The sequence below is a fragment of the Leifsonia sp. Y862 genome, from assembly GCF_057669585.1.
Genome location: NZ_JBYHFR010000003.1, coordinates 1 through 227,466, shown reverse-complemented (window position 1 = coordinate 227,466; position 227,466 = coordinate 1). Strand labels below are relative to the sequence as shown.

General features: G+C 64.9%; 206 protein-coding genes, 4 tRNA genes and 1 pseudogene (1 of these 211 only partly in view). 126 read left to right on the top strand and 85 right to left on the bottom strand.

Going from position 1 to position 227,466, the window contains the following annotated elements:
• Window positions 1-368 carry the 3' portion of an anthranilate synthase component II gene (locus tag AC25Z0_RS15345; protein WP_488133757.1) on the top strand. Its footprint begins 271 nt before the window's first position, so the window shows 368 of its 639 coding nt (coding positions 272-639); the start codon falls outside the window, past its left edge; it ends in the stop codon at window positions 366-368.
• Window positions 369-482: 114 nt separating this feature from the next.
• Here the strand turns inward: AC25Z0_RS15345 and pknB are convergent, their stop codons facing one another.
• The 7 genes from pknB to AC25Z0_RS15310 all read right to left on the bottom strand — a co-directional run bounded on the left by pknB (window position 483) and on the right by AC25Z0_RS15310 (window position 9,408).
• Entirely contained in the window at window positions 483-2,180 is a 1,698-nt protein-coding gene (pknB, locus tag AC25Z0_RS15340; protein WP_488133756.1) for a Stk1 family PASTA domain-containing Ser/Thr kinase, read from the bottom strand.
• Window positions 2,181-2,269: 89 nt separating this feature from the next.
• Window positions 2,270-3,985, bottom strand: coding sequence for a protein kinase domain-containing protein (locus AC25Z0_RS15335; RefSeq protein ID WP_488120974.1), 1,716 nt, complete (start codon window positions 3,983-3,985; stop codon window positions 2,270-2,272).
• On the bottom strand, window positions 3,982-5,433 hold the full coding sequence (locus AC25Z0_RS15330; RefSeq protein WP_488133920.1) for a peptidoglycan D,D-transpeptidase FtsI family protein: 1,452 nt from the start codon (window positions 5,431-5,433) through the stop codon (window positions 3,982-3,984). The genes AC25Z0_RS15335 and AC25Z0_RS15330 overlap by 4 nt, the downstream gene beginning before the upstream one ends.
• Window positions 5,433-6,842 (bottom strand): FtsW/RodA/SpoVE family cell cycle protein, encoded by a 1,410-nt coding sequence (locus tag AC25Z0_RS15325; RefSeq protein WP_488120973.1) that lies wholly within the window; start codon window positions 6,840-6,842, stop codon window positions 5,433-5,435. The genes AC25Z0_RS15330 and AC25Z0_RS15325 overlap by 1 nt, the downstream gene beginning before the upstream one ends.
• Window positions 6,826-8,055, bottom strand: a complete 1,230-nt coding sequence (locus AC25Z0_RS15320) for a PP2C family protein-serine/threonine phosphatase (protein WP_488133755.1) — start codon at window positions 8,053-8,055, stop codon at window positions 6,826-6,828. Before AC25Z0_RS15320 ends, AC25Z0_RS15325 begins: the two co-directional genes overlap by 17 nt.
• A 4-nt stretch (window positions 8,056-8,059) precedes the next feature.
• Window positions 8,060-8,656, bottom strand: coding sequence for an FHA domain-containing protein FhaB/FipA (locus tag AC25Z0_RS15315; RefSeq protein WP_488120971.1), 597 nt, complete (start codon window positions 8,654-8,656; stop codon window positions 8,060-8,062).
• Between the two features lie 2 nt (window positions 8,657-8,658).
• The gene (locus AC25Z0_RS15310; RefSeq protein WP_488120970.1) at window positions 8,659-9,408 is read right to left on the bottom strand and encodes an FHA domain-containing protein; all 750 of its coding nucleotides are present in this window, start codon (window positions 9,406-9,408) and stop codon (window positions 8,659-8,661) included.
• Between the two features lie 285 nt (window positions 9,409-9,693).
• Between AC25Z0_RS15310 and AC25Z0_RS15305 the strand changes: the two genes are divergently transcribed.
• Window positions 9,694-9,777, top strand: a tRNA-Leu gene (locus tag AC25Z0_RS15305).
• A 116-nt stretch (window positions 9,778-9,893) separates the two neighbouring features.
• Here AC25Z0_RS15305 and AC25Z0_RS15300 read toward each other — a convergent pair.
• Window positions 9,894-10,535, bottom strand: a complete 642-nt coding sequence (locus AC25Z0_RS15300; protein ID WP_488133754.1) for a TetR/AcrR family transcriptional regulator — start codon at window positions 10,533-10,535, stop codon at window positions 9,894-9,896.
• Window positions 10,536-10,777: 242 nt separating this feature from the next.
• Here AC25Z0_RS15300 and AC25Z0_RS15295 point away from each other — a divergent pair, with 242 nt between their 5' ends.
• The 5 genes from AC25Z0_RS15295 (at window position 10,778) to AC25Z0_RS15275 (ending at window position 17,392) form a co-directional block, all read left to right on the top strand.
• Window positions 10,778-13,045 carry a hypothetical protein gene (locus tag AC25Z0_RS15295; RefSeq protein WP_488133753.1) on the top strand — a complete coding sequence of 756 codons (2,268 nt, stop codon included), beginning with the start codon at window positions 10,778-10,780 and terminating at the stop codon, window positions 13,043-13,045.
• A 310-nt stretch (window positions 13,046-13,355) separates the two neighbouring features.
• On the top strand, window positions 13,356-14,426 hold the full coding sequence (locus tag AC25Z0_RS15290; protein ID WP_488120967.1) for a Re/Si-specific NAD(P)(+) transhydrogenase subunit alpha: 1,071 nt from the start codon (window positions 13,356-13,358) through the stop codon (window positions 14,424-14,426).
• 2 nt (window positions 14,427-14,428) lie between these two features.
• Window positions 14,429-14,764 carry an NAD(P) transhydrogenase subunit alpha part 2 gene (locus AC25Z0_RS15285; protein WP_488120966.1) on the top strand — a complete coding sequence of 112 codons (336 nt, stop codon included), beginning with the start codon at window positions 14,429-14,431 and terminating at the stop codon, window positions 14,762-14,764.
• Between the two features lie 2 nt (window positions 14,765-14,766).
• A complete protein-coding gene (locus AC25Z0_RS15280; RefSeq protein WP_488120965.1) occupies window positions 14,767-16,182 on the top strand; it encodes an NAD(P)(+) transhydrogenase (Re/Si-specific) subunit beta in 1,416 nt (471 codons plus the stop codon).
• A 364-nt stretch (window positions 16,183-16,546) separates the two neighbouring features.
• Window positions 16,547-17,392, top strand: coding sequence for a hypothetical protein (locus AC25Z0_RS15275; RefSeq protein ID WP_488120964.1), 846 nt, complete (start codon window positions 16,547-16,549; stop codon window positions 17,390-17,392).
• Between the two features lie 333 nt (window positions 17,393-17,725).
• On the opposite strand, the gene AC25Z0_RS15270 is transcribed toward AC25Z0_RS15275, so the two are convergent.
• A complete protein-coding gene (locus AC25Z0_RS15270; protein WP_488133752.1) occupies window positions 17,726-19,252 on the bottom strand; it encodes a SulP family inorganic anion transporter in 1,527 nt (508 codons plus the stop codon).
• Window positions 19,253-19,322: 70 nt separating this feature from the next.
• Complete coding sequence (locus AC25Z0_RS15265) at window positions 19,323-19,967, bottom strand: ScbR family autoregulator-binding transcription factor (protein ID WP_488133751.1); 645 nt, start codon at window positions 19,965-19,967, stop codon at window positions 19,323-19,325.
• A gap of 327 nt (window positions 19,968-20,294) precedes the next feature.
• Between AC25Z0_RS15265 and AC25Z0_RS15260 the strand changes: the two genes are divergently transcribed.
• Complete coding sequence (locus AC25Z0_RS15260) at window positions 20,295-20,705, top strand: NUDIX hydrolase (protein ID WP_488120961.1); 411 nt, start codon at window positions 20,295-20,297, stop codon at window positions 20,703-20,705.
• On the opposite strand, the gene AC25Z0_RS15255 is transcribed toward AC25Z0_RS15260, so the two are convergent.
• Window positions 20,695-21,786: a LacI family DNA-binding transcriptional regulator gene (locus AC25Z0_RS15255; protein WP_488133750.1), complete on the bottom strand. Its 1,092-nt coding sequence runs from the start codon at window positions 21,784-21,786 to the stop codon at window positions 20,695-20,697. The genes AC25Z0_RS15260 and AC25Z0_RS15255 overlap by 11 nt on opposite strands.
• 302 nt (window positions 21,787-22,088) lie before the next feature.
• On the opposite strand from AC25Z0_RS15255, the gene araB reads away from it, so the two are divergent.
• The 9 genes from araB to AC25Z0_RS15210 all read left to right on the top strand — a co-directional run bounded on the left by araB (window position 22,089) and on the right by AC25Z0_RS15210 (window position 33,956).
• Window positions 22,089-23,846 carry a ribulokinase gene (gene araB / locus AC25Z0_RS15250; protein WP_488133749.1) on the top strand — a complete coding sequence of 586 codons (1,758 nt, stop codon included), beginning with the start codon at window positions 22,089-22,091 and terminating at the stop codon, window positions 23,844-23,846.
• On the top strand, window positions 23,843-24,571 hold the full coding sequence (locus tag AC25Z0_RS15245; protein ID WP_488133748.1) for an L-ribulose-5-phosphate 4-epimerase: 729 nt from the start codon (window positions 23,843-23,845) through the stop codon (window positions 24,569-24,571). Before araB ends, AC25Z0_RS15245 begins: the two co-directional genes overlap by 4 nt.
• Window positions 24,571-26,088 (top strand): L-arabinose isomerase, encoded by a 1,518-nt coding sequence (gene araA / locus AC25Z0_RS15240; protein WP_488133747.1) that lies wholly within the window; start codon window positions 24,571-24,573, stop codon window positions 26,086-26,088. Before AC25Z0_RS15245 ends, araA begins: the two co-directional genes overlap by 1 nt.
• 179 nt (window positions 26,089-26,267) lie before the next feature.
• Complete coding sequence (locus AC25Z0_RS15235; RefSeq protein WP_488120956.1) at window positions 26,268-27,281, top strand: LacI family DNA-binding transcriptional regulator; 1,014 nt, start codon at window positions 26,268-26,270, stop codon at window positions 27,279-27,281.
• A gap of 320 nt (window positions 27,282-27,601) precedes the next feature.
• Entirely contained in the window at window positions 27,602-28,939 is a 1,338-nt protein-coding gene (locus tag AC25Z0_RS15230) for an ABC transporter substrate-binding protein (RefSeq protein WP_488133746.1), read from the top strand.
• A gap of 82 nt (window positions 28,940-29,021) precedes the next feature.
• Window positions 29,022-29,972 carry a carbohydrate ABC transporter permease gene (locus AC25Z0_RS15225; protein WP_488120954.1) on the top strand — a complete coding sequence of 317 codons (951 nt, stop codon included), beginning with the start codon at window positions 29,022-29,024 and terminating at the stop codon, window positions 29,970-29,972.
• Window positions 29,972-30,928: a carbohydrate ABC transporter permease gene (locus tag AC25Z0_RS15220; protein ID WP_488120953.1), complete on the top strand. Its 957-nt coding sequence runs from the start codon at window positions 29,972-29,974 to the stop codon at window positions 30,926-30,928. Before AC25Z0_RS15225 ends, AC25Z0_RS15220 begins: the two co-directional genes overlap by 1 nt.
• An 86-nt stretch (window positions 30,929-31,014) precedes the next feature.
• The gene (gene arfA / locus AC25Z0_RS15215) at window positions 31,015-32,526 is read left to right on the top strand and encodes an arabinosylfuranosidase ArfA (protein ID WP_488133745.1); all 1,512 of its coding nucleotides are present in this window, start codon (window positions 31,015-31,017) and stop codon (window positions 32,524-32,526) included.
• Window positions 32,527-32,633: 107 nt separating this feature from the next.
• On the top strand, window positions 32,634-33,956 hold the full coding sequence (locus tag AC25Z0_RS15210; protein WP_488133744.1) for an FAD-binding protein: 1,323 nt from the start codon (window positions 32,634-32,636) through the stop codon (window positions 33,954-33,956).
• 1 nt (window position 33,957) lies between these two features.
• Here AC25Z0_RS15210 and AC25Z0_RS15205 read toward each other — a convergent pair whose 3' ends face one another.
• Window positions 33,958-34,614, bottom strand: a complete 657-nt coding sequence (locus AC25Z0_RS15205) for an NUDIX domain-containing protein (RefSeq protein ID WP_488133743.1) — start codon at window positions 34,612-34,614, stop codon at window positions 33,958-33,960.
• 89 nt (window positions 34,615-34,703) lie between these two features.
• Between AC25Z0_RS15205 and AC25Z0_RS15200 the strand changes: the two genes are divergently transcribed.
• The gene (locus AC25Z0_RS15200) at window positions 34,704-35,816 is read left to right on the top strand and encodes a serine hydrolase domain-containing protein (protein ID WP_488133742.1); all 1,113 of its coding nucleotides are present in this window, start codon (window positions 34,704-34,706) and stop codon (window positions 35,814-35,816) included.
• 28 nt (window positions 35,817-35,844) lie between these two features.
• Here the strand turns inward: AC25Z0_RS15200 and AC25Z0_RS15195 are convergent, their stop codons facing one another.
• Window positions 35,845-36,858, bottom strand: a complete 1,014-nt coding sequence (locus AC25Z0_RS15195) for a DUF2804 domain-containing protein (protein WP_488133741.1) — start codon at window positions 36,856-36,858, stop codon at window positions 35,845-35,847.
• 141 nt (window positions 36,859-36,999) lie between these two features.
• Here AC25Z0_RS15195 and AC25Z0_RS15190 point away from each other — a divergent pair, with 141 nt between their 5' ends.
• The 6 genes from AC25Z0_RS15190 to AC25Z0_RS15165 all read left to right on the top strand — a co-directional run bounded on the left by AC25Z0_RS15190 (window position 37,000) and on the right by AC25Z0_RS15165 (window position 43,796).
• Complete coding sequence (locus AC25Z0_RS15190) at window positions 37,000-38,202, top strand: ROK family transcriptional regulator (protein ID WP_488133740.1); 1,203 nt, start codon at window positions 37,000-37,002, stop codon at window positions 38,200-38,202.
• Between the two features lie 62 nt (window positions 38,203-38,264).
• Entirely contained in the window at window positions 38,265-39,611 is a 1,347-nt protein-coding gene (locus tag AC25Z0_RS15185; protein WP_488120946.1) for an extracellular solute-binding protein, read from the top strand.
• A gap of 1 nt (window position 39,612) precedes the next feature.
• Window positions 39,613-40,689 (top strand): carbohydrate ABC transporter permease, encoded by a 1,077-nt coding sequence (locus AC25Z0_RS15180; protein ID WP_488133739.1) that lies wholly within the window; start codon window positions 39,613-39,615, stop codon window positions 40,687-40,689.
• Window positions 40,689-41,513, top strand: a complete 825-nt coding sequence (locus tag AC25Z0_RS15175; RefSeq protein ID WP_488133738.1) for a carbohydrate ABC transporter permease — start codon at window positions 40,689-40,691, stop codon at window positions 41,511-41,513. The genes AC25Z0_RS15180 and AC25Z0_RS15175 overlap by 1 nt, the downstream gene beginning before the upstream one ends.
• 4 nt (window positions 41,514-41,517) lie before the next feature.
• Window positions 41,518-42,792: a 6-phospho-beta-glucosidase gene (locus tag AC25Z0_RS15170; RefSeq protein WP_488120943.1), complete on the top strand. Its 1,275-nt coding sequence runs from the start codon at window positions 41,518-41,520 to the stop codon at window positions 42,790-42,792.
• Window positions 42,780-43,796 (top strand): N-acetylglucosamine kinase, encoded by a 1,017-nt coding sequence (locus AC25Z0_RS15165; RefSeq protein ID WP_488120942.1) that lies wholly within the window; start codon window positions 42,780-42,782, stop codon window positions 43,794-43,796. The genes AC25Z0_RS15170 and AC25Z0_RS15165 overlap by 13 nt, the downstream gene beginning before the upstream one ends.
• Window positions 43,797-43,841: 45 nt before the next feature.
• On the opposite strand, the gene AC25Z0_RS15160 is transcribed toward AC25Z0_RS15165, so the two are convergent.
• Complete coding sequence (locus AC25Z0_RS15160) at window positions 43,842-45,224, bottom strand: FAD-binding oxidoreductase (RefSeq protein WP_488133737.1); 1,383 nt, start codon at window positions 45,222-45,224, stop codon at window positions 43,842-43,844.
• A gap of 268 nt (window positions 45,225-45,492) precedes the next feature.
• On the opposite strand from AC25Z0_RS15160, the gene AC25Z0_RS15155 reads away from it, so the two are divergent.
• Window positions 45,493-45,849 (top strand): hypothetical protein, encoded by a 357-nt coding sequence (locus AC25Z0_RS15155; protein WP_488133736.1) that lies wholly within the window; start codon window positions 45,493-45,495, stop codon window positions 45,847-45,849.
• A gap of 81 nt (window positions 45,850-45,930) precedes the next feature.
• Here AC25Z0_RS15155 and AC25Z0_RS15150 read toward each other — a convergent pair whose 3' ends face one another.
• The 3 genes from AC25Z0_RS15150 to AC25Z0_RS15140 form a co-directional block, all read right to left on the bottom strand.
• The gene (locus AC25Z0_RS15150) at window positions 45,931-46,599 is read right to left on the bottom strand and encodes an HAD hydrolase-like protein (protein ID WP_488120939.1); all 669 of its coding nucleotides are present in this window, start codon (window positions 46,597-46,599) and stop codon (window positions 45,931-45,933) included.
• Between the two features lie 92 nt (window positions 46,600-46,691).
• Window positions 46,692-47,387 (bottom strand): endonuclease NucS, encoded by a 696-nt coding sequence (gene nucS, locus AC25Z0_RS15145; RefSeq protein ID WP_488120938.1) that lies wholly within the window; start codon window positions 47,385-47,387, stop codon window positions 46,692-46,694.
• A gap of 77 nt (window positions 47,388-47,464) precedes the next feature.
• Entirely contained in the window at window positions 47,465-48,823 is a 1,359-nt protein-coding gene (locus AC25Z0_RS15140) for an MFS transporter (protein ID WP_488120937.1), read from the bottom strand.
• Window positions 48,824-48,924: 101 nt separating this feature from the next.
• Here AC25Z0_RS15140 and AC25Z0_RS15135 point away from each other — a divergent pair, with 101 nt between their 5' ends.
• Window positions 48,925-50,061, top strand: coding sequence for a LacI family DNA-binding transcriptional regulator (locus AC25Z0_RS15135; protein WP_488120936.1), 1,137 nt, complete (start codon window positions 48,925-48,927; stop codon window positions 50,059-50,061).
• A 17-nt stretch (window positions 50,062-50,078) separates the two neighbouring features.
• On the opposite strand, the gene AC25Z0_RS15130 is transcribed toward AC25Z0_RS15135, so the two are convergent.
• Together AC25Z0_RS15130 and AC25Z0_RS15125 are read right to left on the bottom strand one after the other, a co-directional pair.
• Window positions 50,079-51,359, bottom strand: a complete 1,281-nt coding sequence (locus AC25Z0_RS15130; RefSeq protein ID WP_488133735.1) for an MATE family efflux transporter — start codon at window positions 51,357-51,359, stop codon at window positions 50,079-50,081.
• A 175-nt stretch (window positions 51,360-51,534) separates the two neighbouring features.
• The gene (locus AC25Z0_RS15125; protein WP_488121252.1) at window positions 51,535-51,930 is read right to left on the bottom strand and encodes a YccF domain-containing protein; all 396 of its coding nucleotides are present in this window, start codon (window positions 51,928-51,930) and stop codon (window positions 51,535-51,537) included.
• Between the two features lie 70 nt (window positions 51,931-52,000).
• On the opposite strand from AC25Z0_RS15125, the gene AC25Z0_RS15120 reads away from it, so the two are divergent.
• Complete coding sequence (locus AC25Z0_RS15120; RefSeq protein WP_488133734.1) at window positions 52,001-53,965, top strand: M13 family metallopeptidase; 1,965 nt, start codon at window positions 52,001-52,003, stop codon at window positions 53,963-53,965.
• Window positions 53,966-54,078: 113 nt separating this feature from the next.
• On the top strand, window positions 54,079-54,993 hold the full coding sequence (locus AC25Z0_RS15115) for a serine hydrolase (RefSeq protein WP_488120933.1): 915 nt from the start codon (window positions 54,079-54,081) through the stop codon (window positions 54,991-54,993).
• A 131-nt stretch (window positions 54,994-55,124) separates the two neighbouring features.
• Here AC25Z0_RS15115 and AC25Z0_RS15110 read toward each other — a convergent pair whose 3' ends face one another.
• From AC25Z0_RS15110 to AC25Z0_RS15095, 4 genes and pseudogenes are all read right to left on the bottom strand, one after another.
• Window positions 55,125-56,171: a zinc-dependent alcohol dehydrogenase family protein gene (locus AC25Z0_RS15110; RefSeq protein WP_488133733.1), complete on the bottom strand. Its 1,047-nt coding sequence runs from the start codon at window positions 56,169-56,171 to the stop codon at window positions 55,125-55,127.
• 48 nt (window positions 56,172-56,219) lie between these two features.
• The gene (locus tag AC25Z0_RS15105; RefSeq protein ID WP_488120931.1) at window positions 56,220-57,671 is read right to left on the bottom strand and encodes an HNH endonuclease signature motif containing protein; all 1,452 of its coding nucleotides are present in this window, start codon (window positions 57,669-57,671) and stop codon (window positions 56,220-56,222) included.
• A 227-nt stretch (window positions 57,672-57,898) separates the two neighbouring features.
• Window positions 57,899-58,521: pseudogene (locus AC25Z0_RS15100) on the bottom strand (GNAT family N-acetyltransferase).
• A complete protein-coding gene (locus AC25Z0_RS15095; protein WP_488133732.1) occupies window positions 58,518-60,110 on the bottom strand; it encodes a glutamyl-tRNA reductase in 1,593 nt (530 codons plus the stop codon). The pseudogene AC25Z0_RS15100 and the gene AC25Z0_RS15095 overlap by 4 nt, the downstream one beginning before the upstream one ends.
• Window positions 60,111-60,244: 134 nt before the next feature.
• Between AC25Z0_RS15095 and hemE the strand changes: the two genes are divergently transcribed.
• From hemE to AC25Z0_RS15035, 12 genes are all read left to right on the top strand, one after another.
• Entirely contained in the window at window positions 60,245-61,408 is a 1,164-nt protein-coding gene (gene hemE, locus AC25Z0_RS15090; RefSeq protein WP_488133731.1) for a uroporphyrinogen decarboxylase, read from the top strand.
• Window positions 61,408-62,895 carry a protoporphyrinogen oxidase gene (gene hemG, locus AC25Z0_RS15085; protein WP_488133730.1) on the top strand — a complete coding sequence of 496 codons (1,488 nt, stop codon included), beginning with the start codon at window positions 61,408-61,410 and terminating at the stop codon, window positions 62,893-62,895. Before hemE ends, hemG begins: the two co-directional genes overlap by 1 nt.
• 108 nt (window positions 62,896-63,003) lie before the next feature.
• Entirely contained in the window at window positions 63,004-63,504 is a 501-nt protein-coding gene (locus tag AC25Z0_RS15080; protein WP_488120926.1) for a hypothetical protein, read from the top strand.
• A gap of 39 nt (window positions 63,505-63,543) precedes the next feature.
• A complete protein-coding gene (locus AC25Z0_RS15075; protein ID WP_488120925.1) occupies window positions 63,544-63,960 on the top strand; it encodes a phage holin family protein in 417 nt (138 codons plus the stop codon).
• Window positions 63,950-64,381, top strand: a complete 432-nt coding sequence (locus AC25Z0_RS15070; protein ID WP_488133729.1) for a hypothetical protein — start codon at window positions 63,950-63,952, stop codon at window positions 64,379-64,381. Before AC25Z0_RS15075 ends, AC25Z0_RS15070 begins: the two co-directional genes overlap by 11 nt.
• 137 nt (window positions 64,382-64,518) lie before the next feature.
• On the top strand, window positions 64,519-65,277 hold the full coding sequence (hemQ, locus tag AC25Z0_RS15065; RefSeq protein WP_488120923.1) for a hydrogen peroxide-dependent heme synthase: 759 nt from the start codon (window positions 64,519-64,521) through the stop codon (window positions 65,275-65,277).
• Entirely contained in the window at window positions 65,277-66,392 is a 1,116-nt protein-coding gene (locus AC25Z0_RS15060) for a ferrochelatase (RefSeq protein WP_488133728.1), read from the top strand. Before hemQ ends, AC25Z0_RS15060 begins: the two co-directional genes overlap by 1 nt.
• A 47-nt stretch (window positions 66,393-66,439) precedes the next feature.
• Window positions 66,440-67,348 carry a hydroxymethylbilane synthase gene (hemC, locus tag AC25Z0_RS15055; protein ID WP_488133919.1) on the top strand — a complete coding sequence of 303 codons (909 nt, stop codon included), beginning with the start codon at window positions 66,440-66,442 and terminating at the stop codon, window positions 67,346-67,348.
• A complete protein-coding gene (locus AC25Z0_RS15050; RefSeq protein ID WP_488120921.1) occupies window positions 67,345-68,124 on the top strand; it encodes a uroporphyrinogen-III synthase in 780 nt (259 codons plus the stop codon). Before hemC ends, AC25Z0_RS15050 begins: the two co-directional genes overlap by 4 nt.
• Window positions 68,125-68,158: 34 nt before the next feature.
• Window positions 68,159-69,148, top strand: coding sequence for a porphobilinogen synthase (gene hemB / locus AC25Z0_RS15045; protein WP_488120920.1), 990 nt, complete (start codon window positions 68,159-68,161; stop codon window positions 69,146-69,148).
• On the top strand, window positions 69,145-70,467 hold the full coding sequence (gene hemL / locus AC25Z0_RS15040) for a glutamate-1-semialdehyde 2,1-aminomutase (RefSeq protein ID WP_488133727.1): 1,323 nt from the start codon (window positions 69,145-69,147) through the stop codon (window positions 70,465-70,467). The genes hemB and hemL overlap by 4 nt, the downstream gene beginning before the upstream one ends.
• Window positions 70,468-70,579: 112 nt before the next feature.
• Complete coding sequence (locus AC25Z0_RS15035) at window positions 70,580-71,497, top strand: hypothetical protein (protein WP_488133726.1); 918 nt, start codon at window positions 70,580-70,582, stop codon at window positions 71,495-71,497.
• A gap of 50 nt (window positions 71,498-71,547) precedes the next feature.
• Here AC25Z0_RS15035 and AC25Z0_RS15030 read toward each other — a convergent pair whose 3' ends face one another.
• Entirely contained in the window at window positions 71,548-72,567 is a 1,020-nt protein-coding gene (locus AC25Z0_RS15030; RefSeq protein WP_488120917.1) for an MDR family oxidoreductase, read from the bottom strand.
• Between the two features lie 388 nt (window positions 72,568-72,955).
• On the opposite strand from AC25Z0_RS15030, the gene AC25Z0_RS15025 reads away from it, so the two are divergent.
• The gene (locus tag AC25Z0_RS15025; RefSeq protein ID WP_488133725.1) at window positions 72,956-74,050 is read left to right on the top strand and encodes a S1C family serine protease; all 1,095 of its coding nucleotides are present in this window, start codon (window positions 72,956-72,958) and stop codon (window positions 74,048-74,050) included.
• A gap of 98 nt (window positions 74,051-74,148) precedes the next feature.
• On the opposite strand, the gene AC25Z0_RS15020 is transcribed toward AC25Z0_RS15025, so the two are convergent.
• The 3 genes from AC25Z0_RS15020 to AC25Z0_RS15010 are packed head-to-tail and all read right to left on the bottom strand — an operon-like array spanning window position 74,149 to window position 77,176.
• Window positions 74,149-74,982 (bottom strand): ABC transporter permease, encoded by an 834-nt coding sequence (locus tag AC25Z0_RS15020; RefSeq protein ID WP_488120915.1) that lies wholly within the window; start codon window positions 74,980-74,982, stop codon window positions 74,149-74,151.
• Entirely contained in the window at window positions 74,979-75,881 is a 903-nt protein-coding gene (locus AC25Z0_RS15015) for an ATP-binding cassette domain-containing protein (RefSeq protein ID WP_488120914.1), read from the bottom strand. The genes AC25Z0_RS15020 and AC25Z0_RS15015 overlap by 4 nt, the downstream gene beginning before the upstream one ends.
• A 29-nt stretch (window positions 75,882-75,910) precedes the next feature.
• Window positions 75,911-77,176 (bottom strand): cysteine desulfurase-like protein, encoded by a 1,266-nt coding sequence (locus AC25Z0_RS15010; RefSeq protein ID WP_488133724.1) that lies wholly within the window; start codon window positions 77,174-77,176, stop codon window positions 75,911-75,913.
• Between the two features lie 53 nt (window positions 77,177-77,229).
• Here AC25Z0_RS15010 and AC25Z0_RS15005 point away from each other — a divergent pair, with 53 nt between their 5' ends.
• The gene (locus AC25Z0_RS15005) at window positions 77,230-78,651 is read left to right on the top strand and encodes an LssY C-terminal domain-containing protein (protein WP_488133723.1); all 1,422 of its coding nucleotides are present in this window, start codon (window positions 77,230-77,232) and stop codon (window positions 78,649-78,651) included.
• On the opposite strand, the gene trhO is transcribed toward AC25Z0_RS15005, so the two are convergent.
• Window positions 78,624-79,538, bottom strand: a complete 915-nt coding sequence (trhO, locus tag AC25Z0_RS15000; protein ID WP_488133722.1) for an oxygen-dependent tRNA uridine(34) hydroxylase TrhO — start codon at window positions 79,536-79,538, stop codon at window positions 78,624-78,626. The genes AC25Z0_RS15005 and trhO overlap by 28 nt on opposite strands.
• 100 nt (window positions 79,539-79,638) lie before the next feature.
• Here trhO and AC25Z0_RS14995 point away from each other — a divergent pair, with 100 nt between their 5' ends.
• Window positions 79,639-80,187, top strand: a complete 549-nt coding sequence (locus AC25Z0_RS14995; RefSeq protein WP_488120910.1) for a YbhB/YbcL family Raf kinase inhibitor-like protein — start codon at window positions 79,639-79,641, stop codon at window positions 80,185-80,187.
• 220 nt (window positions 80,188-80,407) lie between these two features.
• On the top strand, window positions 80,408-81,391 hold the full coding sequence (locus AC25Z0_RS14990; RefSeq protein WP_488133721.1) for an alpha/beta hydrolase: 984 nt from the start codon (window positions 80,408-80,410) through the stop codon (window positions 81,389-81,391).
• A gap of 473 nt (window positions 81,392-81,864) precedes the next feature.
• Here the strand turns inward: AC25Z0_RS14990 and AC25Z0_RS14985 are convergent, their stop codons facing one another.
• From AC25Z0_RS14985 to AC25Z0_RS14975, 3 genes are all read right to left on the bottom strand, one after another.
• On the bottom strand, window positions 81,865-83,661 hold the full coding sequence (locus AC25Z0_RS14985) for an ABC transporter permease/substrate binding protein (protein ID WP_488133720.1): 1,797 nt from the start codon (window positions 83,659-83,661) through the stop codon (window positions 81,865-81,867).
• The gene (locus tag AC25Z0_RS14980; protein ID WP_488121607.1) at window positions 83,658-85,007 is read right to left on the bottom strand and encodes a quaternary amine ABC transporter ATP-binding protein; all 1,350 of its coding nucleotides are present in this window, start codon (window positions 85,005-85,007) and stop codon (window positions 83,658-83,660) included. Before AC25Z0_RS14980 ends, AC25Z0_RS14985 begins: the two co-directional genes overlap by 4 nt.
• 438 nt (window positions 85,008-85,445) lie before the next feature.
• Window positions 85,446-86,084 (bottom strand): LysE family translocator, encoded by a 639-nt coding sequence (locus tag AC25Z0_RS14975; protein WP_488133719.1) that lies wholly within the window; start codon window positions 86,082-86,084, stop codon window positions 85,446-85,448.
• 151 nt (window positions 86,085-86,235) lie between these two features.
• On the opposite strand from AC25Z0_RS14975, the gene AC25Z0_RS14970 reads away from it, so the two are divergent.
• The 5 genes from AC25Z0_RS14970 (at window position 86,236) to AC25Z0_RS14950 (ending at window position 91,218) form a co-directional block, all read left to right on the top strand.
• Complete coding sequence (locus tag AC25Z0_RS14970; RefSeq protein ID WP_488133718.1) at window positions 86,236-86,958, top strand: GntR family transcriptional regulator; 723 nt, start codon at window positions 86,236-86,238, stop codon at window positions 86,956-86,958.
• Window positions 86,955-88,490, top strand: coding sequence for an MmgE/PrpD family protein (locus AC25Z0_RS14965; protein ID WP_488133717.1), 1,536 nt, complete (start codon window positions 86,955-86,957; stop codon window positions 88,488-88,490). The genes AC25Z0_RS14970 and AC25Z0_RS14965 overlap by 4 nt, the downstream gene beginning before the upstream one ends.
• Complete coding sequence (prpB, locus tag AC25Z0_RS14960; protein WP_488133716.1) at window positions 88,490-89,401, top strand: methylisocitrate lyase; 912 nt, start codon at window positions 88,490-88,492, stop codon at window positions 89,399-89,401. The genes AC25Z0_RS14965 and prpB overlap by 1 nt, the downstream gene beginning before the upstream one ends.
• Window positions 89,402-89,410: 9 nt before the next feature.
• On the top strand, window positions 89,411-90,550 hold the full coding sequence (locus tag AC25Z0_RS14955; protein WP_488133715.1) for a bifunctional 2-methylcitrate synthase/citrate synthase: 1,140 nt from the start codon (window positions 89,411-89,413) through the stop codon (window positions 90,548-90,550).
• A gap of 107 nt (window positions 90,551-90,657) precedes the next feature.
• The gene (locus AC25Z0_RS14950; protein ID WP_488121599.1) at window positions 90,658-91,218 is read left to right on the top strand and encodes a thioesterase family protein; all 561 of its coding nucleotides are present in this window, start codon (window positions 90,658-90,660) and stop codon (window positions 91,216-91,218) included.
• Window positions 91,219-91,272: 54 nt separating this feature from the next.
• On the opposite strand, the gene AC25Z0_RS14945 is transcribed toward AC25Z0_RS14950, so the two are convergent.
• Window positions 91,273-91,779 carry an SRPBCC domain-containing protein gene (locus AC25Z0_RS14945; RefSeq protein WP_488121598.1) on the bottom strand — a complete coding sequence of 169 codons (507 nt, stop codon included), beginning with the start codon at window positions 91,777-91,779 and terminating at the stop codon, window positions 91,273-91,275.
• A gap of 218 nt (window positions 91,780-91,997) precedes the next feature.
• On the opposite strand from AC25Z0_RS14945, the gene AC25Z0_RS14940 reads away from it, so the two are divergent.
• Window positions 91,998-92,876: an SDR family oxidoreductase gene (locus AC25Z0_RS14940; RefSeq protein WP_488133714.1), complete on the top strand. Its 879-nt coding sequence runs from the start codon at window positions 91,998-92,000 to the stop codon at window positions 92,874-92,876.
• A 116-nt stretch (window positions 92,877-92,992) separates the two neighbouring features.
• On the opposite strand, the gene AC25Z0_RS14935 is transcribed toward AC25Z0_RS14940, so the two are convergent.
• Both AC25Z0_RS14935 and AC25Z0_RS14930 read right to left on the bottom strand, forming a co-directional pair.
• Window positions 92,993-94,630, bottom strand: a complete 1,638-nt coding sequence (locus AC25Z0_RS14935) for a phytoene desaturase family protein (RefSeq protein ID WP_488133713.1) — start codon at window positions 94,628-94,630, stop codon at window positions 92,993-92,995.
• 77 nt (window positions 94,631-94,707) lie between these two features.
• A complete protein-coding gene (locus tag AC25Z0_RS14930) occupies window positions 94,708-95,631 on the bottom strand; it encodes a LysR family transcriptional regulator (RefSeq protein WP_488133712.1) in 924 nt (307 codons plus the stop codon).
• A 138-nt stretch (window positions 95,632-95,769) separates the two neighbouring features.
• Between AC25Z0_RS14930 and AC25Z0_RS14925 the strand changes: the two genes are divergently transcribed.
• On the top strand, window positions 95,770-99,414 hold the full coding sequence (locus AC25Z0_RS14925; RefSeq protein ID WP_488133711.1) for a proline dehydrogenase family protein: 3,645 nt from the start codon (window positions 95,770-95,772) through the stop codon (window positions 99,412-99,414).
• Window positions 99,415-99,579: 165 nt separating this feature from the next.
• Here the strand turns inward: AC25Z0_RS14925 and AC25Z0_RS14920 are convergent, their stop codons facing one another.
• Together AC25Z0_RS14920 and AC25Z0_RS14915 are read right to left on the bottom strand one after the other, a co-directional pair.
• Window positions 99,580-99,945 (bottom strand): GntR family transcriptional regulator, encoded by a 366-nt coding sequence (locus AC25Z0_RS14920; protein WP_488121593.1) that lies wholly within the window; start codon window positions 99,943-99,945, stop codon window positions 99,580-99,582.
• Between the two features lie 101 nt (window positions 99,946-100,046).
• Window positions 100,047-100,484, bottom strand: a complete 438-nt coding sequence (locus AC25Z0_RS14915; RefSeq protein ID WP_488121592.1) for an Lrp/AsnC family transcriptional regulator — start codon at window positions 100,482-100,484, stop codon at window positions 100,047-100,049.
• A gap of 370 nt (window positions 100,485-100,854) precedes the next feature.
• Between AC25Z0_RS14915 and ddaH the strand changes: the two genes are divergently transcribed.
• The 3 genes from ddaH (at window position 100,855) to AC25Z0_RS14900 (ending at window position 103,836) form a co-directional block, all read left to right on the top strand.
• The gene (gene ddaH / locus AC25Z0_RS14910) at window positions 100,855-101,715 is read left to right on the top strand and encodes a dimethylargininase (RefSeq protein ID WP_488121591.1); all 861 of its coding nucleotides are present in this window, start codon (window positions 100,855-100,857) and stop codon (window positions 101,713-101,715) included.
• Between the two features lie 28 nt (window positions 101,716-101,743).
• Window positions 101,744-103,015, top strand: coding sequence for an ornithine--oxo-acid transaminase (gene rocD / locus AC25Z0_RS14905; protein ID WP_488133710.1), 1,272 nt, complete (start codon window positions 101,744-101,746; stop codon window positions 103,013-103,015).
• 152 nt (window positions 103,016-103,167) lie between these two features.
• The gene (locus tag AC25Z0_RS14900) at window positions 103,168-103,836 is read left to right on the top strand and encodes a hypothetical protein (RefSeq protein ID WP_488121589.1); all 669 of its coding nucleotides are present in this window, start codon (window positions 103,168-103,170) and stop codon (window positions 103,834-103,836) included.
• 179 nt (window positions 103,837-104,015) lie between these two features.
• Here the strand turns inward: AC25Z0_RS14900 and AC25Z0_RS14895 are convergent, their stop codons facing one another.
• The 3 genes from AC25Z0_RS14895 to AC25Z0_RS14885 form a co-directional block, all read right to left on the bottom strand.
• On the bottom strand, window positions 104,016-105,308 hold the full coding sequence (locus AC25Z0_RS14895) for an alpha-hydroxy acid oxidase (protein WP_488121588.1): 1,293 nt from the start codon (window positions 105,306-105,308) through the stop codon (window positions 104,016-104,018).
• A gap of 10 nt (window positions 105,309-105,318) precedes the next feature.
• Window positions 105,319-106,101, bottom strand: a complete 783-nt coding sequence (locus tag AC25Z0_RS14890; RefSeq protein ID WP_488133709.1) for a FadR/GntR family transcriptional regulator — start codon at window positions 106,099-106,101, stop codon at window positions 105,319-105,321.
• Window positions 106,102-106,298: 197 nt separating this feature from the next.
• A complete protein-coding gene (locus tag AC25Z0_RS14885; protein ID WP_488121586.1) occupies window positions 106,299-106,901 on the bottom strand; it encodes a DJ-1/PfpI family protein in 603 nt (200 codons plus the stop codon).
• Between the two features lie 204 nt (window positions 106,902-107,105).
• Between AC25Z0_RS14885 and AC25Z0_RS14880 the strand changes: the two genes are divergently transcribed.
• From AC25Z0_RS14880 to AC25Z0_RS14865, 4 genes are all read left to right on the top strand, one after another.
• Complete coding sequence (locus AC25Z0_RS14880; RefSeq protein WP_488133708.1) at window positions 107,106-107,885, top strand: IclR family transcriptional regulator; 780 nt, start codon at window positions 107,106-107,108, stop codon at window positions 107,883-107,885.
• A 98-nt stretch (window positions 107,886-107,983) separates the two neighbouring features.
• Window positions 107,984-109,708 carry a circularly permuted type 2 ATP-grasp protein gene (locus AC25Z0_RS14875; protein ID WP_488133707.1) on the top strand — a complete coding sequence of 575 codons (1,725 nt, stop codon included), beginning with the start codon at window positions 107,984-107,986 and terminating at the stop codon, window positions 109,706-109,708.
• Window positions 109,708-110,637 carry an alpha-E domain-containing protein gene (locus AC25Z0_RS14870; RefSeq protein WP_488133706.1) on the top strand — a complete coding sequence of 310 codons (930 nt, stop codon included), beginning with the start codon at window positions 109,708-109,710 and terminating at the stop codon, window positions 110,635-110,637. The genes AC25Z0_RS14875 and AC25Z0_RS14870 overlap by 1 nt, the downstream gene beginning before the upstream one ends.
• Window positions 110,634-111,479, top strand: coding sequence for a transglutaminase family protein (locus AC25Z0_RS14865; RefSeq protein ID WP_488133705.1), 846 nt, complete (start codon window positions 110,634-110,636; stop codon window positions 111,477-111,479). Before AC25Z0_RS14870 ends, AC25Z0_RS14865 begins: the two co-directional genes overlap by 4 nt.
• A gap of 25 nt (window positions 111,480-111,504) precedes the next feature.
• Here AC25Z0_RS14865 and AC25Z0_RS14860 read toward each other — a convergent pair whose 3' ends face one another.
• The 5 genes from AC25Z0_RS14860 to AC25Z0_RS14840 are packed head-to-tail and all read right to left on the bottom strand — an operon-like array spanning window position 111,505 to window position 117,504.
• Entirely contained in the window at window positions 111,505-112,959 is a 1,455-nt protein-coding gene (locus AC25Z0_RS14860; RefSeq protein WP_488133704.1) for a rhamnulokinase, read from the bottom strand.
• Window positions 112,956-114,995 carry a bifunctional aldolase/short-chain dehydrogenase gene (locus AC25Z0_RS14855; RefSeq protein WP_488133703.1) on the bottom strand — a complete coding sequence of 680 codons (2,040 nt, stop codon included), beginning with the start codon at window positions 114,993-114,995 and terminating at the stop codon, window positions 112,956-112,958. The genes AC25Z0_RS14860 and AC25Z0_RS14855 overlap by 4 nt, the downstream gene beginning before the upstream one ends.
• A gap of 52 nt (window positions 114,996-115,047) precedes the next feature.
• Window positions 115,048-116,214 (bottom strand): L-rhamnose isomerase, encoded by a 1,167-nt coding sequence (gene rhaI, locus AC25Z0_RS14850; RefSeq protein WP_488133702.1) that lies wholly within the window; start codon window positions 116,212-116,214, stop codon window positions 115,048-115,050.
• Window positions 116,211-116,618, bottom strand: a complete 408-nt coding sequence (locus AC25Z0_RS14845) for an L-rhamnose mutarotase (RefSeq protein ID WP_488133701.1) — start codon at window positions 116,616-116,618, stop codon at window positions 116,211-116,213. The genes rhaI and AC25Z0_RS14845 overlap by 4 nt, the downstream gene beginning before the upstream one ends.
• Window positions 116,619-116,634: 16 nt before the next feature.
• Window positions 116,635-117,504, bottom strand: coding sequence for a sugar phosphate isomerase/epimerase family protein (locus AC25Z0_RS14840; RefSeq protein ID WP_488133700.1), 870 nt, complete (start codon window positions 117,502-117,504; stop codon window positions 116,635-116,637).
• Between the two features lie 301 nt (window positions 117,505-117,805).
• Here AC25Z0_RS14840 and AC25Z0_RS14835 point away from each other — a divergent pair, with 301 nt between their 5' ends.
• From AC25Z0_RS14835 to AC25Z0_RS14790, 10 genes are all read left to right on the top strand, one after another.
• Entirely contained in the window at window positions 117,806-118,657 is an 852-nt protein-coding gene (locus tag AC25Z0_RS14835) for a DeoR/GlpR family DNA-binding transcription regulator (RefSeq protein WP_488121576.1), read from the top strand.
• Window positions 118,654-120,225 carry a rhamnulokinase gene (locus tag AC25Z0_RS14830; RefSeq protein ID WP_488121575.1) on the top strand — a complete coding sequence of 524 codons (1,572 nt, stop codon included), beginning with the start codon at window positions 118,654-118,656 and terminating at the stop codon, window positions 120,223-120,225. The genes AC25Z0_RS14835 and AC25Z0_RS14830 overlap by 4 nt, the downstream gene beginning before the upstream one ends.
• On the top strand, window positions 120,222-121,256 hold the full coding sequence (locus AC25Z0_RS14825) for an autoinducer 2 ABC transporter substrate-binding protein (RefSeq protein ID WP_414805234.1): 1,035 nt from the start codon (window positions 120,222-120,224) through the stop codon (window positions 121,254-121,256). Before AC25Z0_RS14830 ends, AC25Z0_RS14825 begins: the two co-directional genes overlap by 4 nt.
• 102 nt (window positions 121,257-121,358) lie before the next feature.
• The gene (locus tag AC25Z0_RS14820; protein ID WP_488121574.1) at window positions 121,359-122,948 is read left to right on the top strand and encodes a sugar ABC transporter ATP-binding protein; all 1,590 of its coding nucleotides are present in this window, start codon (window positions 121,359-121,361) and stop codon (window positions 122,946-122,948) included.
• Window positions 122,945-123,961, top strand: coding sequence for an ABC transporter permease (locus AC25Z0_RS14815; protein ID WP_488121573.1), 1,017 nt, complete (start codon window positions 122,945-122,947; stop codon window positions 123,959-123,961). The genes AC25Z0_RS14820 and AC25Z0_RS14815 overlap by 4 nt, the downstream gene beginning before the upstream one ends.
• Complete coding sequence (locus AC25Z0_RS14810) at window positions 123,958-125,061, top strand: ABC transporter permease (protein ID WP_488121572.1); 1,104 nt, start codon at window positions 123,958-123,960, stop codon at window positions 125,059-125,061. The genes AC25Z0_RS14815 and AC25Z0_RS14810 overlap by 4 nt, the downstream gene beginning before the upstream one ends.
• Window positions 125,062-125,835, top strand: a complete 774-nt coding sequence (locus tag AC25Z0_RS14805) for a class II aldolase/adducin family protein (protein WP_488133699.1) — start codon at window positions 125,062-125,064, stop codon at window positions 125,833-125,835.
• Window positions 125,835-126,554 (top strand): HAD family hydrolase, encoded by a 720-nt coding sequence (locus tag AC25Z0_RS14800; protein WP_488121570.1) that lies wholly within the window; start codon window positions 125,835-125,837, stop codon window positions 126,552-126,554. The genes AC25Z0_RS14805 and AC25Z0_RS14800 overlap by 1 nt, the downstream gene beginning before the upstream one ends.
• A gap of 1 nt (window position 126,555) precedes the next feature.
• Complete coding sequence (locus AC25Z0_RS14795) at window positions 126,556-127,998, top strand: FGGY-family carbohydrate kinase (RefSeq protein WP_488121569.1); 1,443 nt, start codon at window positions 126,556-126,558, stop codon at window positions 127,996-127,998.
• Window positions 127,999-128,063: 65 nt separating this feature from the next.
• Window positions 128,064-129,536 (top strand): peptide MFS transporter, encoded by a 1,473-nt coding sequence (locus tag AC25Z0_RS14790; RefSeq protein ID WP_488133698.1) that lies wholly within the window; start codon window positions 128,064-128,066, stop codon window positions 129,534-129,536.
• An 88-nt stretch (window positions 129,537-129,624) separates the two neighbouring features.
• On the opposite strand, the gene AC25Z0_RS14785 is transcribed toward AC25Z0_RS14790, so the two are convergent.
• A complete protein-coding gene (locus AC25Z0_RS14785) occupies window positions 129,625-130,365 on the bottom strand; it encodes an alpha/beta fold hydrolase (RefSeq protein ID WP_488133697.1) in 741 nt (246 codons plus the stop codon).
• A 73-nt stretch (window positions 130,366-130,438) separates the two neighbouring features.
• Between AC25Z0_RS14785 and AC25Z0_RS14780 the strand changes: the two genes are divergently transcribed.
• The gene (locus AC25Z0_RS14780; RefSeq protein ID WP_488133696.1) at window positions 130,439-131,140 is read left to right on the top strand and encodes a helix-turn-helix transcriptional regulator; all 702 of its coding nucleotides are present in this window, start codon (window positions 130,439-130,441) and stop codon (window positions 131,138-131,140) included.
• A gap of 119 nt (window positions 131,141-131,259) precedes the next feature.
• On the opposite strand, the gene AC25Z0_RS14775 is transcribed toward AC25Z0_RS14780, so the two are convergent.
• On the bottom strand, window positions 131,260-132,678 hold the full coding sequence (locus AC25Z0_RS14775) for an MFS transporter (RefSeq protein WP_488121565.1): 1,419 nt from the start codon (window positions 132,676-132,678) through the stop codon (window positions 131,260-131,262).
• Between the two features lie 5 nt (window positions 132,679-132,683).
• Window positions 132,684-133,160, bottom strand: coding sequence for a MarR family winged helix-turn-helix transcriptional regulator (locus AC25Z0_RS14770; protein WP_488133695.1), 477 nt, complete (start codon window positions 133,158-133,160; stop codon window positions 132,684-132,686).
• Between the two features lie 95 nt (window positions 133,161-133,255).
• Here AC25Z0_RS14770 and AC25Z0_RS14765 point away from each other — a divergent pair, with 95 nt between their 5' ends.
• Window positions 133,256-134,125 carry an alpha/beta fold hydrolase gene (locus AC25Z0_RS14765; RefSeq protein WP_488133694.1) on the top strand — a complete coding sequence of 290 codons (870 nt, stop codon included), beginning with the start codon at window positions 133,256-133,258 and terminating at the stop codon, window positions 134,123-134,125.
• Here the strand turns inward: AC25Z0_RS14765 and AC25Z0_RS14760 are convergent.
• Window positions 134,122-134,769 (bottom strand): alpha/beta hydrolase family protein, encoded by a 648-nt coding sequence (locus AC25Z0_RS14760; RefSeq protein ID WP_488121562.1) that lies wholly within the window; start codon window positions 134,767-134,769, stop codon window positions 134,122-134,124. The two genes, AC25Z0_RS14765 and AC25Z0_RS14760, sit on opposite strands and share 4 nt — an antisense overlap.
• 52 nt (window positions 134,770-134,821) lie before the next feature.
• On the opposite strand from AC25Z0_RS14760, the gene lplAB reads away from it, so the two are divergent.
• The 4 genes from lplAB to AC25Z0_RS14740 all read left to right on the top strand — a co-directional run bounded on the left by lplAB (window position 134,822) and on the right by AC25Z0_RS14740 (window position 140,827).
• A complete protein-coding gene (gene lplAB, locus AC25Z0_RS14755; RefSeq protein ID WP_488133693.1) occupies window positions 134,822-135,871 on the top strand; it encodes a lipoate-protein ligase LplAB in 1,050 nt (349 codons plus the stop codon).
• 140 nt (window positions 135,872-136,011) lie between these two features.
• Window positions 136,012-137,034, top strand: a complete 1,023-nt coding sequence (locus tag AC25Z0_RS14750; RefSeq protein ID WP_488121560.1) for a 3-oxoacyl-ACP synthase III — start codon at window positions 136,012-136,014, stop codon at window positions 137,032-137,034.
• A complete protein-coding gene (locus AC25Z0_RS14745) occupies window positions 137,031-139,847 on the top strand; it encodes an alpha/beta fold hydrolase (RefSeq protein ID WP_488133692.1) in 2,817 nt (938 codons plus the stop codon). Before AC25Z0_RS14750 ends, AC25Z0_RS14745 begins: the two co-directional genes overlap by 4 nt.
• Window positions 139,844-140,827: an NAD-dependent epimerase/dehydratase family protein gene (locus AC25Z0_RS14740; protein WP_488133691.1), complete on the top strand. Its 984-nt coding sequence runs from the start codon at window positions 139,844-139,846 to the stop codon at window positions 140,825-140,827. Before AC25Z0_RS14745 ends, AC25Z0_RS14740 begins: the two co-directional genes overlap by 4 nt.
• A gap of 34 nt (window positions 140,828-140,861) precedes the next feature.
• Here AC25Z0_RS14740 and AC25Z0_RS14735 read toward each other — a convergent pair whose 3' ends face one another.
• Window positions 140,862-141,257, bottom strand: a complete 396-nt coding sequence (locus AC25Z0_RS14735) for a GNAT family N-acetyltransferase (RefSeq protein ID WP_488121557.1) — start codon at window positions 141,255-141,257, stop codon at window positions 140,862-140,864.
• Window positions 141,258-141,291: 34 nt separating this feature from the next.
• Between AC25Z0_RS14735 and AC25Z0_RS14730 the strand changes: the two genes are divergently transcribed.
• Together AC25Z0_RS14730 and AC25Z0_RS14725 are read left to right on the top strand one after the other, a co-directional pair.
• Window positions 141,292-142,194, top strand: a complete 903-nt coding sequence (locus AC25Z0_RS14730) for a DNA-methyltransferase (protein ID WP_488121556.1) — start codon at window positions 141,292-141,294, stop codon at window positions 142,192-142,194.
• Window positions 142,195-142,229: 35 nt separating this feature from the next.
• Window positions 142,230-143,150 carry an LLM class F420-dependent oxidoreductase gene (locus AC25Z0_RS14725; protein ID WP_488133690.1) on the top strand — a complete coding sequence of 307 codons (921 nt, stop codon included), beginning with the start codon at window positions 142,230-142,232 and terminating at the stop codon, window positions 143,148-143,150.
• A 65-nt stretch (window positions 143,151-143,215) separates the two neighbouring features.
• On the opposite strand, the gene AC25Z0_RS14720 is transcribed toward AC25Z0_RS14725, so the two are convergent.
• The 6 genes from AC25Z0_RS14720 to AC25Z0_RS14695 all read right to left on the bottom strand — a co-directional run bounded on the left by AC25Z0_RS14720 (window position 143,216) and on the right by AC25Z0_RS14695 (window position 151,417).
• Window positions 143,216-144,238 carry a LacI family DNA-binding transcriptional regulator gene (locus AC25Z0_RS14720; RefSeq protein WP_488121554.1) on the bottom strand — a complete coding sequence of 341 codons (1,023 nt, stop codon included), beginning with the start codon at window positions 144,236-144,238 and terminating at the stop codon, window positions 143,216-143,218.
• Window positions 144,239-144,292: 54 nt separating this feature from the next.
• Window positions 144,293-145,726 (bottom strand): GH1 family beta-glucosidase, encoded by a 1,434-nt coding sequence (locus AC25Z0_RS14715; RefSeq protein WP_488121553.1) that lies wholly within the window; start codon window positions 145,724-145,726, stop codon window positions 144,293-144,295.
• Window positions 145,726-146,550, bottom strand: coding sequence for a carbohydrate ABC transporter permease (locus AC25Z0_RS14710; RefSeq protein WP_488121611.1), 825 nt, complete (start codon window positions 146,548-146,550; stop codon window positions 145,726-145,728). Before AC25Z0_RS14710 ends, AC25Z0_RS14715 begins: the two co-directional genes overlap by 1 nt.
• 98 nt (window positions 146,551-146,648) lie before the next feature.
• Entirely contained in the window at window positions 146,649-147,764 is a 1,116-nt protein-coding gene (locus AC25Z0_RS14705; protein WP_488121610.1) for a carbohydrate ABC transporter permease, read from the bottom strand.
• A gap of 134 nt (window positions 147,765-147,898) precedes the next feature.
• Window positions 147,899-149,224: an ABC transporter substrate-binding protein gene (locus AC25Z0_RS14700; protein WP_488121552.1), complete on the bottom strand. Its 1,326-nt coding sequence runs from the start codon at window positions 149,222-149,224 to the stop codon at window positions 147,899-147,901.
• A gap of 174 nt (window positions 149,225-149,398) precedes the next feature.
• Window positions 149,399-151,417 (bottom strand): MDR family MFS transporter, encoded by a 2,019-nt coding sequence (locus AC25Z0_RS14695; RefSeq protein WP_488121551.1) that lies wholly within the window; start codon window positions 151,415-151,417, stop codon window positions 149,399-149,401.
• 100 nt (window positions 151,418-151,517) lie between these two features.
• On the opposite strand from AC25Z0_RS14695, the gene AC25Z0_RS14690 reads away from it, so the two are divergent.
• Both AC25Z0_RS14690 and AC25Z0_RS14685 read left to right on the top strand, forming a co-directional pair.
• On the top strand, window positions 151,518-152,381 hold the full coding sequence (locus AC25Z0_RS14690) for a M15 family metallopeptidase (RefSeq protein ID WP_488133689.1): 864 nt from the start codon (window positions 151,518-151,520) through the stop codon (window positions 152,379-152,381).
• Between the two features lie 245 nt (window positions 152,382-152,626).
• The gene (locus AC25Z0_RS14685) at window positions 152,627-153,346 is read left to right on the top strand and encodes an amidase domain-containing protein (protein ID WP_488133688.1); all 720 of its coding nucleotides are present in this window, start codon (window positions 152,627-152,629) and stop codon (window positions 153,344-153,346) included.
• Between the two features lie 22 nt (window positions 153,347-153,368).
• Here AC25Z0_RS14685 and pgm read toward each other — a convergent pair whose 3' ends face one another.
• Window positions 153,369-154,985 carry a phosphoglucomutase (alpha-D-glucose-1,6-bisphosphate-dependent) gene (gene pgm / locus AC25Z0_RS14680; RefSeq protein ID WP_488121548.1) on the bottom strand — a complete coding sequence of 539 codons (1,617 nt, stop codon included), beginning with the start codon at window positions 154,983-154,985 and terminating at the stop codon, window positions 153,369-153,371.
• A 35-nt stretch (window positions 154,986-155,020) separates the two neighbouring features.
• On the opposite strand from pgm, the gene pheA reads away from it, so the two are divergent.
• Genes pheA through AC25Z0_RS14665 form a run of 3 tightly spaced genes read left to right on the top strand, consistent with a single transcriptional unit; the run spans window position 155,021 to window position 156,897 of the window.
• Window positions 155,021-156,013 carry a prephenate dehydratase gene (gene pheA, locus AC25Z0_RS14675; RefSeq protein ID WP_488121547.1) on the top strand — a complete coding sequence of 331 codons (993 nt, stop codon included), beginning with the start codon at window positions 155,021-155,023 and terminating at the stop codon, window positions 156,011-156,013.
• Window positions 155,991-156,581, top strand: a complete 591-nt coding sequence (locus AC25Z0_RS14670) for a hypothetical protein (RefSeq protein ID WP_488133687.1) — start codon at window positions 155,991-155,993, stop codon at window positions 156,579-156,581. The genes pheA and AC25Z0_RS14670 overlap by 23 nt, the downstream gene beginning before the upstream one ends.
• A gap of 4 nt (window positions 156,582-156,585) precedes the next feature.
• Window positions 156,586-156,897 carry a hypothetical protein gene (locus tag AC25Z0_RS14665; protein WP_488133686.1) on the top strand — a complete coding sequence of 104 codons (312 nt, stop codon included), beginning with the start codon at window positions 156,586-156,588 and terminating at the stop codon, window positions 156,895-156,897.
• Between the two features lie 13 nt (window positions 156,898-156,910).
• Here the strand turns inward: AC25Z0_RS14665 and AC25Z0_RS14660 are convergent, their stop codons facing one another.
• Window positions 156,911-157,906 (bottom strand): diacylglycerol/lipid kinase family protein, encoded by a 996-nt coding sequence (locus AC25Z0_RS14660; RefSeq protein WP_488133685.1) that lies wholly within the window; start codon window positions 157,904-157,906, stop codon window positions 156,911-156,913.
• A 49-nt stretch (window positions 157,907-157,955) separates the two neighbouring features.
• Between AC25Z0_RS14660 and serS the strand changes: the two genes are divergently transcribed.
• The 10 genes from serS to AC25Z0_RS14610 all read left to right on the top strand — a co-directional run bounded on the left by serS (window position 157,956) and on the right by AC25Z0_RS14610 (window position 167,378).
• Window positions 157,956-159,221 (top strand): serine--tRNA ligase, encoded by a 1,266-nt coding sequence (serS, locus tag AC25Z0_RS14655; protein ID WP_488121543.1) that lies wholly within the window; start codon window positions 157,956-157,958, stop codon window positions 159,219-159,221.
• On the top strand, window positions 159,218-160,084 hold the full coding sequence (locus AC25Z0_RS14650) for an HAD family hydrolase (protein WP_488121542.1): 867 nt from the start codon (window positions 159,218-159,220) through the stop codon (window positions 160,082-160,084). Before serS ends, AC25Z0_RS14650 begins: the two co-directional genes overlap by 4 nt.
• 115 nt (window positions 160,085-160,199) lie before the next feature.
• Window positions 160,200-161,366, top strand: coding sequence for an ABC transporter substrate-binding protein (locus tag AC25Z0_RS14645; protein ID WP_488133684.1), 1,167 nt, complete (start codon window positions 160,200-160,202; stop codon window positions 161,364-161,366).
• Window positions 161,367-161,484: 118 nt separating this feature from the next.
• Complete coding sequence (locus AC25Z0_RS14640) at window positions 161,485-162,330, top strand: ABC transporter permease (RefSeq protein WP_488133683.1); 846 nt, start codon at window positions 161,485-161,487, stop codon at window positions 162,328-162,330.
• Window positions 162,327-163,205, top strand: coding sequence for an ABC transporter permease (locus tag AC25Z0_RS14635; RefSeq protein WP_488133682.1), 879 nt, complete (start codon window positions 162,327-162,329; stop codon window positions 163,203-163,205). Before AC25Z0_RS14640 ends, AC25Z0_RS14635 begins: the two co-directional genes overlap by 4 nt.
• The gene (locus AC25Z0_RS14630) at window positions 163,202-164,302 is read left to right on the top strand and encodes an ABC transporter ATP-binding protein (protein ID WP_488133681.1); all 1,101 of its coding nucleotides are present in this window, start codon (window positions 163,202-163,204) and stop codon (window positions 164,300-164,302) included. Before AC25Z0_RS14635 ends, AC25Z0_RS14630 begins: the two co-directional genes overlap by 4 nt.
• Window positions 164,295-165,647 carry an LCP family protein gene (locus AC25Z0_RS14625; protein WP_488133680.1) on the top strand — a complete coding sequence of 451 codons (1,353 nt, stop codon included), beginning with the start codon at window positions 164,295-164,297 and terminating at the stop codon, window positions 165,645-165,647. The genes AC25Z0_RS14630 and AC25Z0_RS14625 overlap by 8 nt, the downstream gene beginning before the upstream one ends.
• 134 nt (window positions 165,648-165,781) lie before the next feature.
• Window positions 165,782-165,866: transfer RNA gene (locus tag AC25Z0_RS14620), tRNA-Ser, on the top strand.
• A 40-nt stretch (window positions 165,867-165,906) separates the two neighbouring features.
• Window positions 165,907-167,202 (top strand): LCP family protein, encoded by a 1,296-nt coding sequence (locus AC25Z0_RS14615; protein WP_488133679.1) that lies wholly within the window; start codon window positions 165,907-165,909, stop codon window positions 167,200-167,202.
• Window positions 167,203-167,287: 85 nt separating this feature from the next.
• Window positions 167,288-167,378: transfer RNA gene (locus AC25Z0_RS14610), tRNA-Ser, on the top strand.
• 59 nt (window positions 167,379-167,437) lie between these two features.
• Here the strand turns inward: AC25Z0_RS14610 and AC25Z0_RS14605 are convergent.
• Window positions 167,438-169,066, bottom strand: a complete 1,629-nt coding sequence (locus tag AC25Z0_RS14605; RefSeq protein ID WP_488133678.1) for a carboxylesterase/lipase family protein — start codon at window positions 169,064-169,066, stop codon at window positions 167,438-167,440.
• A gap of 213 nt (window positions 169,067-169,279) precedes the next feature.
• On the opposite strand from AC25Z0_RS14605, the gene AC25Z0_RS14600 reads away from it, so the two are divergent.
• Window positions 169,280-169,429: a hypothetical protein gene (locus tag AC25Z0_RS14600; protein WP_488121534.1), complete on the top strand. Its 150-nt coding sequence runs from the start codon at window positions 169,280-169,282 to the stop codon at window positions 169,427-169,429.
• A 3-nt stretch (window positions 169,430-169,432) separates the two neighbouring features.
• On the opposite strand, the gene AC25Z0_RS14595 is transcribed toward AC25Z0_RS14600, so the two are convergent.
• Together AC25Z0_RS14595 and AC25Z0_RS14590 are read right to left on the bottom strand one after the other, a co-directional pair.
• Entirely contained in the window at window positions 169,433-169,603 is a 171-nt protein-coding gene (locus AC25Z0_RS14595) for a hypothetical protein (protein ID WP_488133677.1), read from the bottom strand.
• 383 nt (window positions 169,604-169,986) lie between these two features.
• On the bottom strand, window positions 169,987-171,537 hold the full coding sequence (locus tag AC25Z0_RS14590) for a PucR family transcriptional regulator (protein ID WP_488133676.1): 1,551 nt from the start codon (window positions 171,535-171,537) through the stop codon (window positions 169,987-169,989).
• A 140-nt stretch (window positions 171,538-171,677) separates the two neighbouring features.
• Between AC25Z0_RS14590 and gabT the strand changes: the two genes are divergently transcribed.
• The 6 genes from gabT (at window position 171,678) to AC25Z0_RS14560 (ending at window position 178,783) form a co-directional block, all read left to right on the top strand.
• Window positions 171,678-173,051 carry a 4-aminobutyrate--2-oxoglutarate transaminase gene (gabT, locus tag AC25Z0_RS14585; protein ID WP_488133675.1) on the top strand — a complete coding sequence of 458 codons (1,374 nt, stop codon included), beginning with the start codon at window positions 171,678-171,680 and terminating at the stop codon, window positions 173,049-173,051.
• A 124-nt stretch (window positions 173,052-173,175) separates the two neighbouring features.
• Window positions 173,176-174,639 carry an NAD-dependent succinate-semialdehyde dehydrogenase gene (locus AC25Z0_RS14580; RefSeq protein WP_488133674.1) on the top strand — a complete coding sequence of 488 codons (1,464 nt, stop codon included), beginning with the start codon at window positions 173,176-173,178 and terminating at the stop codon, window positions 174,637-174,639.
• 49 nt (window positions 174,640-174,688) lie between these two features.
• Window positions 174,689-176,044: a flavin monoamine oxidase family protein gene (locus AC25Z0_RS14575; RefSeq protein ID WP_488133673.1), complete on the top strand. Its 1,356-nt coding sequence runs from the start codon at window positions 174,689-174,691 to the stop codon at window positions 176,042-176,044.
• Window positions 176,045-176,151: 107 nt separating this feature from the next.
• Entirely contained in the window at window positions 176,152-177,030 is an 879-nt protein-coding gene (locus tag AC25Z0_RS14570; protein ID WP_488133672.1) for a universal stress protein, read from the top strand.
• Window positions 177,031-177,034: 4 nt separating this feature from the next.
• Complete coding sequence (locus AC25Z0_RS14565; protein ID WP_488133671.1) at window positions 177,035-178,594, top strand: APC family permease; 1,560 nt, start codon at window positions 177,035-177,037, stop codon at window positions 178,592-178,594.
• Between the two features lie 116 nt (window positions 178,595-178,710).
• A tRNA-Arg gene (locus AC25Z0_RS14560) sits at window positions 178,711-178,783 on the top strand.
• 70 nt (window positions 178,784-178,853) lie between these two features.
• Here AC25Z0_RS14560 and AC25Z0_RS14555 read toward each other — a convergent pair.
• Window positions 178,854-179,408 carry an MOSC domain-containing protein gene (locus AC25Z0_RS14555; RefSeq protein ID WP_488121526.1) on the bottom strand — a complete coding sequence of 185 codons (555 nt, stop codon included), beginning with the start codon at window positions 179,406-179,408 and terminating at the stop codon, window positions 178,854-178,856.
• A gap of 59 nt (window positions 179,409-179,467) precedes the next feature.
• Here AC25Z0_RS14555 and AC25Z0_RS14550 point away from each other — a divergent pair, with 59 nt between their 5' ends.
• Together AC25Z0_RS14550 and AC25Z0_RS14545 are read left to right on the top strand one after the other, a co-directional pair.
• Window positions 179,468-180,139, top strand: a complete 672-nt coding sequence (locus AC25Z0_RS14550) for a histidine phosphatase family protein (protein WP_488121525.1) — start codon at window positions 179,468-179,470, stop codon at window positions 180,137-180,139.
• A 178-nt stretch (window positions 180,140-180,317) separates the two neighbouring features.
• On the top strand, window positions 180,318-181,271 hold the full coding sequence (locus AC25Z0_RS14545) for a hypothetical protein (protein ID WP_488133670.1): 954 nt from the start codon (window positions 180,318-180,320) through the stop codon (window positions 181,269-181,271).
• Here the strand turns inward: AC25Z0_RS14545 and AC25Z0_RS14540 are convergent.
• The 4 genes from AC25Z0_RS14540 to AC25Z0_RS14525 all read right to left on the bottom strand — a co-directional run bounded on the left by AC25Z0_RS14540 (window position 181,268) and on the right by AC25Z0_RS14525 (window position 185,954).
• Window positions 181,268-181,726 carry a MarR family winged helix-turn-helix transcriptional regulator gene (locus tag AC25Z0_RS14540; RefSeq protein WP_488121523.1) on the bottom strand — a complete coding sequence of 153 codons (459 nt, stop codon included), beginning with the start codon at window positions 181,724-181,726 and terminating at the stop codon, window positions 181,268-181,270. The genes AC25Z0_RS14545 and AC25Z0_RS14540 overlap by 4 nt on opposite strands.
• A 114-nt stretch (window positions 181,727-181,840) precedes the next feature.
• Window positions 181,841-182,893 (bottom strand): hypothetical protein, encoded by a 1,053-nt coding sequence (locus tag AC25Z0_RS14535; protein ID WP_488133669.1) that lies wholly within the window; start codon window positions 182,891-182,893, stop codon window positions 181,841-181,843.
• A 107-nt stretch (window positions 182,894-183,000) separates the two neighbouring features.
• Window positions 183,001-184,962, bottom strand: coding sequence for a glycerophosphodiester phosphodiesterase (locus AC25Z0_RS14530; protein WP_488133668.1), 1,962 nt, complete (start codon window positions 184,960-184,962; stop codon window positions 183,001-183,003).
• 209 nt (window positions 184,963-185,171) lie between these two features.
• The gene (locus AC25Z0_RS14525) at window positions 185,172-185,954 is read right to left on the bottom strand and encodes a GntR family transcriptional regulator (protein ID WP_488133667.1); all 783 of its coding nucleotides are present in this window, start codon (window positions 185,952-185,954) and stop codon (window positions 185,172-185,174) included.
• Between the two features lie 338 nt (window positions 185,955-186,292).
• On the opposite strand from AC25Z0_RS14525, the gene AC25Z0_RS14520 reads away from it, so the two are divergent.
• The gene (locus AC25Z0_RS14520) at window positions 186,293-186,709 is read left to right on the top strand and encodes an SRPBCC domain-containing protein (RefSeq protein ID WP_488133666.1); all 417 of its coding nucleotides are present in this window, start codon (window positions 186,293-186,295) and stop codon (window positions 186,707-186,709) included.
• Between the two features lie 34 nt (window positions 186,710-186,743).
• On the opposite strand, the gene AC25Z0_RS14515 is transcribed toward AC25Z0_RS14520, so the two are convergent.
• Both AC25Z0_RS14515 and upp read right to left on the bottom strand, forming a co-directional pair.
• Window positions 186,744-187,454 carry a winged helix-turn-helix domain-containing protein gene (locus AC25Z0_RS14515; protein WP_488121518.1) on the bottom strand — a complete coding sequence of 237 codons (711 nt, stop codon included), beginning with the start codon at window positions 187,452-187,454 and terminating at the stop codon, window positions 186,744-186,746.
• 600 nt (window positions 187,455-188,054) lie between these two features.
• Window positions 188,055-188,687 (bottom strand): uracil phosphoribosyltransferase, encoded by a 633-nt coding sequence (gene upp, locus AC25Z0_RS14510; protein WP_488121517.1) that lies wholly within the window; start codon window positions 188,685-188,687, stop codon window positions 188,055-188,057.
• Window positions 188,688-188,743: 56 nt separating this feature from the next.
• Here upp and AC25Z0_RS14505 point away from each other — a divergent pair, with 56 nt between their 5' ends.
• Window positions 188,744-189,190 (top strand): nucleoside deaminase, encoded by a 447-nt coding sequence (locus AC25Z0_RS14505; protein WP_488121516.1) that lies wholly within the window; start codon window positions 188,744-188,746, stop codon window positions 189,188-189,190.
• On the opposite strand, the gene AC25Z0_RS14500 is transcribed toward AC25Z0_RS14505, so the two are convergent.
• Together AC25Z0_RS14500 and AC25Z0_RS14495 are read right to left on the bottom strand one after the other, a co-directional pair.
• The gene (locus AC25Z0_RS14500) at window positions 189,147-189,860 is read right to left on the bottom strand and encodes a glutamine amidotransferase (protein ID WP_488133665.1); all 714 of its coding nucleotides are present in this window, start codon (window positions 189,858-189,860) and stop codon (window positions 189,147-189,149) included. The genes AC25Z0_RS14505 and AC25Z0_RS14500 overlap by 44 nt on opposite strands.
• Window positions 189,857-190,819 carry a cation diffusion facilitator family transporter gene (locus AC25Z0_RS14495; protein WP_488121514.1) on the bottom strand — a complete coding sequence of 321 codons (963 nt, stop codon included), beginning with the start codon at window positions 190,817-190,819 and terminating at the stop codon, window positions 189,857-189,859. The genes AC25Z0_RS14500 and AC25Z0_RS14495 overlap by 4 nt, the downstream gene beginning before the upstream one ends.
• Window positions 190,820-190,875: 56 nt before the next feature.
• On the opposite strand from AC25Z0_RS14495, the gene proC reads away from it, so the two are divergent.
• Window positions 190,876-191,724, top strand: coding sequence for a pyrroline-5-carboxylate reductase (proC, locus tag AC25Z0_RS14490; RefSeq protein ID WP_488133664.1), 849 nt, complete (start codon window positions 190,876-190,878; stop codon window positions 191,722-191,724).
• A 20-nt stretch (window positions 191,725-191,744) separates the two neighbouring features.
• Here the strand turns inward: proC and AC25Z0_RS14485 are convergent, their stop codons facing one another.
• On the bottom strand, window positions 191,745-192,416 hold the full coding sequence (locus AC25Z0_RS14485; RefSeq protein WP_488121512.1) for a potassium channel family protein: 672 nt from the start codon (window positions 192,414-192,416) through the stop codon (window positions 191,745-191,747).
• Window positions 192,409-193,845, bottom strand: a complete 1,437-nt coding sequence (locus tag AC25Z0_RS14480; RefSeq protein ID WP_488121511.1) for a TrkH family potassium uptake protein — start codon at window positions 193,843-193,845, stop codon at window positions 192,409-192,411. The genes AC25Z0_RS14485 and AC25Z0_RS14480 overlap by 8 nt, the downstream gene beginning before the upstream one ends.
• A gap of 82 nt (window positions 193,846-193,927) precedes the next feature.
• Between AC25Z0_RS14480 and AC25Z0_RS14475 the strand changes: the two genes are divergently transcribed.
• The 3 genes from AC25Z0_RS14475 (at window position 193,928) to AC25Z0_RS14465 (ending at window position 194,853) form a co-directional block, all read left to right on the top strand.
• Window positions 193,928-194,377, top strand: a complete 450-nt coding sequence (locus tag AC25Z0_RS14475) for an ArsR/SmtB family transcription factor (protein ID WP_488121510.1) — start codon at window positions 193,928-193,930, stop codon at window positions 194,375-194,377.
• Window positions 194,378-194,478: 101 nt separating this feature from the next.
• On the top strand, window positions 194,479-194,682 hold the full coding sequence (locus AC25Z0_RS14470; RefSeq protein ID WP_488121509.1) for a helix-turn-helix domain-containing protein: 204 nt from the start codon (window positions 194,479-194,481) through the stop codon (window positions 194,680-194,682).
• Between the two features lie 72 nt (window positions 194,683-194,754).
• Window positions 194,755-194,853, top strand: a complete 99-nt coding sequence (locus AC25Z0_RS14465) for a 30S ribosomal protein bS22 (protein WP_003792170.1) — start codon at window positions 194,755-194,757, stop codon at window positions 194,851-194,853.
• Window positions 194,854-194,887: 34 nt separating this feature from the next.
• On the opposite strand, the gene AC25Z0_RS14460 is transcribed toward AC25Z0_RS14465, so the two are convergent.
• Window positions 194,888-195,625 carry an HAD family hydrolase gene (locus tag AC25Z0_RS14460; RefSeq protein WP_488121508.1) on the bottom strand — a complete coding sequence of 246 codons (738 nt, stop codon included), beginning with the start codon at window positions 195,623-195,625 and terminating at the stop codon, window positions 194,888-194,890.
• Between the two features lie 57 nt (window positions 195,626-195,682).
• On the opposite strand from AC25Z0_RS14460, the gene AC25Z0_RS14455 reads away from it, so the two are divergent.
• Window positions 195,683-195,952: a glutaredoxin family protein gene (locus AC25Z0_RS14455; protein WP_488121507.1), complete on the top strand. Its 270-nt coding sequence runs from the start codon at window positions 195,683-195,685 to the stop codon at window positions 195,950-195,952.
• Window positions 195,949-196,248 carry a Dabb family protein gene (locus AC25Z0_RS14450; RefSeq protein WP_488133663.1) on the top strand — a complete coding sequence of 100 codons (300 nt, stop codon included), beginning with the start codon at window positions 195,949-195,951 and terminating at the stop codon, window positions 196,246-196,248. The genes AC25Z0_RS14455 and AC25Z0_RS14450 overlap by 4 nt, the downstream gene beginning before the upstream one ends.
• A 105-nt stretch (window positions 196,249-196,353) precedes the next feature.
• On the opposite strand, the gene aspS is transcribed toward AC25Z0_RS14450, so the two are convergent.
• Entirely contained in the window at window positions 196,354-197,682 is a 1,329-nt protein-coding gene (aspS, locus tag AC25Z0_RS14445; RefSeq protein ID WP_488121505.1) for an aspartate--tRNA(Asn) ligase, read from the bottom strand.
• A gap of 64 nt (window positions 197,683-197,746) precedes the next feature.
• On the opposite strand from aspS, the gene AC25Z0_RS14440 reads away from it, so the two are divergent.
• The 5 genes from AC25Z0_RS14440 to ccsB are packed head-to-tail and all read left to right on the top strand — an operon-like array spanning window position 197,747 to window position 202,428.
• Complete coding sequence (locus AC25Z0_RS14440; protein WP_488133662.1) at window positions 197,747-198,391, top strand: histidine phosphatase family protein; 645 nt, start codon at window positions 197,747-197,749, stop codon at window positions 198,389-198,391.
• Window positions 198,388-198,987, top strand: a complete 600-nt coding sequence (locus AC25Z0_RS14435) for a TlpA family protein disulfide reductase (RefSeq protein ID WP_488133661.1) — start codon at window positions 198,388-198,390, stop codon at window positions 198,985-198,987. Before AC25Z0_RS14440 ends, AC25Z0_RS14435 begins: the two co-directional genes overlap by 4 nt.
• 2 nt (window positions 198,988-198,989) lie before the next feature.
• Window positions 198,990-199,751, top strand: coding sequence for a cytochrome c biogenesis CcdA family protein (locus AC25Z0_RS14430; RefSeq protein ID WP_488133660.1), 762 nt, complete (start codon window positions 198,990-198,992; stop codon window positions 199,749-199,751).
• Window positions 199,735-201,417: a cytochrome c biogenesis protein ResB gene (gene resB / locus AC25Z0_RS14425; RefSeq protein WP_488133918.1), complete on the top strand. Its 1,683-nt coding sequence runs from the start codon at window positions 199,735-199,737 to the stop codon at window positions 201,415-201,417. Before AC25Z0_RS14430 ends, resB begins: the two co-directional genes overlap by 17 nt.
• A 51-nt stretch (window positions 201,418-201,468) precedes the next feature.
• A complete protein-coding gene (gene ccsB / locus AC25Z0_RS14420) occupies window positions 201,469-202,428 on the top strand; it encodes a c-type cytochrome biogenesis protein CcsB (protein WP_488133917.1) in 960 nt (319 codons plus the stop codon).
• Between the two features lie 42 nt (window positions 202,429-202,470).
• Here ccsB and AC25Z0_RS14415 read toward each other — a convergent pair whose 3' ends face one another.
• The gene (locus AC25Z0_RS14415) at window positions 202,471-203,454 is read right to left on the bottom strand and encodes an o-succinylbenzoate synthase (protein ID WP_488133659.1); all 984 of its coding nucleotides are present in this window, start codon (window positions 203,452-203,454) and stop codon (window positions 202,471-202,473) included.
• A 59-nt stretch (window positions 203,455-203,513) separates the two neighbouring features.
• Entirely contained in the window at window positions 203,514-204,551 is a 1,038-nt protein-coding gene (locus AC25Z0_RS14410) for a sigma-70 family RNA polymerase sigma factor (RefSeq protein ID WP_488133658.1), read from the bottom strand.
• A 165-nt stretch (window positions 204,552-204,716) separates the two neighbouring features.
• Here AC25Z0_RS14410 and AC25Z0_RS14405 point away from each other — a divergent pair, with 165 nt between their 5' ends.
• The 3 genes from AC25Z0_RS14405 (at window position 204,717) to AC25Z0_RS14395 (ending at window position 207,948) form a co-directional block, all read left to right on the top strand.
• Window positions 204,717-205,673: a 1,4-dihydroxy-2-naphthoyl-CoA synthase gene (locus tag AC25Z0_RS14405; RefSeq protein ID WP_488121498.1), complete on the top strand. Its 957-nt coding sequence runs from the start codon at window positions 204,717-204,719 to the stop codon at window positions 205,671-205,673.
• A 7-nt stretch (window positions 205,674-205,680) separates the two neighbouring features.
• On the top strand, window positions 205,681-206,862 hold the full coding sequence (locus AC25Z0_RS14400) for an AMP-binding protein (protein WP_488133657.1): 1,182 nt from the start codon (window positions 205,681-205,683) through the stop codon (window positions 206,860-206,862).
• An 81-nt stretch (window positions 206,863-206,943) separates the two neighbouring features.
• On the top strand, window positions 206,944-207,948 hold the full coding sequence (locus AC25Z0_RS14395; RefSeq protein WP_488121496.1) for a 1,4-dihydroxy-2-naphthoate polyprenyltransferase: 1,005 nt from the start codon (window positions 206,944-206,946) through the stop codon (window positions 207,946-207,948).
• Here AC25Z0_RS14395 and AC25Z0_RS14390 read toward each other — a convergent pair.
• Window positions 207,871-208,233 (bottom strand): DUF4229 domain-containing protein, encoded by a 363-nt coding sequence (locus AC25Z0_RS14390; RefSeq protein WP_488133656.1) that lies wholly within the window; start codon window positions 208,231-208,233, stop codon window positions 207,871-207,873. The genes AC25Z0_RS14395 and AC25Z0_RS14390 overlap by 78 nt on opposite strands.
• Before the next feature lie 72 nt (window positions 208,234-208,305).
• On the opposite strand from AC25Z0_RS14390, the gene AC25Z0_RS14385 reads away from it, so the two are divergent.
• Both AC25Z0_RS14385 and menD read left to right on the top strand, forming a co-directional pair.
• Window positions 208,306-208,743, top strand: coding sequence for a PLD nuclease N-terminal domain-containing protein (locus AC25Z0_RS14385; protein WP_488133655.1), 438 nt, complete (start codon window positions 208,306-208,308; stop codon window positions 208,741-208,743).
• Window positions 208,736-210,571: a 2-succinyl-5-enolpyruvyl-6-hydroxy-3-cyclohexene-1-carboxylic-acid synthase gene (gene menD, locus AC25Z0_RS14380; protein WP_488133654.1), complete on the top strand. Its 1,836-nt coding sequence runs from the start codon at window positions 208,736-208,738 to the stop codon at window positions 210,569-210,571. The genes AC25Z0_RS14385 and menD overlap by 8 nt, the downstream gene beginning before the upstream one ends.
• 200 nt (window positions 210,572-210,771) lie before the next feature.
• Here the strand turns inward: menD and AC25Z0_RS14375 are convergent, their stop codons facing one another.
• From AC25Z0_RS14375 to idi, 8 genes are read right to left on the bottom strand one after another with little or no spacing between them, the layout of a single operon-like run.
• Window positions 210,772-211,014 (bottom strand): DUF1272 domain-containing protein, encoded by a 243-nt coding sequence (locus AC25Z0_RS14375; protein WP_488133653.1) that lies wholly within the window; start codon window positions 211,012-211,014, stop codon window positions 210,772-210,774.
• A 45-nt stretch (window positions 211,015-211,059) separates the two neighbouring features.
• A complete protein-coding gene (locus AC25Z0_RS14370; RefSeq protein WP_488121491.1) occupies window positions 211,060-211,953 on the bottom strand; it encodes a prenyltransferase in 894 nt (297 codons plus the stop codon).
• Window positions 211,946-212,305: a lycopene cyclase domain-containing protein gene (locus tag AC25Z0_RS14365; RefSeq protein WP_488121490.1), complete on the bottom strand. Its 360-nt coding sequence runs from the start codon at window positions 212,303-212,305 to the stop codon at window positions 211,946-211,948. Before AC25Z0_RS14365 ends, AC25Z0_RS14370 begins: the two co-directional genes overlap by 8 nt.
• Complete coding sequence (locus AC25Z0_RS14360; protein ID WP_488121489.1) at window positions 212,302-212,640, bottom strand: lycopene cyclase domain-containing protein; 339 nt, start codon at window positions 212,638-212,640, stop codon at window positions 212,302-212,304. Before AC25Z0_RS14360 ends, AC25Z0_RS14365 begins: the two co-directional genes overlap by 4 nt.
• Complete coding sequence (gene crtI, locus AC25Z0_RS14355; RefSeq protein ID WP_488133652.1) at window positions 212,637-214,268, bottom strand: phytoene desaturase family protein; 1,632 nt, start codon at window positions 214,266-214,268, stop codon at window positions 212,637-212,639. The genes AC25Z0_RS14360 and crtI overlap by 4 nt, the downstream gene beginning before the upstream one ends.
• A complete protein-coding gene (locus AC25Z0_RS14350; protein WP_488133651.1) occupies window positions 214,265-215,164 on the bottom strand; it encodes a phytoene/squalene synthase family protein in 900 nt (299 codons plus the stop codon). The genes crtI and AC25Z0_RS14350 overlap by 4 nt, the downstream gene beginning before the upstream one ends.
• On the bottom strand, window positions 215,161-216,207 hold the full coding sequence (locus tag AC25Z0_RS14345) for a polyprenyl synthetase family protein (protein WP_488133650.1): 1,047 nt from the start codon (window positions 216,205-216,207) through the stop codon (window positions 215,161-215,163). Before AC25Z0_RS14345 ends, AC25Z0_RS14350 begins: the two co-directional genes overlap by 4 nt.
• Entirely contained in the window at window positions 216,200-216,739 is a 540-nt protein-coding gene (gene idi, locus AC25Z0_RS14340; RefSeq protein ID WP_488121485.1) for an isopentenyl-diphosphate Delta-isomerase, read from the bottom strand. Before idi ends, AC25Z0_RS14345 begins: the two co-directional genes overlap by 8 nt.
• 98 nt (window positions 216,740-216,837) lie before the next feature.
• Here idi and AC25Z0_RS14335 point away from each other — a divergent pair, with 98 nt between their 5' ends.
• The 3 genes from AC25Z0_RS14335 to AC25Z0_RS14325 all read left to right on the top strand — a co-directional run bounded on the left by AC25Z0_RS14335 (window position 216,838) and on the right by AC25Z0_RS14325 (window position 219,985).
• On the top strand, window positions 216,838-217,395 hold the full coding sequence (locus tag AC25Z0_RS14335; protein WP_488121484.1) for a MarR family winged helix-turn-helix transcriptional regulator: 558 nt from the start codon (window positions 216,838-216,840) through the stop codon (window positions 217,393-217,395).
• A 61-nt stretch (window positions 217,396-217,456) separates the two neighbouring features.
• Window positions 217,457-219,103: an MFS transporter gene (locus AC25Z0_RS14330; RefSeq protein WP_488133649.1), complete on the top strand. Its 1,647-nt coding sequence runs from the start codon at window positions 217,457-217,459 to the stop codon at window positions 219,101-219,103.
• A gap of 21 nt (window positions 219,104-219,124) precedes the next feature.
• On the top strand, window positions 219,125-219,985 hold the full coding sequence (locus AC25Z0_RS14325) for a PPK2 family polyphosphate kinase (RefSeq protein WP_488133648.1): 861 nt from the start codon (window positions 219,125-219,127) through the stop codon (window positions 219,983-219,985).
• A gap of 18 nt (window positions 219,986-220,003) precedes the next feature.
• Here the strand turns inward: AC25Z0_RS14325 and AC25Z0_RS14320 are convergent, their stop codons facing one another.
• Entirely contained in the window at window positions 220,004-221,236 is a 1,233-nt protein-coding gene (locus AC25Z0_RS14320; protein ID WP_488121481.1) for an isochorismate synthase, read from the bottom strand.
• Window positions 221,237-221,311: 75 nt separating this feature from the next.
• On the opposite strand from AC25Z0_RS14320, the gene AC25Z0_RS14315 reads away from it, so the two are divergent.
• Genes AC25Z0_RS14315 through ahcY form a run of 5 tightly spaced genes read left to right on the top strand, consistent with a single transcriptional unit; the run spans window position 221,312 to window position 227,101 of the window.
• Window positions 221,312-222,028, top strand: coding sequence for a demethylmenaquinone methyltransferase (locus AC25Z0_RS14315; protein WP_488121480.1), 717 nt, complete (start codon window positions 221,312-221,314; stop codon window positions 222,026-222,028).
• A gap of 34 nt (window positions 222,029-222,062) precedes the next feature.
• Window positions 222,063-223,142, top strand: coding sequence for a polyprenyl synthetase family protein (locus AC25Z0_RS14310; RefSeq protein WP_488121479.1), 1,080 nt, complete (start codon window positions 222,063-222,065; stop codon window positions 223,140-223,142).
• A 12-nt stretch (window positions 223,143-223,154) separates the two neighbouring features.
• On the top strand, window positions 223,155-224,534 hold the full coding sequence (locus AC25Z0_RS14305; RefSeq protein WP_488133647.1) for an FAD-dependent oxidoreductase: 1,380 nt from the start codon (window positions 223,155-223,157) through the stop codon (window positions 224,532-224,534).
• A gap of 28 nt (window positions 224,535-224,562) precedes the next feature.
• Window positions 224,563-225,561 (top strand): alpha/beta hydrolase, encoded by a 999-nt coding sequence (locus AC25Z0_RS14300; RefSeq protein ID WP_488133646.1) that lies wholly within the window; start codon window positions 224,563-224,565, stop codon window positions 225,559-225,561.
• A 52-nt stretch (window positions 225,562-225,613) separates the two neighbouring features.
• The gene (gene ahcY, locus AC25Z0_RS14295) at window positions 225,614-227,101 is read left to right on the top strand and encodes an adenosylhomocysteinase (protein WP_488121476.1); all 1,488 of its coding nucleotides are present in this window, start codon (window positions 225,614-225,616) and stop codon (window positions 227,099-227,101) included.
• Window positions 227,102-227,466: the final 365 nt, after the last annotated feature.

Below are 227,466 nucleotides of genomic sequence, written 5' to 3'. Positions count from 1 at the left end.
CTGAGGCCTTCGGTGCCACGGTGACCAACGCCGAAGAGCTCATGCACGGCAAGACGTCCGTGATCACCCACGACGACAGCTCGTTCTACGAGGGTGTGCCGCAGCCGTTCACGGCAACCAGGTATCACTCGCTGGCCGTCGTTGACGGAACTGTTCCGAGTGAACTGATCATCACGTCGCGCACCCAGGGCGGAATCATCATGGGTCTGCGGCACGAGACCTCGCCGATCTTCGGGGTGCAGTTCCACCCGGAGTCCGTGCTCACAGAGGGCGGATACCGGATGCTGGGCAACTGGCTGGCCGTTGCCGGACTGGCGGATGCGCAGCAGAAGGCCGCGCGCCTGAGCCCCATGCTCAAACTGAGCTAGTACTGACCCTGAGCTAGTACTGACCCTGAGCTAGTACTGACCCTGAGCTAGCCTCACCCTGAGTCGCCTCAGCAACCCAGACACTCTTGTCGGGCGTCGGGCGTCGGGCGGCTTTTAGCCGGCGCAGTAGGTGAGGGTGACCTCTGAGCGCTGGGGCACATCTCCGGGGGCGAGGGACTGGTTGACGACCGGCGACCCCGCCGTCGACTCGCAGCTGTAATCCGGCTTCGGAATGGCGGTCAGCTTCAGCGACGGTGAGTTGAGAAGGTCGGTCGCGGCACTCAGCGACTGCCCGCGCAGATCGCTGAGCTTGACGAGCCCGCTGGAGGTGAAGAAGTTCACCGTGACGCCGGCGAACTCCTTCGCAGCGGCCTCAGGATCGGTGCGGATCACGACATCCTCTGGCACCGTGGCCGAGTTCTCCCTGGTGACGGACCCGGGAACCAGGCCGGCGTCCGTTATCGCTGTCTGGGCATCCGTGATGGTCTGGTTTGTGACATCGGGAACTTCGACGGGTACAGCGCCCGTCGAGACGAAGACCTTGATGACCTCGGCGGGCTGCACGATCGTGCCGGCAGACGGATCGGTGCGAATGACCTGGCCGGATGGCACGGATTCACTCGGTTCCTCCGCCTTGGTGGCGGCGAGGTCGAGGTCGAGCAGGGTGTTCTGCGCGTCGTCGTAGGTCTCGCCAGCCAGCGAGGGGATCTTGCGGGAGTTGTCTGGCAGCTCGCTCGATGGGGTCAGGCTGAAGACCCAGAACATCACGGCGATAACGATGACGATCACGCTGACGATTCCGGCCCAAATCCAAATGACAGGTGGGCGGCGTTGGGTGCGCACCATCGTCTGGTCTTCTGAGAGCTGCTTCAGCGCGAGCTCAGAACTCGACACGACGGTGGGAGGGGCGCCGAACAGTCCTGCTGCGCCGTCCTCGGCCGTGCGGTGCACCGGAATCTGGCCGGCGCCGGCGATCTCGACGTCCGTACGGAACTCGGCAGCACTCTGGTAGCGCTGGAACCTGTCCTTCGCCAGTGCGTGACCGACGACAGCGTCGAGCGCAGGGGATACCTTCGGATTGATGGAGCTTGGCTTGACCGGCTGCTCACTCACGTGCTGGTACGCGACGGCGATGGGGGTGTCGCCCCTGAACGGCGGTCGACCGGCGAGCATTTCGAACAGCACGACGCCGGTCGAATACAGGTCGGTGCGGGCATCCACTGATTCGCCCTTGGCCTGCTCAGGAGAGAAGTACGAGGCTGTGCCGAGGATGGCCGTGGTCTGGGCGACTGTGGTCGACGAGTCTGAGATGGCGCGGGCGATGCCGAAGTCCATCACCTTGACCTGGCCGGCCTTGGTGATCATGATGTTGCCCGGCTTGATGTCGCGGTGCACGACACCTGCACGGTGCGAGTACTCCAGGGCGGTCAGCACGCCATCGATGATGCGCACGGCCTCTGCCGACTCGAGCGGGCCTTCCTTGATGATGTCTTTCAGCAGGCGACCGTCGACGAACTCCATCACAATGAACGGCAACTGGGACTCGTGCCCGTTCGCGTCGGTGATGGTCTCTTCGCCGGCATCGAAAACGCGCACGATGGTGGGGTGCGCCATCCGGGCGGCGGCCTGCGCCTCCTGGCGGAACCGGGTGCGGAATGCGGGGTCCATCGCCAGCGTGGACTTGAGGAGCTTGATCGCGACTGTGCGGCCGAGGCGCGAGTCAGTGCCGACGTGTACGTCGGACATCCCCCCGCGACCGATCAGCGCGCCTACACGGTATCGACCCGCGATCAGGCGGCCATCTTCAGTCAATGCGACACTCCACTCTTACGAACTACCCGGCCAATCGTAACCCGAAGCCTCCCGCGCTGCCGCGGGAGGCTTCGGTGCACGTTGCGGCGTTACGGCGTTGTTGTTGACGTGACGACGACTGTCACGGGAAGCGCCGGCGAGAACCCAGAGGGGATCTGGCCACAGAAGTACTGGTACTTCACGGTGAAGTTGCTTGATCCGGCGGTTACGGTTGCAGTCGTCACGTCGGCCGACGTGGGATTGGGTGCCTGGACAGCAGCGCCATTGTCGGCGGAGACCTCGTACCCAGACAAGGTCTGGCCGCTCGGACACGACTGCGCAGGCCAGCTGATGCTGACAGGGTTGCCAGCGCCGATGGGGCCGGCGGTGACCAGCGTCGGCGCAGTCGATGGAGCAGTCGGCGCAACCAGATCGCCGTAGACCGTCACGGTGATCGTCTCGCCGATCTTGACAGGGCCGGTCGGGTTGACCGCGTAGACCTTGTCAACATCGTCTGGAGTGGTTGCCGCGTTGCCGGTGACGACGTTGGCGACCAGGCCGAGCTCCTGGAGCTTTGCCCTGGCGTCGCCGCTGGAGAGTCCGATGAAGTCACTCTCCGTCACGGTGACGCGTTCCGCTGCCGGTGGCGTGGTCTGCGTTGGCTTTGGCGTCTGCGTCGCGGTCTTGCTCGGCTCTGGCGGAGCAGAGCTCGACGTCGTTTCGATGGGCGCCTTGTTGTCTGACTGCTGGGAGAACAGTGCGATCAGCGTTCCGATCAGCACGATGGCCAGCAGCGCGATCAGACCGATCAACGGCCACGTCCACGGGCTGCGCTTCTTCTTCTTGGCGTCTTCGGCCGCTGCAGCCTCTGCACGGGTCATTGGAGCGCTCGTCGGCATGAGGGAGGTGGTCTGGTCATCTCCGGCACGCGGCATCAGCATGGTTGTCGCTGCCGTCGCCGAGATACCCGCGAGCACGGCAGGTACGGCCGCAGCTGCTGCTGCGACATCGCCGCGACGCAGGGCGGTGGCCGCGCGTGCCAGGTGTGCTGCAGAAGCTGGACGATCGGCCGGGTTCTTCGCGATGCACGCGAAGACCAGGTTGCGCACCGGTTCAGAGACGGTGACCGGAAGGTCGGGTGCCGTCTCGTTGATCTGGGCCATGGCGATGGCGACCTGGGACTCACCCGTGAATGGGCGACGACCGGCGAGGGCTTCGTACGCCACGATGCCGAGAGAGTAAATGTCGGTGGTCGGCGATGCCGGGTGACCGCTGGCCTGCTCAGGAGACAGGTACTGGACGGTGCCCATCACCTGGCCGGTAGCCGTCAGCGGAACCTGGTCGGCAATGCGCGCGATACCGAAGTCGGTGATCTTGACGCGGCCGTCAGGAGTGATGAGCAGGTTGCCCGGCTTGATGTCACGGTGAACGAGCCCGGCAGCGTGAGCGGCGTGCAGTGCCGCAGCCGTCTGGGCGACGATGTCGAGGACCTTGTCGGTCGGCAGCACGTGTTCGCGCTCGAGGATCGTCGACAGTGCTTCGCCAGGTACGAGTTCCATGACGAGGAAGGCGCTGCCGTCTTCTTCGCCGTAGTCGAAGACGTTCGCGATGCCCTCGTGGTTCACGAGGGCCGCGTGGCGTGCTTCGGCGCGAAAGCGCTCAAGGAACCCGGGGTCGCCGAGATACTCGTCCTTCAAGATCTTGATAGCGACCGTACGACCGATGACGAGGTCAGTGGCTTGCCACACCTCGCCCATCCCGCCGATGGCTATTCGGGACTTGAGCTCGTATCGTCCCCCGAAGGTGAGCCCTGTTGTGGGTCTCATTTATTCAGCACCGCCTCTAGTACCTGCTTTGCGATTGGTGCGGCAAGAAGGTTGCCGTACCCCGTTTGACCAAGGCCCCCGCCATTTTCCACGAGAACTGTGATCGCGTATTGCGGATCATTTGCCGGGGCAAATCCTGTGAACCACAGAGTGTACGGATCCGTAGATCCGTTCTCCGCGGTACCCGTTTTTCCAGCAACCTCGACCCCGTCTATTCTTGCATTGGTCGCAGCCCCGCTATTGACTCCATTGATCATCATTTGGGTCATGGTTGCGGCGGTTTCTGGGCTGATCACCTGCTGGAATTCCTTCGCTTCGAAGGTCTGGAGAGGGGTCAGATTCGGAGCCGTGATCGCATCGACGAGATTCGACTGCATGAGCTTCCCACCATTGGCGATCGCGGCGGAGACCATGGCCATCTGGATGGGCGTCGCCGTGACCTCGAACTGGCCGAAGGAGGACAGGGCCGTCTCAGCTTCGCTGAGTCCGCTGGGGAAGACGCTCTGTGAGACGTCGAGGGGAATCGAGTAGTTGGTGTTGAAGCCGAACTTCTCAGCCATCTCGCGAATCGCATCCTGGCCGAGTGCGAGTCCCAGCTCGGCCATTGGGATGTTGCACGACAGCTTGAGTGCCGTGGCGATCGTGACTGTATCGCCGCCACCGCAATTGCCGCCCTCTGTGTTGCGGACGAAGGTCTCCGTACCGGGGAGCTGGAAGGTGAGGGGGTTCGGGAACGTCGATTCCGGCGTGTACTGGCCCGAATCGAGCGCAGCAGCCACGACAACAAGCTTGAAGACGGATCCGGGAGGGTTCAGCTCGTTGATCGCACGGTTGATGAGCGGGCTCGTCGGATCGTCAACCAGGGCCTCGTAGGTGTTGTTCACCTCTTCGGTGTTGTGCACGGCGAGCAGGTTCGGGTCGTAGCTCGGCTTCGACACCATGGCCAGCACGCGCCCGGTCTTCGGTTCGGTCACGATCACAGCGCCGGTCTTGTCGCCGAGGGCGTCCCACGCTGCCTGCTGGGCGACGGGATCGATGGTGGTCTCCACCGCGGCACCGGCCGGCTTTTCACCGGTGACGATGGCGGTCAGCTGGTCGAAGAACTGCGAGTTCGAGGTTCCGCTCAGTTCGCTGTTCAGCGCCTGCTCCAGCCCGGTGGGCGCGCCATTGACGGGGATGAAGCCCGTGACGGGTGCGTAGAGCGGCCCGTTGCTGTAGACGCGCTGGAACTTGTAATCGTCATCGACGGGAACGGACTGGGCGACCGGCTGGCCTGCGACCAGGATGGGTCCACGCTCAACCGAGTAGCTGTCGAGCAGGGTGCGCTGGTTGCGGGCATCCGCTGACAGGTTGTCGGCCTGGAAGACCTGGATGATCGTGGTCGACGACAGCAGGGCCAGGAACATGATCAGGACAAAGATGCTGATCCGCTTGAGTTCGCGATTCATCACACCACCAGCCTTGGTTGGTTGCGCACCGTGTCTGACAGGCGCAGAAGGAGGGCCGCGATGATCCAGTTCGCCACGAGGGACGATCCGCCGGCGGCCAGGAACGGGGTGGTGAGGCCGGTGAGCGGGATGACCCTGGTGACACCGCCGATGACGATGAAGCACTGGAGGGCGACAACGAAGGAGAGGCCGACGCCGAGTAGCTTGCCGAAGTCGTCCTGGCCGGCGAAGCCGATGCGGAATCCGCGTGCGACGAACAAGATATAGAGCGCCAGGATCGCGAAGATTCCGGCCAGGCCAAGCTCTTCACCGAGGCTCGCGATGATGTAGTCGCTCTGGGGCACCGGTGTGATGTCTGGGCGCCCCTGGCCGAGACCCGTGCCGAGAAGGCCGCCCTTGGCGAGGCCGAAGATACCCTGCACGAGCTGGTAGCTGCCGCCATCCGCTCCATAGACGTCCGGATTGAAGGCGTCGAGCCAGTTCGCGAAGCGGCCATGGACGTAGTCGAGGGTCTGGCTGGCGATCAAAGCTCCGCCGATGAACAGAGCCATGCCGAGCACGACCCAGCTGACGCGGCCGGTGGCGAGGTAGAGCATGACCAGGAACAGGCCGAAGTAGAGCAGCGCTGTACCGAGGTCGCGCTGGAAGATGATGACCGACATGGAGAGCGCCCAGATCACCAGGATGGGGCCGAGGTCACGCAAGCGGGGGAAGCGCATCCCGAGGAACTTCTTGCCCACCATCGACAGGCTGTCGCGGTTGCGCACGAGGTAGCCGGCGAAGAAGATCGCCAACGCGATCTTCGCGATCTCACCGGGCTGGAATGTGGCGAAGTCGCCGATACCGACCCAGACGCGGGCCCCGCTGACCTCGCGGCCGAGGCCAGGAACGAGGGGAAGGAGAAGCAGGATCACGGCGATCAGGCCGAAGATGTACGTGTAGCGGAACAGCACCCTGTGATTGCGAATGACCACCATCACGGCGATCGCGCAGATGATCGCGATCGAACTCCAGACGATCTGGCGAACGGATGCGCTCGCCCAGCCGGACTCGTTGTTGGCAATGTCGATGCGATAGATCATGGCGATGCCGATGCCGTTCAGCACCGTCGCAATCGGCAGGATGAACGGATCGGCGTTCGGGGCGACGAAGCGCATGGCGATGTGCAGCCCGATCACCAGGACCGAGAGGCCGGCCCCGAGCAGCACGAGCTGGGTGTCGATGCGGCCCAGTGCGCCGAGCTGCACCAGGATGACCGCGCTGGCGTTGATGAGGCATGCCACGATCAGCAGAACGAGCTCGAGGTTGCGCAGCTTCTGCGGCAGGCGGATGCGGCGGATCTTGCCCGTGGCCGGTGATGCAGCCCGTGGCATGGTGTCCGGTGCGGAGTTGTTAGTCGGTTTGGGCATCACGAAGCCGTTCGACAATGACTTTGGCACCGTCGAGAGACGGCGCATTGATGGTGTTCTCGACCTGTTGGCGGTCGTACACCCGGAGGTCGTCTACGGACACGTCGGTGGTCTCGTAGACACTGGACAGCTTGATCGGACCGAGGTCCTGCTGCACGCCGCGGAAGATCGCGACCGAGTTTCCCTCAACGCCGACGAAGTAGCGGGTCTGCGTCCACTGATAACCGAGGATGCTGCCGCCGACGAGGGCGAGTACGAGGACGATGATCGCTACCAGCCAGGTGGCCTTGCGGCGCTTGACGCGGCGGGCATCCTCTTCGATGAGTTCTGAGAGGTAATCCTGCGAGTCCGGCTCGAAGTGCGACTCGCGCACCGGGTGCAGGCGGAGGGCAGGGAGGCGGAGCGGGCTCTTGCGCACGGGCTCTTCGCCGAATGCCAGCGGAGCGGCGGCCGATCCGACAATTGTCGGTGTCTCCTGACGGCCTGAGGCCGGACCGATGTCGACGACGACGATGGTGACGTTGTCAGGGGCACCGGCATCCAGGCTCTCCTTGACCAGGCGTTCTGCCACGTGCCTGGCTGACGCGCCACTGCCCAGGGCGTTCGCGATGGCTGCATTCGACACCACACCGCTCAACCCGTCGGAGCAGATCAGCCAGCGGTCACCGTCGTGTGTGGCGAGAATCGACGTGTCGATCTCCGGGGAGGACTCGACGTCGCCGAGGACGCGCATGAGCACCGATCGCCGGGGATGCACCATGGCTTCTTGTTCGGTGATGCGCCCGCTGTCGACGAGGCGCTGGACGAAGGTGTGGTCTGTGGTGATCTGCGACAGTTCGCCGTCGCGGTACAGGTAAATGCGCGAGTCGCCGATGTGGGCGATGGCGACCTGGTCGCCCTGGACGACGAGTGCACTGACGGTTGTGCCCATACCGGTGAGCTCTGAGTGCTCGAACACGGTGTCGGCGAGTTGGGAATTGGCGGCGATAAGAGCGGCCTGGAGGGCGAATTCGGCTTCAGCAGCCGACTCGTATGGGCGGTCGGCTTCGATGATGCGTTTCGTCGTGATCGCAGAGGCCACGTCGCCGCCCGCGTGCCCGCCCATGCCGTCGGCCACTACGAACAGGGAATGTCCCGCGTACCCGGAGTCCTGGTTGTTGGATCGAATCCTGCCAACGTTGGAGACGGCTGCGCTCTGACTAACTGTCGCCATGCACCTACCGCCGCAGCTCGAAGCTCGTTGCGCCGATCTTGACGGGCGTATTGAGGGGCACCGGCGTTGGAACGGCTACTCGGGCACCGGCGAGGAATGTGCCGTTTGTTGAGTCGAGGTCCTGGATCATCCACTCGCCATTCCAGAGCATGAGCCTGGCGTGGTGTGTCGACGTGTAGTCGTCGCGAATGACAAGACTCGAATCGCTGGAGCGGCCGATGGTGACGGGATCGGATCCGAGCGGGAACTCGGTTCCGGCCTTCGGGCCTGAGGTGATGACCAGGCGCGTGGCGTTCTGGCTGGTGGCCCTGCCTGGCGCGGCCGGTGAGCCGGTAGATCCCGGTGAGGTGATGGCCTCAGTGGGGAGGTCTGCCGCCGGGGCGTACGCAAACGCGGGGGCTGGCGGTGCGGCAGCGGGCGGCGGGCTGCTGGGGAACGCGGCTGCGGGGGAGGGAACCGGTGCGGCAGCGACATCCGGTTGCAGCTTGCGAACCCGCTGCCCGAAGAGGTCGCTGCGGAGGGCGTACACAATGCCGAAGATGAAGAGCCAGAGCACCAGGAGGAAGCCAAGGCGGAGAACCAGGAGGGTGAGTTCACTCACGTTCACGACGCAGGCCCCCAGAATCCACCCATGTCGTGGCGCTCGGCCGAACCGCTGTTGCGGGCTGGCGGGGTGGGGTTGGCGGATGCCGCTTGCGCGACCACCCGGAACGTTATCTGGGTTCGACCAATGCTGATGACGGACTCCGGTTCGAGGACTGCCTGCTTCACGGGAGATCCGTTCAGCTGGGAGCCGTTGGTGGAACCAAGGTCGCGTACCTGGGCGTGGGAACCATCCCAGATGATCTCAACGTGTCGGCGCGATGTGCCGGTGTCGCTGACGGTGATGTCGGCGTCGCTGCCACGACCGATGACGGTGCGTGACTTGGTCAGCGGATACCGCGTTCCGTTGATATCGACGACGGGGGTCCAGGCGATGGTGCCTGAGACACTGCTGGAGTCAATCTGGACCATGCCCTCACTGAGGCTTGGGTCTTCGACAATGGCAATGGATACAGCGCCGGCGAACTGATAGCGCTGCGTCGCCGCATGCCGCTGCACGAGCTGGGTCAGTTCGTCGACGAGGGTCGGACCGATACCGGTCATCCGCCTGTAGTCGGCCGGCGCCATGCGCACGGCAAAGCGATTAGGCGCGAGGATACGGTCGCGGGAAACGACCGCGGCTTTGGTGTCGAGCTCCCTACGCAGCGCGGATGTGATCTCTACCGGCTGCAGGCCCGACTTAAAGGTCTTGGCGAAAGCGCCGTTGACGGCGCGCTCCAAGCCCTTTTCAAAGTTATCCAGTATGCCCACAGGTCTCCCGATCCGGTCCGTTTGGCTATGAGCATGTTACTTGCCTCTGGTGTTAACTCGCCTGAGGGTCCCTCAAAGTGTGAATTGTCATCATATGGGGTGATCGTCGTGGCTTGCTGTGGCACCCATTGTCTGCCTGCTTGCCACTCTGCCGGTTCGGCGGTGAAAGCGCGGGTCTTTCTTGTCATTCACGCCGCTGGAGGGCTATCGAGCGTGGCCGCGGGCGTTTTCGAGTCTGGCTCAGTTCGCGAAGTGCATCCGGAAGGTGTTAGCATTTCCAAGTTCGCGCGAGTGGCGGAATTGGCAGACGCGCTGGCTTCAGGTGCCAGTGCTCGAAAGGGCGTGGGGGTTCAAGTCCCCCCTCGCGCACGCGAATGAATGAGCTGGGGCCAACCAGCTCAACACGAAAGGCCCCCGAGAAATCGGGGGCCTTTCGTGTTTAAGCGTTCCCGTCCGTCGACAGGCGGATCGAGTTGCGACCCCTCTTATAGAGGGGAGCGCGAGGTGTCTGGCGCGACGAGCATGCCGGCGGCGGCATCCGTTATGAAGCGGCCGGTGGTGACCCAGTCGGCCTGGTCTGGGTTTACGCTGTTGCGTTCCTCGACCTCTGCGCACACCTCGGAGATCATGTGCGCAATGAGCCGGAAACGCCCATTGATCACGTCGGCGGGAACGTGCGACAGTCGGTCAGCGACGAGGCGTGCCACGCGACGGATGCTCGGACCGAGCAATGGGTCACTCTCAAACTGCGCTGCCACTGCGGGATCGGTCAGCGTCTGGCGCAGAAATCGGGCTCGCCAGCTCGGCTGTGGAAGCCCAGCAAGCAGGTCCGTCATGGGGAGAACGATGCAGCGCACGTAGGTAAGGACGTCGCCGTCTTCTCCCACTTCATCAATCAGGGCTGAGCGGCGCGGTTCGAGCTCTGAAATCTGCCGCTGGACCATGGTCTGCAGCAGCTCGTCACGCCCGCCGAAATGGTAGGCGACGGCAGAGTGATTTGAGTTGCCCGCGGCCTCGGCGATCCTTCGACTGGATACCTGCGCTACTCCATGCTGCGCGATGAGTTGTTCTGCCGCGCGCATCAGCGCCTCTCTGGCAGGGCCGCTCGGTCTGGCCACGTTCTTCACCGATCCTCGTTCGCACGCCAGCATCTGCGGGCCTCATGCCCAGTCTACGGGCCGATTTTGGATACTAAGTCAAGTGGCGTATATTCGCTCTACCGGGCCTCCCAGAGTTGTAGCCGATTCGGCACACGCACTGGCGCGGGACCGAGTCTGTGTCGATTCCAGGCGCTCGGGCCCGTCCCTGCGCGTACGTCCGTTTCTCGTACGCGGTGTCAGCTGTTGCCGCGTGGCAGCAAGGAAGTCACATGTCACTCATATCCCCACCCGTCGCCATCGATACCTCGCCAGACCCAGAGTCCGGTGTCACCGACGCCGCGAAGGCTCGCAAAACAGCCATTGCCACCGTGATCGGCGCGCTCGTGTTCGCCTTCCTCATGGTCGGCATGATGATGAGCGTCTACATCGGCACGATGCACGCACCGTCACCGCACGACATGCCCGTGGCTGTCATCGGCAGCGGCGCCCTGGCCGAAGACATCGTGTTCGCACTGGAAAAGGCGGAGGATTCCCCCGCCTCCATCCAGATCGTCGATTCTGCTGCCGAGGCCACGCAGCTGCTGCACGACCGCGAGATTTCCGGTGCGATCGAGCTGCCGGCCGATGGCTCGAACGAAACCGCTGCCACGATCTACACCGCGTCGGCGGCGGGCGCCTCGCAGGCATCCGTTGTCCAGCAGATGCTCACCCCGATCGCCCTGGAGGCTGGGCTGAGCGTCGACGTGAACGAGCTCACGCCACTGCCGGGTGGAGACAGCGCGGGTATCTCTGTGATGTTCATGGCCATGGGGTTCATGCTGGCCGGGTACATGCCGATCAGCCTGATGCTCACCGGTGCCCCAGAGCTGCTGCGCCTGCGCAAGTTCGTACCGATCTGGGCCGGCTGGGCAGCGCTGATGAGCACACTCGTCTGGTTCATCGCCGGACCACTCATCGGTGCCGTTGAAGGCCACACGGCCGCCATTCTGGGCATTGGCTGGCTCGCGATCTTCAGCGTCGGGCTCATGCAGCTGTTCCTGTCACGACTCCTCGGCCCCGCCGCTGTGCTGATCGGAATGCTGCTGATCATCGTGATGGGCATGCCAGCGTCGAATATGGCGATGTCTGTGCACACCATGCCCGGATTCTTCGGCTTCCTGCACGGCATCCTGCCGCTGGCCGGCGCCGGCGAAGCACTTCGTTCCGTGGTCTACTTTGGCGGCGACGGGGTTTGGGGATACCTGCTCCGGTTCGTGATTGCCGCTGTCTTCGCGGTTCTGGCGACGGCTGGATTCGATCTCCTGCGCCGCAAGAAGAAAGCAGCCAAGGACCTGGCGGCGGCCAACGCTGCCGATGAAGCGGGAACACCTACTGTGGAGCCCGTCGTGGTCCCTGCCACCGTCGGACCGGTTCGGATCCCCGCAACGCCCAACGGCAAGCCCCGCTCCACTCCCGTGCGCTACCTCACACTTGCCCTGTTCCCGTTCCTGATGGTCAGCCTGATGGTTGGCATCATGTTGGCGGCGATGCACAGCCCCAGCCCTGTCGGAGTTCCCGTCGCGGTGGTGAGCTCCACCGAAGGCGTGGCAGCCCAGGTGGCGGAGGGTCTGGAACAGAACATGGGCGACATGCTCAACATCTCGGTTCTCTCGTCGGCCGAGGAGGCCAGCGACCAGGTGTTCGAGGGTGACCTGGTCGGCGCCGTTGTCATGCCGGATGCCACGAATCCCAGTGCAACGCTCTACACGGCGGGTGCCGCCGGAACGGCACAGCAGCAGGTCGTGCAGCGGGTCTTCCAGCAGGTTGCCCTGCAGGGCGGCTTCGACGTTGAGATGGTCGACGTTGCGCCGGTCGCCGACACTGACACGAGTGGCTCGACGATGCTGTACATGACGATGGGCCTGGTCATGGCAGGATTCCTCGGAGTCACCGTGCTCGCCGGCGGTGCAATCTGGGCGCTTCGCCTGCGCAAGCTGGTGCCGATTCTCGCGGCGTGGGCGGTCGTCATGTCGACGGTCGTGTGGACGATCGCCGGCCCCCTCGTCGGGGCCTACCAGGGGCCGGCCTTCGCGTTCCTGGGTATCGGAATCCTGACGATCTTCAGCCTGGGGCTGGTCACGGCGGCGTTTGCACGCCTTATGGGAATCCTCGCGGTCATCCCCGTGGTGACGATCTTCATGTTCGTCGGCGTACCGGCATCCGGTGGTGGATTGTCCACCTATATGCAACCGGGCCTGTTCCAGACGCTCCAGGACGTGCTGCCCCTGCCAGCAGTGCTGATGTCGGTTCGTTCGGTCACGTACTTCGATGGGTTCGGACTCGGCGCGTTCTTGCTGACGATCGCGATCTGGGGAGCCGCCGGACTGGTGGCGAACATCATCATCTCGCTGATCCAGAACGCGAGGACTGCCCGCACGGCGAAGCACGCGATTGGCAGCGGCCCGGCGCCTGGCGCAGCCGGTGGAGCTGTCGGTGAGCCGTCGGTCACGCTGGATGATGAACTCACACAGTTGGATGAGCTCAACTTGGTGAAGTAGCGACAGTGAAGTAGCGACAGTGAAGTAGCGACAGTGAAGTAGCGACACGTAGTTCGACACGAACGGCCCCCGATTGCTCGGGGGCCGTTCGTCGTTTCTCGCCGTCCAGTGGAGGCCGCTCAGGCACATCGGAGTTGCGACATGCAGAACTGTCCACCAAATCGTGCGTCATCTGCGTATAGCTTGTCGATAGCGTGTGTCCGTTCTGGGTTGGGACCGACATCTGCCTTGTCTGAAGCTCCGCGCGTCACATCGAAGTGAAGAGGGATGAAGCATGGTCAGCGAGAAAGAAGGACTCCGAGTAGGAGTCGTGACCGAGACCCAAGCTGGGGAACGCCGGGTGGCCCTAGTTCCGAAGGCCGCCGCCACCCTGGTGTCCCAGGGACTTCGGGTAATAGTGGAGTCCGGAGCCGGGCAGGCAGCACTCATGCCAGACGCCCTCTATGTCGAGGCGGGTGCCGAGATCGGCGACGCATGGTCAGCCGAGGTGGTCTTGAAAGTCGCTCCTCCGACATCGGCTGAGATTGCGAAGCTGGTGCCTGGGGCGACCCTCATCGGCTTCCTCAACCCCCGGAACACCGAGAACCAGATCGACGCGCTGCGGGCCGCGAGGATCAACGGATACGCCGTTGAGGCGATCCCTCGAATCTCGCGAGCCCAGGTGATGGATGCGTTGTCGTCCCAGGCCAATGTGGCCGGCTACAAGTCGGTGATCCTTGCGGCGTCACTGTCGACGCGCTTCTTCCCCATGCTGACCACCGCGGCCGGCACGGTGAAGCCGGCGAGCGTGCTCGTGCTCGGTGTCGGAGTGGCCGGCCTGCAGGCCCTGGCAACCGCGAAGCGGCTCGGCGGGCGCGTGACAGGGTACGACGTGCGGCCAGAGGTGGCCGACCAGGTTCGGTCAGTGGGCGCGCAGTGGCTCGACTTGGCCATCGAGGCGGCAGGCGAAGGCGGCTATGCCAGGGAGCTGACAGAAGAGGAACGCGCACAGCAGCAGCGGGCCCTCGAGGAAGCCATTAAAGGCTTCGACGTTGTGATCACCACGGCGCTGGTACCCGGGCGGCCGGCGCCCCGCCTCGTGACGGCGGCTGCGGTCGAGGGCATGAAGCCGGGCAGCGTCGTGATCGACCTGGCCGGCGAGACCGGCGGCAACTGCGAGCTGACCGAACCGGGGGAGACGGTGGTTCGGCACGGCGTCACGATCGCGTCGCCATTGAACCTACCGGCGACCATGCCAGAACACGCGAGCGAGCTGTACTCGAAGAACCTGACGGCACTCGTCTCCCTTCTCGTGCATGACGGGCAACTGGCACCCGACTTCACCGACGAGGTCATCGCCAAGTCGTGCGTCACCCGCATCGAACCCCGAGAGGAAAGCTGACCATGGACGACTACACCGGATTCCTGGCGAATATCGCCATTCTCGTGCTGTCTGGATTTGTCGGCTTCGCCGTCATCTCCAAGGTGCCCAACACCCTGCACACCCCGCTGATGTCGGGGACCAACGCCATCCACGGAATCGTCGTGCTCGGCGCGCTCACGGTGCTCGGCACGGTGGAAGAGCCAAGCATCCTGATGCAGGTCATCTGCTTCATCGCCCTGGTGTTCGGAACCGTCAATGTGGTCGGTGGATTCGTCGTGACCGATCGGATGCTCGCCATGTTCAAGCCCAAGCGGGCCGTGCGCACCGAAGCCGTGCGTCCCGAAGGAGACAAGTAACGATGGACAATCTCGTCTACGGGCTCTACATCATCGCCTTCGCGATGTTCATCTACGGTCTGATGGGCCTCACCGGCCCCCAAACCGCCGTGCGCGGTAACCGCGTCGCAGCGGCTGGCATGGCCATCGCCGTCATCGCCACCCTCATCCACATCCGTGACACCGGCAACTGGGTGCTCATCATCGCCGGCCTCGTGGTGGGAATCGCATTCGGCATACCGCCGGCGCGCAGGGTCAAGATGACGGCGATGCCGCAGCTGGTTGCCCTGTTCAACGGTGTTGGCGGTGGAACAGTCGCGTTGATCGCGTGGGCCGAGTTCATGGAGAGTGACGGCTTCATCCACTTTGACGATGGCACAGGACCGGTGATCCCGATCGTCGTCGCATCCCTCTTCGCTGCGATCATCGGCTCACTCTCGTTCTGGGGCTCGATTGTCGCGTTTTTGAAACTGCAGGAAGTGCTCCCTGGCCGACCCATCACGCTCGGGCGGCTGCAGCAACCGCTGAACCTTGTCATTCTGGTCGCTGCCATCGGAGCTGCCGTCATGGTGGGTATTGGTGCGGCAGGCACTGGGGCAGCCGGCTGGTGGTTCGTTGTGACCCTGGTGATTGCTGCGGCACTCGGTTTGATGGTGGTTCTGCCCATTGGTGGGGCAGACATGCCTGTCGTGATCTCAATGCTGAACGCATTGACCGGGCTCTCAGCCGCGGCCGCGGGCCTGGCACTGAACAACGTGGCCATGATCGTCGCCGGCATGATCGTTGGTGCGTCGGGGTCGATCCTGACCAACCTCATGGCCAAGGCGATGAATCGTTCGATCCCGGCCATTGTCGCTGGAGGGTTCGGTGGCACCCGCGGAGGCGCGGCAGCTGCCACCGGCGAACACACGGTGAAGTCGACGACAGCAGCCGACGCCGCCATTCAGCTGGCATACGCCAACCAGGTCATCGTCGTGCCCGGCTATGGTCTCGCGGTCGCGCAGGCACAGCACGCCGTGAAAGACATGGCCAAGTTGCTCGAAGCCAAGGGCGTCGAGGTCAAGTACGCGATTCACCCGGTGGCCGGTCGCATGCCCGGGCACATGAACGTTCTCCTGGCCGAAGCGGATGTCTCCTACGACGCCATGAAAGAGATGGACGACATCAACGATGAGTTTGCCCGCACCGACGTCTCCATCGTCATCGGCGCCAACGACGTCACCAACCCGGCTGCCCGCAACGACCCGAATTCGCCGATTCACGGGATGCCGATCCTGAACGTCGACCAATCGAAGTCGGTGATCGTGCTCAAGCGCTCGATGGGTTCAGGATTCGCGGGCATCGAGAACCCACTCTTCTATGCCCCCACCACGTCGATGCTCTTTGGCGACGCGAAGAAATCGGTCGCTGCGATCACGGAGGAGCTCAAGTCGCTGTAGAGCGATTCAGCAATTCATACCTACGAAGACCTCCGCCGCCGGTGAGCATGAGCCCACAGGCAGCGGAGGTTTTCGGCATTCAGGGGCGCCTGCAGAAAGTATCCACATGTGGAAACTCCTGTTAATAACTACACAGCTGTAATTCGAAAACTACAAAAGTGTAATTCGAATGACAAGAAATTTGAGAAGCGACAGTATGGAACTGGTGTTCACGTGCTCGGACATCGACGACAGCGGTCTTCCGTGATCGCATGGTCGCAATCTACGATGAGGCAAGCCAAGGCTCGGGCGCAGGGCCCGGATTCCGCTAACGCGCGGATCTGGTTCCGGCCACGGTCGTCAGCAGGGTTCGGGGAGGCATCCATTGACAGGAACATTCGTCTTCATCCACGGCACGGGGCGTCAGGACCACCAGACGAACCAAAAGTCGGTGCGGGCGCAGCTGGCTCGGATTCCCGAGCTCGCCGACTTTGACTACGTGGGAGTCGAATGGGCCGACATTGCGGCCGGGCCCATTGATGTCATTCCGGCCCTCCCCGCGCACTATGGCGCCCTGGCCGACGGAGCAGAGGCGCTGAGCGGAGAAGAGGCTATCTCCCGCTTCGCGCGCGACCTCTATACAGAGGCGCAGGATGCGCAGGCCGCTGCACCCCAGGGTCTCGTTCGCGAGACCTCGCTTCGCATTCTCACGGATGCCATCGAAAAGTACCGTGCACCCCTCACGACGGCCGCCACCGACTTTGTGGCGAACGTGATCTTCTATCTGAAGCGAGGGGGCGGCATCCGTCGGCTTGCCCAGCAGGTCATCGGGGGAGTGGACCAGTCTGCCCCGGTTGTTGTGGCCGGCCACAGCCTCGGCGGTGTCATCGCCATCGACCTGCTGAGTGACCCTGACTGGACCGAGAGGCGGGTTGACCTGGCGGTCACCATCGGCAGCCAGGCGCCGCTGCTCTACCTCATGGACGCGCTCACCACCCTCCGGCCCGGATTCGAGGTGCAGCCGTTCAGTCCGTGGCTGAACATCTTCAACCCGCGGGATCCGCTGGGATTCCGGGCGGCAGAGGTCTTCAGCTGGGCAGACAGGCCTCCGACCGACGCCGTCGTGCTGACCCCGCGTGACCTCCCAGCTGTGCATGCGAACTACATCGACGAACCGTCTGTCTATGACGAGATCGCCGACGCTCTGGCGCAGGTACACACGTTCGATTAACGATTCTGAGGCGCCGAGCGGAACCTCGAATAACACTGCTGTAGTTATCCACAATTTGTGCACAGGCTGTGGATAACTCTGTTTTTGCCTGTGTGGATAAGAATCTGGGTTTCAACAGGGAAAACGCTTCTATTAACAGGTTTATCCACAGGTATAACCACAGCTTGTGCACACGCTTATTCACAGAATTAGCCGCGGATCGGCTGTTTTTCGCCGACTGTGCCGGTTACAACCGACGGACTTTGGTGGTTACAACCGGGGGACTTTGACGGTTACGAGTCGCCAACTTTGACGGTTACGAGTCGCCGACTTTGACGGTTACGGCGCGGGACACTACTGGTCGAGCGTGCCGCTGAGGCGGCCGTGCAGGTTCGCGCTGCGCTCATCGAGGCCGACGAATGACACCGAAACCCCGTGGGCGGCGTACTTGTCTGCAATGGAGTCGAGCGTTGCAACCGTTGACGCATCCCAGATCTGCGCGTGGCTGAAATCGATCGTCACGGCGTCGGGATCCTCGCCATACGAGAACTGCTCGACGAGGTCGTTGCTGCTGCCGAAGAACAGCGGGCCGTTCACCCTGTATGTCACGGCGGCGGCTGCGGCTGCGGCGGCTGCGGTGGCGGAGGGGGTGTTACCCATGTCCTCGCCGGTCACGATGCGGTCGACGCTGGCCACATGGGCGACTCGCCTGGCGAAGAGGATCATCGCGAGCACGGTTCCGGCAACAACGCCGATGGCCAGGTTGTGGGTGACGACGACCAGCACGACAGTGGTGACCATGACGAAGGTCTCTGAGAGCGGCATCCGTTTCAGGGTTGACGGCCTCACGCTGTGCCAGTTGACGGTCTTGAGGGCGACGATCATCATGACGGCGGCCAGGGCGACCATGGGAATGAGTTCCATCACGCTGCTGAGAGCCGTGACCAGGATGAGCAGGAAGACCCCGGCGACGAAGGTGGAGATGCGGGTGCGCGCCCGGCCGAGCTTCACGTTGACGACCGTCTGGCCGATCATGGCGCAGCCGGCAATACCGCCATAGAAGCCGGCGGCGATGTTGGCAATGCCGAGTGCCCAGGACTCGCGCCCCTTCGACGAGCGGGTCTCTGTGATGTCGTCGACGAGCTTCGCGGTGAGGAGCGTCTCCATCAGGCCGACGAACGCCACGCTGAGTGCCGTCGGCCAGATGAGCCCCAGCGTCTCGAGATTGAGTGGAACGAGGAGTTCAGTGATGCCGGGCAGCCCGCCGGAGATCACGCCCTGGTCGCCGACGTTCGGAATCTGGAGGTGGGCGATGACCGAGATGAGGGTCACCACGATGATGGCAACGAGGGGAGCAGGCACAGCCGTCGTCAAACGGGGGAGCAGCACGACGATGAGAACGGTGAGCGCGAACAGCGGATACACCAGCCACGGCACGCCGAGCAGGTGCGGAACCTGGGCGACGAAGATCAGGATGCCGAGCGAATTGACGAAGCCGATCATCACCGAGCGCGGGATGAAGCGCATGAGCCTGGCGAAACCGCCCAGGCCGAACGCGATCTGGATAATTCCGGCCAGCACCACGGTCGGCAGCAGGTATTCGACACCGTGTTCCTTGACCAGGGGCCCGATCACGAGCGCGACGGCGCCAGCGGCAGCCGTGATCATGGCGGGCCTACCGCCCAGAATCGACATGGTGATGGCCAGGACAACGGATGCCATCAGGCTGACCCGTGGATCGACCCCGGCAATCACGGAGAACGAGATGACCTCAGGGATGAGCGCCAGCGTGGTGACGACACCGGCCAGCACTTCGACGCTGAGCAGTCGGGGGTTACGGAGGGTTGCCCAGACGGTGGGGGAGGAAGGAGCGAGAGTCACTCGCACAACTCTAAGACCGCGTCAGCCGTTCTGGCGCATGACCGCATGGGTGGAAGAGCGGCCGGAGTGGTCAGTGCTCGAGTGACTGGCGGATGCTGCGGGACTGCTCGACGAGCGTGGCAACGCGCCCAGGCGGCACGATCGAGGGCAGGAAGATGGCCCACATCTCCTCCATGCGCTGGTACAGGTCTGCGCGTCCGGTCAGAATCTCCGAGACCATCTGCACGCCGGTGAAGGCGGGGACGATGAGGTGGGCAATTGCCTCTGGCTCGACGCCCGCACGCAATTCGCCACGTGCGTCATCGATGAGCAGTTGCGCTTCGACGGCCGTGATCCAGTCCTGATAGGGATAGACGATGGGTGTCGCGAGGTTGGACGATTCCAGGGTCAGCCGGATGCCGGCGCGAACGACGGGATCTCTGGTGAGTTGGCGGGAGAACTGGAACGTCAACCAGATGATGGCAGGAACTCCGGCAAGTTCCAGTCGCTGCAGGTCGCTGACCAACGCGATACCCGCATCGTGCTGGGCGGAAATGAGGGCCAGGGCCAGGGCTTCCTTGGACTCGAAGTGGAAGTACAGGGCGCCCTTGGTCACGCCGGCGGCGGCTGCGATGTCATTCATGGATGTGCCGCCGTAGCCGCGCACCTGGAAGATCGCCGCCGCGGCTCCCATAATGGCTGCGCGCGTCTCAATAGCTCTGGCCTGGATTGGCATGCCCCTCCTCCGATTGGAGGGTCGAACACTCGTCAAGCAGAACGACGGTGGCGGGTCGCGACCCGAAAATGGCCGTATCGGGGGCGTGATCCCCCGATCGCGCCCCCGGGATACGGCGGTGTCCACCCCAATTTGTCCCCGTGGTTAAGAACATACCAGAAGGTATTTTTCCCGACACTGGCAATGCCCTGAACATCTTGCAACCCTCACGTAAACACTACATGACGAAGCGTTTTGTTCCGACGCCGCCCGGTTAGCGTGGTGGTGGTCACGGGGGCGGTGCGCCGTGATGAGGCATCACCCAGCACACCCCGGTAGCGTGAAGTCATGCCCAACGAGACTCTGACCATTGCCGGCGTGTGTTTTCTTGATGCGACATCGCGCTTGTTGACGGTGCGGAAGCGCGGAATGGCAATGTTCCAGTTGCCGGGCGGGAAGCTGGACCCCGGAGAGACTCCGTTGGCTGCGGCCCTCCGCGAAGTGGCGGAAGAGATTCTCGTCGAGCTGCGGCCGGAGGACCTCACCCTGCTCGGAACCTGGAGCGCTCCGGCGGCCAATGAGCCGAACACAGACATCAACGCGACGGTCTTCCTGAGCAGCGTGCCCGCCGCTCCCGTCGCTGCCGCCGAAATCGAGGAGCTGCACTGGGTGGATCTGGACGACCCGGCCGGCTACGAACTCTTTGCACCGCTGCTGCGCACGCACGTCTTTGCGGCGCTCACCGCCGTCAGGAACTGACCGGAGCCGTCGATTCCCGTTCGACCAGCGTGAATGGAACGGTGATTTCGCGGGGCTCGATCACGGAATCGCGTGCCGAAAGACGTTCCATGAGCATCTCGACGGCCAACGCGGCAATCTGCTCGCGCCCCGGACTGATCGTCGTGAGCGCGGGCAAGGAGTAGCGCGATTCATCGAGGTCGTCGAAGCCGATGACCGAGACGTCCTCCGGAATGCGGATACCGTTCTCACCCAGCACTCTGAGGGCACCGAGGGCCAGTGAGTCGTTGAAGCCGACGATCCCGTCGAATGCGACGCCATCGTCGATGAGTGCCTGTGTGGCCAGTGCGCCGTCGAAGCGCGTCCAGCGATCGGCCCGGCGTACGAGCGAGGGGTCGACCTCGATTCCAGCGGATGCCAGCGCCTGCTGGTAGCCGAGCAAGCGCAGGCTTGCCGTGCCGGCTTCTGCGCCAGGATGCGCACCCACCACGGCGATCCGGGTGCGGCCGAGAGCCAGCAGGTGCTCTGTCGCGGCCTTGATCGCTTCGGTGTTGCGCATGGTCACGTGGTCGACGGGTGCGTTCTCGTCGCGGTGGCCGGTGGCGGCCGATGTGACCTGGGCGTAGAGCCCGGTGTCATCATGGCCAGGGGTGCGCACGCTGAACAGCACGCCGTCGACGAGCTGGGTCTTCGTCGCGTGTCCAGGGTCGCTGGGAGCGGATGGTGCAGTGCCCTCGGGCTGTTCAGCGTTCTTCGACTGCTCTGTGTTCTTTGACTGCTCTGTGCTCTTTGACGGCTCTGTGTTCTTCGACTGCTCGATCAGTACGGAAATGCCGGTGTGGTCTGCGGCATCGATCACGGCCGCCGCGAGCTCGGAGAAGTACGGGTTGCGGAGCGAGGGAACGACGAGTCCGATAACGCCGGTTCGACCTGAGCGCAGGTTGCGCGCATTGAGATTCGGGCGATAGTCGAGCTGCGCGATTGCGTCGAGCACCCGCTGCTTGGTCTCTGGCCGAATATGCGGATAGCTGTGGATCACGTTCGAGACGGTCTTGATCGAGACCCCCGCGCGTGCGGCGACGTCGGACAGGGTGGCTGCCATCGGTCCTCTTCTCCTGGTCGGTGCTATCTCGCTCGGTGCGTGTCTCTGCGTGGTGCTCGTGCTGCGTGCTGGGTGCTCCGAGCCACTCAGTGACTCTAGCTGGCGGCATCCGCTTCGCTGCGCGCTCCTGAACCCGGTGGCTGGAATCGGGATGTTTGGTATCGAGATGTTTGGAATCGGGGGGAGTGGCTGGTAGATTTCTACAACGTTGTAGAAGCATGCATTTCGTTCCAGACGGCCGAGCGGCCGAACTGGCCAGAAGACCAGACAAACCAGACAAACCAGACAAAGGAGTCCACACCGTGAGCCTCGGTAACTCTTCACTCGCGGATGCCGCATCCCCGGCACCCGCAGACAGCTACGTGATCGGTGTCGACTACGGAACCCTCTCGGGGCGCGCCGTTGTGGTCCGCGTGTCAGACGGCGCCGAACTCGGCTCCGCTGAACTGGCATACCCGCACGCCGTCATGGACACCACGTTGACGGCCGGCCCTGCTGCGGCATCCGGTGCTCCCGTCTCCCTCGCCCCCGACTGGGCACTCCAGGTTCCTGGCGACTACGTCGCTGTGCTGAAGCACGCCGTGCCGGCTGCCATCGCAAACGCCGGAATCGACGCGGCCCAGGTGATCGGCATCGGAACCGACTTCACGGCCTGCACCATGGTGCCAACCCTCGCCGACGGCACCCCGCTCAGCGAGGTGCCCGAGTTCGCCGACCGACCGCACGCCTACGTGAAGCTGTGGAAGCACCACGCTGCCCAGTCGCACGCCGACCGCATCAACGACCTCGCGTTCGAACGCGGCGAGAGCTGGCTGCCGCGTTACGGCGGGCTCATCTCCAGTGAGTGGGAGTTCGCCAAGGGACTGCAGCTGCTGGAGGAAGACCCAGAGCTGTACAACACCATGGACCACTGGGTCGAGGCCGCTGACTGGATCATCTGGCAGCTGACCGGCCGGTACGTTCGGAACGCCTGCACCGCCGGATACAAGGGCATCTGGCAGGACGGGGAGTACCCGACGAGCGACTTCCTCGCGGCGCTGAACCCCGACTTCGCCGGCTTCGTCAGCGACAAGGTTGAGCACGAGATCGGCCAGCTCGGCGCAGCGGCTGGGACGCTCAGCGCCGAAGCTGCGGAGTGGACCGGCCTCCCAGTAGGCATCGCCGTGGCCGTCGGCAACGTCGACGCCCACGTGACCGCGCCGGCGGCCCAGGCCGTCGAGCCCGGCCAGATGGTCGCGATCATGGGAACCAGCACCTGCCACGTGATGAACTCAGACCACCTCGCTGAAGTGCCCGGCATGTGCGGCGTCGTCGACGGCGGCATCGTCTCGGGGCTGTACGGCTATGAGGCTGGCCAGTCTGGTGTCGGCGACATCTTCGCCTGGTACGTCAAGAACCAGGTTCCGGCCCGCTACGTCGACGCTGCGAACGCCGCCGGACTCAGCATCCACCAGTACCTGACCAACCTGGCCTTCGAGCAGCCGGTCGGCGCGCACGGCCTGGTCGCCCTCGACTGGCAGAGCGGCAACCGTTCCGTGCTCGTCGACCACGAACTCTCCGGCGTCGTGCTCGGCACCACCCTCACCACCAGGGCTGAAGAGATCTACCGGGCGCTGCTCGAGGCCACAGCCTTCGGCACCCGCACGATTGTGGAGACCTTCAACGAGTCTGGCGTTCCCGTCACCGAGTTCATCGTGGCCGGCGGCCTGCTCAAGAACCCCCAGCTCATGCAGACCTACTCCGACGTGCTGCGGATGCCAATCTCCACGATCGCCAGCGAGCAGGGCCCGGCGCTCGGCTCTGCTATTCACGCGGCCGTTGCCGCCGGTGCGTATGCCGACGTGCGAGAAGCCGGCGTCGTCATGGGCAAGGTCAACCGCAACGTCTACACGCCCAATCCAGATTCAGCGGATGCCTACGACAAGCTCTACGCCGAATACCAGCTGCTGCACGACTACTTCGGGCGCGGGGCCAATGAGGTCATGCACCGCCTCAAGGCCCTCAAGCGCGACGCCATCGCAGGCTCGGTTACCCACGAGGGTGAGGCCGTCACCGTATGAGCGACGTCAACCAGGACCGCGAATTCGACCAGCAGACGGCAGTAGCCATCGCCTCGGTGCGCGCCGACGTCGCAGCCCTGCACGCCGAGCTGACCCGCAACGGCCTGGTCGTCTGGACCGGCGGCAATGTCTCTGGCCGGGTGCCGGGCGCCGATCTGTTCGTGATCAAGCCGTCTGGCGTGAGCTACGACGATCTCGCCCCGGAGAACATGATCCTGTGCGACCTCGACGGTGCTGTTATTGCCGGTACGCCAGGGGCTGACCGGTCGCCGTCGAGCGATACAGCGGCGCACGCCTATGTGTACCGCAACATGCCGGAGGTCGGCGGAGTCGTGCACACACACTCCACCTACGCCACGGCGTGGGCGGCGCGGGCTGAGGCGATCCCGTGTGTGATCACGGCGATGGCCGATGAGTTCGGCGGGGAGATCCCGGTTGGTCCGTTTGCGATCATCGGCGATGACTCCATTGGCCGCGGCATCGTGGAGACGTTGACCGGGCACCGCTCGCGTGCGGTGTTGATGGCCAACCATGGCCCGTTCACCATCGGCAAGGACGCCAAAGACGCGGTGAAGGCCGCCGTCATGGTCGAAGACGTCGCCCGCACGGTGCACATCGCCCGGCAGGGCGGCGAGCTCGTTCCGCTGCCGCAGAGCGCCATTGACTCACTTTTTGATCGTTACCAGAACGTCTACGGACAAGCACCCCAAGGAGCACTGAAGTAATGCCTTCCCTCACCTCAACCCTTGACCACTACGAAGTCTGGTTCCTCACCGGCAGCCAGAACCTCTACGGCGAGGAAACCCTGCGACAGGTCGCGGAGCAGTCACAGGAGATCGCCCGCACGCTCGACGCGGCAGGCAACATCCCGGTCAAGATCGTCTGGAAGCCCGTCCTCAAGGACTCAGACTCGATCCGCCGCCTCGCCCTCGAGGTGAATGCTGCAGACAACGTGATCGGCGTCATGGCCTGGATGCACACGTTCTCCCCGGCGAAGATGTGGATTCACGGCCTCGACGCTCTGACCAAGCCGCTGCTGCACCTGCACACGCAGGCCAACGTCGAACTGCCGTGGTCTGAGATCGACTTCGACTTCATGAACCTCAACCAGGCCGCCCACGGCGACCGGGAGTTCGGCTACATCCAGACGCGCCTCGGCGTCGTGCGGAAGACGGTCGTCGGCCACGCCACCAACCCGATCGTTACCGGCCAGATCGCCACGTGGCAGCGTGCAGCCGCCGGCTGGGCGGCATCCCGCTCGCTGAAGCTCGCCCGCTTCGGCGACAACATGCGTTATGTGGCCGTCACCGAGGGTGACAAGACAGAGGCCGAGCTGCGCTTCGGAGTGCAGGTGAACACCTGGGGCGTCAATGACCTGGCCGACGCGGTGCACGCGGCAACCGACGCCCAGATCGACGCGCTCGTTGCCGAGTACGAAGAGCTCTACGACGTCGTGCCAGCGCTGCGAAAGGGCGGCGACCGCCACGACTCGCTTCGCTACGGCGCCGCAATCGAGATCGGCCTCCGCACCTTCCTCGAAGAGGGCGGCTTCGGCGCCTTCACCACCAGCTTCGAAGACCTGGGATCCCTCCGCCAGCTGCCCGGCCTCGCTGTGCAGCGCCTCATGGCAGAGGGCTACGGCTTCGGTGCAGAGGGCGACTGGAAGACTGCCATCCTCGTGCGCGTCGCCAACGTGATGGGGGCCGGCCTGCCAGGCGGCGCCTCCCTTATGGAGGACTACACCTACGACCTCACCCCCGGCAGCGAACTCATCCTGGGCGCGCACATGCTCGAGGTGAGCCCGTCGCTGACCACGAAGAAGCCGACACTCGAGATCCACCCGCTTGGCATCGGCGGCAAGGAAGACCCGGTTCGCCTGGTGTTCAACGCCGACCCGGGCCCGGCCGTTGTCGTCGCACTCTCCGACATGCGTGACCGTTTCCGCCTGGTGGCCAACGTCGTCGAGGTCGTCGAGCCGACGGCCCCGCTGCCCAACCTGCCCGTTGGTCGCGCCGTGTGGAAGCCGGCACCCGACTTTGCGACATCCGCTGCTGCCTGGCTCACCGCCGGTGCCGCTCACCACACCGTCATGTCGACGGCCGTTGGCATCGAGGTCTTCCAGGACTTCGCTGAGATCGCCCGCACTGAGCTGCTCGTGATCGACGAGAGCACCACCCTGCGCGAGTTCGGGCGCGAGGTGCGCTGGAACCAGGCCTACTACCGCCTCGCGCAGGGCTTGTAGGGAGCGGGAGGTCGTCAGGCCGGATCGAGCCTGGGTGGCGCCAGAACGCCGCGCAGGTCGTGCGATCCGGCCTGCGCGGCTACGCATTCCGGAGGTTGTATGGTCGGGGGACGCCGGGATGGAGTATCCCGGTGCTGTACGTCACAGCATCAGGCGTGAAGCAGGCAGGGGATAACCGCGTGGCAGCCACCCTTCACGACGTCGCTCGCGTTGCCGGGGTCTCGATCAAGACCGTCTCCAACGTGATCAACGACTTCCCGCATGTGCGTGCGACCACCAGGACCAAGGTGCTCGAGGCAATCAACGAACTCGGCTACCGGCCGAACCTGTCGGCCAGGAGCCTGCGGTCTGGCCGAACCGGGGTCATCGGCCTGATCGTGCCCGAACTGCGGCTCAGCTATTTTGCCGAGCTGACGGATGCCGTGATCAAGGCCGCAGAGCGCCAGGGCCAGGTCGTGCTGGTCGAGCAGACGAATGGCGATCGCGCGCGGGAACTCGAAGCGCTGACCAGCCCCCGGGTGCAGTTCTCCGATGGCGTGCTCTTCAGCCCTCTCGGCATGGGAAGTGAGGACGTGGCGGCCCTGAACGTCTCGTATCCGCTCGTGCTGCTTGGTGAGCGCATTTTCGGCGGACCGGTCGATCACGTCACGATGCAGAACGTGCGCGCCGCGCGCGCTGCGACGGAGCACCTCATCGCACAGGGCCGGCGCCGCATCGCCGTTGTCGGCGCACACGAGGGAGAGGTCATCGGCTCAGCCGGCCTTCGCCTGGCCGGCTACCGCGAAGCGCTGGACGCCGCCGGCATCGAGTTCGACCCAGCGCTCATCGTGCACACGACGCTCTGGCACCGGGCGAACGGGGCAACGGCAATGCGCGAGCTACTGGCGTCTGGGGTGGCATTCGATGCGGTCTTCGCACTGAATGACACGCTGGCTCTCGGTTCAATGCGCGTGCTCCAGGAGTCGGGTTTGACGATCCCAGCGGATGTCGCCGTGATCGGTTTCGACGACCTGGACGAGGCCCGATATACCCTTCCAGCCCTGTCCACCATTGATCCGGGGCGCACGGAGATCGCGGAGACGGCGGTGCGTGTGCTGCTCGAACGGATCAGCGGAACGCGCGTTGACCAGGCTCCACGCGAGTTCCTGGCCGACTTCTCCGTGGTCGTCAGGGAATCGTCTGTGGCGGTCTAGCTCGATTGCGCCAAGTTTCCCTGGCGGCTTGACAGCACGCGAATCCCTCAGCAAAATGTCATTACAACGTTTACTTACAACGTTGTAAACGGGACGCGACCGAGGAACAATTCCTCGTCACGCGGCATCCAGTCGAATGAACCAGACCGAATCAAGGAGGATTCGCACCATGCAGACCACCCGCACGGTTTCGCACGCTTCCTCGACTCTGGACCCTCATTTCGCGCTCCACGTGGCGCTGCCCGGCTAAGCACTTCAGTATCCGCAATCGCAACCAGACAACGGTGTCCATTCCACCGCGAGAGGAAAAAATCCACACCATGAAGTCATCCAAGATCATCGCAGCAGCCGGCGTATTCGCCGTCGCAGCAGCGGCACTCACCGGCTGTGCATCCGGCGGCTCCGCAGAAGCCGCGTCGTGCACCAACAAGATTGTCAATGCCGACGCCAAGCAGGTCACCGTGTGGGCCTGGTACCCCGAGTTCGAGCAGGTCGTCGACCTGTTCAACAACACGCACGACGACGTACAGGTCTGCTGGACCAACGCCGGTCAGGGCAACGATGAGTACACCAAGTTCTCCACCACCATCGAGGCCGGCTCTGGAGCCGCTGACGTCATCCAGCTGGAGAACGAGGTGATCTCGAGCTTCAGCATCCGCAAGGCACTGGCCGACATCTCCGAGTACGGTGCGGCAGACGTGAAGGACAACTACACCGAGGGTGCCTGGAAGGACGTCTCAAGTGGCGACTCCGTCTACGCGATCCCGGTCGACAGCGGGCCAATGGGCATGCTCTACCGCAAGGACATCTTCGACGCCAACGGCATCGCGGTTCCGACGACGTGGGCCGAGTTCGCCACGGCAGCGGCGCAGCTCAAGAGCTCAGCTTCCGGGGGCGTTCTCGTCAACTACCCGACCAACGGCCGCGCATTCAACCAGGCCCTGTTCGCACAGGCCGGTTCGACGCCGTACGTCTACGACAACTCCACGCCAACCGAGGTCAGCATCGACGTGAACGACGACGCGTCGAAGAGCGTTCTCGCCTACTGGGATGGCCTGATCAAGGACGGCCTCGTCACGACCGACGACGCCTTCACCGCTGACTACAACACCAGCCTCGTTGACGGCACATATGCCGTCTACCTCGCTGCTGCCTGGGGACCCGGCTACCTGCAAGGCCTCTCCGACGCGGATGCCGACGCCGAGTGGCGCGTTGCCCCGCTGCCGCAGTGGGACGCATCCGCTCCTGTGCAGGCCAACTGGGGTGGCTCGAGCTTTGCCGTGACCAGCCAGGCCAAGGATGCCGAAGCCGCCGCAATCGTCGCCAAGGAGATCTTCGGCACCGAAGAGGCCTGGAAGATCGGCGTTGAGAAGAGCGGACTGTTCCCCACGTACAAGCCGGTTCTTGACTCCGACTACTTCGCCAACCTGGAGTACCCGTTCTTCGGGGGACAGCAGATCAACAAGGATGTCTTCCTGAACGCCGCAGCCGGCTACTCCGGCTTCACGTTCAGCCCGTTCCAGAACTACGCATTCGATCAGCTGACCGAAGAGCAGTACGCGATGGTCCAGGGCGAGAAGGACTCTGCGCAGGCACTCGATGACTTGCAGGACAGCCTCGTGAAGTACGCCACGGAGCAGGGCTTCACCGTCAAGTAGCTCGAACCATGGGTGCCCGGCCCGTCAGCCATCGTCCGATGGGCCGGGCACCGTTTTACCTTTCAGAGCAGAAAGAAAATCCATGACCAGTCACACACTGCAGGCAGCGAAACCCCGTTTCGCCCGCCGCACTGCCGGCACAGGCGGCGGAAGCAGGATCGACCTCAAGCGTCAGCGCTGGGGGTGGCTCTTCGTCGGGCCGTTCGCCCTCGTCTTCCTCTGCTTCCTCATCGTCCCGCTCTGTTACGCATTCTGGATGAGCCTGCAGACCTCGACGCTGGCCACCGGCACACAGTTCACCTGGTTCGCCAACTACGTCAAGGCATTCACAGACCCGATCTTCCTTGAGGGTCTGGGCCGGGTGGCGTCGTTCGCGTTCATCATGATCCCGGCACAGATGCTGGTCGCACTCATCGCGGCGCTCGTGCTCGACAACCTGACGACCGCGCTCTCCAAGTTCTCTCGCCTGATGATCTTCGTGCCGTACTCGATTCCCGTGGTCATCGGTGCGCTCATGTGGGGCTTCCTCTACAGCCCGCGCTTCGGGCCGGCAGCCGACCTGTTCTCGCTGGTCGGCCTCACCGCCCCCGACTTCCTCAGCCAGAGCGCAATCTTCGGCAGCCTCGTCAACATCGTGACCTGGCAGTGGGCCGGCTACTACATGATCATCATCTACTCGGCGCTGCGCGGAATTGATCCCTCTATCTATGAGGCCGCCCGCATCGACGGCGCGAACGGATGGCAGACAGCCACCCGCATCAAGGTGCCGATGATCAGCTCGTCGATGGTCATGGTGCTGATCTTCGCGCTCATCGGAACACTGCAGTTCTTTACAGAGCCGCAGGTGCTCCGCAGCATCGCCCAGGGCGCGATCCCTGTCTCGTACACGCCGAACATGTACGCGTACACCCTCGCGTTCTCATACAGCCAGTTCAACTACGCGTCTGCTATCGCGTTCTCGCTCGGCATCGTGGTGTTCATCGGCTCGTTCATCTTCCTCTTCCTCACGCGCAAGCAGAGCGGACTCAAGTAATGGCGCTCATAACCTCGGCCCCGGCTCCGACGGCATCCGACACGTCGACGACCACCTCTGCCCGGCGCATCCGCTCAGGTCGTGGCGGAAAATCGACACAGGGGCGCAATGGCGGCCGTCGCATCGGCTCGCATGTGCTGCTGATCATCCTGGTGATCTACTTCATCACTCCGCTGTGGTGGCTCATCGTTGCCAGCACCAAGAGCAACTCGGGGCTCTTCGCCGGCAGCGGTGGAGCGCTCTGGTTCGACGACAACTTCGCATTCTTCGACAACATCGCCGGACTGTTCAACCACCAGGGCGGCATCTACTGGCGCTGGCTCGGCAACTCGTTTCTCTACGCATTCGCCGGGGGACTGGGCGCCACCATCCTGTCGGTGATGGCCGGGTATGGGTTCGCCAAGTACCGCTTCCGCGGTCGCGGCGCGTTCTTCACCGTGCTGCTTGGCTCCGTGATGGTTCCGCTCACCGCCCTAGTGATCCCCACCTTCATGCTGCTCAGCCAGTTCGGCCTGATCAACACGATGTGGGCGGTCATCCTGCCCTCACTGCTCAGCCCATTTGGCGTCTACCTCATGCGTGTCTACACACAGGATGCCGTGCCGGACGAGATGCTCGATGCGGCCAGGGTCGACGGCGCCGGCGAGATCCGCATCTTCTTCCAGGTGGCGCTGCCGCTGCTGCGTCCGGCCCTGGTGACGGTGCTGCTGCTCTCGGTCGTCGGCACGTGGAACAACTTCTTCCTGCCCCTTGCCGTGCTGAGCGACCCGAACCTGCTCCCGGTCACTCTCGGACTCAATCGCTGGACGGCTCTGTCCAACGCGGGCTCCGGCGGAGAACAGGTCTGGAACCTCATTACGACGGGCTCGTTCATCTCCATCCTGCCGCTGGTGCTCTCGTTCCTCTTCCTGCAGCGCTACTGGCAGGGCGGCCTCTCGCTCGGCAGCATCAAGTAATCCGTCGCGATGCTGGCGCACCGGCCCGGCATCCGCTAGTTTCACGCACATATTCCACATTTCGAATACGAACCAGAAAGCTCACTATGCCTACCGCACGCCTCACCCTCGACCCACACTTCACGGTCGGGTCCATCAACCGCCGCCTGTTCGGATCGTTCGTCGAGCACCTTGGTCGCTGTGTCTATGACGGCATCTACGAACCTGGCCACGCCAGCGCAGACAGCGAGGGGTTCCGCCAGGACGTCATCGACCTCGTCAAGGAGCTCGGCGTCTCTGCCATCCGCTATCCAGGCGGCAACTTCGTGTCTGGCTTCCGCTGGGAAGACAGCGTCGGACCGAAGGCAGAGCGGCCCAAGCGCCTCGACCTCGCCTGGCACTCGACGGAGACCAACGAGGTCGGCCTGCACGAGTTCTCCTCCTGGCTGGAGAAGGTTGAGAGCGAGCTGATGCTGGCCGTCAACCTCGGCACGCGCGGCACGATGGAAGCACTCGACCTGCTGGAGTACAGCAACATCCGCTCTGGCACCGCCCTGTCCGACCAGCGGGTGGCAAACGGCAAGACGGATGCCTTTGGCATCACGATGTGGTGCCTCGGCAACGAGATGGACGGCCCGTGGCAGGTCGGCCACCGCTCGGCGGAGGACTACGGCAAGCTCGCGTCGCAGACGGCGAAAGCGATGCGGATGGTTGACCCGTCAGTTGAGCTGGTCGTCTGTGGCTCGTCGAGCGCACACATGCCGACGTTCGGCGAGTGGGAGCGCGTCGTGCTCACCCACACCTACGAGGATGTCGACTACATCTCCTGCCACGCGTACTACGAGGAGAAGAACGGCGACCTCGGCAGCTTCCTCGCATCCGCTGTGGATATGGATCGCTTCATCGAGTCGGTCGTCGCGACGGCAGACCACGTCAAGGCCGTCAATGGCAGCGACAAGACGATCAACATCTCGTTCGACGAATGGAACGTCTGGTACCTGGACCGCTACCACGACGTTGACAAGATCGAGGGCATCGACAACTGGCCGGTGGCTCCGCGCCTGCTCGAGGACATCTACTCAGTGGCCGACGCCGTGGTCTTCGGCAACCTGATGATTTCGCTGCTGAAGCACGCCGACCGCGTGACCAGCGCGTCGCTGGCGCAGCTCGTCAACGTGATCGCCCCCATCATGACCGAACCGAACGGACCGGCCTGGCGCCAGACCACCTTCTTCCCGTTCGCGCTCACCTCGCGCCTCGCGCAGGGCACCGCGCTCAGCGTGAAACTGGAATCCGACACGTACACGACAGAGGTCTACGGCGAGGCTGCCCTCGTCGACGCCGTCGCGACCCACGATGCGGAGACCGGCAAGACGGCCGTGTTCCTGGTGAACCGCAGCCAGACCGAGGAGGCGACCGTCACCATCGACATCTCGGCTCTCGGCGCTGTGTCTGTGCTCGAGGCGCAGACGCTGTCTGACGCAGACGTCAACGCAAAGAACACGCTGGATGACCCCGAACGGGTCGGCCTGCACGTCAACGACTCTCCGGTTATCGGCGATGGCAGCATCACGGTGACGCTGCCGGCCGTGTCGTGGACGGCGCTCGAACTCGGCTAAGGCCAGGCTCGACCGGGCGAGTGGTCGATCGCGTGTAGCGTGATTGACGGTACTCGCCCGGCTGGTGTCGGCGTGTGATCTCGCGCACAGACAAGACAGAACGGCGGATGAACGTGACATACCCAGAGGCAACCTCGGTTTCCACGCCAGTGCAGAACTGGGCAGGGAACCTGCAGTACCGCGCCGCGGGGGTCGAAGAACCGACCACCGTCGACGAGGTGCGGCATCTGGTGTTGACCGCGTCCCAGGCCGGTACCACCGTTCGCGCGCTGGGCACCCGGCACTCCTTCAACGACATCGCAGACACCGATGGCATCCAGATCTCTACCCGGCTGCTCACCGGGCCCATCAGCCTCTCGGCTTCCGCCGCGGCCGGCGATGCGGGCACCGTCACGGTTGGCGCCGGCATCCGGTACGGCGAGCTCGCCCTGTGGCTGGAAGAACGCGGACTCGCCCTCGCCAATCTGGCCTCCCTGCCGCACATCTCCGTCGGGGGCGCGATCGCAACCGGAACGCACGGTTCGGGTGATGGCGTTGGATCGCTCGCGGCATCCGTTGTGGCCCTGCAACTCGTTGACGGCACAGGAGAGGTGCGCCACCTCGACCGCACCCACCCCGATTTCGCCGGCGCCGTGGTGGCCCTCGGCGCCCTCGGCATCGTCACGCAGGTCACCCTGTCGGTTGAGCCGAGCTTTCAGGTCGCCCAAACCGTCTACCAAAACCTGAGCTGGGATGCCCTCCTCAGCAACTTCGACGCCATCACCTCTGCCGGATACAGCGTCAGCGTGTTCACCCGGTGGGGTGAGGCCGTCGACCAGGTTTGGGTCAAGCGTCGCGTGGATGCGGCCGACTCGGCCGATGGCGGAGCCGCGTCCGACACGCTCCTCGACGCAGCAGCGGCGACCGTCTCGCTCCATCCGCTGCCAGGCGTGTCAGCCGACAGCTGCACGCCGCAGCTGGGCGTCGCAGGGGCCTGGCTCGATCGCCTGGCGCACTTCCGCCTCGCCTTCACGCCGAGCAATGGGTCTGAGTTGCAGAGCGAATACCTCATTCCGCGCAGGCATGCGGCCGCCGCCATCACCGCCCTGCGAGAACTGGCCGATCTCATCCGCCCCGAGCTGCAGGTGACGGAGCTGCGCACCGTTGCAGCGGATGACCTGTGGCTGAGTTCGTCGTACAGCACAGACGTGCTCGGCATCCACTTCACCTGGCTGGCGCACCAGCCGGAGGTCGAAGCACTGCTGCCGCTGATCGAGCGGGCGCTCGCACCGTTCGCGGCGCGACCGCACTGGGGAAAGCTCTTCACGCTCGAGGCCGGCGACCTGGCCGCGCTGTACCCGCGCCACAGCGATTTTCGGGAGCTCGTGGCTCGCTACGACCCGGCCGGTGTCTTCGGGAACGCCTATCTCGACCGGGTGCTTGGCCGGTAGGTCATCGACCAGAGAACGGTCCTGACAGCGCTGCCCACTGCAGCAGCATGATCGTCTTCGCGTCGACAATGTCGGTTCCAATGGCGGCGAGGGCATCGCGGAAGGGCAACTCGACCACTTCGATGTCTTCGCCCTCGTCGGCGAGTCCGCCGCCGTCACCGGCTCGGGTTGCCGAGCTGTATGGCGCCGCGTAGAAGTGCAGCTTCTCCGTGACGGACCCAGGGCTCATGAACACGTCGAAGACGTGCTCGACTGCTCCGACCTCGTGGCCGGTCTCCTCAATGGCTTCACGCCGAATTGCTTCCTCCGGCGCGTCATCATCGAGCAGCCCGGCGGCCGTCTCAAGCAGGTTCCCGTCTGGGTGACCGTTGACGTACGCCGGGAACCTGAACTGCCGCGTGAGGATGACGCTCTCGTGCGCGAGGTCGTAGAGCAGGATGGTGGCGCCGTCGCCCCTGTCGTAGGTCTCGCGTCGTTCCGTGCTCCAGCGGCCGCTTCGGTGCCGATAGTCGAACGTGGTCGAGCGCAGCACGTACCAGTTGGCGGAGAGCAAGGTCACATCGCGGACGACGACGTTGGCATTGCCAGCCAGGTCACGGCCCGTGAGGTGCAGGCCTGTCCGGCCACGGGCATCCGGTTCGTCGATTCCCTGGGTCATGGGGCTGGGGCTCTCTTTCGTCTGGCGCTGTAACCGTGCGCACGGAATTCGCTATCGTTCTCTGGAAGTCTGACATCGGGGGAGCGGTCGTGAGTAATGGCATTGACGTGAAACAGGTTGCGGGCCGGACGGCTCCGGGTTTTGAAGCGGTCGAACGTGCCTTCACACGCCTGGTCGCCAGCGGAGCCGAGCCTGGCGGGCACGTCGAGGTGTGGCGGCGAGGCGCACCTGTGGTGCAGCTGACCGGCGGAACCATTGATGTGGCTGGTGGCCTCCCCTGGACAGAACGGACGCTGGTCCAGGTCTATTCAACGGGCAAGCCGTTCGCGGCCCTCGCAGCGCTGTCGGCGGTACACGCGGGGCTCCTCACCCTTGACGATCCCCTCTGCACCTGGTGGCCGGAGTACGGTGCCGCCGGAAAGCATGCAACGACTCTGCGCGATGTGCTCAGCCATCGGGCAGGGCAGCCGGCATTTCCAGCGGATGCCGCGCACATCCCTCCTGTGGACAAGATGGCATTGATCAAGGCGCTGGCGAGTGCGGCTCCAGAGTCTGTACCAGGGGTTGTGATCGCCGAACACGCACAGACGTACGGACACCTGATCGATGGCGTGCTCGCGGCGGTGGGTGCACCTGATATCGCAGCCTTCAACCGCACACTGGCTGATCGCCTTGGCATCCAGCTTCGGTTCGGGCTGGACGCCGATGAGTGCGAGCAGGTCGCAGAACTTGAAGTTGTCCTGCCCGGCTGGACGGACGGGTACCGGCAGCACGACCTCGGCGCCCGCGCGCTTGATCGCCCAGCGCACCTGCAGGATCCGCAGTTCCTGAATTCCGAAGCGTGGCGCCGTAGCTCGTTTCCGGCCATCGGATTGCACACGGACGCCCGCTCACTGGCGCAGTTCTACGATGACATCGGGCACGCGGACGGCATCGTGCAATCGATGCTCGGCGACGGACTGTTTCACGAATTCAGAGCGGCCCAAGCCGTTGGGTTCGATGCATTCGTTCGTGACGACGTGGCGTGGTCACTGGGGATGCGCGTCGACGGCGGCGAATACGGCATGGGTGGCCTCGGCGGAAGTGCCGGCTGGTACTCCCAGACGTACGACTATTCGATGGCCTATGTCACTCGAGGGCTTGGCGATCACGCCAGGGTCGACGAGCTCGCCGATGCGGTCGAGGCCGCTCTCGCCCGCTGAAACGGATGCCGCATAGACCGCTGGCTGGTTACCAGCGGTTCTCGACGTGTTCTGCCCAGCCGACCAGGCCGTCAACGCTCACGACGGTGTCGTCGTCAAGGGTGACGGTGCCGGTGTAGTGCCCGAAGCACTGGTGGGTATTCGAGGCGATGACGACTGCGTTAGTGGCCGCCTTCCGCTCGAAGAATGGCGTGAAGGTGACGTCAACGCTCTCACCGGTGATACGCCACGGCTTCATGAAATCGGCCTGGTCGTATGCCCAGTCAAGTTCTTCGCTGATCTTGTGCAGGTGGCCGTCGATGACGATGGAGTTCTCCGTCGAGCCAGACCCGACCGTCCACTTGCCGCCGATCTGCAGGCCGATCACACGGCCGTCGACCTCGCCGGATCCTGCACCCCAGTTCCAGGTCATGGAGTATGGCCAGCGGCCGCGCCCGTGGTCAAGAACGGCCCACGACTCGCGGAGCGGGATGTCGAACTCGGTGCCGTCGACAGTGATGCTGCCGCGTGCCCGCAGCGCGACATCCTTCACGGTGTACTGGAAAAGGCGCCACGACCATGGCACGACCACGCCGAGTGCCTCGTGGTTTCGGGGGCGCTCCACCACGATGTCGAGCGTGATGCGATCGGTTGACACCTTGAGGCTGGTGCCGCCGTCGACCTCGTCGATGTCGATCGTGAGGTCTGTGGCGCGCACGGTGGCCGGGCCGCCGCGCAGGGTGCCTGGCAGTTTCACGCCGCGGGAGAGCGGAGCGATCACGACGCGGTCGACCTCGAGGCCGGTTGCCCTGTCGCGGACCCACACCTCACTGAGGGTGGCGTAGTCGAGCGTGGACGCCGTGATGCCGATCAGGTGGGTTGGGGTGATGATGCCCCAGTACTCCCAGCGCTTGTTTCGGCCCCAGCCGAAGAATCCGCGACCGATCTGATCGGTGTTGTGCCAGGGATGCCGAGACCAGCCAACGGCCATCTTGTTCAGCTTTCCGGAACCCAGGCTGAGATCAACGGGGGCAATGATCTCGTGTTCGACGACGTTCTGCATCTTCACACCTTAAGGCCGGGTAACGGTTTGGTTTCCGAGGTGTAAGTCGTGTCGTGCCCCTTTACTGTTAGGAAACTTTCCTGTTACATTGCCTGACACCACCGAATTCTCACTGCGGATGAACGTCACACGGAGCTAGCAATGCCAACGAAGACAGTCAGAGGCACACCGTCGTGGCTTCGCGCCACGAACGATCGCACCGCTCTTGCCCTGCTCCTGGAGCACGGGCCGCTCACCCGCAATCGCATCGGTGAACTGTCGGGGCTGTCGAAGCCGACGGCATCCCAAATGGTATCCAGGCTCGAAGACGCCGGGCTGATCCACTCCGCAGGAGAAGTGTCCGGTGGCCGCGGCCCGAACGCCGCCAGCTACAGTGTTCGACTCGATCGAGTGCTCGGCGTCGCCATCGACATCAACGGGTCACTCATCAGGTCAACCGTGGTCGATGCGTCAGGACGCGAGCACCCTGTCGTGGAGCGGATGCTCTCTGCCTCCTCGAAGGAGCGGTCTGCGATCAGCGACGTGCGGGGTGCGATCGAGGCCGCCTGCGACGCGAGCGGAACCGATCCGGCATCCGTTCACTTGGTGTGTATCGGCGTGCAGGCATCCATCGATCCCCGCACCGATGAGCTGAGCTTCACCGACACATTGCCCGGCTGGCCGCGCAAGGGTGTGCACCAGCATCTTGAAGATGAACTCGGCTGTACCGTCATCATCGACAACGACGTCAACCTGGCCGCCGTCGCTGAACGCCACAGCGGGCGGGGTGCCGGTGCGTCGGGATTCGCGCTGCTCTGGATGGGTGCCGGCCTCGGCCTCGCCGTCGACCTCGGAGGCGCGGTGCACAAGGGTGCCGCAGGAGGAGCTGGGGAGATCGGTTACCTGCCAGTGCCCAAGGCGGCGACGGCACTCGACCCAGAGGCCGATGACCTGCAGGGCCTCATCGGGGGGCCAGCGGTTGTGCGGCTCGCGCGCGAGGCTGGGCTGCGGGCCAGGAACTACCCGACCATGCTCGACCACATCGAAACGGCGAGAGGGCGCGAGGCGCTCCTCGCCGCATTGGCGCCGCGCATTGCGCTCGGCGTCATCCCCGTTCTCGCTGTCCTCGACCCTGAGGTCGTCGTTCTCGGCGGCCCGACCGGCATCGCGGGTGGCGATCGCCTCGCCGAACTGGTGCAGGCAAACATCAGGCGGGCCTCTCGGTGGTCGCCGCGCATTGTGGCATCCGCTGTCAAGACGAACCCGGTACTCCGCGGTGCCCGCGAAGTTCTCATGACCGAAGTACGCAACACCTTGCTCGGTGACGCCCTGCACGATCACACGCGTCTCGTAACACCCCAGTAAATTCCGCGCCGCATGCGTCATCGACTGATGTGACGGTGCGGCCTTAAGCAAAGGGTAGAGAAATGAACAAGCGAACTGTCAGATTTCAACTGATGGCCGTGGCGGCGCTGGCAACGACTGCGACGCTTGGCCTCTCCGGCTGCACGGCAGGTGCAAGCGGCAGCGACTTCGATACCACCACGCCCACCGATCTGTCAGGGACCGTGTCGTTCTGGCACTTCTTCTCAGATCGTGAGGCGGATGTCATCCAGTCGGTGGTCGACGACTTTACCGCGGCCAACCCCGACGTCACGGTCAATGTGCACTCTGGGCAGGATGACGAGAAACTCCGCAAGGCGATCTCGACGGGAGACACCGTCGATCTCGGCCTGTCGTACTCCACCGACATCGTCGGCAACTTCTGTTCGACCGGCGCATTCCGCGACCTTGGCGACGTCATCACGCGCGACGACATCGACATGAGTCAGTTCACAGACACCGTCAAGAGCTACACGGAGTTCGATGGCACCCGCTGTTCGATGCCGGTTCTCGCGGATGTCTATGGCCTGTACTACAACAAAGACCTGCTGGCGGCGGCCGGCTACACCGAACCGCCCAAGACGCTCTCAGAGCTCGAGGCCATGGCGGATGCGCTCACGACCTACAACGCGGACGGCTCCATCAAGACACTGGGGTTCAACCCCACGATGGGCTGGTACGAGAACACCCCCGCGCACATTGGCCCTGCGGCCGGAGCCGAATGGTTGAACGCCGACGGCACCTCTGCCATCGGCTCAAGCGAGGCATGGCCGGAGCTGATCACCTGGCAGACCGAGTTCGTGCAGAAGATCGGCTGGGACAAGCTCAATGCGTTCACAGCGGGGCTCGGCCAGGAATTCTCGGCAGACAACGCATTCCAGACCGGGCAGGTCGCGATGAACATGGACGGCGAGTACCGCACGGCGTTCATTGACGACCAGACGCCGGACCTCTCATACGGCACAGCGCCATTCCCAACTGCCGACGGCCACGATGACCTCTATGGCGGCGGATACATCACGGGCAACATAGCCGGTATCTCCAAGGGGTCGAAGAACCCAGAGCTGGCCTGGGCGCTCTTGAAGTACCTGACCACAGACACGGATGCCATCGTCAAGCTGTCCAACGGACTGAAGAACGTGCCGACCACCCACGATGCGCTCACCTCGTCAGATCTGGAGGTCTCGACGCAGTTCCAGACCTTCCTCGACATCGCCGAGAGCCCGAACACGACGACCACCCCGCCGAGTCCGCTCGGCGCCGGCTACCAGCAGTCATTCCAGGACTGGTGGAACATCTACCAGTCAGACCCGTCAGGTGACCTGGGTGCTGCACTGACGGATGTCGACGCGCAGATCAACGATTCCCTCGCGCTCGTCAGCGGTCCGTAACATGACGAGCCCCAGCGCGGACGCGGGGCGGGCGGCAACGACCGTTCGCCCTGCCGACGCCGAAGTCGTCGCGAGCGGTACCAGCCCAGACTCGACAGGCAAGCGCGCGACGGGCGCGGGCAGCACCGTCACCAGCGGCACGCGCACCCCGCACTATGCCAGGCGCAAGAAGCTGGTCACCCTGGCGCTGCTGAGCCCAGCCCTGCTCGGACTCGTGATCTTCTTTGTGTACCCGCTCATCGCATCCGTTTTCTATTCCTTCACGCGCTACGACCTGGTGTCGCCGCCGGAGTGGATTGGACTGCGCAACTACGAGTACCTGTTCACGAAGGACCCAAAGGTCTGGATCGCGGCACTGAACACCGGTTGGTTCGTCGTGATCATGGTGCCGGTGAAGATCGCGTTCGCGCTGCTGATTGCCGGTTTGCTGGTTCGGGCGCGCACGGCGTCCGGGGGCTGGCGCACGCTGTTCTACCTGCCGGCGCTGGTGCCGCCCGTGGCCTCTGTAGTCGCGTTTGTATTCCTGTTCAACCCTGGGACGGGACCGGTGAACCAGATCCTGGGCTTCTTCGGCATTCAGGGACCGCTGTGGTTCAACGACCCGGCCTGGTCAAAGCCGTCCCTGCTTCTGCTGGCGATCTGGGTCATGGGTGACATCATGATCATCTTTCTGGCTGCCCTCCTTGACGTGCCGCGCGACCAGTACGAGGCCGCGTCCCTCGACGGGGCGAACGGCGTGCAGCAACTGCGTTACGTGACGTTCCCGAACATCACCCCCGTGCTGTTGTTCGCGGCGGTTACCGGCGTGATCGCCGCCTTGCAGTACTTCACCGAAGCGGCTGTCGCCTCTGGCGTCGCCTCAGGCAAGGCGGTGGTCGGTGAGGGAACGGGCAACAACCTTGGGTATCCGGGCAACTCGCTGCTCACCTATACGGAATGGCTGTACGTGCGCGGATTCAGCCAATACCAATTGGGCTACGCCTCGGCGTTGGCCGTGCTGCTGTTCATCGTGTCGAGTGTTGTGCTCGTGCTGCTGCTCCGCCGGTTCAAGGCATTCACCCCGGAAGGCGCTTCCTGATGACCAGACGTGGCTTTTACTGGATAGCCGAGCATGCGTTGCTCGTCATGCTGGGCGTGCTGTTCATCGCGCCCATCATCTTCGTGGCGCTCACCTCGCTCATGTCGAGTAAGCAGACGCTCACGGCGTCGCTCTGGCCGAACCCGTTCCAGTGGAGTAACTACACTGAGGTCTTCACGCAGGTGCCGCTGATGCAGTGGTTCGGCAACTCGGCGATGTACGCGATCCTGGCGACCGCGTTCATGCTCGTCTCCAGCGTTCCTGCGGCGTATGTGCTCGCGAAGATCAAGTTTCGGGGCGCCAACGTGCTCTTCACGGCGATCATCGTCGCCATGCTGTTGCCGCCCCAGGTGACGGCGATCCCTGTGTACGTGATGTGGTCGAACCTCGGACTCACCGGCACACTCTGGCCGCTCATTCTGCCCAACCTGCTCGGCGATGCGTTCTCGATCTTCCTGCTCAGGCAGTTCTTCCTCACCATTCCGAAGGAGTACGCGGATGCCGCGCGCATCGACGGCTGCGGGGAGTTCGGGGTGCTGACCAGGGTCATCATCCCGATGTCGAAGCCGGGTATCGCGGCAACCGGCATTTTCATGTTCTTCCATTCGTGGAATGACTACTACGGACCGCTCCTCTATACGTCTGAGAACCAGGCGTGGTGGCCGGTGGCATACGGGCTTGCCTCCTTCAGGGGTATTCACGGCACGGACTGGGGCCTGACAATGGCGATGACCATGCTGGTGATGGTTCCCGTCGTGCTCATCTTCTTCTTCGCCCAACGCGTTTTCGTTGAGGGCATCACTCTGACCGGCGTAAAGGGATAGTTCAATGAAACTCAGTGTTGTTGGTGGCGGTTCCACGTACACCCCGGAACTCATCGATGGGTTCGCCCGGCTGGCGTCATCACTGCCCATCGAAGAGCTGTGGCTGGTTGACACCGATCCAGATCGGCTCGCCCTGGTGGCAGGGATGGCCCAGCGGATGTTCGCTGCCGCCGGACACCCCGGCAGGGTCATTCCGACGCTTGACCTCGTTGCGGGCGTCTCTGATGCCGATGCGGTCCTCATCCAGCTGCGCGTCGGTGGGCAGGCCGCCAGGCACGGTGATGAGACATTCCCCCACGCGGCCTGCTGCATCGGACAGGAGACGACGGGGCCAGGCGGATTCGCCAAGGCACTGCGCACGGTTCCGGTCGTGCTGAACGTGGCCGATGCGGTGCGCAGGCACGCCAAGCCCGACGCGTGGATCGTGGACTTCACCAACCCCGTCGGTATCGTGACGCGGGCGCTGTTGAACGAGGGCCATCGTGCGGTGGGACTGTGCAACGTGGCGATCGGCTTCCAGCGACGGTTTGCCCATTTGCTCGGTGTCGATCATCGTGCGGTACGACTCGATCATGTCGGGCTCAATCACCTGACCTGGGAGCGCTCCGTGTGGGTGAGGGACGGCGCAGGAGCAGAACGTGACGCGCTTCCAGAACTCATCGGACGGCACCTCCCTGCACTTGCCGAGGAGATCGAGCTGCCGGCGTCGCTTATATCCCTCTTGGGGAATGTGCCGTCGTACTACCTGCGCTATTACTACGCGCACGATGAGGTGTTCCGCGAACAGCAAGGCGCGCCCAGCAGGGCAGAGGCGGTTCTCGACGTTGAGAAAGCGCTGCTCGAGATCTATGCCGATTCAAGCATGAACACCAAACCGGAGATCCTGAGTCAGCGCGGCGGTGCGTTTTACTCAGAGGCCGCCGTCGACCTGATCGCCTCTCTCACGGGCGACCGCGGGGATGTGCAGGTTGTGAACCTGCAGAACAATGGGTCGCTTTCATTCCTGCCGGATGACCACGTCATCGAGGTGTCGGCGACGGTTGGTGCCGACGGCGTGCGCGCCCTGCCGATCGCCCCCGTCGATGACGACATACGTGGGCTCATTTCGCACGTGGCCGGCTACGAGCGCCTCGCCCTCGACGCCGCGATTCACGGCGGACGTGACCGGGTGTTGCGCGCCATGATGGCGCATCCGCTGGTTGGGCAGTTCGACCGTGCGGAGAAGCTGACCGATCTGTTGCTCGCTGAGAACAGCAGGCACCTGGCATGGGCACGCTGATGAATGCACAGGGCGAGGCAGTGACCGTGGTGACTGCGTCATCGGGCGCCATCGTGATCGCCATCGACGGAGGCGGTTCCAAGACCGATGTCTGGGCGCTTGAACTCGACGGTTCGATTGCTGCGACGGCGCGCGGTGTGGGATCCAATCCCCAGTTGAGCGGGGTGGAACCCGTCATCGAGCTCATCGACGATCTGATCGGTCAGGTGATGCGCACGGTCGGGGAACGCCCGATCCTGCAGACGGCGGTCTATCTCTCTGGGCTGGACCTGCCGCTGGAGATCCAGACGTTCCGAGCGGCCATCGCGTCGCGGAGCTGGGCGACGGGAGCGACAGGTCGCCCCGCCATCGTCGAGAACGATCTCTTCGCGCTCCTCCGTGTCGGCGCGGATGAGCCAGACGCCGTAGCGCTGATTTGCGGCACCGGCATCAACTGCATCGGCGTTCGAGCGGATGGCGAGCAGGTGCGGTTCGCGGCCCTCGGTGCGATCTCCGGGGACTGGGGCGGCGGATGGTTCCTGGGGGAGCGGGCGCTGTGGCATGCGGCACGGGCGGTCGACGGACGTGGCCCAGACACTGTCCTGGTGGAAACCGTGCCCGATGCGTTCGGGCTTGGCTCCATCGCAGAGGTGACGGAGGCGCTGCACTTCGGTCGACTGGCGTCTGGCGACCTGGCCAGCCTCAGTCCGACGCTGTTCGCTGCGGCATCCGCTGGTGACGAGGTGGCCATGGGGGTCGTCGATCGCCAGGCGGAGGAGATTGTGCTCATGGTGACGGCGGCACTCACCCGGCTGGATCTGCTGGAGACATCCGTTCCGGTCGTGCTTGGGGGCGGGGTTCTCGCCGCGGAAGACAGCCGGCTGTTGGGGGCGATCGCACGCGGCCTGGCCCAGCGCGCACCGCAGGCGCACATTCGGTTGGTCACGGCTGCACCCATCACGGGCGCCGCCATGCTGGCACTCGAAAGCGTTGGCGCGCACGCCGCAGCACACGACCTGGCGTGAGGAGCCGCCTGCGCGGGCTGGGGCTGGGTTTGGGTTTGGGTCTGGTCAGGCGGGGTCTGGTCCGGCCGGCTTGATGTTCTGGTTCAGGTGGAAGAGGTTGCCTGGGTCGTATGCCGCCTTCACCTGGGTGAGACGGGCGTAGTTGCCGCGGTAGTTTTCCGCGATGCGGCCCTGGTCATCGCTGTCCATGAAGTTGATGTAGCCGCCGGGGGACGCGTAGGAGTGAAGTGCGTTCCAGTACGCCCTGGTCCAGGCGATGTTGGCCTCGGTGTCGGCCGGGTCGGTCCACTGGCACGCGACCGTTGGCGAGAAGTCCACGTCGCGGTAGGGGAACGCGGTGTCGGCGGCGCCGATCCTCTGCACGGCGCCATCGATGGGGTAGTAGTGATTGGCCGTTTGGAGGCTCGGGATTGTGCGCCCGAACTCGTCCATGACTTTCACGACGTCATCGGTGATGGCGGGGAGGAAATCCGCCTTCCAGTACCCCAGCATGCCTTTCGGGTTCAACGCGTCGAACATGGTGTTCAACGCCGGGTACGGGATCCTGGCCAGGAAGGAACCTGCAACCGGCGCGAATCCCAGCAGCGGATCCCAGCGGCTTTGTCCCTCGTCGAGCGACCCGGCCCAGGCGCCGCCAAGCACCACGACCGGCTGCCCGTAAAACTGCTCCGGCAGGAAGGGAACGGGTGGCCCCTGGTGGAAGCCAAGGAAGACACCGAATTCCTCGGGGGCGTCCGCGATGAACTCTCGGTATGCCCGCGCGACCGCATCCGTATGCTCTGCTTGGAATATAACGACACCGCCGTAGATGTCGGCGACAGGGTGCAGGTCAAACTCCAGTGACGTGACGGCCCCGAAGTTGCCGCCGCCGCCACGGAGAGCCCAGAACAGGTCGTCATTCTCTGTGGCGCTGGCCGTGACGAAGCGGCCATCGGCGAGGACGACATCCGCTGACAACAGGTTGTCGCACGACAACCCGTACTTGCGCGACAGGTATCCGATGCCGCCGCCGAGCGTCAGGCCGGCGACGCCGGTCGAGCCGATGATGCCGCCTGTCGTGGCCAGCCCGAACGCATGGGTCGCATAGTTGAAGTCGGCCCAGGTTGCGCCGCCCTCTGCCCTGGCCGTCGAGGTGGCCGGGTCGACGCGGACGCCGGAGCGGTTGACGAAGTCGATGACGATTCCGTTGTCACAGGTGCCGAAGCCTGGGGCGCTGTGACCGCCGCCCCTGATTGCCAGCGGCAAGCCGCTGTCCCTGGCGACGTTGACGCCTGTGATGACGTCAGCGACCTGGGCGACACGAAGTATGGCGGCGGGGTGTTTGTCGACCATGCCATTGAACACGGCTCGTGCCGCGTCGTACTCGGGGTCTTCGGGGGCAATGACCTGGCCCCGCACCTGCTCACGCAGGGTTTCGACGATGCTCATGACGATATCCGTCCGTGTGTGAATCACAAGGATTCGACGCCTCGGTTCTGGGCGGAGAACCCGACCCTGCCGGGAATCAGGCGGTGGTGGCTTCTGCGAATGGGTGTGTCGTGACGGCGGAGATACCGATGGTCGCGGCTTCGGATGATCGCATGATCGACCCGGTGAGGAACCAGTGCGACTGGCTCCGCCATCGAGATTAGACCCGCCGGTGACAAGCGTCAACGAAGTGAAGCGGATACTATGACACGGTACACAGGGAGACCACATGACACGCATTGAACCAGAGTTCGACAAGGTGCTCGATGCCTTGACGAAGCGCCGCGCCCGCGAGCTGTCCACAGGCCGGCCGACGCCGAGTGACCTCGCCATGGCCAGGCTCGTCGTGCTGCGCGACCTGCGCGATGCAGTGGTCAAGGAGGAGCTTCCCCGGGCAACGCAGGATGCCAGGGGCCTCGGCATCCAGTTCAAGGCACTGCAGGCAGCGCTCGGGCATGCGTCGCCAACCACGATTCAGATGTGGGCGAAAATGGCGGACGAACTGCCAGAGCCAGAGCCAGAGCCAGAGCCAGAATCTGAGGACACTGCTCAAGCCGACGGTGACTCCGCTGACACGCAGAAATAGCCGACGCACAGAAATAGCCCAGCCGATAAGTCGGCTGGGCTATGTCACGTGCGGGCGTCAGCCTGCGGTGTCAGGCATCCGTTAGCCGAGCAGCAGCTTTCCAAGCTGGTCGGCCGAGTGCACGACGGCGGTGGCGTCTGCGGCTTCGGCTGGAGAGCCGTAGCCCCACTCCACCAAAATGGCGGGCACACCGTTTGCGGCTGCGCCTTCTGCGTCGTAGATGCGATCGCCAACCATGACGGGGGCGCTGAGGTCAACACCCTTCGCGTCGAGGCGGCGCAGGGCTTCGGCGACGACGTCGGCCTTGGCGCTGCGGGTCTCATCTTCTGAGGCGCCGACGATGACCGTGAAGTACTTGGCCAGGTCGAAGTGCTCCAGAATGCGGATGGCGTTCAGTTCTGGCTTGCTCGTTGCAAGGGCGAGCGGGATACCCGACTCGTAGATGCGCTCGAGCAGGCCGGCGACCCCTGGGTACACGGCAGTGTCGAGTGATGCGTCACCCGAATAGTGGGCGCGGTAGACCTTGACGGCGGCGAAGGCCTCATCCATGGTCATGCCGGCGTATTCGCGGAAGGCTGCGACCAGTGGCGGGCCGACGTAGGCCATCAGCTCTGCTTGGGAGGGAACCGCACGACCAAGGGTCGTGAAAGTGTTTGTCAGGGAGTTCGTGATGCCGGGAGCGGAGTCCGTAATCGTTCCGTCAAGATCGAAGAGGATCGCACTCCACGTGCGTGTCAAAGTGGGATTCACTTGCCCAATGTTAGGGGTGGATCCTGTGCGGACCCGTGCATTTGGCGTGTCCGGCCCCGGTTGGGGGCGCGGGGAGCCTGCGGCTGCGCGTCCTAGAAGAGGCGCGACTGCGTGTCGTCGAGGCCCCGCATGGCGTCGTAGTCCAGCAGCAGGCAGCGGATGCCGCGATCCTCGGCCAGCGTCCTGGCCTGCGGCTTGATTTCCTGGGCTGCGAATACACCCTGAACGGGCGCGAGGTGCGGATCGCGGTTCATCAGCTCGAGGTAGCGGGTGAGCTGCTCGACGCCATCGATGTCGCCGCGGCGCTTCAGCTCGACGGCGACGGACCCACCGGACGCATCGCGGGCCAGGATGTCGACGGGGCCGATGGCCGTCATATATTCGCGGCGCACCAGGGTGTGCCCGTCGCCCAGCAGGTGGATGTTGTCGGCCAGCAGTTTCTGCAGGTGGGCTTCGACGCCCTCCTTGATGAGTCCTGGGTCGATGCCGAGTTCGTGGGCAGAGTCGTGCAGCACGTCGTAGATGCTGACGATGAGCTGGTCTGCTGTCTTGGCGTGGGTGACGGTCCAGAGGGCCGTGATGCCGGCATCCGCTTGGTCGGAATCGGGCGCCTGCTCGCTGAGTGAGCACGGGGGACTCATCCAGTTGAGGGGCTTGTATGACCCGCCGTCGGAGTGGATGAGGATGCTGCCGTCCGACTTCAGCATCAGCAGCCGGGTGGCAAGGGGAAGGTGCGCACTGAGGCGACCGGCATAGTCAACGGAGCATTTAGCAATTACGAGGCGCACCCGTCGAGCTTAACCGAGCATTGCTGGGGAAATCTCCGCTGGGCCACGGTGTTGGGCACGCGGGGGCCGGCCTGGGGCTAGGACGTGGCGGAGTCTGCTGCCGATGGCGGGGTCACTTCGCGAGCTGCCGGCGCTGCCAGGCCGGCAATGACCATGAGGATGACGATGAAGTACAGGGCGTTCAGCAGGCCGATGGCGTCGCCGAGCAGTCCGAGCAGGGGCGGGCCGACGAGGAATGCGCAGTAGCCGATCATGGCGATGGCGCTCACGCGGGCGGCGGCGTTCTTAGGGTCGTCCGCAGCCGCCGACATGCCGACGGGGAAGCCGAGCGATGCGCCGAGGCCCCAGAGGATGACCCCGATCACGACGACCCAGATGTTGGGCGCCAGGATGAACATCAGCAGGCCGACGACACCGAGGGCCGCGCAGCCGCGGAGCACGAGCACGCGTCCGAAGCGATCGATGACCGGGCCGCCGGAGACACGGCCAACGGTCATGGCGGCGACGAAGATGCCGAAGATGACGGCGCCGTTCGTATTGCTGAGGCCGTGGCCGTCGACGGTGGCGAGGGCGAGCCAGTCGTTCGCGCCGCCCTCCGCGAAGGTCATGCCGAGCACGATCAGCCCGATGAGCAACACTTTCATGTCGCGCCAGACGGCCAGGTTCTGGCGGAGGCGCGCCTTCCAGCTGGCCTTCACCGCCACGCGGTCCGTTGCGCTGTGACCGTGTTCGCCGTGGGCGAGGTCATCGCCGAGCTCTGGACGCAGCGGCACGAAGCGCACGGAGATGATGGCTGTCACGAGGATCACGACGGCGGCAATCGACAGGTGCCAGAACACCGAGAGGTGCACAGCGGATGCCGCGGCGCCGAGCAACGCGCCCACGACGGTACCGAGGCTGAAGCAGGCGTGCATGAGCGGCATGAGCGTCTTGCCGATCTGGCGTTCGGCGGCGGCGCCTTCGACGTTCATCATGACGTCGACGGATCCCATGCCGAAACCGAGCGCGGCCAAGCCCACGAACACGATCGCGGCAGACGGGAGCAGGGTGCCGCCGATTCCGACGAGGACCAGGCCCGCTGACGACACGGCAACGCCGAGCACCATGCCGCTGCGTGCGCCGAGGCGGGCGAGCAGCCAGGTGGACGCGATGAGCCCGAGCACGGATCCTGCCGACAGCCCGAAGATGATGAGGCCGACATCCCCCACGCTCAGGTGAAGTTCGTCGCGCACCGCCGGCACGCGGGTGACCCACGAGGCTGAGCTCAACCCACCGATGAAGAAGATGGCGAAGACCGCGTTGCGCCAGCCGATGAGCATCCGCCGTGTGGCCTCCGGAGCCAGGGTGCTTGACGTACCTGACGTGCTGGACCCGGCCGTGCTGATGCCGGCGGCGGGATCAGGGGTGGGCTCGGTGGCGTTCGTGGGCTGTGACACAGGGGCGTCCGAATCGTTACGGCGGTCGAATCGATTCGATCGAATCGATTCGACTAAACTAGCCGACACACGCTTTCTCTGCAAGGACCGTGATGCCCCCCATGACGCCTAACGCCCCTGACCTTCCCGACCGCCCGACGCTCGCAGCCGTCGCCGCGCGGGCCGGAGTGTCGCCCTCAACGGCCTCCCTGGCCTTCAGCGGATCCGGCCCCGTCTCGACGTCCACCAGAACCAGGGTGCTGGCCGCGGCCGCAGAGCTCGGTTACGCGGGACCTGACCCGAGGGCCAGGTCGCTGCGCAGAGGGCGCTCCGGCATCGTCGGCGTGGTCGTTGAAGAGCGCCTGCGCGAAGCGTTTCGCGATCCCATCAAGATCGCCATGCTCGACGGTGTTGCAGAGGGCATCGCCCCGCTCGGCGCTGCGCTGCTGCTTCTGACCGATACCGACGGCAGCACGAGCACGAGAACGAGAACGAGCACGAGCTCGAGCACTGCCGGCGCGGTTGCCGCTGGCGAGGCGACGGTGAGCGTTGAGAACGCCCCTGTCGACGCTGTCGTGCTGATTGGCTGCAGCCCGCGCCTCGGTCGCTCCATTGCTGCGCTCCGCCAACGCGGCATCCCGATGGTGTCGATTGAGGGAGCAACCGGCGACGGTGTCCCGCGCATCTCGCTCGACAACCGGGAGGCGACCCGACTGGCCGCACAGCACCTGGCCGACCTCGGGCACACGAATGTCGCGATGGTGAGTCTGCCACTCGATGCCGATCGCACCGCGGGGCCGCTCACCGCATCCGCAGAGGCCGCCAGCACCTCAGAAACCGCCACTGACCGGCTGGATGGTGCGCGCGACGTCTTCCCCAAGCTGTTCGGCATGATCGCCCCTGAGAGCTCCATCGAGGCAGGGCTGGACGCCGGGCGTGCCCTGCTGGCGCGCGAGGGCGCACATCGACCACAGGCGATCATGGCCCAGAGCGACCTGCTTGCCGCCGGCGTCATCCGTGCCGCAGAAGAGGCGGGCATTCGAGTGCCGGACGACCTCAGCGTTGTCGGTTTCGACGGCGTGCACGTCGATGGCCTCGGCCCATACGACCTCACGACCCTGGTGCAGCCCGCCGCGGCCAAGGGGCGGGCCGCCGGCGAGGTGATCATCCGCCTGCTGGCCGGTGAGCCGGCTGACCCAGCCTCGTTCACCAGCGAGTTTCACCGCGGCACGACCACTGCTCCGCCCCGCCAGCACTGATCAGTGCGGCGACCTGGCTAGCGGATGCCGGTCACCAGCCACGCCGATGACCGCGCGCGCAGGCCAAGGGTCACCGCGCGCGCGCCGAGGTACCCGAACATGAAGGCCAGCATCAGCAGGGCCAGGCCGAGCGCTCCGCCTGGCGCCCAGAGCATGACGGCGACCGCGAACGGTATGAAGACGGCGAGGTTCACGAGTCCGGTCAACGCGAGGTAGCGGGCGTCGCCTGCGCCGATGAGCACGCCGTCGAGCACGAAGACCACGCCGCCGAGCGGCACGGACAGCCCGAGCACGACCAGGGACGGCTGGAGGATGGCGATGACCTCCGGGGCCGACGTGAACAGGGCGCCGAGCACGCCGCTCGTCGCGATGACGATGAGCCCCAGCCCGCTCCCGCAGAGCACACCCCACTCCAGCGTGCGTCGCAGCACGGCCCGCACGGTCGCGACGTCGCTGGCGCCGAGGCCGCGACCAACGAGGGCCTGGGCCGCGATGGCCAGCGCGTCGAGGGCGAAGGCGAGCGTCGCGAACAGGGTCATCACGATTTGGAAGGCCGCGAGTTCTGGCGAACCGAGCCTCGTTGCGGCGAACACGGCGAGCAGCATGGCGGCGCGCAAGCTGACCGTGCGGAGGAACAGCCACCCACCGGATGTCGCCCCCACCAGCATTCCAGCCCGATGCGGCCGAAGCGGAGCACCGGCGGCGCGAGCGTGCCGCACGACCACGACGAGGTAGACCAGCACCATGCCCCACTGGGCGATGACGGTGCCGAGCGCAGAGCCGGCGATGCCGAGGCCCAGGCCGTAGATGAACACCAGGTTCAGCACGATGTTCGCGCCGAAGCCGAACCCGGCCACGTACAGCGGCGTCTTGGTGTCCTGCAGGCCGCGCAGCAATCCTGTCGCTGCGAAGACCAGCAGCATGGCGGGGATGCCGAGCATGGAGATGCTGAGGTAGATCTCGGCTTCGGCTGTGACGGTATCCGTCGCCCCGAAGGCGCCAATGAGAAGGGGAGTCGTGAACCAGCCGGCGACGGCAAGCACGACACCGAGGGCCGCGGCCAGCCACAGGCCGTCAATTCCGACAGAGACGGCGCGTTTCTCGTCGCCGAGGCCGAGCCAGCGGGCAACGGCGGGTGTCGTCGTATACGCCAGGAACACCATGAGGCCAATGATGGTCTGCAGCACGGCGCTGGCGAGTCCCAGCCCAGCTAACGGCGTCTCACCGAGGTGGCCGACCATCGCAGAGTCGGCCAGCAGGAAGAGGGGTTCGGCGATGAGCGCGCCGAGGGCCGGCACGGCCAGCCGCAGGATGTCGCGGTCGATGGGAAGGCGTCTGAAGAGTCTGATGCGTCGATTCTACTTTTGGCTGGTCGCGCCGGCTCCTACCAGCCCACCACCGCGCCCGTTCTGGGCAGCCGCGCCCGCTACAGCGGGCGCGAGCCACCGCAACGGGCGCGACGAAGCCGCAGTGCTAGTGCGCGAACTCCATCTGGTCGTTCGTGTCGACGATCTCCTTGCCGAGCGGCATCAGCGCAATCGGCACCATCTTGAAGTTCGCGATGCCGAGCGGAATCCCGATGATCGTGATGCAGAGGGCGATGCCGCTCAGGATGTGCTCGATCGCGATCCAGATGCCGGCGACGATCACCCAGATCACGTTGCCGATGAACGAGAAGACCCCGGCCTCCGGCTTGTTCACCACGCGGCGGCCGAACGGCCAGAGCGCGTAGAACCCGATGCGGAACGACGCGATGCCGAACGGGATGGTGACAATCAGGATGCAGCAGATGATGCCGGCGAGCATATAGCTGAGAAACAGCCAGAAGCCGGAGAGCACTAACCAGATGATGTTCAGCACGGTGTTCATAGTCGTGCCATCCAAGCACACCCACCTCCTGTCCAGTCGGAGAAGCTGGCCACCTAATAGGCTGGGCCGCATGACTGACGCGCCTCTCGCATCCGGAATCAACATCGCCGACTTCGACCCGAACATTCGGCCGCAGGACGACCTGTATCGCCACGTGAACGGGCCTTGGATTGAACGCACCGAGATTCCGGCCGACAAGTCGCGCTGGGGCTCATTCTCCGAGCTCGCCGAAGAGGCGGAGAAGGCCGTGCGCGACATCATCATCGAGTCGCAGGACGCAGAGCCTGGCACAGAGCAGCGAAAGGTCGGCGACCTCTACGCCAGCTTCCTTGACGAGGAGCGCATCGAGAAGCTCGGCCGGGCGCCGCTCGCCTCAGACCTTGCGACCATCGACGCAGTCACGCACATCCCCGCATTCCTCGCCACGCTCGGCCAGCTCGAGCGAGCAGGCGTCCCTGGCGCATTCGGCCTTTACGTCGACAACGACCCAGGAGACCCTGAGCGCTACCTCGTCTTCGTCAGCCAGGCCGGACTCGGCCTGCCGGATGAGTCGTACTACCGCGAAGAGAAGTTCGAGTCGGTTCGCACGGCGTACCGCGAATTCGTGCAGCGGATGTTCACCCTCGCCGGTTTCTCCGACGCTCCAGCCCGAGCCGCGCGGGTCTTCGACCTCGAGACTGACCTGGCCGCCCACCACTGGGACAAGGTGGCCTCCCGCGACAGCGAGAAGACCTACAACCTGAAGAGCTGGGGGCAGCTCTCCGCCCTCGCAGCCGGCGCCGACCTCGACCGCTGGTTGAGTGGCCTCGACGCTCCCGCCGAGGCCTTCACCGAGGTCGTCGTGCGCCAGCCGAGCTTCATCACCGGGCTCGCCGCGATGCTCACCCAGCCCCGTCTCGACGCGTGGCGCGACTGGCTGCGCTGGCAGGTCATCCGCTCGTCTGCGTCGTACCTCTCGACCGATTTCGTTGAGGCGAGCTTCGACTTCTACGGCCGCACGCTGAGCGGCACGCCGCAGCTGCGCGAGCGCTGGAAGCGTGGCGTCTCGCTTGTCGAGGGCGCTCTGGGGGAAGCCGTCGGCCATGTGTATGTCGAGCGCCACTTCAAGCCAGCTGCCAAGGAGAGCATGGACGTGCTCGTCGGTCACCTGGTCGAGGCGTACCGCCAGAGCATCAGCGCCCTGGACTGGATGACGGCAGAGACCCGCGAGCGTGCGCTGGAGAAGCTCGAGAAGTTCACACCCAAGATCGGCTACCCGGTGAAGTGGCGCGACTACTCCAGCCTGTCGATCACGCCCGGCGACCTCATCGCCAATGTGCGCGCCGCGAACGAGTTCGAGTTCCAGCGCGAACTCGGCAAAATCGGCAAGCCGCTCGACCGCGACGAGTGGTTCATGACCCCGCAGACCATCAATGCGTACTACAACCCAGGGTTCAACGAGATCGTGTTCCCCGCTGCCATCCTGCAGTTCCCGTTCTTCGACGAGAATCGGGATGCCGCCGCCAACTACGGCGCGATCGGCGCCGTGATCGGGCACGAAATCGGGCACGGGTTCGATGACCAGGGCTCGAAGTACGACGGCGACGGACGCCTCACCGACTGGTGGACAGAAGCAGACAGGGCGGCGTTCGAGGAGCGCACCGCCTCACTCATCGAGCAGTACGACGCACTGGTCCCCGCGCAGGTGCCGGACCACCATGTCAACGGCGCACTCACCATTGGCGAGAACATCGGCGACCTCGGCGGCCTGTCGATCGCGTGGAAGGCATACCTGCTGTCGCTGGAGGGGGCTGAACCGCCGGTGGTCGACGGTCTCACCGGGGCAGAGCGTTTCTTCCTGTCGTGGGCGCAGGCCTGGCAGATGAAGTTGCGCGATGAGGAGGCGATTCGCCTGCTGGCCATCGACCCGCACTCGCCGAACGAATTCCGCTGCAACCAGATCGTGCGCAACATCGACGCCTTCTACGACACGTACAACGTGGCCCCCGGCGACGCCCTCTGGCTCGACCCGGCCAAACGCGTCACCATTTGGTAAAAGATGCCCGCGATCCCCGCACTGGGGGAGGACTCCGTCTCCGCGTGAGTTAGGGTGTTTTGGGGGCAAATCACATCCGAAATCACCCACTTCACCACCAGTAGAAGGACCCGTTGACAGAGGTCACTCCAAGCCAGGAAGCGTCCAGACGCGCACGCCATTCGTCAGAACGTGTTGGCAAGCACATGGGCGCTGTCGCCAACGAGAATTTCGCCCGCGGATTTGAAGCCTTGGGCGAACTCGCCATGAACGGTGTCCAGGTCTCCGCGCGCGCGACCGACCTCGCAACAGGGCGTGTGCTGCTCTCCGTCGACGACCACGTTGTGATGCCGACAGCGAGCATCGGCAAGGTCCTGCTCCTCGTCGAGGTCGCCGCGCGCCTGCGTGATGCCGACTTCGGGGCATACACGATCCTTGATCGCACGAAAACGGATGCCGTCGCAGACGCCGGCATCTGGCAACACCTCCAGGCGCCGTCGCTGCCGGTCGCCGACTTGGCCGCCCTCGTCGGTTCCTCGAGCGACAACCTGGCCACCAACGTGCTCATCCGCGCCGTCGGCCTCGACGCCGTGCGTGCGCGCACGGAGGAGATCGGCCTGACCCAGACGGCACTGCTCGACCTGGTGCGCGACAAGCGCGGCCCGGATGACGCACCCCAGATATCCGTCGGCAGCGCGAAAGAGCTCACCTGGCTGTTCACTGCGCTCGCTCGCGGCGAGATCGTCGATGCAGATGCGAGCGAACGCGTGCTCGCCTGGCTGTCGCTGAACACCGACCTCTCCATGGTTGCCAGCGCGTTCGGCCTCGACCCGCTGGCGCACCGCGAAAGCGATCACGGCATCCTGCTGGTCAACAAGACCGGAACGGATGCCGGTGTGCGGAGTGAAGTCGGCGTGCTGCGCGGTCCCCGTGCCGGTGTGGTCTACGCGGTGTCGATGTCGTTCGCCGACACGCGGCTGGCCTCACGCCTCGCCGTGCTCGATGGCATGCGGGCCGTCGGCCTCGACCTGCTGGAGTACGTGCACTAGCTAGTGCGCTAGCCCGGTGGTCGAGAAGGCCAGCCAGGGCCGTCTCGAGACCCTTCTCCTTCTCAGTGGCGTCGCTCGCGGAGATTTCGAGACGCGTCCTCGTGCCTCGGGCGCTCCTCAATCAGCGGGCATTAGAACGGAGCGACCTCGATCAGGGTCACGCCGGCGGCCGGGCTGGCCGCCGACATCTCTGCCAGCGCGGCGGGCGCCTCGTCGAGCGAGATGCGCCGGCCGATGAGCTGCTCAGGGTGCAAACGACCCGACGTCACCAGGTCGAGCAATTCGGGGTACGCGGATGCCGGCATCCCGTGGCTGCCGAGAATCGCCAGCTCCTTCGCGATCACGAGACCGAGCGGCAGGCGTGGGTCTTCTGGCAGCAGCCCGATCTGCACGTGGCGCCCGCGGGTGGCCAGTGAGCGGATGGCGATGGCCACCGTGTTTTCCCGGCCGAGGGCCTCGAGCGAAACCTGCGCGCCCCCATCCGTGAGCTCATGCAGCCGGGCAACGACCTCATCGTCGCTCAGCCCGCCTGAGTTGAGGGTGGCATCGGCGCCGACGCGGGTGGCGGTGTCGAGGGCCTCCTGGCTGATGTCGACGGCGATCACGCGGGCACCGAGTGCCCGCCCGATCATGACGGCGCTCAGGCCGACGCCGCCGCAGCCGACGACCACGAGGGTCTCGCCGTCTTGCAGCTGGGCCTGGTGCACGAGTCCGCGGTACGAGGTGGCGAACCGGCAGCCGAGCAGCGCCGCTGCCCCTGCGTCGAGGGAGTCCGGCACCCTGATTAGGTTGACGTCAGCGTTGTGCAGGGCAACGAGGTCTGCGTACGAGCCCCAGTGCGTGAAGCCGGGCTGGGTCTGGTTGCGGCAGACCTGGCCGTTGCCACTTAGGCACTCCGGGCACCGCCCGCAGGCGCAGACGAAGGGCACGGTCACCCGGTCGCCAACGCGGAAGTTCTGCACATCGGGCCCGACGGACTCAATCACGCCGACGAGTTCGTGGCCAGGAACGTGCGGCAAATGGATGTCGCTGTCATGCCCGAGCCAGCCATGCCAGTCGCTGCGGCACAGCCCGGTCGCTTCAACGCGTACGACAACGCCGGCGTCGCTCGGTGCCGGGTCCGGGACCTCCCGCACGACGGGAAGAACACCGAACTCATCGAAATAGACAGCGCGCATAGATCAATGGTCTCAAACCGCGCCGCTGCTGTCTCGGGGTGCAGCGGCCTAGCCTGTTCGTCGGTGCTGGTCGGCGAGTTGATCGGCCAACCTGGTGGGAGATTTCGTAGCGACATGCCATCGCTGATGCCCGTCGAGCCACACCGGTGCCTTGACCTCTGGGACGCCGTCGACCATTCGGATCTGCCACCCCGACCGGTGAATCGTGCGGTGGTGGAACCAGCACAGGGTTACGCCGTTGCTGACATCGGTTGGCCCGCCGAGTGCGGCGGGGATGACGTGGTGGATTTCCGCCCAGGCGGCGGGGCTTTGACAGCCCGGGATGATGCAGCCGCCGTCGCGGAGGGTGATTGCCCGGCGCTGCTGCGAGGTGAAGCACCGGTCGGTGACCCCGAGTTCGATGATCTTGCCCTTCGCGTTGATCGTCACTGGCTGCACACCTCCGGTGCAGATCATCTGCTCGGTGGCGAGGATCGAGATGGGGGCCAGCTGCCCGTCAATGTGGCCGGCGCCCGTGCCTGCGAGGAGGTCTTCCTGTCGCACACTGACCATCACCGTCGGGGACGCACCGCCGATCGTCGGCGCCTCGGCGCTCCGAGCCGCACTGTCAACGACCATGGCCAGCAGGTCGTGGCCAAGCTGGTCTCGGGTGCGGTCATCACGCTCCAACGAGTCTTGGTCGATTTGTCGGTCCTGTTCCTCCTCGGTGAGAAACTTCACCTGCGCGGTCCGCGGGGACATATACGCGTCCATCAGCCGCTGCACCTTCCCGGCGACCTCCGGCATCAACCCGCCAGACACCGGCACCAGACCATCTCGCACCTGCCCCATCCGGAACGCCCGGTTATGCATCGCCCGCTTCTCATCGGGTTCCACACCGTCTGGGTCGATGAACGACTTCCACACCAGCGCGTGCACCTCGATCAGACCCGCAGACTCCGGGGTTGTCGGTTCGGCGCCCGACTCGATCGGGACCCCGGTCGCCGCGGCAACCAACGCCGCCTCTGCCTCCTGCACCGCAGAAACCTCGATGCGACCAAGCAAGGGAGCCAACGTGCCCACGATCACCTCGGCACTGTCCAGGCCGAGCTGGCCACCGGCCAGGCCGGCAGCGACAGCGGGGAACTTCGGCGGGAACGCCATGCCATCCAACCCGTACTGGGTGCGCACCTGCCTGCCCAACCGAATCCGCTTCGCGATCGTCTTCGGCGACACCAACGTCAACCGCTCCAACAATTCAATCGAATTACGGCACCCGCGCTTGGAGGAGAGTCGCTCCGATACCTCCAGCGTCGGTCGGGACCGCTCATCAATATCGGTGGTTACCGCGATGCGAAGGGCATCAACACACCGGCCGGCACGCTCCGCCACAACCGCCAATGCCACAACATCGTCTTCACTCAGACCGGGGACGCCGGCACATGGGCGCATCTCGGCATACTCTTCGGTGAATGTCTGCAGCATGTCTAGAGCTGTGCGGGCATCCTCGATGGTGAGCATGTTTCAATAGTACTGCTGTTCGAACATTAAAGCGAGACTTTCTCATAGGTGTTCGAACATTTGTTTTTGATGCCGAGAGCCACCACAGAGTTCAGTGTTGCGCATGCCGGCACTCGGTAGACGCTACGGTTCCACGGATTGGGTCGCTGGATTTCGAGACACTCACTGGCGCTCGCTCCTCAATCAACGGAACTAAGAAGCGGGCGGAGGCCACACGCGCGCCACAGCTAGCGGATCGCTGCCCACTCGCGGTCGAGGATCGCCCAAACGGCCAGGTCGCCCCACTCGCCCTTGAAGATCTCGCTCTCCACGAAATGCGCTTCCTGGCGCATGCCGAGTCGGCGGCACAGGGCAACGGATGCCGTATTCAGCGGGTCCAGCCTGGCCGAGACCCGGTGTGCGCCAATCTCGGTGAACGCGAGCTCGAGCAGGGCCTTGGCCGCTTCCGTCGCGTAGCCCTTGCCCTGGAAATCGGGGTGGAAGACCCATCCGATTTCAATCAGGGCGTTGGCGCCACTCGTGAGGAACACGCTCAGGTCGCCGATGACGCGGCCACGCTCACCAGCCTCACCCGAATCATCAGGCTCACCGACCAGCTCCGCGGCCAGGATCAGGGCGTCGTTGTCGTCTTCGAGTCGGGTGAAGCCGGCGCGTGTGCGGGTGTGCTCGAGCGACTCATCCCTGTCACGAACGGGCCAGGGAAGTAGCGCACCACGTCGGGACGTGACTGGTATTCAAAGACGTCGTCGGCATCCGCTTCAGTGAGCGGTCGCAGCAGCAACCTCTCGGTGCGGGTGGCGTGCGCGTAGTACGGCAGCGTGGTCAGGCCGGTCGGCGCGACGTGGCTCACGACGCGGCGCCCTCGCCTCGCGAGAGTCCGGAGTCGAGGTCGGAGGTGAGGTCAGAAGTGAGCTCGACGTCAAGGCCGAACAGGGCGTTCAAACCGCCGAGGAAGGCGTCGTGCTCGCCGGCGCCGGCCAGTTCCCTTGAACGCACCATGGGGGTGTGCAGCAGCACGCCGGCCAAGTGGCGAAGCGCAGACTCGGTCTGCTCAGAGTCGTCGCCGCGCTTGCGGGCGCGTTCGATTTCAGCCTCGAGGATGTCGAACACGTGCGAGCGCAGGGCAACAACCGCGGGGGCGAGGCTCTGCTCCTTGGAGACCGTGGTGAACTTGCGCGCAGCCTGGGTCACCAGCTTGCGGGCGTCGCTCGTGGCATTCAGCTCTTCGATCGGCGCGTGCAGGCGGATGGTTTCAAGGTCGAGCAGCTCGACGCCCTCAACGTGCACGACATCGGGGTCGACGTTGCGGGGGAGACCAAGGTCGATGATGAGCTGGCGTCGTTCGACCGGCTCGACAGGAGCTACCTCTGCGGGGGGCGCGGTCAGGGTTCCGAGCTCCGTGACGACAGCGGATGCCGCTGCAGCGGTACCCGAATCGAGGTCGGCACCGTCCGCGGTCGCTGCGCTCAATTCGCTGACGGTGTTGATGGCCGTCACCGTGCCTGATTGGCCGGTGACCGGGCAGGTTTTGATCGCCATGGGATCGCTCGCGACCAGCGCGGAAGCAAGAGAAGCAGAAGCAGAAGCAGAAGCAGAAGCAGAAGCCGAAGCAGAAGCCGAAGCAGGAGCAGAAGCCGCAGCCGCGGCGGCAGCCGACACAGCAACAGCTGCAGCGTCGACAGCCCTGCCGGCGTGCAGCACCGCTGCGGTGATCACGTGGTGATCGACCGTGGTGCACGTGACGATCAGTTCTGCGTCGCCGACGGCCTGGCTGAAGCCCGATTCAGTGACGGCCTCGATGTCGTGGGAGAGTGCGAACTTCTCGGCGCGACCTGAGGGCGAGTAGACCTTCACGTTCTCGGCGCCGCGATCGCGCAGGGCGGCCAGCGATGCGCCGGCGTAGCGACCGGTTCCGATCAGCAGCACCCGGGTGGATGACCAGTCTTCGATACGCGTTTCAGCGAGTTCGAGCGAGAGGCGCACGAGCGAACGGCCGACTGTGCCGATGCCTGTGCGGTTCTTGATACCGCGTGAGGTACGGGATGCGCGCTGGAACAACCGCTCAAGCTCTGGGCTGGTGGTGCCCGATTCGCGAGCCTGCTCCAGCGACCTGCGCACCTGGCCGGCAATCTCACCCTCGCCGACGACGACGGATTCGAGGCCGCTGGTCACGGCGAAGAGGTGTTCTGGCACGCTGTTGCCGTGCACGAAGTCGAGGGTTTCGCGGAGGACTCCCGCATCAACGCCGGTGCTCTCGCTCACGGCATCGATGGCCGAGTACACGGCGGGAAGCGGGGAGACGCCGAACGGCTCGTCGAGGTCGAGATAGGCCTCAAAGCGGTTGCAGGTGGCGACGACAACGGCTCCGCTCAAGGCGTTGTGGCGCTCGAGCATGCCACTAGCAACGGTGGTGGCGCCCACAGAAAGTTTCTCCAGCACTTCAAAACTGGAGTTCTTGTGGCTGGCGGAAAGACAAATCAGCACTGATTGAGCATACTTCCCGTTGCTGGGAGAGAGGGAGTCGAACTCTCAGCGATCACCCAGCGTCGGCGCCCATCGTGCATCGGTCAGCGATGTTTGACAGAATTCAGGGCGTGAACCTCGACGCGCAACACCCACTCTCCGCCGGACTGACCGCGGACTCTCGACTCATCACCGCCTACCAGGGCACCCGGCCGGATGTGACCCCGGTCTGGTTCATGCGCCAGGCCGGTCGATCCCTGCCCGAATACCGCGAGTTGCGGGTCGGCACCCAGATGCTCGAGGCCTGCCTCAACCCCGAACTGGCCAGTGAGATCACCCTGCAGCCGGTGCGTCGTCACGGTGTCGACGCCGGCATCTTCTTCAGCGACATCGTCGTTCCGCTGAAGCTCGTGGGTGTCGACGTCTCGATCGTCGCAGGCAAGGGTCCTGTGCTCGGCAAGGCCGTGCGCACGGCAGCGGATGTTCGTGAGCTGACCGCCCTTGACCCGAGCGTTCTCGACGCCGCCCTCGCCCCCATCCGCGAGGCGGTCACCCGCACCACCGACGAGCTCGGAACCACCCCGCTGATCGGGTTCGCCGGCGCACCATTCACGCTCGCGGCATATCTCGTCGAGGGCGGTCCGTCGAAGGACCACATCCACGCCCGCACCCTCATGCACTCAGAGCCTGAGGCCTGGGCAGCGCTCATGGCCTGGACCGCCGAGGTCACCGGCCGCTTCCTGCGCGCCCAGGTGCTTGCCGGCGCCAGCGCGGCCCAGCTTTTCGATTCCTGGGCAGGGGCGCTCTCGCTCGCCGACTACACGAAGTACGTCGCGCCGGCATCCGCTCTGGCCATCTCGCACGTGCAGGACCTCACCTACGAAACCCGCTCCAGCGACGCGGCCGCCGACCCAGAGTCTGTGCGCACGAACGTGCCGATCGTGCACTTCGGCGTTGGCACCGGCGAGCTCCTGAAGGCCATGCACGATATCGGGGCCGATGTGGTTGGCGTCGACTACCGCGTTGAACTCGACGAGGCCAACCGTCGCCTCGGCGGCACGGTCCCCGTGCAGGGCAACGTTGACCCTGCGCTGCTGGCTGCGCCGTGGCCGGTGCTCGAAGCGCACGTCCTCGACGTGCTTGAGCGCGGGCGCACCGCGCCGTCGCACGTGTTGAACCTCGGACACGGTGTTCCGCCGGAGACCGACCCTGCCGTACTCACGCGAGTGGTTTCTCTCGTGCACGAGGCATCCGCCCAGCTGAACGGCGTCTGATGAAAGACGTCATCGTCGTCGGTGGCGGTATCGCCGGCCTCGTCGCGGCTCGCCAGTGCGCGCACATCGGGTTGAAGGTCACGGTCTACGAAACAACGGATGCCGTCGGCGGCGCCGTCGCCGGCCACGAGGTCGCTGGCCTCACCCTTGACCGCGGCGCGGAGAGCTTCGCGGTGCGGAAGGGCACGGTCGCCGATTTCATCGACAGCCTGAAGCTGACCGACACGGTCGTCGCCCCGAATCCCCAGGGCGCCTGGCTCTACCTGCCACCCCTCAAGCCGGGCGGTGACGCCGTGAGCGTTCCACTGCCGAAGACCGGCGTTCTCGGCATTCCAGGTTCACCACTGGCCGACGACGTTCGCCGTGCGATCGGCACGGCCGGCGCCTGGCGCGCCTGGGTCGACCGCATCATGCCCGTGTTGAAGATCGGCAGGGAGCACAGCCTCGGCGAGCTCGTCGAGAAGCGGATGGGCACCCGTGTTCTTGAGCGACTGGTCGAGCCGGTCGCCGGTGGCGTGTACTCCGCCGCCGCAAAAGACCTGGAAATCGACGTTGTCGCGCCGGGACTGAACAGCGCGCTCACCGTTGCCGGTTCGCTGTCTGGCGCCGTGCTCTCCCTTCGTTCGCAGGCGCCGGCCGGCGCCATGGTCGGTGGACTGCGCGGCGGAATGTCGACCATGATCGACGCCATTCGCGCCGACCTGGCTGCCTACGACGTCACGATCGTGACCGGGGCAACCGTCACCGCGCTTACGCAGCGCGAGGCTGGCGACGAGCAGTTCTGGTCGGTTGACGTTGAGCGCGCGGCTGAAACGGATGCCGCCGCCGATGCCGATACCGCCGCTTCACCAACGACAGAGACCGTTGATGCCCGCTTCGTCATCGTTGCGGCCCCCGGCGCGCAGGCGATCGACCTCGTGCGCGGACTCAGCCCCGAATTCGCCGCAATCGCCGACCTGGACTGGCCGGAGCCGACGGTCGTCGAGCTGGCCACGCTCGTTCTCGACGAACCGGCGCTCGATGCGCACCCGCGTGGCACAGGGGTGCTCGTGGCGGCCAAAGCGCCCGGCGTCACCGCGAAGGCACTCACGCACGTGAGCGCAAAGTGGGAATGGGTGGCTGCTGCCGCAGGACCTGGACGCCACGTCATCCGACTCTCGTACGGCCGCGCAGGCGACCCGAACCTCACCGAAGCCCTCACCGACGACGAGTTCCAGGAGCTGGCGCTGCACGATGCATCCGTCATCCTCGGCGTTCCACTGTCGAAGGACACGGTTCAGGGATTCGCCCGCACGGTGTGGCGAAACGCGCTCTCTCCGGCAACGCTGGGCGCCAGGGAGCGAGTGCACGAGGTGCGCGATGCTGTCGCCACGGTGCCAGGGCTCGAAATGACCGGAGCGTGGCTGTCTGGAACCGGCCTGGCCGCCGTCATTCCGGATGCCGTCGACGCGGCCGGCAGGATCAGGCAGGCGTCGCTCGGCCTGTAGCCCTCCCTTGCACAACCGCATTTGTGCACCTCCGGTGACACAGACGCGCGCTACATGCGCCGGGCGGGATACTCTGGGGACACGTGAAGCTCGGCGAATGGAGTCACAATGCGCGGAAAGATCCTTTTTATAACCGGCGGACTGGTCGGCTACGTACTCGGCGCTCGCGCCGGTCGTAAGCGTTACGACCAGATTGCTTCGGCGGCCAGCAACTTCTGGCAGACGGAACCGGTCCAGCGCACCGTGCACGAGGTGCGCGATTTCGCCCTCGGCAAGGTTGGCGACACGCCAGCCACCCTGTTCGAGACCGGAAAGAAGATCGTCGCCGCAGTGCAGAAGTCAGCTCAGTCCGGAAGCAAGTCTGCGGCATCCGCTGCCAAGACGGCCCAGGCGAAGGCAGACGAAACGGCCAAGGCTGCAGCGGATGCGGCGGCCCAGGCCAAGGCAGCAGCGGCAGACGCAGTCCAGGCCACGGCACGCGCCGCACAGTCCGCGGCCAAGAACTCGACGAAGTCCGCAACGGAAGCGAAGCCCGGCCCCGTCGGGACGAGCGCTGCAGAGTCGACGACGTCGGACGACGCTGCCGACACGTCCGCTGACGATAAATAAGGCGACGTTCAACGCACACAACAGCGGGGAGCCAGTTCTGTGACTGACAACAGATTCAATCCAAAAACCAAAAAATCGCTGATCACGCTGATCTCGGAGTTACCGGGTCAGCTCAGCGCCTTGGTGAAAGCCGAACTGAACGCCTTCAAAGCCGAAATGGCCGGCAAGGCGAAAAGCTTTGGCATCGGCATCGGGCTATTCGTGGGTGCCGCAGTATTCCTGTACTTCGCGGTCGGCGTGTTCATCGCCTTGGCGATCATCGCCATTGCACTAGCGCTGCCGCTCTGGCTTTCTGCGCTCATCGTGGGCGTCGCGCTGCTGCTGATCGCCGTGATCCTCGCGCTCATCGGTCTCAACCGGGTGAAGGCTGCAACCAAACAGGATCCGGACGGACTCGGCCAGAGCCTGCGCAACGACGTCGATGCAATCAAGGGGGTTGGCGAATATGACCGCTGAGTCGAACGCACAGGACGCGCGCAAGGCCGCTGAACGCATGGCAAAGCAGGCGGCGCAGACCGCGTCGCACACCGCGTCGCGGGCGAAGTCGGCATCCGCTCACTCGTCGCACGACGCCGCCAGCAAGCCCGACTCGTCAAAGAGCGACTCGTCAAAGAGCGAGTCAACCGGGCATCCGTCGAAAGCTGAGCTGCGTCGAACAGCGCAGGATGCCAGGGCAGACCTCGCGAGCACGCTCGACGCCATTGAATTCAAGTTCAACGTGCCCAAGCAGGTGAAGCTCAAGACGCAGCACGCGAACGACGCATTGAAGCGCCTCGGCGAGGACAGCCCGCCGGCCCTGTTGGGCATCGCCCTCGGTGCCGCCACAATCGTCGGTACAGCCGTGTGGCTGGGAGTCAGGGCTTTCCAACGCCGCTGATGCGGCGAGTGTCCAGCCACCAGGCCGCCGTGCCTGTGTCGTTGAGCCGCTGTGTTGCTGAGCCGCTGTGCTGCTGAGCCCGCGTGTTGCCGAGCCTCGTTTTTGGCTCTGGTGGCAAAGCAGTGGAGACTAGAGGCATGACTCACCCGGCTGCCGGAGAGGCAGTAAACAGCACCCAGCCCGCAACTCACCCCGATTCTTCACTGAGTGAACCCGAAGCATCGCCCCAGGGGTTCACTTTGTTCGCAGTTTTGCGGAGGGATCCGGCTAACCCGGACGACCTCGACGGACGCGACGTTGAGCATGCCGTCAATGAACTGGATGACGTTGTTGCCCTCGTCGAGAAAGAGGGCGTGACGGTTCGGGGCTTCTACGACGTCTCCGGTCTCAGGGCTGATGCAGACGTCATGATCTGGACGCACGCCGACGACGCAGAGTCGCTGCAGTGGGCGCACCGCGAACTTCGACGCACCCGGCTGCTCAAGAGCCTGCTTCCCACCTGGAACGCCATGGGCGTTCACCGCGACGCAGAGTTCAACAAGAGCCACGTCCCCGGCTTCCTGCGCGGCATCCCCGCGCGCGGCTGGCTCACGGTTTACCCGTTCGTGCGCAGCTACGAGTGGTACCTCCTTCCAGAGGCAGAGCGCAGCAAGATGCTCGCCGACCACGGCCGCAAGGGCGCTGCATTCCGCGGCGCGCTGGCCAACACCGTCTCAGCATTCGCGCTCGGTGACTATGAGTGGCTGCTCCCGATCGAATCGGATGAGCTCACCGAACTCGTCGACCTCATGCGCGACCTGCGGGCAACGGATGCCCGTCGCCACGTGCGCGAGGAAGTCCCGTTCTACACGGGCCGCAGAATTACGTTGGCTGAACTCGTGGAGGTGCTGCAGTAGTGACGAAGTACGACGCAATTCTTTTGGCTGGCTTCGGCGGACCAGAGGGTCAGGACGACGTCATCCCCTTCCTGCGGAATGTCACGCGTGGGCGCGGCATCCCTGAGGAGCGCCTCGAAGAGGTCGCCCACCACTACCGACACTTCGGCGGTGTCAGCCCGATCAACAGCCAGAACCGCGCGCTCAGGGCGGCCCTCGAGGCCGAACTGAAGTTCCGTGGCGTTGACCTGCCCGTCATCTGGGGCAACCGCAACTGGGACCCCTACCTGGCCGACATCATCACCGAGGCGCACGAGAACGGCCAGGATCGCCTGATCGCCATCGCGACCAGCGCATACAGCTCGTACTCCAGCTGCCGCCAGTACCGTGAAGACTTCGCGGCTGCACTCACCTCCACCGGCCTCGAAGGCGTCGTGCACATCGACAAGGTGCGCCAGTTCTTCGATCACCCCGGCTTCGTGCTTCCCTTCATCGAGGGTGTGCGCCAGGGCCTGGCCGATGTCGCGGCGGCGAACCCCGGCATCAACATGCACACCGAGGTCGAGGTGCTCTTCGCCACGCACTCGATTCCCTCAACGGATGCCGCCAAGAGCGGCCCAGCAGAGCGTGGCTTCGGTGAGGGTGGCGCGTACGCGGCCCAGCACAAGGCGGTCGCAGAGGTCGTCATTGCTGCGGCTTCCCCCGCAGACTCGTCCGAGGGTCTCAGCTGGCAGCTGGTCTACCAGTCGCGCAGTGGCCCCCCGAGCATGCCGTGGCTGGAGCCCGACATCAACGATGTCATCGCGGAATTGCCCGCACGTGGCATCCGTGCCGTCGTCATCGTTCCGCTCGGTTTCGTCTCCGACCACATGGAGGTGCTCTGGGACCTCGACAACGAGGCCACGGAGACCGCTAAGGAGAACGGCCTGTTCTCTGTTCGCGTTCCAACGCCCGGCACGAACCCGGCATACGTCAGCGGCCTGGTCGACCTCGTCATGGAGCGGGTCAATGACACGCCCGTCGATGAGCGCCCTGCACTCACAGAGCTGGGCCCCTGGTACGACGTCTGTCGCCCAGGTTGCTGCGAAAATGTGCGCCTTGGCTTCAAGCCGGCGCTGGCAGGAGAAGCACCGTGAGCGCATCCACAGTAATCAGGGTCGGCACCCGCGGCAGCGCGCTTGCCATGGCGCAGACCACGACGGTGGCGAACCGCATTGCGGCAACCGCTGGCGTCGAGGTCGAGATCATCCCGATCACCACCCACGGTGACACGTCACGCGACTCGCTCGCGAGCATGGGCGGCACAGGGGTGTTCGCCAGCGCGTTGCGCGAGGCCCTGCTGGCGAACGAGTGCGACGTCATCGTGCACTCGCTCAAGGACCTGCCGACGGCCGCGCACCCTGGCCTGCTGATCGGCGCGACGCCCAAGCGAGCGGATGCCCGCGACGTCGTGTGCGCCCGCGACGGACTCACCCTCGATTCGCTTCCAGACGGCGCCAAGGTTGGCACCGGCTCGCCCCGTCGCGCTGCCCAGCTGCGCGCCCGACGCCCCGAACTAGAGGTCGTCGACATCCGTGGCAACGTCGACACACGCCTGGCCTTTGTATCGGATGGCGTCCTCGACGCCGTGATCCTGTCTGCGGCAGGCCTCGGTCGGCTCGGGCGCCTCGACGCTGTCGCGACGGAGTACCTCGAACTCTCGGAGTGGCCAACCGCTCCCGGCCAGGGTGCACTCGCGCTCGAGGTGCGGGATGGTCCGCAGGACCGCAAGCTGGCCGTTGCGCTGCAAGCGATCAACCACGCGTCGACCCAGGCAATCACCATCGCCGAACGCCTGGTCCTGGCCAGGCTGGAGGCCGGCTGCTCGGCTCCGATCGGGGCGACGGCCGTCATCGACGACCTGATTTTCCTCACCGCGACCGTCTACAGCCCCGACGGCACCGACAGCATCACCAGCTCGCACGCTGCGACGCCGGAGCCACACGCCCTCCACCACCTCATCGAGGCTGCAGAGGACATCGCGGAGCGCGTCGCCGCTGAACTGCTGGCCGGTGGCGCCGCCACGCTCGCGCCCTTGGGTGTGACATCGTGACGACGAAGACGGAGACAGCGAAACCGCTGGCGGGCTGGCGGGTCCTCGTGCCGCGCGGTGGCCCGTGGGGCGACCAGGTGGCCGCGAACCTGCGGTCGAAGGGCGCGCAGCCCATCGTGGCGCCCATGATCAACTTCGCACCGACAGACGACGCCGCAACGCTGGAAGCCGCGCTGGCCCGTCTGGCAGCCGGCGAATTCGACTGGATCACCGTCACGAGTGCCACGACGGTCGACGTGCTGTCATCGCACCGCGCCGTCATTCCGGCCAACACGCGCGTCGCCGCTGTCGGCGAGACCACGGCTGCGGCGCTGACCGCGGCCGGCTACACGGTCGACATCGTGCCGTCTGAAGACAACTCTGCTCGCGGCCTGCTCGAGATCTGGGAAGCCGCCACGAACGGCGTCATCCCCCTCAAGGTGCTGACCCTGCGCAGCGAGATCGCCAAGCCTCTCCTCACCGAGGGCCTCCGCCGCGTCGGCCACGACGTTGAGTCGGTCGTCGCCTACCGCACCATCGGCGTCCCTGTGAGCGACAAGGTCGTGTCCGATGTTGCCGCCGGGCTCGTCCAGGCCGTCCTCGTCACCTCTGGAAGCGTGGCCCAGCAGGTTCAGGAACAGCTGGGACCCATCCCAGCAGGCACGCTCGTCGCCTGCATCGGCCCGCAGACGGCCAAGGACGCTGCCGCGATCGGACTCGACGTCGACGTCATCGCCGCAGACCGCACCGCAGAATCCCTCATCGACGCCTTGGTCGAGGTCGCCGAGGCACGCTGAGCTGGCGTTCATCACGGAGTCGTAGGCTTATCTGGTGACTACACCCATCATTCGGCCACGTCGCCTGCGCGCCACCCCCGCGCTACGACGCCTGGCCAGCGAAACCCGCCTGCACCCCGCCGAGCTTGTCCTCCCACTTTTCGTGCGTGAGGGAATCACCGAATCGGTGCCGATCGTCTCAATGCCGGGTGTCATGCAGCACAGCATCGACGGTGCAAAGCGCGCCGTCGCAGAGGCGGCAGCGGCCGGAGTCGGCGGCGTCATGCTGTTCGGCGTCCCCACTGTGCGCGACGCTGTTGGATCTGGGGCCACGGACCCAAACGGCATTCTGAACGTCGCCACGCGCGCCATCGTCGATGAGATCGGCGACGCCCTCGTCGTGCAGACCGACCTGTGCCTCGACGAATTCACCGATCACGGTCACTGTGGCGTGCTCGCCGCAGACGGTCGCGTCGACAACGATGCGACGCTCATCCGCTACAACGACATGGCGCTGGCGCAGGCGACGGCCGGATCCCAGCTGCTCGGCCTGAGCGGGATGATGGACGGCCAGGTCGCCGCCGTCAGGCAGACTCTCGACGCCGCCGGCTTCGAAGACACCGCAGTGCTGGCCTACTCGGCCAAGTACGCGTCGGCGTTCTACGGGCCATTCAGAGACGCTGTCGAGTCGACGCTCGAAGGCGATCGTCGCACGTACCAGCTCGACCCAGGCAACCGCAGGGAAGGCGTGCGCGAGGCTGAACTCGACATTGCTGAGGGAGCGGATGTCGTCATGGTCAAGCCGGCCGGCGGATACCTCGACGTGCTCGCCGACGTCGCAGCCATGAGCAGTATTCCGGTGTGGGCATATCAAGTCTCCGGCGAATACGCCATGATCGAAGCCGCTGCAGCCCAGGGCTGGATCGACCGCAAGCGATCGATTGAAGAGTCTGTCCTCAGCATCCGTCGTGCCGGCGCCGATGCCGTGCTCACCTACTGGGCCACTGAACTTGCCACCTGGATGAACGAAAGAGATGCCCGATGACCCACAATGACGAGCTCTTCGACCGCGCACAGCAGTCGATCCCCGGCGGCGTGAACTCACCCGTTCGCGCCTTCCGTTCCGTGGGTGGCACCCCGCTGTTCCTGGTCTCAGCGTCTGGCCCATACGTCACAGACTCCGACGGTCGCGAGTACGTCGACCTCGTGAGCTCGTGGGGTCCTGCCATTCTCGGCCACGCGCATCCGCTCGTCGTGAAGGCCGTTCAGGATGCCGCCGCTCGCGGTCTCTCGTTCGGAGCCTCGACACCGACTGAGACGGTGTTGGCTGAACTGGTCAAGAGTCGCGTGAGCGCTGTCGAGAAGCTGCGCCTCGTGTCGACGGGAACCGAAGCCACCATGACGGCCATCCGTCTCGCTCGCGGGTACACCAACCGCGACCTGCTGGTGAAGTTCGCCGGGCACTACCACGGCCACTCAGACGGACTGCTGGCCGAGGCCGGCTCCGGCCTGGCCACGCTCGCCATGCCGGGATCAGCCGGGGTCACCGCGGCCACCGCTGCCCAGACCCTCGTGCTGCCGTACAACGACCTCGATGCCGTGCGTGAGGCATTCGCAGCCCACCCCGGCCGTATCGCCGCCGTGATCACCGAAGCCGCCGCTGCTAACATGGGCGTCGTGGCACCGGATCCCGGATTCAACGCCGCGCTGGCCGACCTCGTTCACGAGAACGGCGCACTGCTCATCCTCGACGAGGTGCTGACCGGCTTCCGTGTCGGCCCCGCCGGCTACTGGGGTCTCCAGCACGCTGCGGGGGAGCGCTACCAGCCAGACCTCTTCACGTTCGGCAAGGTCATCGGCGGCGGGTTGCCCGTCGCAGCGCTCGGTGGACGAGCCGACGTCATGGACTATCTCGCACCGCTCGGCCCGGTCTACCAGGCAGGCACCCTGTCGGGAAACCCCGTCGCTGTCGCTGCCGGTATCGCAACCCTTGAAGCCGCCGGCGCCTCGGTCTACACCCGCCTGGATGCCAACGCCGAGATCATTTCAGAGGCCGTGTCGGCCGCGTTCGCTGCCGAGGGCGTCGAGCACAGCGTGCAGCGTGCCGGCAACCTGTTCAGCTTCGTCTTCGGTGCGGCAGCAGCCGCTCGGGCGCCCCGCAACTACGAACAAGTGGCAGAGCAGGAGGCGTTCCGTTACGCGCCGTTCTTCCACTCGATGCTGAGTTCCGGCGTCTCGCTGCCGCCGTCGGTCTTCGAGGCCTGGTTCGTTTCGGCAGCGCACGACGACGCCGCCATCGACCGCATTCTCGAGGCCCTTCCGGCGGCTGCGCGTGCGGCGGCATCCGCTGGAGCGACCGACTAGGCGCCCCGTAGACCGAGCGTTGGCCCTGGTGTAGCGGAGCGGCAATGGAGTAGTTACGCCTTTGTGAGATTCGCACAAGCCGATTCGCAGGATGACCGGGCAGACTAGAAGTATGGCTTCTCTTCGCGTGCACACCGACCGACTCGAGATCAGTCTGTCGACCGCAGAGAAAACCCTTTCACGACGACGCGACGATATTGTCGTGCAGCGCGAGAACATCCGGTCTGTGGCGATCACCGACGATCCGTGGATCTGGATCCGCGGCATCAGGGCTCCCGGCACGATTGTGCCGCTCGTACTGGCGGTCGGCACATGGAAGTTCCACGGCGGCAAGGACTTCCTGGCTGTCAAGAGCAAGCGTCAGGCCGTGGTGATCGACCTGATCGACGAAGAGTTTTCCCGCGTCATCCTGACGAGCCAGCACGCTCCAGACCTGATCGCGTCACTCAAACTGACAGGCGAGGAGTTGGACGCCCAGTCCGACGCTGCTGGTAAGCCGGGGACGACGTCTGAGACGGATGCCACAGATCGAGGCGAAGGCGACCCAGAGGCCCCAGAGTCACGCCCAAAGACGAAGCCACGGGCCAGGCCAAAGGCCCCGGCCAAGCCCAAGGCGGCGCCCGCGGTGTCAGCCAAGCGTGCAGCGGCCAAGGCAGCAACGGCCAAGGCAGTAGAGCCTGCGCCGGATTCCGCGGCCGAAGCGCCCGACGCCACGGCGCCTGACGCCACAGCGAAGACGACGGCGGCGGCGCCCAAGCGTGCCGCGTCCAAGCGCGCAACCCCCAAGGCCGCAGCAACCAAGCCGGTGTCGCCCAAGCCGGCATCAACGCCAGCGCCTCAGCGCGCGCCGCGGGCGAAGGCCACCGTTAAGGCCGCAGCGAAGTCCACCGTGAAATCCGCAGCGACGTCCACGGTGAACTCAGCAGCGACGTCAACGACAGGCGCCGCCGGGAAGACCCCAGCGAAACGCACGACGAAGGCGCGTCAGGCCAGCTCCCAGACCGCCAGCGCGGAGACCCCAGAGTCGTAACCGACCGCGAGCGGCGTCCGGCACTGACCTGCAGCCAGCGCTGCCCGGAACTACGCGCGAACGTCGACGACCGTTCGCCCGTGCAGGGATCCGGCCAGGATGGCCTCCGCAGCCGCGAGTGATTCCTCCAACGGGATGACCTGCGTCAGGCTGTCGAGCAGTTCGAGATCCAGGTCGGATGCAAGTCGAGACCACGCCTCTTCCCGCAGTGCGAGCGGCGCGTTGACCGAGTTGATGCCGGCGAGACTCACCGCCCTCAGGATGAACGGCATCACGGTTGTCGGCAGGTCTGAGCCCTGTGCGAGCCCACAGCTGGCGACCACGCCGGCGTAGTGAACCTGCGCGAGCACATTCGCGAGCGTCACGCTGCCCACCGAATCGATTGCTCCTGCCCAGCGCTGCTCCTGCAGCGGTTTGCCCACACTCTCACCGAGGCTGCGGCGATCGATGATGTCCGCCGCTCCGAGCGACCGGAGGTAGTCACCCAGCTCATCTACCCGGCCGGTGGACGCGACAACCCGGTAGCCGGCCGCGGCCAGCAGGGCGATCGCGATGGATCCAACGCCGCCGGCCGCACCGGTGACCAGGATGTCGCCGGACTCTGGTGTGACCTGGCCCCGCTCGAGTGCCAGCACGGAGAGCATGGCCGTGAATCCCGCGGTGCCGATGGCCGCAGCCTGCCGTGCGCTCAAGCCGGCCGGAAGCCGAACCAGGGAATCCCCGTCGACCCGCGCCACTTCAGCGAGTCCGCCGTGGTGGGTTTCGCCGAGGCCGGCACCGTTCAGAATGACCTCGTCGCCCGGACTCCACCGCGGATCGGTGCTTGCAGAGACCACGCCGACAGCGTCGATGCCCGCGATCAGGGGCCAGGTTCTGGCTACTCCAGGGCGACCCGAAATGGCCAGTCCGTCCTTGAAATTGATGCTGGAGTACAAGACATCGAGCGTGACAGACCCCGGCATGAGCGCATCGTCGCCCAGGGAGGTGACGCCTGAACGCACGATGCTGGTGCCGTCAGCCGATGCCGACCGCTCAATGACGACGGCCCTGAAGTTCGAAGTGGCGCTCATGTGCCCAGCCTACGGACGCGGGCCGTTGATGGGAGCAATCCTGAAGGAATCGGCCCCATCTGGCAGGTTTCACATAGACTCCGCCGTGAAGGCCGATTTCGTGAGTGGAGTTGCTGACATGGATTCTGAGCAGGACAAACCAACCGACGCCCGACAGGGATCCGACGCTCCGCGCCAGCCCAGCGTTCCACCGGCGGCCCAGCCGGCCACGCCATCGTCGGCGACACCGCCCAGCACCGCACCCCCGAGCACACCGCCTCCCAGCACACCCCCGAGCAGCCCGCCCCCGAGCACACCGCCACCCAGCACGCCACCCCCGAGCAGCCCGCCCCCGTCAGCATCGGGCGCAGGCGCGCCACCACCGTCGGAACCGAAGCGAGCAGGCGGCGTGACCTGGGTTGTGCTCGCCGCCGCGCTCGTGCTCGGCCTGATCGGTGGGCTCATCGGAGGGTTCGCCGGTGGCGCCGCCGGACAGCGCAGTGACAACGCGTCGAGCACGAGCGCCGGCACCGCGCCGGTGGATTCCACCGATGCAGCGACCGAACTCTCTCAGATCGTGTGCGACGCCTCACAGGTCGCCGATACCGTACTGCCCTCTATCGTGACGATCGCCGTTGAGGCCTCAGACGGCAGCGGGGTCGGCAGTGGATCCATTATTCGCGAGGACGGCTACATCCTCACAAACAATCACGTGATTTCAGCGGCGGCAACAGAGGGCACCATCACTGTGCTGTTCAGCAATGGGGAGAGTGAGACCGCCCAGCTCGTCGGCCGCGATCCGAAGGCCGACATCGCGGTGGTAAAGGTCGATTCGACGACCACGCTTCCCGCGATCAAGATCGGAAACTCGGACTCCCTCATCGTCGGCCAGCCTGTCGTTGCCCTCGGAGCGCCCCTCGGTCTGTCCAGCACGGTGACCACTGGCATCGTCAGCGCCCTCGGGCGCGACGTGACCGTGCCGAGTGACGACGGCGGGACGGCGCTGCTCGCCGGCGCCATCCAAACGGATGCCGCCATCAACCCCGGCAACTCCGGTGGCGCCCTCGTGGACTGCTCCGGAGCACAGGTCGGCGTGAACACGGCCATCGCGACGGTCAGCTCTGAGGCCAGCGGCAGCGTGGGAATCGGCTTCGCGGTTCCGATCAGTCTCGCTGAATCGATCGTTGAGCAGCTCATCGACAACGGCACGGTGACCTACCCGTACATCGGCATCGCCGTGGTTCTGATCTCAGCGGATGCCGCCGAACAGTTCGGCACTCCGCAGGGCTTGTTCGTCGACGGGGTCGTGAGCGGCAGCCCTGCGGCGGAGGCCGGTCTGCAGGCGGGCGACATCATCACGGAGATCGACGGCCAGCCCGCCACGAGCACGACGCTGATCACTCGCATCCAGCTGACCAAGAAGGTGGGCGACGTCATCTCGGTCACCTACCTGAGGGACGGTACGGAGAAGACGACAGACGTGACGCTCGGAACGGCTCCGTAGTAGCGCAACTCGTTGGTTGAGGAGGCCAGGCCGTCTCGAAACCACCGGCTGATTTCAAGACGCTCGCTGGCGCTCGCTCCTCAACCAACGAAAAGCGGCTAGGTGACGTCTTTCTTCCAGCTGCTGAAGTACCCGGCCACGGTTGCGACGACCGCGTAGGCAACGAGCACGAGCCCACCCTGCCACCAGTCGAGGACGGCCGACGCTGGGCTCGAAATCGTGAAGAAGCTCGCGCCGACCAGCGCATCGGACGCGGCCCCCGGCAGGAACTTGCCGATGTTCGCTGTCGCCTCGATGAACGACGAGGCCAGCCTGAGCAGCGGCTCGACGAACTGCGTGAACGCGAGCACGATCACGATCGAGGCCACCTGGCTCGGAACGAGCACGCCGAGGCCGACGCCGATCGTCGCCCAGAGCGCCATGGCCAGGATCGAGCGTCCGGCCAGTGCCCACGTGTCGAGGTCGCCGAGTGCCGGGTCGACGCCGAATGCATTCAGCACCAGCGCACCGACACCCATGGAGGCGAGCAGGCCGACGATGCCGAGGACAGCTCCGACAATGAGCATCGAGATGGTCTTGGCGCCGAGAACGCTGGCCCTGCGCGGGTTGGCCAGGAAAGTCGGTGTCAGCGTCTGGTGGCGGAATTCGCCCGTGGTCGCCAACGCGCCGAGGAGCACGGGGAACACATAGCCAACGGATGACGCAAAGCTGTAGATGAGCGCCGGCAGGTTGTCGAGTTCAGGCGCGCCCCCGCCGCCGCCACCGGCCGCGTTCGGCGTGATCTCACCGCTCTGGATACCGCCGAACAGCCAGGCCAGGCCTCCGGCCAGGATGGCGATGTAGATGAACAGGATGAGGGCGAGGATCCACCACATGCGCGTGGTGAACAGCTTCGCGAATTCGGCGTTGATGGCGCGCATGAAGATGGTCACAGTGAGTCGCCTCCGCCCACGAGCGAGAGGAACGATTCTTCCAACCCGGATTTCTGTCTGTGCAGCACGCTCAGCTCGATGCCGGCGGTAAACGCGAGATGGCCGATCCGGCCAGGGTCGGGTTCGGCAGCGAGTATGCCGGTGCGTCCGATGGAGAACGGGATGCCGGCATCCGTCAAGGCAGTGGTGAGCGCCTCGCGATCGGGGGAGTCCACGATTACCTGGGGAGCGGTGTCCGTGTCGAGGCTGGAGAGCGGGCCGCGGTGCACGAGCTTGCCCTTGGCGATGATGACGACGTCGTCGACGCTCTGCTGCACCTCGGAGAGCAGGTGAGAGCTCACCAGCACGGTGCGGCCTTCGGCGGCCATCGCCCGCAGGAATCCGCGGATCCACTTGATGCCCTCAGGGTCGAGACCGTTGATGGGTTCGTCGAGCACCAGCACGCCAGGGTCGCCGAGCATTGTGTATGCGAGACCGAGGCGCTGGCGCATGCCGAGGGAATAGCCGCCGACCCTGCGCGTTCCGTATTCGGCCAGGCCAACGGTCTGCAGCACCTCTGGGATGCGGGTGAGGGGAATGCCCGCAGCGCGCGCGTAGATGCCGAGGTGGTCGTTCGCGGTGCGTCCTGGGTGGAAGCTAGCGGCTTCGAGCGCCGCACCCACCATCGACAGGGGTTTCGGCAGGTCGTGATAGCGAACACCGTCGAATGTGGCTGTGCCACGCGTCGGTGTCACCAGGCCAAGCAGCATCCGCAGCGTCGTGGTCTTGCCTGCGCCGTTGGGGCCGAGGAATCCGGTCACCCGGCCAGGTTCGACAGCGAACGAGAGGTCGTCGACTGCCGCGACGTGCCCGAACTGCTTCGTGATGTTATGGAATTCGATTACCGCGCCCGTTGGCATTCGCAACCCCTCTTCGACTCGGGCCCAGCCTATTGCCCCCCGGCAACGAACTCGGTGAGGCCACTCAGTAACCGGCCGATGTCGTCGAATGAGTTGTACGGTGCGAGACCGATGCGCAAGCCGCCGGCTTCGCCAAGACCCAGTGCGATGGATGCCTCCAGTGCGTAGAACGAGCTGGAGGGTGCGGAGATATGGCGTGCGGCCAGGAAGCGCGACACATCTTGCGAATCGATCCCGTCGAAAGTGACGAGGAGCGTCGGCGTGCGCTCGGCGGCCCGAGAGTAGATGGTGACCCCTGGCAGCGCGGCGACACCGGCATCGAGAACCGCGCGCAAGGCGTTCTCGTGTTGCTCGAGGGCCAGCGAGGAGTCGACAAGACGCTCGCGTCGCGTGCGCGGGTCGTCGTAGCCGAGGCCGACGCCGCTTGCCCCGCTGTCGCCGAGTGTGGCCAGGAAGTTCACGGCGGCCGTGACGCCGGCCATGATCTCGTACGGCAGGGTGCCGAACTCGAACCGCTCTGGGACGGCATCCGTTGAGGGCACCAGCTTGTCTGGCGTGAGAAGGGCGAGCACCTCTGGATCTGCGGCGAGGACGCCGCAGTGCGGGCCCAGGAACTTATAGGGGGAGCAGGTGAAGAAATCGGCACCGAGCTCCGTGACATCGACGGAGGCGTGCGCCGTGTAGTGCACGCCGTCGACGTAGACGAGCGCGCCGACCGCGTGTGCCAGATCGGCGATCTCCCGCACGGGCGGAATGGTGCCGATCAGGTTGGAGGCCGCCGTGACGGCAACGAGACGGGTGCGATCGCTGAGGACGGCGGCAATCGCAGCGGCCGGAAGCTCGCCGGTGGCTGGATCGAACTCTGCCCAGCGCACCGTCGCGCCAACCCGCTCAGCCGCTTGCACCCATGGCCGGATGTTCGAGTCGTGGTCGAGCCTGGTCACCACGATCTCGTCGCCGGGTCCCCAGGTTTTCGACAGGTGCCGGGAGAAATCGTAGGTCAGCTGGGTGGCGCTTCGGCCGTAGACGATGCCGCGGGGGTCTGCGCCGAGCAGGTCGGCCATCGCGACACGAAAGTGCCCGACGACCTCGTCGGCGTTTCGTTCAGACACGACGCCAACACCGCGGTTCGACAGCGGGCCGGTGAGCGTGTTCGAGATCGCATGCCCGACCATGAGCGGAGTCTGGGTGCCGCCTGGACCGTCGAAATGGGCGATTCCGCTGGCCAGTGAGGGAAAATGCGACCTGACGTGAGTGACGTCATAACTCGCTCCATAGCTCGTGTCGTAGCTCATGCATGAATCAAATCACATCGCCATCGCCAGCGGTCGGCGAATACCATGGGGGCATGCCTGAGGTGCCGGACAAAGTTGCTGCCGTGCGCACGCGGGGGTCGTTCAACGCAGCTCTCGACTCCTTCTTCTTTGTTTTCGCCGGACTCGCGGCAATCTGGCTCGCCGTGCTGGTCCTCGACGAGAGCTTTGCATTGGGCTGGGGCGCCATCTGGATTGGCATCATCTTCTGGCTGCTGCTGGCGTATCTCGTCCTGCCACGGCTGCACAGGATCCTCACCAACATCTACGTGCCTGACTACTTCTTCGGGCGCACGCGAACGAGCGACGGCCTGCTCGGCGACCCGGTCAACCTGGCCGTCGATGGCGACGAGGCTCAGATTCACGAGGCCATGCTCGCCGCTGGGTGGACGAGGGCCGACGATCTCTCGCTGGCCTCAAGTTGGCGGATCGTGCTGGCCACGATGCTGCGCCGCAGCTACAACGAAGCCCCGGTGAGCCCGCTCTACCTGTTCGGCCGCAAGCAGGACTTTGCGTACCAGCAGGAGGTCCTGAACAACCCGGCGAAGCGACACCACGTGCGGTTCTGGAAATGCCCCGACGGATGGCTGTTGCCCGGCGGCCACCGTGTCGGCTGGCTGGCCGCAGGCACCTTCGACAGGGCGGTGGGCTTCTCGCTGTTCACCCTGCAGGTCACGCACAAGATCGACGCCAACACCGATATCGAGCGCGATCACATCGTCCAGAGCGTGCTGGCGGGAAACAGCAGCGCTGGCGTGCGCGTGCTCCGTGACTTCTCGACCGGCTATCACTCGCGAAATGGCGGCGGTGACAGCATCCAGACCGATGGCAACATGCCGATCATCGACGTCACAGACGTGCGTGTTGCGCAGGATGCCGTCCCTGACGTTGTGGCGGCGTCGGTCGCCACCAGCGCGCCGAGGGCCATTGGCATTGGGGCAATCATGATGGCGGCCAGGACGCTGTCGGGGTTCATCCTCATCGCTGCTGCTCTCGCGCAGTGGGCCGAATTCCGGAACGACCTGTTGCTCACCGACGAGAATGGCCGAAGCCTGTCCACCGGCCAAGCGGATGCCGTGCTCGCCGTTCTGCTCTCCCTCTACGGGGTGGCCCTGGTCCTCTACCTCGTGCTCGTGTTCTTCATCTGGAAGGGCAGGAACTGGGCTCGGATCGTTGCCATGGCCGGGGCCACCTTCAGCATCGTTGTGGCCTTCGTCGGATACTGGCGAGGCAACGAGGAGATCACGCTGCGGACAACGCTCGTCAGCCTGGCCCTCGACATCCTGGTGCTGCTGGCGCTGTCGAGTACCGCCGCCAGCACATACGCCAGGCGCCCGCGAGTCTCCCGCCGGTCGCGAGCGACGTCCGCGTCTGCGCCTAGGTCGTCCGGGTCCGCGTCCGGGTCCGCCTCTGGGTCGGCGTCACCGACTCAGGAAATGCCCTCTGCGACACCGTGAAGCGCACAGCTCGGCGCCTGGGTGGCCGCGCATTCCTCGCAGACAACTAGCTGCTCCCTGCATGACAGGTCACGGCAGTTTTGCATGTGCTTCGTCGCCGTTCCGCACACGGTGCAGTGGCCGATCACCGCGGTGTGATCGCTGAAGTCGACCGACATCCGCTGGTCGAAGACGTAGAGCGAGCCGTCCCACAGGCCGTCATCGCCGAACGCCTCTCCGTAGCGCACCACGCCACCGTCGAGCTGGTAGACCTCGCCGAAACCGCGTGACTTCATCAGTCCACTGAGCACCTCACAGCGGATGCCGCCAGTGCAGTACGTGACGACGGGCTTGTCCTTGAGGTGGTCATACTTGCCGCTGTCGAGCTCGGCGACGAAATCGCGGGTCGTGGCGACATCGGGAACGATGGCGTCCTTGAACCGGCCGATCTCCGCCTCGAACGCATTGCGACCATCGAAGAAGACCACGTCGTCGCCACGCTCGGCGACGAGTTCGTGAAGTTCAGCCGGTGCGAGCTTGGTGCCGCCATCGATCACGCCGGCGGCATCCACTTGTAATTCGCCGGGGGCGCCGAAACTGACGATCTCGTCGCGCACCTTCACAACGAGCCGCGGGAAGTCGAGGCTCTGGCCGTCGGCGTCGAGACCGGTGCCCTCGCTCCACTTGAAGTCGATGTCTTTGAATGGTGCGTAGTCGCGGGTCTTTCGCAGGTAACGCTTGAGGGCGGCCATGTCGCCGCCGACCGTGCCGTTCAGGCCGTCCTTGGAGATGAGGATGCGACCGCGAATGCCGAGCCCCTCGCAGAGGTCGCGTTGCCAGAGCCGGATGGCTTCGGGGTCGGCGAGCGGGGTGAACACGTAGTAGAGGAGGACCTTCGGAATAGCCACTGCCTCATTTTAGGCGGCGTGGCTGGGCCTTGGGCGTGAGCCCCTCGCCGGTGGACCTCAATCGTGTCAGGCTGACGGAATCGCGAAGGAGGGAACGTCGATGGCACAGAACGATTCGTCCAGAGATCCGCTCGCCCGTTTCGGGAAGGTGCCGCTGTTCCGGCTCACCAGCACGGACATGCAGGACGGGCAGCCGTTGAAGCCGGCCCAGTACAGCACGGGTGCAGGCGGCCAGGGTGTCTCTCCGCAGCTGGAGTGGTCGGGCTTTCCGTCGTCGACCCGCAGCTTTGCTGTCACCGCGTACGACCCTGACGCGCCGACCGGTTCCGGGTTCTGGCATTGGGCTGTCTACAACCTGCCGGCATCCGTTACCTCGCTGCCCGCGGGGGCGGGTGCGCTGGGCGGCCGACTGCTGCCGGCTGAGGCGCGGACGCTGCCAAACGAGGCTCGCCAGCCGGAGTTCACCGGTGCGGCTCCGCCAGAAGGGTCAGGTACGCATCGCTACCAGTTCATCGTGCATGCGGTGGATGTGCCATCGCTCACCCTTGACCCAGAGTCAACGCCGGCAATCTTGGGCAGCAACCTCCACCGTCACGTGCTCGGGCGGGCCATCATCGAGTCGACCGGCGTGTTCGGCGGCGCCGGCTAGGTCTTGCACGGGTGCAGTTCTGCACCGATGCAGTTCTGTACCGTCGCAGTGCTGCACAGCTGCAAAAGAATGTGCAATTCCTTAAAGCCTGCTGAGCGGGCATTTGACGGTGCAAGGGGGTTGACACACAGGCTGCGCATGGGGACCTCTCAGTGCCGTCCCGGGTGCCCAAAGTAGAGTAAATCTCAACATGACCACCGTTTTAACTGCTAATGCACCCATGACCAAGCCCGCGGCCACGCCTCCCCGGCCCACCCCGCTCACTCGAGTTCCCGTGTGGATGTGGCGCGCGTTGATGGGGGCGATCGCCCCGCGTGAGCAGCTGAAATTCAACGAGGGTTCCGTCGACTCTGTCGAGTACTACCGCGACATCGACTACGTGGGTGACGGCACCCGCGCCCACATGCTCGACGTCATCGTGCCGCGCGACGCAGACGAGAAGCTTCCGGTCTACATCTACTTCCACGGCGGCGGCTGGACCTCCGGCGACAAAGCGCCACTCACCAAGTACTGCGCGTTGCAGGCGGCCGAGGGCGGCATGATCGTGGTCAACGCCAACTACCGGATGGCCACCAAGTTCCACGCCACCGACATGCTCGAAGACGGCAACGCTGTGCTCGAGTGGGTGGCGACGCACGCCGCCGAGTTCGGCGGTGATGCCTCCCGCATCGTGTTGGGTGGCGACTCGGCCGGCGGCCATATCGCGGCATTGCTCACGGCATCCGCTTTCGACCCCGACCTGGCCGAGCACCACGGCCTCACCCCTGCGGTCGAACCTGGCAGCCTGCGTGGTCTGGTGCAGCACTGCAGCTTCCCCGACTTTTCCGTGATGTTCGACCGTGGGTTCATCCTGGGCATCAATTTCTTGCGGATGCTGCTGCCGGAGCGCGGCGACAAAGCCCTGCTGCGCGCCGCGGCGCGTTTCATCTCGCCGATTGAGTGGCTGGACAACGGCTTCCCGCCCGTCTTCGTGACGACGTCGGAGCGTGACTACTTCTACGGGTCGAATCTGAACTTCATCCAGGCGCTCAGGAAGCGTTCGATTCACGTCGAGACGCTGATCTACGACCGCACGAACGCGAACGCCAGGCACACCTGGCAGCAGGATGCCAAGCATCCTGAGTCACGCGAGGTCTACCGTCGTCTGGGCGCGTTCGTCGGCGCTGTCGCCGGGGTGCACCGCCCCGTCGCAGCCGCCGCGTAGTACGACCGCTGCCGCTGCCGCTGCCGCTGCCGCTGCCGCTGCCGCTGCCGCTGCCGCTGGCGTCGCCGCGTAGCGGGACCATTCCGGCGCGGGAAAACGCCCCTGGCGCGTGATAAATTGCGCGCCAGGGGCGTTTCCGCGCGCCCAGCTGAACTCAATGCGGGAATTCGCCCACGAGGGGGAACTATCGCGTCCCCACCGCCGAGAGTCGCCGTTTGTGCCGAGAGTCGCCGTTGCAACGGCGACTCTCGGGCGTAACGGCGACTCTCCCGCCGGCGACTCTCCCGCCGGCGACTCTCCCGCCGGCGACACTCCCGCCGGCGACACTCCCGCCGGCGACACTCCCGCCGGTTACACTCCCGCCGGCGACAACCTCCGACGCCGACACCCCCCTACGACGACAAACCCCCGCATCCGAATCTTCGGGTGCGGGGGTTTGTCGTGACGCGCAGGTGCGTCCCGGGCGGGATCAGCTACTTCGTGAGGCTGTCCACGTAGTCCTGGTTCTCGGCGATCCAGTCCTTCACGATCGGGGCGTAGTCGCCGGCACCGGCTGCGTCACCGTTGAACATGACGTTCTCGAGCTCGTACAGTCGATCGGAGTCAAGCGTGAAGTTCTTGATCCATGACGAGAGGGTGGGGAAGTCCTCCGTGAACGCCAGGCTGCCGATGGAGTGAATCGACTCTGTCGTGCCCAGTGCGCCCTTCGGGTCTGCCAGGTTCTTCAGGTCGAACTCGTCGTAGGCCCAGTGCGGCGCCCACAGGGTGACGGCAATGTTCTCGCCGGAGGCCATGGCGGCCTTCAGCTCTGAGAGCATGGCCGGTGTGGACGACGTGACGAAGTCCATGCCGCCCAGTCCGTACTGCGGAATGGCGTTCTGCTCTGTGGCATCGGTGAGACCGGCGCCCGGCTCGATACCGACAATGCGGTTGTCGAACAGGTCGGCATTGGCCGCGAGCTCCTCCAGTGAATCGATGGGGGCATCCGCATTCACCGCGATGAAGTTGGCCGCATCCTCGTTCCACGAACCCAGGTCGACGAGCTTGTCGCCGTACTGCTCCATGTAGGCCTTGTGGGTGGTCGGCAACCAGGAGTCGAGCACAACGTCATAGTCTCCTGTGCTCAGTCCGACATACGCCGTGCCGGCATCCGCGTACTCGAGCTCGACGTTGTATCCCTTGTCTTCCAGGATGCTCTTCCAGAGGTACGAGGCGGCCTCGCCCTCCGGCCAGCCGTTGAAGACCGCGATGGAGAGGTCCTTCTTGTCGCCATTCTCTGGTCCAGCGGATGCCGGTCCAGAGTTCGACGTCACGAAGCCGGTGACGGCCAGGGCTGCAACGACGACGACAACGCCGGTTGCGATGAGTCCCTTGCGCATGCGCCGTGCCGGTGCGCCGGCAACCGCAGCGGCCTTCGCAGCCGACCGCGCAAAGATGCGCTTCGGGCTGGGGGCGCCGAGGGATGCCGTGAGGCGGTCGAGCAGGATGGCGAGGATGACGACGGAGAGACCGGCTTCGAAACCGAGTCCAACGTCGATGCGGCTGAGGGCCTGAACGATCTGGCCTCCCAGTCCGCCGGCGCCGACCATGCCGGCGATGACAACCATCGAGAGCGACAGCATGATCACCTGGTTGACGCCGGCCATGATGGTCGGTGCCGCAAGTGGCAGCTGGATCTGGCGCAGGATGCGACGCGGTGACGCGCCGAAAGCGTGTCCGGCTTCGACAACTTCCTTGTCAACGCCACGGATTCCGAGTTCTGTCATCCGCACGCCGGGGGCCAGCGAGAAGATGATGGTCGCAACGATGCCGGGAACGACACCAACGCGGAACAGGATGAGCGCCGGAATCAGGTAGACGAATGCTGGCATCGTCTGCATGAAGTCCAGGACGGGCTTCAGGATCTTCGATGCTGTCTGTGACCGCGCAGCCAGGATGCCGAGCGGCACGCTGATGATGATCGCGATGATGGCGGCAACGAGTACGAGCGCCAGGGTGTCCATGGCGTTGGCCCACTGGTCGACACCGGCGATCAGCAGCAGCCCGACAACGGTGCCGGCTCCGAAGAGCCAGCCACGCGCCCAGACGCCAAGAGCGGCGATGAGAACAATGAGAATCCAGAACGGCGGGGCTTGCAGTACGAAGTCGACGCCCTCGTAGAAGCCGCCGAAGACCATGCTGATCACGTTGAAGACCGGCTGGAAGACGTCGGTGATGAATTGCACAAAGGCTTCAGCCCAGGTGCCGATGGGAAGACGAATGTCGGTCATCGTGAACCTCCTTCAGCCATGGTTGGCGCTTGGGTGGGGCCGGCCGCCTCTGCGGCAATCGCGGCAGCGGCAGCGGCGGGTGCCGTCTCCCGCAGTGTTTCGGTGATCACGTCGATCGAATACGTGGCAGGGGGCTCGACAACGGCGATCTCATCCGTGTTCGTCGAGACGTTTCCGAGTGCGGCGAGCAGGGTGATGCGGGGGATGACCCCGAGCAGGCGCTGCTTGTCGTCGACCACAGCCACCGGGAGCACGCTCTCGACGGAGAGCTCGAACATGTCGCTGAGGTGCGCGTCTGGGCCGATGGTCGCCACGTCGTTGCGGACGATGAGGCCGAGGTCTGTCTCGCCGGCCTTCACCTGGCGCATCACGTCCTTGTCGCGGACCACGCCGATGAGCTTGCGGCCGTTGCCGACCACGAACGCGGCCGACGTCTGCAGGTCGCGCATGGCGCGGAGAGCCGCACGCGGGCCTGCCGATGCTGACACGACGGACTTCGCTGGCTCCATGACGCCGGAGGCGGTGAGCACGCGGGCCCTGTCGACATCCTGGACGAACTGGGCGACATAGTCATTCGCCGGGTCAGTGAGAATGTCGTCTGGGGTGCCGACCTGCACGATGCGTCCGTCTCGCATGACCGCGATGCGGTCGCCGAGGAACATGGCCTCGTTGAGGTCGTGGGTGATGAAGATGATCGTCTTGCCGAGCTCTGACTGCAGCTCGATGAGCTGTTCCTGCATCTCGCGACGGATCAGCGGGTCGAGGGCGGAGAACGCCTCATCCATCAACAGGATGTCGGTATCGCTGGCGAGGGCGCGAGCAAGGCCGACGCGCTGCTGCATGCCGCCGGACAGCTCACTGGGCAGCTTGTCTTCCCAGCCTGCAAGTCCAACGCGCTCGACGATCGCCTGTGCGCGTGCGCGACGCTCTTCGAGGGGGACGCCCTGGATCTCCAGGCCGTATGCGGCGTTGTCGAGCACCGTGCGGTGCGGGAGTAGGGCGAAGTGCTGGAACACCATGGAGATGTTCTGGCGGCGCACCTCGCGGAGCTTCTGCGGCGGAATTCCGCTGATGGGCGTGCCCATCACGCTGACCGAGCCAGAGGTGGGCTCGAGCAGGCCGTTCAGCATCCGGATCAGGGTCGACTTGCCAGAGCCTGACAGGCCCATGACCACAAAGATCTCGCCGGCCTTGACCTCGAATGAGGCGTCAATGACGGCGGCTGTTCCGAGGTTCGTGAGCTGCGAGCGGTTTGCTCCGGCTTCTAGTTTCTTGACTACTTCCTTGGGCTTTCGCCCAAATGCTTTGTACAGGTGTTCTGCTGAGATTGCGATCTTGTCGGACACGTGACTCCACCCCAAACGCGAATTGCTGTGCGCTGTGGGTTTTCGTTTCTGTCGGCCGGGTGTCCAAGACATGCTCCGGTTACCCATCAAGCACTGGCTGCGCGATTCAACGCGCACGGGCCAGGGCGACTCGAACTCTCGGAGCGGGCGTGGTCATGGGACCGCCGCCAACCTTGGTGCACCATACGGCCACGGGCAGCCGATGGTGCTGGTGCCGGCGTGGTCGCGGACTGGTTATTGGCCCGAAGGCCGTCTAACAACGTATCAACCGGGTTCCGGCGCGTCCAACCGAGATGCCCGGAATTACGCGGATCTGAGGTCTCGCGCCTGCCGAGCCGCCCGCTATGACAGGGATCGAAGCGTATATGCAGTTATGTATTTTTCTTTCGGCCACGACTCGCTTTTGATCGAATACGCACGGCTAATGCCCAGCCTCTGCTACGACTTTGCCCCTGATGCGGCGAGCACGCCGCCGAGCCCGATCATCATCACGCCACCGGTGGCAGAGAGCTTTTCGAGCCGCTTCGGTGAGTGTGCGAACCAGTCCCTGGCCCACCCAGCGGTGAGCGCCCAGACGCTGTCCCCGAGCACGGCAAGCACGACGAAAACCATGCCAAGCGTTGCGAGCTGCAGCGGCACAGCGCCCTGGGAATAGTCGACGAACTGGGGGAGCACTGCGACGAAGAACACCAGCGACTTCGGGTTGCTGATCCCCACTACAAAGCCCTCTCCGAGCAGCCGCCAATTCGATCGACGCGCCACGGCGACGCCGACATCGGCCGACGCGTCCTTGCGGTGCCGGATGGCCTGCACGCCGAGATAGACGATGTATGCGGCACCGACGAACTTGATGATCGTGAAGATCACGATCGACTGAGTGACGATTACGCCGAGGCCAAGGGCCACGGCGATGATGATGGGGATGAGCCCGAGCGCGTTCCCGAGCACGCTGAGGAAGCCGCCGAGCCGCCCGAAGGCGAGCGAGCGGCCGATCACGAAAAGCACGCTTGGCCCCGGCAGCGCGATGAGCGCAACGGCGGCCAGCGCGAACGCCAACAGGTTGGAAAGCGGGACCATTCCTGAATGCTAGTCCGGCGCACCATCATCGTCGATACCGTGGCGTCGCGCTGCAGTCAGGCCGCCAACCATGGACGGCTCTGTGTATACAAAAACAGGCGAATGGATGATTTTACTCGCGAATAATACCGTCTGCGTATACAATGGGCGTATGAGAGCGAGTGATCGAGCATACGCATCGCTCCGTGACGACATCCTGAACTGGCGCCTGCTTCCCGGTGCGCCGCTGGCCGAGATCGAGGTCGCAGAGCGACTCGGCGTGTCACGAACACCGGTGCGTGAGGCGCTCGCTCGGCTCGCCGCGGACGGGCTGGTCGAGCAGCGCGGCCGCGTCGATGTGGTGGCAGACCTCTCCACCGATCACCTCTCTGAACTGTTCGAACTGCGCGAGGCCCTCGAAACCCAGGCGGCACGGCTCGCCGCCCGCCGTCGAGACCCCGAGGTCTTCCGCTCGCTCCGCGATGACTTCGCCCGCGTCTCCCGGCAGGGCGCCTTCGACGACGCGGAGCGCACCGACTTCTACCGCCTCATCGACCGGTTCGACGACGCGATCACCAGCTCGATCGAGAACACGTACCTGGAGACCGCGCTGCGCGCACTCCGCGTGCATCTGGTGCGTGCTCGGCGACTCTCTCGCGAGAACCCAGAGCGCATCGCGCGGGCCGCAGCCGAACACCTCCTTATTGCGGAGGCGATCCTCGACCAGAACGAAACCCTGGCCGTTCAGGCCACCGCCGTCCATCTGCACTCAAGCCTCGTCAACGTGATGGAGACGCTGCGCCCGGCCATCGCCCCATCGCCCGCCGGCGATCACACCGGCGATCACGCCGACGATCCACATCGAACCACCACATCGGAAAAGGAATCGCAATGAAGCTTCACGACGTCCGCGTTCACCGCAGCGACGAGAACCTGGCCCGCACCGACCAGCTGGCCTGGAAGATCGCCGAGGTCGCCGCAGACCCCGTCGAGGTGTCGGCAGAGGTGACCGAGATGGTGATCAACCGGGTGATCGACAACGCATCCGTTGCTGCTGCATCCCTGACCCGCCGCCCCGTCGTCTCTGCTCGGGCACAGGCGCTGTCGCACCCCCGCTCGACGGGCGGGAACGGTGCCAACGTGTTCGGTGAGAATGCCGCCGTCCGTGTTTCCCCTGAATGGGCCGCGTGGGCCAACGGCGTTGCCGTGCGCGAGCTCGACTACCACGACACCTTTCTCGCTGCAGAGTACTCACACCCCGGCGATAACATTCCGCCCATCGTGGCCGTCGCCCAGCACGTCGCCGCCAAGCGTGGACTGACCGGCCGCGACCTCGTCCGCGGCATTGCAACCGGGTACGAGATCCAGGTCGACCTGGTCAAGGCCATCAGCCTGCACAAGCACAAGATCGACCACGTTGCCCACCTCGGCCCGAGCGCCGCCGCCGGAATCGGCACCCTGCTCGGCCTGCCGGCAGAAACGATCTTCCAGGCCGTCGGCCAGGCACTGCACACCACGACGGCCACCCGACAGTCGCGAAAGGGCGAGATCTCCTCGTGGAAGGCGCACGCCCCTGCCTTCGCCGGCAAGATGGCCGTCGAAGCCATTGACCGTGCCATGCGCGGCGAGACCAGCCCCACTCCCATCTACGAGGGCGAAGACGGCGTGATCGCATGGCTGCTCGACGGCCCGACCGCCGCCTACCAGGTGCCGCTGCCGGAGCGCGGCGAGGTCAAGCGCGCGATCCTCGACACCTATACCAAGGAGCACTCGGCCGAGTACCAGGCGCAGGCCTGGATCGACCTGGCCCGCAAGATCCACACCGAGCACCCAGAGGTCACGAACCCCGACAACGTGGCATCCGTTGTCATCCACACCAGCCACCACACGCACTACGTGATCGGTTCGGGCGCGAACGACCCGCAGAAGTACGACCCGGCAGCCAGCCGCGAGACCCTCGACCACTCGATTCCGTACATCTTCACGGTCGCGCTGCAGGACGGCAGCTGGCACCACGTCGACTCGTATGCGCCACAGCGAGCAGGGCGGTCAGACACCGTCGCGCTCTGGCACAAGACCACCACGATCGAAGACCAGGAATGGACCCGCCGCTACCACTCGCTCGACGTGAACGAGAAGGCATTCGGCGGCCGCGTGGTCATCACGCTCACCGACGGCAGCCAGATCGTCGACGAGATCGCCGTAGCGGATGCGCACCCGCTTGGCGCTAGGCCGTTTGGGCGAGCGGAGTACGTGAACAAGTTCCGCACGCTCGCGGCCGACGTGCTCGATGCCGATGAGATCGAGCGCTTCCTGGTCGTTGCCCAGCGCCTGCCGGAACTCTCCGCCCACGAAATCGGCGAACTCACCATCATGGCCAAGCCGGGCCTGCTCGAGGCCGCCGGCCTGCCGAAGGGACTCTTCTGATGCTGTACACGACAACCACGCCTGCCGACAAGCGCATCGCCTTCCGTGCGGGGCTGGCCTCTGGCACCATCCAGCGTTTCCCTGGCGCGTTCAACCCGCTCTCGGCGAGGCTTATCCAGGAGAAGGGCTTCGACGGGGTCTACATCTCCGGCGCCGTGCTCTCCGCCGATCTCGGGCTGCCAGACATCGGCCTCACCACGCTCACAGAGGTGGCCGGCCGGTCGCAGCAGATCGCCCGCATGACAGACCTGCCGGCGATCGTCGATGCAGACACCGGCTTCGGCGAGCCGATGAACGTGGCGCGCACCATCCAGACCCTGGAGGATGCCGGCCTCGCAGGCACCCACATCGAAGACCAGGTCAACCCCAAGCGCTGCGGGCACCTCGACGGCAAGCAGGTCGTCGACGAGGACACCGCGCTGAAGCGGATTCGCGCTGCGGTCGACGCTCGTCGAGACCCGAACTTCCTGATCATGGCGCGCACCGACATCCGTGCCACAGCGCCGGGTGCAGAAGGGCTGGCCGCCGCCGTTGACCGGGCCAAGAAGCTCGTGGATGCAGGGGCGGACGCGATCTTCCCTGAGGCCATGGGCACGCTGGCAGAGTTCGCGGCGATCAGGGCTGCCGTTGACGTGCCGCTGCTGGCCAATATGACCGAGTTCGGCAAGAGCGAGCTGTTCACCGTCGACCAGCTGCAGGATGTCGGCATGAACATGATCATCTGGCCTGTCTCCCTGCTGCGGCTCGCGATGGGGTCTGCCGTGCGCGGCCTCGACACCATCAACGAGCACGGCTCACTCGAACCGGTTTTGGGTGAGATGCAACATCGCGCAGATTTGTACGAACTGCTTGACTACAGTTCTTACAACCACTTCGACACCACTGTCTTCAACTTCCAGATCAAGCGCTAGGGGACGAGCATGGCCGATGCAATGACGCAGGAGATCTACAAGGGTCTGGCCGGCGTTCCGGTGGACTACACCGCGATCTCCAAGGTGAATCCAGACACGAATTCGCTGTTGTACCGCGGGTACCCCGTTGAGGCGCTGGCCGCGAAGTGCAGTTTCGAAGAGGTGGCATACCTGCTCTGGCACGGCGAACTGCCGACCGACCCGCAGCTGGCTGAGTTCGAAGAGCGTGAGCGGGCGCTCCGCCACCTCGACCCGGTCGTCAAGCGCGTGATCGACGAATTGCCCATTACGGCGCACCCGATGGACGTGCTCCGCACCGCCGTCAGCGTCATCGGCGCCAGGGACCCAGGGGCAGCGGATGCCTCGCCAGAGGGCAACCTCAACAAGGCCATTCGGCTCTATGCGCAGCTGCCGGCCATCGTGGCCTACGACCAGCGGCGGCGCCACGAGCTCGACCTGGTCGAGCCGCGGGATGACCTCAGCTATTCGGCCAACTTCCTGCACATGACCTTCGGCGAGGTGCCGGACCTCGAGGTCGTCAGTGCTTTCGACGTCTCGATGATCCTGTACGCGGAGCACTCCTTCAACGCATCGACGTTCACGGCCAGGGTCATCACCTCCACCCTCTCCGACCTGTACTCAGCGGTCACCGGTGCGATCGGCGCCCTTAAGGGGCCGCTGCACGGCGGGGCGAACGAGGCCGTCATGCACACGTTCGGGGAGATTGGCACCGCAGACAAGGTCGGCCCATGGCTCGACGACGCGCTGGCGAACAAGCGCAAGATCATGGGCTTCGGACACCGCGTCTATAAGAACGGCGACTCCCGCGTTCCGACCATGCGCGCCGCGATGGAGACCATGCTCATCCACTACGACCGTCCGGATTTGTTGGAGCTCTACATCGAGCTCGAGCAGGACATGGGACAGCGGAAGAACATCAAGCCGAACCTCGACTACCCGGCGGGCCCGACCTACCACGTGATGGGTTTCGACACCGAGACGTTCACGCCACTCTTCGTCGCCAGCCGCGTCGTCGGCTGGACCGCACACATCATGGAGCAGCTGTCGGCGAACGCGCTCATCCGCCCGCTCTCGGTGTACAACGGGGCCCCGCAGCGCGATGTCCCTGAGCGCACGCTCCCGGCTTAGCGCGGGTAGGGCGGGCAGCGCGGAGGCTGGACTGGCGGAGACTGCAGAACTGTAGGAGTTCTACAAAGCAGGCGACAGGCATCCGCTGCTGGCCCTAGCATCGGCGGGTGCATATGTTCTTCAGGACGATCCTCCACCTGTTCCGCTCGAGCTTCGGCCACCGTCTCGGTCACTTCGATATTGCGCGCACGAACTTCATCACCCTGCCGACCGACCAGGACATCCTGCGGCACATGAACAACGGCGTGTACCTCTCGATCATGGATGTCGCGCGCTTTGACATGCTGAAGCGGAACGGCGTCTGGCAGCTCTTCAAAGAGAAGGGCTGGTACCCGGTCGTCGTGGCGGAGACGATCAGCTTTCGAAAGTCGCTGACGCTCTGGCAGAAGTTTCAGGTGGAGTCGCGGATCCTCGGCTTTGACGAGAAGGCCGTCTACGTCGAGCAGCGCTTCGTGCGCCCCGACGCGAATGGCCAGCCGGAGATTTACGCGCAGGGATTCATCCGCGGCCGCTTCCTGAAGCGCAGCGGCGGGGTTGTCAGCATCGACGAACTGCTCGAGGCCATCGGAACGCCGACAGGTGACCCGGTGCCTGACTGGCTGCTGAACTGGAGCACAGACGTCGCGCTCCCGGCCACCAAGGCAGCGGCGCCCAGCACCTGGCACTAAGCGTCAGGTCGACCTGCGCGTCAGGTTGACCTGCGCGTCAGGTTGAACTGCGCGTCAGGCCGACTTGCTCGGAACGATGAGGTCTTTGTAGTACTGCGCGTGCGCGGGGTAGTAGTGCTCCCACTGCGGAAGAGGGCGTCCGGCGCGAGCAGCGACCAGCCGGTCAAGGTAGTAGTCCCAACCGGGTCCGACAGTCGCAGCTTCAGCAGCGCTCCGCAGCCGTTGCCCAAAGGTGAGCGTTGTCATGCCATCGGCGTCGACGAGGTGGAACATGATCCGCCACGAATCGTCGCCCTCGCCGATATCTCCGGTGAAGCGGTGCAGGGGCACGCACTCGCGGATCGTCACATACTCCCAGTCGGCGCTTTCCTCCGCCGACATCAGAAACTTGACGGCGCCGGTGCGCGGGGAGCCCGTATAGGTTCCGATCCAGGTCGCCAATTCAGCCGGCCGGGTGAGGCTTGTCCAGACATCAACGGCCGTCGCGGTGAACAGCCGATCAAGCAGGAGATAGAGACCGTCTTGCCGGTGAGCAAGCCGTCCGGTGGGATGTGCAGTCATATCGACCTCCACGGTGAGTGAAACTCTTCTTGTCAGGTTAGGCCTCTTTGCCCGGCGGTAACAGAGCGTGGGTGGGGCTGGGAGTTGGCAGAGTGCTGAGCCACGTGGAGGGCCAATATCGACGCATCCGGAATCGCCAGCGCTGGGCAGTGTTGACTCAGGTACTACCTTCGACCGCGGTTCCCTCGTTGACCGCGGCCACCCTCGAAAGGAAACCAATGTCAATAGTCGTTACCGGTGCAACCGGACACCTGGGTCGCCTGATCGTCGAATCCCTCCTGCAGCGGGGAGTCGCTCCAACGGAGATCGTGGCCGCGGGGCGCAGCATTGAGAAGATCGCAGACCTCGCAGAGCGCGGCATCCGCACCGTTCGTATCGACTACACAGACCCGGCCAGCCTGCGGGCAGCCTTCGAGGGCGCAGAGACTCTCGTGCTCGTGTCCGGGAGCGAGGTCGGCCAGCGCGTCGCTCAGCACGCCAACGCGATCGCCGCTGCGAAGGACGCCGGCATCAGCCGGATCGTCTACACGAGCGCCCCGCATGCAGACAGCACGGCCCTCATCCTGGCACCGGAGCACAAGGCGACGGAGGAACTCATTCGCGCCTCCGGCACTGGGTTCACTATCCTCCGCAACGGCTGGTACACCGAGAACTACGTGCAGACCGTTGAACAGGCCGGCCAGACCGGCACCATCATCGCCAGCGTGGGCGACGGTCGCGTGGCCAGCGCCAGCCGTGCAGACTATGCGGATGCCGTCGCCGCAGTCCTGACGACGCCCGGCCACGAGAACGCCGTATACGAGCTCACCGGCGATGTCGCCTGGACGCACCACGACCTCGCAGCGGTGGCGACCACCCTCACCGGGCGCGACGTTGACTACACGCCGCTGACGCCGGAGGAGCACCTCGCTGCCCTGACCGCTGTCGGCCTGCCGGCTGAGACGGCGGGCTTCATCGTCGCGCTTGATGCGAACATCGCCGACGGGCTCCTGGGGGAGACCTCAGGTGAGCTGTCCCGCCTGATCGGTCGCCCGACGACCCCGCTCGAAGACGGCCTGCGCGATGCGCTCGCCGTGTCGACCGGCGCGGAGGCATAGCCCGGAACCTCGAGCTTCGCGCATCGAACGCAGCTGCGCGGGAGTTGCAACCCCCGCGCCGCTGCGTTCGACCCGCGCTGCGACTATGTGCCGCCGTCCAGCCGACGTCGGGGCGGTCAGTCGCCCTCGAGCACAGCCATCGCCGCGTTGTGTCCGCCGATGCCACTCACGCCACCGCCGCGCCGAGCGCCAGCGCCGCAGATCAGGACCCGCGGGTGGGCCGTTGCCACGCCCCAGCGCTCCGCGGCAGTGCGGCGCGGAGCATCGTCCTCCAGGAACGGCCACGAAAGCTCGCCGTGGAAGATGTTGCCGCCCGGCATGTTCAGGTCGCGCTCCAGGTCGAGCGACGTCTTCGTTTCGATGCATGGCCGGCCGGCGGCATCCGTCAGCAGCAGGTCTTCGATGGGTTCAGCGAGCAGCGAGTTGAGCGAGGCGAGCACGGCGTCCTGCAGGCGTGCGCGGGTGGCCTCGTTGTTCTCAGGGGCCAGCCAGCGGCTTGGCGTCTGCAGCCCGAACACCGTGAGGGTGTGCACGCCGGCCTCAGCGAGCTCGGGCGACAGGATGCTCGGATCGCTGAGTGAATGCGAGTACACCTCGCAGGGAAGCAGCGCAGGAACCACCCCGCGCACGCCCTGGTCGTATGCAGCCTCCAGCTGGCTGAAGGTCTCGTTGCTGTGGAACGTGCCGCCAAAGGCAGCCTCCGGCGAGACGTTCGTGTCGCGCAACCGAGGGAGGCGAGTGAGCAGCAGGTTCACCTTCACCTGGGCGCCTTCCGGCTTCGGCGGCCGGCTGGTGGCGTCGTGCTCGCTGTCGGCCACCTCGCTATCGCCGCGCTCGCTGTCGGCCACCTCGCCTCGGTCGGTCGCCAGCAATCCGTCCAGTACCCAGGGCGCCGCATTCACCAGCACCCGCTCGCCGGTCACGCTCCGTTCGCAGCCGCGGCGCTGGTAACGCACCACGCCGGTTGGTGAAACGGATGTCACCGTGGCGCCGGTCACGATCCGGGCGCCGGCCTCGCGCGCCACTCGTTCCAGCTCGCCGGTCACGGCGCCCATGCCGCCCACCGGAACGTCCCAATCGCCGGTGCCGTTGCCGACCACGTGATAGAGGAGGCAGCGGTTTGCGGCCAGCGACGCGTCATCCGTTGAGGTGAACGTTCCGATCAGGCCGTCGGTGGCGACGACGCCGCGCACGAGGTCGCTCTCGAATCGTTCGCCCAGCGTGACGCCGAGCGGCCGCTCGAACAGGTCGGTCCAGGCTTCATCGCCGGCGACGCTGCTGACCAGCCGCTGCGCCTCAGTGCGGGTGGGGAGCGGCTCACAGACGGTAGGAAAGAGTGCGCCGGCCACGCTCTGGGTCATCGCGTAGAAGGCGGTCCAGGCATCGGCGTCTCCGGCAGCGCCGACGCGTTCGAACGAGGCCAGCGTGGCCGCGGGGTCTGCATGATCTATGAGGAGCCCGCTCGCGGCATCCGCTGGGTGAGGCGTGTACGAGGAGTAGCGCCGCCGCACCAGGCGAACGTCGAGGCCGAGTTCGTCGATGATGCGCTGGGGGAGCAGGCTGACGAGATAGGAGTAGCGCGACAGTCGGGCGTCGACGCCCTCGAAGGCCTCTGCCGAGATCGCAGCCCCGCCGACGTGGTCGCTTCGTTCAAGCAGGATGACGCTCAGGGCGGCCTTGGCCAGGTAGGCGGCGGCGGTGAGGCCGTTGTGGCCGCCGCCGACAATGACGACATCGTGCGTGGATTCGGTCATGGCCCAGATCTTATTGGCAGCGCTGGGATCCGACGGGCAGTGCTCGGCGCTCAGTGCTTAGCGCGTGCGGGCAGTGCTCAGTGCGTGAGGGACGTGACGTGGTCGGTGACGAGGCCGACAGCCTGCTGCAGCGCATCCCGTACCGCCACGACGCTCGGGCGCCCTGCACTGGAGCGCCGCGCAGCCGTGAACACCGTGCGCTGGGGGCTGCCTGGCAGGTCCTTGAGACGCAGCCACGGCTTCTCGCCGGCCCAGACGAGGTCTGGGAGGATGCCGACGGCGTTGCCGGATTCAATCAAGCGGATGTGCGCGATGAGGTCTGCTGTCTCGAACCGCACATCGGGCTCGAAGCCGGCGAACCGGCACAGCTGCGTCGCCCACTGCCTCGATGCGGTTCCCTCCGGCTCCATCACCCAGGGCAGTCTGGCGGCTTCTTCGAGCGAGTTGGCCGTGATCCGCCCAGACGTGGCGCGCGGCACCGCGAGCCGGAGCGTGTCTGTGGCCAGGTTGATCCGGTCCAGGTCTGGCAGGTGAGCGCGGGTGCGCCCCGGGTACTGCTCTGCGATGACGAGGTCGAAGTCGCGGGCCGAGACCTCGAACAATCCCACTTCCGGCTCGCGCTCGGTGATCTCCACACGCAGGTCTGGATACTCGGTGGCCAGCAGGCTGAGCGCCTGCGGAATCACAGCGTGCGCGGCCGACTGGAAGACGGCCACTCTCACCGTGCCGGACACCGTTGTGAGCGACGCCGTCATGTCGGCTTCGGCGACCTCGAGGCGGTCGAGCAGAACCGTGGTGTGCTCCACCAGGATCTCGGCCTGCGGGGTGAGCTGCACGCGCCTGCCGACCTTCTGCAGCAGCTCGACTCCTGCCTCTTTCTCCAGCAGGGCCAGCTGCTGCGACACCGCTGATGGGCTGTAGGCGAGGGCTTCGGCGACCCCCGCGAGGGTGCCGCGAATCTTCAGTTCTCTCAGCAGTCGCAGCCGCCTGATGTCCAACATTCGGCTCCTCCATCAGTTCGGCGCAAAGCGTAAGCAATCCTAATCAATATCGTTAACAAAGATTCGCTTTTGCTAATTGAACCAGAGCGCCACACTGAGTACAGAATTCAGATCGAACGAAAGACTAGCCTCGTGACTATGACCAACCCCAGCAGCCCACTCGGTACCCCCGGCCCGGCCGCAACGCACGACCTCAGCACGGCGGTTGTCGCCCTCGTACAGAAGTGGCTCAAGGAGAGCGAGAGCATTCCAGCGGATGCCTCAGCAGAGCGCCTCGCGGGTGTCTTGAAAGACCCGAACGGCCTCGACTTCACCGTTGGGTTCGTTGACGGCGTCATGCGTCCTGAGGACGTCATGGTGGCCGGCTACAACCTGCAGCGTGTCGCCAAGCTGGCCCCCGGCTTCCTGCCCGCTTACATGCGCGGTGCCATCTGGCTCGGCGGCGTCTTCGGTCCTGTGCTGCCCTGGGTGGTCATCCCCGCAGCCCGCACCGTGCTCCGCAAGATGGTCGGGCACCTCGTCGTCGATGCCACCCCAGAGAAGCTCGGCCCCGTCATCGCGGGCCTCCGCGAATCGGGCAACCGCCTGAACATCAACCTGCTCGGTGAGGCCGTGCTCGGAGAGCGCGAAGCGCTCCGCCGCCTCGAGGGCACCCGCGCCCTGCTCGCCCGCGACGACGTGGACTACGTCTCTATCAAGGTGTCGGCCATTGCGAGCCAGCTGTCGATGTGGTCGTTCGACGATGCCGTCGACCGTGTCGTCGAACGCCTCACCCCGCTCTACGAACTCGCCGCCAGCGCGCCGGCCGGCGCCAAGTTCATCAACCTCGACATGGAGGAGTACCGCGACCTCGACCTCACCATCGCGGTCTTCGAGCGCATCCTCGACCAGCCGCAGCTGAAAGACCTCGAGGCCGGCATCGTGCTGCAGGCCTACCTGCCAGACGCGCTCGGCGCTCTCCAGGGCCTCACCGCGTGGGCGAAAGAGCGTCGCGCCGCCGGGGGAGCCCCCATCAAGGTGCGCGTCGTCAAGGGCGCCAACCTCGCCATGGAGCACGTCGACTCTGCCGTGCACGACTGGCCGCTGGCGACGTACTCCACCAAGCAGGACAGCGACACGAACTACAAGCGCGTGCTCGACTGGGCATTCACCCCAGAGAACACGGATGCCGTCGCCATCGGTGTCGCAGGACACAACCTGTTCGACGTCGCGTACGCCCACCTCCTCGCCGCATCCCGCGGTGTGGCAGACAAGGTCGAGTTCGAGATGCTGCTTGGCATGGCCACCAGCCAGGCTGAGGCCGTGAAGAAGGATGTCGGTCGTCTCCTGCTCTACACGCCGGTCGTCAACCCGGCCGAGTTCGATGTGGCGATCAGCTACCTCATCCGTCGCCTGGAAGAGAACGCCAGCCAGGACAACTTCATGTCGGCCGTCTTCGAGCTGACGAGCACCCCAGAGCTGTTCGAGCGCGAGAAGAACCGTTTCCTCGCCTCCCTCGACGCTCTGGAGACCACGCGCGGGCGGGATGTCATCGTGCCGACGCCGAACCGCACCCAGGACCGCGCCAACACGGCGGGACTTCTCGCATCCGCTGCTCCTGAGTCAGGCGCAGGCGAGGCAGGCGCAGAGGTGCTGACGCTGGATGCCGCAGGCGACGAGGAGCCGCAGCTCACCGCAGCCGTGCTCGGCCTCACCCGCGGCAGCGCGCAGTCCGGGTTCCACAGCACCGGATTCCACAACGAGCCTGACACCGACCCCGCCCTGCCGGCCAACCGTGCCTGGGGTCGTCGCATCCTGGCCAGGGTGGAGACGTCGACGCTCGGGCTCGATACGATCGCCGCCGCCCGTATCGCCAGGCCTGCCGCACTCGACACCGTCATCGATACCGTCACCCACGCCGGAATCGCCTGGGGCCAGCTCCCCGGCGCAGAGCGCGCCGCTGTGCTGCACCGCGCCGGCCTCGCCCTGGCCGCCAACCGCGACCGCCTCATCGAGGTCATGGCCGCCGAGACCGGCAAGACCATCGCAGAGGCCGACCCGGAGATCAGCGAGGCCATCGACTTCGCGCACTACTACGCCGAGCGGGCCAAAGACCTCGACGCGGTACAGGGCGCCATCTACGTGCCGTCGAAGCTCACGGTCGTCACCCCGCCATGGAACTTCCCTGTCGCCATCCCCGCCGGGTCTGTGCTCTCCGCGCTCGCCGCCGGCTCCGGCGTCATCATCAAGCCGGCCAAGCTCGCGCAGCGCTCTGGCGCCATCATGGTCGAGGCGCTGTGGGAGGCCGGCGTTCCCCGCGAGTTGCTCGCCCTCGTCGACCTGGCCGACCGCGATCTCGGCACCCAGCTGATCTCGCACCCGAATGTCGACAGGGTCATCCTCACCGGTGGCTACGAGACGGCAGAGCTGTTCCGCTCGTTCCGCGCCGACCTGCCGCTGTTGGCCGAAACCAGCGGCAAGAACGCGATCATCGTCACGCCGTCTGCAGACCTCGACCTCGCGGCATCCGATGTCATCAAGAGCGCCTTCGGCCACGCAGGCCAGAAGTGCTCTGCGGCCAGCCTGGTGATCGTCGTGGGCTCTGTCGCGAAGTCCAAGCGCTTCATGGGCCAGCTGGTGGATGCCGCGACCTCCATGCGCGTCGGCTACCCGTCGAACCCGGTCACCCAGATGGGACCGATCATCGAGCCGGCCAATGGCAAGCTGCTGCACGCCCTCACCAACCTCGGCGCCGGAGAAGAATGGCTGGTCGAGCCTAAGCAGCTCGACGACTCGGGCAAGCTGTGGTCGCCCGGCATCCGCACCGGCGTCGCGCCCGGTTCGTACTTCCACCTCACCGAATTCTTCGGGCCGGTGCTCGGCATCATGCACGCGCGCACGCTTGAGGAGGCCATCCGCTTCCAGAACGCCGTCGACTACGGCCTGACCGCCGGCCTGCACTCGCTCGACTCCGATGAACTGGCCGAATGGCTGGCGACCGTCGAAGCCGGCAACCTGTACGTCAACCGCGGCATCACCGGGGCCATCGTGCAGCGTCAGCCGTTCGGCGGCTGGAAGCGCTCCTCTGTAGGCGCCGGCACCAAGGCTGGAGGCCCGAACTACCTGTTCGGCCTCGGCAGCTGGGTCACCGACCCAGGCAAGAACAGCTCCACCCTGCACCTGCGTGGCCTTGAGAAGCGCGTGAGCGACCTCATCGAGGCGTCGCAGTCGGCCCTTGAGTACGAGGAGTTCGACACGCTGCGCCGTTCGGCACTCAGCGACGCGCTGGCCTGGCGCGAAGAGTTCAACACGGTGAAGGATGTCTCTGGCGTTGAGCTTGAGCGCAACCTGTTCCGTTACCTGCCGCTGCCCGTCACGGTGCGCCTGAGTGAGGACGGCACGCTGTCCGACCTGCTGCGCGTGATCGCGGCTGCAACGCTGTCGAACTCCCAGTTCGTTGTGTCGAGCGCCATTCCGGTACCGCCGGCCGTGCGCAACCTGTTGTCAGCCAGGGACATCGTGGTGACCGTCGAAAGCGATGCGGCCTGGTTGGGCCGCGCTGCCAGGGGCGGCATCACCACGAGTCGGGTGCGCCTGATCGGCGGAGACCCGATGGTGGGGGCTGCGGCCGCGGCATCCGCTCTAGCAACTGCCCTGGTCGGCAGCCCCGACATTGCGATGTACTCACACCCGGTGACCCAGGCCGGCCGGGTCGAGGTGCTGCCGTTCCTTCGCGAACAGGCGATTTCCATCACGGCTCACCGCTTCGGCAACCCGAGCACGCTGTCAGAGGACGTCATCTAACACTGGCGCGTGCGTCCACGTGCTCGCCTCCGACATCCGCTCGCAAGAAATCGACCCAAAACTGATGCTTTAGGTCGATTTCTTGCGAGTGGAATGCAATAGCGGCCTGCACAGATGGATTTCGAGACGCTCGCTGGCGCTCGCTCCTCAACCAACGGGGCACGGCTACCGGTTGAGGGCGGATGCCACGATCTTGAGCGCCTCGTCGGGGTTCAGGCCCAGCTGGGTCACCCGGTCGGCATAGGCGATGGCGGCGGCATGCGCCTGCCTCTGGGTACCGTCACCGGTTGCTGCAACGAATGACCCGTTGCGACCCCTGGTCTCGATGATCTCGTGGTGCTCGAGCTCCCGGTATGCGCGGGCGACGGTGTTCGCGGCGAGGCCGAGCTGTCCGGCAAGGCTGCGCACTGTCGGAAGCTTGGCGCCGGGGGACAGGCGTCCATCCCGCACCGCATCCATGACCTGCACCCTGATCTGTTCGAACGGCGGCAATGCTGAAGCAGGGTCGATCGCGAGGAAAGCCAGAGACACTGATGCTCCAGAGGTTATTCGTGGGTGTGGTGTGTGGTCAGTGTGGCCCTGACGGGACTGTCGGCGCAAGCCGGGCGCCCAGAAAGCAGGGGCAGCGTGGCTCAGTCTGCCGTTCGGTGAATCAGCCTCGACAGCACGATCGCGCTGCGGGTGTGGTCGACATTCGGCGCCAGCCGCACCTTCTCGAGAGCCGCTTCGAGCCCAAGGATGTCGCGGGCACGAATGTGCACCATCGCGTCGGCGCTTCCGGTGACGGTTCCAGCTTCCACCACCTCTGGAACGCCTGACAGGATGCGCAACAATTCGTCGGGGGCCACCGTGCCGCGGCAGAACAGTTCGACGTAGGCCTCCGTGCCCATTCCGTCCACGGCCGGATCGACCTGGATCGTGAACCCACGAATCACCCCGTCGGAGACCAGCCGGTCGACGCGGCGTTTGACCGCCGATGCTGAGAGGCCGACAACCGAGCCGATATCACCGTATCCAGCACGCGCGTTCTGACGAAGCAAGTCCAGGATGCTGCGGTCAAGGTTGTCCATGCCGCGAGTATAGGTGAATTCATTGCGTCACTGCAGGTCTCTACGCAGTATTTCAGCGCAGTACGCAACGATCCTCCTGATCCCTGCGCCACCGCGGCGGCATCCGTTTCTATCCGCGAAAAGCGAATGGCGTGGGCAGGGTAGTTCAGGAAACGGCGAGCATCTGCAGTTTTATTGCGTTGACCGGGGTAATTACGCAGGAAAAGCGCGGCATTACGCAGAAATGATTGATTCGTGCTGTGTGAGACTGAACGTGGCGTCCCGGCGCGACCACACCCGAATGGTCGCGCCGGGCTCTCGTGAGCGACCTGGTCCGCCATTCACCCCCGCAACCCCGTGCAGCACCGGGGCTTTTGAATGAGGAGTTCCCATGTCAACCGATACCGTGTCAACCAATATCGAGGACGCGCCGATGACCGAATCGATAACCCGCACACCGGTCAAGCGCACCGTGCTCATGTGTCGACCCGACTATTTCACCGTGGTGTACCGCATCAATCCGTGGATGAACCCCGCCGTGCCCACCGACACAACGCTGGCACTGCGTCAGTGGCAGGCCCTGTACGACATCTACATCGGCCTGGGCTTCGACGTGCACCTGATCGACCCGATCGATGGCCTGCCAGACATGGTCTACGCGGCCAACGGCGGCTTCGTCATCGACAACAAGGCCTACGGCGCGAGCTTCACCTACCCGGAGCGCCAACCGGAAGGCCCCGCGTACATGGACTGGTTCCGCGCCAACGACTTCGACGTGCACGTGCCCCAGGAAATCAACGAGGGCGAGGGCGACTTCCTGCTTGTCGGCGACGTCATCCTGGCCGGCACCGGATTCCGCAGCGACTCGAACAGCCACGAAGAACTGGCCGCGCTGTCCGGTCGCGAGGTCATCACGCTCACGCTCGTGAACCCGAGTTTCTACCACCTCGACACGGCGATCGCCGTGCTCGATGACACCAACATCGCCTACCTGCGCAGTGCCTTCGACGCGGCCAGCCTCGACATTCTCGAGGCACGCTACCCGGATGCCATCATCGCCACCGAAGCGGATGCCGCGATCCTCGGCCTCAACTCGTACTCAGACGGCTACAACGTCGTCATTGCATCGAGGGCAACCGACTTTGAGCAGCAGCTGCGCGCTCGCGGGTACAACCCGATCGGCGTCGACCTGTCTGAGCTGCTTCTCGGTGGCGGCGGCGTGAAGTGCTGCACCCTCGAACTGCGCCGCTGACCTGCTGACCCGCGAAAGGACGATCATCATGTCGACACCCCAGACCCACACCTCGAACGGCAGTCTCTCCGACCGTGACCTGACGCCTCGCCAGGCTGCGGACATCCGCTTGGAAGAGGAGCACGCCGCCCACAACTACCACCCGCTGCCCGTCGTCGTGGCGACCGGTGATGGTGCCTGGGTGACGGATGTCGACGGGCGCCGCTACCTGGATTGTCTCGCCGCGTACTCCGCGGTGAACTTCGGCCACTCCAACCCTGTGCTGCTGGACGCCGCCCGCACCCAGCTCGACCGCATCACGCTGACCAGCAGGGCGTTCCACAACGACCAGCTCGGCCCGTTCGTCACCGCGCTCGCGGAGCTCGCGGGCAAAGACATGGTGCTGCCGATGAACACGGGTGCGGAGGCCGTTGAGTCTGGCATCAAGGTTGCGCGGGCCTGGGGATACCGGGTCAAGGGCGTGGCTCCCGGCCTTGCCAACATCATCGTGGCCGCGGGGAACTTCCACGGCCGCACGACCACCATCATCAGCTTCTCCGACGACGAATCAGCGCGTGCCGACTTCGGGCCGTTCACGCCCGGCTTCCGCACCGTGCCATACGGTGACGCTGCAGCGCTGGAAGCCGCGATCGACGAGAACACTGTTGCGGTGCTGCTCGAGCCGATCCAGGGGGAGGCCGGCATCGTCGTCCCTCCCGCCGCCTACCTGCCGGCTGTACGCGAGATCACTGAGCGCCACAACGTGCTGTTCATCGCCGACGAGATCCAGTCGGGCCTCGGCCGCACCGGTGCCACATTCGCCTGCGACCTGGTCGGCGTCGTGCCGGATCTCTACCTGCTCGGCAAAGCACTCGGCGGCGGCATCGTGCCGGTGTCGGCTGTCGTCGGAAACCGCGACATCCTCGGTGTCTTGCAGCCCGGCGAACACGGCTCCACCTTCGGAGGGAACCCGCTGGCGGCCGCCATCGGGCTGGCCGTTGTGCGGATGCTGGCGACCGGCGAATACCAGCGCCGTGCGCAGGTGCTCGGTGAACACCTGCATGCGGCACTCGGCAGGCTCGTGGGGCACGGTGTTGTCACGGTGCGCGGGGCAGGTCTTTGGGCGGGAGTCGACATCGATCCAGCTCTCGCATCCGGCCGCATGGTCTGTGAAGCGCTGCTGTCGCGCGGTGTTTTGGCGAAAGACACGCACGGTTCGACCATTAGGCTGGCCCCTCCGCTGACGGTCTCAGAGGCCGACCTTGACTGGGCCGTTGATCAACTCGCCGCGGTGCTGGAAGGCTTCTCCACGCGGGCCTAATTGAACGTTGTATTTCGGATGGATCGGGCGCACAGTAGAGGCATCAAAGTCGTCGAGGGGAGGCCCTCATGAATGGGTCGTCAATCCAGCCGGACATACTTCCAATGCTTTCCGCCGGAAAGCATCGGACGCCGCGTGCAGGAGCGTGCTTCATGGAGTTCGCGTCGTTCCTTGCTGGCGAGCGATGGAGCGATCATCCGGCCTGCACGCACGCCGGTCTTGCCCACCTCGCACGCATGGTCAACGACTGCACGTCCGATCGAGCCAGGAGCAAACTGGCCCTGTTGATCCCGTCGGTCATCGGCCTCACGAGCGATGACAAGCGACTGGATGTCATTCTCGCGCTGCGTGCAGCATCGGCGGCGCTGCCCGTCGTGGCTGAAGAACGACAGCACTCGCTTGCGGTTGGTGCGCTTGTCGCATCCGCTGGCCTGGAGACGATGGGCGGGTCTGGTCCTGTCGACACGGCAGGTGCGCTGAACGCTGCGTTCGCTGCTGCCCCAGAGGCAGAGCGTTGGGCCAGAGTGTTCATCTCTGCGAACCTGCGCCGGCAGCCGAACGAGATCTCAATCAGGCACAGCCACTCGATCATCGCGTCGTCAATCGACGGTATCGGTCGTGCGTGCATCAGCAACCCGGACGATCAGCTCCGGATGCTGCTGGCGGCGGCGATCGACGACTGCGTCGAGTTCATCGCGGCCACGGAACCGGCCACGATCGAACGCACTCAGGCGCCGAAGAACGGCCCGACAGTAGCCGAAGCCACGGCGATGGCGGCCAGGCTGAAGCAGGCTCCGGTTCGGTCATACGCCAAGCTCTGAACACCGTTGATTGAGGAGCGAGCGCCAGCGAGCGTCTCGAAATCCGGTTGGTGCGTCTGTGCACCAGCGGTCTCGAGACGGCCGTGAACGGCCTCCTCGACCAACGGTGGGTAAGTTTCGGGACACCATCCGGCCGGTAGCACCGCCTCGCGGGCTCCGGCCGAATGGCTGTATCTGGGCTACTTCGCCACGGTCGCGCGCTTTGGAACGGATGCTGCGGCTGCGGCATCCGCTACCGGCTGCACGATCGGCATCAGGCGAGCGAGCTGCGTGACGTGACCGGGGTTCAGCTCGTCGAGCGAAGCGACGCCGAGCAGCTTCATGGTGCGGCGAATCTCCTCTGAGAGGATCGCGATCGTGCGGTCGACGCCCTCTCGCCCGCCGGCCATTAGGCCGTAGAGGTATGCGCGGCCGATGAGCGTGAACCGGGCGCCAAGGGCGACGGATGCCACGATGTCAGCGCCGTTCATGATGCCCGTGTCGAGCTGCACCTCTGTGTGGTGGCCGACCTCGCGCACCACGCTCGGCAGCAGGTGGAACGGGATGGGCGCGCGGTCGAGCTGACGGCCGCCGTGGTTCGACAGGATGATTCCGTCGGCGCCGAGGTCGACGGCGAGTTGGGCATCCGCCACGGACTGCACGCCCTTGACCACGAGCTTGCCCTTCCACTGCTCGCGGATGAACTGCACGTCCTCTGGCCCGACAGTCGGGTCGAACATGGTGTCGATGAGCGCGGCAACGGTGCCTGACCAGCGGTCGAGGCTCGCGAAGGCCAGCGGTTCCGTGGTGAGGAAGTTGATCCACCAGGCCGGACGCGGGAGGGCGTTCAGCACGGTCTTCGGCGTGAGTGCCGGCGGAATGGAGAAGCCGTTCTTCACATCGCGCAGGCGTGCTCCGCCGACGGGGGTGTCGACGGTGACCATGAGGGTGTCGTAGCCGGCCGCTGCGGCACGGTCAACGAGTGCCAGAGAGCGCTCGCGGTCAGTCCACATGTACAGCTGGAACCAGTTGCGGCCGCCGGGAGCTGCCGCTGCGACGTCCTCGATCGACGTGGTTCCCATGGTGGACAGGGTGAACGGGATGCCAGCTGACTCTGCGGCGGTCGCACCGGCGCGCTCACCCTCGGTCTGCATCATCCGGGTGAAACCGGTCGGGGCGATGCCGAACGGCATGGCGCTGGTCTTGCCGAGGATCTCCCGCGTGGTGTCGACGGCCGACACATTCCGCAGCACTGCCGGGTGGAACTCGATGTCCTGGAAGGCCTGGCGGGCACGGGCCAGCGAGATCTCGCCCTCTGCCGCGCCATCCGTGTAGTCGAACGGGGCCTTCGGGGTGACCCGCTTGGCGATGGTGCGCAGGTCAGCGATGCTTGTCGCGCTGGCCAGGCGGCGCTTGCGGGCGCTCAGCTCCGGCTTCTTGAACTGCATGAGCGGGGCGAGATCGCGCGGGTTGGGGAATCGTCTGTCGACCATGATTTTCGGTTCACACTTCCTGAGTCGGGGAGAGGGGAGAATCGGACACGTTGGTGGCGGCGTAGTAGCCGGAGATGTGCGCGTGCACGACGCTCCTGGCCCTGTCGGCGTCGCCGGACTCGATGGCGGCCACGATCTGCCGGTGCTCGTGCATGAGGCGAACGGATGCCTCCTCCCACGAGTCGAGGCGGGTCGCGCCCACGCGCGCATAGCTTTCAATCGAGCTGCGGAGCCCAGCCATGGTGGCGGTGATGACCTGGTTGCCCAGGATCTCGGAGAGCACCAGGTGGAACTGGGTGTCGAGGGCGAGGAACTCGTCGGTGGTGAGGGGCGCGGCATCCGCTGTGCTCGTTGTGCTGCTCGTGGCGTCGGCGGCTCGGCTGCCGGCCTCCATGACGTCGAGGAGCGCGGTGGCCCGGCTGAGATCTGGGCGCGGGTTCGCCACGGCCAGATCGGCGGCAACGGAGGTCTCCAGCACGAGCCTGGTCTTCACGATGTCGGCGACGGCGAAACCGGTGGCGGCGACCTGGAGTCGCATGAGCGCGCTCATGCCGCCCGACGGGGTCGCCACGATGATCGCGCCAGAGGTCGGGCCCGATCCGGTCGCGGTGCGGATGAGTCCAAGCACCTCAAGCACCCGAATGGCTTCGCGCACGCTTGAGCGGCCGACGCCGAGGTCAGCGGAGAGCGCGCGTTCGCCCGGCAGGTGATCGCCGGGACGCAGGGCGCCAGAGAGCAGGTCGGCTTCGATGTGCTCGAGCACGACCTGCCAGGCGCGTCGTTCGTCGCTCACGTCGCTGTGCCTTTCGTCTGTCGGCCGCCGGCCGATTCATGTGGTCAGACCACACAGCATACAGACTATTTGCCTCCGTGACGCGCCTTCGCCGAGAGTCGCCGTTTCGACCGAGAGTCGCCAATGCAACGGCGACTCTCGGCATGAACGGCGATTCTCGGCGCTCGGTGGCCCGCTCGTTCAGCGACGCATGGGGCTCAGACTGTCGCGCCGACCGGCTGGCCGGCCGTGCTCGCTTCGGCGGCCGGATGCGCCGCCTCCAGGATGCGCATGAACTCACGCATCCACGACGGGTGGTCTGGCCAGGCGCGCCCAGAGACGAGATTGCCGTCGACGACGGCCGCTCCGTTCTCGTAGGTGCCGCCACCGAGTTCGACGTCGATCGCGAGCGCCGGGTAGGCCGACGAGGTGCGTCCCTGCAGCACGCCGGCCGCTGCGAGCAGCATCGGGCCGTGACAAAGAGCTGCGACGGGAGCGTTGCGAGCGAAGATCTCACGCACGATCCGCTTGGCGTCCTCGTCGTTACGGATGTATTCGGGAGCGCGCCCGCCTGGCACCACGATGGCGACGTAGTCGTCGCTGTTCACATCCTTGAAGGCGATGTCGGCATCCCAGGCGTGACCGAGCTTCTCCGTGTACGTGTCGAAGCCATCAATGAAGTCGTGCACGACGAACTGCAGCTTCTTCTTCTCTGGGGCGGCGATGTGCACCTCATACCCGGCTTCCAGCAGTCGCTGGTACGGGTAGAAGACCTCGAGGGTCTCTGCGGCGTCTCCGGTGAGAATGAGTACCTTGGCCATGTCATACCTCTCTGTATGGGTGTGGTGGAATGCGGGTATCGGGGGCTCGTGTCGTGGTTCTCGCGAGCGGCGGCATCCCTGTGCACAAGTGTGAGCAGCGGCACGTGCCGCCGACAACCTGCTTTCCCACCATGTGCGAAACGGATGCAGATTCGCCGTCCATGACCCTGTTCAGCTGGCCCGCTGCTGACCTACACTCTGGGCATGGCTTCAGCGATGCAGCCGCGCGACGGCGCGGGAATCCAGTCGGCGGAGCGTGCGCTCCGCATCCTCGAGCTGGTCGGATCGTCGCCGATGGGCGCGAGTGCTGCCGAGGTCGCCCGCGAACTCGGACTGTCGCTCTCGACGAGCTATCGGCTGCTCGCCACCCTGCAGAAGGCCGACTACATCAGCAGCCAGGTCGGTGATCACCGCTACATTCTGGGTCGCACCGTTGACGCACTCGGCCGGGCGGTGCACCTGCAGCTGCTGGCGACGCCTGAGGTGAGGAGCGTGCTGCAATCGGTGCACGAGAGCACCCATGCGCCGGCGTATCTCACGGTGTTCAGGGGCGACGATATTGCCGTCGCCCACATCGAGGACTCACCGGAGCATCCGCGCATCTCGCAGTTGCACGTCGGCTTTGCAGAGGCGTCGCACGTGACGGCATTCGGCAAGCTGATGCTGGCGGCCAAGGACGAGGCCGGGCTGGGCCGGTTTCTTGAGCGGCACAGCCCGCTGGCGCTGACGCCGGACAGCGTGACGGATGTCGCCGACCTCCGGGAACAGCTCGACGACGTGCGCGCGCAGCAACTCGCCGTGGAGATCGAGGAGTACATGCCGAAGCTCGCATGCATTGCTGCGCCCGTTCGCTCCCGCAGCGGGCGCACGATCGGCGCCGTCTCCGTGTCGGTCTCGGCGGCAGACTTCAACGTGCGGGCGCGAGATCTGGAGCGCGCTGTGCGGCGGGGCGCCTGGCTGGTGTCATCGCAGCTGCCCGGCTGATATCGCCGCGTGCACCCAGATCGGGCGCCTGCCACTTCGACACCGGCGGGCAGCCTCCCGGAAACATCGCCGCAACAGGGCAGTCCTAGGCTCGGCCCATGGTGGACCTCTTTGACGGGTATGGCTCAACGCTTCTGCCCCGGAAACGAACCGGCAGTGCCGCGTGGGACGAGATGTTCGCTGAGCCGTCGGGGCGCGGTCATGTGGAAGCGAGGCCGGCCTATAAGGAGATTTACCAGGCGCTCGCCCAGATGACCAAGGCAGAGCTGCGCGGGCGAACCGAAGCTCTCGCGAGTTCGTACCTGGCGCAGGGAGTCACCTTCGACTTCGCCGGCGAGGAGCGCCCGTTCCCGCTCGATGCCGTTCCGCGGGTTATCGACCACAGCGAATGGGTCGATGTCGAAGCCGGCATCAAGCAGCGGGTGCGTGCGCTTGAGGCTTTCCTGGCGGATGTCTATGGCGGCCAACGCGCCGTTCGAGATGGCGTCATCCCGGCCGCTCTGATCAGCTCGTCGAGCCATTTCCACCGGCAGGCAGCAGGGATCGTCAGCGCGAACGGCGTACGCATCCAGGTCTCCGGAATCGACCTCATCCGCGATGAAAAGGGCGCCTGGCGAGTATTGGAAGACAACGTGCGGGTGCCGAGCGGCGTCAGCTACGTCATCTCCAATCGCCGCGTCATGGCGCAAACGCTGCCAGAACTCTTCGTCTCGCTCCGGGTGCAACCCGTCGGCGAATACCCGATCCGTCTCCTGCAGGCCCTCCGCGCGAGCGCACCGGAGGGTATCGACGACCCCAATGTCGTGGTGCTGACGCCCGGCGTCTTCAACTCGGCATACTTTGAGCACACCCTGCTCGCCCGGCTGATGGGCGTCGAACTTGTGGAGGGGCGCGACCTCTACGTCTCCGGCGGCAAGGTGTGGATGCGCACCACCGCCGGCCCGATGCGGGTCGATGTGATCTATCGCCGGGTCGACGACGAATTCCTCGACCCACTGCAGTTCAGGGACGACTCAGTGCTCGGATCCCCTGGGCTGCTGTTGGCGGCCAGGCTCGGAAACGTGACCATCGCCAATGCTGTCGGAAACGGTGTGGCGGACGACAAGCTCGTCTATACCTACGTGCCAGATCTCATCCGCTATTACCTGGGAGAAGATGCGATCCTGCCGAACGTCGACACGTGGCGACTTGAAGATCCGGGGGCGCTTGAAGAGGTGCTCGACCGCCTCGACGAACTCGTCGTGAAGCCCGTTGACGGTTCGGGCGGCAAGGGCCTGGTCATCGGGCCGGATGCCACGCCGACCGAACTCGCCGCCCTCCGGAAGCGACTGATTGCCGACCCGCGAGGCTGGATCGCCCAGCCGGTCGTGCAGCTGTCCACGATTCCTACGCTCGTCGAAGACGGCATGAGGCCGCGGCACGCCGATCTTCGTCCGTTCGCGGTCAATGACGGCAGCGACATCTGGGTTCTGCCAGGCGGACTCACCCGGGTGGCGATGCCGGAAGGGCAGCTTGTCGTCAACTCCAGCCAGGGTGGCGGATCCAAGGACACCTGGGTCGTCGGCGCTCCTGCCGGCACGCCGGGGAGCGTGATCGACCCGCACGACATCCAGGGTCTTGTCTCTGAGCAGGCGGCGGCAACGGTGACATTGCCGCCACACCACGACAAACCTCACACGCCCGATCACTCCCCGCACGACGACCCGCGCACCGGCCAGCAGCAGCAACAACAACAGCAGCAGCAGCAGCAGCAGGTCACCGCCCCGGCTGGCCGCACTGATCGCACCGACCAACAGCATCCGCTTGTCACGGAGGGAGTCTGATGCTTTCTCGAATCGCAGAGTCACTCTTCTGGATCGGACGTTACATCGAGCGATCGGATGGCACAGCGCGCATCCTCGACGTTCACCTGCAACTGCTGCTCGAGGACCCGTGGATTGACGAGGACACCGCCTGCCGGTCGCTCTTGTCCGTGATGGGCAGCGAGCCGCCAGAGGACAAGATCCTCACCCGCAAGGATGTGCTTGGCATCCTCGCCGTCGACCGGTCGCAGCCGGCGTCCATCGCGTTTTCGCTGGGGGCGGCCCGTGAGAACGCCCGCCGCGCACGCGAGATCGTGTCGAGCGAACTCTGGGAGTGCCTGAATACAACGCGGGCCAGGATGCCGCGCCGCGTCGCAGATGACAAGGTGCACGAGTTCTTCCACTGGGTTCACGAGCGGGCGGCGCTGGCCGTTGGCATCGTCGAGTCAGCGACCAGCAGGGACGACGCGTGGCATTTCTTCACGCTCGGCCGCAGCCTCGAACGGGCGGATATGACGGCCAGGCTGCTGGCCACACGCTCGCTCACCGAGGCATCCGGCCCGTCGTGGACGACAATCCTCCGCTCGTGCGGCGCCTACGAGGCGTACCTCCGCACCTACCGAGGTGTGCCGTCCGCGCAGAATGCCGCCGAGTTCCTGCTCCTTGACCGGCTGTTTCCGCGTTCCATTCTCTTCTCTGTGACGCGTGCGGAGGAGTGCATGCGGGCCCTTGAGCCGCGCCTCGACCGGGTGGGGGTCTCTGACAATGCCCAGCGCCTGTTCGGCCAGATGCGCAGTGAGCTCGAATACCGGCCCATTGTCGACATCCTTGAAGACCTGCCTGCGCAGATGGACAGCGTGCAGGATGCCACGAGTGCCGCCAGCGAAGCGATCCGCCAGCGGTACTTTCCCACGAGCGCTGCACCGAGCTGGACGGGAGAGCGCCTGTGAAGCGCCTTCGCATCACCCACACCACCGGATTCCACTACGAGGGCGAGGTGAATGCGTCGTACAACGAGGCGCGGATGCTGCCAGCGGGTGCAGAGAACCAGTTCGTGCTGTCGTCATTCCTCAACATCTCGCCGATGTCATCGCTCAATACCTATGTCGACTATTGGGGAACCAGGGTAAGCGCCTTCGACGTGCTGAGTCCGCACCGGGAACTCACCCTCACGGCTACGAGCCTGGTTGAAGTGCGGGAGAACGCACATCTGGGGCATCCGTTCGACTGGGACGAACTCGCCACGACTGCCCGCGCCAGCATGGAAACGGTTGACCAGATCGCCCAAACGTCCCGAACGACGCCCCCAGCGGATGTCGCGGCGCTCGCCGCAGAGATCGCGGCCAGTGGATTGGACCCCTGCGAGAGTGCACTCGCCATCTGCCAGGCCGTCGGAGGAGCCGTCGAATACATGGCAGGGGTGACCGGGGTGCACTCAACGGCGGCAGAGGCGTGGGCAGAGAAGAAGGGCGTCTGCCAGGACATTGCGCATATTGCGCTCGGCGCCCTGCGCTCGGTGGGAATCCCGGCCCGCTACGTCTCCGGTTACCTGCATCCGAAACCGGATGCTGCCATCGGCGAGACCGTGACGGGGGAGTCGCACGCGTGGGTCGAATGGTTCTGCGGTGGGTGGCGTGGCTACGATCCGACGAACCTCATCGACATCGGCGACCGGCATGTCCTCGTCGGTCGCGGCAGGGACTACACGGATGTCGCGCCGCTTCGAGGCGTGTACGCAGGCCCATTTGGCTCAGAGTTGTTCGTGAACGTCGAGATCACGCGCGAATACTGATCTCTCTATCCAGCCAATCGCCTCGTTATTCAGCCACGCGCCGCGGGGCGTAGCGCACCGGTTCACTGCTCGCCGCGACCAGAGCGCGTAACGTCTCGAGGTCGCCGGAGATGAGGCCGGCTGCCCGCGCCTGCACCAGCACATTACCGAGTGCTGTCGCTTCGACAGGGCCGGCGAGAACGGGCACTCCAGCGTGGTCGGCCGTGAGCTGGCAGAGCAGCGCGTTCTGAGATCCGCCCCCGACGATGTGGATGGTGTTCACCGTCTTGCCCGACAGCTCAGACGCCGTCTGCACCGCAGCCGCGAACGCGCGGGCGAGGCTCTCAATAATGCTGCGCACGAACTCTGCCTGGTTTGCGGGAACCGGCTGGCCGTGTTCGATGCACCACTCGGCGATCCGTGCCGGTATATCGCCGGGCTCCATGAAACGCGGGTCATTGGCATCGAAGACAGCCACCGGGGTGGTCACCGCCTCTGCCGCCGCCACGAGGGGCAGCAAAGAGACGCTCGGGTCTGCTTTCTGCCACGTTCGCACCGATTCGCTGAGCAGCCAAGTGCCCATCACGTTGTGCAAGAAGCGCACGCGTCCGTCGACGCCACCCTCGTTGGTGAAGTCGGCGAGGCGACTGGCTTCTGTGCGCACGGGGTGTTCGAGCTCAACGCCGACCAGCCCCCAGGTGCCGCTCGAGATATAGGCGGCATCCGGGTCTGTCATGGGCACAGCCACCACAGCGGATGCCGTGTCGTGCGACCCGACGGCCACGATCGGAGTCGAGGTGGCCAGGCCTGTCGCCCCAGCCACAGAGGGAAGCAGGGTGCCGATGCGGTCGCCCGGCTGCACGAGCGCGGGGAAGAGGCTACGTGGCAGGTCGAGCCGCTCGATCAGCGCATCGTTCCAGCGCGGTTGTGCGCCGGGCCCGTCTGGGAGGCTGAGCAACCCGGTCGTTGACGCATTGGTGCTCTCGGCGACCCGTTCGCCTGTCAACCAATACGCCATCAGGTCGGGAATGAGCAACGCATGGTCGGCCAGGTCGAGCAGGCCGCCGGCACGCTCTGCCTCGAGCTGATAGAGCGTGTTGAACGGGAGGAACTGCAGGCCGTTGTCGGCGTACAGCTCGGCGAACGGCATCCGCTCATGAACAGAGGCAACTCCCCGTGACGTGCGCGAATCACGGTAGTGGAACGGGATACCGAGCAGCCGGTCTCCGCGCAGCAAGCCGTAGTCGACAGCCCACGAATCAATACCGATGCTCGACAGCCCTGGCGAGAGGCGTGCCGCGTGCCCCAGCCCGTCGACGACCGAACGGTAGAGCTCGAGAATGTTCCAATGCAGGCCGTCTGGGGTCTCGACGGGGGTGTTCGGGAAGCGGTTGACGGCTTCAAGTCGCAGTTCGTTCGGCCCGACATAGCCCAGCATGACCCGACCGCTGGTGGCGCCGAGGTCGACGGCGGCAACCGTGCCTGCTGTGGTGCTGGTCATCGCAGGAAGGCCGCCGCGACGCCGGCGTCCACCGGGATGTGCAGCCCCGTCGTGTGGGAGAGATCGCTGGAGCAGAGCGCGAACACGGCGTTCGCCACGTTCTCTGGGAGCACCTCGCGCTTCAGCAGTGTGCGCTGCGCGTAGTAGGCGCCCAGCTCTTCCTCGGGCACCCCGTAGACGGCGGCGCGCTTGGCGCCCCATCCGCTGGAGAAGATGCCGGAGCCGCGCACGACGCCGTCTGGATTGATGCCGTTGACCTTCACGCCGTGCTCGCCGAGCTCAGCAGCCAGCAGTCGAACCTGGTGCGCCTGGTCGGCCTTGGTGGCCGAGTACGCGATGTTGTTCGGGCCGGCGAACACTGAATTCTTCGAGGAGATGTAGACGATGTCCCCGCCGAGCTTCTGGTCGATGAGCACGCGGGCGGCAGCGCGCGAGACCAGGAACGAGCCCTTGGCCATCACGTTGTGCTGCAGGTCCCAGTCGGCGACGGTGGTCTCCAAGAGCGACTTCGACAGCGAGAGCCCAGCGTTGTTCACCACGAGGTCAAGGCCGCCGAATGCCAATACCGCTGCATCGACGGATGCCTGCACCTGATTTTCGTCGGTGACGTTGGCCTGCACGCCGATCGCGACATCCGTCGACCCGAGTTCAGCGGCGGCGGCCTGCGCCTTCGCGAGGTCGAGGTCGGCGATGACGACGCAGGCGCCTTCTGCGGCCAGGCGGGTGGCGATGGCCTTACCGATGCCGGAGGCAGCTCCCGTGACGAGGGCAACGCGGCTGGCGAGAGGCTTGGGCGCTGGCATCCGCTGCAGTTTGGCTTCTTCGAGTGCCCAGTACTCGATGCGGAACTTCTCGGCCTCGTCGATGGGCGCGTAGCTGGAGAGGCCCTCTGCGCCGCGCATCACGTTGATGGCATTGATGTAGAACTCGCCGGCCACGCGTGCGGTCTGCTTGTTCGCGCCGTAGCTGAACATGCCGACGCCGGGGATGAGCACGATGAGGGGATCTGCGCCGCGGATGGCGGGGGAGTCTGCCACTGCGTTGCGGTCGTAGTACGCCTGGTAGCCGGCGCGGTACTGCTCATGCAGTTCCTGCAGGCGGGCGATCGAGTCCTCGATCGAGGCGTCGGCGGGCAAGTCGAGCACCATCGGCTTGACCTTGGTGCGCAGGAAGTGATCTGGGCAGCTGGTGCCGAGTGCGGCCAGCCGCGGGTGCTCAGCGGATGCCAAAAAGTCGAGTACGACTGCATCATCGGTGAAGTGGCCGACCTGGGCGCGGTCGGTGGAGACCAGGCCGCGGATCGTGGGGGCCAGTGCGGCAGCCTTGGCCAGGCGCTCGGCCGGGGCCAGTGCGCCATATCCGTCAAGGGCCGGGCCGAAGGGCAGAGGCTTCGAGTGCGTCGCGATGTAGTCGGCCGCGGTGTCGATGATCCACAGCGAGTTCGCCTCGGCCTCGTCGCTGGTGTCACCCCATGCCGTGATGCCGTGGCCACCGAGGATGCAGCCGATGGCGCCTGGGTGTGCGTCTTTGATGGCGGCGATGTCGAGGCCGAGCTGAAAGCCTGGCCGACGCCATGGCACCCAGACCACCTTCTCGCCGAAAATGGTGCGCGTGAGTTCTTCGCCGTCGGCTGCCGTTGCGATCGCGATGCCGGAGTCCGGGTGCAGGTGGTCGACGTGCGCCGCGTCGACGAGGCCGTGCATGGCGGTGTCGATCGACGGGGCCGCGCCGCCCTTGCCGTGCAGGGTGAAGTCGAAAGCCGCCACCATCTCGTCTTCGCGCTCGAGACCGGGGTAGACGTTCACGAGCGAGCGCATCCGGTCGAGGCGCAGCACGGCCAAGCCGCTCTCGGTGAGGGTGCCCAGGTCACCGCCGGATCCCTTGACCCACATCAGTTCGACGGGCTCACCGGTCACCGGGTCGATCTCGCTGCCCTTGGCCGACGTGTTGCCGCCCGCGTAGTTGGTGTTCTTCGGGTTGCTGCCGAGGCGGTTGGATCGCGCGATCAGTTCTGCAGCTGCGTGGTTGATGGTCATAGTTGCTCCTCGAGAAAGAATGTGGTGTGCCAGGACGGCAAAACCCGACGGATTACGCGCCCCAGCTCGCCTGCTGGCCGCCCGCGCGCTCGGCGGCGATCTTCGCCTGGTAACCGGATGCCGCATAGGCGGCCATCGGATCGGCTGGCAGGCCGCGGGACTCGCGCCAGGCAGCCAGGTCGGGGCGCACATCCGTGTAGAAGGCGTCCATGAGGATGCCGTTGGCGCCGAGCACATCGCCGGCATCCTGGGCGGCGGCCAGTGCAGGCGCATCGACGAGGAGCACCCTGGCCGTCATCTCCTGCACGTTCAGCACGGAGCGGATCTGGCCTGGGATCTTGTCCTCGACGTTGTGGCACTGATCGAGCATGAAGGCGACGGGGCTGTCGGCGTCGAAGCCGCGGCCCCGGTTCACCTCGTAGAGGATGCGGAAGAGCTGGAACGGGTCTGCGGCGCCGACGATGAGGTCGTCATCCGCGTAGAACCGGGAGTTGAAGTCGAAGGAGCCGAGCTTGCCGAGGCGCAACAGCTGCATGACGATGAACTCGATGTTGGTGCCTGGCGCGTGGTGGCCGGTGTCGAGGCAGACCATGGCCTTGTCGCCGAGCGCGCTGACCTGGGCGTATGAGGTTCCCCAGTCTGGGACATCGGTGTGGTAAAAAGCGGGCTCGAAGAACTTGTACTCCAGCACCATGCGCTGCTCGTCGCCGAGGCGGGCGTAGATCTGCTGGAGCGAGTCGGCGAGGCGATCCTGGCGGCCGCGGAGGTCGCCCTGGCCCGGGTAGTTGCTGCCGTCGGCGAGCCAGATCTTGAGGTCGCGCGAGCCGGTGGCATCCATCACATCAATGCAGGAGAAGTGGTGATCGATGGCCTTCTGGCGAATGGCGGCATCGGTGTGGGTGAGGCTGCCGAACTTGTAGTCATCGTCCTGGAAGGTGTTGGAGTTGACCGTTCCGAGGGCGAGGCCGAGATCTTCGGCGAATGATCGCAACGCCGCGTAGTCGTCGACCTTGTCCCACGGGATATGCAGCGCCACGGCCGGTGCCAGCCCGGTCAACTCGTTGACCTTGGCCGCATCCTGGATCTTCTCCTGGATGGTGCGTGGTGTGCCGGGAGTCTGGAAGACCTTGAAGCGGGTGCCGGAGTTACCAAAAGCCCACGAGGGCAGTTCGATGGCCTGGGCCTCGAGCCGGGTGAGGACGGCAGCGCTGATGCTCACGAGTGTGTTCCTTCTTTTGGTTGAGCCGACGCCTGTCCGGCAGGAGCAGATGCAGATGCGGCGAGTTGATCGTCGAGGTTGAAGACTTCAGACAAATGGATGAAGCCGGTGTCTGGTGCGCCGTCGAGATCGACGAAAAATTCGGCCATCTCGGCCTGCCACCGTGCGTTGACTGCCGTGGCGGCCATTCCCACCTGGGCGGCGGTGAGGCTTTCGGTCTCGACGTACCCGATGAGGAGGCCATCGTCGCGGATGAACAGCGAGTAGTTGTTCCAGCCCGTCTGTCGCAATGCGCGGAGCATGTCCGGCCACACAGCCTTGTGGCGCTCGCGATACTCAGCGATGCGATCCGGCTTGACCTGCAGCTGAAAACACACCCGTTCAGATACACCTGTGCTCGTCATTGAGTTCCCGTCGCAATCAATGCAGCGCAATGGTTTCGACGGCGCGGATCTTGCCGCGAATGAAGGCGTTGGCGTGCGCTCCGAGGTCGGCCGAATCGTTCCAGAGATTCCGCCAGACGGCGAGGCTCCGGCTGAGATCCGGGTTCACGACGGCGCTGGAAAACGACTCAAAAGCGATCGGCCCTGTGTAGTCGATGAGCGACAGAGCGCGGAAGAACCCGTCGAAGTCGACGGTTCCAGAGCCGAGGTAGCCACGGTGACTTTCGCCGATATGCACGTAGCTGAGTCGGTCGCCGCAAGCGAGAACGGGCCCGACCATATCCGATTCCTCGATGTTCATGTGGTACGTGTCGAGGTGGACGCCGACGTTCGGGTGGCCAAGGTCGTCGAGGTAGGCCAGAGCCTGGTTGGCTGTGTTGAACAGGTTGGTCTCGTAGCGGTTGACGACTTCAAGCCCGACACGGATTCCCAGCGTGCCGGCGCGTTCGGCAACCCGACGCAGCACGTCGAGGCTGTTCTGCCGACCGAGTGCGGTGGCTGGGGCATCGTATTTGGCGAGCTGGCTGTAGAGGACACCGACGAAGTACTCGGATCCGAGTTCGCTCAGTATCTCCAGCGCCGTGTTCAGTTTGCGTTCGCCTGCGGCCACGACGTCGGGGTCTTCGCTGCTGATGTCAGTGTCGGCGCTCTGCCCGAGCGAAGCGGAGATGGCGATCGGGTTCCTGGCCAGGCAGCGTTTCGCCGCGGCGACATCGAAGGAGCCCGGTTCGAGCAGCGGGATCTCAAGGAGGGTAAACCCCGCCTCAAGGCTCTGGGTGACGGCCCGATCGAAGCCGGGCTCATCGAAGTGTCCGGTCCATACGAGCCCGTGGCATCCAATCAGCATGAGTCCCGGCCTTTCCTGGTGTGGCGAAGGATCAGTGCCGCTCCAGCGTGCCGCTGGCCTCTCCCTCGAGGAGGCTCGTGCCGGACGGAAGGAATTCCGATCAGCTAACGAGCTCTGGTGCAGTCACTCTAAGAGGCCAGTTTCGTCCCTGTCAAGACATTAACTTTCGTTCGAAACCCGTTTCACTTACGTTTTGGTTTCAATCATTGACGTGAAGTTGTCGTTGAGTTAGGTTTCCAGTTACGTGACGTCCGGAGCACTTCGGACCGCGTTGTCGCCAGGGTTGTCGATTAGGAGAGAGATGTCCGAACGCTATGACTTCGTTCGCGAAGAGGGCATTCTACTCGAACTCAATTCGAGTGGTCGCGTACTCGTCAACGACCTCGTTGAACAGTTCGGCGTCTCCGCCGTCACGATTCGCAAGGACCTCGACTCGCTGGAACAACGGTCGCTGCTTCGCAGGGTGCGCGGTGGCGCCGTCGTCTCCTCTGCCGGCGATGAGGGGGCGTTCAGCGAGCGGCTGCGCCAGGACTCAAACGCGAAACGTGCGCTGGCTCGCAACGCGGCCGCCCTGGTCTCCGACGGCGACGTCATCGCCATCGATTCGTCAACGACGTGCTACTACCTGGCACAAGAAATCCTTGACCGACGCGATCTCGTGGTTGTCACGTATGGCATGCGGGTAGCGAGCCTGTTCATGGACCACTCCAGCGCGACGGTCATCATGCCGGGCGGTGTCCTGCGCCGCGCATCCGGCTCTCTGATCGGTGCATTCGCGAACGTACTGGAAGGCCGCGGCCGGATAACGACGGGGTTCTTCGGCCTCGCCACACTCTCGACACATTTGGGATTGCTTGAGCTCTCGAGCGAAGAGGCGGCGACCAAAAAGAGTCTGGTCAGCGCGTGCGACTCGGTCTACGGCCTGTTCACGTCATCGAAGATCGGTGGATTCGGCCTGCACTCCTTTGCCGAGCCGGCCGAGATCTCCGGACTCTTCACCGATGAGCACGCTGATGACGAATTTGTCGCCGATTGGGCTGCGCATGGCGTGCCTGTCACTCGGGTCGAGGGCACAGGGGCAATTCTGGAAAGTGGCCAGCGTGCCGTTGTTCAAGCGGCCGAACGCGCCCAGAGTTCACGGGCAGCAGGATGAGCACGCTCACCGTGGCCGCGGTGGACCTCGGTGCAGAGAGCGGGCGCGTTGGAGCCGCGCAGTTCGACGGATCACGACTGAGCCTCAACATTCATCACCGATTCCCGCATCAGCCCTCCGTCGTCGACGGTTGGCTCCGCTGGGACATCGACGGGCTGTGGAGAGAGGTTTCAGACGGGCTCTCATCCCTGGCAGCGTCAACGCGGATTGCGTCGGTAGGTGTAGATACCTGGGGACTCGACTACGGCCTCTACGACAACGAGGGGCAGCTGCTCGAAGCTCCGACTGCGTACCGTGACAAGCACCGGATTGAGGTGTTCAGCGAAATTGTGAGCGCCGTTGGAGCCTCGACCATTTACGACGCTACCGGCACTCAGCTGATGGAGATCAACTCGCTCTTCGGGCTCGCCACCGATGCCAGGCTCCGTCATGAACTCCTCGCCCGCGCCCGGAGCATGCTGATGATGCCGGATGTCTTCCACCGGCTGCTCTCTGGCAGCACGGTTACCGAATTCTCCGCCGCTTCCACATCTGGCATGTATGACATGAACGCCGGTCGGTGGGCGACGGAACTCCTTGAGCGCGTTGGTGTGCCTGTCGGCATTTTGCCCGACGTCGTAGCGTCCGGGACCGATGTCGGCCCTGTGATTGGCCAGCTCGCCGTCGGGGGACTGGCAGGGACTCGCGTGATTCTGCCGGCGGCGCATGACACCGCGAGTGCTGTCTTGGCGATACCGGATGCGTCGCCAGAGACTCTCTTCATTTCGTCGGGAACCTGGTCGCTCGTTGGTGTCGTGCTCGATTCCCCTGTGGTCACGGCAGCGTCGCAGCAGGCCAACCTCACCAACGAGGGCGGATACAACGGCACAGTGCGGTTCCTCCGCAATGTGATGGGTCTCTGGGTGCTTCAAGAGTGCCGCCGTCAGTGGGAGCGAGATGGCTTGAGTGTCGACTACGACACCCTGGTGACGCGCGCCGCCGCCGAGGTTCCTCTCGTCAGCCTGATCAATCCAAACGCGACGGAGTTCCTGACCCCCGGTGACATGCCACGGCGCATTCAGGACTACTGCCGCGCACATGCGATTCCGGTGCCGGAAACCATCGGCCAAATCGCGCGCACGGTGTTCGACTCTCTTGCCCTCAGCTACCGACTCACCGCCGAGGACATCGCTGCCGTGACCGGTGTGCCCCTGACGTCGGTTGCCGTCGTTGGTGGGGGTGGCCAGAACGCCCTTCTGCAGCAAGCAACGGCAGACGCGACCGGGCTTCCCGTTGTCTGCTGGGCGAAAGAGGCAACCGCGCTTGGCAATGCGGCCAGCCAGTTGCGCGCCGTGGGCGAAATCGGCTCGATTGAACAGATTTGGGAGGTGGTTCGGGCGAGTACACAGACGCACTCCTTCGAACCACGCTCCGATGGTCGCTGGAGTGATGCGGCCGAGAAGCTTCGAGGGCTCGAGCGCGCAGAGTCGCGCCGCCGCGGTCTCGAGGAACCCAACGCGACATCGTTCGCGCACCAGGACGTGAGGGCAAAGTGGCCCCGCACAGCACAGAAGGAGGCAACACAATGATCAAAGCAAAGAAGACTCTGATGGTCGGCGCGCTAGCGCTCGCAGCCGTCATGACATTCTCTGGTTGCACCAGCCGCAACGACGACGCCGGCAGCACAGCAGGCAGCGGCGATGGCGACAGCAAGATCAAGGTGGCGTTCGTCCCCAAGCTCCAGGGCATTCCCTATTTCGAGGCCATGAACGCCGGCGGCAAGCAGGCCGCGGAAGAACTCGGCATCGAATGGCTCTATCAGGGACCGACGACGGCGGATGCCGCCGCTCAGGCCGACATTGTCCGTTCCTTCATCCAGCAGGGTGTGGACGCGCTGATCGTCGCCCCGAACGACCCTGATTCGATGGCACCGCTGCTCAAAGAAGCTGCGGACAAGGGCATCAAGGTTGCCACCGCAGACACCGACGCCCCGAACTCGGTGCGGGAAGTCTTCGTGAACCAGGCATCCGTTGAGGGTATCGGTCAGGCACTCACCGACTCGATCATGACGGCCATGGGCGGCAAGGGAAAGTATGCGATTGTCTCGTGTGGTGAGACGGCAGCGAACCTGAACGCCTGGATTGACGTGCAGAAGAAGTACACGGCCGAGAAGTACCCAGAAGCCGAGATCGTCGATGTCGTCTACGCAGGCGAAGACCAGGCGGCAGCTACCTCCATGGCCACCGACCTGATGAACGCCAACCCCGACCTCACCGGCCTCGTCGGCGAGTGCACCTCGTCGGCACCCGGTGTCGCCCAGGCGGTGAAGGACGCCGGCAAGATCGGCACCGTCTTCACTGACGGTCTCGGTACACCGCAGTCGATGGCTCCGTACCTGAAGGACGGCTCGTCCAGCGCTTCCATCCTCTGGGATGTCCAGGCGCTCGGCTACCTGACCGCATGGACGGGTCTGCAGCTGGCCGAAGGGAACGCGTTTGAAGCAACGAACAATGTGAGCGCCGACCTCCCAGCCGTCGAGTTCGATTCGGCTACCAAGGTGCTCCTGCTCGGTCCGGCGCTGGAAATCACCAAGGACAACGTCGACACGTTCGACTACTAGTCGGCAGGTTCACCCCCCAGAGCTGTTCGGGGGCGCCCAGTGTGGCACCCCCGAACAGCTCCACTGATAGTCATCATGAGACAAGCAAGGAGTGAGTCGGCCATGAGCCCAGACCTCACACCGCAAGCAGGGTCGGAGTATCGACTCGAAATGCGGGACATCGTCAAGAGCTACGGTGGCGTGCGCGCGATCAGGCACGCAGAGATCGCCATCCGACCCGGCACCGTGCACGCCCTCGTCGGTGAAAATGGCGCCGGCAAATCCACCCTGATCAAAATCATCGCCGGTGCAGAGCGGGCCGACGCCGGCACGATCACCTTCGACGGCGTCCCCACCACGATCACATCGACAACCGACGCCCTCGATCTCGGCGTGCAGACGGTCTACCAGGAGCCGCAGCTGTTTCCTGAGCTCAGTGTGGCCGAGAATGTGTTCGTCGGCCGCGAGATCAAGCGCGGAATTAGGGTCGACTGGTCGGGCCAGGCTGATCAGATGCATGGCCTCCTCGATACGGTCGGGCTACCAGAGAGCCTTGCAACCGCCCCGGTCGGCACTCTATCCATCGCCGCGCAACAGCAGGTCTCCATCGCCAAGGCGCTCGCCGGCGACGCGTCAGTGCTGATTCTCGACGAACCGTCAGCCATCCTGACTGACTCAGAGATCGAAGTGCTCTTCACCGTCATCCGTCGGTTGACCGCGTCGGGAGTCGCGGTCATCTACATCTCCCACCGACTCGATGAGCTCTTCCGGATCGCTGACGAGGTTACCGTTATGCGCGACGGCCAGACCATCACCACCCAGCCGATCGGGGAACTCTCCGTGCGGCAGATAGCCGAACTCATGGTCGGTGGCGTGCTCGGGGAGACCCGATCGCAGGAGGACTCCACCCCCGGCCCCGTCGTGCTCGAACTCGACGGGCTCACCAGAGATGGACGATTCTCGGACATCGACCTCAGTGTCCGTTCCGGTGAGATCGTCGGCCTGTACGGGCTGGTCGGCTCCGGCGCCGGCGACATCGCCAGCGTCATTTATGGTGTCGACAGGGCGACGTCTGGCAAGATGCTGCTGGCTGGCAAGCCAGTCACAGTGAAGAACCCCACCCAGGCCAAGCGACTCGGCATCCACCTGCTGCCGGCCAACCGCTCAGCCCAGGGATCTTTCTCCTTTCAGAGCATCGCATTCAACATCACCGTCGGCGAGTTGTCACTGCTCAGCCGGATTCCCGGTTGGGTTACCAAACGCCGCGAACGTGAAATAGCGCAGGACTTCATCAAGCGCCTCGCGGTCAAGACGCCGAGCCAGAGCCAGCCGATCAGTGCGATGTCGGGGGGCAATGCGCAAAAGGTCGTGCTCGCCAGACAACTCGTCAAGCGTCCCGAGGTTCTCGTGCTCGCCGAGCCGACGCAGGGCGTGGACGTCGGTGCGAAAGAAGAGATTCACCGCATCGTCTCTGGGCTGGCCGATCAGGGCACGGCCGTGCTTGTGGTGACCAGCGACCTCGGAGAGGTGCTCCGCATCTCCGACCGCATTCTCGTCATTCGGGCCGGCAAAATTGCCGCGGAATTTGGAGCAGATGCAACCCAGGTCGAGATTCTTGCAGCGGCAGCCGGTGTCTGGTCCGACGAGCCGAGTGCAGGCTCCACAGCCGACACGGCGCAGCCCATGACCCCCGCTTCGGAGGAGATCGCATGACCATCGACCAGCGCACCGCGCCGCCTACCCCTGCGCGGGCAACTGCTCGGCGCATTCTGCCCTCTCCGGTGACCGGTCAGGAATTTGTGTTGCTCGGCGTCATTGCGGCACTGTGGATCCTGCTCGGGCTCTTCACCCCTGCTTTCCTCAGCCCGGGATCGATTCAGCCGCTCCTGGTATCCGTCGCACCCATCGCCCTGATCGGCGTCGGGATGACCTTCATCATCATCACGGCCGGGATCGATGTCTCTGTCGGTGGCGCGATCATGCTCTGCGCAGTGGTCACTGCGAAGTTCCTGGTGAACCTTGACGTTCCCCTCATCGCGGCCATCGCCATCTCGGTCGGCCTCGGTATCGTGCTCGGCGTACTGAACGGCGTGCTCATCGCTTACGGTCGAGTTCACGCCATCATCATCACCTTTGGAACGGCGAACATCTTTCAGTTCCTCGCGCTGCGGGTCTTCGGGTCATCCACTGTCAACGGCATCCCGTCGACCCTCGATGTATTCGGGCGAGGCGAGGCCGGACGCACCTTCGGGATCCCGCACAGCTTCGCCATCACGATCGTTGTCGTGGCTATCGCCTGGTGGTACCTGCGCCACACGTCCGGCGGCCGTAACCTGTTTGCAATTGGTGGCAATGCGCAGGCTGCGCGTCTGGCCGGAATCAAGGTCCAGCCACGGGTGATGATCGCATACGGCCTCACCGGAGCCCTCGTGGGGCTCGCGGCCTGCTTCTTCATCGCTGCGGGAACCGCGACGCTCGACCAGGCAGTCGGATCAGGACGGGAACTAGCAGTGATCGCCGCCGTCGTCATCGGAGGGACCTCGATCCTCGGGGGCCGCGGTTCAGTGATCGGCACCTTACTCGGCGCCATCCTGGTGCAGACCGTCACCTCGGGCGTGACTCAGATCGGATGGCCCTCACAGCTCGCAAACCTCTTCGTGGGGTTGTTCATCATCATCGCCGTCGGCACCGACCTACTCCGCGAGCGAGCCAGGAGAAAAGCATGACCATCACAACGGATCGCCCATCAACCTCGCCCGGCGCATCGCCGCAGGGAAAGAGCCCAGCGGGACGCCCTCTGGTCGCTCGCGCACTGGAAGCGCTGCTCACGCAGCGGGTCGTCCTGCTCGCCGTACTCATTGTCATCGTCGTTGTCGTCATGTCTGTGCTGGATGCAGCAGGCGCCCTGAGCGGTGCCTTCGACGCCGACTACATGGCGTCCGCGTTGATCAGCGCGGTTCCGTTGGCGATGCTCGGGCTTGCCCAGCTCTTGGTGATCCTCTCTGGCCGGGGCGGCATTGACCTGTCAGTCGGGTCAATCGTGTCGCTCACCAGCGTGATTTTCGGGCTGGCATACGGAATCTGGGGTTGGAGCCTCTTGGCGGCACTGGTCCTGGCCGTCGTGGTCGGCGGAGCGTGTGGCGCCGTCAACGGCGTCCTGGTGTCATACGTCGGCTTCCCGCCGCTGATTGCAACGCTGGCCACCTACTACGCGTTCCGCTCACTCGCACTGGTTGTCAGCGATCAGAAGCCCGTGAACTCGCCGGTCATCCAGGACTTCTATTCCGCAGCGCAGTCGATCGAGCTTCCCTTGATCGGTGGCTCTCTGCCTCTCGTGCCGCTCGGCATCTTCACCTTCCTCGTCCCCACAATCGTGATCGTCTGGGTGCTCCTGAATAAGACCACCTTCGGTCGACGTCTCTACGCGCTCGGCACGAACGATATTGCTGCCACGTGGTCTGGGATCGACGTGAAGTCGAACCGTATGACCGTGTACATCCTCTCCGGAGTGATCTCCGGGCTCGTCGCGGTGGTCACCGTCGCCCAGTTCGCATCGGCCAGACCGGATGCCGGCACAAGCGGCAACGGCATGGCACTGCCATCGATTACCATCGCGGTGCTCGGCGGTGTGGCGATCACCGGCGGCATCGGCCGAGTGTCCGGCATCGTGCTTTCCACCTTGCTGATCGTCTGGATCAACGCCGGCATCCTGTTGGCGCTGCCCGGCAACGACGGCACGCAGTTCCAGCTGCTCGCGCTCGGACTCGTGCTGATCTTCGCCTCGCTGCTGAACGGAATCACCAAGCGCAAGTATGGAGGTATCTAAATGGCAACCGAATGGAATCCCACCCTCGTCACCGATGAGCTCGTCACCCTGACCCGCTCACTGGGAGAACCAGCGAAAGACCTCGTGATCCTCGCGGAAGGGAACACCTCCCAGCGCCTAACCGACGGCCGTATGGCGGTCAAAACGTCGGGGTCGAATATGGCGACATCAACGAGCGACGAATTCGTCATCGTTGACGTTGCTCCGCTGGTCGCGCTCATGAACGAACCAGCTACGGCCCAGGCCGACCTCACGACCGCGCTCGACGCTGGCGAGCATGGGGGTGTCCACCGGCGCGGTTCGATCGAAACACTCATCCACGTTGCGGTGCAGGCCATTTCGCCGGTAGCGTTCGTGGCCCACACGCATCCGACTGCTGTGGTGTCGTTGCTCGCCAGCGTGCACGCGGCGACGGCATTCGACGAAGCGGTGTACTCAGACGAGGCCGTCGTGCTCGGCGTGCCGTTGTTCGTGCCATACGCGCAGCCCGGCATTGATCTGGGCCGGTTGTTCTACAGCCACCTGCAGGCGTACGTGGACAAGCACGGCACGCTGCCGTCGCTCGTGCTCCTCGGCAACCACGGAATCGTCGCAATTGCATCCAGCACCGCTGGGGCGGAGGCCATCTCGTTGATGGCCGTCAAGGGTGCTCGCGTGCGCCTGAATGCCTACGCGATCGGCGGAGTGGCCGGACTCGGTGCTGACGTCGTAGCCAAGTATTTCGACAGGGAAGACTTCGCAGAACGACGCAAGGCGCTGGCGGGAACGAACTAGTGCCGCCGGTGGTGCGTGGGGTCTTCTGCGACATCGGCGGTCCGATCTACGACGACGAAAACTTCGTCGCCGCTGTGCTCACCGCCCTCGATGAGCTGAGGGAGCGCGATGGTAACGGGGCAGTCGATCGATCACAGTTCCGTCAGGTCTACAACAGAATCCGTGCGCAGCAAAGTGGGTCCCTGCGAGAGGCGCTCGCTGCAGATTTCCTGGGGAGCGTCGATCGCAAGCACGAACTACACGAGCTCACCCGCACGTATTGGTCCCACCCGCCTGGGACGATGTACGACGATGTCCTGCCATTCTTTCGGCAGCTAGCGGGTCGGGTGAGGATCGGCGTGCTGGCCAACCAGGAAGCGCCGGTCATTGATGCGCTACATCGCGACGGACTCGGTGAGCTGATCGACGTCTGGGGAGTCTCGGCAGTTGTCGGCTTTGAAAAGCCGTCACCAGAGCTCTTTCGCTGGTGCCTGAACGAAGCTGGAGTGGCGCCTGGCGAGGCGGTGCACATTGGCAACCGCCTTGACACCGATGTTCGGCCGGCGAAGGCTGTCGGCCTTCGCGCTGTGTGGGTGCTGCGCGGTGAGGCGCCCGACGAGCCGAGCATCGAGCAGCTCGCCGAACCCGACCTCGCCGTGTACTCGCTTGGCGGACTCGCTGAGCGGCTGCTATCCACCGATCCGTTCGGCACCTCGCCGTCGCTGCAAAGAGCTGAGTGATGTGACCGGGATCAGCGGTCGTGCCATCGTCCTCGGCATTGATCTTGCTACTGCGAACGCCCGGGTGATCGCGGTTGATGCGGAGACGGGCGTCACCATCGCTGAGAGAACGGCGTCGCTGCCCGAACCTCAGGGCTGCAACGGTGTGCGTGAGCAGGCGCCAGCATACGCTGAGGTGGCACAGCGGCTGATCGCCATGCTGATGGCCGATCTCGGGCGGAACGCGCGTGGCATCAGCGCTCTGTCGATCACGGGTACGAGCGGCACGATCGTTCCAACGGATGATCGCGGGCGTCCAGCGGGTCCTGCTCTGCTCTACAACGACGCACGAGGCGCCGCAGAACTGGCCGAACTGGCACGAACGGGACAAGCCGTGCGACCGTCGACCGCTTTAGCCCGCACCGCATGGCTTGACCGGAATCGGCCGGCGGCACGCTACCTCTTCACACCCGATTGCGTCGCGGCGGCGCTTGCCGGCGAAATTGTGTCGAGTGATACCTCCCACGCTCTGAAGAGTGGGATCGACCCCGTCACTCGAACCTGGAATGACAAGGCGCTGGCCACGCTAGGGCTGGATGTGAAGCGGATGCCAGACGTCGTGGCCCCCGGCCGAGCGATAGGTACTGTGACGGATTCGATCGCGCGCTCGCTCGGGCTGCCGAAAGGTGTGGTCATTGTGTCTGGGATGACCGATGGCTGCACCTCCCAGCTGGCGACGGGAGCGGTCAGCGCGGGCGATACCGTGGGGGTACTCGGCACCACTCTGGTGCTGAAAGCCGTGTGCGAGACCGAGATCACTGAGCCATCGTTCGGCGTCTATTCGCATGTGGCTCCTGATGGATCCTTCTGGGTGGGGGGTGCCTCCAACTCCGGTGCCGGTGTGCTCGGGCGCGAAGCTGCGGCCACCCTCGATGTGCGGGAATCTGATCGGCGTGCGGCAGCACTCGGCGGGGCGTCCGTTGTCATGTACCCGCTGCCAGGGGTTGGTGAGCGGTTCCCCGTGGCAGACAGTACGTTGCAGGGATTCTCGATAGACCACAGTGGCGCATCGTTGACGACGACGGATCCGACCGAACGGCACCGAGCAGTGCTGGAAGGTGTCGGCTTTGTCGAGCGGCTCGGCTTGACACGACTTCGCGGGCTTGGAGTGCCGCTCGGTCGACACCACCTCAGCGGTGGAGGCAGTTCCAGCCCGACCTGGAACGTCATCAGGGCGTCGATCCTCGGTCGCGAAGTTGTCGTCCCGCTCAATAGATCGAGCGCGTTTGGTGCGGCGATCCTTGCGGCGAACGGTCTGGTGGCTGAGGGTCTGCCAGCTGTCACGTCCCGAATGGCGGGCTCATCGAGTGTCATTGAACCCGACCCCGCGCAGGTTGCCGGGCTCAGCGATCGCTACGACCTCTTCCTGGCCGAGCTGCGCCGTGAGGGGTATCTGGATAGCTAGCTGAGCCTCGCTTTTCAGCGGTACCGGGGTCGTCCATTCGCCGAGAGCGGGGGTATCGTCGATGTATGACTAGGATCGCGGAGCCGGATTCTGGCACCCCCCAGGACGACCACAAGTTCTTCGGGCAGCCTCGCGCGCTAGCGAGTATTTTCGGCGTCGAGATGTGGGAGCGCTTCTCGTTCTACGGGATGCAGGGCATCCTGCTGCTCTATTTGTACTACTCAGCGGCAGAGGGCGGCCTCGGTATTCCGCAGGTGACGGCGGCCGGCATCGTGGGTGCGTACGGCGGCGCTGTGTACCTGTCGACGATTCTCGGCGCCTGGATCGCGGACCGGCTGGCGGGTTCAGAGCGTGTGCTCTACATCAGCGCGTTCGTGATCATGTTCGGACACATCGGCCTGGCACTCATCCCGGGCGTCGCTGGTGTCATCGTCGGGTTGATCCTGATTGCATTCGGTAGCGGTGGCCTCAAGGCCAACGCGACGTCCGTCGTCGGAACGCTCTACCGCAAGGAAGATCCCCGGCGCGACGCCGGGTTCTCGCTGTTCTACCTCGGCATCAACCTGGGCGCGTTCTTCGGCCCCATCCTCACCGGCCTCCTGCAGTCGACCGTCGGCTTCCACTATGGATTCGGCTTGGCTGCCGTCGGAATGGCCATCGGTCTCACCCAGTATTCGTTCGGGCGGAAGCGCCTGCCGGATTCGTCCCGCGAGGTCCCAGACCCGCTGCCGCGCAGCAGGTACCTGCCATACGGGCTGATCGCGGTCGCCGTCATCGTGATCATCGTGGTGCTGGCGCTTACGGGCGTCATTACGGCAACGAACCTGGTGACCATCGTGATCGTCGTGACGATCCTGGCATCCATTTCATACTTCGTTGTGATCCTGACCAACAGGCATATCTCGTCGGTTGAACGGAAGCGCGTCTATGCGTTCATCCCGCTTTTCATTGCGAGTGTGGCGTTCTGGTCGCTCTATCAGCAGCAGTTCACGGTGGTGACGATCTACTCCGACCTGCGCCTTGACCGCGGTCTCCTCGGCTGGACAATGCCGGTGTCGTGGGTGCAGTCGATCAACCCGATTTTCATCATCGTGCTGTCGGGAGCGTTCGCGGCCCTGTGGACCAAGTGGGGCTCGAAGCAGCCGTCGACCCCGGTGAAGTTTGCCTTCGGCACCGCGATCATGGGTGTGGCTTTCCTGCTCTTCCTGCCGTTCGCAGGGGGAGGAGCGAACTCAACCCCGTTGCTGGCAATGGTCGGCATCCTCCTGGTCTTCACAATCGCCGAGTTGTTGCTGTCGCCCGTCGGGCTGTCGGTGTCGACGAAACTCGCCCCAGAGCTGTTCAAGACCCAGATGGTCGCGCTGTTCTTCCTCTCTGTCGCCCTCGGCACGGCCATCTCAGGCCGGCTGGCCGAGTGGTACGCGACTGCCCCTGAACAGCTGTACTTCGGGGTACTTGGTGGCATTGCGATCGTGCTCGGCCTCATCCTCGGGCTATTCACCCGGCCGATCCTGCGCCTGATGAGCGGGGTTCGCTAGGCCAGGGTGCGGTAGAAGCGGAAAGGGGGCAGCCGAATTTGGCTGCCCCCTTCAGGTTGGCTGACCCCCTTCCGGTTGTGCGGGCGGTTCAGTTGGTTCGAGAAGCCGCTGACTGAATGGCCTTAGCGAGGTCGCGGGGACGGCTCCACATAGGCCAATGCCCCGTCGGGAGGTCAATGACGTCGAGGTGCTCGAGGTTCGCGACTTCGGCAAACATGGCATGGCCTGCGCGGGCCAGCTCCAGCACCTGCGCGCTCGGGATCGAGCAGCACACCAGGGTGGTCTTGACCGTGCGGCGTGCATCGTTCGTGAGCTCGACGGGCTGACGAAGCACGGGGCCCGGCTCAGGGACGGCCCGTGCCCGAAAACGCTCAAGGACCTCTCTGCTCAGGCCTTCGAGACTCGCCTGCTGTGCGAGGACGTCGAAGGACGGCAGCGGAAGCTCCTCCAACCCCTCCGGGAGGTCTGGGGCGAAGACGCTTCCCGTCGCCACAGGGCCGGAGTCGACCCACACCACCCGATGAACAAGCTCAGGGTGCCGGTCAAGGACAAGGCTGACGGGGGCGTTCGCCCCACTGTGAGCGACGATAGTCGCGGGCTGATCCTCGGAGACTCCGAGTCGAGCGAAGACGTCCAGGACCGCTGCGGCTTGATCGTCGAGAGTCTTCGCCGCACGCTCAGGATCGTCCCCATCGAGACCAGGCAGCGTCATCGCGATTGCACGAGAGTGGTCGGTTTTCAGGTGTTCAAGGACGTCATCCCACGCCCAAGCGCCCAGCCAGTGGCCGGCGATGAGAATGATGGTCGGACTGCTCGTAGTTGTTGTCATGTCACTACCTTCGTAGGCGCTACGGGCAGGTGTGTGTCACTATTTGTGTCATGAATTTGATGCGGGCAGAACGGTGAAACGAGCAGAACGACTCCATGCCCTGTCCGAGATGCTGCGCCGGAACGGATCACGGGGGTGCTCCGCCGAGCGGCTCGCGAGAGAGTTCAGCGTGTCCGTGCGCACCGTCAAGAGAGACCTCGCTGCCCTCGAGAACAGCGGCGCGCCCGTATGGTCGCGCCCAGGTCCTGGCGGTGGCTATGGATTGGCCATAGGCGCATCCCTGCCGCCTGTCAGCCTGTCCCCAGCGCAGGCCGTGGCGCTCATGGCGGCCGTGTCCGCTGCCCCAGATGCCCCATACGCCGATCTGGCAGCAGCCGGGATCCAGAAGATCCTGGACGTCCTCGATCCCAGAACCCGAGCACGAGCCGACGAGCTGGCCGGCCGCGTTTGGGTCAACGCGATTCCCTCCTCCGCTTCGCGCACAATCAGGTCGGCACTGGAGGAGGCGATGGCCGAGCAGCGAGTCATCCGTATTCGCTACACATCGGGAGACGGGACCACGACCACCCGCGACGTCGAACCCGTGCTGTTCGCCTCCACGAACGGCAACTGGTACCTCGTTGGGTGGTGCCGACTGCGCAACGCAATGCGATGGTTCACCGTGTCGCGCATCGAGCGGGCCAGCGTAACCAAGACGCCTTGCGGCGGCCATACCATCCACGAGGTCGGAGAACCCCCAGCGAACGCCAGACCGGTGCACGGTCGGGGCGAGTGAGTCACCCAATCAACCTCTCCGGTCAGCGCAGCTAGCGAGCTGCCTGGCCAGCTCGCGGTGCTCGGCCAGCTCGCGGTGCTCGGCTCGCTCGCGGTGCTCGACTAGCTCGCGGTGCTCGACTAGCGCGGTGCCGTCGCCTCGACGATGGCGATCTCCCTGGTTGCCGTCTCGCGGTCTTCGGCCTCGAGGTCGTCAGTGAGTGTCGTGCCGCCGGCATCCGCTCTGATGGCATCCGCTCCGATTGCATCCACTCTGACGACGCGCACGGCTGCCGTCGCCGGAAGCCCGTCGCCCGCGTAACGCACCCGGGAGAGCTGGGCGCCGCGCAGGCGCAGGCGCACGCGCAGGTCGCGGTACTTCACCATCCAGATCAGGATGGCAATGGCGGCGAGAATTCCGGAGGCTGCCGCGACTCCGACCGCCCAGCGCGGACCGAACTGGTCGGCCACCCAGCCGACGAGTGGGGCGCCGAGCGGGGTGCCGCCGGCAAAGATTGCCATGTAGAGGGCCATCACGCGGCCGCGCATGGCCGGCTCTGTCGTCGTTTGCACGTAGGCATTGGCCGTGGTCATCAGGGTGAGTGAGGAGAAACCGACGAAGACCAGCGAGAAGGCGAACAAGTTGTAGGTCGGCATGAAGGCGGCGACTGCGCAGAACACGCCGAAGGCGGCGGCGCCGACCAGGACGAGGCGCAGGCGGGCCTCGGCTCTGCGGGCGGCCATCAACGCCCCAGCGACGGAGCCGATGGCCATGATCGAGCTGAGGAAACCGAACTCGCTTGCCCCGAGGCCGAATGTGACGGTGGCCATGGTCGAGGTGAAGATGGCGAAGTTGAAGCCGAAGGTTCCGACGAGAAAGACCACGATGAGCACGACGATGATGTCGGGCCGGCTCCTCACGTAGCGGAAACCGGCCATCAGTTGCCCGCGTTCACGGGAGGCGCGCGGCTGCGGGCGCAGCAAGGACTTCCGCAGCAAGAACATGGCGAGCACGGTGAAGGCAAACGTCCCTGCGTTGATCATGAACACCCAACCGGCGCCGACCGCCGCGGTCAGCACGCCGGCGACGGCGGGGCCGATCAGGCGGGCGCCGTTGAACGAGGCCGAGTTGAGCGCGACGGCATTTGACATGTTCTCTGTGGTGACGAGTTCGCCGACGAACGTCTGGCGGGCAGGGGCATCGATGGCCGAGACCACTCCGAGGGCTAAGGCAAAGAGGTAAACCTGCCAGAGTTCGACAACGCCCAACACCGTGATGAGGCCCAGGCCAAGGCCGAGCACGCCCATCAGCGACTGGGTCAGAATGAGCAGTTTGCGCCGGTCAAACCGGTCGGCGATCAGGCCGCTCCACGGCATCAGGAGCAGCTGTGGCCCGAACTGCAGGGCCATCACGACGCCGACCGCCGTGGCGTTGTGGTCGGTGAGCTGGGTGAGCACGATCCAGTCCTGGGCGGTGCGCTGCATCCAGGTGCCGATGTTCGACACCAACGCCCCGGCGAACCAGATCCGATAGTTGATGCCGCTCAATGAGCGGAACATGGCACTCAACTCTCTGCAATCCCCTTCATGATGATGGTCGCCTCTGCAAGAACCTGCTGTTGGTGCGGGGTGAGCTTCACCACACGCTGCGCGATCCAGGCATCCCGGCGCTCCCTGGTCTTGAACACGAGTTCGCTGCCGACATCGCTGGGGGACAGCCGAACCTTCCGACCGTCATCCGCTGAGCTCTCCCTGAGCACCAGGCCCGACTCGACAAGCGCGTTCACCGTGCGGTTCATGGACGGCGGGGTCACCCGCTCCTGGTCGCTGAGCTCGCCCAGGGTCAGCGGGCCGCGGCTGACCAGCGTGCAGAGCGCCGAGAACTGACCGGGGGTCACCTCGTTGTCGGCCTGTTGCTGGCGCAGGCGCCTGGCCAGCCGTCCGTTCGCCAGGCGAAAGTCGTGGCTCAGCTCCGCGATGGCATCGTGCAGGGTGAGTGTGGTTTCACTGCCTGGCGCTGTTGCGTCTGACGAAGATGACATCGTGAACCTTTCGATATTTCGTTAGCGTAACAAATTAGCTTGGCTAAGTGTTGGTACACCCAGCTTCCTGCCGATTTCGCGCGGCCTACGCCAGAATGGGCACCGTGCCTACCTACACGGATGCCCATGGCGTTGAGATCACCTACTACGTCTGGCCGGTCGCGCAGCCGCGGGCGGTGGTGCAAATTGCCCACGGCGTCGGTGAACACGCCATGCGCTACGTGGAGCTGGCCCAGGCGCTCAACGAGGCCGGCTACACCGTCTATGCCGACGATCACCGCGGCCACGGACAGACCGGATACGCGCAGCACGGCGGGAACACGAGCCTCATGGGCAGGCTGGGTCCCGGCGGCCTGCGCGCTGCCATCGCGGGCGTGCACCAGCTGAGCGGCATCATCCGCACCGAGAATCCCGGCGTGCCGCTCGTGTTGTTCGGCCACAGCTGGGGATCGTTCATGGTGCAGATCATCGTCAATGACCACGCGGCGGAGTACGACGCCGTTGTGCTGAGCGGCACGGCGTACCGCTGGCCGGGGTCACTCGACACCGGCGACCTCAATCGCAGGCACAAGCACCTCGGCACCACGGGCATGGAGTGGCTCAGCCGCGACCCGAGCGTCGCAGAGGAATTCGTGGCCGACCCGCTGACCACCTCGGCGTCAGTTGCCGAACTATTTGGCATTCGTGACGGCATCCGTCTCTTTGGTCGCCCAGCGAAGAACTTGGCGAGCAACCTGCCCCTCCTGATCCAGGTGGGCAGCGACGACACCGTCGGCGGCGAGAAGAGCGCGCTCAAACTAGCGGATGCCTATGCCAAGCGGTCTGGACTGCGCGACATCCACCTGATCGTCTACCCCGGCGCTCGCCACGAGATCTACAACGAGACGAACCGTGAGGCTGTGCGGGCAGACCTCATCGCGTGGCTCGACGAGCACCTGCCTCCTGCGCGAACGGCCGCAGCCTAAAGCTCGAAGAGGTCGAAGGCCGCCGCGACGGTCTGCTCGACCACCGGAAATTTGGCTCCAGTCAGGTCGTGTCGTGCTCCCTCGAACTCCACCAACCTGGTCGGCGCCTGGATGAGTGCGAGCGCTGCCTGCATCTCATCCGTGGTTGCGAACCCGTCTTTAGAGCCATGCACGATCACCGTTGGGGTGCGCAGCTGCGGGAGATGCTCGATGCGCAACTTCTCCGGCTTCTGAGGTGGGTGCAGCGGGTAGGAGAGCACGATCAGCCCGTCGACCACCCCCGGGTTCTCGGCCGCAAGCATCGAGGCTTGCCGCCCGCCATACGAATGGCCACCGAGAAGGAGCGGGCCGGCAGTTGCGTAGTCACGGCGCAGTGCCGCAACAGTGTCCGCGATGCCCGCCCGATCCTCTGCGGCGCGCGCCGGCGCTGGTGGGCCCTTGGGCTGACGCACCCGAAACGGGAGGTCGAACCGCAGGACCTGCACCCCTGCATCGGCAAACCCGTCGGCAATGGCCTTCAGAAGCACTGTGTCGCAGTTGCTCCCTGCGCCGTGGGTGAGAGCCAGGGTCGCAATCGGGTCGATGTCAGGCCGGTGCAGGAATCCGCGCAGATCATCGCGATCGACCGTCTCGAGGGTAGTCATGTCTTCATTCTCGTCCGGCGGTGGCTTCGGCGGCGAGGCATAGGCTTGCGTCATGCATGGTGAATACAAAGTTCCAGGCGGCAAGCTCGTTGTCGTTGACCTCGATGTCGTCGATGACACGATTGCGAACTTCAGGCTGGCCGGGGACTTCTTCCTGGAGCCCGACGAGGCGCTTGAGGCGATCAACGAGGCTGTGAACGGGCTGCCGGCCACCAGTGACGCTGCGTCGCTCGCGGCGGCCGTGCGCGCCGCATTGCCTGAGGGCGCGACGCTGCTGGGGTTCAGCCCTGAGGCTGTTGCTGTGGCGATCCGCCGCTCACTGGCTCATGCCAGCGGATGGCAGGACTACGACTGGAACATCGTCCACACGAAGTCGGTTTCCCCTGCCATGCACCTCGCCCTCGATGAGGTGCTCACCACTGAGGTGGGGGAGGGCGCCCGCAACCCAACGCTGCGCATCTGGGAGTGGGAGGAATCGGCCGTCGTCATTGGCAGCTTCCAATCGCTGAAGAACGAGGTCGACCCAGAAGGGGCGCGCAAGTACGGCTTCGACGTCGTCAGGCGCATCTCCGGCGGCGGCGCGATGATGATGGAGAAGGGAGCGGTCATCACATACTCGCTCTACGTGCCGGCCGAACTCGTGCAGGGCATGAGCTTCGCCGATTCATACGCGTTCCTCGACGAGTGGGTGATCGTCGCACTGAAGTCGCTCGGCATCGAGGCCAGCTACCAGCCGCTCAACGACATCACCAGCCCGAAGGGAAAGATCGGCGGCGCCGCCCAGAAGCGTTTCGGAAACGGTGGAGTGCTGCACCACGTCACGATGAGCTACGACATGGACGGCGAGATCATGGTGCAGGTGCTGCGCATCGGTCGCGAGAAGCTGAGCGACAAGGGCATCACGAGCGCAGCCAAGCGCGTCGATCCGCTGCGCAGCCAGACCGGACTCTCACGCGCCGAGATCATTGAGCGGATGAAGCAGACCTTCGTCGGCCTGTACGGCGCGACGCAGGGAGACATTACTTCGGAGGAATATGCCAGGGCCGAACGCCTTGTCGAAGAGAAATTTGCCACAGAGGCGTGGTTGACCCGTGTTCCGTAGCCCCCATTCGACGTGACCCGTGCAGCGATGGGCCCCAGTTTGAGACGCCCAGCGGGCGCCCATTTAATTCACAGCCAATCGAGGAGGATAATTGCCGTGGGGCAACTTCACCGTCCCACGCAATTTGACAGGGAGCTCCGTTGAACGGAAATGCCACGACGAGGCACCAGAATGTCGCCCTGTTGTCGGTAGCGAGCACGATCGCACCGAGAATTACGACCTCTGAAGAGATCGACCACCGACTTGCCCCTGCCCTGAAACGGCTGCGACTGCCACAAGGCCTGCTCCAGCGCGTCGCCGGTGTGCACGAGCGTCGCAACTGGGACGAAGGCCAGAAGTTCGACGACGCGGCGGTATCAGCCGGCAAGCGCGCCCTCCAGGCTGCAGGCATCGAGCCTGGCCAGGTCGGGCTGTTGATCAACACCTCTGTGACGCGCAAGCATCTTGAGCCGTCGGTCGCCGTGCGCATCCACCACGGTCTTGGTCTGCCGTCGTCGGCGAGCAACTTCGATATCGCAAACGCCTGTCTCGGGTTCGTCAACGGGATGACGCTTGCCGGCCAGCTCATCGACGCCGGACAGATCGACTACGCGGTCGTCATCGACGGCGAGGACGCCGACGAGATCCAGACCAACACGATCGAGCGGCTCCGCAGCTCCGAGATCGGCCGCAAGGATTTCATGAGTGAGTTCGCCAGCCTGACCCTGGGCTCCGGCGCGGCCGCCGCGGTCCTCGGCCGGGCAGACGCACATCCAACAGGGCACCGGATGCTCGGGGGCGTCAGCCGCGCCGCTACCCAGTTCAACGATCTCTGCGTCGGCAGTGTCGACGGAATGTTCACCGACGCCAAGGCACTGCTCAAGGGCGGAATGGAGCTCGTCGTCTCGGCGTGGACCGAGGCCAAGCCAGACTGGGACTGGTCTGGGATGCACCGCTATATCCTGCACCAGGTCTCCGATGTGCACACCGACGCGATCCTGAAGGCCACGGGCATCGACCGCTCACGGGTGCCGCTCACCTACCCGAAGTTCGGCAACGTCGGACCGGCCTCGATCCCCATCACGCTCGCGGCAGAAGCCGAGAGCCTGAAGCCTGGCGACCGGGTACTCCTGATGGGCGTCGGCTCCGGTCTCAACACGGCCATGATGGAAATCGTCTGGTGACGTCTTCCCTGCCACGCTCCACCTCCACCTCCACACCGGCCCCGGCCTCACGCCCGCCCGCCGGGCTCTCCGGGCTCGACCCGGCCTTCTCGCGCCTGGTCGATGTGCCGGAGCGCGACAAGGATGGGCAGAACACCGGCGCAACGCGACGCTGGCACGTGCTCGACAACGCCGCGGAGCTTGACCGGCTCGGCGTTCAGCCCGTCGGCACCGTGCTCTGCGTGCACGGCAACCCGACCTGGTCGTACCTCTGGCGGCGCATGGTCGCCGCGGCGACGGCTGCGGCGACTACCGCAGCGAGTACCGCCGCGACTACAACGGATGCCGCCACTCCGGTCGGCGACGTCTGGCGCGTCATCGCAGTCGACCAGCTGGAGATGGGCTTCTCGGAGCGCACCGGGCAGCCGCGCGCACTCGAGCGTCGGGTTCTCGACCTGGCCGACTTCACCGCCGCCATCGAACTCGACGGCCCTGTCGTCACCCTCGGGCACGACTGGGGCGGTGTTGTGTCCATGGGCTGGGCCGTCGACCACCCCGAGTTGCTGGCCGGTGTCATGCTGCTGAACACGGCTATCCACCAGCCGGAGGGCACCCCGATTCCCGCCCCCCTGCGGCTCGCCCTGCGCCAGGGTGTGCACGGGTTGGCGACGGTCGGCACGCCGGCGTTCCTCGAGACGACGCTCGCCCTGGCGCATCCGCCACTGCCTGCCGACGTCAAGCGCGGCTATCGGGCGCCATACCGTGGTGCGGCTCGTCGCGGCGGTATCGGCACATTCGTCGCCGACATCCCGGTCGACGCCCAACAGGAGAGCGCTGCTGAACTCGACCGGATCGCAGAGGGAGTGCGGCATCTCAACGTGCCGGCACTGCTCCTCTGGGGCCCGCGCGACCCCATCTTCAGCGACCGCTACCTCGACGACCTCATTGAGCGGATGCCGCACGCCGATGTGCACCGCTTCGAGGGCGCTGGCCACCTCATCGCCGAAGACGTCGACTACGCGGCAGCGACCCTGACCTGGTTGGGCGACCACCGCCGGGGCGTCGACGCCGCCTCTGCACAGCACCCGGCGACCGAACCGGCTGAAGCGGCCGAACCAGCCGCTTCGGGATCTGACTCCGAGTTCCGTCCGCTCTGGCACTACCTCGACGAGCTGGGTCACAGCACCGAGACGGCATTGATCGAGATGGTGCCGTCCTCTGGCGCCGCTCCGCGCGTGGTCAGCTGGCGACTCCTGTCGACCCGGGTGCGCCAGATCGCCGCCGGGCTCGCCCGCATCGGCGTGAAGAAGGGCGACAGGGTCTCCCTGCTTGTGCAGCCGGGAGCCGACCTCACCGCGGTGCTCTATGCCTGCATCCGCATCGGCGCGATCGTCGTTGTCGCCGACGCTGGTCTTGGCCTTCGCGGCCTGACCAGGGCCGTGCGCGGCGCCCGGCCAGACCATGTCATCGGTGCTCTGCCGGGGCTCGTCGCCGCACGCGCCCTCAGCTGGCCTGGGCAGAAGATCTCTACCGTCCGCCTTCCCTCTGCTGCCGCCCGCGCGCTCGGTATCTCGTATGTGCTCGCCGATGTCGCCGCACTCGGCGCGGAAACTGATGGCGCCGCGACCCTGCCACCGGAGCCGTCCCCAGACGACACCGCCGCCATCCTGTTCACCTCGGGGTCGACGGGGCCGGCGAAGGGCGTCGTGTACACCCACGCGCAGCTGTCGGCCGTGCGCGACGCCCTCTCCGCGCAGTACGGCGTCGGCGTTGGCACAGGGCTGGTTGCCGGATTCGCGCCGTTCGCGCTGCTCGGCCCGGCGCTCGGAGCCAGGTCGGTAACCCCAGACATGGACGTGACGAGCCCGAAGACGCTCACCGCCACGGCCGTCGCCGCTGCGGTGGCCGCGGTCGACGCAACGGTCGTCTTCCTCTCGCCGGCCGCGCTCACGAACGTCGTGGCCACGTCCGACAGGCTCACCCCGTCGGATCATCGTGCGCTCGACGGAGTCCGCACCTTCCTCTCCGCCGGTGCACCGGTGTCAGAACGGCTGCTCAGCGCAGCGGCCAGGCTCATGCCCGGCGCGAGCGCGCACACGCCGTACGGGATGACCGAGGGCCTGCTCATGACGGACATCTCGCTTGACGGCATCCGTTCGGCCTCAGCGGATGCTGCGTCCGATGATGCAGCCCAGCACGACGACACCGCCACCGCTGGCGGCGTCTGCGTCGGGGTGCCGGCAGCCACGACCCTGGTGCGGATCAGCGCGCTCGACGAGCACGGCGCAGCCACGGGGGAGCCCGCAGAACTTCCGGGCGTGACCGGGGAGATCGTCATCTCCGCCCCGCACATCAAAGACCACTACGACCGGCTGTGGCTCACCAACCGGGCGTCGGCGCTCGGCACCACCAGCGGCCAGCGCTGGCATCGCACCGGTGATGTCGGACACCTCGACACCGCTGGCCGGCTCTGGGTGGAGGGGCGCCTCCCGCACGTCATCACCACGCCTGGCGGAGTGCTCACCCCTGTCGGCCCAGAGCAGCGGATCGAATCGGTGCCCGGCGTCGCGCGCGCGGCCGCCGTCGGCGTTGGCCCTGCCGGTGTGCAGCAACTGGTTGCGATCGTCGAAACCGAACCAACCGCACGCCGCGTCGGCCTGGCCTCTCCGGAGTTGGCCGCCGCCGTTCGCAGCGCCGCAACCGAGCCCGTCGCCGCGGTGCTTGTCGTGCCGAGGCTGCCCACCGACATCCGTCACAACTCAAAGATCGATCGCTCCCATCTCGCTCGCTGGGCTGCCGACATTCTCTCCGGCGGACGCATGGTGCGACCGTGAGAGTTCTCGTCACCGGTGCCAGCGGCCTGCTCGGTCGCGCGGTCGCCGCAGCAACTCTGGCCGCAGGGCATGAGGTGCGCACCTTCCAGCGGCGGCCGTCCGGCGTGCCGGGGGTCAGCGATGTGCTGGGCTCCGTCACCGATCCCGATGCGCTCGCTCGCGCCGTCGACGGCATGGACGCTGTCGTTCACCTCGCCGCGAAGGTGTCGTTGGCCGGCGATCCCGCCGAATTCGACACGGTCAACGTCGGTGGCACCCGCGGATTGATCGCGGCACTCACGGCAGCAGCGGCAGCGGATGCCGGTACCCGGCGCCTCGTCTACGTATCCTCGCCGTCGGTCGCGCATTCCGGTGACTCCATCGTGGGGGATCGCGCGATGCCGGCCGACCCCGCTCAGGCCAGGGGAGACTACGCCCGCACGAAGGCCGAAGCCGAACTGCTCGCGCTGGCCGCCGATTCGCCGAGTCTGCGCGTTGTCGCTGTTCGCCCGCACCTGGTCTGGGGTCCTGGCGACACCCAGCTGGTCGCGCGCGTCGTCGATCGGGCGCGCTCCGGCCGGCTTCCCCTGCTCGGCCACGGCGCGGCACTGATCGACTCGACGTACATCGACAACGCGGCATCCGGAATCGTGGCTGCCCTCGAACGAGCAGAAGACGTGCACGGCAGGTCGTACGTGATCACCAACGGTGAGCCGCGCCCAGTGGCCGAACTGCTGGCCGGAATCTGTGCAGCGGCCGGCGTGCGCGCCCCTGGCTGGCGCGTGCCGGCCGGGCTGGCCAGAACCGCCGGATCCGCGATCGAAGCGGTGTGGCGCATCCGCCCCGGTGTCGACGAGCCTCCCATGACGAGGTTCCTGGCCGAGCAGCTGTCGACGGCGCACTGGTTCGACCAGCGCCAGACTCGCACAGACCTGCAGTGGACACCGGCCGTCTCTGTGGACGAGGGACTCCGCCGCCTCGCGGCTAGCTACTCGGAATAGGTCTGACCCGCTTCTGCCCACTGCACTGCGCGCGTTAGCGCCCGCGCGTCAGGAGGTCCTGGTATTCGGCGTGCTTGTCGATCCAGAACGTGACGTACGGGCACTCGGCCACGACGGGAAGCGCCGTTCGCACGCGCACGTCATCCAGCGCTTGTTCAACGAGGGCGCTGGCCAGCCCGGCGTGCCGCCTGGACGGGTCGACTTCGGTGTGGGTGAACCGGATCTCGTGACCGTTGGTCACGTAGTCGAGCAGTCCAGCCATGTCATCGTCGAGCCAGACTGTGTACCGCGCGAGCGCGGGTTCGTGCCGCACCTCGACGGTGTGCGCTGACTGCTCTGTGTGCGCTGGGTGCCCGGTGTGCGCTGAGTGCACTGTGTGTGCTGAGTGCTCTGGGGCGGTCGATTCGTTCGCTGACAATTCGGAAGTCATCTTGAGAGAGTATTCCGCCTGACAGAATGAAGGAATGCCAATTGCGTGGTCACAGACGTCTCCCAGCCGTGTCATCCACGCCGATAACCTCGACGTGCTCCCGACGATTCCCGACGGTTCCTTCACGCTGATCTACCTGGATCCACCGTTCAACACCGGGCGAGTCCAGAAGCGCCAGGCCACCACGTCCAAGCGCGCTGTCGCGAAAGACGGCGCCCACGCCGTCGGGACGATCACCGGGTTCAAGGGCCAGCGCTACGAGCGGATCAAGGGCGACCTGCTCGGATACGACGACCAGTTCGAAGACTATTGGGCGTTCCTCGAGCCCCGGCTGATCGAGGCCTGGCGCCTGCTCGCCGACGATGGAACCCTCTACCTGCACCTCGACTACCGCGAGGCACACTACGCAAAAGTACTGCTTGACGCGCTTTTTGGCCGTGAGTGCTTTCTCAATGAACTCATCTGGGCGTACGACTACGGCGCCAAGTCGAAGAACCGCTGGCCGACGAAGCACGACACCATCCTCGTGTACGTCAAGAACCCCGACACCTACTACTTCGACTCTGCAACGGTCGACCGCGAGCCGTACATGGCGCCCGGCCTCGTGACGCCAGAGAAGGTGGCCAAGGGGAAGCTGCCAACGGATGTCTGGTGGCACACCATCGTGTCGCCCACCGGCAAGGAGAAGACCGGCTATCCAACGCAGAAGCCGATCGGCATCCTGCGACGGATCATCCAGGCGTCGTCCAGGGAGAACGACTGGGTGCTCGACTTCTTCGCCGGCAGCGGCACGACCGGCGCCGTGGCGGCGTCGCTGGGCAGAAATTTCGTGCTCATCGACCAGAATCCAGAATCCATCGCGGTGATCCGCGAGCGATTTGACCATCTGCCCGACGTGGAGTTCGTGCTCGAACCCTCACCAGCTCCCGTCGGCTGAGCGCACGTCCAGCCGCGGTCTGGAAGACTGGACTCATGAGATTCCGCGTCTTCACTGAACCGCAGCAGGGTGCCACGTACGACGATCAGCTTGCCGTGGCGCAGGCGACCGAGAAGCTGGGCTTCGACGCCTTCTTCCGCTCAGATCACTACCTCGCCATGGGTGGCGACGGCTACCCTGGCCCAACGGATGCCTGGACCACGCTGGCCGGCCTCGCTCGCGAGACCGAGCGCATCCGTTTGGGCACCCTGGTGTCGAGCGTGACCTACCGGCCGCCGGGAATCCTCGCGATCCAGGTGGCCCAGGTCGACCAGATGTCGCGCGGCCGCGTCGAGCTTGGCCTCGGCACAGGCTGGTTCGCTGAGGAGCACGCCGCCTATGGCATCCCGTTCCCCGCCAAGCGTTTCGGCATGCTCGAGGAGCAGCTCGAGATCGTGACCGGCCTCTGGAGCACGCCGCTCGGGGAGCGCTACAGCTTCACCGGTGCGCACTACGAGCTGGTGGACTCTCCTGCGCTGCCGAAGCCAACACAGGAGCGCATCCCGGTGATCGTCGGCGGCGGCGGCGCAAAGCGCACCCCGGCGATGGCAGCGCGATTCGCGACAGAGTTCAACCTGCCGTTCCCCGACTTCGCCGACATCCCGGCCAAGTACGCCGGTGTTCGGGCAGCCTGTGAGGCCATCGAGCGCGATCCGAACGAACTCGTCTACTCGGCGGCTCTCGTGGTCGCGACCGGTGCAGATGAGGCAGAGTTCACCCGGCGCGCTGCCGCCATCGGGCGCGAACCGGCCGAACTGCGCGAACACGGCCTCGCGGGAACGGCCTCAGAGGTCGTCGACCGACTGGGGGCGCTCGAAGCGGATGGCGTCGAATGCGTCTACCTGCAGGTTCTCGACCTCGCCGACCTCGACCACCTGGACTTCATCGCCCGCGAGATCGTGCCGCAGCTGGCCTAGGCTCCGCAGGTCGAGGAGCGCCCGAGGAACGAGGTCGCGTCTCGAGACCCTTCGTCGCGCGGCGCTTACGCCGAGTCGCGCACCACGAGAGACGTCGGCAGGCACGTGACGTGCTCTACGGGTGCGCCCTCAATCAGTCTGACCACGATCTCTGCCATGGTGGTGCCCATCTCCACGGCAGGCTGGTGCACCGTGGTGAGCGCTGGGGTCGCTCCGGCTCCGAAATAGTCATCGTCGAACCCGACAACGGCGATGTCGCCGGGAATCGACAGGCCCCGCTCGTGCAGCACGGTGTACGCCCCGGCGGCCATCTGGTCGTTGGCGGCGAACAGCCCGTCGATGGGCACGCCGCGATCCAGGAGCCTCCGCATGGCTTCGGCACCGGATGCCGGCGAGAAGTCCCCGAATTCCACCAGGGTGTCATCGAGCCCAGCGTCGGCGAGAGCGGTGCGCCAACCGGCCAGCCGGTCGACGCCGGGCGGCATGTCCTGCGGACCGGCAATTGTGGCGATGTTCCGGCGGCCCTGCGCGATCAGGTGTGTGGTGGCGGTCAGTGCACCGGCAGCGTTGTCGACGTCCACGTAGTAGATGTCACCCTCATTGAGGGCCAGCGGCCGGCCACCGAACACGGTGGGCAGCGCATGCCCGAGGTGGGCGAACGAGTGGTCTCCGGTGTGGTGCGAGACAACGATTGCCCCGTCGACGTTGCCGCCGAGCAGGTAGCGTCTCGTCTTCTCCGGGTGGTTCTCCGACGAGATGAGCATGGTGAGCGTGTAGTCGGTCTCGGCCAGGCTCAGTGCGACGCCCTGCACGACGGAGGCGAAGAACGGGTCGGTGAACACCTTCGCCAGCGACTCAGGTACCACGAGAGCGATGGCGTGGGTGCGCCTGCTGGCCAGCGACCTGGCTGCGCGGTTCGGAACGTAGTTGAGGGCGGCGATGGCCTCCCGCACGACGCTGGCAACTTCAGGGTTCACCGTGGGTGAATCATTGACCACGCGTGAGACCGTGGCCCGAGAGACCCCGGCCAGCGCCGCCACCATTTCAAGTGTCGGTACGGGCCGGGGGGTCGATGAATCTGGTGTCACTGTGATCTCCGAGAACCTGAGCAAGCGTCTGACTGCAGTGTCTGACTGCTGGGTTCAGTGTAGAGGCACCGCAACGGCGGAGTTGATCGACTTGATGAGCTCCGCATAGGCAAGCCCGCTGTCCTTGACGGTGCGAACCTGCGTGTCATAGTCGACCCGCACAATTCCAAAGCGCTTGCCGTAGCCCCACGACCACTCGAAGTTGTCGAGCAGCGACCACACGAAGTAGCCACGCACGTCGGCGCCGTCATCAATGGCGTTCTTGACGGCCGCAATGTGATCCATGATGAACGCCGCCCGCTGGTAATCATGCACGCGGCCGACCTCGCTCACGACGTCCTCGTATGCCGCGCCGTTCTCCGTGATGTACAGCGGCGGCAGGGTGTCATACTCGGCCGTGAGGCGCACCAGCAGCGTGCGGAGCCCGCCAGGGTTCACTTCCCAGTTCATGGCGGTGCGCGGCAGTCCGCGACTCGGGAAGGTGATGTACTCAGAGCCAACCCACGGGGATGCTGCCTGGCGAAGAGCCCCGCCGGAGTGTCCGTCCGCGCCTGTGTCGTCTGGATGCCCGCTGATGACGTCGTCGTGATAGTGGTTCACGCCGAGGAAGTCGATCGGGGCTGAGATGATCTCCAGGTCACCGGGTTCGATGACCTCGCTGAGACCGAACGGTTCCAGGTCCTCGAGCGAATCCGCCGGGTACTCGCCGCGCAGGATCGGGTCGAGGAAGATCCGGTTCTGCAGCGAGTCGAAGCGGCGGGCCGCCTCCAGGTCGACTGGGTCGGTCGCATCCAGCGGGATGGCGTTGCTCAGGTTGAGCGTGATGCCGAGATTCTCGGCGCCCAGCTCTCGCAGCGCGGTGACGGCCAGGCCGTGTGCCAGGTGCTGGTGGTGCACGGCGGCTATGGCGGCGCGCGGCTCGGTGCGGCCAGGGGCGTGAACGCCGGACGCATACCCGATCAGCGACGAGCAGAACGGTTCGTTGAAGGTGGTCCAGTGCGTGACCCTGTCGCCGAGCGCGGCGTAGACATCCGTTGCATATTCCGCGAAGCGGTATGCGGTGTCGCGGTTCGCCCAGCCGCCCTTCTCCTCAAGGGCCTGAGGCAGGTCCCAGTGGTACAGGGTGAGCCACGGCAGGATGCCGGCCTCGAGCAGCTCGTCGACGAGCCGTGAGTAGAAGTCGAGTCCGGCAGGGTTCACGGCGCGGTCCCCTGGACGCACCCGCGCCCAGCTGGTGGAGAACCGATATGAACCGAGACCGAGCTCCTTCATCAGGCGCACATCATCCGGCATCCGGTGATAGTGATCGACAGCCACGTTCAGGTTGTCACCGTTGGCGATAGCGCCTGGGACGCGCGCGAACGCATCCCAGACCGAATCTTCCTTGCCGTCTTCGTGTGCAGCGCCTTCGATCTGTGCCGCGGCGGTGGCCGAGCCCCAGATGAAGCCTTCCGGCCAGTTGGCCTGTGCGAGTTCCTGCTGTGGCATTAGCCCTTCACCGCTCCTTGCATGATTCCTGAAATTAGCTGCTTGCCCGCGATGATGAACAGCACGAGCAGCGGGATAGTCGAGAGAATTGCCCCGGTCAGTACCACCGGGTAGTCAACATATCGAGCCGATTGCAACTGCGAGAGCGCTGTCTGCAGTGTCGGGTTCGACGAGTTGAGAACGAGAAGCGGCCAGAGAAAGTCCGTCCAGGCCATCATGAACGTGAACAGGCCGAGAATCGCCATGGCAGGCCGGGCTGCCGGAAGTGCGACGTGCCAGAACGTGCCGATCATGCTGGCCCCGTCAACCCTGGCGGCCTCGATCAGCTCATCTGGGATGACGTCGACGAGGTACTGGCGCATGAAGAACACGCCGAATGCCGTGACGAGCGTCGGCACGATGACCGCGCCGATCTCGCCCGTCCAGCCCCACTGCCGCATGAGCATGAAGAGCGGGATGATGCCGAGCTGGGTGGGAATCGCCATGGTGCCGACGACGAAGACCATGAGCCAGTTGTTCCCCTTGAAGCGCAGCTTCGCGAACGAGTAGCCGGCCAGCGTCGAGAAGAAAACGACGGAGATGGTGATGATGCTCGAGATCAGAATGCTGTTGCCGAGTGCCTGCCAGAACGGGATGCTGTCGAGAACTTCACCGACGTTGATCCAGAACCGGCCGCCGGGCAAGAGCGGTGGCCAGGTCTCGCCCCTGGCCGAGTTGTCGCTCGATCCCATGACGAACGACCACCAGAGCGGATACGCCGATGCGGCGAGGAAAGCGGTCAGCAGGCCGTAGACCAAAAATCCTGGCCTGGCGTCGATACCCATCTGCTTGCGCCGCTTCGGAAGGCGGGAGGAGCTGGAAGCGGATGCCGGGGCGTTGCCGCTGGCAGGCGCCTCGATGGGCGGGGTTGCGATTGCCTGGCTCATAGTCGTGACTCCTCTGCACTCGCGTCGAGGGCGAGTTTCGCTGACGTACCCCTCTGCTCTGCACTGTCGTAATCTGTGCTGCCGTTATCTGCGCTGCCGTTATCTGCGCTGCCTATACCGGCACTGCCTTTATCGGCGCTGAGCGCGTCCAGCTTTCGTCGGGTGCGTTTTTTCGTCACCCGGGCTTCTGTCGAGGCGATTCGCTTTGAGATCAGGAAGTTCAGCACGCCGAACGCGACGATGATGAGGAACAGGAGCCAGGCGATAGCGGATGCCTCGCCGAAGTTCTGCCGGAAGAACGCCATTTCCCAGAGGTAGAGCACCGTGGTCTGGAACTGGCGCGCAGAGCCACCCGCGGTCACCGGGTCGAACAGGCGCGGCTCCGTGAAGATCTGCAGTCCGCCGATGGTGGCCGTGATGATGACGAAGATCATGGTCGGGCGGATGCTGGGCACGGTCATGCTGAAGAAGCGACGGATGGCGCCTGCGCCGTCGATCGCGGCAGACTCGTGGATGTCGCGAGGCACAGACTGCATGGCGGCGAGCAGGATGAGGGCGTTGTAGCCCGTCCAGCGCCAGTTCACCATGGTGGCGATCGCGATGTGGCTGGGGAGGGTCTCGGTCTTCCACATGACAGCGTCGAGGCCGAACGAGCCGAGGATGTTGTTGATCAGCCCGTACTGCTCATTGAACATGTTGGTGAAGATGAGCGAGACGGCGACGGGCGTAACGATGTACGGCAGCAGCACGCTCATGCGCCAGAAGGTCTTCGCCCGAATGTTCTGGTCGAGCACCGCTGCAATGGCGATGGCTGCGATGAGCTGCGGGATAGACGAGAGCAGGAAGATGCTGAAGGTGTTGAACAACGAGTTCCAGAAGAACCTGTCGTTCAGCACTGCGACGAAGTTGTCGAGTCCCACGAAGTCGCCCTGGCCCTTGAGCAGGTGCCAGTCGAAGAGGGAGACCACGAACGTGTAGACCAGCGGGAACAGCCCGATGAGCGCGAAGAGGATGAAGAACGGCGCAATGTACAGGTAGGGAGACGCCTTGACGTCGAGGCGGCTGAAGCGTTGGCGAAGCGCTGAACGTTCATGCCGGGGCGTCGGTGCCATCGCTGGGGTGGTCACCTCTTCCACCTCCGGCGGGCTGGTGCTGAGAGACATGGTGATGCTTTCTTTCGAGCGGGCTGGACAGCTCCCGCCAGGCCCGACCTGTACGGTGCGAGCCTGGCGAGAACGGGGGAGTGCTAGTTGTTGACGACGAGTTCGTCGATCAGCTTGAGGGCTTCATCCCAGCCGGTCTTCGCGTTCAATTCGCCGGCTTCGACGCGGTCGAGCACGGCCTGGAAGACGTTCTCCTGGATGACCGAGTCGTCAGGACCCTTGAACTGGGCGGTAACACCCTTTGCGCGCTCCGCGAGGATGGCGCCAACCGGCGCTCCCTGGAAGAACTCGTTCGGGGTGGCATCTGCCGCAAGGGTTTCCTGCGCCTCAGTGGTGCTCGGGAAGGTTCCAGCTGCCTCGAACTGCTTGACCTGCTGGGCAGGCTCGGTGAGCCATGCTGACAGCGCGGCTGCCTCGGCCTGGTGCTTCGACGTGGTCGGAACGGAGAGGAACGCGCCGCCCCAGTTCGATGCTCCACCGGGGTTCACATCAGCGAAGTCCCAGCCGGTGCTGGCGTCGCCGCCGCCGGACTCGGTGTTGCCCTGTACGACTCCGAGCATCCAGCCTGGGCAAACGAAGGTGGCGAAGCTGCCATCAACGAAGCCCTTGCCGCCGCCCCAGTCCCAACGGGCCTGCTTGGCCGAGAGGCCATCTGAGATGCCCTGGGTGATCCAGCCCCAACGCTCTTCGAGGTCGGCATTGCCGTCGACGTTGAGTTCACCGTCGGCGGTGTAGTAACCCTCGTCCAGCTGGTTGACCATGGAGTTCCAGACGAAGCTGGACTGGTCGAACCAGGCCTTGCCCGTTTTAGCCTTGTACTCGTTGCCGAGCTTGAAGTACTGGTCCCAGGTTGCGTCGGCGCCACCGAAGAGGGCGGCAACTTCCTCGCGGTCGCTGGGGAGGCCAGCAGCTTCGAACAGTGCGCCGTTGTAGCAGAGGCCCTGCGGGCCGATGTCGGTGCCGTAGCCGATGACTCGGCCGTCGGCATCCGTGCCCTGGGCCAGCTTCCAGTCGACCCAGCGGTCGCTGATGTCGTCTGCGCCGAACTCCTTGAGGTCGGTGAACTGGTCGGAGACCTCCATGACGGAGCCAAGCCAGCCTTCCTCGATGGCGACGACGTCGCTGAGGCCGGTGCCGGCGGCGAGCTTCGTGAACAGGTCGGTACGGGCGTTTCCGCCGGTGTCGATGTTCGTGGCCTTGATGGTGATGCCCGGGTTGGCGGCCTCATATTCCTTGTAGAGGTCGTCGTAGCCGAACGTTCCGAACGTGGTTACGGAGAGTTCGATCGGGTTGTCGGTCGAGCCTGCGTCGCTGCTGTTTGCTGAACAGCCGGTTGCGACGAGCGCGAAAGCTGCTGCGCCGGCAACGGCAGCGACAGCGGTGGTGCGTCGTGAGAGCTTCACGGTCACTCCTTTGTGTGTGTGCGTGATGGGAGAGTATGAGAGCGCTCTCTCATCAGCTGTGAGAGCGCTCTCACGTATTACAGATGACAACATAGGGTGCCTTGCATCATGCTGTCAAGAGAGCGCTCTCACGTAAGCGCTTCCACTTTGGATCCGGGTACCACCAGCAACGGATGCCGGTCAAGACTTGGTGGCCTGCCCCGGAAGTTTCACGTCCCTGGTGTGCGTTCCCGGTTCCACGAGCGCGCCCATCGAGTCGGCTGCACCCCTGGCATGGCCGGACATTTCGGTGATTTCCTGGTCTGGGCGAACCGGACGACCCGGACGCGCCCCGACTGGACCTGCATTAGCTCCCGTCCCCACATCGGCACGAGCACCGGCACCGACCGTGGCACCCACGTGTTCAGCGCCGACTTCCTCCGCGCCCACTTCCTCATCAATTTCTGCGCCGACACCCATGTCGTCGCCCTCGCCGGCGCCCTCAGCCACCGCGGCCTCCGCCACTGCAGCTTCTAACCCAGCCTCAGCTTCTGCTTTCTCAGACTTGGCCGCCTCATCTGCGGCTTCCTGCAGGGCAGACGTCTTCCGCAACGGCGGTGCCTTGAGGAACCAACTGACGATGAACGCGACAAACACCACTACGAAGCTCACCCAGAACACCGTCACCGATGCATCGTTGAACGCCACCAGGAACGGATGCTTGAGCACCGGGCTGGCCGAGTCGAGAAACGCCGTGTCGCCATCGAGTGCGGTACCGAGCCCGCTCGGGTTTTGCAGCAGCTTGAGCACCTCTGCGTTGTTCGGATCATCCCGAATCGCCGGATTCTCTGCGGCAGCCCTCAGGCTCTCGATGGTCGATGGTTCGCTGAAGACGGCCCTCATAGTGTCTGGAATTCGGGTGAAGAGCACAGAGAACAGCACGGCAGTGCCGAGAGTTCCACCGATTTGCCTGAAGAAGGTCGATGCAGCCGTCGCCACCCCAATGTCTGGTGCGCCAACAGAGTTCTGGCTTGCAATGGTGAGCGTCTGCATGAGCTGGCCGAGGCCAAGGCCGACAAACAGCATCCCCACCATCATGAAGGTGACAGGGCGGTCGGCTGTGGCAAATGTCATCCAGCCGAACCCGAGTGACATGAACGCCGTGCCGATCACGGGGAATTTCTTGTAGTGGCCTGTGCGCGCGATCAATTGACCGCTCACGATCGACGAGATCATGAGCCCGAGAATCATCGGAAGCAGGAGCAGGCCGCTCTCGGTCGGCGTCGCCCCGTTGACCAGCTGCAGGTAGAGCGGCAGCGTCATCATGGCGCCGAACATTCCGAAACCGACGAGCACGCCGAGTACGGTTGCCACCGAGAATGTGGGCGACCGGAAGAGCTTGAGTGGGATGAGCGCGTCGTCACCCATGAGCTTCTCGGCGATGATGAATGCCACAATGCCGAGCGCGCCGACCACGTAACAGGTGATCGCATCCGCAGAGCCCCACCCCCAGTTGCGGCCCTGTTCCGCCACGAGCAGGAGGGGAACCGTCGCGACGATGACCGTCGCGGCGCCCCACCAGTCAATGCGCACATCCCGTTTGAAGCGGGGAATGTGCAGGAACCGCAGCACCATGACCAGCGCGACGAGTCCGACAGGGATGTTGATCAGAAACACCCAGCGCCAGCCAGGAATCCACAGGATCTGCGTCGCCCCAGCGAACAGCCCACCGAGCAGTGGCCCGATCACGCTGGAGATGCCGAAGACGGCAAGGAAATATCCCTGGTATTTGGCGCGCTCACGCGGTGCCAGGATGTCGCCCATGATCGTGAGCGGCAGCGCCATCAGGCCGCCTGCACCGAGTCCCTGCACCGCGCGCGAGAGGGCGAGGCCGTACATGGACGTGGCCATGCCAGACAGCAACGAGCCGATGAGGAAGATCGTGATGGCGATGATGAACAGCGCGCGCCGCCCGAAGAGGTCGCTCAACTTGCCGTAGATCGGTGTGCTGATCGTGGACATGATCAGATACGCCGTTGTCACCCACGCCTGCAGGGCCAATCCGTCGAGGTCGTCCGCGATTGTGCGCATCGATGTGCCGACCACTGTCTGGTCGAGGGCGGAAAGGAACATGCCTGCCATCAGGCCAAAGATCACTAAGAGGATCTGCCTGTGAGTCATGATGGGCGCTGGAGAGCCCGTTGTTGACGTGGCGTTCATCGAACGCGAAACTACGCCTCGTTCACCCGGATGACAATGAGTTTGGGGCGATGCCGGGTTGCTCCCGGCGTGGATGCCCTGCGGGGCTATGCTCGAAATCGTGTCTGAACCTGGCCGGCATCCCGGTGTCTCGAAGCGTGTTCGCCGCCGCCGCGCCCTCGTCCTGGTGGGCGGATTCGTCGTGCTCGCGATCGTTGCAATCGCTTCCGGCATAGCCTCCGCGCGCGACTCCTCTGATGCGTCACCCGTCGCGTCAACGGCCACCATCGCTCCGAAGCCGAGCGCGACTCCGCTGCCAGACAAGACCCCACGGCCGAGCCCGACAGATTCGCCTGTGCCCACCGTCGTGCCAACGTTCAACAAGGCGGCTCAATCGATCGACGATCCGAACAGCCTCTGGGTCGTCGTGAACAAGACCAGGCCGCTGAATCCCACGAACTTCGAACCAACGGATTTGGTTGATGTGCCCGTGCCGCACACGTGGGCTCCGCGCATGCGCGCGGAAGCCGCCAACGCCATTGTCAGTATGTTCTCCGCAGCCTCCGCCGAGGCCGGGTTGACGCTCGCCTCGAACAGCGCGTATCGCAGCTACGACTCGCAGGTTGACGTGTACAACCAGGATGTCGCGGCAAACGGCCAAGCCTTTGCCGACACGAGCACGGCGAGGCCGGGCACGAGCGAGCACCAGACAGGGCTCACCATGGACATCGGTGCCTCGTCAGGAAACTGCTCTCTGAGTACCTGTTTCGGTGACACCCCAGAGGGAATCTGGCTCGCTGCCAATGGCTGGCGATTCGGGTTTCTGTTGCGCTACCCGGCCGACAAGCCTGACATCACTGGCTATGCATTCGAGCCCTGGCACTATCGCTACATCGGCACAGACCTCGCGGCAGAAATGCACAACACGGCCACGACAACGCTCGAAGAGTTCTTCGCGTTGCCTGCCGCGCCGAACTACGGATAGGGGTCATCCTCTCCACCCCCGGTGCATGAGCTTCATATGCTCTACACAGGTTTCTGCCACGCGAGTGTGGTTCTCTGGTTAATCCCCCACTCCCAATTGGGAGAACGGTTTCACGCGACCGTGGCAGCCCTGAGTTGCCGCGCGTATGCACGAGTGGCCATGGATTGCTTCCGCAATCGGGACCACGCTGGCGGCGAAACTCTCGTCGGCGCGGGGGACACGGTTTTACATTGGAGCACCAGTAAATGGCAACAAGCGCCCGCAAGAATGAACGTCGATCGAAGAAGGCACGTCGGCGGCTGACCGCACTCGTGCTTGCCATCGTCGTCGTGGCAGGCGTGATTATTCTCATCGTCAACCTCGGCAATGGCAAAGCGCCAGAAGCACAGGGCGCAGCCACCCCAGCTGCCACCGGCGACGCCAGGGTCGCGCAGGACGAGACAGGCGAAGCGGATGCCGCCAGCGTTGTCACCGCCACGACAGACAACCCGCAGATTCTGGCGCAGCTGGACTACGTGAACACGTACTGGCTGAACTACAACGACGACTACGGTGTCATCACCGGCAACGACTGCGTGAACTTCACCAGCCAGTCACTCGTGCAGCGCGGCTGGGAGATGGACGACGAGTGGTGGTCTGATGGTCCAAGCACAGCATTCGACTACTCCAAGCCCTGGGTGAGCTCAACGGCATTCCGTGACTATCTCGCCGATTCAGGGCGCGCCACGGCGCTGACCGATGACCAGCGCGACCAGGTGAAGCTCGGCGATGTTGCCCAGTTCGACTGGGACAACTCCGGCGACCGCGACCACACGGCCGTCGTCACCCGCATCGAGAACACCGACGGCAACATCACGATCTACTACGGTGGCCACACCGATGACACCGACTTCCGTTCAGTCGACTGGGCCATCGATGTGAACCACCCGGGGGCCACCGCCTACTACTGGAGCATTCCGGAGTAGACGGCAGCGGCCCGAGCATCGACTAGGCGATAGCGGCGTCGACGATGGCCTTGGCCTCCGCCTGCACCTGGCGCAGGTGCTCGTCGCCGAGGAACGACTCTGCGTAGATCTTGTAGACGTCTTCGGTTCCGCTCGGGCGGGCGGCGAACCAGGCGTTCTCCGTGACCACCTTCACGCCGCCGATGGCTGCGCCGTTGCCCGGCGCGTGGCTGAGCTTGGCGATGATCTTCTCGCCGGCCAGCTCTGTTGCGTCAATCGCGTCGCCGTCGAGCTTGCCGAGCTTGGCCTTCTGCTCTGGCGTTGCCGCGGCATCCACTCTGGCGTATGCGGGGGAGCCGAACTTCTCTGCAAGTTCCGCGTAGCGCTGGCTCGGCGTCTTCCCGGTGACGGCCAGGATCTCTGAGGCGAGCAGCGCGAGCAGGATCCCGTCCTTGTCAGTCGTCCACACCGTGCCGTCGAAGCGCACAAAGCTGGCGCCGGCGCTCTCTTCGCCGCCGAAGGCGACAGAGCCGTCGATGAGGCCGGGGACGAACCACTTGAATCCGACCGGAACCTCCCACAGATCGCGTCCGAGGAAACCGGCAACGCGGTCGATCATGGTCGAGGAGACCAGCGTCTTGCCGATTTTCGCATCGCCGCGCCAGCTAGCCCTGTGGCTGTACAGGTAGTCGATCGCAACGGCCAGGAAGTGGTTGGGATTCATGAGTCCGGCATCCGGTGTCACGATGCCGTGGCGGTCGGAGTCCGCGTCGTTGCCGGTGAGGATGTCGTACTCGTCCTTGTGGGCGAGAACGGATGCCATCGCATTCGGGCTCGACGGGTCCATCCGGATCTTGCCGTCCCAGTCCAGCGTCATAAAGCGCCAGGTCGGGTCGACGTGCGGGTTGACCACGGTGAGGTCGAGTTCATAGCGGTCACGGATCGCGCCCCAGTAGCCGACGCTCGCGCCCCCAAGCGGATCTGCGCCGATGCGGATGCCGCTCTTCTTGATCGCAGCCATGTCGATGATGTTCTCGAGATCGTCAATGTACGTACCGCGGAAGTCGTAGGTCTCGACCGCGCTGGGTTCGCTCCGCAGCACGTTGTTCAGGCCGTCGACGAGCAGTTCGTTGGCCCTGGCGGCGATCCACCCGGTGACATCGCTGTCTGCGGGTCCGCCGTGCGGCGGGTTGTATTTGAAGCCGCCGTCTGTGGGCGGGTTGTGGCTCGGGGTCACCACGATGCCGTCGGCCTGGTCGTCGTTCCCACCGCTGTTGTAGCGGATGATCGCGTGTGAGAGGGCGGGCGTCGGCACGTAGTCGTCGAACTCGTCGACCAGCGCACGCACGCCATTGGCCACGAGAACCTCGAGCGCCGTCGTGTATGCGGGGGCGCTCAGCGCGTGGGTGTCTGCTCCGATGAAGAGCGGGCCCGTGATGCCCTGCGCTGCGCGGTATTCCACGATCGCCTGCGTTGTCGCAATGATGTGGTCCTCATTGAACGCGCCGTTCAGGGAGCTGCCCCTGTGTCCTGACGTGCCGAAGACCACGCGTTGTTCTGGGATGGCTACATCCGGTTTTATGTCGTAGTACGCACGCACCAGGGCGTCGACGTCGATCAGATCAGTATCTTGTGCTGGTGTTCCCGCGCGTTCACTCATGAACTCAGTTTGGCACTGCAACTAGGCTGTGAGCCATGCCAGACACCCCGATTCCTGCTGAGACGCCAATTGACGCTTCACCAATTGACACCTATAGCTTCCTCGGGCCGGCCGGCACATTTACCGAATCCGCACTGGCCCAGGTGCCGGCGGCAGAAGGCAAACCGTGGCGTTCTGTGAACAACGTGGGCGAAGCGCTGGCCGACGTCGTGAGTGGCCGCAGCGTCGCCGCGATGATCGCCATCGAGAATTCCGTCGACGGGGGAGTGTCTGCGACGCAGGACGCGCTCGCCAGCGTGCCGAATCTCCGCATCGTCGGTGAGTACCTGGTGCCGGTGAACTTCGTGCTGGTGGCGCGCCCCGGCACGACGCTGGCCGACGTGCATGTCGTCAACGCGCATCCGGTCGCCTACGCGCAGTGCAGGACCTGGCTCGAAGCCGCTGTGCCGAGCCACGGGCACATCCCAGCCTCCAGCAACGTCGCAGCGGCCGCCTCGCTGTTCGAAAACAGCCAGGCGGATGCCGCCATCGCGCCCCCCGGCATCGAGAAGCACCACGATCTCGTCGTGCTGGCCGAGAACATCGGCGACAACCCGAACGCAGTGACGAGGTTCGTGCTGGTCAGTCGCACGAGCGCCCTGCCCGCACCGACAGGTGCAGACAAGACCAGCCTCATCGTCGAGCTGCCAGAGGATCACGCCGGAGCCCTGCTCGAGATGCTTGAGCAGTTCGCCACCAGGGGCGTGAACCTCAGCCTCATCCAGTCCCGTCCGATCGGCGACGCGCTCGGGCGCTACCGCTTCGTCATCGACGCCGACGGCCACCTCTCAGACGAGCGGATGGCGGACGCCCTGCTCGGCCTCCGCCGGTTCAGCCCCAGTGTCATCTTCCTCGGCTCGTATCCGCGTGCCGACAAGCAGCAGGTTGAATTCACGTCGCGTTATGATGACGGAATCTTCCGCGAGGCGCGTGCCTGGCTGGCGGACATCACCGGGGGGACACCGAATGAGCCACGACCAGCACACTGATTCAGGGCACGCTGACACGCCCCTGTTCGATCCGAGGCATTCGCCGGTTTTCCAGCGCGGTTATGACCCAGAGGCCGACGTTGTAGTGGTGCCTGCAGCGTCGACGCGGCGGGCATCCGCTCGGCTCTTCTCTGGGCGCGAACGCGTAGTCGGTCAGGAGCGTATGTCTGGCCACGATCGCGCTGTCGACCACCCGGTCGCACCGCTGCCCATCCCCGTTGAAGCTGAGCAGCCGACCGTCGACCCCGCCGAGGAATGGACAGGCGATATGCCTGCCCACAACCCGTTCGTCGTGGCCCTGTGGATCATCGGCATCGGGCTCATCGTGGCGGCGGTGTCGTTCCAATGGTGGGCGCTCTCGCAGAGCAACAGCAACAGCTACAGCGGCACAACCTCAGAAATGCCCATTGAATTTGTGCTGCAGCAGCTCTCCTGGAGCGTCACGCCGCCGATGATCTCGGCCGGCATACTCACGATTGTCAGCCTCATCGTCTGGAAAGCACTGCGGTGGCAGGAGCGGAATGGCACTGGTTCCGCACGAGTGCCAGTGGGCCACTCGAATGAGTGAACCGATGCAGCCTCGACAGGGCCGACCGGCCCGCAACCGGGTGAATCGGGCTTGGGTGGTGTTGCTGGTGATCGGCATCGTCGCCATGATGCTCTGGGCTGCAGGGATGTGGGCCAACGTCAACAGTTGGGGCGGGGTAGGCGCGTCAGACGTGTACATGTTCTTCAGGCAGCTGGGCATCTCTGCCAATATCGCATCCAAGATCATGAGTCAGTTCGCCAGCCTGGCTTCCAGTTTTCTGATCCTGGCCTTGGCTGCCCTCATCGGGATGCTCTTCGTGAGCGCCGAGCGCTGGCAGCGAGCACACGTGCGCTGAGCAGCCAGCGGGGCTACGCGACGGGAGCCGGCACCCGCACGATAAGCGCGCGCCTGTCGGCACGGAAGTACACCGACTGCACGAGTCCGAACTCATCACCGTCGAGCTCGAATTCACGCGGCTCGTCCGGCACCAGCCGGATACTGCCACCCCGCAGGGTCAGCATGTGTCGTTCGTCGCTCGACTCTGTGAGGCGAATGATGCTGCGCCCCACCTCTGAGCGGCGCAGCACGCCGTTCTCCCAGCTCACCTTGCGCCAGAGCTGCAGCCAGCCGAGCATGCCCTTCGGGCGAATGACGGCGATGTCGAGGATGCCGTCGTCAAGCAGCGCCTCAGGCAGCAGCTGCAGGTTGCCAGGCAGCAGGCCGCAGTTGGCGATGAGGATGGTGCTGATGTGGGTTGAGCGGTCAGGGCGGCCATCCACGCTGTAACGGATGCGGAACGGCTTCGACTTTTGAATGACCCGAACACCGGCATCCACATAGGCCAGCCAGCCGACCTGCTTCTTGAGGTCCGTCCTGGTGGCGGCGAGCATCTGGGCGTCGAGGCCGACACCCGCCATGACAAGGAAGACGTGATCGTCGGTATCGCCGGTGTCCGTCGTGACCGTCGCGACCCCGAGGTCGATGGCGCGGTCGATGCCGGCGAAGGCGATCTGCACGGCGTCATCGAGGTTGTTCAGGGGCAGCTGCAGGTTGCGGGCGAGCAGGTTCCCCGTGCCAAGGGGAACGACAGCCAGTCCCACTTCGGTGTCGCGGAGCGCTTCGGCGACAGCGCGCACCGTGCCGTCGCCGCCGGCGGCAAGCACGACGGATGCCCCCTGGCGCACGGCACGCCTCGTCGCCTGCTGGCCGGCATCCTTCTCCGTGGTCGCGAACCACAACGTGTCGGCCCACTTCGCCCCGATCTGGGCGGCGTTCACGCTCGCGCGAAGCTTCTGCAGGTCTACCTTGATTGGGTTATAGACGACGGCGGCGTACGGGAGGGTGGTCTTACCATTGGCGGGCACGCGCCAAGGCTAGCAAGCGTGCGGATGCTGCGCTTGTAGACTGGCGGGCGTGATTGATCCGGTGCTGTTACGCGAAAACCCTGACCTCATCAAGCGTTCGCAGGAGGCCCGCGGCTCGTCTGTCGACGCCGTGGATGCTGCGCTCGCGGCTGACGCAGAGCGTCGCGCCTCCATTTCGGCGTTTGAGGCGCTGCGCGCCGAACAGAACCTGTTCGGCAAGAAGGTGGCCGCTGCTCCCAAGGAGGAGAAGAAGGCGCTCGTCGCAGAGGCGCAGGCCCTGGCCGCACAGGTCAAGGCAGCCAGTGCTGCGGCGTCGGAGGCCGAGGAACGCTTCACGACGATCGTGCGCACCATCCAGAACCCCATCATCGACGGCGTGCCAGCCGGCGGCGAAGACAACTTCATCACGCTGCGCACGCACGGTGAGACGCCGACCTTCGACTTCGAGCCGCGTGACCACCTCGAAATCGGTGAGCTGCTCGGCGCGATCGACATGACGCGTGGCGCCAAGGTGTCTGGCTCGCGCTTCTACTTCCTGCGCGGCATCGGCGCCCGCCTCGAGATCGCCCTGATGAACATGGCACTCGACCATGCGCTTGACGCCGGATTCACCCCGCTGATCACCCCGACGCTCGTGCGCCCTGAGATCATGGACGGCACCGGCTTCCTCGGTGAGCACGCCGACGAGATCTACTACCTCCCGGCCGACGACCTCTACCTCACGGGCACCAGCGAGGTCGCGCTCGCCGGGTACCACAAGGACGAGATCCTCGACCTGTCCGCAGAACCGCTCCGCTACGCCGGCTGGTCGACCTGCTACCGCCGCGAAGCCGGATCTGGCGGAAAAGACACCCGCGGCATCATCCGCGTTCACCAGTTCAACAAGCTGGAGATGTTCACCTACGTTCTTCCGGAGAACGCCGAAGCAGAGCACGACCGCCTGGTCGCCCTGCAGGAGCAGATGCTGCAGGCCCTCGGTCTCAGCTACCGTGTCATCGACGTTGCCGCCGGCGACCTCGGCTCGAGCGCGGCCCGCAAGTTCGACATCGAGGCCTGGGTTCCCACCCAGAACGCGTACCGCGAGCTCACCAGCACCAGTAACTGCACCACGTACCAGGCGCGCCGCCTCGACATCCGCTACCGCACTGAGTCGGGCAAGACGTCGCCTGTCGCCACGCTCAACGGCACCCTGGCCACCACCCGCTGGATCGTCGCGATTCTCGAGACGCACCAGCGCGAAGACGGCTCTGTCGTGGTCCCTGAGGCGCTGCGTCCCTACCTCGGCGGCATCGACGTCCTCGAGCCGATCAAATGACGGTTTCCGACTCGCTAGAGCCTGTCGAAATCGGGCCGGACTCGACGATCGACAGAGAGTCTGTCGAGCCCCGGTGGCTCGTCGCTCTCGACATCGACGGCACCACCATGCATGAAGACGGCGGCATCAGCCCAGCTGTGCTGGCGGAGATCACACGACTGGCGGATGCCGGCCACGAGGTCATGCTGGCAACAGGGCGGTCGGAGTCGGCGACGCTGCCCGTGCTTGATCGCCTCGGGATCACCCCGCGCTACGTGGTGTGCTCCAACGGCGCGATCACCCTGCACCGAGACCCGAACGCCCCTGCGGGCTACCGGCGAGCCTGGATCGAGTCGTTCGACCCGACCGACGTGCTCACCTCCATCCGCTCCCACCTGACCGATGCTCGCTATGCCGTCGAAGACGAGCAGGGCTTCTACCGGTACACAGAGCCGTTCCCCGACGCCACCATCGGACTCGACAGCGAACACGTCGACTTCGATGAGCTGTTGCGCCACAAGGCAACCCGTGTTGTCGTCATCTCACCCGACCACGACATGGAGGACTTCCTCGGCGTGGTCGAGCGGATGGGCCTGCACAAGGTCAGCTACGCCATCGGCTGGACGGCCTGGATTGATATCGCGCCAGACGGCGTCAACAAGGCAACGGCAATGGAACGGGTGCGTTCAGCCCTCAATGTTCCACGCAGCAGAATCATGGCTGTCGGCGACGGACGCAACGATATCGACATGCTCGAGTGGGCGAGCGTCGAAGGGCGTGGCATCGCCATGGGAGCGTCTCCCGCTGAGGTCATCGCCGCCGCGAACGAGACGACAGGGTCCGTGCACGACGACGGTCTCGCCGCGGTGCTTCGCACGCTGTAGCCGGAATATTGCAGCCCTGTAAATTCGTGCTGCATTGTGACACAAAGGCTCTCGCTCGCGAGCATCTCGTTAGATACACTCGCAGTGATCGGCCTCGGGCACCCAACAGTTCGCAATGGCGCGAACGACCATCGGCTGGTCCCTTGGAGGAATTGTGTTCCTACGACGCAAGCCGACGGCCGTTCTGGCCATCGCGGCTCTCGCCCTCACCCTCACGGCGTGCACGAGCGATTCTGGGGGCACGTCTACGACATCCGCTTCCGGCGTCGATGCGGCGACTGCCACGAGCGCTGCGGACTTCGGGGGGCTTGATGCGCTGGTCGATGCGGCGAAGAAGGAAGGCACCCTCAACGTCATCGCGCTGCCGGACAACTGGGCGAACTACGGCAAGATCATCGCGTTGTTCAAGGAGAAGTACGGCCTGACCGTGAACTCGGCCAACCCGGAGGGCTCAAGCGCCGACGAGATCAAGGCAGCGGACGACAACAAGGGCCAAGACACCGCACCAGACGTCTTCGACCTCGGCACGGCTGTCGCGCTCGACAGCACGAAGTACTTCGCCCCGTACAAGGTGGAGAACTGGGATGAGATCCCGGCCGACAACAAGGAAGCCAGCGGCCTGTGGGTCAACGACTACACCGGCAGCATGTCGATCGGCTACAACTCGGCGAAGTATCCGGAACCCACGTCGCTCGACGACCTGCTGGGCGCCGACTACAAGGGCGCCGTCACGATCAACGGTGACCCGACGCAGGCTGGCGCTGCCTTCGCGGCGGTCGGCCTCGCCACCGTGCAAAGCGGTGGAACGCTCGACGACTTCCAGCCGGGCATCGACTTCTTCTCGCAGCTGAACAAGGCGGGCAACTTCCTGACGGTCAACCCGACGCCGGCAACCATCGCATCTGGTGAGACCGGGGTCGTCTTCGACTGGAGCTACAACAACCTCGCCAACGCCAGTGCCGTCGACGGCTGGAAGGTCACGACCCTCCCCGGTGTCGCGTACACGAGCTACTACAACCAGGCGATCAACAAGGATGCCCCGCACCCCGCAGCAGCCAGACTGTGGCAGGAGTTCATCTTCAGCCCTGAGGTGCAGAACCTGTATCTGGCCGCCGGCGCATACCCGGTGACGCTCGACGCACTGATCGCCGCCGGCACTGTCGACCAGGACGCGCTGGACACCGTGGGCGAGCTGCCCGCTGACCGTGTCAGCCCCACCACCGAACAATCCGATGCGGCGAACGCTTTGCTCGCCCAGAACTGGGCCGCAGCCGTTGGCTAACCAGGCTGGCGCTGCAGCGTCAGCCGCGCCGACCGTCGGCGCGGGGGATCACCCCCCGCGCTCGGCGGCCAGGCATCGAGTAGACGCGCCGGTCGACGCCCCGCCGGCCAGGCGCCGCGTGAGCTGGGGGCCGTATCTCGGGCTCGCACCGTTCGCGTTCTACGTGTTGCTCTTCCTCGCGTTGCCGACGGTGTTGGCGCTGGCCACCGGGTTCTTCGACGACGACGGCAGTCTCACATTCGCCAATGTGGCCGCCCTGGGTGATCCCGTCATCCTGAACACGTTCTTTGCCTCGTTCTGGGTCTCTGCGCTTACCGCGGTCGTTGGAGCTGTGGTCGGCGCCCTGGTCTGTTATGCCCTGATCGGCACGCGGGCCGGCAGTCGGCTCCGGCTCATCATCGAGTCGGCGTCGAGCGTGCTTGCCCAGTTCGGTGGCGTCATGCTTGCGTTCGCCTTCATCGCCACGATCGGCGTGCAGGGCCTCATCACCGTCTTCCTCGAGACCAGCGTCGGGATCGACATTTACGCAGACGGCGTCTGGCTGTACCAATTGCCGGGGCTCATCCTGCCGTACATCTACTTCCAGGTGCCGCTGATGATCATCACCTTCATGCCGGCGCTCGATGGACTGAAGCCGCAGTGGGCTGAGGCCAATGCCACGCTCGGCGGCAGCACGTTCACGTACTGGCGCACGATCGGGGCGCCCGTGCTCGCTCCGGCGTTCTTCGGTAGCCTGCTGCTGTTGTTCGCCAACGCCTTTTCGGCCTATGCGACGGCTGCGGCGCTCATCAGCCAGGGGTCGCAGATCGTGCCGCTGCAGATTCGTGCTGCGCTGGTCAGTGAAACACTGCTCGGTCGGCAGAACATGGCAGGCGCGCTCGCTCTCGGCATGATCATCGTGATGGTGATCGTCATGACGGCTTACTCGTTCCTGCAATCACGCACCACGAGGTGGCAACGATGACCGAGATGGCCGCGGTGAACCGCAGCAGTGTCACCGCCACCCCCGCCAATACGCGCGGCAGCGGTGGGATCGCACCGAGTCGCGCCGTGCGCTGGGTGATTCTCGGCGTGGTCGGCGTGCTGTTCGCGATTCCGATCCTGTCGATGATCGAGTTCAGCCTGCGGGCCGGCCTGGCGGGTGGATACACCGTCTCGCACTGGACAGCCGTCTTCGACCCTGCCCTGTCGAGCCAGTACGCCACGTTGTTCACCGGCCTCACCAACTCGCTCGTGTTGGCCGTCGTCACCGTCGCCATTGTGCTCGTCATCGTGCTGCCGACAATGATCCTCGTGCAGCTCAGCTTCCCGCGGTTGCGCCGCGTGCTCGAGTTCATCTGCATCATCCCGATCACGGTGCCGGCGATCGTGCTCGTCGTCGGGTTGGCGCCGGTGTACTCGGTGGTGGCATCCATTTTCGGCAGTTCGGTCTGGACGCTGTCGTTCGCCTACGGGATCACTGTGCTGCCGTACGCGTATCGCACCCTGCAATCCAACCTCGGCGCCGTCGACGTCAACACTCTCAGCGAGGCGGCCCGGTCGCTCGGCGCCGGCTGGTTCACGGTGCTCTGGCGCGTGATCCTGCCGAACCTGCGTCGCGGCATCCTGGCGGCATCCTTCATCTCCGTGGCCGTTGTGCTTGGCGAGTTCACCATCGCATCGCTGCTCAGCAGGCAGAACCTGCAGACGGCATTGCTTGCGGTCTCGCAAACCGACCCGTACGCCGCCATCATCTTCGCGTTGCTCTCCCTCATCTTCGTGTTCGTGCTGTTGCTGATCATCGGCAAAGTGGGCGAACCCGGACTCCGACGCCGTGGAAAGAACAGGACCAACCCATGACCCCCACTGGAGCAGGAGTCGTGCTCGTCGACATCGCCAAGTCGTTCGGCGGCCAATCGGCGCTGCACAATTTCAGCCTTGATGTGCGACCGGGGGAGTTCGTTGCGCTGCTCGGCCCGTCAGGCTGCGGCAAGACGACGGCACTGCGCTCGGTGGCCGGGCTGGAGTCCGTCGACAGCGGCTCCATCACCATCGACGGCGTTGACGTCACCTGGCAACCCACGAATAAGCGTGACCTCGGCATGGTCTTCCAGTCGTACTCGCTGTTTCCGCATATGACAGCGGGGCAGAACGTTGAATTCGGGCTGCGGATGCGCAAGGTGCCTGCAGCCGAGCGGGCCAGTCGGGCGGCTGAAGCACTCGACATGGTCGGTCTCTCCGCCTACGTCCATCGCTTCGCCCACGAGCTGAGCGGTGGCCAGCAGCAGCGGGTGGCCCTGGCCAGGGCGTTGGTCACCCGGCCGCGGGTGTTGCTGCTCGATGAGCCGCTGTCTGCCCTCGACGCCAAGGTGCGCCTGCAGCTGCGCGACGAGATCCGTCGCATCCAGACCGAGCTCGGCATCACCACGCTCTTCGTGACGCACGACCAGGAGGAGGCGCTGGCCGTCGCCGACCGCGTGGCCGTCATGCGCGCGGGCGGCATCGAGCAGATCGGCACGCCTGAAGAGCTCTATAGCAAGCCGTCAACACCATTCGTGGCCGAGTTCGTTGGCCTCAGCAACCGCATCGATGGCATAGCGGATGCCGGATCGGTGCGTGTCCTCGACCGCTCGTTGCCCATCGCCATACCTGGCACGCGAGACGGCCCGGTGCGGGTCTTCCTCCGACCAGAAGACCTGCGGCTGGCGACGAGCGGCATCAGTGCCACCGTGGTGCTCTCGAGCTTTCTCGGGTCGCTGCGCCGCACGAGGGTCGAGCTTCCAGACGGCACCACCCTGTCGGTGCAGCACAGCGCCAGGGACCGCACCATGGTCGGCGACCAGGTGTTCATCGAACTGTCTGGGGCTCCCGTCGCCGTCGAACCGGCCGCCGCCATGGCCGCCGCTGGCCTGGACGAGGCGGCCGTGTCGAGCCAAGACTTGGTGGGGAATGGTTGATGCCGGAGCAACGGGAGACGACGTCACCGCACCACGCGATGGCGCAGTTGGTCCCGTGCCCGGAGGGCTGGCCGCGGCGAAGGCGCCTGCGGTCGCTTCGCCGAAGGCGTTGCCGCTGGCCAGGCATGGCCGCCTGCCGGTTGAACCGCTGCGGCTCGCGATCCTTCGATTCGTGGGAGTCGCGCTCGTCGTCCTGCTGGTGAGTGTGACATCCGTTGTCGGAATTGCGATCTGGAACGTGACTGCCGGCCTGAAGCCGGGCGTCTCGCTGCCGAATGACGCGGGCCCCGTGGTCAAACCGAAGGATGGCGCCATCGACCTGCTTCTGGTGGGAAGCGACAGCGGGGGAGGCGACCCGGCGTACGGCGAACGCAGCGCAACGTTGAATGACGTGACAATCCTGCTGCACGTATCACAGGACCACAGCTCGGCAACGGTGGTGAGCTTCCCCCGCGACATGCTGGTGGAGATTCCCTGGTGCGCGCCGTCGGCGGACGGAACGACCCCCGGCACCGACGGCGGCTTCACCGACCTGCTCAACACGAGCCTGTCGTATGGCGGGCTGGCCTGCACGGTGACGATGATTGAGCAGCTCACCGGGATCACCATCCCGTACGCAGCCGAGATTGAGTTCAACGGCGTCATTGAGATGTCGAACGCCGTCGGCGGCGTGCCCGTGTGCGTGGCAGAGCGGATCGACGATCCGTATACCGGGCTCATCCTTGAGCCTGGCGTGCATGAGCTGGAAGGCATGCAGGCCCTGCAATTCCTGCGCACGCGTCATGGGCTGGTCTCCGGAAGCGACCTGGCCAGAATCGGCAACCAGCAGGCGTTCCTGGCGTCCCTGGTGCGCACGATCAAGAGTGAGGGCACGTTGAGCGATCCGCTCACGCTTTACAGCCTGGCCAAGGCCGCCGGCGACAATATGGTGCTCTCCACGAGCCTGCAGCCGTTGGACACCATGGTGGCGATCGCGATGACGCTCCAGAACATCGACCTGGCCAACGTGACGTTCGTGCAGTACCCGGTTGCGGGCACGTACAAGGGCATCGAGCCGCTCACCGACGATGCGGCTGCACTGTTCGATGCCCTCGAAAATGACCGGCCGATCACCCTCAGCGGCACCGTCGGTGAGGCGACTCAGGTGACGCCATCCACTGTGCCAAGCGAGTCGGCGACGCCGGAGGATACGCCTGCGCCATGGTCGACGGATGCCGCGCCAGATGCCACCGCAGAGGCCCCGACACTCGACGCCGGAGAGGGGCCCGTCACGCTGCCGCCAACCATTTCTGGGCAGACCGCAGCCGAAGAAACGTGCACGGTTGGACAGTCGCTTGGCAACTAGTGCGGGTGCCTCATAACCTTCCCCCAGCACCTTTTCAGGAAGCGCTGGCACTGTGGAGATTCTGCTATCGGCTAGAATCGGTCATTGTTCGTCTGATTTACCCGCGTTGAACGTGACGTAGGCTGGCCGAACGAGGAGGGCTGTCCGAGCGGCCGATGGAGCCAGTCTTGAAAACTGGTGGGCAGAAATGTCTCGTGGGTTCGAATCCCACGCCCTCCGCACTAGGTGCCTGGCAAGCACATGACGTGAAAGGATCTGAGTGAGCGACACACTGCGCCCCCGCTCCAATAGATCACGCAAACTGGGCAGCATTGCCCGTCACGGCCGGCTGAAGAAGTCGAATCCCTGGGCTGCCGTCATGCGCATCATCGGCGCCTCTCTCGCCGTCGTGCTCATCAGCACCGTCTCGATTGCCGGCATCGCCGCGTTCGACGTGGCCGCCAGTGTCCAGCCGGGTGTGCACCTCGCCAATGAGACAGAGGGCCCCGTGCCGCAGATCGGCGCCATCGATGGCGGCGTGAACCTGTTGCTCGTCGGCAGTGACAGCCGTGTCGGCCAGGATGCCGCATTCGGTGACGAAGACGACACCGGCGACCTCAACGACGTGACCATGTTGCTGCACATTTCGCAGGACCACTCCAACGCGTCCATCATCAGTTTCCCTCGCGACATGTTCGTGCCGATTCCAGAGTGCACCGACCCGGAAACGGGCTACACCTCTGATGCCATGAGTCGCCAGAAGATCAACACCACCCTCACCTACGGCGGGCTTTCCTGCACCGTCGCGACGGTCGAGGAGCTCACCGGCCTCAGCATTCCCTTCGCGGCCGAGGTGCAGTTCAGTGGCGTCATCGCCATGTCGACTGCAGTCGGCGGCGTGCCGGTCTGTGTGGCGGAGCGCATTGAGGACGAGTACACCGGTACCTTCCTCGACCCGGGCGAGCACACACTGGCTGGCGTCGACGCCCTGCAGTTCCTCCGCACCAGGCACGGTGTCGGCGACGGCAGCGACCTCACGCGCATCAACAACCAGCAGGTGTTCATGTCGTCGCTCGTGCGCACGATCAAGAGCGCCTCTACCCTGTCGGATCCGCTGAAGGTCTACTCGCTGGCCAAGGCAGTCACCGGCAACATGGTGCTCTCCGACTCTCTCAACAACGTTGACCGCATCGCCTCGATCGCGATCGCACTGAAGGACATCGACCTCAACGACGTCACCTTCATCCAGGTTCCGACCGGAAGCACAGAGGGCGGCGTGCTGCCCCTGCAGCCCGACTTCGACGACCTCTTCACGGCCATCGCTGCCGACCAGCCTGTGGCGCTGGGTGGCACCACCGGTCGTGGCGCGACCGTCGACCCGAACGCACCCGTCACCGATGCGCCGGCCGCCGACGTTCCAGCCGCAGACACAACGACGGATGCCGCAGCCGACCCGGCCGCACCCGTTGACCCATCCGCGGGAACCGGCGCGACAGTGTTGCCAGACACCGCGACCGGCCAGACGGCTGGCCAGTACACCTGCTCGGTGGGCCGCACGCTCGACGACCAGGGCTGATTAGTGCGTCGTTCGGCCGGTGGTCGAAATGACGCTACGAGTTCGGTTATGATTACTGTGGCGTGTTCGCGTTAGCGAGCACTCAGGAGCTGTCGCATAGTTCGGCCTAGTGCACCACCCTGCTAAGGTGGAGTACCCTTTACAGGGTACCGTGGGTTCAAATCCCACCGGCTCCGCACACAAAACCCTCGCCTCGGCGGGGGTTTTTCTTTGCCATCTGCCTGGTGCCTGCCGCTCAGAAGTCCGTGAGGAACGCCTCCCAGGCGCGCCGCCGATCACCGCGGGGGTCGGACTCGACGTGGTCGATATTGTCGATGATCAGGGTCAACCTGTTGGTCGTCGAATGCCGTGGCCAGGTCGACTCGACGGCCCCGGTGCAGGCGAAGTGGAGCCAGTGGCGTCGCATCCGCTCGCCTGCGCGCATGAAGGGCGTGCGGCCGCCGAGTGCCGTCATCGTGCGGCCAGCGCTGGTGTTTGACCGGTCGAACAGGGCGAGCATCTCGATGCCGTGGGTGGCGTCGAAGCCGAGCATGCGCATCAGGCGTGGCGCAACGTCGAACCGGTAGAGGTGCACGGGGGCGAAGTTCGAGTGGTATTCGGCCACCTTCACGGTGGGAAACCAAAAAGCGGAATCGCCGGCGAAGTCCGCCGCTGGGCGGGGGAGCGGCAGCCCGGTGTACGCCAGGCGCAGATCTTCCCATGACGACTCAGGTGCCCGCTCGAACAATGCATCAATGCGCGAAATCGAGGAGGGAAGAATCTCAACCCTGCCGCGGAACGCGGAGCCCTCACGATCGTTGGTACCCAGAATCAGCGGCACCCTGTGTGCCCTGCCGCCCCGGAACGCATCGATGGGCCGTTCGGGCAGGAAGTCGCCGTCGACGACCGGCGCCAGGCAGAACGTGCCGGGGTAATCGTCGGGAACGCGTGCCTGCAGCTCAAGCGCAGCAGCATTGAGGCGAGTGACATCCGCTGTCGCCAGCTGATGCCCGATCTCGCCTGGCTGCTCGATCAACCGCTGGGTGGAGGCGCGGGCGGACGCGGGCAGGGCCAATCCACGCGAAGGTGCGCTCGTCTGGAGGAGTTCGACGAAGTCTGCGGCCCACCGCCCTGCCAGCTCCTTCGAGTAGACCGCGTTCGGCGGCGGACTCTGCGCGATGGCCCGGTGAAACAGCCCGGCGGCTGACGGCGTTGTCATCAGCGTGGTGACCGCGTTGCCTCCCGCCGATTCCCCGAACAGGGTGACGTTGTTCGGGTCTCCTCCGAATGAGCGGATGTTGTCCCTCACCCACACCAGCGCAGCAACCTGGTCCCGCAGCCCGAGGTTGCTCTCGATGGGACGCTCCGGTGTTGAGTAGCGGCTGAAGTCCAGGTATCCGAGCGCCCCCAGTCGATAGTTGAAGCTCACGTAGATGACGCGCCCACTCGACACGAGACCGGTGCCCTGTCCGGAGAAATCCTGGGATGACCCGACGCTGTAGGCGCCGCCATGGATGAACACCATCACGGGCTTTCCCAGCCGACGCCGGCCGGGAACGGCGGCAGCCATTACGTTCACGCTCAGGCAATCCTCACTGGCCGGCACCTTGGGCGATGTGCCCTTGAACTGTCCCCGATACACCTGCGGAGCGACATGGCCGTATCGCGATGCATCGCGCACTCCCGACCAGGGTGTGACCGGCTGCGGCGCACGAAAACGTAACGCCCCCTCAGGAGGAGCGGCGTATGGGATGCCGCGCCAGGCGAAGATGGACCCCTCGCGCACGCCGCGCACGAGACCGCCGGTCACCCGCACGTCCAGACTGCGCCGGGCCGGTACGTTCACCGAGACCGCCGTACCCTGGCTGATGCCATTGGCGTTCATCTTGACCAGTTAAGCACCGGCCGCTGAGGACGACTAGAGCGCAAAGCTGAGCGTTGTTTCAACCGGCGAGGCAGCAGGGGAACGGCTGGATCGCGGCTCTAATTGCGCGCTGGGGCATTGTCTGTCCGCGAAAGCAGTCTTATCATCACGAGACCGGCGCGACGCCGGCGTTTCCCTTAATGCGCTCCCGAAGGCTCGTCGATGGGATAACTCATGTATGCAGATGTCGTCGCCAGTGCGGCAACGCTGTCGGCCACCGGTCAGGATCTGCCCGTCGGCGCTTTTGTCGCCGCTGGCGTGCTGTTTCTGCTCGGGGGATCGCTGCTCGGCCTGCGCGCCATCAGGCGGCGCTGGTCGAAGTAGGTGTCAGGCGTCAGGTGCCTGACGGTAGGTGCCAGGCGCTAGAAGCGAGGCCTCTTGTTGTAGCGCACCGCCGTGATGGCGATGTCCATGCCCCAGATCATCAGGGCGAAGGTGAGTCCCTGCAGCACGCACATCCATGCGGGTTCCAGCGGTGAGATCGACACCCAGATCCATGCCACGGCCCCAATGAGGGAAATGACGTAGCTGAACGTGGTTCTGGCGTAGAGGGCGATTCCGGAGACGATCGCGCCGGCGACGGTCACCTGGAAGAGCGGGAGCGGAACGTTGGGGTTGTATCGCCAGGTCTCCACCAAACACCAGAGGAACAGCACAGCGGACACCAGCACGACGAGGGTTGCGATGCCTGCCCCTACTGGCCGTGGCAACTCACCAGCCAGGCTGCGAACGATGGGCTCTTCCGGCAGCGGCAACCAGGCGTGATGTGGCTGCGCCGCGACCGCGGTCGGTGCCGAATACGTCTCTGTGACTTCCGTATGCTGACTCACGCGGCTCATCCTACGCTCGCCGCCGAGCGGCGTACAGAATTATCCGCCTGGCTATCCGACCGAGAGAATGGCCGCCCAGATGTCGGCGCGGGCGTGGAATGTCGTCATGTCCCGGCCGAGGAGGCGCTCAGCCTGTTTGATGCGGGCTCGAACGGTGTGCCGATGGATGCCAAGCACCTGGGCCGCCGCGTCAAGCTGGCCGTTGTTTTCCAGCCAGACCCGCACTGTTTCCAGCAGATTGGATCCGGATGCTGCGTCGCTGTCGATAAGCGGGGCAAGTGTCGCTCTGCCGATCTCCCTGGCATCCGTTCGCGCGAGGAACGCAAGCACGCCCTGACGGGAGATGGCATCGAACTGGGCGACGCCAGGGCCGCCCTCCTTGGCGCGCTCGAGGCTTCGCTCCGCCTGTACGAGGGCGTGCTGCAGCGACTCGTAGCCGGTCGGATCTGACACCCCGGCATGCAGGTCGAAGGCCTGGCAGAGCTCGTCGGCCACATCGAGCGACTCCTCAGACAGGCACAGCACGACATGGTCTCCGCGCACCCCATAGAAGACGGATCCAGGCTGCGCCTCGATGCGAAGCTCCAGCAACTCTGTCACCGAGCTGATCTTGTCGTGGGGAACAGCGGCCAGCACGATTCGTACAGGGGCGGGAGGGAGGCCGCCCCACATCTCGGCAGCGATGGACGACACCAGCTCGATACTGCCGCCGAGGAGCGCATTGAGCAGCCCGGTGCGCAGGTGGCCGCGTGCGCGGTCGAAGGCGTGGTTCTGCTCAAGGGCAAGCCCGGCCAGTGCAATGACGGAGGTCACGAGTTCCTGACTGGCGTGGTCAAGCTCGACGGCACCGCCGAGGGCGAGCACGCCGCGCAATTTGTTGCTTCCGCCCAGGGTCTGCAGGGTGAGGGTTTCGCCGCTCGTGACCACGGAACTGCTTGCGCGCTGCCCGCGACGGAGCAGCTTCACCGCTTCGGCCTGCACGATGCCGAACGCATCTCCGGTGAGAGCATCGGCCGGGAACACGCGGTCAAGGTTCCCAGCGGCGTCGAACAGGGCGACCCAGTGGTCGAGCTGGTTCGAGAGTTCGCCGAGGGTGGCTCGCAGCCCGTCTGGGCGCAGCGCAGCGAGTGAGATCGCGCGCTGCGCACGCACGGCCCAGGTGTGCCTGGCATAGCTTTCCTCGGCAACCAGCTCGGCTGCCAGCCGGGCGATGGCGATGAACGGTGTGCGATACGGCACCTCGAACAGCGGCAGACCATAGGCCAGACAGGCCGCGACCAGCGGGTCTGGCGTGCCATCCCTGATCACTTCGGTGCCGAAGCCGAGGCCCACGATGCCGAGGGTGACAAGTCGCGCCACATAGTCGTCATAGAAGCCGACCTCCGAAGCGGAACCGCTCAGCGCGGCATCCGCATCGAACTGGGTGCCGGTCGTCAACAACACCTGGCCCTCTGAGATGAACGGCGTTGGGTCGAGCAGGTCTGAGGCGTGCACCCACTGCACCTGGCGCTGGAGGGCGTCACCCGGAAGATCGGATTCCGGGGTCAGCAGGCGCAGCTGCAGGTCGGTCTGGCTAAGCAGGCGGCGGAGGGGCGGCGGCATTGGACTCCTCGAGCGGTGGCGGGGCTGGCAAGCGGATGGCCGTCACGGCGAAAACGCTGGTCCCTACTATACGATCGGGCGATACCGGCAGGTGGCGGCGCTCTTTACGCTGAAGCATCCGCTCACTGAATTGGAGTCCTATGACCCTCCTCGACACCGTTGCCAGCGCCTCGAACTCCATTCCCCTTGGCGGACCGTCGCTGCCCCAGGAACGTCGGCTGGTCACGTCGATTCCCGGCCCGAAGTCGACGGAGTGGCTGGCGCGTAAGTCTGCGGCCGTCTCTGCGGGCGTCGGCACTACCATTCCGGTGTTCGTCGTCGCCGCCGGCGGTGGCGTCATTGTCGACGCCGACGGCAATTCCTTGATCGATCTCGGTTCCGGCATCGCGGTGACCGGTGTCGGCAACAGCAACCCGCGCGTCGTTGCCGCGGTCAGTGCCCAGCTGGCGCAGTTCACGCACACCTGCTTCACCGTGGCTCCCTACGATTCGTACGTTGAGGTCGCTGAAGCCCTCAACCGGCTCACGCCCGGCGATCACGAGAAGCGCAGTGCGCTGTTCAATTCGGGTGCTGAAGCCGTGGAGAACGCCGTGAAGATCGCCAGGCACTACACCGGCAAGCAGGCAGTCGTCGCGTTCGACCACGCGTACCACGGCCGCACCAACCTCACCATGGCGCTCACGGCGAAGAACATGCCGTACAAGGATGGCTTCGGCCCATTTGCCCCAGAGATCTACCGCGCGCCGCTGTCGTACCCGTACCGCGACGGTGGGCAGGACGGCGTGACAGCCGCGAAGGCCGCCATCAGCATGATCGAGAAGCAGGTCGGCGCCAAGAACCTCGCAGCGCTTCTCATCGAACCCATCCAGGGAGAGGGCGGATTCATCGTTCCCGCCGACGACTACCTGGGCACGCTTCTTGCCTGGGCGCGTGCAAACGACGTTGTCTTCATCGCCGACGAGGTGCAGACGGGGTTCGCTCGCACCGGAGCCATGTTCGCCTGCGACCACGAGGGCATTGTTCCCGACCTGATTGTCACGGCGAAGGGCATCGCCGGAGGGCTGCCGCTGTCGGCCGTCACCGGTCGCGCCGAGATGATGGATTCGTCACACGCCGGCGGGCTCGGCGGAACGTATGGCGGAAACCCCCTGGCCTGTGTTGCGGCACTGGCCACGATTCAGAGCTACGAGGAAGACGGCCTGGTGCAGCGCGCTGCTGACATCGGCACGCTCCTCACCGGACGCCTGAACGCGCTGCGCGTGAATGATGCCCGCATCGGCGACGTCCGCGGCAGAGGCGCGCTCATCGCCATCGAGCTTGTCGACCCTGCAACGGGCGAACCGGATGCCGCACTCACCAACCGTGTCGCGAGCATGGCTCACGCACAGGGCGTCGTCGTGCTCACCTGCGGCACCTACGGCAACGTCATCAGGTTCCTGCCGCCCCTGTCGATCTCCGACGAGCTCTTGATCGAGGGGCTCAGCGTGATCGCTTCGGCGCTCGCCGCGGCCTGACGCCTGCCCATCACCCTGAACCAAGCATCGATGCCAAGCATCGACGCCAAGCCTCGCCGGGCAGGTGCCCGCGTATCGTTGAGTATGGATTCACCGCCCCGCCGGTGAGCAAAGGAGAACTCCAGTGTCAGACAAAGAAACCGCGCTGCTGGCGAAAGTGCCGACCGGTCTGTTCATCAACGGTGAGTGGCGCCAGGCCGCATCGCGGAAGACCCTGCCGGTGTTCGACCCGGCAACAGGCCTCGAACTGACCCGCATCGCCGACGCCGGTGTCGAAGACGGTGCGGCTGCCCTCGACGCTGCCGTCGCCGCACAGGACGGGTGGGCCACGACTCCGCCACGCCAGCGGGGTGAGCTGCTCCGCCGCGCTTTCGACCTGCTGCAGGAACGCAAGGACGAGTTCGCGCTGCTGATGACGCTCGAGATGGGCAAGCCCCTCGGCGAAGCGCTGGGCGAGGTCGCGTACGGCGGCGAATTCCTGCGCTGGTTCAGCGAGGAAGCCGTGCGCATCAGTGGCCGCTACGGACTCACGCCTGAAGGCACAGGCCACATGGTGGTGTCTCAGCGCCCCGTCGGGCCGTGCTTCCTGATCACGCCCTGGAACTTCCCGCTGGCCATGGCAACGCGGAAGATCGCGCCCGCACTCGCCGCCGGATGCACTGTCGTCGTGAAGCCGGCCGAACTGACCCCGCTCACCACGCTGTACTTCGTGAGGTTGCTCGAAGAAGTCGGTCTCCCGGCTGGCGTCGTCAACGTGATCACCACCTCCCAGTCGTCAACCGTGTCCGCACCGATCATCGCTGACCCGCGCCTCCGCAAGCTCAGCTTCACCGGCTCAACCGCTGTCGGGCAGCGCCTCATCGCCCAGTCGGCGACCGGAGTGCTCCGCACCAGCATGGAGCTCGGCGGAAACGCGCCGTTCATCGTCTTCGACGACGCAGACCTCGACAAGGCGGTCGAGGGAGCCATGCTCGCCAAATTCCGCAACATCGGCCAGGCCTGCACTGCAGCCAACCGCTTCTTCGTGCACGAGTCCGTGGCACCGGAGTTCTCCCGTCGTGTCGCCGAACGCGTCGCGGGCCTCACGATCGGCCGGGGTACAGAAGAAGGCGTCACCATCGGCCCGCTCGTCAACGATGCAGCCGTCGACACAACGGATGCCATGGTGCAGGATGCCGTCGACCGCGGCGCCACGCTCCTCATCGGCGGATCACGCCCGGAGGGCCCCGGCTCGTTCTACGCCCCGACAGTGGTCACCAACGTCCCGCTCGGCAGCCGTCTGCTGAGCGAGGAGATCTTTGGCCCGTTGCTCGGCATCACGACCTTCAGCGACGAAGACGAGGCAGTGCGCCTGGCCAACTCCACCGAGTTCGGCCTGGTCGCCTACGTCTACACCTCAGACCTGGCACGCGGCCAGCGGATGATCGACCGTATCGACACCGGCATGATGGGCTTGAACACCGGGCTCGTCTCGAACGCCGCTGCTCCCTTCGGTGGTGTGAAGCAGTCCGGACTCGGCCGCGAGGGCGGCCTTGAGGGCATCAACGAGTACCTGTCCACGAAGTACACGCTCATTCCGGTGTCCTGAGCCAACCAGCCCAACCCTTCGCCCCAACCCCGCACGCAGGAGCTTCACCATGAACCAGATCAACCGCGACGTCGTCATCATCGGCGCAGGCGCATCCGGCCTCACCGCCGCCGCCGAACTGACGAAGGCCGGGCTGAGCGTTGCGGTGCTTGAGGCGAGGGACAGGGTCGGCGGACGTCTGTGGACCGACGACATCGACGGCGCAATGTTGGAGATCGGCGGCCAGTGGGTCTCACCAGACCAGGACGCGTTGAAGGAAACCCTGGTCGAGCTCGGATTGCAGACGTACCCGCGATACCGCGAAGGCGAGAACGTTTACATCGGCGCGGCGGGGGAGCTCCGTCGGTTTGAGGGCGAGATCTTCCCCGTTCCTCCGAAGACCGAGTACGAGATCCTGTCGCTGATCGAGAAGCTCGACGTGCTGGTGGCCGAGATCGACCCGGATCGTCCGTGGGCGCACCCGCGTGCGAAGGAACTGGATGAGGTGTCATTCAGCCGCTGGCTGGAAACCCAGACGGATGACCAGGAGGCGCGCGACAACATCGGCATGTTCATCGCAGGGGCCATGCTCACCAAGCCGGCGCACGCCTTCTCAGCGCTGCAGGCCTTGCTGATGGCCGCCAGCGCCGGCAGCTTCTCCAACCTGGTGGATGCCGACTTCATCCTCGATGAGCGCGTGATCGGCGGGCTGCAGCAGGTTCCGCTGCTGCTTGCCGAGAAGCTCGGCGACGATGTGCACCTCGGCCAGGCCGTTCGCACGCTCCGGTGGAGTGACAACAGTGTCACGGCCATCACCGACGAGCTCGAGGTGAACGCGCGCTTCGCCATCATTGCGGTGCCGCCGATCCTGATCTCGCGGATCAGCTACGAGCCGCCACTGCCCAGGCGCCAGCAGCAGCTGCACCAGCACCTCTCCATGGGCCTCGTCATCAAGGTGCACGCCGTCTATGAGACCCCGTTCTGGCGGGAAGACGGCCTGTCGGGCACCGCGTTCAGCCCGTACGAGCTCGTGCACGAGGCCTACGACAACACCAACTACGAGGATCCACGGGGAACGCTGGTGGGCTTCGTTGCCGACGAGGAAGCTGACGCCGTGTTCCGGCTCTCCGCCGACGAGCGCAAGCAGCGCATCCTCACCTCCCTGTCGCACTACTACGGCGAGCAGGCCCTCAACCCTGTCGTCTACTACGAGAGCGACTGGGGTTCAGAAGAGTGGACCCGTGGCGCCTATGCGGCCAGTTTCGACATGGGAGGCCTGGCCCGATATGGCTCAGACCTGCGCGCGAACGTCGGCCCGATCTCGTTCTCGTGCAGCGACATGGCCGGCAAGGGGTACCAGCACGTCGACGGCGCAATCCGGGTGGGGCGTGAAACTGCCGCGGCGATTATTGCCGCCGCGCGGTAGCCTTCACTTCACCTGCGGGGTACGCTTCCGGGCGCGTTCCGTACCATCGGCTGAGCAACACACCAGCCCCCTGTCACACCGAGCAGGGGGCGCATCAAGGAGGATGCATGCGATACATCGTCGGCTACACAGCCACCCCTGCAGGGGCTGACGCGCTGGCCCTTGGCATCCGCTTGGCGCGCAGCAGGGGTGCGGCCCTCGACATCGTGCTGGTGCTGCACCGCGAGCATCGATCAACGCGCGTGCCGAGTGACCCCGGCTATGAACGGTACCTTCGAGACCAGTCCGAAGCGTGGCTGGCCGACGCTCTGGCGCGTGTTCCTGCCGGTGTCAACGCAGAGACCCACCTTGTACGGGCAGATTCTTTCTCTGGTGGCCTCATGGATGCCGCCAGAACGTTGGACGCCGAACTGATCGTGATCGGCGCGGCTCACGACGGCATCCTCGGCCGTTTCACCCTCGGTAGCGTGGCAAACGACCTTCTACACAGTTCCGCGGTTCCCGTTGCGCTGGCGCCACAGGGTTCAGCGGATGCCCCCACCAGCGTCGACCTCAGCAGGGTCACCTGCATGCTCGGTACGAGGTCGGGCGCTGATGCCCTGCTGGCCGGGGCCATTCAGCTCTCCGGCGGTGCCGGGGTTCCGCTGCGTCTGGTGTCGCTGGTCGCCATCGACCTGCCTGGGCGCTCAGAGGACACCAAGGCGTCGACGCAGAGCGCGTTGCATGCGCAGGACGTGCTCGACTACGCCACAGAGCACCTGCCGCCCGGTGTGAGCGTCAAGGCCGGGGTCGTCTTCGGTGACAGCATCGAAGAGGCAATCTCTTCCCTCCGCTGGGACCCCGATGAAGTGGTGCTCGTCGGGTCAAGTCGCCTCGCACAGCCGCGCCGGATTTTCATCGGTTCCACCGCGGCAAAAATGCTGCGCTCGCTTCCCGTTCCCATGATCGTTGTGCCGCGGGCATCCACCCTCACCGTAGAGAGCTAATCCCATGACTTCCACTGACACTGCCGTCGGCGCCGAATCCGCCAAGGGTTCCGGAATCTCCTCGAAAGGCCTGAGCGCAGGATCCGTCGGGCTCATCGGCGCAATCGTCATCGGCATCTCCTGCATCGCCCCTGCCTACACGCTCACCGGTGCCCTCGGGCCGACGGTCGCAGAAGTGGGCGTGCAGCTGCCGGCCATTTTCCTGGTCGGATTCATCCCGATGCTTCTCGTGGCGTTCGGCTATCGCGAGCTGAACAACGCCATGCCAGACAGCGGCACATCGTTCACCTGGGCAACGCGGGCATTCGGTCCATGGGTCGGCTGGATGGCCGGCTGGGGGCTCATTGCGGCGACCATTGTGGTGCTGAGCAATCTCGCGGGCATCGCCGTCGATTTCCTGTACCTCATGCTGTCCCAGATCTTCGGAAACAATTCCGACATCGCCGCGCTCGCCGCGAACCCGTTCATCAACGTCGCCACCTGCCTCCTCTTCATCCTGATCGCGACCTGGATCTCCTATCGAGACATGCAGACCACCCAGAAGGTGCAGTACTGGCTCGTCGGCTTCCAGGTGCTGGTGCTCATCGGCTTCGGCGTCGCCGCCATCGTGCACATCGTGAACGGCACTGCACCAGACCCGACACCCGTCACTCTCGACTGGTTCAACCCCTTCGCCGTCACCTCGTTCTCCGCTTTCGCAGCCGGGCTCTCACTGTCGATCTTCATCTTCTGGGGCTGGGATGTCACGCTGACCATGTCGGAGGAGACCAAGGGGTCGCGGAAGACCCCCGGACGCGCAGCGACGCTCACGGTCATCCTGATCGTCGTCATCTACCTCTTCGTCGCCATCACCGCGATCTCGTTTGCCGGGCTCGGTGAAGACGGCATCGGGCTTGGAAACCCCGACATCCAGGAGAACGTGTTCTTTGCGCTGGCCGGGCCGGTGCTGGGTCCGTTGGCCATCCTGATGTCCATCGCTGTGCTGTCCAGCTCTGCGGCGTCCCTGCAGTCAACGTTTGTCGGACCGGCGCGAACGCTGCTCGCCATGGGGCACTACGGCGCACTCCCGGCGAAGTTCGCTCGGGTCAGCCCGCGCTTCTTCACCCCCGGCTACGCCACCATCGTCTCGGCGATCGTCGCGGCCGCGTTCTATACCGTCATGCGTTTCGTCAGCGAGGACGTGCTGTGGGACACCATCACAACTCTCGGCATGATGATCTGCTTCTACTACGGCCTCACCGCCTTCGCCTGTGTCTGGTATTTCAGGCGCCGCTGGTTCACCAGGGCACGCAACTTCTTCTTCACGTTCCTGTTCCCGCTCGTGGGTGGCCTCATCCTCGCTGTCTTGTTTGTGACGACGCTCGTCGACTCCATGGACCCGGCATACGGCAGCGGATCATCGATCGCCGGCGTCGGTTTGGTGTTCGTGCTCGGCATGGTGATTCTGCTCTCCGGCGTTGTCGTGATGCTCATCACTGCCAAGCGGCAACCCGCTTTCTTCCGGGGTGAGCTGCTCGGAACCGATGCGGCGCCGGCCAGCGAACTCGATGACGTGAAGGACTGATTCGGCGCATTTTTTGCCCCGATTGAGGGTCAACCGGGCCAACGTGAACAAGGGGGCCCCAGATAGCTGGTATAGTTTTCGAGTTGCCTCCGAGCGTTTAGTTCGGATTAGCACCTGCGCCCGTAGCTCAACGGATAGAGCATCTGACTACGGATCAGAAGGTTGGGGGTTCGAATCCCTTCGGGCGCACAGAGAAAAACAAAAAGGCCTCGTCTTCGGACGGGGCCTTTTTTGTTTGTGAATCTGCAAGTGATCAGATTTACACCGGCGCGAGTGGCAGATGTGGTCCGTCGGGTAATTCGACAATGATCGGGTCTCCTGGTTCGATCACGCCGCCGACGATGACCACGCTCATCACGCCGGCCTTCCGAATGACTGCGCCGTTCTCATTGCGGTCGACAACCGCTTTCATGAGTCCTGCCTGGTACGTGTTGATCTGTGAGCACGGGTTTCGGAGCCCCGTTATCTGGAGGACGGCCTCGCTGCCCAATCGGAGTACGGCACCCTGCGGAAGGGACAGAAGGTCTATGCCCCTCGTCGTGATGTTCTCGCCCATTTCCCCTGGCAATACGGTGAAGCCCAGCGGCGCGACCTCCTCGAAGAGCTCACTGTGGATCAGGTGCACCTGGCGCAGGTTGGGCCGGTTGGGATCCCCGGCGTGCGGCCGATGCTGCACTGTCGTGCCGCTGTGCGCATCGCCATCGACGCCGAGGCCGGCGCGCACGGTGATTCGCTCCTGGGGCTGCTTGGAGAAACGATGCTCTCCGTCGCGGCTGACAGCGATCACGACGACGTCTGGTGCAGCTTCACTCATGTGTCCGATCCTTCCAGAATTTGCTCGCCGCCGACGAGAAGTTCGACGAGGATGAGACGATGCGCTTGTTGCTGATCAGACACGGCCAGACCCCATCCAATGTGATGGGGGCGTTGGATACCGTCGTGCCGGGGCCCGGTCTGACCGAACTCGGCGTGGCGCAGGCCGCTGCCATTCCCGACGTGCTGGCTGGGGAGGGGATCGGAGCGCTCTATGCATCCGTTCAGACCAGAGCCCAACTGACCATCGCTCCGCTCGCAGCGCGGCTTGGCCTCCCGGTCGAGGTGCGCGAAGGGGCGCGTGAGATCGGTGCCGGTGACCTGGAGATGCGCCGTGACCGGGCGTCGATCGAGCTCTATCATCACGTCTCTTTCGGGTGGGCGTTCGGCGATCGGGATCGGCGGATGCCGGGGGCGGAGAACGGACATGAGGTATTCGCTCGCTTCAGCGCGGTGGTGGCGGAGATAGTGAACTCCGGCCACGACACGGTGGCGATGGTCGCACACGGGCAGATCATCCGCGCCTGGGTCGCCGCGCACGCCAGCAACGTCGACGCGGCGTTTGCTTCGCGACACATCCTGCACAACACGGGAGTCATCGTGCTCGACGGCCAACCAGATGCGGGATGGGCGGCGGCCAGCTGGACTGGAGTTGCCATCGGCGGTGCGCAGGTCGATGACAGTGGCACGACCGGTCCCGGCGGGCAGCCACAGGGAGAGAGCGCTCCCTAGTCTCCCACCGCCCTCTGCGCCGCCCCCTGTTCTGGGTGCTGTTTGACCGTAGTTAACGTGAGATAACCTAGCGTTTCACGTTGGTCTCCGGATGGACGTGAAACCCGGGGGCGGGGCACGTGAAGTGAGTCATGCGCCTGGGCAGCCGACCCGAAGGGCTACACATTGCTGAGCTGTCATGTCGCAACCCGCTGAGCCCCCGCATCTGTTGGGGGCGCTCCATCCCGCCGCAATCAAGGCGAGCCTGCTGGCCGAGGTTGCCGCGCACGCCACTGCCAACCGCATCCGCACCCTGGCCTGGTGTGGGCCGGTCCTCGACCATTTCGGACTCGTGACCCCTTTCGTTGAAACGGAAGCCGTCATCCTCGTCGATCCCTCATCCACGACACACCTCATCGCCACGTTGCGCGATGCCGGGTGGGAGATTTTTCACGACCCTCTCGAAGAGAAGGCCGTGTTGCCACCGACCAGAGCCGTGTTGCGGCATCCGGAAAGACTGATCGGGCTAGAGGTCTACTACGCCATCCCCGGCCTGTTCACTGACGCTGAAGTCGCCTTCGACATCCTGTGGGAGAGAAGAGTTGCCATCGAGATGGCCGGCGCCCAGGTGCCGAGCCTTGACCGATCGATGGCAATCGTCACGGTTGCCGTGCACTGCGCAGGGCGGATACCCGGCGTTCCCGTCAGCAGCGATGGGTTCGATTTCCTCCTCGACCAGATTGAGGGTGCACTTACGCCGGAGGAGATCGACGATCTCGTGGATCTCATCAGTGCGCTCACTGGGGAGATCACCATGGCGCCACTACTGGACTGGCTGGGGAGGTCTGCACGCGGGCCTCGGGTGGTGCCAGCGGCCTACGCGCGATGGCGGCTGAAGGTCGACGATGTCACTCCGACCCTGCGTGCTCTTTTGGACGTTGTCGAAGCACCCGCCGGCCCAGAACGACGCGGTCGAATGCGGGCAGGATTCACCAAGCTGCTCCTGCGCCCGCTCGCCCTGCCGCGGGCCATCCACACAATGCGCGCTGCCCGGTCGAGATTGCGCGAGCATGATCCGGCCGACCCGCGGGGGAGCGGGTGGGCAGAGGGCCGGGAAGGCCGCTCTGCAACCAAACGCGACCCGTCGTCCTAACCAGCCGCCGTCGTTTCACTGGACGTGCCGTCGCGCAGCCGGTCGCAGAGGTTGATCAACTGTTTGAGCTCGTCTTCACTGAGGGTGTCGGAGATGCGATCCGAGATCGTTCCCATGTGATCGCGTGCGACCCGCCTGAACAGGTCGTAGCCCGACTGCGTGAGGCCGATGATGGCGCCACGACCATCTGACGGATCGGTTTCCTTCTCGAGGTAACCCCTTGTCACCAGCCGGTCAACAAGGCGGCTGACGCTGGGTTGGGTGAGCAGAACGTGCTTATTGAGATCTCGCAAGCGGATGCGCCATCCTGGCTGCCGAGACAGGTTGAACATCACGTCGTACTCGTTGAGCGAGATCTCCTTTGACGGAAACTCTGCGGTGAGGCTGCGCATAATTGCGACCTGTGCCCGAAAGAGTGACTCCCACGCGGCGACTGCCACTGCTCGATCTACCACGCTGCTGCCTTTCCTGCGGGCCTGGCGACCTGTGAATGCGGTCTGCTGACCCCTGAACATCAACAATAGGCACTCGAATGCCTTGGGTGGTAAGCCCTCTGGAAATGTCCCTTGTCATTCACGTTGGCCAATCGCCGTTTTTCTTGTCATAGAAAATCCCCGGCGAATGCGCAGTACCACGATGAAAGCAACGACCGCGAGAGCTGTCAGCAGGATGACGAGCCCCGGAGAGATCCCCCACGCCACGGCCGTCGATTCGACCGTCGACACCGTCGGGACGCCGTCTGCGTTTGTGACGATCCCGTTTGTGACGGCCTGCGGGGCCACCTGGCTAGTCACGGTCACGACCGGCCACCACGACGCCACGCCGTCGACCGCGGCAGCGACCGCGACGCTGTCGCCGGGCAGCACCTCGCGCACGTCCGCGAATGCGGCGCCTTCCTCGGGCGAGGAAACGAGTTCGGTGCGTCCGATGTTGAGCGGGCCGTCGACCCGCAGCAGCTGCCGCGCCGTCAAGGCCATGTTGCCTGTGTTTGACACGGCGTAGCCGACCGCCACGGTACCCGGCTCCCACGGCCAGAAGCTCGGGGTGTAGCCGATCGTCGGCTCGGCGACCGTGAGCGTCGGGTTCAGGTCGCCGGCCACACGAACGGAGACCCGGGTGGCATAGCGCATGTTGACGGCGATGCCCCGATCACCAGTGGTCGCGAGCACGGTGAGCAGCGCTCCCGAGTGATCGCCGGGCGGCGCGTCGGCCGGTACGGCGACGCTGAACGCGACCCTCGTCTGCTGTCCAGGGTCGATCGTGATCTCTCCCGCCGCCGGGGTGATCCAGGTTCCGAGGTCGGCAGAGCCGGTCTCTTCGGTGACGAGGTCGATGCGACCTGCATCGGTGGTGAAGGCATCCGCTCCACTCACGGTGAGTGTCAGCGGGGCGACACCTGAATTGCGCACGAGCACGGCGTCGTCAACGTGTGCACCCGGCTCAAGCTCGTAGGCAAAGTTGCTCCTTTCAACGCCGCTGCTGGCCAGAACCGGCGTGACGCTCCAGGCGGTATCGGACCCCGCCGCCGGCTCGTTCGCATTCGCGGCTTGGGGGAGAAGCCCGATTGAGCTGAGCGAGATCAAGATGGCCGCAATGGTGCCACGCGTACGACGGGAAGACATGTCTTCTGCTTTCTGTTGTCTGCGAGCGTGGCCGCAGCGGAGGGATTGACAGGCAGGGTGCCGGATTCACCGGCACCCTGCCCGGGTTCACGCGTGTGTTCAGCCCACTACTGAACGGCTGTGATCGTCAGCGTCGAGCTGTACGAGCCCGAGTTCTGGTCGAGCGGCATGCGCAGGTCGAGTGCGGCACCGAGCTGGGCGCTCCCTGTGCCCTTGTACTCGTCGTTCGCCGACTCGCCGAGAACGGCAAGCTCCGACAGACCGGCACCGATGCCACCGAATCCGGAGGTCACGGCTGGGCCGGCGACGGCACCTGCACCGACGACGTCAACACGCGGCGACCAGCCTAGGTTCGCTGCCGAGATTGTCTTGTCGCCGGCGACGAAGTCGCTCACCTGCGCAGCGAGCTGCCAGGTTGACGCCGGGTAACGACGGGTGTCGGTCACGAGGATCGGGTTGATCGCTCCCTGGGCGTAGAGGGCGTCGCCCAGAACAGCGGCCTCGCCGAGGGTGACCGCGCCCCCTGAGGAGAATCGCCAGGTGAACTCGCCACTGGGGGTGACGGCATCCGCGGCCACCTCGACGCCGATCAGCTGCTCGTTCTCGCCAGCCTCAGGCACCTCTTCGCCAGGGCGTCCACCGTTGTTGTAGCTGGAGTTCCAGCCGGCCAAGCGGTCGGGACGGTTCGTGATGATGCCCTCGACGCCGAGCGCGGTGAGGCTCGCCCAGGTTGCCGCGTCATCGATCGTGTACGGGAACACGCCGTAGCCGGCCTCGTTCAATGCGTTCAGGGTCTCCGGGTGTGCGAGCACGGCGCCCGCGCCGGGGTTGATGGCGTCAAGGCCGTACTGCTCGGCGACAGCGACGGCGTCGGCTGGAAAATCGCCGACGAGGTAGCCGAGCGGCAGCGCGGGGTCGGCCGCACCGACGTTCACGAGGGTGTTGATGTCGAAGCTCTGCGCGAAGATCTGCTCACCGACGCCGTACTGGGCGATCAGGTCGGTGGTGGTCTTCGAGTGTTCAGGGCTCCACAGGCCCTTGTACTCGACCAGGATCTTCGACCCGGAGGTCTGCGCGAATGCGAGCACCTCTTCAAGGGTCGGGATGCGGGTGCCGGTGAACGACTCGGCGAACCAGCTTCCGGCGTCCAACGTGCGCAGCTGCTCGAGGGTCATCGCGGTCACGGCGCCGGAGCCGTCGGTGGTGCGGTCGACGGTGCCGTCGTGGATGACAACGGGAACACCGTCGGCGGTGGGGTAGATATCGATTTCGATGTAGTCGGCGCCGCTGCGCGCGGCCGAAACGAACGCGGGCATCGTGTTCTCCGGTGCGAGCGAGGAGTTGCCGCGGTGGGCGATGACGATGCCGGTCTCACCCGCTGCGACCATTTCGATCGGCGGCAGTGGGTCGAGTTCGGTGATCACGATGTCGTCATACGAGACGGTTGCACCGTCGACCACGAGTCCGAAGATGCCATCGGCGGTGCGGGCGAGCTGCTTGGTCTCGAGCACCAGCTGATCGTTGAAGTACCAACGGCCGGTGTTGCCGTAGACCTCAATCGCGACGCGCACGTCGGTGCCGACGCCCGCGTCGGTGGGGCCGGCCGCCGCATCCGTCACATTCCAGGTGTTCTGCGCGGTCTTGCGAGCGAACTCGATGCCGTTCGATGAGGTGGTGCCTGAGCGCATGGCGGCGTGCTGCCAGGGCACCGACCCGTCGGCGGGCATGTCGAGGCCGAGAGCCTGCCAGCGGGCCGAGTTGGCGACGCTCTCGAAGCGAACCGTCGCCTCGAAGCGATAGTTCTTCTGGTGTTCGCCGAACGTGAGCCGGGCCTGACCGGCGGTGGCGCTGCCGACCAGTCGGCCGTCTTCGACCCGCCAGTCTCCTCCGACCGAGGTCCAGCCCTCAGGCAGAGCTGAACCTGAGAAGTCCTCGCTGAGGACAACACGATCGACTGGCGCTTCCTCAGCGACAGTCGGTAAAACGCCGACAGCCGAGACGAGAACACCGATAGCCGTGACAACGGCTCCGGCCCCGCCCACAATGCGCGCCTTCGAGAACGATCTCATGATGTGCCTTCCTTGATGAACGGATGCCTCATCCCGCGTAATTCACGGGTGGCGAAGCCCAGTCAAGGGGGGCAGCTCGTCGCTAGAGAGGCCGCCTCATGGCCTCGCAGTGGAGCACGGCGAAACGTTTGGGCTCTCACGGTGACGATCGAGCCTGTTTGTCACTTAGCCGTCAGATTCGCCACGTAGCGGCCAGATGCGCCGCGAGTTCAACCGATTCGAACGGAGCGCACCTCGGCAGAATTCATCAGAGTGAAGCTCACCGAGTCGGCCAGGTAGCGGTCGTCACTCAGCTCGAACGCCCGACCCGTCGAATCGTGGGCCGAGCGCACAAGCTGTAGCAAAGGCTCGGGGGCGTCCAGCTCAAGCAGCCGCCGATCCGCGGCGCTCGCAATCACGGCGCTGATGCGATTCTCGCCAGAGGCAAGCGCCAGGCCGACGGTGCGCCCGATCACCTCCATGAGCGATCGCGCGTCGACGGGCACCGCCTCAACCACCTCAATCAGCCGTTCGGGGAACGTCGTGCGTTTGATCATGATCGGACGACAATCGATTGACTCGACCCGCACCATCCGCAACACCGGGCTCGAGAGCCGCACGCCTAGTTCGCGCGATTCGACGGCGTCGGCCCGTCCGCGCTTGAGGGACACCGTCCGCGCCGAGAGAGATTGACCGGTCGACAGGGCCCATTGGCCGAACGATCGCAGAACGGTCAGATCACGCGGCATCGGCGCACTCCGAACCACCCACCGTGATCCGCGCCTGACGATGAGGGTGCCGTTGGAGTTGAGAATCGCGAGGGCGCGGCGGATCGTCCCCCTGGCGACCTCATACTCGCAGGCGAGGCCGTCTTCCGCCGGCAACGCACGGCCAACGGGGTAGACCCCCGCGCGGATCTTGACGGCGAGGTCTGCGGCGATTCTCTGATACTGGACCGACGTGTCACCCGGCCGGCGCTTCAGCCGTGGAGTCGATGGATGTATCGATGTCATATCTTCGAGCGTGCCCCGAACGGGTTACAGCAGCGTGGAATGGAGGTGACGATTGATGACCGAAACGCCGCCACCGGTCCCGGCCGTTTGCCTCACCGGAAAATCGGCTCATAGAAAATTCTTAGAAAAATAACGAATAGATAACTAGCGCCCGTTATCGGTTCGTTATATATTCGTAGTGCGTCAACCGTTTGCTGTGGCGGAAGACGTGAAATGTGATTGCAGGACACTCTTGGTGCAAGGGAAGAGGGTCGGTCGTTAGCCTCTACGACCGGCCCTCAATCACGTTAAAGGCCGGGCGGTGTTTCCGGTCAGGACCGGCGAATAGAGTTGAAGCTATGGCTGCACACCCGAAAGACACCACTGGACTGACGAAAGATGCCGGCTGGGAGGTTGGCGTACGGAAAACCGTCGCTGCGTCACCCACCGTGGTCTGGGACTACCTGCTCGGAGACGGCCTCGAATTGTGGCTCGGAAAGACGACGCTTCCCGCCGGTAAGGGCGCAGCGTACGAAACGGCAGACGGCGTGCGTGGCACGCTTCGCACCCTGACGGCAGGCTCGAAGATCAGGCTCAGCTGGCGTCCGGACGACTGGCCGCACGACACCATCCTGCAGGTCAGCGTCAAGGAAGCCCCCGGCGGAACCACGATCGCCATCCACCACGAGCAGCTCGCCGACCGCGACGAGCGCCGCATGATGCTTGGCCACTGGAAGAACGTCGTCGACGACCTCGCGCACGCGATCGACCGCTAACCGCTAACCGCTAGCTGACGAACCGGCCTTGAATCTAGAAGAGGTCGGGGCTAGGCGTGGTTGCCTGGTGGATCGACACGTCTGCGTGACGGTCGAAGCGGTAGCCGATGCCGCGCACGGTGCGCACGATGTCCTCGTAGCGTCCGAGCTTGGCGCGCAGGCGGCGAACGTGCACGTCGATGGTGCGCTCGTTGGGGGCATCCTCGTCGTCTGCGGCATTCCACAGTGACGAGATCAGCTCTGCGCGGTCGATGGTGCGACCCTCCCGCAAGACGAGGTACTGCAGCAGTTCGAACTCCTTGTAGGTGAGTGCCGCAGCCTCGTTGTCGAGGATGACGCGCTTGCGTGAGATGTCGACGACGACCCCGCCTGGGGCACGGTCGAGCTCGTCACCTGCGCTGCGGTGCCTGGCCAGCGCAGCCGGGTCCTGCAGGGCGAGACGAACCACATCTACGTCACGGCCGCCGGCGCCCTCTGGGGCAAGAGCAACTGCTGCGTAGGTTTCAGCTGACGGAGCGACCTCGGCGGCCAGGCTCTTCAGCGCCTCGACCAGGCGGTGCAGGCTGGTTCCTGCTGCCGCAGCCTTTGCCTCGTCGATGCCGACGTAGAGCACGAAGCCGCGCGCTTCCGTGCCGTCTGGAACGGCGCGAATGCGCGGAGCAGGCGTCGGTGCGGGCTGGGCGATGTTGAGGTTCGGGCGGAAGTTGCGGACCTGGCGAGCAGTGTCGATGTGTGCGAGTGACATGGGAGGAATCCTTTGGATGTGTAGGGGAACCCGGCTAGATGGCCTGAAATGGGTTCGGCAAGACGCAGGGCCTCGGTGCGGAGGAGCACGGTGACCTGAAGGAAAGCGTTCGCGATGCGTTCGCTTCTGGGGCTCAACCTGTCCGCTGGATTCAGCGGCGGGAGCTCGGCGAGGGGGCTTGCTGTGTTAGCGACACATTCGGCAACACAGGGCAACGCGCATGCTCGGCATCATCATGCCGGCATTCCCAGGGGCCTCGAGGGAGGTCAGGGGGCGTGCGGTGGTTGTCATAGCAGCGAGTAAATCCCACTGTTACGGCGCGTGTCAATTCGGTGACAGTCAATGACGCACTATGACGTGAATCAGGTTCACAAGACCTGTGGCCATCTGGGAGGTTCCTCGACCAGAAGCCATTTCAAAGAGGATTATTCGACAGAAGCTAGTTTTATCAAAGTTTATTCAAGTAAGGTCGACTCGGCGTGTCTCCCGTCGAAGAACCTGCGTCGGAGGCCGACCCGGAAATACACAAACCGATCTGCTCCGTGCAGATCGGTTTGCGTAATCGGTCGGGTGCGGGGTGGTGCGTTGGTGCTTTGGTGCTTAGACCAGTCCGTACAGGCGGTCGCCGGCGTCGCCGAGGCCGGGCACGATGTAGCCATTCTCGTCGAGCTTGTCGTCGACTGCACCGAGAACGATGGTGACTTCGCGTCCTGCGAGAGCCTCCTCAACCGCGGCGAGACCTTCAGGGGCAGCCAGAATGCAGATCGCCGTGACGTCGACTGCGCCGCGCTCGAAGAGGAAGTCGATCGCAGCGATCAACGAGCCGCCGGTAGCGAGCATCGGGTCGAGCAGGAAGCACTGGCGATCCGACAGGTCGTCGGGCAGTCGCTCCGCGTAGGTGGTGGGCTGCAGCGTCTCCTCATTGCGTGCCATGCCGAGGAATCCGACCTCGGCGGACGGCAGCAACTTGACCATGCCCTCGAGCATGCCAAGTCCCGCACGCAGGATGGGAACGATCAGCGGCTTTGGATCGCTGATCTTCACGCCGTGGGCAATGGCCACCGGCGTCTGCACGGTGACCTCCTCGACGCGAACGCCGCGGGTGCCCTCATAGGCAAGGAGAGTCATGAGTTCTTCGACGAGTGCGCGGAACATGGGAGACGATGTCTCTTTGTCGCGGAGCACCGTGAGCTTGTGAGTGATGAGCGGGTGGTCGGCAACGTGGACTCGCATAGGGTTAATACTACGAGTTGGGAGGGCGCGTGGGCGCTGGGATGCATGAAGAGTGGATGCTTATCGCCCTCGCAGAGGCTCGTTCGGCTCTCCTGAGCGATGATGTGCCCGTCGGCGCCGTCGTGCTCGACCCCTCAGGAGCCGTGATCGGCCGAGGACGCAACGAACGCGAGCTGCATAGGGACCCAACGGCACACGCCGAGATCGTCGCCCTGCGGGAGGCTGCTGCCGCACTCGATGACTGGCATTTGACCGGATGCACGCTCGTCGTCACCCTCGAACCCTGCGTCATGTGCGCCGGCGCGATCCTCGCGGCCAGGGTGCCGACAGTGGTCTTTGGCGCCTGGGATGAGAAGGCGGGGGCATCCGGTTCTGTGTACGACGTGCTTCGTGATCGCCGGATGAATCACCGTGCCGAAGTCTTCGCCGGAGTCAGCGAGCAGGCGTGCAAGGAGCTGCTCACACAGTTCTTTGAGGATCCAGCCCGTCGAGCCATTCGCTGAACATTCGTGCAGAGGCAGTCTGCATCGGTTCGGAGTAACGCGCACGGTCGTCCCTGAGCTCGCTGGCATCCAGGCCGACGGCAGCCAGTTCGTCCGGAGCGTCCTGCAACCATTCCTCGTGCATTTCGGTGGTTATCTCCGGGTGAAACTGCACGGCGAGTGCCCAATTGTCGATGCCGAACGCTTCGTTGCCGTACTGCGGTGAACCGGCCAGCCTCGTCACACCCTCAGGCAGGTCGAACGTGTCGCCGTGCCACTGCATGACCGGAACACCGGCCAGGTGGCGTACGGGCGACTCCGTCCCTGCGGTAGTCGGCTCAACGCTGCGGTAGCCGATCTCGACGCTGTCGCCCTTGTACACCGCTGCGCCGAGCGCACTGGCCATCAGCTGTGCGCCAAGGCACACACCGAACACGGGCCGTTCAGCCTCGATCCGGCGTTTGATGAGCGCCACCTCATCGCGGATGACGGGAAATTCCTCATCGTCGTACACGCCCATCTCGCCGCCAAGCACCACGACGAGATCTGCGTCGTCGGCATCCTGTGGCGATACGCCGTTGGCGACGGTGTCGATGTAGCGGATGCGATATCCGCGGTCGATCAGCACCGGCTCCAGGTTCCCGAGGTGGATCTTGTCCTCATGCCGAAGCACGACCGCAATGCGGCTCATTCACGTCCCTTGATGACGATGGCGTCGGTGGGCGGGTTGGCGAGCGACGGGTCGACATAGACATCTGGTTCGATGTAAATGACCCTGGCCGATGGCACAACCGCGCGGATGCGTGCTTCGACGGCGTTGATGGAGCTTGCGACATCGGCGAACCGGCTGTTGGAGTCGAAGGAGAGCTTTGCGGCAACCATCAGTTCATCGGGGCCGAGGTACAGGGTCTTCAGGTGAATGATGCGCTTGGTTTCAGGGCCGGCCTTGATGGCCTTTTCGATCGCCGTGATGTCTTCAATGTTGGCGCCTTCACCCACGAGCAGGCTCTTGGTCTCGATGCCCAGGATGACGGCGACGGCCACGAGCAGCGTGCCGATGAAGAGTGTGCCAATGGCGTCCCACACCGGGTCGCCCGTGAGTACCGACAGGCCGACGCCGAGCAGGGCGAAGACGAGGCCAATGAGGGCCGCGACGTCTTCGAGCAGTACGACGGGCAGCTCTGGCGCCTTCGCGTGGCGAACGAATTTCACCCAGCTCTGGCCGTTCCGCAGCGGGTTCGACTCCTTGATCGCGGTGCGGAGCGAGAAGCTCTCCAGCACGATGGCGATCGCGAGGACCGTGATCGGCAGCCAGACCACGCTCAGTTCGTGCGGGTGCTGCAGCTTGTCGATGCCTTCGTAGATCGAGAAGACGCCACCGACGGAGAACAGGATGATCGACACCACGAACGCGTAGACGTAGCGCTCACGACCGTAGCCGAACGGATGTTCAACGTCGGCCTTCTTGCGCGACTTGCGGCCGCCAAGCAACAGGAGCAGCTGGTTGCCTGAGTCGGCGAGGGAGTGCACTGACTCCGCAAGCATCGACGCCGACCCTGAAAAGAACCACGCGATCAACTTGGTGATTGCTATGCCCATATTTGCCGCGAATGCGGCCAGGATTGCCTTGTTTCCGCCGGATGCACTCATGGAGCAATCCTATGGCCGCGGCTCACGGGAATTCGGCCAGAACGTACACTTGCCGCATGACTTCAGCTGCTCCCGTCACCTTGCCAACTATCGCCTTTCTCGGCGCCGGGTCCATGGCAAGAGCCGTGCTCTCCGGGCTGCGCGCGCCGCACGTCACCGTGGAGGGCGGCATCCGCGCCACGAACCGCACGGCAGCCAAGGCGGCAGAACTCGCTGCGCTCTCCGGCGTCACCGCCATGGCCACCGAGGATGACCCCGCAGCGAACCGCACAGCCGTCGCTGGCGCGCGCATCGTGGTGGTGGCCGTGAAGCCGGCCATGGTCCCAGACCTGCTTGTCGAGATCGCGGACAGCCTCGAGCCGGATGCGCTCGTCATCAGCGTTGCCGCGGGGGTGACCATCGCCACCTTCGAAAGCCGGCTGCCTGAGTCGGTCGCGGTCATCCGCTCGATGCCCAATACGCCGGCCGTCGTCGGCAAAGCAGTGACGGGGCTCTCTGTTGGCACCCGTTCAAGCGACGCTGATCTCGAACTCGCCCGGGCGCTCTTCGACACCGTCGGCGACGTGCTCGTCGTGCCGGAGGTCAAGCTCGATGCGCTCAGCACCATTTCGGGTTCTGGCCCTGCATATGTCTTCTACCTCATCGAACAGCTGACCGCTGCAGCTATCGACAAGGGCTTCACGCCGGAGGAAGCGGCGACCATGGTCAACGGGACATTCCTCGGCGCCAGCATGCTCCTCGCGGCGTCTGACCAGAGCCCCACCGAGCTGCGCAAGCAGGTCACGAGCCCCCATGGCACCACAGAGCGCGCCGTCTGGGAGCTCGAGAAGGCCGGCTTCAAGCACACCTTCGACGTGGCAACGGATGCCGCGCTCGCACGGGCCCGCGAGCTCGCCGCCGGCTAGGACGTGAGAGGGAGAGCTGCCTAGGAGCCGAGCGCCGCGAACCGCTCGATGTCGCCCTCTGTGCCGGAGACGATGATGAGGTCGTGGTTCGAGACCACGGTCTCTGCCGTCGCGTACGTGAACGGCTTGCCCGGGCTCTTCACGCCGACAACCGTCACGTTGTGCTTCGTGCGCACGCCGGACTCTGTGAGGTTCAGGCCGCGGATGGGCTTCGGCGGGTACATCTTCACGAGGGCGAAATCATCGTCGAACTCGATGAAGTCGAGCATGCGGCCGGAGACCAGGTGGGCGACGCGTTCGCCGGCCTCTGCTTCTGGGTAGATCACGTGGTTGGCGCCGATGCGTTCCAGGATCTTGCCGTGCGACTGCGAGATCGCCTTCGCCCAGATTTGTGGCACCTTCAGGTCGACGAGGTTGGCCACGATGAGCACGCTGGCTTCAACGGATGACCCGACGGCGCAGACAGCGATCGAGAAGTCCTGCGCACCAATCTGGCGCAGGGCATCGATCGACTTGGCGTCGGCCTGCACGGCGTGGGTGACCCGCTCAGACCACTTCTGCACGAGGGCTTCGCTGGAGTCGACGACCAGCACTTCGCGGCCCAGGCGGTCGAGCTGCCCCGCGGTCGCCGCGCCGAACCGGCCGAGGCCGATAACGAGTACGGGAGCGTCGTGCTTTATTCGGTCAACCAACGATGGGCCTTTCTTCGGGGCGCTTGAACAGTTGCCTGCTCTGGCTTGCCGCCAGTGCTGCGGCGAGTGTCACTGTACCAACCCGCCCCATGAACATTGTGGCGGCCATGACGTAAACCCCCTCTGGCGGCAGGCTCGCGGTGAGGCCGGTGGAGAGACCACAGGTCGCAAATGCCGAGATCACGTCAAAAAGCACGAAGTCGAACGGTGCCTTGGAGATCTGCAGGATCAGGATGCTGCTGACCGCGACGGTCGTTGCGCCCCACAGCACAACGCTGACGGCCAGACGCAGCATGTCGCCGGGGATCCGGCGGCCGAACGCCTCCATGCTCTCCTTGCCGCGGGCCTCTGCGAATGCGGCGAGGAACAGCACGGCCAGCGTGGTGACCTTGATGCCACCGGCGGTCGACGCCGAGCCGCCACCGATGAACATCAGCATGTCGCTGAGCAACAGGCTGGAGCCATGCAGGTCGGCAATGTCGATGGTCGCGAATCCACCAGATCGTGTCATCACCGACATGAAGAGCGATTGGAAGATCGTGTCTCCGACGCCCAGCGACCCGAAGGTCTTCGGGTTGTCGAACTCAAGCACGATGTAGAGCAGCATCCCGGCGAACATCAGCAGGATGGTCGTGAGCAGCGTCATCTTGACGTGGAGCGACCAGCGGCGGGGCTTCCGCCAACCGCGGGCGAACGCATAGATGACGGGGAATCCGAGGCTGCCGAGGAAGACCCCGAGCATGAGTGCGCCCAGGAACCAGTAGTCGTTGGCGAAGGCACCGAGGCCCTCGACGTTGGGGTTGAAGCCCGTGTTGGTGAACGCCATCGCCGAGTAGAACATGCTGTGCCACACGGCTTCGCCGAGCCCGACACCGTCGATGAGCATGCGGGGGAACAGCAGCAGGGCAACGCCGACCTCGATCACCAATGCACTGACCGCGACGGTGAGGAGCAGGTTGCCGACCTCTCCCAAGCGGATGGCCTGGCCCTCAGCGACGGGTCCGACGTGCAGGCGTGACGGGTTCGAGTCACTGGCGGCCATCAGTTTTGCGCGAAGGCCAAGCCGACGCGAGATGACCATGCCCATGATCGAGGCGAGGGTCAGCACACCGATACCGCCGACATTCACGCCGATGAATACGAGGGCGTTGCCGAACGGAGACCAGTGCGTCGCCATGTCAACGGTGGCGAGGCCTGTCACACAGATCACGGACACGGCGGTGAATACGGCGTCGTGCAGGGCGGTGACCTGGCCCGTGGCCGACGCGATCGGCAGCGAGAACAGCAGGGTGAACAGCAGGATCAACGCGGTGAAGACCAGGATGGCGAACCGCGACGGTGAGGTGCGGACCAGCCCGTCGATCGCGTCGCGAATTCGGCCGAACCAGGTGTTGGAATGTATGTCGGTTCGGGGGCGTATTGCGCTCATGTGCGGTGGATACCCCCATCATTATTTGTGGCCACGGCGACTTGACATGGTACTCCCCATCGGTAATGACTAGCCTTATGCCATGGCAGACATATTTGACGTTGTGGCGGACTCGACGCGGCGTGACATCCTGCACATTCTTCTCGAGCGATATAACCAGGGTGGAGATGCCGGCGGAGAGATCAGTGTCTCCGACATCGTCAGCCAGCTTGGTCTCAGTCAGCCGACGGTTTCCAAGCACCTGAAGGTGCTGCGTGAGGCCGGTCTCGTAGGTGTGCGCGAAGAGGGTCAGCACCGCTTCTACCACCTGGACTATTCGCCGCTCGAAGCGATCGAAGACTGGTTGATCCCGTTCCTCAGCGTTGATTTCGACGCAGAGACCGCGGCCGCACTGTCGGGCACCGACGTCGGACTGAAGGACGAGCAGCGCGCATTCGCAACTGCCATCGGCAAGGCGATCGCCGATACGTCGTACCAGGTGACTCACGTCGTCAAGGACGCAAAGCCTCGCAAGTGGCGCAAAAACGACTAGACGCTAGCCGAGGCCCGCTCTAGAGTTGCCAGCAAGCCCCCACATCACCCTTGGCGGGCTTGTTGGCCTGTCGGCCGGATGAAGCAAGGGACGTCAAGAAAATGCCACGCGACCTGTCTGAAGTGAGATTCCTCACCGTTGCGGAAGTTGCCGACGTCATGCGTGTTTCGAAGATGACGGTGTACCGCCTGGTTCACGCTGGGGAGCTGCCGGCCATCCGTTTTGGGCGCTCTTTTCGGGTGCCGGAATCGGCCGTTGCGAAGGTCATCGACCAGCCAATCTCGTCTGAGGCGTCAAGCGCGTGATTTTTTCCGATAGAATGGGCTTTTCGTGTCAGTCGCGAATCCCGCGACTATTCCAAATCTTGTGAGGTCCGTGTGGGTTCTGTAATTAAGAAGCGACGCAAGCGCATGGCGAAGAAGAAGCACCGCAAGCTGCTTCGTAAAACTCGTCACCAGCGTCGCAACAAGAAGTAGACGGTTAAGTAACCGCCTACTGGCGTAATTAGCGTCAGGCCCCTGTGGTCTGGCGCTTTTTGCTTGCCCGCACGGCGGCCTTGATGCTCGCGGGCTTCAGTCGCATGATCGGCCAGTTTCGAGCAGTGGCATAGCGAAGCAGCGTGGCGTCTGGATTCACGACGACCGGATGCCCGACCAGGTTCAACAACGGAATGTCGTTGTGTGAGTCTGAGTACGCCCAGCAGTCAGCGGGGGAGGCGCCGCTGGCATCCATGACGGCCTGGGCGGCTTCGGCCTTGTGGCTGCCGTGCATGACGTTGCCAACCAGTCGACCGGTGAAGACACCCTCGACCGACTCGAGCACGGTACCGACGGCGCCTGTGCAGCCCAATCGCGCCGCGATGACGTCGGCGATCTCCTGGGCGGTCGCCGTGACCAGCCAGACCTCTCGCCCGGCATCCAAGTGCTCGTGCGCGACGGCGACGGTCTCCGGCCACAACCGCTGCGTGAGCCGGCTGTCGAAGATCTCATGGCTGAGCGAGATGAGTTCGCTCCGATTGTGCCCGACGACCACCTCAAGTGCTCGCTCGCGCACGATGTCGAGATGGGCCCTGTTCTCGCCGACGGCCACAAAGCGCGCCTGCTTCCAGCCGAACGACATGATGTCGCGTGCCGTGATGAACTTGCTTCTCCAGGCGCCGATGCCGACGTGGTACAGGCTCGCTCCACGAAGCAACGTGTTATCAACGTCGAAGAACGCGATCGAGCGGGGCAGAGTTGCGGTAGCCATATGTGCGAACGATTCTAGTTTGAGCGTGTTGCTCGCGGGCGCTTATAGGCTGAACGAATGTCAACAGTTCAGCTCACCCTCATTGGAAAGCCTGGTTGCCACCTCTGCGACGATGCCCGTGAGGTCGTCCAGGATGTCGTGGCAGCCCTGTCCGACGCCCCTGGGGCCCCTCAGCTGGCGCTTGAGGAGCTGTCCATCCTCGATGACGCGCAGCTGCACGAGAAGTATGTCGAGGACATCCCAGTGCTCCTCATCAACGGCAAAGTCCACAACTATTGGCGCATCGATCCAGTGCGCCTCCGCACCGCTCTCCTGGAGGTTCGATGACCATCCGCCACGTTGTCTCCTGGCAACTCGCATCCGCTGACGCCACAGAGAAGGCCGCGCACGCTGCCCGAATCATCGACGAGCTCAGCGGCCTTGTCGGGGTTGTCCCCGAGATTCGCGCGCTGCAGGTCGGAGCGGATGTCGTGGGCGACGGCAACTGGGACGTCGTGCTCATCGCAGACTTCGACGACCTGGCGGCGGTTGCCCGCTACCAGGTGCACCCTGAGCACCAGCGCGCAGGGGCCTTCATCAAATCGGTCGTGGCGGCGCGCTCCTGCGTCGACGTCGAGGTGTAGCGAGCCGGATGGTTTCGAGACGGCCTGCGCTGCCTCCTCAACCAGCGAAACGAAAGAGCCCGTCGAGATTTCTCGACGGGCTCTTTCGTGTAGGTGCTGTTGAGGCTACGGCAGCAGGCGCGTCGGGCCGCGGAAGAGGTACGTGACCTCGCGGATCGACGTCTGGTGCAGCATGAGCATCAGCACGCGGGCGAGGCCCATGCCGAATCCACCGTGCGACGGAGCACCGTAGCGGAAGAAGTCGAGGTAGAAGTCGAGCTCCTCCGGCTCCATCCCCTTGTCCTTCATCTGCTCGATCAGCACGTCAACGCGGTGCTCACGCTGGGCGCCGGTCGAGATCTCAGTGCCGTTGAAGATCAGGTCGTAGCTGTTCGTCAGGCTCTGGTCGCCTTCGTGGCGCATGTGGTAGAACGGGCGGATGCTCGCTGCGTAGTCGGTGAGGAAGACGAACTCGTGTCCGTAGGTCTCCTTGACGTACGCGGCGATCTGGCGCTCGCCCTCAGGGTCCATGTCGTCGTCTTCGCGGGGAACCTCGTAGCCGCGCTCCTTGACGATTTCCTTGGCCTCTGCCAAGGGGATGCGGGGGAACGGGGTGCTCGGAACGGTGACCTCGACGTCGAAGAGCGCCTTGATCTCCTCGCCGTGCTTCTCCTTGACGGCGCTGAAGCCGGCAACCATGAGGTCTTCGTGCAGCTTCATGACGTCTTCGTGGCTGTCGATCCAGCTGATCTCAGAGTCGATGCTGGTGAACTCCGTGGCGTGACGGCTCGTGAACGAGGGGTCTGCGCGGAACGCGGGGCCAACTTCGAAGATCTTGCCGAAGCCGGCGGACTGCGCCATCTGCTTGAAGAACTGCGGGCTCTGCGCGAGGTACGCCTTGGTGTCGAAGTAGTCGACCTCGAACAGCTCTGCGCGAGACTCGCTCGCGGATGCCATGAGCTTCGGGGTGTGGAGCTCGATGAAGTCGTGCTCGATCCAGTACGTGCGGAGCGCGTGCTCGAACGTGGTCTGGATGCGGAAGATGAGGTTCTGCTTCGGGTGGCGCAGGTCGAGGAAGCGCCAGTCAAGTCGCTTGTCGAGGCTGGAGTCGGCGGCGATCGGCGTCTCCGGAATGGCGAGCGAGAGCACCTCGATACCCGAGAGCTTCACCTCGATCCCACCGAGCTTGACGCGCTCGTCGTGCTTCAGCTCACCGGTCACGGTGATGAAGCTGCCCTGCGAGAGGCCGGAGATCGTGGTCGAGAGGTCGTCTGCGACGACCGTGCCCTCGTCATCCGTTGTGCGTGGATTGACCAGCTGTACCGCGCCAGATTCATCGCGCAGTACGACGAACTGCACCTTCTTCTGGTCACGGACGGTGTCAACCCAGCCGGATACCGTAGTGGGTCCGTCAGCCTGAGCGGAAAGGTCTTTGATGAGTACGCGATCAGTCACACATTGAGTTTAGCCGCTCGGTTCTCGGCGAATTCGCGGGATTGCCTTCCGTAGACTGGATGGCGTGGTAGCTAGTCAAGTTCATCTCGTCCGTCACGGAGAGGTGTACAACCCCGATGGCGTCCTTTATGGACGGTTGCCGAGCTTTGGCCTCTCCGGTTTAGGCGCCCAGATGGCGGCAGTCGCTGCCGCTGATCTGGCGGAGCGCGGTCGGCCTGTCAGCCGAATCATCGCCTCCCCGCTGCAGCGTACGCAGGAATCCGCGGCACCCATTGCGGCAGCATTTGACCTGCCCATCGATATTGATCCCCGCATCATTGAGCCGGAGAACCACTTCGAGGGCAAGCGGATGCGCGGCCCTGGCGGCGCCCTGCGCGACGCTCGTAACTGGCCGTCGCTGGTGAACCCGCTGAAGCCCAGCTGGGGCGAACCCTTTGCGTCGATCTCCAAGCGGATGCTCGCCGCTATCGACGATGCCTACAACTCAGTGGACAGCGGTGACGTTGTCCTGGTCAGCCATCAACTTCCCATCTGGATGGTGCATCGCACACTGGCCGGACAGAGCCTTGCCCACGATCCGCGGAAACGGCGCTGTGCGCTGTCGAGCATCACGACGCTGGAGCGACGCGGCGACGGATTTGTCGAAGTCGGGTACGCGAACCCCGCCCTGTCGCTGCAGGGCAAGTCGAAGGATGTTGGTGCGGTATGAAGCGCGCATCTGGGCTGCTGATAGTTGGCGCCGCTGTTGTTGCAGCGTTGCTGGCCGGATGCTCGTCGAGCGACACGCTCGCTGAGCAGTATCGCGAGGGCAGCAACAAGGGCTTCATCGCCGGTGACGGCAGCGTGACCGAGATTCCGATCGAGAGCCGCGGCGAGGTCGTCGACTTCACCGGCACCACCGAGTCTGGCGAGGCGCTCTCGTCTGCGGACTACCTCGGCCAGGTCGTCGTCGTGAACTTCTGGTACGCCAGCTGCGCACCCTGCCGGGCAGAAGCCCCAGCTCTCCAGAAGCTGAACGAGGAGTTCGCCGACAATGGCGCCAGCTTCGTCGGCGTGAATGTGCGCGACCAGGCGGCGAACGCGCTGGCGTTCAACACGGCGTACGGCATCACATATCCGTCTGTCATGGACGTCAACGACGGCAGCGCCCAGCTGGCCTTCAGCGGCAGCATCCCCCCGAACGCCGTGCCGACCACGCTGGTCGTCGACGCGACAGGCCGGGTTGCGGCGCGCATTCTCGGCCAGGTGACCACGCCATCGATTCTCGAAACGCTGATCCGCGACACTGTCGCTGAGGGCAGTTAGTCGTGGGCAATCCCTTCGGCGAGATCGTCTTCAGCGGCCAGCTACTTCTCGCCATCCCCGTCGCTGTCCTGGCCGGCCTGATCTCATTCGCCTCCCCGTGCATCCTGCCGCTTGTCCCCGGCTACCTGGCCTACATCGGCGGATTCACCGATGGTCGGTCGAGCGCAGACAAGGGCGACAAGCGCGGGCGCAACCGACTCGTCCTCGGCGTTGCACTGTTCATCCTCGGCTTCACGCTCGTCTTCGTGCTCACCGGCGTCGTCTTCGGATTCGCCGGGTTCTGGCTCAACCAGTACCGCGACCTCATCACCCGCCTGGCCGGTGTGGTCGTCATCCTGATGGGCCTGGTCTTCGTCGGCCAGTTCGGCTTCGCCCAGCGCACGGTGAAAGCCCAGTGGAAGCCGAAAATGGGCCTGGCAGGCGCCCCCATCCTTGGCGCCGTCTTCGCGGTCGGCTGGACGCCGTGCACCGGCCCAACGCTCACCGCCATTAATTCGCTCAGCCTCACCACAGGATCCCCGTGGCAGGGTGGCTTGCTGGCGCTGTTCTATGCGCTGGGCCTTGGCATCCCATTTGTACTCATTGCTCTCGGCCTAAACTGGGCTACAGGGGCCGTGTCATTTCTGAAGCGGAATATTCGTGTCATCAATCTGCTGGGAGGCGTGCTCCTCATTGCTATCGGTGTGCTCATGGTGAGCGGAATCTGGACAGCCTGGCTGCTCGACCTCCAGGGGGTGATTGGCGGTTTTGTCCCGGCCATCTGATCACATTGACTCCCGGCCGCCTCAGGCCGACTCCGCCATCGCCCAGCCGAAGCTGGGCGTCGTCGGCTGGCTGCGGTGGTTCTGGCGCCAGCTCACGAGCATGCGCACGGCGCTGTTCCTGCTCCTCCTGCTGGCCATTGCCGCGGTTCCCGGCTCGCTCGTTCCGCAGCGCAGCTCAGACCCGAACGGTGTCACGCAGTACTTCACCGACAACCCGGACCTCGCACCTGTTCTCGACAAGATCCAGGCGTTCGACGTCTATTCGTCTGCTTGGTTCTCCTCGATCTACCTCCTGCTGTTCGTGTCGCTCATCGGATGCGTCATCCCGCGAACCATCCACCACTTCAAGGCGTTGCGTGCGAAGCCACCGAAGACGCCGGCGCGCCTGAACCGCCTGGCCGGCTTCACCACCCGTGAGGCTCCTGCCGGTGTTGGCGCAGCCCAGGCCATCGACTCTGCGCGCACACTCCTGAAGTCCCGTCGTTACCGCGTTGCCCTGTTCAACCAGCGCAACGAGTTCTCCGTCTCTGCAGAGCGCGGCTACATGCGGGAGACCGGCAACCTGGTGTTCCACAGCGCGCTCGTCGGCATGCTGATCACCGTCGGCTTCGGCAGCGGTTTCGGATTCAGTGGCCAGCGGGTTCTCGTCGAGGGTCAGACCTTCGTGAACACCGTGAGCGCCTTCGACTCGTTCAACCCTGGGCGCTTCTTCGACGACACCAGCCTCGACCCGTACAAGCTCACACTCAACAGCTTCACGACCACGTACGAGACAGAGAACATCAAGGCATACGGCCAGGCGACCGACTACTCCGCCGGGGTGTCCGTCACCCACCGCGGTGAAGAGACCGAACAGGCCGAGGTCAAGGTCAACGGTCCGCTCCGCACGGGCGGAACCGACGTCTATCTGCTCGGCAATGGCTACGCGCCGACGATCACTGTGCGCGACCCAGCAGGGACGGTGGTCTTCACCGATTCGATTCCGTTCCTGCCGAAGGATGCCAACCTCACCTCTCTCGGTGTCGTGAAGGTGCCGGACGGCCTCGCAGAGCAGGTCGGCATGGTCGGGTTCTTCTACCCGACGCAGGCGACGATGTCCTCTGGTGCCTATTACTCCTCGTACCCAGACCTTGAATACCCGATGCTCACGCTGCGCGTGTATGCGGGTGACCTCGGCCTCGACGACGGCGTGCCGACATCCGTTTATTCACTCGACACCGACTCGATGACCCAGATTGCCGGCGGTACCAGCGGGACGGTGGGGCTCGAGCTCATGCCGGGTCAGACGCAGGAACTCCCGAACGGGCTCGGGTCTGTGACGCTTGAGAACGAGAGTCCGGATGCCGCTGTCGGCGACTTCTCCGGCTCTGTGCTGCGGTTCGCGTCGTTCGACATCCACCACGATCCGACCCAGGGCTGGGTGCTGCTCTTCGCCGTCCTGGTGCTGCTCGGCTTGCTGACCTCGCTCTTCATTCCGCGTCGTCGTGTCTGGGTGAAGGCCATCGAGCAGGAAGATGGCACCCTCCGCCTCGAGTATGCCGGTCTCGCCCGCGGCGAAGACCCCGCGCTCGAAGCTGCGGTGGCCGACCTGGCCGACCGACACATCGACACACTCGCAGACAGCGCGCCCGCTGCCTCGCTCGCCCCCACAGACCAACAGACTTAGGCTTACACCGTGACCCTCAACGAGATTTCCGTTCTCAGCTTGTATTCGGCGATGGCCGTCTATGCGCTGGCGTTCATTGCCTTCGCGATCGACCTGGCGAGGCGCTCGGCTGCCGTGACAGAGGCTGAGGGCGCTGCGGCTGCCCTGGCTGCCGGAACGGCGTCGACGACCGCGGAAGCCGGCTCAGGCGCGACGAAGACGCTCACTCGAATCAGCGCCCGAATCACCAATGATGCCTCGATGCCGTACACCAAGTCACCGAGCCTCCGTGTTGGAGTCTCTCTGACCGTGCTGGCGTTCGTGTTGCACGTCGTGGCAACGATGCTCCGCGGTATTGCGGCCGGCCGCGTGCCGTGGGCAAACATGTACGAGTTCGCCATGACCGGAACCGCCATCATCATGCTGGTGTTCCTCGTTGTGCTGACCCGCGTCGACCTGCGGTTCCTCGGCACATTCATCACCGGGCTCGTTCTGGTGCTGCTCGGCATCGCCGCACTCAACTATTACGTTGACGTTGTCCCGCTCCCACCGGCACTGCAGTCGGTGTGGCTGGTCATTCACGTATTCGTCGCCACGCTCGGCACGGGCTTCTTCGCCCTCGGTTTCGGGTTGTCGGTTGCGCAGCTGCTGCAGTTCCGCCGCGAGAGCCTCGCGGCCGACGCCAAGTCCATGCGTCTGCGCCTGTTGGCGACCCTGCCGTCTTCCCTCACGCTGGAGAACCTGGCGTACCGCGTCAACATCATCGGCTTCATCCTGTGGACGTTCACCCTCATGGCCGGTTCAGTTTGGGCTGAGAAGGCCTGGGGTCGTTACTGGGGCTGGGACACCAAGGAAGTCTGGACCTTCATCATCTGGGTCATCTACGCCGGTTACATCCACGCTCGCGCAACGCGTGGCTGGCGCGGATCGCGTTCTGCCTGGCTGGCCATCATCGGCTTTGCCGCTGTGTTGTTCAACTTCGGCATCGTCAACGTGTTCTTCAAGGGGCTGCACGCCTACTCAGGCCTGTAAACCAATTCAGGCCTGTAAAGCAATTCAGGCTTGTAGACCAGCTCAGCCCGCAGCAACGACGTCGTACGTCCTGGCCAGTCGCTCCAGCCACCATCCGCGCCTGGCGGGGGAGGAGGCGTGGGCGGCAAGCAGGCCGGCATCCGCTACGACGCGTCGCACGGGAATGGCGCCGTCGACCGGGATGAGCGGACGCGTCGTGACGTCGGCGGCCAGGAGTGACGCGGTTCCGAGCCCGCAATCGTAGGAGAGCTCAGGAACCGCGGCGGCCAGGTGGGCGCCCATCGAAATGCCAATGGACGTGTCGAGTGCGCTCGACACCACGACAGGCAAGCCGGTCTGCCTGATGATCGCAAGGGCAGAGCGGATGCCGCCGAGCGGCTGGGCCTTGATCACCAGCAGATCAGCGGCACCGGCCCTGGCCACCGCAAGCGGATCCTCAGCACGGCGCACGCTTTCGTCGGCGGCGATGGGAATGTCGAGATAGGCCGTACGCCGGCGGATCTCAGCCAGCTCTTCGACGCTCGCGCATGGCTGCTCGACGTACTCGAGGTCGAACTCGGCCATGGCGTGGATGGCGCGCTCAGCTTCATCGACGGTCCACGCGCCATTCGCGTCGATTCTGATGAAGCCTTCTGGTCCAAGCACGGTACGTACCTCGCGCACCCTCGCGATGTCTTCCGCCAACGTCTGGCCCGTGTTGGCCACCTTCACCTTTGCGGTGCGGCATCCGGGGAAACGGGCGAGGACGCGAGCGACCAGCTCTGGCCCGACAGCAGGCACCGTCGCATTGACCCTGATGCTCTCGCGGACCGGCGCTGGCGGCGCGTTCCAGCCGAAGTCGATGGCAGCCACGAGCCAGGCGGCGGCCTCCACGTCGTCGTACTCGACGAACGGGGAGAACTCGCTCCAGCCGTACGGGCCCTCAAACACCAGCGCTTCCCTCGTCTCAATGCCGCGAAAGCGTGTGACGAGGGGGAGTGAGACCACCTGCGCCGTCGACATGAGCTCTGCCAGTGTGGGAAGCATGAGTCCAGTCTGGCGCAGAGGGTGCGCCGGCGCATCGTCTGCACCGGTACGCACGCCGTTCAGTCGGTGAGGTAGCGCTGTAGCTTGCTCACGTTCATGAGCCTGAGTGCACGCTTTTGCAACTGGCGGATGCGTTCCTTGGTCACGCCCTCAATGTTCGCGATCTCGTTCAGCGTGAGCGGATCTTCACCGGTGAGCCCGAAACGGGCATTCAGGATGCGATGTTCTCGCTCTGGCAGGCAGTCGAGGAAGTGCTCGATGTCGGCGTGCTGGAGCGTGCCGACCGCGTAGTCTTCCGGCTGCACCGTGTCGTCGTCGATGATGATCTCCGAGATGTCGCCGCTGCCATCGCCGATCGGCGTGTAGAGCGAGATCGGTTCATTGTCGAAGCGCTGCAGGGCCGCAATGTCGCCCGCAGAGAGCTGTGCTGCCGTTGCCAGCTCTTGTTCCGTGGGTTCGCGCTCCAGCTCACCGAGCAACTCACGCCGCATCCGCTTGACCATATTCATCTTCTCGACGGTGTGCACCGGAATCCGGATCATGCGGGACTTGTCTGCCAGGCCGCGGTGGATGCTCTGTCGAATCCACCAGGTTCCGTAGGTGGAGAACTTGTAGCCAGACGCGTAGTCGTACTTCTCAACCGCGCGAATGAGGCCAAGGTTGCCGTCCTGCACGAGATCCATCACCGGAACGCCTCGGCCTGCATAGCGTTTTGCGATGCTGACGACGAGGCGCAGGTTGGACTCGATGAAGCGACGTTTCGCCACATCGCCGGCGTGGGCGAGCCACGCCAGTTCTCGCTGAAGCACCGCGTCGTCCGTGTGCTCCATTTTCTCGCGAGCCAGCACGCCCACCTCGATGTCACGCGCCAGCGTGACTTCTTCCTCGGCGGTCAAGAGCGGGCTCACGCCGATCTTGTGCAGGTAGTCTCCGAAAATATCGGTGGACGAGGTCACTCGCCCCGCCCGGTCGTCATTCGCATAGGCGGCCTCTGCGCGTGCGTCCTGCCGCCTGAAGGCCTCGACCGTTGCGTCTGACAGCAACGGCGACGGTGAGCTCTCGGTTTCTCCGTCGCGCGTTGCATTCTGTTGTGTCACGGCAAAAATTGTCATGAGCCCCCCTCATGTTCCTGGAGCCCGGGTAGCCCCGCACACAAGTACAGCGGCAGCCTCATGTCCCCTCAAGGGGGTTGACTTTCGTGTGGTTTAAAAGCAGTGGTGCAACGGATGCCGGCCGCACGGGCCCCCGCGTAGGCTGGAACCATGACGCCCCATGAATCCGGTACTTCCGACGCCCCAGAGAACCCATCGGGAAACCCGGTTTCGGAGATCTTCGACCAGAGCCAGTGGCGCGAGGCACCCGGATTCGGAGCCATGACGGACATCACGTACCACCACGACCTGTCGGGTCGCGTCGCCCGCGTCGCGTTCAACCGGCCTGAGGTGCGCAATGCATTCCGCCCGCACACCGTCGACGAGCTCTACGCTGCGCTCGAAGACGCCAGGACCAACCCGCGCATCGGTGTCATCCTGCTCACGGGCAACGGCCCGAGCCAGAAGGACGGCGGCTGGGCGTTCTGTTCGGGTGGTGACCAGCGCATCCGTGGGCGTGACGGCTACAAGTATGCCGACGGTGAGTCGGCAACCGGTATCGACGCCGCGCGCGGCGGACGCCTGCACATCCTTGAGGTGCAGCGCCTCATCCGCTTCATGCCCAAGGTCGTCATCGCCGTGATCCCTGGCTGGGCAGCCGGTGGCGGACACTCACTGCACGTGGTGTGCGACCTCAGCATCGCCAGCGAGGAGCACGGCAAGTTCAAGCAGACGGATGCCGACGTCGGGTCGTTCGACGCCGGCTACGGCAGCGCATATTTCGCCCGCCAGATCGGTCAGAAGAATGCCCGCGAGGTCTTCTTCCTCGCCCGCGAATACTCTGCGCAGCGGGCATACGAGATGGGCGCCATCAACGCCGTCGTGCCGCACGCGCAGCTGGAGGAGACAGCGCTGGAGTGGGCGCACGAGATCCTGACCAAGTCGCCCACCGCCATCCGCATGTTGAAATTCGCCTTCAACGCCGTCGACGACGGTCTTGTCGGCCAGCAGGTATTCGCCGGTGAAGCCACGCGCCTGGCCTACGGCACCGATGAGGCCGTCGAGGGTCGCGATGCGTTCCTCGAAAAGCGTGAGCCGGACTGGGCGCCATACCCCTGGCAGTTCTGAGGTTGTGATGCGAGAACTCGTTGGTGTGCCAGGCGACTCTCCCGAAGAGGTCATGGTTGCGCTGCGCCTCGCGCTGGCGGGGGAGGGGCCGGCGATCCTGCCCCTGGCCGGAGGTCTCCCCGAAGAGGGTGACGCCCCCTCGTTCGGCGCTGTCCCGCGCGCTGTTGCTGTCGTGATTGAGACCTCAGGATCGACGGGTGTGCCGAAGCGGGTGATGCTGAGCGTCGACGCCCTGCTCGCGGGCGCTGCCGCCACGAGCGTGGCTCTCGGCGGACCTGGCCAGTGGCTGCTCGCGCTGCCTGCCCACTACGTCGCGGGCATCCAGGTTCTCGTGCGGTCGATCGCTGCCGAAACCATGCCGGTGACGCTTGCGCCCGGCCGGTTCGACCCCGCGGCCTTTGTGGAGGCGGCGGGGCGGCTCACCGATCCGTTGCGCTACACCTCGCTGGTCCCGGTTCAGTTGACCCGCTTGATCGACGCGGCGGAGAATGACGACGACGTCCTGCGGGTGCTGCGCCGCTTCACCGCGATCCTGGTTGGGGGGCAGGCGATTGCGCCAGAGGTCATCGCGCGGGCTGCTGCCCTCGATGTGACTGTTGTGCGCACCTATGGCTCCTCAGAGACGTCGGGCGGATGCGTGTACAACGGCACTCCCATCGGCAACACCAGGGTGCGGGTCGCCAGCGCGCACGGCGGCGAGGACGGCAATGATGACGCCGGCGAGCAGCTGGAGATTGCCGGCGCCGTGCTGGCAGAGGGCTACCTGGGAGACCCCGAACGCACGGCATCCCGTTTCGTGGAGGAGCACGGGGTTCGGTGGTTCCGCACGGGCGACCTCGGCGAGGTGGATGCCGAAACCGGCCTGGTGCGTGTGCTCGGTCGGGCAGACAATGTGATCATCTCCGGCGGGCTGAAGGTGTCGCTCGACGCCGTCGAACGCGTGGTGCGCACGCTGAACGGGTTTGCCGACGCCGTGGTGCTCATGGCGGCCGACCCGGAGTGGGGACAGGTTCCCGTCGTCGTCACCACGGGGAGCCCTCCGCTTGGGTTGGCAGAGGTTCGCGACGCGGTGGCGAAGGCGATCGGTAAGTCCGCCCGCCCTGCACGCATCGTGGTGGTGGCCGAGATACCTCTGCTTGCCTCTGGCAAAGCGGATCGCCAGGGCCTGGCACACACACTGGCCGACTAGGGATCTGTGGCTCACAGCGCTTCGAAGTACCATAAGGGAGTGGCACAGGGAACGCGGCCGTCAGGCCCCAAAATGCAGCGGATGAATCCGGCAGAAGAACTCGGCAAGGCGACACGGGCTGGAAAGCAGCCCGAATCGTCGAAGACGGAGGGCAGGTCCGGGCATCCGGCGCGGAAGAACGGCGCTCAGCCGCCCAAGAAGATGAAGCCTGCCTCATTCGGCGACTGGGTCTCCGGCGCCAGGCTCCGTACGCTTCCGCTGGCCGTCTCACCGGTCATCCTGGGAACGGGAGCGGCCATCGTCGCCAGTGACCCCGGCGTCTACCACCCGGTCAGGGCGGTTCTCGCGCTGGTCGTCGCTCTCTGCCTGCAGATCGGCGTGAACTACGCCAATGACTACTCCGACGGCATCCGCGGGACGGACGTGCACCGCGTCGGACCGGCCAGGCTGACCGGATCCGGTCGCGCGAATCCGCGTGCCGTGCTCAACGTTGCATTGGCGTTCTTCGGGCTCGGTGCCATCGCCGGCCTGGTCCTCGTCATCCTCACCCAGCAATGGTGGTTACTGATCGTCGGAGCGGTGGCCATCGTGTCTGCCTGGTTCTACACGGGCGGCAAGAGGCCATACGGCTACTCGGGGCTCGGTGAGATCTTCGTTTTCGTGTTCTTCGGTCTCGTCGCCACGCTCGGCACCACCTACGTGCAGGTCGGCCGTGTCAACACCGAAAGCTGGCTGGGTGCCATCGGCATCGGGCTCATCGCCTGTGCTGTGCTCATGATCAACAACGTGCGCGACATCGTGCCAGACAAGGCTGCAGGCAAGCGCACCCTCGCGGTGCTGCTGGGCGATAGGGCATCACGCATCGCCTACTGCGTGCTCATCCTCGCGCCGTTCGTGATCGTCGGCTTCTTCACGCTGTTCTACCCAGCGGCCTACCTGACGTTCTTCGTGCTGTTGCTCGCACTACCCGCGTGCCTGATCGCCCTGACGGCGAAGACGTCGCGCGAACTAATCCTTGCGCTTCAGCTCACCAGTTTCGCCGCGCTCGGCTACAGCATCCTGCTCGGCGCGGCTTTCGCCTTCTGATCCGAGCGGTTCTGACGCGGGGGACGTGGCCGTGACGGCCGCGTCCTCTGCTACTTCGTCTGCGCCGTCAGGTTCGCTTGTGCGGTTGCGCAGACGGTACAGGCCGGCAGCGACCTCGTTCCGTGGCTTCCTGAGGAAGATGTACGACAGGCAGAATCCGATGATGGCGGCGAGAACGGTTGCCAGCCACGGCTGAATGGCCAGCATCAGAAAGATCGCCAATGGCACAGCGAACACCAATACCCGGAGTACCGAGTAGAACAACCACGCAGGAACAGCCTTCATGTGGCCAGTTTAGTTTGACCCAGATGGGAGCATGCTCACCGAGCTCACGGGTGACCGGCCTAGACTTGGGCTATGTCCCGCCTGCTGTTCATCGGCGTCATCGTCGTCGTCGTTCTATCCGTCTACACCCTGGTGGATTGCGCGATGCTGGAGCGCGCCAGAATCCGAGGGCTGCCCCGCTGGGCCTGGCTCCTCGTGATCCTCTTCGTGCCCGTCATCGGGCCATTGCTCTGGCTGATTGTCGGCCGTGGGCGTCGTGGGGCCACTGACCGCGGCATTCGCCGATCCATGGCGCCGGATGACGACCCCGAGTTCCTGAGAAGGCTCGGCGACGAGGCGACGCAGCAGGAGCGCATCCGCCGCATGGAGCAGGAACTGGCCGATCTCGATAACCCGGGTGGCGACGACAACGACAAGCCGGGCAAGCACGACGATCGCGGCCCAGGCCACGGCACCCCGGGGAAGACCGACCCCTCAGACGGCGACATGCCTGGCCGACGGGATGCCTGAGCCGGTGCAGAGCGGCGTCGCATCGAGCGGAATCGAATCTAACGGAATCGACTCCAACGGAATCGCATCCAGCGGCAGCCCGGCGACAGACTTCAGTATCGCGCTCCTCGGCGAGTTCATCCGGCTGGGTGTGAGCGACATTGTGGTGTCCCCAGGGTCGCGCTCGCAGGCGCTGGCCTTGGCCAGTGCAGAGTACGAACGGATCGGTGCCGTGCGCATGCACGTGCGCACCGACGAGAGAAGCGCCGGATTCCTGGCCATTGGCCTCGCCGTCGACAGCGGATTTCCCGCCCTGGTGATCACCACATCCGGCACCGCCGTGGCGAACCTGCACCCCGCCGTCCTTGAGGCGCACCATTCACGCGTGCCGATGATTCTCCTGACGGCCGACCGGCCAGCAGAGCTTCGCGGCATCCGGTCGAACCAGACCACCGTCCAGCCCGGTATCTACGGCAGTGCGACAAGGCTGTCGCTCGACGTCCCAGCGCCGACGGGAGCAGCAGACGAGACCGGAGAGGCACTGCGGCTGGCCGCCCTGGCGCTCGGCACCGCGCTGGGTGCAGGATCAGGTTCTGCGGCCACAGCAGGCCCTGCAGGGCCCGTGCAGCTCAATCTCGCGTTCAGGGAGCCACTGTCCGCTCCGGTTGAACTCGACGCCGATGCTATCGCAGTACCAGCCTCCGAACCCCACCCAGCGCCCGAGCTCTCCCCGACGACAGAGTCAGAGTCTGTGATCGTCGTCGAACCGGGAAAGCGCACCGTCGTCGTTGCCGGCGCGTCAGCTGGCCCGGCGGCCGAAAGCGTGGCCAGGGCTGGAGGGTGGCCGCTCCTGGCCGAAGTCTCCAGTGGCGCCCGGTTCGGACCCAACCTCGTCATCGCTTATCGCGAACTCCTCGATGAGCCGGAGTGGGGCGGTGCCATCGAGCGCGTCATCGTTTTCGGCCACCCAACCCTCAGCCGCCAGGTTCCCGCGCTCATCCAGCGCGACGGCATTGAGACGATCGTCGTGTCTGCGTCCGGCGCAGAGCGATACAACCCCGGCCACAGCGTCGATCGCTTCGCCGACCGCATTGTCGTCAGCGAGGCGTCGGTGGCGGATGCCGACACTCGCGACGGCCGCGCATGGGTCGGTCGTTGGGTCGCTGCCAGCCGGCACCTGCGTGACGCGATCGACGAAGCGGAGAACGCGGTACCCGACGTGGCTGCGGCGTCATCGCCCGACTACCGGGTGCGTGGCGGCTTCGCCAAGTCCGAACTGGCCGCACTGCGAGCCCCTGTAACCCGCGGCATCCTGGTCGACGCGCTGTGGCGGGCGACCTGGCCGCACGACAGGCTCGTTTTCGGCGCCTCCAGGCTCATCCGCGTCGCTGACCAGCGCGTGCCAGGCAAGAAGATCTCCGTGCACGCCAACCGGGGGCTCGCCGGAATCGACGGCACGATTGCGACGGCCATGGGCATCGCCATTGCCAGCCAATCGGGTGACATCCCGCGATCGTCGGGCACGACGCGTGTGCTGCTCGGAGATCTCACCCTGTTGCACGACGTCGGTTCGCTCCTGCAGGTGCCGGGTGAGCCTCAGCCTCGCGTGCAGGTCATCGTGGGCAACGACGGCGGCGGAACGATCTTCGATGGTCTTGAGGTGGCCGCATCCGCTCCCCAGAGCGCTGTCGATCGGGTGCTGTTCACGCCGCACCAGGTTGACATTGCCGCCCTCGCGGCGGCGTATGGCTGGGAGTACACCCGCGCGACGAACCGGAGCGAACTGGAGCGGGCACTGACCTCGCCGGTGGCAGGGCCGTCGATCCTAGAAGTACCGCTGCCGCGCTAGCTGTTCGCTGATTGAGGAGCGCCCGAGGAACGAGGACGCGTCTCGAAATCTCCGCGTTACCGGTCGCGGCGAAGGGGTCTCGAGCGGATGTCGGAGGAGCGTTGAATCCGCTTCCATTTACCCAATAGACGGCCGCGAACGGCCTCCTCGGCCAACGGGGTACACGACAGCGCTAGCGACGCGACCGAAACTGACCGGTTTCAGCCGGCGCGGCAATCCTTCTTCACGACGCGCACCGTCGACGCCGGGCTCCCGACGAGCTTCTCGAGTGCGCGGGGTGGCCGCTGTGTGAGCACGCCGCCACAGTTCGGGCAGCGCCGGCCGGCGAACGTGTCGACACAGTCTGCGCACCAGGTGCACTCGAACGAGCAAATGAAGACGCTGTCGTCTGTCGGCGCGAGGTCGCGATCGCAGCACTCGCAGTTGGGTCGGATCTCTAGCACGTGCTGATCATATCCAGGCCTGCGCTTATGCCATCGAATAGCCGCCTATGCCATTGAATAGCCAATGAGCAGCATGGTCACGATGAAGCCGCTCAGGAAGTTCAACCACAGGAATCGCTTCCAGCCGGCATTAGCTTGGTCTGAGCGCTCGTCTGGCACGCTGATCCACGGCAGGGCTGTGATCACGTAGGGAAGCGCGAGCACAGCGGCCAGCGGTCCTGGCCATTCAGTGAAGAGCATGAGCACCCCGGCAAGCAGCCACAGCACGATCGCCAGTCGCACAGTCACAGCCGCACCCAACACCGTTGCAATGGAACTGATGCCGGCTTCGCGGTCTGGCACGACATCCTGAACCGCGCCGAAGGCGTGACTTGCCATTCCCCAGAAGAAGAACGCCGTGAGGAGCGCCACCAGGCTTGGCGTTACATCGGCCCCCACCAGCGCAAGGCCGAAGACGGCGGGGCTCACGAAGTGGATGCTCGATGTCACCGAGTCCAGGAACGGGATCTCCTTGAATCGAAGACCTGGCACGGAGTACGCCGCAACGGCGAACAGGCTGACGGCCAGGATCGGCCAGGCCAGCGGGTGGCTCCAGCCGGCCAGCATGATCATGGCGATGAGGAAGGGGATGGCGAGGAGGATGCCGGTGAGCATCACGCGCGCATGCATGCCCGGCTCGAGCAGTGCGCCCTCCGCGCCGCCCTTGCGCGGATTCCGCAGGTCGGATTCGTAGTCGAAGACGTCATTGATCCCGTACATCAGCAGGTTGTACGGAATCAGGAAGAACACGGTGCCCACGATCAGCAGCGCATCGACCTGGCCGCCGGCCACCAGGTAGGCGGCGGCGAACGGGAACGCGGTGTTGATCCAGCTGAGAGGCCGCGACGACAGCACAATCTGGCGGATGCCCTGGGCGGCGGTCAACGTTTGCTCAGTCATTGGCGCCCTCCGCCGTCTGCAGGTCACGCGAGTTGTACGGTCGGTTGGATTCTTCGACCCCGCCGAACAGCGCCCACAGTGCGGGAAGCAGCAGGGCGCCAGCGAGGGGATAGCCGAAGTCCTCCAGCGGGGCGAGCCCGATCCTGAGCCCTGAGGTGTGCTGTGAGCTGTACTCGAACAGGCCGACGGCGATCATCAGGTTGTCGAACACGGCGGTCATGATGAATACGATCACGACCGTGCCGATGATCGCGGGCGCCGATTCCCGCGTCAGGCGTCGCATCAGCACCGCGATCGCCAGCACGACGACGGACAGTGCGATGAACGCGGCATTCAGGGCGACGTATGTCATTGCGCTCTCCTCGGTCGGCGCTCAAGGCTCGCACGGATGCGCAGCGCCCCGCGGTAGAGCACCAGGGTGAGGTAGCAGAGGAAGAGCAGGAAGACCGGCTCTTCGATGGGCAGGTTGGGCACGATCTGCACCCCGGTCATGATCTCCGTCTCGCCCCGGTAGAAGATACCCAGTCCGATGCCCGCAAGATCCCACAGCACGAAGAAGGCCAACCCGCAGGCCAGCACCAGCGCGGCCCTGGCAGGGGCGTTCCAGAACAGCAGCCGGTAGCGCCAGTCGAGCAGCGCCATGCAGCCGAGGCCGCCCAGCAGGCAGGCGAGATACAGGACGCTCATCGCGACTCGGTATTCTCGGGCACAGAATTCTGGGCTGCGGGGTTCAGGTGTGCTGGGGTGAGCGGCTCAGGCAACGGTGATGCACTTGCGTCAGAGCGGATGCGCTTGAGCATGATCTCGGCGCTGATCAGGCACATCGGCAGGCCGATCCCCGGGATCGTGCTTCCGCCGGCGTAGAACAGACCGTCGATGTGCTTCGACTTGTTCGACCCGCGGAAGAAGGCGCTCTGGCGCAGCGTGTGCGCTGGACCCAGTGCGCCGCCCTTCCAAGAGTTGAGGTCGGCGGCGAAGTCCGCAGGGCCAACGGTGCGACGTACAACGATGCGGTCGACGAGGTCGGGGATCCCGACAGATTCGGCGAGCTGGGCGATGGCCCTGTCGGCGATGGCCTCGATGGTGGGCGAGCCGGTGCCGTCGATGCCGCCGTGCCCGAGGTCGGGGTCGGCCGGGATCGGAACCAGGAGGAACAGGTTCGAATCATTATTCGGCGCCACGCTCTGGTCGGTGTAGCTCGGCATGCACGCGTAGAACGAGGCCGGCGTCGGCACGGCGGGGTGCTTCCCGAAAATCTTCCCGAAGTTCGTGGCCCAGTCGCGTGTGAAGTACAGGGTGTGGTGCGTCAGGTCCGGTATCTCGCCCCGCACGCCGAGCATGACGAGGACGGCGCCCGGCCCCGACATCCGCTTCTGCCACCAGCGTTCAGGGTACGTGCGGTGTTCTGGGGCGACCAGCTCTGTCTCTGTGTGGTGCAGGTCTGCACACGACACGACGATGTCGGCGGCGAGTTCGTGAACCTGGCCGTCTGCGCTTGAGTACCGCACGCCGGCGGCTCTCGTCTGGCGACCGGATGACGGATGCGTGAGGATGCTGCTCACCCTGGCATCCGTCGTGATCGTCACGCCTTCTGCCAGCGCCAGCGCCGCAATGCGGTCGACGATGGTGCTGAACCCGCCCTGTGGGTAGAGCACGCCGTCGTTCATGTCGAGGTGGCTCATCAGGTGGTACATGGCAGGCGTCCGATCGGGGGAGGACCCGAGGAACACAGCAGGGTAGCCGAGGATCTGCTGCAGTCGACGATCGGTGACGTATCCGGCAACGAAGCGGTCGAGAGGCTTCGTGAGCAGGGTGGTGAGGCGGCCGAGGCGACTCGTGACGGCACGGTCGATGAAGGGGCGGAACGACGCGAAGCTTGTATAGAGGAAGCGGTCGACGGCGGTGCGGTAGGTGTCTTCGGCAGAATCCAGGTAGTGATCGAGGGCGGCCCCTGCTCCCGGTTCCAGCCTCTCGAACGTGGCGACGTTGCTGGCACGATCCGTCGCAATGTCGACGGGCTCTGGATCTGACTCGAAGTAAACGCGATAGCCGGGGTCGAGCGTGGTGAGGTCGAGTTGCTCTGCGGCGCTGGTGCCGAGCAAGCGGAAGAAGTGATCGAACACCTCAGGCATGAGATACCACGACGGGCCGGTGTCGAACCGGAATCCCTTGGCCTCCCAGCTCCCAGCTCGACCGCCGAGCGTGTTGTTCGCCTCCAGCAGCGTGACAGAGTGTCCGTCCCTGGCCAGCAGGGCAGCACTGGCCAGTCCGGCGATGCCGCCGCCGATGACGATGGCCGTCTTGCTTCCGGTCATCGCTTGCGCGCCTCACTGCCGGCTGCGACCGAGATGCTGAGGGCAAGCAGCAGCTTCTGGGCGTCTGGTACCCGCACCCTGGTGGCCAGCAGGTCGGTTGCGCTTGTCGCACGCAGGCGCTTGGCCAGCATGGCGAACAGGCGATGTGCGGCGGTAACGGCCGACCGGCATCCGCCAGGCAACAGGGGGAGCGCGTTACCGGCAGCGAGCAGATCGGCGTCGATGTCGTCGAGGATGGCGTCCTTCTCCGCTTCGGTCATCTGGGTTGGATCGACCCCTGGAAAGTAGTTGCGTCCGAGCATCTCGCTGTCGCAGGCGAGGTCGCGCAGGAAATTGATCTTCTGGAAGGCGGCGCCAAGGCTCTGCGCCCCTGAGCGCAAAATTCCTGCCTCGTCAGGGGTGCGGGTTTCGCCTACCTCGAACGCGCAGAGGCACATCAAGCCGATGACCTCAGCGGAGCCGTAGATGTATTCCGCGACGCCGGCTGGCGTGAACGGCGCTGGGTCGAGGTCGCGCCTCATCGACGCGAAGAACGGTGCGGTGAGGGTGTCGTCGATGCCGGTTTCCCTGGCAGTCAGTGCGAAGGCATGCACGACAAGGTTCGTGCTGTAGCCCCGCCTGGTAGCCGCCTGCGTCTCACGTTCGAGGTCATCGAGCAGTTCACGCTGCTCATGAATGGTGAGACCTGCACCGGCCGCCGCGCCATCGACGATTTCATCTGCAATACGCACGAGCGCGTAAATGGCGCGGATGTGCTCCCGCGTGCGGGACTCGAGGAGGCGGGCAGCCAGCCCGAACGACGTTGAGTACTGGCCGATCACCACGGCAGAGCTGGCCAGCGCAGCGGCATTGTATTGAGCGATGCCGGTGACGTCCGCTGTGCGCTTGCCTGTCATTGCTGACGATTCACAGCGCTATCGGCCAGCTCGCCCAGCGTGGCGCGCAGCCGGTCGGGCAAATGCGGGGAGTTAAGGGTCCTGACGGCCCGTGCGGCGTAGTCCTCCGTCAGCTCGTGCACGGCCTGCAGGGCTCCGCTTGAACGAAGATTCGTCCTGACAAGACTGGCCTCGGCCTCGCCGGCGTTGGGTGCACCGAGATGCGGAGCGATCACCGGCCAGGCCTTCGTGGTGCGTGCGCAGGCCATCAGCGCGGTCTGCTTGCCCTCGCGCAGGTCGCTCAGTGCACTCTTGCCCGTGATCTCCGGGTCGCCGAAGACACCCAGGATGTCGTCGGTCAGCTGGAAGGCCACACCGATGAGTCGTCCGAATTGCCCCAGGATTTCGAGCGTCTCCGCTGACGCCCCGGCGAGGATGGCCCCGGCCTGCAGCGGTGCCTCGAACGAGTAGACGGCAGTCTTGTGCTCCAGGGTTTCCAGCACCTGCGCGATCGTCACGGGAGTTAGCGACGCCGTGTTCGTCACGTCAGCCAGCTCGCCGGCCGCGGAGATGAAGACAGACCGATCGAGGAGGTCGAGTAGCTTTCCACGCGTGTCAGCGTCGGTATCAAGGGTGGCGAGGGAACGATGCGCTTCGCTGAGAGCGAGGTCGCCAGCCAGGATCCCGGCCGTCACGGCCCAGACGCCTGCCTGGTCTGGAGAGGCGCCCTGGCTGAGTGCCCGCGCCGTGAACTCGCCGGCTATATTCGCCGTGCCACGCCGGGTGAGATCGCGGTCGATCACATCGTCGTGAATGATGAACGCGGTGTGCAGGAGCTCAAAGCTGACGGCGACGGGGGTGACGAGGCTCTGGTCTCGACCGCCCAAGCCGGAGTATGCGGCAAAGACAAGAGCGGGGCGCATCCGTTTGCCGCCATTGCTTGCGTTCGCAAAGGCATCCCAGAGGGCGACGTAGTGATCGCCGTAGTCACTGGCGCGTAGCCGGGCCGCGGCGAGCAGGCGCTGCAGCTCTGTCTCGACGCCAGCCGAGGTTAGTTCAGGCACGGAACACCTCCAGCTCGTTGACCTGGAGAACCATCCACGGGCTGAACGCCCACGGGGTCTCCTGTACGGAGGTGCGCAGACTCGCGAGGTCGACCCAGGTGTAGTCCATGACCTCGTCGGGGTTCGGCACCGGTTCTGCGGAAGTGGTCGCGATGTAGACAGGGCAGAGCTCGTTCTCGACGATGCCGCTCGCATCCGTTGCGCGGTAGCGGAACAGGGGAAGGGCGATCGTGGTGTCGGAGATCGGCAGGTTCAGCTCGTACTCTGCGCGTCGGCTCACGGCCGTGATGAGCGGTTCAGCCGGCAGCGGATGCCCGCACAGCGAGTTGGTCCAGACGCCAGGCCAGGTGAGCTTTGACAGCGCTCTTCGTGTGATGAGCACCTGCCCGCGCTCATTGAAGACATAACAGGAGAATGCGAGGTGCAGGGAGGTATCAGCTCCGTGGACACTGGCCTTGGGGGCAGTGCCAATCTCGCGGCCATCGTCATCGACCAGGATGACGAGCTCTTCGCGCTGTGCCGTGTTCAGCATGGGCTCATCCTCTCGCGATACTTCCATCCCGGGAAGGATCGAATCCTCACATCAGAAATCACTAACCAAGTTAGGTAGATCAACGTTAGCATGGAGTCATGACAGATTGGGAGGCCCCGGAGACGACGGATTCGTACTGGTATGACGAAGACGTGGAAGACGTTGAAAGGGCAATCCTGGTGTTGCGGGCACTGCGCCGCTTCAAGGCCGCTGACTCTGCGATGCGTGCTAAAACGCAGGCAGACATGGACATGAACGAGACCGACCTGCTGGCGCTCCGGCATCTCATAGCCGCTGAAGCCAGGGGTCACCAGGTCGGGCCGAAAGAGCTCGCGTCCGTTCTCGGAATCAGCTCTGCGGCGACGGCCAAACTGCTGGCCAGGCTGTCGCGGTCAGGGCACATCACCCGCGAACCGCATCCGACCGATCGTCGTGCCCAAATTGTGCATCCGTCTCCCGATGCCCATCACGAGGTGCGCAAAACGCTCGGTGATATGCACGAGCGGATGCTGGCCGTCGCCCACGACCGCACGCCAGCCGATCAGAGGGCCATCATCAGCTTCCTCGACGACCTGAGCGGGGCTGTCACAACAGCTGACGAAACACACAACGAATCGCGGCGATCAGCCGCCCACCACCGAAGGGTGTCCGAATGAACTACCGAATGATCGGTGCGAAGATCGTGGTCGGAACGCGTATCCGCGTGGCGGGCGCCCGATGACCGCGGATCGGCGCCGGTGGGCCGGCCTCGTCTTCATCAGCATCGCCGTCGCGCTGATCATCGTTGACTCGACAATCGTCAACGTCGTTATCCCGTCGATCGTCGACGACCTCGCGATCACCTCGACCCAGGTGCAGTGGGTTCAGGAGAGCTACACGCTGGTGTTCGCGGCACTGCTGCTGGTGTTCGGAAGCCTGAGCGACAGGTACGGACGTCGGCGCATCCTGATTATTGGTGTGGTGATCTTCGCCATCGCATCCGTCTTCGCCGGCCTGGCGCAATCCGGCGACCTGTTGATCGCCGCGCGGCTCCTGCAGGGCGTGGGTGGCGCGATGGTGCTCCCGACGACGCTCTCGCTCATCAATGCCACGTTCAGGGGCAAGGAGCGCGGCATTGCGTTCGCGATCTGGGGCTCGACGATCGGCGGAATGGTTGCCGTCGGTCCACTGCTGGGCGGCTGGCTCGCCACGTCGTTCTCCTGGCGCTGGGCATTCGGCATCAACATCCCCTTCGCGATCATCATCATCGCCGGCGTGCTGCTCTGCGTCGCAGAGTCGAAGGAGCATGGCGCACCCCGCCGCATCGACGTCGTCGGCGCTCTCCTCTCTATGGTGCTGTTCTCAACCCTGGTCTTCGGTCTCATCGAAGGACGCACCTATGGGTGGTGGCTGAGCCGCGACCGCGCGCCATTCGTCATCGGCGACTGGACCTGGCCGTTCGAGCTGTCGCCCATCCCCGTCGCGTTCGCCATCACCGTGCTGTCTGGGATTGCGTTCGTCTGGTGGGGCATCCGCCGCCAGCGTGCCGGACGCTCAACGCTGCTTGCCTTCTCGCTATTCACCATCCCGTCGTTCCGCAACGGCAACATCGCTGCGCTGATCGTTTCACTCGGTGAGTTCGGCATCATCCTCTCCCTGCCGCTGTGGCTGCAGAACGTGCTCGGCTATGACGCCCTGCAGACCGGCTTTGTGCTGCTCGCGCTCGCCGCAGGTTCATTCGTGGCGAGCGGTGTCTCCGGTGCGTTCGGAGGTCGGGTCGCCCCTGAGGTTGTGGTGCGCATCGGCATCGTCGCCGAGATCCTGGGTGTCGCAGGGCTCGGGTTCGCAATCTCAGCCACGGCGACCTGGGTCATCGTTGTGCCGTTCCTCTTTGTCTACGGCATCGGTGTCGGCCTGGCCACGGCACAGCTCACCGGCGTCGTCCTGAAGGATGTCCCTGTCGACAAGAGCGGCCAGGGGTCTGCAACGCAGAGCACGTCGAGGCAGATCGGCTCGGCGCTCGGCATCGCGGTACTCGGTACCGTGCTGTTCACCTCAGTCGGCGCATCGCTCGACGCGAAGCTCAGCGACCTGCCAGAGGCGGCGCGCAGCGAGATCGTCAATGCAGTGGTCGACAGCGCAGGTGGCGCCATTCCAGCACTCGAGGCGCAGAGTCCAGCAGTAGCGGATGCCGCCCGCGAGGCCTTCAGCGAGGGAACGCGCTACTCGGCGTTTGCCGCAGCAGGCTTCCTGGTGATCGGACTCGCTGCCACGCTGCGGCTGTCCGCAGCGCGGAAGCCGGAGGAGGATGAAGAGGCCGGCGCCGACAGTGGTGCCATGGCTGGCGCAACCACTGGTGAACCGAGGCAGGCGGCGTCAGACTAACCAGCGACGAAAGGTGATCCCGTGAGCTCTCGCACCGAACAATTCTGGACTGCTGATCCGTCCGATCTGCTTCGCGTTGGGGAGGGATTCCAGCTGTCCGCGCTGAAAACCGACTCGTCGCCTGGGTTCCACGGCGGCAAGTCGCGCGGAACGAAGGCACTCGCCACGGGAGCAGGCATCCTCTCAGACCTGCAGGAGCAGTTCTTCGCGAACAGCACGACGGGCGACAACCGCAAAGTCCTGCTGGTGTTGCAGGCGATGGACACGGCAGGCAAGGGTGGAATTGTGCGCCATGTTGTCGGGGCCGTCGATCCGCAAGGCGTCGATCACATCGCCTTCAAAGCGCCGACGCAGGCAGAACTCCGGCATGACTTCCTGTGGCGCATCAGGAGACGCGTTCCTGGCGCAGGAAAGCTCGGTGTCTTCGACCGTTCGCACTACGAGGATGTGCTGATCGGCCGGGTACGCCAGCTCGCGCCGCCGGCAGAGATTGAGAAACGCTACGGCGTGATCAACGCGTTCGAGCAGGAACTCATCGACGACGACACCACGATCATCAAGGTGATGCTGCACCTCGGCAAGGACGAACAGAAGCGGCGGCTGGCCGCCAGGCTGAGCCGCCCTGACAAATACTGGAAGTACAACCCCAGCGACGTCGACGAACGCCTGCTCTGGGACGACTACCAGGCCGCGTACCAGATCGCCCTTGAACGCACGTCGGTGTCAGACGCGCCCTGGTACGTGATTCCCGCCGACAGGAAGTGGTACGCCAGGCTCGCCGTGCAGCATCTCCTGATCGATGCGTTCACGGCAATGAAGCTCACGTGGCCGCCCGCCGACTACGACGTTCGGGCGGAGAGAGAGCGAGTCGCGGCGTCGTGATTTAGCCGAATGCCCGAGCTAGCCGAACGCTTCCACGATCGGCCTGAACTTCATCTTGGTCTCCGCCAGCTCCCGCTCCGGCTCTGAGTCGAGCACGATTCCGCAGCCGGCGTATGCCGTGATGTCGCCATCGGGGGTGACCTGGGCAGAGCGCAAGGCAATGGCCCACTCGCCGTCGCCATCCGCTCCCACCCAGCCGACGGGGCCGGCGTAGCGACCACGGTCGAACGGCTCGAGCTCGCGAATGAGCGCGAGCGCCTCCTGCGTCGGTGTGCCGGCGACGGCGGCCGTCGGGTGCATGGCCGCGATGAGGTCGAGCGACGTCGATCCGTCACTCAGGGTGCCCTCGATGTCGGTGGCCAGGTGCCACAGGTTGGGCAGCTTCAGGGTGAATGGGATTTCACTCGCGGTGAGGTGGGAGGTGTGCGGGCGCAGCGACCCGAGCACACTCTGCACCGCAAACTCATGTTCGTCGGCGTCCTTGGTCGAGGTGACCAGGGCAAGCGCGGCCTCGGTGTCGGCCTCTGCGTCAGCGCCGCGCGACATCGTGCCGGCCAGTACGCGGGCGTTCACCTCGCCGTGATCAGCGCGGATCAGCGTCTCAGGGCTCGAACCGATGAGCCCGTCGACCGCGTAGGTCCAGCAGTCCGGGTATCCGAGCGCCAGCTCGGTGATGGCACGGCGAACGTCGGATTCGACGGGGAGACGGCCGACGAGGTCGCGGGCCAGTACGACCTTGCTCACGTCCTGGTCACTGATGTGCGTGATGGCGCTGGCCACGGCGTCGCGGTAGCCATCAGGGCTGAGCGCGCCTGGGAGCAGCGAGATGCGGTACTCGTCGCCGAGTGGGGTGAGTACGAGGGGGATGTCAGGCGCTGCCTGCCCGGTCGGCCACACGCGGGTGACCCAGCAGACACCGTTCTCGCGGCCCACGATCACCTCTGGAACGATGAGCACGCTGGTCTGGGCCGACGTGTCGTCGAAGGCAAACGCGCCAAATGCCACGAGACCGGTTCCGGTGCGCGCCAACGGGTCTGTCACCGTGGCGGCCTCGACGACGTCGCGCCACGCTGCCGCGGCATCCGCCATGCGAGTCGGTCCGCTGAACTCCAGGCGCAGCGCTGTACCGATACCGGCGAGGCCTTGATTGCGTCGCATCCAGAGCAGCGGGTCGTGCTGGTCAAGCAGGAGTACCAACTGGCGGATGTCGGCGAGGGGGGTGGTTTCGACCGTCAAAGCCTGTGCATTCACTCCCTCAGCCTACGCCCGTGCGTGCGCGCGATCATGCGGCGTGCTGCGCGCGCAGCGGCAACCTAGACTGGAGGGGTGAATAGAGCAGACCTCAGCAAGCAGCCGGAGCAGATTGCCGCCATGTTTGACCAGGTCTCCACGCACTACGACCGCACCAATGCCGTGCTGTCTGTGGGGCAGGACAGCCTGTGGCGCATTGCGACGACCAAGGCCGTCGACCCGAAACCGGGGGAGCGCATCCTCGATGTGGCTGCTGGCACAGGAACCTCAAGCGCCGCACTCACCAAGACAGGCGCCCACGTGGTCGCCGCTGATTTCTCGGCGGGCATGATCTCGGTCGGGCGCGAGCGCCAGGCAGGCAACTCCCGGGTTGAGTTCGTGCAAGCGGATGCCACAGCGCTTCCCTTCGCCGACAACGAGTTTGACGCCGTCACCATTTCGTTCGGCCTGCGCAACGTCGTCGAACCGCAGAAGGCACTCGCCGAGTTCTACCGGGTCACCAAGCCCGGCGGGCGCGTCGTCATCTGCGAATTCACGACTCCGCCATTCGCGCCATTCAGGGCCGTCTACTTCGCCTACTTGAAGTACGTGATGCCGAAAATCGTCAGGCTCGCCTCCTCCAACGTCGAGGCGTATGACTACCTCGGCGAATCGATCAAGGCCTGGCCCAAGCAGAAAGAGCTGAGTGCCTGGCTTCGACGGGCGGGCTATACCTCGGTGGCTTACCGTAATCTGACATTCGGCATCGCGGCATTGCACCGCGGCGTGAAACCAAGCAATTCCGCATCCTGAGCCCCTCCCCAGTAGCGATCGTTAGGCTAACAGAGTGAATCCGAGCGTCCCCGTGGTCCGTCGCAGTGCGTCGATAACGTCGCAGCTCGGTCTCACCGATCGCATTTTCTCCACGAAATCAGACCGTGGACTGGCCTCCGACATCGATCAAGGCCTCGACAAGGTCGAAGACGCGCTGAACGCTGAGATCACCTTCGCTGACCAGATCGCGAACGTCACCGGCCGCTACCTGCTTGAAGCCGGCGGCAAGCGCGTGCGTCCCATGCTCGCCCTGCTCACCGCGCACCTGGGTCGCGGCGGCGTCCCAGACGTGATCACCGCAGCTGCAGCCATCGAGGTCACCCACCTGGCGTCGCTGTACCACGACGACGTCATGGACGACGCAGACAAACGCCGTGGCGTGCCCAGTGCACAGACCGTGTGGGGCAACTCAGTTGCCATCCTCACCGGCGACCTGCTGTTCGCGCGCGCCAGCCAGTTGATGGCGCGGCTCGGCGAGCGTGCCATCCGCCTCCAGGCCGACACGTTCGAGCGGCTGGTCCTTGGCCAGCTGCACGAGACACTCGGCCCGCAGAACGGCGAAGACCCGGTCCAGCACTACATCCAGGTGCTGGCAGACAAGACGGGGTCGCTCATCGCGGCATCCGCTCAGGCCGGCATCGCCTTCTCAGGTGCCCCAGCCGAGTTCGAGACGCCCGTCGTTGAGTTCGGCGAGAAGATCGGCATCGCCTTCCAGCTCATCGACGATGTCATCGACCTCTCGCCACAGCCGGAGACAACCGGCAAGGTGCCAGGCACCGACCTGCGCGCAGGGGTCGAAACACTTCCACTGCTTCGCTTGCGGGAACGCGCAGAAACGGATGCTCTGGCCGCCGACCTGCTCGCCCGTCTCGACGCAGACGTGATGGGCAGCTCCCTCGCGGGCGCTGGCCGTACAGACGCCGCTGACTCCGCGATCACCGCGCTTCGTGAGCACGACGTCACCGCCCAGACGCTGACAGAGGCGCACCGCTGGGCCAGGGATGCCGTTGCATCCCTCGCTCCGCTGCCGTCCGGTTCAGTCAAGAAGGCGCTCACCAAATTCGCCGAGACTATCGTCGAACGATCCAGCTAGAAAGGCACCCCCATGACCAAGTTGCGATTGGCCATCGTCGGCGCAGGACCCGCTGGCATCTACGCCGCAGACATCCTCCTCAAGGCAGAGCGGAACTTCGACGTTTCGATCGACCTCTTCGATCACCTTCCTGCTCCGTACGGACTGGTCCGGTACGGCGTAGCGCCTGACCACCCCCGCATCAAGGGCATCATCAACGCGCTGCGCGATGTGCTCGACCGGGGCGATATTCGCCTGTTCGGAAACGTCCACTACGGCACAGACATCACGCTTGAAGACCTGAAGAAGCACTACAACGCCGTCATCTTCGCAACGGGTGCCGTGCGAGACGCAGACCTGAACATTCCCGGCATCGAGCTTGAGGGCTCGTATGGGGCAGCTGAGTTCGTCAGCTGGTTCGATGGTCACCCCGATTTCCCGCGCGAATGGCCCCTCGATGCCAAGGAGGTCGCGGTCATCGGCAACGGAAACGTCGCTCTCGATGTGTCCCGCATCCTGGCCAAGCACGCCGACGACCTCTTGTCGACCGAGATCCCGGCCAACGTCTACGAGGGGCTGAAGGCCTCCCCGGTGACCGACGTGCACGTCTTTGGGCGCCGCGGTCCGACATCCGTCAAATTCACTCCGCTTGAGCTCCGCGAGCTCGGCGAGCTGCGCGACGTTGACATGATCGTCTACGACGAAGACTTCGACTACGACGATGCGGCGCGCAACGCCGTGGCAAGCAACAAGCAGGTCTTCGTCATCGACAAGGTGCTGAACCAGTGGCGGAAGCGCGAGACCGGCCAGGCCAGTCGTCGCCTGCACCTGCACTTCTTCTCAAAGCCCATCGAGATTGTCGATGACGGCTCAGGCCACGTCGGCGCGATCCGGTTCGAGCGCACCGCACCCGACGGTGAGGGCGGAGTCATCGGCACCGGTGAGATCCGTGAACTTCCGATTCAGGCCGTGTACCGGGCTGTCGGCTACTTCGGTTCTCCGCTGGCCGACATCCCGTTCGACAAGAAGCGCGGCGTTGTCCCGAACCGCGAAGGCCAGGTATTGCGCAAGGACCCCACCTCTGGCTCGGCCGGCGCGAACGAACAGATGTATGGCGTTTACGCCACAGGGTGGATCAAGCGTGGGCCCGTCGGGCTCATCGGCCACACCAAGTCGGACGCCATGGAGACGGTTCGCCATCTCATCAATGACTCCGGCGACTGGTGGCACCCTGAGTCGCCCTCTGAGGAGAGCGTCGTCGAGATGCTTGATTCACGCGGCATCCACTACACAGACCTGAGCGGATGGCACAACCTCGACCAGCACGAGCTCGCGCTCGGTGAGGCTGAGGGGCGCACCCGTATCAAGGTCGTTCCGCGTGAGGAAATGGTCAAGGTCTCGCGCGCCGACTAGTCGGGGACAGGGGGAGTAGCCTCCTGGCATGACGGCTCCACAGGAAAGCGGTTGGGTTCCAGACGTCCTGGGTGAACACTTCGAGCAGCTGACCCTGCCGCTTCGCCCTGACAACGAGGGCGAGGTCGTCGCGACGCTGGTGCGCTACTCGCCACCTTTCCGGTGGGAGTTCTCGCGGCCGCCGGCGATGAATGCCGACGTCCTGTACGTGCACGGCTGGTCTGACTACTTCTTCCAGACCGAGCTTGCTGAGTACTGGCACAACGCTGGAGCCCGCTTTTACGCGGTCGACTTGCGGAAATACGGTCGCAGCCTGCGCAACTATCAGACGCCGGGGTTCATCACCGACCTCATCGACTACGACGAGGACATTGAATCGGCCCTGGCCGCCATGGGGCATGCGCCCGGCTCGTCGAACAAACGGCCGCTCATCCTGATGGGTCACTCCACCGGGGGCCTGACGTTCAGCCTGTGGGTAGACCGCCACCCCGGCCGGGTTGCGGCGCTGGTCTTGAACAGCCCGTGGCTTGAGTTCCAGGCGACGGGGGTCGGCCGGGTCGCTATTCTCCCTATTGTGCAGATCGGCGCGATCGTCGATCCGCTGGCCCCACTCCCGAACGTCGACTTGGGTTTCTACACCCGAACGGTGTCCGCTGCCCAGGATGGCGCGTGGACGTACAACCTCGAGTGGCGTCCGCCCCGCGGGTTCACCACGCACCCTGCCTGGTTGCGCGCGGTTCTCGCCGGACACACGAGGGTCGCGAACGGCCTCACCATCGACGCCCCGGTTTTCATGTTGCTGTCCGCTCGCTCGCTCCTGCTGCCCAAATGGACACCGGAGATGAAGACGGCCGACATCGTGCTGCGAGTGGACGACATCGCGGTGCGCGCCACGAAGCTGGGGCCTGCAGTCACCCTTGTTCGAATCGACAACGCCCTGCACGATATCTTCCTGTCGACCGAGCCTGTGCGCTTTGCCGCGTATCGGCAACTCACCCGGTGGCTGCGGGCATATCTGGGCCGATAATCGTCTCAAATCTCCCCTCCACTATCGCCACCCTGGCTGACAGAATGAGCGCATGACTGCTGCCGATCCGGCCACGTTGGCCCCTTTCTCTTTCAAAGTCGCCGACCTGTCTCTTGCCGAAGCTGGTCGTCATCAGCTGCGGCTGGCCGAAAACGAGATGCCGGGTTTGATGGCACTCAGGGCCGAGTTCGCCCAGTCGGCACCGCTTGCCGGTGCGCGGATCGCCGGGTCCCTGCACATGACGGTCCAGACTGCGGTGTTGATTGAGACGCTGGTCGCCCTCGGTGCGCAGGTGCGCTGGGCCAGCTGCAATATCTTCTCGACGCAGAATGAGGCTGCCGCTGCGATCGCCGTCGGACCGACGGGCACCCCAGACGCTCCGGCCGGTGTGCCGGTGTTCGCCTGGAAGGGGGAAACGCTCGAGGAGTATTGGTGGTGCACAGAGCAGATCTTCGACTGGAGTGCAGAAGCGGCCGCGGCCGGCGAAAGCTGGGTTGGGCCGAACATGATCCTTGACGACGGCGGCGATGCAACGCTGCTCGTGCACAAAGGACGCGAGTTCGAGCTGGCTCGTGCCGTGCCAAGCGCTGCGAGCGGTGACAGTCACGAGTATCGCGTGATCCTTGACTCGCTCCGCCGTTCCCTCGACCTGGCACCGGATCGTTGGACGCATATCGCCACCGAGATCATGGGCGTGACTGAGGAGACAACAACGGGGGTGCACCGCCTCTACGAGCTCGCCGCTTCCGGCCAGCTCCTGTTCCCCGCGATCAACGTCAATGATTCGGTCACCAAATCGAAGTTCGACAACAAGTACGGCATCCGGCACTCGCTGCCAGATGGCCTCAACAGGGCAACGGATGTCCTCATCGGCGGCAAGGTCGTGTTGGTCGCCGGCTACGGCGATGTGGGTAAGGGCGCAGCCGAAGCACTTCGCGGGCAGGGTGCACGTGTCATCGTGAGCGAAATCGACCCCATCAACGCACTGCAGGCAGCCATGGACGGATTCCAGGTGGCCACGATCGAATCCGTCGCAGGGCAGGCCGACATCTTCGTCACCTGCACAGGCAACGTCAACGTGATCACTACGGAGCACATGCTCCAGATGAAGCACCTCGCGATCGTGTCCAACGTTGGGCACTTCGACAACGAGATCGACATGGCGAGCCTGGAGAATCTTCCGGGTGCGGTGAAGGTTGAGATCAAGCCGCAGGTGCATGAGTGGCGGTTGCCGAATGGCCGCAGCATCCTCGTGTTGTCAGAGGGCCGGCTGATGAACCTCGGTAATGCCACCGGGCACCCGTCGTTCGTGATGAGCAACTCGTTCACCAACCAGGTGCTGGCGCAGATCGAGCTGTACTGCTCCCCGGAGAAGTACCCGATCGGTGTGTACGTGTTGCCGAAGCACCTCGATGAGAAAGTCGCCAGACTGCACCTCGATGCTCTGGGCGTCGAGCTCACAATTCTCACTCCTGAGCAGGCGGCATACATCGGCGTTCCCGTTGACGGACCGTACAAGGCCGACCACTACAGGTACTGACAAATAGCCACGTTTAGCCCGACACGCCCGGGGTGTGGCGTGCTTTTGACGGGTCTCTGGGATGGCCGTAATGTATCTATACGTACCCCAAAGGTGCGGGTGAGCGGATCAGCTCCCCGGCCTCAAGCGGGACCAACTCCTAAGCTTTTACCTCTCTGGTTTCCCTTTGTGAAATCGGGGTTGGTTGCTTAGGATTGATATTCCTTCCTCTCGTATCCTTCGTTGATTCGTGTGAGTGTTTCGGTGTGTGCTTTGTGCACGGCTGGAACATGAAAAACACACGATTTGACACGCTGGACACGGAGGGGTAAGGTAGAGAAGTTGCCCCGGAGCGACAGCCGTAAGGCCTGAAGTCGGGTGCGTCC

What these genes read in the sequence shown, in the direction of transcription:
- AC25Z0_RS15335 (WP_488120974.1), bottom strand. Translation starts at nt 3,985, where the DNA reads ATGAGACCCACAACAGGGCTCACCTTCGGGGGACGATACGAGCTCAAG.
- AC25Z0_RS15330 (WP_488133920.1), bottom strand. Translation starts at nt 5,433, where the DNA reads ATGAATCGCGAACTCAAGCGGATCAGCATCTTTGTCCTGATCATGTTC.
- AC25Z0_RS15325 (WP_488120973.1), bottom strand. Translation starts at nt 6,842, where the DNA reads ATGCCCAAACCGACTAACAACTCCGCACCGGACACCATGCCACGGGCT.
- AC25Z0_RS15320 (WP_488133755.1), bottom strand. Translation starts at nt 8,055, where the DNA reads ATGGCGACAGTTAGTCAGAGCGCAGCCGTCTCCAACGTTGGCAGGATT.
- AC25Z0_RS15295 (WP_488133753.1), top strand. Translation starts at nt 10,778, where the DNA reads ATGTCACTCATATCCCCACCCGTCGCCATCGATACCTCGCCAGACCCA.
- AC25Z0_RS15285 (WP_488120966.1), top strand. Translation starts at nt 14,429, where the DNA reads ATGGACGACTACACCGGATTCCTGGCGAATATCGCCATTCTCGTGCTG.
- AC25Z0_RS15280 (WP_488120965.1), top strand. Translation starts at nt 14,767, where the DNA reads ATGGACAATCTCGTCTACGGGCTCTACATCATCGCCTTCGCGATGTTC.
- AC25Z0_RS15265 (WP_488133751.1), bottom strand. Translation starts at nt 19,967, where the DNA reads ATGCCAATCCAGGCCAGAGCTATTGAGACGCGCGCAGCCATTATGGGA.
- AC25Z0_RS15260 (WP_488120961.1), top strand. Translation starts at nt 20,295, where the DNA reads ATGCCCAACGAGACTCTGACCATTGCCGGCGTGTGTTTTCTTGATGCG.
- AC25Z0_RS15255 (WP_488133750.1), bottom strand. Translation starts at nt 21,786, where the DNA reads ATGGCAGCCACCCTGTCCGACGTCGCCGCACGCGCGGGGGTCTCGATC.
- AC25Z0_RS15245 (WP_488133748.1), top strand. Translation starts at nt 23,843, where the DNA reads ATGAGCGACGTCAACCAGGACCGCGAATTCGACCAGCAGACGGCAGTA.
- araA (WP_488133747.1), top strand. Translation starts at nt 24,571, where the DNA reads ATGCCTTCCCTCACCTCAACCCTTGACCACTACGAAGTCTGGTTCCTC.
- AC25Z0_RS15230 (WP_488133746.1), top strand. Translation starts at nt 27,602, where the DNA reads ATGAAGTCATCCAAGATCATCGCAGCAGCCGGCGTATTCGCCGTCGCA.
- AC25Z0_RS15225 (WP_488120954.1), top strand. Translation starts at nt 29,022, where the DNA reads ATGACCAGTCACACACTGCAGGCAGCGAAACCCCGTTTCGCCCGCCGC.
- AC25Z0_RS15220 (WP_488120953.1), top strand. Translation starts at nt 29,972, where the DNA reads ATGGCGCTCATAACCTCGGCCCCGGCTCCGACGGCATCCGACACGTCG.
- arfA (WP_488133745.1), top strand. Translation starts at nt 31,015, where the DNA reads ATGCCTACCGCACGCCTCACCCTCGACCCACACTTCACGGTCGGGTCC.
- AC25Z0_RS15210 (WP_488133744.1), top strand. Translation starts at nt 32,634, where the DNA reads ATGAACGTGACATACCCAGAGGCAACCTCGGTTTCCACGCCAGTGCAG.
- AC25Z0_RS15205 (WP_488133743.1), bottom strand. Translation starts at nt 34,614, where the DNA reads ATGACCCAGGGAATCGACGAACCGGATGCCCGTGGCCGGACAGGCCTG.
- AC25Z0_RS15195 (WP_488133741.1), bottom strand. Translation starts at nt 36,858, where the DNA reads ATGCAGAACGTCGTCGAACACGAGATCATTGCCCCCGTTGATCTCAGC.
- AC25Z0_RS15190 (WP_488133740.1), top strand. Translation starts at nt 37,000, where the DNA reads ATGCCAACGAAGACAGTCAGAGGCACACCGTCGTGGCTTCGCGCCACG.
- AC25Z0_RS15185 (WP_488120946.1), top strand. Translation starts at nt 38,265, where the DNA reads ATGAACAAGCGAACTGTCAGATTTCAACTGATGGCCGTGGCGGCGCTG.
- AC25Z0_RS15180 (WP_488133739.1), top strand. Translation starts at nt 39,613, where the DNA reads ATGACGAGCCCCAGCGCGGACGCGGGGCGGGCGGCAACGACCGTTCGC.
- AC25Z0_RS15175 (WP_488133738.1), top strand. Translation starts at nt 40,689, where the DNA reads ATGACCAGACGTGGCTTTTACTGGATAGCCGAGCATGCGTTGCTCGTC.
- AC25Z0_RS15170 (WP_488120943.1), top strand. Translation starts at nt 41,518, where the DNA reads ATGAAACTCAGTGTTGTTGGTGGCGGTTCCACGTACACCCCGGAACTC.
- AC25Z0_RS15165 (WP_488120942.1), top strand. Translation starts at nt 42,780, where the DNA reads ATGGGCACGCTGATGAATGCACAGGGCGAGGCAGTGACCGTGGTGACT.
- AC25Z0_RS15160 (WP_488133737.1), bottom strand. Translation starts at nt 45,224, where the DNA reads ATGAGCATCGTCGAAACCCTGCGTGAGCAGGTGCGGGGCCAGGTCATT.
- AC25Z0_RS15155 (WP_488133736.1), top strand. Translation starts at nt 45,493, where the DNA reads ATGACACGCATTGAACCAGAGTTCGACAAGGTGCTCGATGCCTTGACG.
- AC25Z0_RS15135 (WP_488120936.1), top strand. Translation starts at nt 48,925, where the DNA reads ATGACGCCTAACGCCCCTGACCTTCCCGACCGCCCGACGCTCGCAGCC.
- AC25Z0_RS15125 (WP_488121252.1), bottom strand. Translation starts at nt 51,930, where the DNA reads ATGAACACCGTGCTGAACATCATCTGGTTAGTGCTCTCCGGCTTCTGG.
- AC25Z0_RS15120 (WP_488133734.1), top strand. Translation starts at nt 52,001, where the DNA reads ATGACTGACGCGCCTCTCGCATCCGGAATCAACATCGCCGACTTCGAC.
- AC25Z0_RS15110 (WP_488133733.1), bottom strand. Translation starts at nt 56,171, where the DNA reads ATGCGCGCTGTCTATTTCGATGAGTTCGGTGTTCTTCCCGTCGTGCGG.
- AC25Z0_RS15105 (WP_488120931.1), bottom strand. Translation starts at nt 57,671, where the DNA reads ATGCTCACCATCGAGGATGCCCGCACAGCTCTAGACATGCTGCAGACA.
- hemE (WP_488133731.1), top strand. Translation starts at nt 60,245, where the DNA reads ATGTTTGACAGAATTCAGGGCGTGAACCTCGACGCGCAACACCCACTC.
- hemG (WP_488133730.1), top strand. Translation starts at nt 61,408, where the DNA reads ATGAAAGACGTCATCGTCGTCGGTGGCGGTATCGCCGGCCTCGTCGCG.
- AC25Z0_RS15080 (WP_488120926.1), top strand. Translation starts at nt 63,004, where the DNA reads ATGCGCGGAAAGATCCTTTTTATAACCGGCGGACTGGTCGGCTACGTA.
- AC25Z0_RS15070 (WP_488133729.1), top strand. Translation starts at nt 63,950, where the DNA reads ATGACCGCTGAGTCGAACGCACAGGACGCGCGCAAGGCCGCTGAACGC.
- hemQ (WP_488120923.1), top strand. Translation starts at nt 64,519, where the DNA reads ATGACTCACCCGGCTGCCGGAGAGGCAGTAAACAGCACCCAGCCCGCA.
- hemC (WP_488133919.1), top strand. Translation starts at nt 66,440, where the DNA reads ATGGCGCAGACCACGACGGTGGCGAACCGCATTGCGGCAACCGCTGGC.
- hemL (WP_488133727.1), top strand. Translation starts at nt 69,145, where the DNA reads ATGACCCACAATGACGAGCTCTTCGACCGCGCACAGCAGTCGATCCCC.
- AC25Z0_RS15035 (WP_488133726.1), top strand. Translation starts at nt 70,580, where the DNA reads ATGGCTTCTCTTCGCGTGCACACCGACCGACTCGAGATCAGTCTGTCG.
- AC25Z0_RS15030 (WP_488120917.1), bottom strand. Translation starts at nt 72,567, where the DNA reads ATGAGCGCCACTTCGAACTTCAGGGCCGTCGTCATTGAGCGGTCGGCA.
- AC25Z0_RS15015 (WP_488120914.1), bottom strand. Translation starts at nt 75,881, where the DNA reads ATGCCAACGGGCGCGGTAATCGAATTCCATAACATCACGAAGCAGTTC.
- AC25Z0_RS15010 (WP_488133724.1), bottom strand. Translation starts at nt 77,176, where the DNA reads ATGAGCTACGACACGAGCTATGGAGCGAGTTATGACGTCACTCACGTC.
- AC25Z0_RS15005 (WP_488133723.1), top strand. Translation starts at nt 77,230, where the DNA reads ATGCCTGAGGTGCCGGACAAAGTTGCTGCCGTGCGCACGCGGGGGTCG.
- AC25Z0_RS14995 (WP_488120910.1), top strand. Translation starts at nt 79,639, where the DNA reads ATGGCACAGAACGATTCGTCCAGAGATCCGCTCGCCCGTTTCGGGAAG.
- AC25Z0_RS14990 (WP_488133721.1), top strand. Translation starts at nt 80,408, where the DNA reads ATGACCAAGCCCGCGGCCACGCCTCCCCGGCCCACCCCGCTCACTCGA.
- AC25Z0_RS14985 (WP_488133720.1), bottom strand. Translation starts at nt 83,661, where the DNA reads ATGACCGACATTCGTCTTCCCATCGGCACCTGGGCTGAAGCCTTTGTG.
- AC25Z0_RS14975 (WP_488133719.1), bottom strand. Translation starts at nt 86,084, where the DNA reads ATGGTCCCGCTTTCCAACCTGTTGGCGTTCGCGCTGGCCGCCGTTGCG.
- AC25Z0_RS14970 (WP_488133718.1), top strand. Translation starts at nt 86,236, where the DNA reads ATGAGAGCGAGTGATCGAGCATACGCATCGCTCCGTGACGACATCCTG.
- AC25Z0_RS14965 (WP_488133717.1), top strand. Translation starts at nt 86,955, where the DNA reads ATGAAGCTTCACGACGTCCGCGTTCACCGCAGCGACGAGAACCTGGCC.
- prpB (WP_488133716.1), top strand. Translation starts at nt 88,490, where the DNA reads ATGCTGTACACGACAACCACGCCTGCCGACAAGCGCATCGCCTTCCGT.
- AC25Z0_RS14955 (WP_488133715.1), top strand. Translation starts at nt 89,411, where the DNA reads ATGGCCGATGCAATGACGCAGGAGATCTACAAGGGTCTGGCCGGCGTT.
- AC25Z0_RS14945 (WP_488121598.1), bottom strand. Translation starts at nt 91,779, where the DNA reads ATGACTGCACATCCCACCGGACGGCTTGCTCACCGGCAAGACGGTCTC.
- AC25Z0_RS14940 (WP_488133714.1), top strand. Translation starts at nt 91,998, where the DNA reads ATGTCAATAGTCGTTACCGGTGCAACCGGACACCTGGGTCGCCTGATC.
- AC25Z0_RS14935 (WP_488133713.1), bottom strand. Translation starts at nt 94,630, where the DNA reads ATGACCGAATCCACGCACGATGTCGTCATTGTCGGCGGCGGCCACAAC.
- AC25Z0_RS14930 (WP_488133712.1), bottom strand. Translation starts at nt 95,631, where the DNA reads ATGTTGGACATCAGGCGGCTGCGACTGCTGAGAGAACTGAAGATTCGC.
- AC25Z0_RS14925 (WP_488133711.1), top strand. Translation starts at nt 95,770, where the DNA reads ATGACCAACCCCAGCAGCCCACTCGGTACCCCCGGCCCGGCCGCAACG.
- AC25Z0_RS14915 (WP_488121592.1), bottom strand. Translation starts at nt 100,484, where the DNA reads ATGGACAACCTTGACCGCAGCATCCTGGACTTGCTTCGTCAGAACGCG.
- ddaH (WP_488121591.1), top strand. Translation starts at nt 100,855, where the DNA reads ATGTCAACCGATACCGTGTCAACCAATATCGAGGACGCGCCGATGACC.
- rocD (WP_488133710.1), top strand. Translation starts at nt 101,744, where the DNA reads ATGTCGACACCCCAGACCCACACCTCGAACGGCAGTCTCTCCGACCGT.
- AC25Z0_RS14900 (WP_488121589.1), top strand. Translation starts at nt 103,168, where the DNA reads ATGGAGTTCGCGTCGTTCCTTGCTGGCGAGCGATGGAGCGATCATCCG.
- AC25Z0_RS14895 (WP_488121588.1), bottom strand. Translation starts at nt 105,308, where the DNA reads ATGGTCGACAGACGATTCCCCAACCCGCGCGATCTCGCCCCGCTCATG.
- AC25Z0_RS14885 (WP_488121586.1), bottom strand. Translation starts at nt 106,901, where the DNA reads ATGGCCAAGGTACTCATTCTCACCGGAGACGCCGCAGAGACCCTCGAG.
- AC25Z0_RS14880 (WP_488133708.1), top strand. Translation starts at nt 107,106, where the DNA reads ATGGCTTCAGCGATGCAGCCGCGCGACGGCGCGGGAATCCAGTCGGCG.
- AC25Z0_RS14875 (WP_488133707.1), top strand. Translation starts at nt 107,984, where the DNA reads ATGGTGGACCTCTTTGACGGGTATGGCTCAACGCTTCTGCCCCGGAAA.
- AC25Z0_RS14870 (WP_488133706.1), top strand. Translation starts at nt 109,708, where the DNA reads ATGCTTTCTCGAATCGCAGAGTCACTCTTCTGGATCGGACGTTACATC.
- AC25Z0_RS14860 (WP_488133704.1), bottom strand. Translation starts at nt 112,959, where the DNA reads ATGACCAGCACCACAGCAGGCACGGTTGCCGCCGTCGACCTCGGCGCC.
- AC25Z0_RS14855 (WP_488133703.1), bottom strand. Translation starts at nt 114,995, where the DNA reads ATGACCATCAACCACGCAGCTGCAGAACTGATCGCGCGATCCAACCGC.
- AC25Z0_RS14845 (WP_488133701.1), bottom strand. Translation starts at nt 116,618, where the DNA reads ATGACGAGCACAGGTGTATCTGAACGGGTGTGTTTTCAGCTGCAGGTC.
- AC25Z0_RS14840 (WP_488133700.1), bottom strand. Translation starts at nt 117,504, where the DNA reads ATGCTGATTGGATGCCACGGGCTCGTATGGACCGGACACTTCGATGAG.
- AC25Z0_RS14835 (WP_488121576.1), top strand. Translation starts at nt 117,806, where the DNA reads ATGTCCGAACGCTATGACTTCGTTCGCGAAGAGGGCATTCTACTCGAA.
- AC25Z0_RS14830 (WP_488121575.1), top strand. Translation starts at nt 118,654, where the DNA reads ATGAGCACGCTCACCGTGGCCGCGGTGGACCTCGGTGCAGAGAGCGGG.
- AC25Z0_RS14825 (WP_414805234.1), top strand. Translation starts at nt 120,222, where the DNA reads ATGATCAAAGCAAAGAAGACTCTGATGGTCGGCGCGCTAGCGCTCGCA.
- AC25Z0_RS14820 (WP_488121574.1), top strand. Translation starts at nt 121,359, where the DNA reads ATGAGCCCAGACCTCACACCGCAAGCAGGGTCGGAGTATCGACTCGAA.
- AC25Z0_RS14815 (WP_488121573.1), top strand. Translation starts at nt 122,945, where the DNA reads ATGACCATCGACCAGCGCACCGCGCCGCCTACCCCTGCGCGGGCAACT.
- AC25Z0_RS14810 (WP_488121572.1), top strand. Translation starts at nt 123,958, where the DNA reads ATGACCATCACAACGGATCGCCCATCAACCTCGCCCGGCGCATCGCCG.
- AC25Z0_RS14805 (WP_488133699.1), top strand. Translation starts at nt 125,062, where the DNA reads ATGGCAACCGAATGGAATCCCACCCTCGTCACCGATGAGCTCGTCACC.
- AC25Z0_RS14790 (WP_488133698.1), top strand. Translation starts at nt 128,064, where the DNA reads ATGACTAGGATCGCGGAGCCGGATTCTGGCACCCCCCAGGACGACCAC.
- AC25Z0_RS14785 (WP_488133697.1), bottom strand. Translation starts at nt 130,365, where the DNA reads ATGACAACAACTACGAGCAGTCCGACCATCATTCTCATCGCCGGCCAC.
- AC25Z0_RS14775 (WP_488121565.1), bottom strand. Translation starts at nt 132,678, where the DNA reads ATGTTCCGCTCATTGAGCGGCATCAACTATCGGATCTGGTTCGCCGGG.
- AC25Z0_RS14770 (WP_488133695.1), bottom strand. Translation starts at nt 133,160, where the DNA reads ATGTCATCTTCGTCAGACGCAACAGCGCCAGGCAGTGAAACCACACTC.
- AC25Z0_RS14765 (WP_488133694.1), top strand. Translation starts at nt 133,256, where the DNA reads ATGGGCACCGTGCCTACCTACACGGATGCCCATGGCGTTGAGATCACC.
- AC25Z0_RS14760 (WP_488121562.1), bottom strand. Translation starts at nt 134,769, where the DNA reads ATGACTACCCTCGAGACGGTCGATCGCGATGATCTGCGCGGATTCCTG.
- lplAB (WP_488133693.1), top strand. Translation starts at nt 134,822, where the DNA reads ATGCATGGTGAATACAAAGTTCCAGGCGGCAAGCTCGTTGTCGTTGAC.
- AC25Z0_RS14735 (WP_488121557.1), bottom strand. Translation starts at nt 141,257, where the DNA reads ATGACTTCCGAATTGTCAGCGAACGAATCGACCGCCCCAGAGCACTCA.
- AC25Z0_RS14730 (WP_488121556.1), top strand. Translation starts at nt 141,292, where the DNA reads ATGCCAATTGCGTGGTCACAGACGTCTCCCAGCCGTGTCATCCACGCC.
- AC25Z0_RS14725 (WP_488133690.1), top strand. Translation starts at nt 142,230, where the DNA reads ATGAGATTCCGCGTCTTCACTGAACCGCAGCAGGGTGCCACGTACGAC.
- AC25Z0_RS14715 (WP_488121553.1), bottom strand. Translation starts at nt 145,726, where the DNA reads ATGCCACAGCAGGAACTCGCACAGGCCAACTGGCCGGAAGGCTTCATC.
- AC25Z0_RS14710 (WP_488121611.1), bottom strand. Translation starts at nt 146,550, where the DNA reads ATGGGTATCGACGCCAGGCCAGGATTTTTGGTCTACGGCCTGCTGACC.
- AC25Z0_RS14705 (WP_488121610.1), bottom strand. Translation starts at nt 147,764, where the DNA reads ATGGCACCGACGCCCCGGCATGAACGTTCAGCGCTTCGCCAACGCTTC.
- AC25Z0_RS14695 (WP_488121551.1), bottom strand. Translation starts at nt 151,417, where the DNA reads ATGAACGCCACGTCAACAACGGGCTCTCCAGCGCCCATCATGACTCAC.
- AC25Z0_RS14685 (WP_488133688.1), top strand. Translation starts at nt 152,627, where the DNA reads ATGGCAACAAGCGCCCGCAAGAATGAACGTCGATCGAAGAAGGCACGT.
- pgm (WP_488121548.1), bottom strand. Translation starts at nt 154,985, where the DNA reads ATGAGTGAACGCGCGGGAACACCAGCACAAGATACTGATCTGATCGAC.
- pheA (WP_488121547.1), top strand. Translation starts at nt 155,021, where the DNA reads ATGCCAGACACCCCGATTCCTGCTGAGACGCCAATTGACGCTTCACCA.
- AC25Z0_RS14670 (WP_488133687.1), top strand. Translation starts at nt 155,991, where the DNA reads ATGAGCCACGACCAGCACACTGATTCAGGGCACGCTGACACGCCCCTG.
- AC25Z0_RS14665 (WP_488133686.1), top strand. Translation starts at nt 156,586, where the DNA reads ATGCAGCCTCGACAGGGCCGACCGGCCCGCAACCGGGTGAATCGGGCT.
- AC25Z0_RS14650 (WP_488121542.1), top strand. Translation starts at nt 159,218, where the DNA reads ATGACGGTTTCCGACTCGCTAGAGCCTGTCGAAATCGGGCCGGACTCG.
- AC25Z0_RS14645 (WP_488133684.1), top strand. Translation starts at nt 160,200, where the DNA reads ATGGCGCGAACGACCATCGGCTGGTCCCTTGGAGGAATTGTGTTCCTA.
- AC25Z0_RS14635 (WP_488133682.1), top strand. Translation starts at nt 162,327, where the DNA reads ATGACCGAGATGGCCGCGGTGAACCGCAGCAGTGTCACCGCCACCCCC.
- AC25Z0_RS14630 (WP_488133681.1), top strand. Translation starts at nt 163,202, where the DNA reads ATGACCCCCACTGGAGCAGGAGTCGTGCTCGTCGACATCGCCAAGTCG.
- AC25Z0_RS14625 (WP_488133680.1), top strand. Translation starts at nt 164,295, where the DNA reads ATGGTTGATGCCGGAGCAACGGGAGACGACGTCACCGCACCACGCGAT.
- AC25Z0_RS14605 (WP_488133678.1), bottom strand. Translation starts at nt 169,066, where the DNA reads ATGAACGCCAATGGCATCAGCCAGGGTACGGCGGTCTCGGTGAACGTA.
- AC25Z0_RS14600 (WP_488121534.1), top strand. Translation starts at nt 169,280, where the DNA reads ATGTATGCAGATGTCGTCGCCAGTGCGGCAACGCTGTCGGCCACCGGT.
- AC25Z0_RS14595 (WP_488133677.1), bottom strand. Translation starts at nt 169,603, where the DNA reads ATGGATCTGGGTGTCGATCTCACCGCTGGAACCCGCATGGATGTGCGT.
- AC25Z0_RS14590 (WP_488133676.1), bottom strand. Translation starts at nt 171,537, where the DNA reads ATGCCGCCGCCCCTCCGCCGCCTGCTTAGCCAGACCGACCTGCAGCTG.
- gabT (WP_488133675.1), top strand. Translation starts at nt 171,678, where the DNA reads ATGACCCTCCTCGACACCGTTGCCAGCGCCTCGAACTCCATTCCCCTT.
- AC25Z0_RS14575 (WP_488133673.1), top strand. Translation starts at nt 174,689, where the DNA reads ATGAACCAGATCAACCGCGACGTCGTCATCATCGGCGCAGGCGCATCC.
- AC25Z0_RS14570 (WP_488133672.1), top strand. Translation starts at nt 176,152, where the DNA reads ATGCGATACATCGTCGGCTACACAGCCACCCCTGCAGGGGCTGACGCG.
- AC25Z0_RS14565 (WP_488133671.1), top strand. Translation starts at nt 177,035, where the DNA reads ATGACTTCCACTGACACTGCCGTCGGCGCCGAATCCGCCAAGGGTTCC.
- AC25Z0_RS14555 (WP_488121526.1), bottom strand. Translation starts at nt 179,408, where the DNA reads ATGAGTGAAGCTGCACCAGACGTCGTCGTGATCGCTGTCAGCCGCGAC.
- AC25Z0_RS14550 (WP_488121525.1), top strand. Translation starts at nt 179,468, where the DNA reads ATGCGCTTGTTGCTGATCAGACACGGCCAGACCCCATCCAATGTGATG.
- AC25Z0_RS14545 (WP_488133670.1), top strand. Translation starts at nt 180,318, where the DNA reads ATGTCGCAACCCGCTGAGCCCCCGCATCTGTTGGGGGCGCTCCATCCC.
- AC25Z0_RS14535 (WP_488133669.1), bottom strand. Translation starts at nt 182,893, where the DNA reads ATGTCTTCCCGTCGTACGCGTGGCACCATTGCGGCCATCTTGATCTCG.
- AC25Z0_RS14530 (WP_488133668.1), bottom strand. Translation starts at nt 184,962, where the DNA reads ATGAGATCGTTCTCGAAGGCGCGCATTGTGGGCGGGGCCGGAGCCGTT.
- AC25Z0_RS14525 (WP_488133667.1), bottom strand. Translation starts at nt 185,954, where the DNA reads ATGACATCGATACATCCATCGACTCCACGGCTGAAGCGCCGGCCGGGT.
- AC25Z0_RS14520 (WP_488133666.1), top strand. Translation starts at nt 186,293, where the DNA reads ATGGCTGCACACCCGAAAGACACCACTGGACTGACGAAAGATGCCGGC.
- AC25Z0_RS14515 (WP_488121518.1), bottom strand. Translation starts at nt 187,454, where the DNA reads ATGTCACTCGCACACATCGACACTGCTCGCCAGGTCCGCAACTTCCGC.
- upp (WP_488121517.1), bottom strand. Translation starts at nt 188,687, where the DNA reads ATGCGAGTCCACGTTGCCGACCACCCGCTCATCACTCACAAGCTCACG.
- AC25Z0_RS14505 (WP_488121516.1), top strand. Translation starts at nt 188,744, where the DNA reads ATGCTTATCGCCCTCGCAGAGGCTCGTTCGGCTCTCCTGAGCGATGAT.
- AC25Z0_RS14500 (WP_488133665.1), bottom strand. Translation starts at nt 189,860, where the DNA reads ATGAGCCGCATTGCGGTCGTGCTTCGGCATGAGGACAAGATCCACCTC.
- AC25Z0_RS14495 (WP_488121514.1), bottom strand. Translation starts at nt 190,819, where the DNA reads ATGAGTGCATCCGGCGGAAACAAGGCAATCCTGGCCGCATTCGCGGCA.
- proC (WP_488133664.1), top strand. Translation starts at nt 190,876, where the DNA reads ATGACTTCAGCTGCTCCCGTCACCTTGCCAACTATCGCCTTTCTCGGC.
- AC25Z0_RS14480 (WP_488121511.1), bottom strand. Translation starts at nt 193,845, where the DNA reads ATGAGCGCAATACGCCCCCGAACCGACATACATTCCAACACCTGGTTC.
- AC25Z0_RS14475 (WP_488121510.1), top strand. Translation starts at nt 193,928, where the DNA reads ATGGCAGACATATTTGACGTTGTGGCGGACTCGACGCGGCGTGACATC.
- AC25Z0_RS14470 (WP_488121509.1), top strand. Translation starts at nt 194,479, where the DNA reads ATGCCACGCGACCTGTCTGAAGTGAGATTCCTCACCGTTGCGGAAGTT.
- AC25Z0_RS14460 (WP_488121508.1), bottom strand. Translation starts at nt 195,625, where the DNA reads ATGGCTACCGCAACTCTGCCCCGCTCGATCGCGTTCTTCGACGTTGAT.
- AC25Z0_RS14455 (WP_488121507.1), top strand. Translation starts at nt 195,683, where the DNA reads ATGTCAACAGTTCAGCTCACCCTCATTGGAAAGCCTGGTTGCCACCTC.
- AC25Z0_RS14450 (WP_488133663.1), top strand. Translation starts at nt 195,949, where the DNA reads ATGACCATCCGCCACGTTGTCTCCTGGCAACTCGCATCCGCTGACGCC.
- AC25Z0_RS14435 (WP_488133661.1), top strand. Translation starts at nt 198,388, where the DNA reads ATGAAGCGCGCATCTGGGCTGCTGATAGTTGGCGCCGCTGTTGTTGCA.
- ccsB (WP_488133917.1), top strand. Translation starts at nt 201,469, where the DNA reads ATGGCCGTCTATGCGCTGGCGTTCATTGCCTTCGCGATCGACCTGGCG.
- AC25Z0_RS14415 (WP_488133659.1), bottom strand. Translation starts at nt 203,454, where the DNA reads ATGCTTCCCACACTGGCAGAGCTCATGTCGACGGCGCAGGTGGTCTCA.
- AC25Z0_RS14405 (WP_488121498.1), top strand. Translation starts at nt 204,717, where the DNA reads ATGACGCCCCATGAATCCGGTACTTCCGACGCCCCAGAGAACCCATCG.
- AC25Z0_RS14400 (WP_488133657.1), top strand. Translation starts at nt 205,681, where the DNA reads ATGCGAGAACTCGTTGGTGTGCCAGGCGACTCTCCCGAAGAGGTCATG.
- AC25Z0_RS14395 (WP_488121496.1), top strand. Translation starts at nt 206,944, where the DNA reads ATGAATCCGGCAGAAGAACTCGGCAAGGCGACACGGGCTGGAAAGCAG.
- AC25Z0_RS14390 (WP_488133656.1), bottom strand. Translation starts at nt 208,233, where the DNA reads ATGAAGGCTGTTCCTGCGTGGTTGTTCTACTCGGTACTCCGGGTATTG.
- AC25Z0_RS14385 (WP_488133655.1), top strand. Translation starts at nt 208,306, where the DNA reads ATGTCCCGCCTGCTGTTCATCGGCGTCATCGTCGTCGTCGTTCTATCC.
- menD (WP_488133654.1), top strand. Translation starts at nt 208,736, where the DNA reads ATGCCTGAGCCGGTGCAGAGCGGCGTCGCATCGAGCGGAATCGAATCT.
- AC25Z0_RS14370 (WP_488121491.1), bottom strand. Translation starts at nt 211,953, where the DNA reads ATGACTGAGCAAACGTTGACCGCCGCCCAGGGCATCCGCCAGATTGTG.
- AC25Z0_RS14365 (WP_488121490.1), bottom strand. Translation starts at nt 212,305, where the DNA reads ATGACATACGTCGCCCTGAATGCCGCGTTCATCGCACTGTCCGTCGTC.
- AC25Z0_RS14360 (WP_488121489.1), bottom strand. Translation starts at nt 212,640, where the DNA reads ATGAGCGTCCTGTATCTCGCCTGCCTGCTGGGCGGCCTCGGCTGCATG.
- crtI (WP_488133652.1), bottom strand. Translation starts at nt 214,268, where the DNA reads ATGACCGGAAGCAAGACGGCCATCGTCATCGGCGGCGGCATCGCCGGA.
- AC25Z0_RS14350 (WP_488133651.1), bottom strand. Translation starts at nt 215,164, where the DNA reads ATGACAGGCAAGCGCACAGCGGACGTCACCGGCATCGCTCAATACAAT.
- idi (WP_488121485.1), bottom strand. Translation starts at nt 216,739, where the DNA reads ATGCTGAACACGGCACAGCGCGAAGAGCTCGTCATCCTGGTCGATGAC.
- AC25Z0_RS14335 (WP_488121484.1), top strand. Translation starts at nt 216,838, where the DNA reads ATGACAGATTGGGAGGCCCCGGAGACGACGGATTCGTACTGGTATGAC.
- AC25Z0_RS14330 (WP_488133649.1), top strand. Translation starts at nt 217,457, where the DNA reads ATGACCGCGGATCGGCGCCGGTGGGCCGGCCTCGTCTTCATCAGCATC.
- AC25Z0_RS14305 (WP_488133647.1), top strand. Translation starts at nt 223,155, where the DNA reads ATGACCAAGTTGCGATTGGCCATCGTCGGCGCAGGACCCGCTGGCATC.
- AC25Z0_RS14300 (WP_488133646.1), top strand. Translation starts at nt 224,563, where the DNA reads ATGACGGCTCCACAGGAAAGCGGTTGGGTTCCAGACGTCCTGGGTGAA.
- ahcY (WP_488121476.1), top strand. Translation starts at nt 225,614, where the DNA reads ATGACTGCTGCCGATCCGGCCACGTTGGCCCCTTTCTCTTTCAAAGTC.